The organism is Colwellia sp. E150_009, assembly GCF_053543955.1.
On the sequence record NZ_JBHFOM010000001.1, the window covers coordinates 1 to 230,686 of the forward strand.

Consider the following 230,686-nt stretch of genomic DNA (forward strand, 5'->3'; position numbering starts at 1 on the left):
GTAACTATGTTTACTCAATTTTCCTTGTTCTAAGCTCGCTAATGAAGCTCTGAGTTGGGAAGAAATTTAATCAAATTGGTATAACTTCTATTTATCCCATCGCTTTCATGATTGTCGATTTTAATTTTTTTAGGAATTTTTCCTATATAAGGTTTACTTCTTGCTGGGTAGCATAACCTTTTAATAATAAAAGGTTAGAACAAAATGACGCTGAAACCAACACTCATTAGTATAGCTATATTGTCATCGCAGTTAGTTATTTCCTATACAATACAAGCCGAAGAACAAATGCTAGCAGAAATAGAAAAGCTCACTGTTACGGGAATTTTACCCGATCGACTTGAAGCGGTTGCTGGGTCATTTGATATTATTGATGAAGAATATCTTGAGTCTCGTCGACCGTTATCCATTAATGAACAACTTAGAACTTTACCTGGTGTAATGGTTGTACCTGATGGCAGCATGAGCTTTGATTTAAACATTGGTATTCGTGGTCAGAACCCACGACGAAGTGCCAAAACTATGGTCATGGAAGATGGAATACCGCTTCAATTGGCCCCCTATACAGACCCTGTTAATCATTATGCGACCCCTTCAACATCTGTTAGTCGTGTTGAGGTTGTTAAAGGTGCAGGACAAATTTTGTATGGCCCACAAACATTAGGTGGGGCTGTGAACTTTGTAACTAAAGCCACTCCACGTAATGGTGAAGTTGAAGGGAGTGTGACATCGATATTTGGTAATCAAGATTTTCGTGGTTTGCATGGTAATGTTGGTTTTGGTAATGAAACAGGTGGTTTTATTTTTGATTTTTCACAAAGTAAAGGCGATGGCATTTTTAATGATAGCCAATATGATGTTATGGACTATCGCTTTAAAAGTGAATTTAACATTACCGCACATCAAACTTTAGGTCTGAAATTAGTTCATACGAGAGATCGTCGTAATCAAACTGAAAATTATTTAACGCAAGATGAATATGCTAATGACCCTTATTTTCATCCAACGGTTGAGTTAGATAAGTGGCAACAAAATCGTGATGTTGCTCAGTTAACACATAAACTTGAAATAAATGATAACCTTTCTCTTAAGTCACATGCTTATTACACTGATACTTTCCGTAACGGTTTACGTGGTAGTAATAGTGGTAGAAAAGTTAATGGTGCATGGGAATCACGATTACGTAACTGTGATGCAGTGGGGGATATAAATGGCGATGGTAGAGTAACAACATCAGACATTGGCAATACTGATATCAATATTTGTGGTGGTCGTCATGCCCCTCGTCAGTATTATACGTGGGGCGTAGAGAGCCGTGCAGATTTTGGTCATGGTTTATTTGGGGTGGAGAATGACGCTATTGTTGGTCTTCGTTACCATCAAGAACAAGCTCATCGTGAACAAGTTTATGCGGTTAATACCACCCAGCGTTTAAATTACAAGTTAGCCTTACTTGAAGGCGAAGATCGTGAAGGAACGCGTCTGAATGCCTACGCATTGTCATACTATGCTCAGAATACGACTTATATTGATAATTGGTCTGTAACAGCAGGTTTTCGTGTAGAAGATGTTCGAACAAGCGACAGTGATGATTTCTCTTCTAATCGTGTTTCAGATAATTATACTGAATTTTTACCAAGCCTTGGTGTTGCTTGGAATGGTATAACCAATACAACCATTTTTGCAGGTGTTCACCAAGGCATTTCACCTTCCCGAGCTGACCGTGAGCTTGATGCTTCAGGTGCTCGTGCTGTACCAGAAGAAAGTACTTTGTTTGAATTAGGCATCAGAAGTCATTTCTTCAAAGGCGTTACTGTGTCAGGCGCTTTATTTCACAATGATATTGAAAATACTATTGTAGATAATGGGGCAACATTTGATAATAGTGGGAAAAGCGAGCAGCAAGGTATTGAATTATCCAGCAGGGTTAACTTTGGCGAGATTTATAACTGGAATAATAATATTTATTTATCAGGTTCATATACTAATTTATGGACTGCTGAATATATTAAAGCATCGGATCCTGCTAATGATGGTAATCGTATGCAGTATGCACCTAAGGATTTGTTGAACCTTGACTTAGGGTATGAGCATACCAGTGGCATTGATGTACGCCTTGGAGTTCAGCATATTAGTAATCAATTTGCTGATGATGAAAATACTCGGGTTGAAACAGGAAACGGTATTGAAGGTATAATTCCAAGTTATACCATTTGGAATACGACGATTAATTATTATATTCCAAACACGGGAGTGACATTCTTTGCTAGCGTAGAAAACTTGTTTGATAAAGAATACTTGGTGAGCCGCAATGAAGGTAAGTTGGCAGGGCGTGAACGTTTATTCTTTGGTGGTATCACCGTAGACTTCTAAGATTTTAGATGTCTCGTTATTGATTTTGATAAGGGCGCTACATGGATGTAGCTTATTAGAGAATGCAGGGCATATTTACCTGAATAACCATTCTCTGTAATCAATGTTTTGCCTTTAAGCCTTTAATTATCGTTAGTTGTTCAGTTTTTATGCCGAATGTTGTTATTAATCCTCTTTGGCAAAATCGATAAGGGTTTGACCCGACATACGATAACCTACCCATTCGTCTTGTGATTGTGCGCCGATAGACTGATAAAAGTCGCGAGAGGGTTGGTTCCAATCTAAACAGCTCCATTCAAATCGACCACAGTTATTTTGCAAAGCGATTTGTGCCATTTTTTTAAGTAATAATTTTCCTGCGCCTTTGCCGCGATGTTCAGGAGAAACGTAAAGATCTTCAAGGTAAAGTCCTGATTTTGCTAACCAAGTCGAATAGTTATAAAAATAGATGGCTATTCCTAATGCTTGTTCGCCTTGTAAGCAAATTAATGCATTTACATGGCTATTATCAGAAAAAATCGATTGTCTAATGGTTTCTTCTGTTGCCAATACTTCATGTTCGGCCTTTTCATAAATGGCTAACTCACGAATAAAATGTAGAATTAATGCTGTGTCTTCTGCAACTGCTTGGCGAATTGTTAAATTATTCAAAATGTGCTCCGTTATTTATTCTTGGACTATCATAACGTTTGATCGGCATTGTTTATAGAGTGTTTTTGTTTTTATTAGCGATAATAGTGCCATGATCAGGGTCGTATAATACTTCTGTTGTGATTTACAGTTAAAGACACATAGCATTGTGGGTATAATATAAGGTAGTACTAGGTAGTGAATGAATCATACTTTGGAATGATTTCAATTGACCTTTATAATTCTATCTTATTGTTATTTATTATCATTTTTGTTTTTTTCTTAAATTTCTTTCTGTTAGGCTGATTATATTTGGAAATATTCCATTACACTATCTCTAATAAGTGTAATCTAAGGAATCAACAAATGAAGTTAAAAAGTGCCGTTAGTTTTAGCTGTATTAGTTTTACGATGATATTGCCTGTATTTGCGCAAGACAGTGATGATATTGAAAAGATTAATATATACAGCCAAACCCCTATTTCAGCAAGTATCGCAGGTGATAGAAATCCCCTTGGCAGTGTACAAACGGTTAATGGTGCAATGCTAGTTCAATCGCAAGCGATTTCTCTAGCTGAACATATGAAGAATCAACTGGTCAGTTTGCACATAAATGATGTACAAAATAACCCTTTCCAACCTGATGTTCAATACCGAGGATTCACCGCTTCACCTTTATTGGGATTACCTCAAGGAATTTCGGTTTACTTAAATGGTATACGTTTTAATGAGCCTTTTGGTGATACGGTAAATTGGGATTTGATTCCATTGGCTGCGCTTGAATCTGTTTCTTTATATTCAGGCTCTAATCCTGCATTTGGTCAAAATACATTAGGTGGCGCATTAGCGCTACAAACAAAAAATGGTTTTAGCTACACACAAAATGAACTTGATGTACGCTTTGGCAGCTTTGGTCAGAAGCAATTTACAGTACAGTCTGGCGGTAATAAGGGTAATTGGGGGTATTATTTTATTGCGAATAAATACCAAGAAGATGGCTGGCGTGATTATTCTGAAAGTGAATTAAAGCAGTTGCTTACTACGCTTAGTTATGCGAGCAAAGAACATTCTTTTGATATTACTTACGCCGCCAATAAAAATGAATTATTAGGTAATGGTGCTGTGCCAGAACAATTGCCAGCATTGGCAAGTAGAAGTGCTATTTATACACAACCTGATAAAACCGCTAGCCGTTATCAACAGTTAAGTCTTAAAAGTGATAACTTGATAAACGATCAAATGTCGTGGCAGGCAACAGCCTATTACCGACATAATGAAATTAATAGTATTAATGGCGATGATAGTGATTACGAAGAATGTGAATCTGGTCTACTCTATAGTTTATGCGAAGGAGATGAAGACGATGATGATGAAATGGAAGATGAGGCAGAAACTGAAATAGGGGAACTAGAGCGAGTTCATTTTGTAGGATATGATGAAGATATATGGTTAAGTGAACTCACTGATATTGATGCTGATTCAATAGATGGTACCTACAATACGGGTTTTACTGATAATAAAAGTTATGGTGCTGCACTGCAATTTGTCAGATTAAGTCAAGTTGATACTTCTACATTTATTGGTTCATTTGATAACGAGTTTATTTTTGGTTTAGGAATTGATAAGGCTGATATTGATTTTAGTAGTGATACCGAGTTTGCTATATTGCACAATGACTCGGTCGATGATGATCGTTCGGTCACTGGTATTGGTTTATTTGATGCAGAATCTCGGGTTCGTTTAAAAGTAAAAACTCAACAAGAATATGTTTATTTTCTTAATGCATTTTCTTTTGGTGACAAATTTACACTAAATATTGCTGGGCGATATAATCATGCCCATGTGAGTATGCAGGATCAGATAGACAGTGGTGAAGGTTCACTCAATGGTGAACACTATTTTAATCGCTTTAACCCCGCCATTTCAGGTAATTACCAGTTAAACGAACACATGTTATTTAAACTTAGTTATAGTGAATCTTCAAGGATGCCTAGTCCAGCAGAATTAAGCTGTGCGGATGAAAATGACCCTTGCAAACTGCCTAATGGCTTTGTTGCTGATCCACCGCTTGAGCAAGTGGTTGTAAAAACTACAGAAGCATCTATACATTATAATATTGAGAATTTTTCTGCATTAGCTACTGTGTTCTCTACCCAAAGTTATGACGATATTATTTTCCAACAGGCAGGTAACAAATCTAATCAGGGTTATTTTATTAATCTTGATAAAACTCAACGTCAAGGTATTGAATTAGCACTGTCAACTCAAGTAAGTACAGTTGATTTCGGTGCTAGTTATAACTTTTTAAAAGCAACATTTGAATCACCTTTTGTTTCTTTTAGTCCTGTAAATCCGCTTGGAGCAAATAGACAAGTGAGTAAAGGGGATGAAATTCCAGGTCAACCTAAACATCAAGTCAAGTTTCATGCAAATTGGCAAATCAATGATGATGTGAACATTGGTACTGAATTTTTATATGCCTCATCTTCTTATTATCGTGGTGATGAAGCGAATGAAAATAAGAAAATTCCATCATATTCGGTGACTAATATATATCTTAACTATCAAGTTAGCCCGCAATTACGCTTATCAGCTAAAGTGGATAACCTCTTTGATCGTCATTTTGAAACTTTTGGTACATATGGGGAAGCAGATGAAGTATTAGAGGATATTTATCCTGATGCTGAATTTGATGAATATTTTGTTGGGCCATCACGACCTCGCTCTGCTAGCATCAACCTTAACTATCAATTCTAATACGTCTATTTTATTGCATTAGTTTTAGGTTATCTATTGGCCAATCACTTCTTTGAAATAGGCATGATTGGTGAGTGATAGAAAAACAATATGCTCACTAAAAGAGGAGGTTTGTCATACTAAAGGAGGAAAGTATTGTGCAATAAGTCCGTATAGCATTGGAGTATCTTTTATTAAACCTGAGAGCAGTCGATGTACCAACAATGTTATCGTGTTTTTATACCGTGTTTTACTTTATCGTTAATAAGCCTTTCAAGTGTTTATTCAAACTTAGCTATTGCAGAAAATAATCAAAAAATAGAACAAACGGATTCTAACGCAACTGAGATTATTGTGGTTACTGGCAGTAAGCAAGCATCTAATTTATTGAATGTTGCTGGTAATATTGATCGTATCTCAACAGAAGATATTGAAACTGTGAATTCGGTTCACCCAAGTGATATTTTGAATCGAGCAACTGGTGTTCATATTCAAACAAATAATGGTATGGAATCGCTTCCTGCTTTGCGTTCACCTGTTTTAACTGGCCCTGGCGCAGCAGGAGCTTTTTTGTTTTTAGAAGACGGCATTGCAACAAGATCTGCAGGGTTTGCGAATAATAATGGCTTGTCAGAGTTAAATTTAGCCCAAGCAGGGAGTGTAGAAATAATTAGAGGTCCTGCAAGCGCTGTTTATGGATCTAATGCCGTGCACGGTGTGTTAAATGTGTTAACTAAGGCGCCTAGCGATGAAGGCGAAGTATCTTTATTACTTGGTCCAAATGAAAGGTATCAACTACAGGGTACTGTTGGTCAAGATATGGGACAACATGGCATAAGTGGTAATTTTCAAGCAATTGATGACGGTGGGTACAGAGATAACAGCGGCTTTAGTTCTTTTAAAGTGAATGGCAGACATGATTATGAAGAGGGAAAAGACAGTATAAGTACGCTTATTTCAGGCTTTGTACTTGATCAAGATACAGCGGGTTTTATTTCATCTGATGATAATGGTGGTGAGTGTTATAGCTCAGATTATAGCGGTGAAAACTTATATAAAGACCGTGATGCGATGGAAAAAAATTGTGATGTGGATGCCTATCGTAAATGGTCATCAGTACGTATCGCTTCACATTGGCAGCGTAAATTAAGTGAAGAAACGCAATTGAGTATTACGCCGTATTTTAGATCTAACCAAATGGAGTTTAGTCAGCATTATTTGCCTTCACAAGCGATAGAAGAAAATAGTCACTATAGCTTTGGAGTTACAAGCCAATATTATTGGGATATTGACCCCAGCATAGCGCTTGTTATGGGGATAGACGCCGAATGGACTAAAGGAGAGCTGACACAAACCCAGTTAAAATCTGATACCTTTAGTTATGGCAAAGCACGCCAACAAGGGATTCATTATGACTATGAGGTTGAAGCATCAACAATAGCGCCTTACGTTCAAGGTGATTGGCAAGTGACTGATGCGTTGAAACTCACAGGTAGTTTTCGCTTTGATACCATTTTATATGAATACGATAACTTAGTCGCTAATGGCACAACTAAAGCTGATGGTAGTAGTTGTGTGAATAATTCTGCTGAAGCTGTACCTTGCCTATTTTTACGCCCCGCTGACAGTGATGATCGCTTTAATAATACCAGCACAAAGCTCGGTATTAATTATCGCTTAAATAAAAATACGGCATTATTTGGTGCATGGTCTCAAGGCTTTAGAGCACCACAAACAACAGATTTATATCGTTTACAAAAACAACAAGTAGTAGGTGAAATCGATTCAGAAGAAATTAATAGCACTGAGATTGGGGTTCGCGGTGTTAGCGATAAACTTCAGTATGAAGTAGTCATTTATCATATGACCAAGAATAATTTTTTCTTTCGTGATGCGCAAGGTTTAAACGTAACGGATAGCGAAACATCACATCAAGGTCTTGAATTAGGTATTAATTATGATATTAGCCACAATATCAGCTTAGCGGTAAATTATAGCTACGGCCAGCATGAATATGAATCGGACCGTCTAAACAGTGGGGTTATAAAAGGTAATGAGATTGATACCGCACCAAAACACCTTGCTAATACCCGATTAAGTTGGTTACCAACAACTGACACTAAGCTTGAATTAGAGTGGTTACATATGGGCGATTACTACTTAGATCCGGCCAATGAACATGAATATGCAGGTCATAATTTGTGGCAATTAAGGGGCAGTTTGCAATTAAATAGTCAGGTTAAATTGTTTGCTCGTGTTGAAAACTTAACGGATGAAAAATATGCCAGTCGCGCTGATTATGCTTTTAATTCATATCGCTTCTTTGGTGGACAACCTCGTGCACTTCACCTTGGTATGAGTGTTAATTTTTGATTCTAATGTGTACTATGCGTTTAATTAAATGAGTAATAGGGTACGGGTTAAAACTTAAAAGAGTAAGCAACATGAATAAATGTTTTTTTAGCATAGCACTATTTATATTATTATCGCTTCAAGTGCAGGCTCAACCTACTGTTCGTGTTGGTGTACTAAAATTTGGTACCGTTAACTGGGAAATTGATGTAATAAAACATCACCAGTTAGACAAAAAATATAAATTTAACTTAGAAGTAACACCGTTAGCCAGCAAAAATGCGTCGGCAGTAGCATTACAAAGTAATGCCGTTGATATTATTCTTACGGATTGGCTTTGGGTAAATCGTCAACGTTTTGAGCAAAAAAGCTATACTATTTTTCCAACGTCTATGACAACGGGTGGGTTGTACGTAGATGCTAATTCAGGTATTGAGTCTTTAGCCGATCTTAAAGGAAAAAAGATCGGCATTGCTGGCGGTGCTGTTGATAAGAGCTGGTTATTACTTCAAGCTTACAGTCAAAAAAAATATGGGCTTGATTTAAAAAAAGAAACTGAACCTACCTTTGCTGTACCCCCGTTATTAAATCGATTGATGTTGCGAGGAGATTTAGCCGCAGTGATTAATTTTTGGCATTACGGTGCTAGGCTCAAAGCTGCGGGATTTCAGCAACTTATTACTATACCTGAGATGCTTAATGGGCTTGGTATAAATGCTCAAATTCCATTGTTAGGTTGGGTATTTGATCAAACATGGGCTAATACAAATGGCGAAGCTTTGAATCGATTCTTACATGCATCAGCAGAAGCCAAGCAACTATTATCTTCTTCTGAAGATGAATGGCATCGTATTCGTCCCTTGATTAAAGCAGAAAATGATACTGTATTTAATACGTTGATGGATGATTATCGTGCAGGCTTGCTATCTCAATTTACTAGTAAAGAAATAGAGGCAAGTAAACGCATATTTGAAATATTATCAAGGCAAGGGGGGAGTGCGTTAGTAGGTAAAGCGACAGCATTACACGAAGGCACATTTTGGCAGGGAAACTCATTGGATAGCACCTTAACTTTATACCCAAAGGCTGATTAATGAGTTTTTTTCTTTTTAAGAATTTAGCTGAATCACAAAGTAATGTAGAAACACATCTTGTTAGGAGAGGTACTTCTATTATGGGAATGTCTAAAGATTTATTTTCCTTTTTACTGACCAAACTTTCAATTATTACTTTTTTTGCACTGTCGTGGCAAGGTGCGTCTTGGTTGCTAGATAGCTCAGATTTTCCTTCGCTGATTGCCGTAATCAATAGCTTTCAGTTTCACCTCAATGAAGGAGACATGGTAACTAATATTCTGATCACTTTACGGCGCGTGTTATTGAGTTTTACTATTGCTATGCTGCTCGGTGGTATTATCGGAATTTTGATGGGTGTCAATGCATGGCTAAATAAGTTTACTGATTCTTTACTTATTATTTTACTTAATATACCAGCGTTAGTGACTATTTTGCTGTGTTACATATGGATTGGTTTAGTTGAAGCAGCAGCGATTGCGGCAGTGGTGATTAACAAAGTACCCACGGTTGTTGTGATGATAAGAGAAGGGGCTCGAACCGTTGATAAGGATTTATTAGCGGTGGCTAAAATTTACCAATTATCACCCCGTGCTACTTTTTTTAAGGTGTTTTTACCGCAACTTTATCCTTATATTATAGCCTCTGCTCGTTCTGGTTTATCTTTAATTTGGAAAATTGTTTTAGTGGTTGAGCTGCTAGGGCGAAGTGATGGTGTAGGCTTTGCCCTAAATACATTATTTCAGTTTTTTGATATTGCTGGAATTCTTGCTTATACCCTTGCCTTCGTTTTGATTGTTTTGCTTATTGAAATACTCTTTTTTAAACCTTTTGATAAACTGGTAGCAAGAGGTAATCATTTTGATTGAACTGAATGTCGTTATTAAAAATAAGCATTATGTTAATAATAACGTTAACAGTAATAACACGGTATTGGCGCAGGTAGAATTTAGCGTAAAACGCGGTGAATTTATTGCTATTATTGGTCCTTCAGGGTGTGGAAAAACCACTTTACTTAATATGATCAGTGGCATTGAAAAATGCGATGGACACCTCATTACTTACTGTAAGAATGATGAAAAAAAGCAAGAACCCTATCGAGTTGGTTATATTTTTCAACAACCCAGATTGATGCCATGGCTTACAGTTAGAGAAAATATAGCGTTGGTTTTACAACCCAACCAGTATGATCAAATTGAACCTTTACTCACTCAAGTGGGGTTAGCTGGTAAAGGGGAATATTTTCCACGTCAGTTGTCTGGCGGTATGCAACGGCGAGTGAGTATTGCGCGTGCTTTTGCGATAAACCCACATTTATTATTATTAGACGAACCTTTTAATTCGCTAGATGCACCAACAGCTAACCGATTACGACAATTGTTAATAGACTTGTGCGAACAACGAGGTACTACGGTTATTTTTGTCACCCATGATTTACAAGAAGCTATTTATCTAGCTGATCGAATACTTTTTATGAGTGACTCACCTGGTAGCATTATTCATCAATGTAATGTTGATATACCTAAACCACGCCAAGAATCGGGCGTGTCTGAGCTAAAATGGCAGATGCAACTGATGACAAGGTTTCCAGCATTACTCTCTGGAAAATTGACTAGCTGTTAAAACACACTTCTTTTTTATCTTCTCCTCCTTGCTCCTACTAAAGCATTAAGCTTTTTGTTTACGTCTAAAGCACAGCTAATTTGCCTAAGTTGACTGATTCTCTTTAAGTAACGTTGTTTTTATGATGATTGAACACTAATAACGATAAAACAGGAAGCATGAAAATGACTAAACGATTTAAAGTAAGTTTGATTACAGCAACATTGGCTATGGCAGCATTTAACGCAAGCGCTGCAGTTGAATTGTATAATAACGATGAAGGAATGACTTTCACAGCCGATGGTCTAATTAACATCTTTTATTCTAGCAGTGATACTGACATGACTGATGCTGCTGGCGCAGAGACAAACAGCAAACAGTCACGTGTGAGAACTGGCTTCTTACCAAGCTATATTGGTTTAAACTCTAGCAACCAAGTAGGTGATTATAAAGTCGCTACGCGTTCTTCTTTTTGGGTTACTCTTAGTGATACAGACGCAAGTCGCGGTGCAACAGCTGCTGGTACGCAAACAGGAATTGATGTTCGTCAATTTTATGCCACAGTAAGTGGTGACTTCGGTGAAGTGTTATTGGGTAAAGATTTTGGTTTATTTAACCGTGCTAATATTTTTGGCGATGAACTATTACTGGGTTATGGTCAAACATCTAACACGCTTGGTTTAGTTGATGGCGGTAATGTCTCTTTTGGTAACATTGCTACGGGTTACACTTATGCTTTTCCAAAAGCACAAATTACCTATAGAACACCTGATATGAGCGGCTTTAAATTAGCGGTTGGTATTATGGACCCTAATAAGTTATCTGCTGATTCAGATGAAGATATGCCCCGTTTTGAAGCTGAATTAACCTACGACACGACTTTTGATGAAGGTTCATTAAAAGCTTGGGTTAACGGTATGTCACAATCAAGTGAAGTTGCGGGTGTTGATCAAGATCAATCAGGTGTTGGCTATGGTGTTAACGTTAAATTTTCAGGTGTATCACTAACGGCTTCTGGTTTTAGCGCTGAAGGTGTAGGTCATGTTGCAGGTTTAGATCAGTTTGTTGGAGCTGACACGATTGATACTGATGGTTACCTAGTACAAGCCTCTTATACAATGGGTGATAACCGTTTTGTATTATCTTACGGTCAATCGACAATAGATGACAATGCAGTAGAGACAGAAAGTAGTAATACCAATATCTCTTATTTCAGAACAGTTATTCCTGGAGTTACTGTAGTAGCTGAATTAAACAAAACTGAAATAGATAATAATAATGCTTTGGATCTAACGGCAGAAGAGAATAACGTCATCTCAATTGGTGCCGTTGTAACTTTCTAATTTTTTATTAAGTAAAAATTTAACGAAAAAAAGTAAGTTAAAAAAAGTAGCAGAGATAATTTTTCTGCTACTTACCAATCAATTTATATACCTAAAAGATGGGTTTTCTACAACTATAGGAGGGTTACTTTATTATGAGTAATTTGCTATGGTTAGTTAGTTATTCATTTTTCGGTCGTTGGTTTATGTACAAAATTTTAGTTGCAGATGATCATCCGCTATTTAGAGACGCCATTGTTAATATTATCGGCATCAAATTCCCCGGTTCTACCACCTATGAAACAGAAGATATTGAGTCAACACTCGCCTGTGTTAAAGAGAACGATGAAATAGACTTAATATTATTAGATCTTAATATGCCTGGTATGTCAGGTCTTAATGGTTTACTAGACTTACGGAATCAATGTCCAACAACTCCCATTGTGATTGTGTCTGCGGAACAAGAAAAACAGAAAATATTACAAACGCTTTCTTATGGTGCTGTAGGTTTTATTGCCAAGTCTTCTTCAAAAGAAACCATTGGTGAAGCGATAGAAAGTGTTTTTCAAGGAAATATGTATTTACCCTCAGATATCATGCGCGCTCAAGCTAATGTAGCAACAACTAAAAAAGAATTTGAAGCTTCACCTGAAAATATTGCTTTACTTACCCGTCGGGAACTAATTGTGCTACAACACCTGATTAAAGGCGAAGCGAATAAAGAAATTGGTTTTAATTTGCATATCTCTGAAACTACAGTTAAGTCCCATGTTTCGTCTATTCTTAAAAAATTAGGTACGTCAAATCGAGTTAAAGTGGTGCTTGGTTGTAGCGATATAGATTTTAATCAATATTTAAAACGTTAGTTGACTTTGTTACCATGTTTGTCATTTCAATTTTACTGTTAATTGGTTATAAAACATGCCAGAAAAATTACCAATTTCAATTCAAGTTTGTGACGAATTAGCACAACAATTCATTAAAATCATCTCGATAAGTAACAAACTTGAGGCTCAGCTTAACTTTCAAACGATGACTGCTAATTGGTACAGTGACGAAGATAGTATTTGGTTTGTTCGGCTATATATAGAAACACCACAAACCTTCCTTACTCAAAAAAAACGCCAAGCTCATCAAGCCGTGCATACTTATAGTGATGATGCCTTTGGTTATTTTGATGCAGAAGTAAAAGAGCAAGTGTTAATTTGTTACATTGCAATTACAGATACGGAATTAACTATGCTAAATCAACAAACCAAATTAGTTGAAGGGTTATTGCATGTTAAACTTGAAAAACTACTTCAATTAATTGCTAACGATTTGAAATTAAATTCTTTTTGATTAGAAATTACATTCATTTATTTTGATAAAATCTGTTTGCTCATGTCAATAAATCGCGCCCGACTTGATCGTGTTATTAGTGAAAAGTGTGCAGTTAACCGAAAAAAAGTTCGCCTTTTACTCGCACAAAAACGCATTTCAGTTGATGGCATTATTGCAACTGACATTGCTCAAGCAGTTAATAAATTTTCAGTCATATCACTAGATAATAATATCATTCAACAGCACAAACCCTTATATATCATGCTTCATAAGCCTGTAGGTGTTGTTTGTGCAACCAAAGATGATAAACACAGTACCGTAATAGACTTGTTAGGAACTTCATTTACCGATGATGAAAAAGCCAGCTTACATATAGTTGGGCGGTTAGATTTAAATACCTCTGGATTGGTTTTGCTTACCAATGATAGTCGTTGGTCTGAATACTTATCATCTCCGTTAAGTAAAGTGTCTAAACACTATATAGTCACGTTGAAAAACCCCGTAACTGAAGACTATATTCAAGCATTTTCACAAGGCATGTACTTTGCTTTTGAAAACATAACAACCAAGCCTGCTATTTTGAAGATTCTTTCACCTTATCAAGCCGAAGTTAGCTTAATGGAAGGTCGTTATCATCAAATAAAAAGAATGTTTGGTCGCTTCAATAATCCAGTCGTTGCTTTACATAGAACCTCAATAGGAGATTACGTGTTAGATGAAAACTTGATGGTAGGAGAGAGTAAATCAATTGCTTTAAACAATGATTTGATGAGAATTTTATAAGGTATCAACTAAAATCACTTGATCTGCTTGTTAACAAATTATAACGATTAACATGACTTTGTTATATACTGATATAAATCATTTAACCTTTAAATAAAATAATTAAGAACTTAACAACATGAAACTATCTTTTTGCTCCGCTATAAGCCTTACGTTTATTTTAATGGGTTGTTCTAGCAGTAATGATGTTTGCGAAGATGTCACTTTAGCGTCTGAACAAATTCAACAATGCCAAATTTTACAACGTCAAATAGTGAATGCCAAAGGTCAGCCTCTAATTCGCACCGAACTTGAGCGTAGATATCAGCAAGACTGTATTGATGTTCGCTATTATCGTGATGAAAAACAACAGGCTATTTGCGGTAACAAACATAAAACAGAAGAAATAAAAAATAAAATGAATACAGAAGCAAATAAACATTAATACATTAAGTTTTAGTAATTCAAGTTTGCTAAAGTGGATTTTTTGTTAATAAAAGTTCATTATGATTATCTGAAAGTTTTATGTAATTAAATGATGATAAGTTGTTGAGATGGCGATTTTTATTTATGACTGATGTTCAATCAAAAAAACATGGGAATACTGTTATACAGAATAAAAAAGAGCAAGATTACGACGCTAAGTTGCTAATGCTGCAAGAAAAATATAATAACTTGCAACTGCGTTACAGTGCCTTATTTAATTTAAATCGATTGTCTCAAGAATGCGATGACTTAGTTCATTTTTACCCACAGGTGCATAGTACTATTCGTTCATTAATGACCGCTGAAAACTTTTTCATTGTGACTTATGACCAAACTTTTTCTACCTTAGAGTTTGTTTATTACGTAGATGAAAAAGATGAAGGCCCTGTTGGGGTTATTGACTATCAGGATTATGCAGGCTCCTTTACTTCTTTAATTATAGATTCGTCCCAGCCTTTATTAATCACGCCAGAGTTAGAAAAAAAATTAGAAGAAAATGGTAAACTTAAACATCATGGCACCACAGGAACAGATTGGTTAGGCGTACCATTATTACACAATGATTTAGTGATTGGTGTCATGGTTGTGCAAAGCTATTCCGAAGAAACACGCTATTCAGAACAAGATCTACATATGTTAACTTTTGCAGGGCAGCATGTGGTTGGCGCTATGGTTCGTTTACAGGATAAAGAACGCTTAACCAGTGCGGTAAATGCTCGAACGCAAGAGTTAATGGCACAAATACGAGAACGTGAAAAATCAGAATTATTACAAGAATCTTTGTACCGTATTTCTGAATTAGCAAATGATGCAAGTTTTGACATTAATGTGTTTTATTCAAAAGTGCATAATATTGTCGGTCAATTGATTAATGCGACCAATTTTTTTATTGCTAAATACCATCAAGATGACGATACCATAGAGTATGTCTATGTTGTTGATGAAGGAACAAGCGACTCACAACGTTTTTTTCAAACAAGAAAGTTATCTGATCATTTTTCTGAGTTGGTTATTCGCCAGCAAAAAACGGTTTTGCTATCTAAACAAGATATGGAGGCGTTATACCAAAAGGGTGAAACCAGAAAACCAACCCTTAACGAACACTCTTGGTTAGGTGTTCCGTTACGATATTCTGGTAAGTTATTAGGGGTAATGGTTATTCAAAGTTATACGCCACAAACAACTTATAGCCAGCAAGATGCTGAATTACTTAACTTTGTCTCTAATCATGTGTCTTCTGCGATTAAACGTCGTGAAACGTCTGATATAGAAAGGCAAAGTCATGAGCTATTAGAGCAACAGGTTAAACTAAGAACATTAGCCTTAGAAGAAGAAATCATACAACGTAAAGAGGTTGAAAAGAAACTCAAGCACACTGCCTCACATGATAACTTAACAGGGTTACCCAATAGAGGTGTATTTGTTGATTTATTAAATCATGCGATTGCCTGTAACAAGCGTAAACCCGAATTATCTTTTGCTATATTATTCCTAGACCTTGACCGATTCAAAGTAGTAAATGATAGTTTAGGGCATCATGCTGGTGATACCTTATTAAAATTAATTGCACTTGAACTGTCTGCCATTTTACGAGCAAAAGATACCGTAGCTCGACTGGGTGGGGATGAGTTTGTTATTTTAATAGAAGACTTAGATTCGGATAGAGAAGCCTTTGAAATTGCTAAGAGAATTACCGAGCTTTTAAAAGAACCATTCGTGATTAATAATCAATTAGTTTTTACAGGTACCAGTATTGGTATTTTGTTCAGTGATACTCGCTATGACGATGCTGATACCATGTTGAGAGATGCTGATACTGCAATGTATCATGCTAAAGACAGTGGTAAGGGGCGTTATGAAGTGTTCGATGCGAGTATGCATCAAAGGGTACAAAATGCCTTAACACTTGAAGCAAACATTAGGGAAGCCATTGAAAATGAGGAGTTTATTCCTTATTATCAGCCTATTCTTAGATTAGAAAATGAAGAAGTAAAAGGTTTTGAAGCGTTAGCTCGATGGCCGAGTGACAAACGTGGTTTTGTTTTTCCTGATGAATTTATTCCGTTAGCAGAAGAAACTAATTTAGTGCAAGCTATTGATTTTCAAATAATGAAAAAATCATGTCAGCAGTTAAAAATATGGCAAGAAGCATTATCCTGCCAAGATCTTTATGTTAGTTGTAACCTATTTTGTAATCAGTTTTTTAGTCCTACACTGCCTAAGGATATTGAAAATATTTTAACGGAAACAGGTGTAAAACCTGAAAATTTAAGAGTTGAGTTAACAGAACGCGCTCTATTGGAGAATACAGAAATAGTCCTGTCTAATATGAAAGCATTAAAGCGTTTGGGGGTGAAAATACTACTTGATGATTTTGGTACTGGCTATTCTAGTTTAAGTTATTTACACCGTTTTCCTATTGATGTGTTAAAAATAGATCGATCGTTTATCAATAATGTTCATGAGCATGAAAACAATAGAGCCATTATCAAAACTATTGTCGATTTAGCTACTAACCTAAATATGGCAACGGTGGGTGAAGGAATTGAAAATGCTGAAGATGCTAAGCTTCTTCAAAAAATGGATTGTGCTTACGGACAAGGTTTCTACTATGCGAAACCTATGCCTGCTAGTGAAATGGAAGCCTATATTAGTAATAAAACCAAGCATAAAAAATAATCTAATCAGACATGATTACGCTAAAGCGCGTTAATTGCTAAATTCCGCAATAGTGATGTTTGTTTTAACACTTTTACCTTGACGATAAAGTTTAAATACTAATACGGTATTTGGGCTTGTTTCTGCAACAATGTCTAATGCTTGTACAATACTATTAATAGGTTGATCTGCAATTTGGTAGATCACATCTCCTGCTTGAATTCCTCCTAGTTGCGCTGGGCTATTAGGACTAACAGATTCAACTACAATTCCTTTAGTATCCGTTAAATAACGTGTTGCAGAAATACCTAACCAGCCACGAACCACGCGGCCATTTTCAATAATTTGTCGCATTATTTTAGCCGCTAATTGATAAGGTACAGCAAAGAATATACCTTGTACGTTGAGTTGTGGGGTAGACTCGGTAAATTTCCTTGAATTAATACCAACTAATACACCGTTTGTGTTAATTAAAGCACCACCAGAATTGCCATTATTGATTGCGGCATCCATTTGTAGAAAATTTAAATAACTGGTGTTACTTAAGCCACTACGACCTGTGGCACTAATAATACCTTGGGTTACTGTTTGACCTAAATTTAAGGGGTTTCCAATTGCGAGAACAATATCACCAGCAAGCGGTTGCTGATTTTTGTTTTGTGGAATAGATGGTAAATTGCTCGCATTAACTTTTAAAACAGCTAAATCGGTGACTTGATCAAAACCAATTAATTGTGCTGGAAATTGTAAGCCGCTTTGTAAAACCACATGAATAAGATCTGCATTTTGAATTACGTGTAAATTCGTTAAAATATAACCATTAGACTCCATAATAACACCTGAACCTAATGTGGTTGTTTTTCTAGCTTCTCTACCATACCCAGGGCTTGATTGTATGTCTTCAGAATAAATATTCACTACGGCAGGGCTAGCAATGCTAACGGCCTTTGCAAAAGAAAGTGGAGGAGGTGTCTTTTTTTCAGAACGTAATAATTGTTTTATCAGCGTGTTATCATTTGAATTAGGTGCTAGTAATAACACGGCAACCGCGAATAATACTCCATAACTAACAGAATTTATTATGTACTTTAATGTTTGTTTTAGTTTCAAAGGATATTTTCCAGTAGGGTCGTTATTGTCATAATGATAATTATTTTTATTTTTTTGAGTTTACCACAAAACTTTAGGCTACGAAGCGCTTATAGCAATTTGATTAAATTTATTACAGGCTAAATAAAAAAGGCTAGTTTTCACTAGCCTTTTTACGTAAGTCTGAACCGTACTAGATAAAGCGCCTACCGAATCATTAAATATTGAGCGTAATTATCACGAATAATATTTAAGGCAAAAACACCTTCTTTATCTTTTAAATAACTACGTAAATCAGCTACATTATTAATGCGAGTGCGGTTAATACCTGTAATTAAATCGCCTGATTGTAACCCCACAGCCTGTGCTGGTGAGCCGTCTTTAACGTCACTGACAATAACACCAGCGTTATTGCTCTTGTTTTCTAGTTTGGCACCTTCAAACATGCGATGAATTGAAGCTGCAGCTACATTATTTGCTTGTGATTGTTTTAACTTCACATCAAATGCTTTTTCTTTACCATTTCGTACAATAGTTAATTCCACTTCTTTACCAGCACCTATCGAGCCTATTTTTCCACGTAACTCATTAAAGGTTCTTATAGACTTACCATTTATTTTAGTAATTACATCACCTGGTTTAATACCCGCCTCATCAGCTGCTGAATCAGGCATTACTTGTTCAATAAAGCCACCTTGATTGGTTTCTAACTCCATTGCTTTCGCCAGTTCGCTCGTTACACTACGACCTGAAACACCTAATACACCGCGATGTACTTCGCCAAATTCAATAATTTGTTTAACCAAGTTATGCATCATGTTACTTGGAATCGCAAAGCCAATACCAATATTCCCGCCGTTGGGGCCTAAAATAGCTGTATTTATCCCAATTAACTCGCCGCGTAAATTTACTAACGCACCGCCAGAGTTGCCACTATTTATCGCGGCATCAGTTTGAATAAAATCTTCATAATCTTCAATGTTCAGGCCACTACGGCCTAAAGCGCTAACAATACCAGACGTAACGGTTTGACCTAAGCCAAACGGACTGCCAATAGCAATGGCAAAATCACCAACGCGTAACTTGTCAGAATCAGCGATCTTAATTTCAGTTAATTCGTCAGCATCAATTTGCAATAAAGCAATGTCACTATCAGCGTCAGAGCCAATTTTTTTCGCTTCAATCTGACGACCATCTTTAAGAGTGATTAAAATCTCATCTGCTTTTTCAATAACATGATTGTTAGTAACAATATAGCCTTCTTTCGCATCAATAATAACGCCTGATCCTAAACCACGAAAAGGACGTTGATGCACTTGATTGGGATTTTGACTTCGATTACCAAAAAAACGAAAAATTTCAGGAATATTTGATTTTATTTCATGAGTTCCCTTTACGGCAATACTGACCACCGCAGGGGTAGATTTTTCTAACATTGGCGCAAGGCTTGGCAATGTTTTATCATCAACACTGCTTGGCCAAATAGAGTAGGCGTGGGCATCGATTGGTACAAGTGAACTAGAAAGTAATACAGCGCTTAGAAAAGCGGATAATGAGACAGTAGATAACTTTTTCATATGAAATAATTCTCCTAAAACTAAATTTAATTAATTTAATATAAAATAAATATACCTCAAAATAGACTAAGCAAAAAACCTTTGGTTCACAAATGCCTTGTGAGCATTTGTAACACTATATTTCTGATTCATAAGGAAAAGAATAAATAATTCAATTCACCGATGATTTGTCTTGTTGTTTTTGGTCAATAAATAAACCACTCGCTTCACCTGAATAATCAAGTGGGGCTTGAGGATTTGATTCTTCAGGCTTGGCAACACGTTTTGGGTGTCTTAAGCCCGCTGTTTGTGCCAATTGATCTTGTGTCTCTTGTGAAAAAAAAGGCATACCGTCAACATCACTCGCTGTTACTTGTTGTAATAACTGAGTACTTTCTTCCATTTGTTTCATTGCGGTTTGGCAAGTTTCGTTCATTTGTTCTAACAAATTTGCAGAGCTTGCTAAGTGATCTGCAACATCCAATTTATATTGAGATAAAGCGGCTTCACTTTTACTTACTTGCTCTGATAATTTACGTCGTTCTTGATTTGAAGAAGACAAAAAGTGATTGGTAAAAAAACCAATAATCGCGCCAACAACAAAAATGATTAATGCGCTTACGACTGTCATAGGAATACCTTAAATATATTGAAAATAAAATTTGTGATTAATTAATTCAGTTATGGTTTACAATAATATAATGCTAACGTAATTTTGTGTAGTGATAACTTCTCATATCAATAAAATATGTGGCAATTTTTATTTTTCAAGTAACAACAGACAAGCCAAGTATGGTTCACGCATGATTAAACTTTCTCCTATTAGTAAATATAAACAAGATTTAACAAAAGATGATTTTCTTTTTGATGCTGCTCAAGAAAATGCAGTATTACATTTACAAAGACTCTATGAAGATTTACAAACTAAACCAATAGAAGTGTCTAGCTTTAAAAAAGTATTAAATCGTTGGAAAAAAGTCTATAAAAAACAAGATGAAACCTCTATTAAAGGTCTGTATTTCTGGGGAGGAGTAGGTAGAGGTAAAACTTATTTGGTTGATACTTTTTATGATTGCCTTCCGTTTGAAAATAAAATGCGTGTTCATTTTCATCGTTTTATGCACAGAGTTCATCAGGAACTAAAAGCGTTAACGGGAAAGTCGGATCCTTTAAAAATTATTGCCAAAAAGTTTGCTGAAGAAACGCGGATTATTTGTTTCGACGAATTTTTTGTGTCAGATATTACGGATGCTATGATTTTAGGTACTTTATTTGAAGAATTATTTGCTCACCATGTTATTTTAGTGGCAACGTCAAATATTATCCCTGATCAATTGTATCGAAATGGCTTACAGCGTGAACGATTTTTACCTGCCATTAAATTGATTAATGAGCACACCGAGATTGTTAATGTTGATAGTGGCGTTGATTACAGATTACGAACGTTAGAACAGGCTGAAATCTACCATTCTCCACTTGATCAACGCGCTAGTGATAATTTGCAACTTTATTTTAAACAGCTGTCTTATGAAGAAGGTAAGAAAAATGTTGATATTGAGATAAATAATCGACAGTTACCCACTGTTTGTGTTGCGGATGGTATTGTTTATTTTGATTTTTCTGTACTTTGTGAAAGTGCTCGAAGCCAAAGTGATTATATGGAAATTAGTCAACTTTATCACACGGTGTTAATAGCGAATGTAAAACAAATGGGTCAAGAAAGTGATGACAGTACTAGACGTTTTATTGCCTTAGTTGATGAGTTTTATGAGCGAAATGTAAAGCTTATTATGTCTGCAGCAATGCCAATGGAATCACTATACAGTGGTGGTAATTTAGCCTTTGAATTTAAGCGTTGCTTAAGCCGTTTGCAAGAAATGCAGTCACATGACTACTTGGCTAGTGAACACTTACCGTAGAGAAGTTGCGAGTGAAGAGTTGAATAATATGAAAAGGACATCTCATAATTCGCAACTTTCTTTTTACGTGACTTAGGGACTTAGGTTAATACATTAACGTATAAAGTTTACGGCGATATTTTGTGGCTAGTACGTCACCATCAGGTAACGCTTTTAAGACATCTAAAAAAAGTGTTTTGCTTTTATCTTTGGTTTGTTCATCACCTGCTTGCACTAATCTAAATAAAATTTTCAACGCATCTTCATAACGATTAACTTGACTGTATTGGCTGGCAAGTTGATGTTGAATATCTATATCTGTTGGGTTGTTTGCAAATTGGGCTTCTAGGGTTTGTATCTCAGGTGAATTAGCGGCTTCGTTTGCTAGCTCTAACTTAGCTAATAATGCTTTGTAATAGCTGTCTTGATCGACTAGTTTTATGGTGTCAATCAAGGCTTGTGCCTCTTGTATTTTGCCTGTTTGAATATACACATCAATTAATAGTAATTTAATATCTGCGCGTTGGTCATCAAGTTGATATGCCTGCAATATTGCATTTTGTGCATCATTTAAGTTATTTTCAGCTAAAGCAGATTGAGCCTTGGCAACTAATATATCTTCTTCTTTTGGTAAATGTTTATCCAAAAATGTTGCGATAGTTTCATCTGTTTGTGGGCCAGAAACACCATCAAGGGGTTGACCATCTTTAACTAAAATAGCGGTAGGCAAGCCCTGAATACCAAATTGTTGTGCTATTTGTTGTTGTGTTTCGCAATCTACCGACGCCATGAGTATTTGATCTGTAAAAGGCGCTGTTTTTGCTGATAATTTATCTTTTAACTCAACACTTTCAGGAATTTGTTGTGCCCAAAAAGCGACCAACACGAGTTTGTTTTTTGATTCTTCCAACACAATTTGTTGAAAGTTTTCTAAGGTAATGGCAGTCATATTTTAATCACTCTTGTTCGATGTAAATTATTTTTTAGGGTTACTATTAAGTAAGGGTTGATTATCCAATTACAAACCATAATAAGCCAAAGCCTAAAATTAAACGATATATAACAAAAGGCATCATGCCTAACTTATTTAGTAGAATAAGAAAGTAATGAATACAAGCGTAAGCGCTAATAAAAGCAATTAAGCTACCTAAACCAATAGCTTGCCAATCAACGCCTTCGGTTGACAAAATTAATTTCAGTGTTAAATAGCTACCTGCCATTGCAATAGCAGGAATTGATAATAAAAATGAAAAACGGGCTGCATTATCGCGAGATAAACCCAGCAGTAAACCTATTGTCATCGTGATACCTGAACGAGAAGTGCCAGGAATAAGGGCAATTGCCTGTGCTAACCCAATAAGCATAGCACCTTTTAGTCCTAACTTTTCTAACGGTTTGTGAGTTTCTCGATGGCCAGCTTTTACGTCAGCAAAGCCCAATAAAAAACCAAATAACAAAGTCGTTAGTGCAATAATAAGCGCCGAACGTAAATGCTCTTCAATAAAGTCTTTGCCAAGTAAACCAAATAACCCTGCGGGTATCGTAGCGAAAATAATCCACCAAGCGAGTTTACCTTCAAATTTAACTTGAGTGTCTGTGCTATTTTTAGCTGGACCAATATGTATTGTACCTAGCCATGCCACAGACATTGTGCCCAGCTCTTTTCGAAAATATAACATTACAGCCAATAATGTACCTACATGAACCGCAACATCGAAACCTAGCCCTTGATCTTGCCAGCCTAAAATTTGTGAAGGCAAGATCAAATGGGCAGAGCTAGAAATAGGTAAAAACTCGGTTAGGCCTTGTAATAAAGCCAAAATAATGATCTCTAACGTACTCATAAGGTTTTCTATTTTCCTTTTATTTTATTGAATTCCAACAATTTTCCACTTTAGTGAGTTGTTGGCTTATTTTGTTATAGTTTTGCCAAAGTGTTTGATAATCAACCTTGATTATTGGATGAATAAGCGTAGGGGCAATTTCACTTAGCGGCCAAAGTACAAAAGCATTTTTATCTATTTCGTCTCGAGGTAATTGTGCTGGCTTATTAATGATTAAGTCATCATAAAGTAATAAGTCAAGATCTAGGGTTCGTGGACTAAATTTTTTAGCATCAAGTGTACGTCCATAATCAATTTCAATAGCACGCAATTTCATTACAACTTGGTCAACACTGTATTGGGTCTTTATACCAATAACCATATTGTAAAAAGCATTGCCGTTAAAGCCCACGGCTTCACTTTCGAACAATGAAGATAAAATTAATTCTTCAAAGGGTATGTTGAATGCTTTTGCTAATGCGTTAAGACCATTTTGAACATGATATTCACGTTCAATATTGCTTCCTAAAGAGATATATATAGTAGCCATCAGTTAGTTTGATTTATCATCAGTTTTTTGTTCAAGCTGACCGCGTTCAATTTTAACACCAACAGTTGTCGCATTATGTACTGCGCCAGGCTTACCTAGTGTTAGTCGTAACCAAGGAATATTAAATTGTGTACGTAAATAAGCAGCCAATCGCTCTGCTAATGTTTCTAATAAATCAACAGGGTTTTCATTTGCAAATATTTCAATGGCTTGAGATATTTCAGCGTAATCAAGCGTTTTATTCAGCTCGTCGTTCAGCGCAGCTTTAGAGGTATCCCAAGCCATCTCAACATCAATAACTAATGTTTGTTTTATTTCTTTTTCCCAAGGAAAGAAGCCAATGGTGCATTGAATCGTTAACCCTTTGATAAAAACCTTGTCCATTTGCTACCTGTTTTCAAATTATTTTAAAATAAAAAGCGAGTTTACCTGTGCAAGTGTAGAAAAACTAGCAGATAACAAGATAGAATAGATAAAATAGTTATTTTTCTGATAATTCTTATTGTTATGTTGTTATTAATATGTTTTTACTAACGCTTGCCATGATCATTGTTGCTTATTTATTAGGCTCAATTTCTAGTGCTATTTTAGTATGTAGAATACTTGGTTTACCAGATCCTCGTACCACAGGTTCGAAAAACCCTGGAGCAACTAATGTTTTAAGAATAAGCAATAAATTAACGGCTGCCACTGTATTATTTTTAGATATATTGAAAGGTACTATACCTGTATGGGGAGCTTATTTTTTGCAAGTAGAGCCTATTTATCTTGGATTTATTGGTGTCGCAGCATGTTTAGGGCATATGTACCCACTCTTCTTTAATTTTCAAGGAGGTAAAGCGGTTGCTACTGCTTTAGGAACCTTATTACCCATAGGGTTAGGTTTAGGCGTGTTGCTAATTATTACTTGGGTAAGTGTGGCTAAACTGACTAAATATTCAAGTTTAGCAGCAATTGTTACCGTTTCATTTGCACCACTTTATGTATTTTTACTAAAACCAATTTATGTTTATCCCACCTTAATGCTAAGTATGCTAATTATATGGCGCCATAAAGATAATATTTCACGTTTACTTAATGGCACAGAGAATAAAATTTCCACCAAAATTAATCAGTGATGCTTTGGGAAAATTGTGAATGTATGAATGTGTGGTTTTATGCTGCTTTATACCGCTGGCAGTGAATCCAACGACCAACGAGGATTGGCTTTAAAAGTTAAGTCTGCATGAGTACCTGCTTTTAATCGTTGTAAACCTGCGTAGGCAATCATTGCACCATTATCCGTACAAAACTCTGGCCTTGGATAAAAAACACTGCCACCAAGTTTCTGGGTGGTAACCGCTAATTTGTTACGCAATGCTGTATTTGCACTGACACCACCAGCAATCACTAAGCGATTTAAGTTTTCTTGTTTTAATGCCCGTTTGCATTTTATCGCTAACGTATCTACTACAGCTTGCTGAAAGGCATTAGCAATATCAGCATGGGTTTGTTTAAGTGCGCTTTCACTCAGGTTGTTACCTGATAAATCTGTGCATTCTTTTCTAACTAATGTACCTGCGGCTGTTTTTAAGCCACTGAAGCTGAAATCTAAACCAGGGCGATCGGTCATTGGGCGTGGTAATTTGAACCGGCCTGTAATACCCGATTCAGCCATTTTCGATAATGCAGGGCCACCTGGGTAGTCTAGTCCTAATAATTTTGCTGTTTTATCAAAAGCTTCACCAGCAGCATCGTCAACTGATTCGCCAAGTAATTTATATTGACCAATACCGTCAACGCGTACCAACATGGTATGTCCGCCGGAAACAAGCAAGGCCACAAAGGGGAATTCGGGTACATCATCTTCTAACATGGGGGCCAATAAATGACCTTCCATATGATGTACAGGCACAGCCGGTAAATTCCAGCCATAGGCTAAACTTCTACCAATTGAACAGCCAACTAATAATGCACCTACTAATCCGGGGCCAGCCGTATATGCCACACCGTCTAAATCTTGAGGGGTTAAATTTGCTTCTTTTAGTACTGCTTTTATTAAAGGAATAGTTTTACGAACATGATCTCTGGAAGCAAGTTCAGGAACAACACCACCATAATCGGCATGTACAGCTATTTGGCTATATAATTGATGTGCCAATATACCTTCAGGAAGATCGCCTTGACCATCATCGTAAATAGCAATACCAGTTTCATCGCACGAGGTTTCGATACCTAAAATTCGCATAAAGTTGATTTTTTAATAAAAAGTAGGGGGATTTTACCTGCCCTAATGACATTTCGCTAGTATATTTGCACAGACAAAGGAATTATCCTTTACATTACTTAGTGGTTAGCAGTAGAATACGTCACCCATTTTTGATAGAGCGGGTGTAAACAAGGTTATTTTCGCTGTAATAAGTAGTAAAACCGAAGTTCAACACCGATTTATATAGATACACACTAAGGTAAAAAAGTACATGCCAGTAATTAAAGTAAGAGAAAACGAACCATTTGACGTAGCTTTACGTCGTTTTAAACGTTCATGTGAAAAAGCAGGAATCCTTTCAGAAGTTCGTCGTCGCGAATGTTATGAAAAACCAACTTGGGAACGTAAACGTAAAAAAGCAGCTGCTGTTAAACGTGCTGCGAAAAAAGTTTCTCGTGAGAACGCTCGTCACGTTCGCATGTACTAAGCATTCTATTTAAGAATGTCCTTAGTCACCTTTGGAGAGTAAATAGATGTCACTTCTAGCTCAACTCAAAGATGAAATGAAAAATGCTATGCGCGCTAAAGACAAATTACGTCTTGGTGTTATCCGTATGGCGCTATCTGCTGTTAAACAAGCAGAAATTGATCACAATACTGAAGCAACTGATGACAATGTTATTGCGGTTTTAACCAAAATGGTTAAACAACGTAAAGAGTCTATTAAGATGTTTACCGACGGTGGTCGTGATGAATTAGCTGCAAAAGAGGCTGAAGAAGTTACTGCATTACAATTCTTTCTTCCTCAACCGTTAACCGATGCAGAAATTAGCACGTTAATAAATAATGCTATTGCTGAAACTGGTGCCACCTCAATGGCTGACATGGGTAAAGTAATGGCTGTATTGAAACCGTTAATGCAAGGTAAAGCAGACATGGGCGTGGTAAGCGGCCAGATACGTTCAGCTTTAAACTAGCTTATTCGTGCAGTAAAAAACTAATTGTTTAAAAACCGTAATAGCTTATGTTGTTACGGTTTTTTTGTATGTAAGCCGCACTATAATTGTTGAGCTTGCTCAGGCATTGACCATTGTTTAGCATTTAAAATTCCACGTTCTATCATGCCTCCAATACCTTGCATGCCACCAGTATGCAATAATACGATACGCTCACCACTAGAAAAATAACCTTGTTTAAGTAAATCAAGAAAAGCTAGGATCATTTTTCCTGAATATATTGGTTCAAAATCAACGCCTGTGATGTAATTAAACTCAAGAAGTTGCTTAACATCAATATTGCTAAATTTAGCATAACCACCACGATGAAAATCAGTAAGTAATTGCCAGTTATCATGTTTTTTTGCTGATGGGGGGATTAGTTTGTGTATTTCATCTACTAAATAATCTGCTTCTTTTAATACAGCAATACCTAATAATTTATGTTGTTTACTCTTTTTATTGTAATCACCAGTAATAAGACCTGCTAATGTGCCACCACTGCCTGTAGGTGTGATTAAAGTGTCAAAATTAGTTTGTTGGTTTAACTCAGTGATTATTTCAGCAACCCCTGAAATAGCATATGTATTACTACCGCCTTCAGGCACAATAAAATAATCAGGAAATGTTTGCTGTAATTGCCTTAAGTAGCCAGTATCGTGTCTACGTCGGTAAGTTTTTCTATCAACAAAATACAATTTCATACCCCAGTGTCTAGCCCAAGATAAAGTGAAATTACTGGCATAGTTTTTCTCGCCACGAATAATGCCAACACAAGGAATGTTTTGCTGATAACAGGCAAAGGCTAACGCATGAATATGATTTGAATAACTCCCACCAAAACTAATAACTCCTTTTATGTGCTCACTTTGTTTTACTTGTACTAAATTATATTTTAGTTTGCGCCATTTATTACCTGAAATAATCGGATGAATATTATCATCACGTTTAACATGAACTTGTACATTATAATGAATAAACAATGGGTGATGTATTGGCTGTAGTTCAGATAAAATGGTCATTACGTGTACATTCTGGTTTGATAAAGATAATAAGTCAGCGAAAATACTTGCAGGCATACGCCAATAAAGGATATTGTTAAAAGTACTTCTTTTAAATACTTTTTTTAGTATTTTATTTTAATATCTTAACTCAAAAGAATACAGCACTGATAAATGTCTTTACTAACAAAAATAAAAAATATAATAGCAAAAAAACAGTCAAATCAGTTGGTTGGTATTTCTTTGCAACATAACTCTGTTGCAATATGTTCTCTACCTAGTATAAAGGCTACGATTTCGTCCGAAGAAGAAGAGGTAACGGGTACAAGTTTTCAGTCGCTTAATGTTCATGAATTAAATTATTCTGCTGTAATCATTGAAGCAGAAGCGAACGAGGGGCTTGTAGGAAAATGCCATATAGTGCTAAACGGGCAGCAATCTCAAATAGTGCAAGTTGATAAACCTACAGTTCCTGCTGCTGAAATAAATAGTGCCTTGAAATGGCAAGTGAAAGATCTGGTCAGTATCTCGCCTGAAAACATGGTGCTAGATTATTTTGATGGTCCTGTGCTCGCAGGTGGGAAAGAAAAAATTAATGTAGTTTGTTCACCATTGAATGAACTTAAGCAGATTGTAAGTGCAGCAAACGCAGGCAACATGGAGGTTGCAAGTATCATAATTGCTGAATTTGCTTTTGCTAACTTATTGCCAATACAAAATGATGCTTGTTTATTAGTATGTCAACAACCCAATGAAGAAGTCGTGCTCTTGATAATCAAGCAAGGAAAGTTATACTTTCACCGAAGGTTACATGGATTTAGCCAGATAGCGAATAAATCTGAAGATGAGTTAACGATGACTGTCATTGATAGTTTTGCCTTAGAAATTCAACGTTCCTCAGATTATTTTGAACGACAATTAAAGCAAGCACCTATTAAAGATATTAAAGTGTTACTACCAATGAAAACAGAAAGTTTTTTTGCTCGAAAACTCGCTGAAAACTCTCATTTGCCTGTTAGCTTATTAGCTTTACCCAAACCCTATGAAGCTCGGCGTGAATATGCGTCAGCGATAGGCGCAACCATGAGCGAAGCAAGAGCAGCAGAGCATTTGCAGGAGTTAGCACATGACAGTTAACGCTAGCAAACTTACTATTAATTTATTACAACCAGAGCTTTTACCTAAAAAGGTTTTATTGACCTTACCACGTGTTGTTCTTGTTTGGGGTTTTACACTATTGATTATGTTAGGCTGGGTTTTACAAACGCATTACACTCAGGGAACTCTTCAAACACAGTTAACCTTTTTACAACAAGAGAATAGCGACTATACCAATTTACAAAATACACTGACAGCACAATTATCATCTCGTAAAGTTGACAGAGAATTATCAGACAAACTTGAAACACTTCAATTAATAATGAAGACCAAACAAGCGCTGCATACAAAATTAACTAATGGTAGTAATACCTATGTAACGGGTTTTGCGGGTGCGATGGGAGATCTAGCTAACTCGCATCATCAAGATATTCGTTTAATGGCGATTAATATCAATAATGACGATATGACATTTTCTGGTGTAGCTTTAACACCTGAAGCCGTACCAGCTTGGCTAGCTGGTTTTGAAAATTCGACATTATTGTCGGGCAAGTCGTTTTCGCACTTTAAATTATCAGAAAATGAACAGCATATAACTGAATTTATGGTTAGCTCAAAAGTAGAGGCGCCTAGTCATGAGTAAACAATGGCAAGAGTATTGTGACGATTATCTTAACTTAACACCCCGTGAACAATATCTGATTATCCTGACAGGGTTAGTTGCTATCATCTTTATTACTTTTTATTTGTTTATTGATGCAAAAATATTTGAAAACCGAAAGTCGGCTCAACAAATTGTGCAACTGCGAACAAGTAACCAAACATTGAATATTATGAATGCAGAAATGCAGGCTGCTTTACAACGTGACCCAAATGAAGACGCTAATAATAAAATTGCACAGTATGAAGCGAAGTTGGCAAAAATAGATGAAAAACTATTAAGTTTAACCAGTGATTTAATTAGCCCTGTGCAAATGCGATATGCTTTATTGGATTTATTAAAACTTGAAAAAAACGTGTCGTTGCTTTCTTTTGAATTATTAGGTGCAGAGCCACTTTTGTCTAATATACAATCACAAGAAGATCTAGCAGCGTTATCACCAGAATCGTCAACCGAAATATCGACAGAGCCAACATTAGATAACAAACTGCCTGCAGGGGTTAATTTATATCGTCATGGTTTTAAGATTAAACTGTCGGGCAGTTATTTTGATTTGCAAAGCTATTTGTCACGGCTTGAGCAGCTTTCTTGGAAGTTTTTCTGGCAAGATTTTAATTTCAAGGTAATTGAATATCCTAATAGCGAATTAGAAATACAAATGTATAGTTTGGGCACTAAGAAGGAGTTTGTTGGTGTTTAAATATAGTTATTTATTGTTAATTGTTCTGTTAATTATGGTAAATAAGGCTTTTTCAGCTAAGGTTGACCCAACACGTCCTTTTGGTCATAAAGGGGTAACGTCAACAACACCTGAAGGGAAAACATTGGTGTTAGAGTCAATTATTTATGGTGAAGGTGTTCATACTGTTGTAATTAGTGGTAATGTTTTGAAAGTTAAAGATTATATTGGCGAGTATCAGTTAACTGAAATCAATACACACAGTGTTGTATTACGCAGCGAAGCTGATCGAATAGAATTAACTCTGTTTAAAAACAACATTATAAAAGTGAGTGTAGCCAAGTAGGATGAAGGTGAAAAAGCACAGCTCTGTGTTTCAAATAGGAAAGCGAAGTGTTTTTTGTAGAAGCAAATTTATTGCTTAATTGTTGAATAGCAGATCAGCCTACATTGAATGATTTAATGTTAGACCATGAAAATAATAAAGATAAATGAAATTATGAAACAGCCAAAATTAAAAGTAGCCCTTTCTACCCTGTTGCTAACATTGGCAGGTTGTCAAAGCATACCTAACTCTCCTGACGACATGAAGAATGAGTTAGCGCAAGCCATTAATGAAACCGAAACATTGAATACTCCTAAAGCTTTAACAGAAGTACCTAGCTCAGTTCAACAAGAGTTAATGCAGCAAGGTTTAGCACAAGCTAAACAAGGGCTTTTATCAGAAAAAAGACTTGAGATTTCTGCTGTATCAGTTGATGCAAAAGATTTCTTTGCCGCGATTGTAGAAGGTTCTAGTTACAGTGTTGCCATTCATCCTAATGTAAGTGGTAGTATTACCTTGAATTTAACTGACGTAACGCTCACTGAAGCTATCGAGGTAATTGAAGCTATTTATGGTTATGATATTCGTATTAAAGATAATATTATTCAAGTTTATCCCGCAGGAATTCGCACAGAAACATTTGCGTTAAATTATTTGTTTTTGAAGCGCTTTGGTACTTCTAGCACGAGTATTAATTCTGGTGGTGTGTCAGAGAACGACCCTAATAGCGGGGGTAGTAGTAATAGCAATAATAGCAATAATAACAGTAGCAACCGTAGTAGCAACAATCAAAATAGCCAAAATGGTCAAGGCAATAGCGGAATTAATATTTACACTGAAAATGAATCTGATTTTTGGGTAGAGCTAAAAGAAACCCTAACGGCATTTGTTGGCACCGAGGCAGGGCGTTCTGTTATTGTGTCGCCTCAAGCTGGCTTGGTGACAGTACGAGGATTGCCAGCAGAAATTGAGGCAGTAAGAAAATTTATTGCTGAAACTGAAAGTCATTTGCATAGACAGGTCATTATTGAAGCCAAAATAATGGAGGTGACTTTAAACGATGAATACCAACAAGGTGTTCATTGGAACGAAGTGCTAGGGAGTATAGGTAAAACTGATTTTACATTCAGCACCAGCGGTAACATTAATGGTAATGCCATATCAAGCAATATTGGCGGTGCTACTTCATTGAGTTTTTCTGCCCCAGATTTTAGTGGTGTCATTGATTTACTTCAAACCCAAGGTAATGTGCAAGTGCTATCTAGCCCAAGAATTACCGCAACGAATAACCAAAAAGCAGTGATAAAAGTAGGTGAAGATGAATATTTTGTTACGGATGTATCAAGCACTACCACAACGGGCACGTCAACTACCACAACGCCAGAGGTTGAGTTAACGCCGTTTTTCTCAGGTATTGCTTTAGACGTTACTCCCCAAATAGATAAAGATGGTAGTGTTATTTTGCATGTTCATCCATCGGTTACGGTAACTGACGAGCAAAACAAAACAATTCAACTGGGCGCTGAAGAGTTAATTTTACCCCTAGCACAAAGCCGCGTTCGAGAGTCTGATACTATTATTAGGGCTAAATCAGGAGAAATAGTCGTTATCGGTGGTTTGATTGAAACCTACACTATTGACCAAGAGTCTAAAACGCCACTGTTTGGTGATATTCCAGTTATTGGTGGTTTATTTAAAAGTATCACTGATTCGACTCAAAAACGAGAATTAATTATTTTGCTTAAACCTGTTGTGATTGGTCAAGATACATGGAATACACAACTGCAAGATGCACGAGCATTATTAAAAAAATGGTTTCCTGAAGAAGATGTTTCAGTAAACCAATAAAATAGATTAGCGCTTATGTACTTGTATCATTTTGGCTTAACAGAACTTCCCTTTACACTGACGCCAAATACACATTTTTTTTTAGCGCTTGAGTCACATAATGAAGCTTTTGCTGTGTTGATGACAGCGCTAAAAACAGGTGAAGGTTTCATTAAGGTAGTGGGTGAAGTTGGCACAGGTAAAACCTTGTTGTGCCGTAAATTACTTAATGAAATCCCCGAGCATTTTGTAACAGCCTATATTCCTAACCCTTATTTGAATCCAGATGAGCTTAGAAGGGCTGTCGCACTTGAGTTAGGAGTAAAGCAAGCACAACGCATGTCTGCTCAGTTATTAACACAACGTATTCAAAATCGATTGCTTGAATTGCACAGCCAAGGACATTCTGTTGTACTTATTCTTGATGAAGCGCAGGCATTACCAGCTGAAAGCCTAGAAGCACTTCGTTTGTTTACCAACTTAGAAACAGAAACACGTAAGTTATTGCAGGTTGTGTTATTTGCTCAGCCTGAGTTAGATCAGCGTTTAGCGCAAACCGAATTTAGACAATTGTACCAACGTATTACTTTTTCTTATCGGTTAAGAGCGATGAATAATGAAGAGGTACAGCAATACATTCAACACAGATTACAAGTTGCAGGTTATAAAGGGGCAGTATTATTTTCTGAAAAACTTTGTAAAAAAATTACAAAAGCCAGTAAAGGAATACCGCGTTTAGTTAATGTGTTATGCCATAAAATGTTAATGTTAAGTTATGGGCAAGGTGGATATCAAGTCACAACAAAGCAGCTTAAGGCCGCAATAAAAGACACCGAGAGTATTGGTTGTCGTCAAGATAGCGTCCACCATTATGGTTGGATACAAAAAACCGCTGCTATTGTCATCGTTAGCTTAACATTAACGCTGCTAGGATATTTTATATATGCCTTTTATTTTGTTGGGACAGTGTAATGAGTGTTATTAATCAAATGTTAAAAGATTTAGAGGAGCGTGCACCAGAGCCAGGACGTGTATCTCTGCAATCTATTGCTCCTAAAAAGACAGCAACATTGAAAATAATACTACTTACAACAGCCGTATTGCTAAGCTTAAATGCGCTTGGTTTTTATATTTGGAACTTGCAAAAAACTCAAATACAAAGTGATCCTAAAAAGCAAAAACTAGTTAACTTAACAACAACTCCCGTACACGAAGAACAAACACAGACTCAAGCTATAGCACTTCAAGCACCCGCAGAAGTAAAAAAGAAAGCGATTGTTAATTTAGTTCATCAGTCAAAAGTGCAATTAAAATCAGAATCAGAATCAGAACCAGAAACAGAAACAAAACCTAGTTCTCTACCTATTGCACAACGGTCACAGAGTGAAGTTCAGGCTGAAGCCACACAAGAGTCGACGAAAGGTGAAACGTTTGCACCTAATATTAGTGATGAACTTGATAAAAAAGAACACATTCAGCAAACACAGGTAACAGAACAGGCACAAGTCATAGAACAAACACGGCTCGCTGGTACTGAACTTGTAAATATTGAAGTATTACCACCAACAAATACAACAGCTAAAGCAAACGGCTCACGTGGTCAAATGTCTGTTTCTCGACGTCAGTTAACATCAAGCGAGTTGATAGTACAAAAGCTGGCAAGAGCCGAAAAATCAATCAATAATAACGACATCATTAAAGCTGAACAATTATTTGAAGATATTCTCATTATTGACCCAAACCAAAAACAAGCCCGTAAAAAGCTTGCCGCTTTATGGTTTGGACGACAAGCATATCAACAGGCTGTTAATTTGCTGTCTCAAGGGATAGCAATTGATAAATTCGACAGTGAAATGCGTTTAATGAAGGCTCAAATACAACTTAAGCAAGGGCAGGAAACCGCAGCCTATAATACATTAAAGCCGTTAGCATCAATTGAACAAAAAGAATATCAAGTTATGCTTGCTAATATTGCTCAAAAAATAGAACAGTACCCAAGTGCTATAATGGCTTATCAAGTGTTGATTAAAATGCAACCTGATAATGGTCGTTGGTATTTGGGTTTGGCTATTGTTTATGACAAAAATAGCCAATTTTCATTAGCCGTTAATGCCTATGCACTTGCGTTAGCTAAAGCAGATTTATCCGCATCATCAGTTAAGTTTGCTAAGCAACGTATGCAAGCTTTAGGAGAATAAAAAGATGACAGCTCCCAAATTAAAAATGCGCTTAGGCGATCTACTCGTTCATGAGCATATTATTACTAATGAACAGTTAATGCAGGCGTTAAATAGCCAAAAAACAACGGGTCGGAAATTAGGTGATACGCTAATAGAGTTAAGTTATCTTTCTGAGCGACAGTTGTTAGAGTTTTTAGCGCAACAACTCGGTCTACCTTTTTTAGATATTAGTCAACGACGCATACCTACTGAAAGTGCTAATTTATTATCAGAAGTTCATGCAAGGCGATTACGGGCGCTGATTATTGAAGACAAAGGTGACTCTGTTATTGTTGGTATGAGTGATCCTGCTGATTTAAACGCAATTGATCAACTAGAAAAAATACTATCCCCTAAACGGTTAGAGTTTGCTGTTGTGATGGACTCACAAATGTTTGATGCATTTGACGGTCTTTATAGACGAACAGCCGACATAGAATCTTTTGCCAGTCAACTTGAAGAAGAATATGAACAGTCATCAAGTTTTGATTTATCAACCTCGTTTGTTGACGAAACAGGTGATGCAACCGTTGGTAAATTACTGCAGTCTGTGTTTGAAGATGCAGTACAAATGCGTGCGTCAGATATTCATATTGAACCTGATGAAAGCCAATTACGTATTCGCCAACGTATCGATGGGGTTTTGCAAGAAAGTATTTTAAAAGAAAGTAAAATAGCTTCGGCAATGGTCTTACGTTTAAAACTGATGGCGGGATTAGACATTTCTGAAAAACGAATACCGCAAGATGGCCGTTTTCATTTGCAAATATCGGGTCATAGTATTGATGTACGTATGTCAACAATGCCTGTGCAATATGGTGAGTCTGTGGTTATGCGATTACTTGACCAATCCGCAGGTTTACTTGCTTTTGACCAAACAGGTATGCCAGATGAGTTTATTAAGCGCATTCGGCACCAAATTACCCGTCCTCATGGAATGGTTTTGGTTACAGGACCTACAGGAAGCGGTAAAACAACTACCCTTTATGCCGCCTTAAGTGAACTCAATGTCGCCAGTAAAAAAATAATAACCGTAGAAGACCCCGTTGAGTATCGCTTGCCCCGTATTAATCAGGTACAAGTTAACCCCAAAATAGACTTAACTTTTTCAGCCGTATTACGCACAGCACTTCGTCAAGATCCCGATATTATGATGGTAGGTGAAATGCGTGATAAAGAAACGGTAGAAATTGGTTTACGTGGCGCATTAACAGGTCATTTAGTGTTGTCCACACTTCATACTAACGATGCTATTACGAGTGCGTTAAGATTAATTGATATGGGGGCTGCTGGCTTTTTAGTGGGAAGTTCATTGCGTGCGATTATTGCACAACGATTGGTACGTAGAGTTTGCGAAAGTTGTGTAGAGGAATATCAGCCAGAAGCACAAGAATTATTATGGTTAAGCAACCTAGCTGGTGATAAAGTTAAAACGACTAAATTTGTCTATGGTCGAGGTTGCCAAAGTTGTCAATATACGGGATATAAAGGCCGAATAGGGGTTTTTGAGTTGTTGGAAATGAACGAGCCAATGATGTCTGCACTAAAGCGTGATGACTCAGAAGCTTTTACGCGTTTATCAAGAGAAAACCCAACGTTTACGCCATTAGCACTTGCTGCCTTTGATTATGCGGCACAAGGTATTACCACAGTAGAAGAAGTGCTACGCTTAGTAGAAACGGTTGATGTGGTATAGAGTATAAGTTGCTTGTAAAAATACAATGCGCAAAGAGGCATAATAAATAAAAATGGCATCATTTAACTATATTGGTCGTAACAACAGTGGTAACCAAGTTAAGGGCACTATTGAAGCGAATAATACCTCAGCTGTTGCGGAGCAATTAATACGCAAAAATATTACGCCAATATCTATTGTTGGCGCAAGCAAAAATTCATCAAATAACCTTGCAAGTAAAAATGTTAACGAAATTTTTGGCTTCGACAAGGTTTCACTTGACGAGTTGATTATATTCTCACGGCAAATGTATGCGTTAATGCGTTCAGGTGTTCCTATCTTGCGTGCTATTCATGGTATGGCTGACGCAAGCACATCAAATACATTAAAAAAAGCCTTAACTGAAATAAGTGGTCAATTGGAAGGTGGATATACCTTATCTTCTGCGTTAAACCAACACCCTAATATTTTTGGTTCATTATTTGTTTCTTTAGTTCATGTTGGTGAAAATACAGGGCAATTAGAAGAATCATTTTTGAAATTAACGTCTTATTTAGAGCGAGAACAGGCGACTAGAAAGCGCATTAAAACAGCTTTGAGATACCCTTCAATGGTATTAATAGCGCTTGCTGCGGCATTGGTTATTTTAAATATTTTTGTTATTCCTACTTTTGCCAATATGTTTTCAAAATTGGGGGCTGAATTACCTTTAGCAACAAAATTTTTAATTGCTAGTTCTAACCTTTTTTTGAATTATTGGCCGTATATGCTTTTTGCTTGTATCGCGGCTTACTTTGCGCTTATACGGTCATTGAAAACTAAAAACGGGCGTTACCAATGGGATAAACGTAAAACCAAGATACCTGTTATTGGCAGTATTATTGAACGTTCAATTTTAGCTCGGTTTGCTCATAGTTTTGGTATTATTTTAAAGTCAGGTATTCCAATGACTACGGGGTTAACGCTTGTTGCTGACGCCGTAGATAATAAATTTATGCAAGAAAAAATTATTGCTATGCGAATAGCCATTGAAAGTGGTGAAAGTTTATTACGTTCAGCCATTGCCAGTAATTTATTTACGCCATTGGTTTTGCAAATGATTGCCGTAGGTGAAGAAACGGGTCGAGTGGATGAGTTACTAAAAGAAGTAGGTGATTATTACGAGCGAGAAGTTGATTACGATTTAAGTACCCTAACCGCTAGAATAGAACCCATATTATTGGTTGTGGTTGCGGTGATGGTATTAATACTAGCGTTAGGTATATTTACACCAATGTGGGATATGGCATCAGCTATGCAAGGTAAATAATACCACATATGGTATAAAATATTGTAGGTTGAAATTCATTCTGACAGAGGCTTTATGAAATGACAACAAACAGTGAAAAAAAGGAGATGTCGCTTGCCGAATTTATTGTGATTGTTGTCATTGTGGGCGTATTAATGGCCGTTTTTATTAATTTTTATATTAAAAACGAATCACAATTTAGGCAAGCGGGTTTCGCTACTATAGCGCAAACCTTTAATACCAAAGTGAATGCAGTACATGCGCAATGGATGATGGATAAACAACCCCAGACAGTTTATGTGGCATCTTTGTTCAGCAAAAAAAAACAAGCAGTGCCTGTGAATAAAGCTGGTTGGATAGACGTAAAGCAAGCTGAGTTGTCTTGTGAAGCCATTTGGCAATTAATAATGGAAGTGCCCATTAGAGATATAAAACTGGTGGTGAGTGCGGTAGAGGTGCATACATTTTATAGTGAATCAAATAGCAAAAATAGTGAATGTCGTTACGTATTACAAGACGGAAGTTATTTTCAGTACAACCCTGCGAAAGGTAAAGTGAGCAAGGTAATGACAATAAATTAGTGTTTTGATATTCCATTTGAATTTAAAGTACAATTAATAGCGTTAAATAAGTGACTTAGTAAATAAATCACTGCTACAATCAAATATAAGTAAGTCGTTGAGAGGTTAATATGGTGAATGTAAGTAATAAAATGCGCGTGAAAAAATCTTCAGGTTTCACCTTGATTGAACTCGTCATTGTTGTCGTTATATTAGGCTTTTTAGCAGTAACGGCTATCCCTAAATTTATCGACTTAACAGAACAAGCCAAGCAAGCAAATATTGAAGGTATGGCGGGAGGTTTTGCAACGGCTATTTCATTAGCTAGAGCGCAGTGGGAAGCCGAAGGACGGCCACAAGAGGGTAGTTTTAATAGTGTAAACTATGATGGCACTCAGTTAGTTTTGACAACAGAGACGACAACGATTCGCCCAGGGTATGTTACAGGTTCAGTTGCGGTTTCAAATGATGGGGCAGGGTTAGGAACAGGCTTTGATGCTGCTAACTGTGTTGATGTGTGGGAGAGTATACTACAACAACCACCGAATATAACTAACTCAATCACTACGTTAAATACAGATAGCTCAATGCGTTATTATGCTAGTGAGTCAGGCGATAATGAAAATTCAACTTGTCATTATTATTTAAAAGAAAGTTTAGAACGTAATACAAGTGGCGTTTATTTAGCACCAACCCCCGTAGGTACTATAACCACAGGCAAAAGTTTTACCTACCAACCAGCTACTAGCACGGTAACCGTTTACGTAAAAGATAATTAATTTTAAAAATACCAAAATAGAAGTAGGGCTTTAATATGAAAAATGCAGCGAGACAAACAATGAATAAACAAACAGGTTTCACATTAATTGAATTAGTGGTGGTTATTGTTATTTTAGGTATTTTAGCGGTAACTGCAGCGCCTAAATTTATAAACCTTCAAGATGACGCGAGAACGGCAACACTTCAAGCAGTAAAAGCATCAATGCAGTCAGCGTCTAGTTTAATTTATAGCAAATCATTAATTGCTGGTAATGAGAAAAATGCAAGTGCTACGACAGAGTTTGTCTATGTTAATACTAAAAAAACACAAATAAACTATGGTTACCCTTTAGCTGAGTATACTGCTGCAATCATAGCTGATAACCCTGGAACGTGGGATGACTTACTTGATGTAGCTGCTGATTTTGATTCAGTCGTCATTGGTGGGAATTATATTGTTTATCCGAAAGGAAGCACAGCTCCAACAGCAACTACCATAGGAGACAGCTCAGCCAGCTGTTATATTACCTATACTCAGGCTGCGAGTGCTACAACACCGCCAACTTATGTTATCACTCCTTGTTTATAACTATAAAATAAATACATTAATATCGTGAACTTTAAAAGGAGAGCTAAGCTCTCCTTTTTTGACTAAAAATATCATTTAATGGTTATGAATAAACATCAGATTGGCTTTACCTTAGTAGAATTAGTTACCGTTATTATTCTTATCGGAATACTTGCTGTTGCTGTGTTGCCTAAATTTGATGGTACGGCGAGTTATGAAGCCCATACACATCGCGCACAACTAATATCCGCGTTGCGCTTAACTCAGCAACGGGCAATGCAGCAAACTGACTCTACAGTTTTGGCTGTAACGGGTCAGCGCTATTGTCATCAACTAATTTTTGATAATGATCTCAATGTGTCACGCTATGGTACCCCTGATAGGCTTGACTGTACAAAAATAACTTTTCCAAATAATTGGCAGCCTGATGCCACAGGGTTTATTGTTGAAGATAAGTATACTGTTAATTTTGGTATAGCTGGAAAATCAAACCCTAGTGCAGTAACGTTTAATAGTATGGGACGACCCGTTGCTAACACAAATACGTCTTTAGAAAATGATTGTGATAACGGTTGCACCATCAATGTTCAACACGGAACCGATACCCCACTGCAAATAGAGATCGAATCAGAGGGTTATATTCATGCGAAATAGACCTACTGCCCTATCAAAAAAGTATACTAAACTTGCCTCTGGCTTTACGTTAATAGAGTTAATTGTCGGTATCGTTGTGTTATCAATATCCTTATCGATTGTTTCAATATTGATAGCCCCAACCGAGCAAAAAAGTGCAGACCAAATACTACAAGTTAAAGCGGCAGAACTTGGTCAAAGCTTATTAAATGATATTAGCTCACGCGCGTTTGATGAAAAATCAGATATGGTTGGTGGTTTACTGCGTTGTGGTGAACCTAAGTCTGATGGCTCTGCCAATCCTTGCACAGATAAGGTGAATTTTGGGCCAGATACCGTATTAGGTATAACAGAAACGAGAGCGACTTATAATGATGTTGACGATTTTGATGAATATGCACAACGTTATAATGCTCAAGGTGAAGGTTTGCACGCCAGTTATACAAATTTTACAATTTATATAGACGTAACGTACGACGGCGCCTCTTTAGGTTTAGCTCACCGAGCAGCGAAAAAAATAACCGTTACCGTTACGACGCCTTTAGGCACTGAGATAAAATTCGCAACCCATAAGGCAAATTTTTGATGCTTAATTCTCAATCAAGGCAAAGCGATGTTAAACAAAAGTGTCCAAACCAACAGGCTTTAATTAATAAAAACAATGGCTTTACACTATTAGAGTTAATTATCGTTATTATTATCCTTGGTGTTATGTCTTTAGGGATAACGAGTTTTATATCATTGAGTACGCAAACTTATTTAAATGTTAGCGAGCGTGATGATTTGTTATCAAGCGCGCGATTTGCTATTGAAAGACTCAATAGAGAAATCAGAAATGCAGTGCCCAATAGTATCAGAATCACACCAATTACTCCATTTACTACACAGCAATGCATTGAATTTATCCCAATTAAAGCCAGTACTATTTATACTGATGTTCCTGTAGTGCCTGACAACAAACGAGCGAATATTGATGTTGTTAACTTTGTTAATTCTCAAGATGCTCCATTTAGTAGTTGCTCTGGTACTTGTCCCGATTACATTGTGGTTTATCCACTGACACCATCAGATGTTTATGATTTTGATATAAACTCAGGTGATGGTAAAGTGACACAATTGAAACCGTTTTCTGGTTTAATAGGGGATATTTGGACTGTACCGATTGAGCCTACTGGCGGAATGGTATTTGAGCAACATTCGCCCACTGACAGGCTTTATGTGTTTGACTCAACCGTGTCTTATTGTGTTAGTAATTTTCAGTTAAAACGCTTTCAAGGGAATAATTTTGAGGCATTTCAATCATTAACCCCCGTGGGCAGTGAGTCGTTAATGGCTGAGAATGTAACATTTGACAAAGATAATCCACCTTTTGTTTATTCGCCAGCATCTTTGCAAAGAAATTCTGTTGTGCAAATTAAACTTCATTTTAATCGTGATGGTGAAGAAATTGTGTTTAATAATGATGTACATATTGAGAATATTCCGTAGTTAACAGCCAATATTGTTAATGTTACTAGCCTTGTAATCACTGGGTTTGCTTGCTTTTTATTTGCATGTTTATTAACTTAGCGTTAACGTTGTTTTATGAGTGTCATAATGATTAACACCAAATGATAAATCGCTTATTCCAGCTTTCTAAAGTACCTTCTACAGTTGAAAAACAAAGAGGTAGCGCCCTTATGATGACGTTATTTATTATTATTGTGTTAATGTTGCTTGGTAATGCCTTGATGCGTGTTTTATCAACCAGTAGTGAGGCTATTGCACAAGAGGTAATTGGCACTCGCGCTTATATGGCTGCTAATTCTGCGATGCAAGCGGAATTGCAAAAGTTATTTCCGTTAAATCCCGTCACTGGATCAGCAACTTATTGCACTACACCAGTAACGGCAAGCTATGATTTTTCAGGCCAAGCAGGGTTGTATCACTGTGAAGCTTTTACCAAATGTGAGGAGTATGCTACCAATACTACAACAGGTGAAAAATTCTACCGCTTAACCAGCACGGGGACATGTGATAGCTCTACTATGGACAGTACCAGAAAAATTCAAGTAGAAGCGAGGAGCTTACCATGATTCATCGTTTGATATGGCTTCTTTTTCTATTGCTTGCCGTAATCCCCCATACATACGCGGTGGACTGTTTAACTATTTTTCCATCAGGATGGCGTCAGAATACGCCAGCAAATGAACAATTAATTAACTTTCCGACTAACACCTCAGGTAATACGCTAACTAATGGTGCCATTTTACCTCGCGGTGATAATTTATATTCAAATTCGAATCTTGGAAGTCAAGGTGAAATTTTTGTTGGTGCAGTAACCGGTACAGAAAAAACCGCTCGATTATTTTTTAGATCTTCGGTTAGTTGGCAAAATGTCAAGATCAATGAAAATGGTAATCCAGAAGACCTAATCATAGTTGTTGATGGCAGTTTACAAATATCAGGTGATGACACCGTTATCAATGCCATTATTTACGTAAAAGGAGCAACAGCAATAAGTGGTAATGGCATAATAAATGGCGCGGTGACTACTTTAGGAAGTGCTACTAGTTTTAGTGTTAACTACAATGCCAGTAACATCATCAATGCTGATTTTAATGGTATGTGTGAATCGTCGGTTGCTCCCATAGCAGAATACCGCTTTGACGAAACCGAATATGCAGATATACCGAGTGAAATAGTCGATAGTATTGGCGGCTTCAACGGACAAGCTAAATCTAGCCAACCAATAGAAGAAGGTGTGGTCTGTAATGCTATTGATCTTTCTGCAACAGGAACTTCTGATTATGCGACTTTACCTAAAAATATTTTAACAGGCAAAAACGACTTTAGTATTTCTTTATGGGTCAGAACAGCTAAAACCTCAAACCAGAGTTTACTTTCGGGGGCTGGCGCTAGCAATAATGAATTACTTATGTGGTTTACGGGTGATACCAATTTTGCTCCTTTTTTAAAAGATATTACTAATGGTAGTATTAGTACACAGTCAATTGCTGATGATAACTGGCATCATTTAGTTTGGACTCGCGAAGGCAGTCAAAGTTGCTTATTTGTTGATAAACTTTTCAAGGGCTGTATTGCACAATCTGCTTTACCATTAGATATTCAAAGCCTTATTCTCGGACAAGAGCAAGACAGTATTGGTGGAAGTTTTGTTTCATCACAAGCGTTTGAAGGCTTAATTGATGAGCTTTTAGTGTTTGATAAGGCCATATCACTCGACGATGTTAGCTCTATTTATGATAACCAAACAGCAGGGTTAGGCTACGATGGTACTGCGCGTACTTGTCCTATTTCTGTTTTTCCTGAACCTGTTTTAGATTTACATTTTGATGAAACAAGTTGGAATGCAACTAATGCTGTTATTGATGTTAGTGGTAATGAGTATCATGGTAATGCGATAAATACTATACCAACGCTATCAACCCAAGGGGCAATTTGCCGTGCGGCTGATTTATCAAATTCTGGCATAAATGACTATATTACCCTAAACAGTGAAGCATTAAATAACCGCAGTAACTTTTCTATTTCTTTGTGGTATAAAACACCGAAAACGGGCACCCAAAGTATTATTTCAGGCTCAAGTGCTACAAGTTTTAATGAATTGATTTTCTGGTTTAATAATGGCAACCAATTTGGTCCTCATATAAAAAGTAATACAAAGTCGGTAATTACTAGCAGTATTTCTGATGATAACTGGCACCATTTAGTATGGACGCGATCAAGTACTAAAAATGTATTTTATCGAGATGGTGTTTTGCAAGCGGGGAGTGCCACTCTACCAAGCGGACTACTGAATATTACTAGCCTTATTTTAGGACAAGAACAAGATTCGCTCGGGGGGACGTTTGAAGCAACACAAGCAGTTGAAGGTCTAGTCGATGAACTATTGGTTTTCGGCAAGGCACTAACGCCTGCGCAGGTGAGCACTGTATACAGCAACCAAAGTTCAGGTTTAAACTTTGATGCTTCACCAAGAGTTTGCCCTTTATTGCCTGAACCTATACTAAATTTTCAATTTGATGAACCATTATGGCTGGGTGATGCAAATGAAGTTATCGATGAAACGGGTAATTTTAATAGCCAATCAATTAATGGCGCTAATACGGCAAACTTAACGCCTGCGGTTGCGTCTAATCCTGGAACCTGTGGTTACGGAATGTTTGATGGCGCTAATGATTATGTTGCCTTACCTAATTCTTTTGAAAATCAACAAGGCAGCTTTACCATAACGGCTTGGATAAAGCCAATCAATACCAATCCTGGTTCACGTATATTTGCGGATGACGAAGATAATGGCCAACAGGGTTACGCGCTAAGTTTAGGCGATCCTGGTAGTGGTAAGCTTCGTTTTTATTCTCGTGGTGTTAATCCTATTTCAGTCGACACCTTAAATAGTGTTATACCTACCAATACATGGACATTTGTTGCGGCTGTACACAATAGTGAAACGAAAACACGACAAATTTATGTTAATGGTGTGGCGCAAACGGTTACAGGTGGTGGAACAAGTAATACCTATACAGGTACTTGGGGGGTAGATACTGGTATAGCGACCATCGGTGGTGAGTCAGACCTAGGTGAAACAGGCAATAGATTCACTGGGGCAATAGATGAAGTGCGTATGTATCAAGGTGCTTTAACTAATGCTGAAATTAATGATATTCAAAGTGAGACACATCAATGTGCGATTATTGACCATTTTGAAATTAGCCATGATGGTCAAGGGCTTACTTGTCAGCCTGAAGCTATTACGATAAAAGCATGTGCTGATGCAAGTTGCGCTAATTTGTATACAGGTCCAGCTGATGTCGCACTTTCAATAAATGGTAATCTCGATAAAATTGTCACGGTAACGGGTGGAAGTATGTCCACTAGTTTTTCATATGTTGATAGCACAAATCCTGCCACACTGAGCTTAGATAAACCTTATCAATGTAAAAATGGTGTTTCAACTAGCTGTGATGTGGTGTTTGCTGAGGCAGGTTTTATTTTAGATATTAATGGCGGTAATGATGTTCCATCATGCGATGATAGTAAGTCTTTATCTATAAAAGCAGTCAAGTTAAGTGATGATGGTGTGAGTTGTGCGCCTGCATTTGTTGGTAACCAATCACTTAAATTTGTTTTTGATTATCAAAATCCCGATACGGGCACTGTAGTGCCAATACTCGATGGTGTGAATATGGAACCATCAGGAACGAAAAACGTAACCTTTGATGGTAATGGTGAAGCCTCGCTACCCATACAATACAATGATGCAGGTGAATTACAATTTTTAGTTTCCGAGGTTGTTCCGTCAGGCGTAACGTCAGGTGTGTTACAAAAAGTATTTTATCCAACGCAATTAGCGGTTTCTACGCCTTTAACCTCAACCGATAGTGGTGGTACGGTTACACAAAAAGCAGGGTTAGATTTTCCGATAAGTATTGTTGCTCAATGTCAAGGTGGTACTCCAACTAACAATTATGAACCGCAATCAAATAACACATTACAGTTATCTGTTCAGCAAAAAGAACCGATTGCTAATAAGGGAGTATTGGCACTTAGCAGTACTAATATTAATGCAACAAACCAAGCACCTTTGGCAACAGCACAATTTAGCAGTGCTAACGAGGTCGCGTTAAATTTCAACGGTAGTTACAGTGAAGTCGGTATTATTAACCTAGCCGCCAAAGATAGTAATTATATGGGAAATGAGATTAGTTCTGCGGGTTTCAGTACTGTGGGGCGCTTTATTCCTGATCATTTTGACGTTGAAATCGCTGAAAATTCATTTGAAAATATCTGTACCGTAGGTGCCGATCTTACCAAACATTTCACTTACATTGGCCAACCTTTTAGTTATTTGTTAGCGCCAGAGATATTGATAACAGCAAAAAATACCGCAGGTGACACCACTAAAAACTATACCGAAGGAAGTTACCAGAAATTAACGTTTGATGATGTAGAACGCACATTTCCTACAGCGGATACGAGTAAAGAGGGACTTGATCTGAGCGATAATAGTATTGATGACGCGCCTAAAATGGCAATAATAGCGAATGTTTTTAGTGATTCAGCAATGTTGGTGTCACTTAATCCAGGTGAGATGACTTATACTTTCAAATCGACAGATAATTTTACCTTTACTAAAAATGCTAACTCGCAAGTTGGCCCATTTCAAATGAATTACGATATTGTTATTGATAGCATCCAAGATTCAGATGACGTAGACGCTAGTATTGCGTTATCAGCTAATAATAAGGTATCGCCAACGGGAGTAAACCTTCGTTTTGGCCGTTGGATTATTGATAATACCTTTGGTCCTGAAACAAGTAATTTACCCATACCGATGGCAGTTCAATATTGGAATGGCACGGCATTTGAAACAAATACCTATGATAACTGTACGGCATATACTGCGACTAAGTTAAGTGTTAACGATACTAATCTAAACCCAGGGACAACCTCAGCATCTGGTAGCGGTGATTTTGTTAATGGCATAGCATCTGAAGTGACTTTGTCAGCACCAGATACACCGCATCAAGGTGCAGTACCCGTTAGTTATTTGATTCCTGCTATGCCTTGGCTTCAATACGACTGGGATTGGGATGGTGTAAGCACCAGAGAGTTTAATGAAAACCCATTTGCTACGGCTACTTTTGGTCAATTTCGTGGTAATGACCGAATAATTTACCAACGAGAAGTCAATAATTAGCTCGAACAAGCATTTATAGAAATAAATGCTTGAATTATTCATTAAAAACAACTGACATAATAGAATTGACCTGAATTGTCAGGTATGATTGTTCGATCTGTTATTTGAAATAATAATACGCACTAATTAACTCGCATTTTTACAGGACATTTCGAGCTTATGTTTAAAAAATTACGCGGTATGTTTTCTAACGATTTATCAATCGATTTAGGTACAGCCAACACTCTAATTTATGTTAAAGACCAAGGTATTGTGTTGGATGAACCTTCAGTAGTCGCCATTCGTCAAGATCGCTCAGGTGGCTCAAAAAGTGTCGCTGCTGTTGGTACGGCGGCAAAATTAATGTTGGGGCGTACGCCTGGAAATATTGAAGCAATTCGTCCAATGAAGGACGGTGTTATTGCTAATTTTTTTGTGACTGAAAAAATGTTACAACACTTCATTAAACAAGTGCATAGCAATAATTTTTTACGCCCTAGTCCAAGAGTATTAGTGTGTGTTCCTTGTGGTTCAACTCAAGTGGAACGTCGTGCAATTCGTGAGTCAGCCATGGGTGCTGGCGCAAGAGAAGTTTATTTAATTGACGAACCTATGGCAGCGGCTATTGGCGCAGGCATGCCAGTGTCGGAAGCAACTGGCTCTATGGTGGTTGACATTGGTGGTGGTACAACAGAAGTGGGTATCATTTCATTAAATGGTGTGGTTTATTCATCATCAGTACGCACTGGTGGCGATAAATTTGATGAAGCCATTATTAATTATGTACGTCGTAATTTTGGCAGCTTAATTGGTGAAGCGACAGCCGAGCGTATTAAGCATGAAATTGGCTCTGCCTATCCCGGTGAAGAATTAATTGAAATTGAAGTACGTGGTCGTAATTTAGCAGAAGGTGTACCGCGCAGCTTCACCCTAAATAGCAATGAAATATTAGAAGCTTTGCAAGAACCGTTATCAACTATTGTAAGTGCTATTATGGTTGCCTTAGAGCAATCTCCTCCTGAATTAGCGTCAGACATTTCTGAACGCGGCATGGTGTTAACGGGTGGTGGTGCATTATTGAAAGGTTTAGACCGCTTATTAATGGAAGAAACGGGGATTCCAGTCGTGGTTGCTGAAGATCCTCTGACATGTGTCGCTAGAGGTGGTGGTAAAGCCCTAGAGATGATTGATATGCATGGGGGCGATTTATTCTCCTATGAATAAAAATTGATGTTACTTCTTTGTTATTTAACCCAATTACGGCGTTAAAAGTACTCATTGACTAGCGTCAACTCCGTGCTTTTGCCTTGTACTTGAATTAAATCCCTGTGAAGAAACGATCAATTTACCAAGGAGAATTAGAATTAATTAAACTCATTGTTAGAAATTATCAACTCGTAACTGGTTTACTATGAACCCAATTTTTAAACATGGCCCATCCCCACAGCACCGACTTGTCTTGGTGCTGTTTTGTTCTATTTTATTGATTTTTTTCGATCATAAAATGGCAAGCTTTGAATCGTTACGCGGTTACTTACAATCTATGGTAAGTCCTTTACAATACCTTGCTAATACGCCCAAAGTGGCAATGACTTGGATATCTACCAATATGGCTACGCGTAGTCAGTTGATGGAGGAAAATCAGCAATTTCGTTTAAATGAACTTAAATTTCACGAGCAAGCGATGCAGCTTGATATTGTCAAACAAGAAAATGAACGCTTGCGTACTTTACTTGCTTCGCCATTACGCAGTGAATTAAAAAAGATGGTTGCTGAAATTCTCTCTGTCGATAGTGATCCCTACACTCACCAACTCGTTATTAATAGAGGTGCTAGAGATGGCGTATACGAAGGTCAGCCCGTACTTGATGCATTAGGTATTGTTGGACAAATATTACACGTTGGGCAAACAACCTCTAGAATAATACTGATTACAGACGTTTCTCATGCTGTACCCGTAAGAGTAAAGCGTAATGGTTTAAGACTATTGGCTTCAGGGAGTGGCCAAATTGATCGGTTAAATCATAATTTTGTGCCACAAAGTGCAGACATTAAGGTAGGAGATATATTGGTTACTTCGGGCTTAGGTGGAAAATATCCTGAAGGCTATCCCGTTGCGACTATTTCGTTTGTTAGTAATAATGAATCAAGAGAGTTTGTTAAAGTTTACAGTACACCTATTGCTGAAATAGATCGCTTACGTTATTTATTATTATTGTCAACAAAAGATCCTGTCAGTATTTTTGCACCTAAACCGCAAACTAAAGATCAAAGTAACGTTCAGCCTAAACCTATGTCTAAACCCCAACTAAAGGTGAATGAATAATGTTTGCTCATAATGGTGTTATGATATTGCTGACATTATTGATTGCTGTAATGGCTAGTATAATGCCTTTACCATTAAGTGTTGACGCCTTCAGGCCAGACTGGGTACTTATTGTGCTTATTTATTGGTGCATGGCCTTACCAGGGCGAGTTAATATAATCACAGCCTGGATAATGGGTTTTTTAATGGATGTGTTGCTCGGTTCCGTATTAGGTGTTCATGCTGCCGCTATGGCTATATCTGTTTTTATTGTGGTAGAAAATTATCAAAAAATACGAAACTTTTCTATTTGGCAACAAGCACTTATTACAGGGGTTTTATCTGCTTTATACCATTTAATTGTTTTTTGGTTACAGCGGTTTTTGATTGATGCCTTTTTTATTAGCAGTTATTTATATCCTGTGATCACAACTGTTGTGTTGTGGCCATGGGTATTTTATTTATTGCGTAAAGTACGTCGCCATTTTTCTATTACATAATTAATTTATTTGGGGTTGCATGAAACAACTAATTTTGGCTTCACAATCGCCTAGGAGAAAGGCACTGTTAACGCAACTAGGCTATCAATTTATCACCCAAGCAGCTGATATTAACGAATCAGTAAAGCCAAATGAAAATGCTACAGATTATGTAGTTCGCTTAGCTAAAGAAAAAGCTCAAGTCATTTTTTCATCGTTACCAACGCACCAACAACTACATACTGTGGTATTGGGTTCTGATACGAGTGTGGTAATAGAAAATGAAATATTAGGTAAGCCAGCCAATGAAGCACAATGCATTGCCACACTGCAGCGTTTGTCGAATAAGCAACATCAAGTGTTTACAGCTATTGCTGTGGTTAGTAAAAATAAAAATAGCCAAGAACACAAAAATAATGTGTTGAGTACATTAGTTGAAACACAGGTTCAGTTTAAATTGCTAACGGTTGATGAAATAAAAGCCTATTGGTGCACAGGAGAACCATGTGATAAAGCAGGTTCTTATGGTATTCAAGGGATAGGTGGTCAATTTGTGACTACAATTAATGGTAGTTACTCAGCCGTTGTTGGTTTACCCTTATATGAAACAGTACAGCTTTTGGAGTGCGTAGGCTTACCATCAAGCCTATCTCAAATAAAAATTAAGGATTAATATCAAATGAGTAGTGAACTATTAATCAATGTAACCCCAAGTGAAACGCGTGTTGCGTTAATTGAACATGGCTCTTTGCAAGAAGTTCATATTGAACGTGAAGCCAAGCGAGGTATTGTCTCAAATATTTATTTAGGTAAAGTTATTAGAGTGCTACCAGGTATGCAAGCGGCATTTATTGATATTGGCTTAGATAAAGCCGCATTTTTGCATGCTTCAGATATCAATTCAAAACTCATTTTGAATGAAGAGACTGAACAGGTACCTGATATTCGTGCTTTGGTGCATGAAGGACAGCATTTAATGGTGCAAGTGGTTAAAGATCCGCTTGGTTCAAAAGGAGCCCGCTTAACGACAGACATCACAATTGCTTCTAGGTATCTTGTATTAATGCCACATGCAAGCCATGCAGGTATTTCACAGCGTATTGAGGATATTGAAGAACGAAAACGCTTGAAAAAAATTGTCAGTCCTTATTGTGACGATCAACAAGGTTTTATTGTTAGAACCGCAGGCGAAGGGGCGGGTACAGAAGAGCTAAAACATGATGCAGAGTTTCTTTGTAGGGTTTGGAAGAAAGTAAAAGAACGAAAACAGCGCAAACAAGTTGATTTACCCTTATACCAAGATTTATCACTATCATTACGCGTATTAAGAGATTTTGTTGGTGTTAAGTTTGAACGTATTCGTGTTGACTCTAAATTAACTTATGATCAACTTATTTCTTTTACTCAAGAGTTTGTACCTGAATTAACTCAGGTGATGGAGTATTATCCAGGCGAAAGACCTATTTTTGATTTATTTTCGGTGGAAGTTGAAATACAACGGGCATTACAGCGTAAAATTGAACTTAAGTCAGGTGGTCATTTGGTTATTGATCAAACTGAAGCCATGACAACAATAGATATTAATACAGGCGCTTTTGTTGGTCATAGAAACCTTGAAGACACTATTTTTAGTACTAATATCGAAGCAACTCAAGCAATTGCAAGGCAGTTAAGGCTAAGAAATTTAGGTGGTATTATCATTGTTGATTTTATTGATATGCACAGTGAAGATCACAAACGACGTGTTTTAAATAGTTTAGAAATGGCGATGGCAAAAGACAATGTTAAATTTAGTGTGCACGGTTTTTCTTCGTTAGGTTTAGTTGAAATGACACGTAAACGAACGAGAGAAAGTTTGGAGCATATTTTATGTGGTGAATGTCCTGTATGTACAGGGCGTGGTAACTTGAAAACTGTGGAAACGGTTTGCTTTGAAATTTTACGAGAAATTGTGCGAGTAAACCGCGCCCATGAGGCAGATAAGTTTATTGTTTATGCTGCTTCGGCCGTAAGTGAATTTTTAGTTAATGACGAATTTCATAGTTTAGCAGAGGTTGAAATGTTTATTGGAAAATCAATAAAAGTGCAAACTGAAACTATGTATTCTCAAGAACAATTTGATGTAGTCATGATGTAGTAAAGGCTACCAAACTCATCGTTCAAGAGCTTAATTGTAATGATAGGAAAATGATTTTTAATGTCGATTGTAAGCGTCTCTAATCGCTGGCTTAACCGTCTTTATAAAATGCTGGCAATTTTGCTCGTATTATTGGCGGTATTGATCAGTGCATTACGTTTATTTTCACCTTATGTGGATCATTATCGACAAGACTTTCAAGATTACATCAATGCTAATAATCAGACTAATCTTGTGATTGGTGGTTTAGGTATGAATTGGCAACGTTCAGGGCCAACGTTAATTGCTAACCAAGTTACGCTAGTTAATACCTACGGGGCTTATGTTTATGTCAAACATCTAGAGATACAAGTTGATTTCTGGGCAACATTAACCATGCAGCGATTAATTTCCAGTAACTTAATACTTGATGGCGCGGTGGTAAATGTAGAGCAAAACGCCTGGCAAACAAGTAATACAACAGAACAAGATAGTACGCCCCCCGACACTAATCAACAACTTGATGGCTTTAAGCAAATTGCGGATATATTTTTAAACCGCATTAATCGTTTTTCACTAATAAATAGTCAAATATCTATAAAAAATAAAGCGCTTGAACGCCATTTTCGTGTCAATAACTTGCACTGGTTAAACCGTGGCGAGCGCCATCAAGCACAGGGTAATATTATTGTTGATGAATTAAGCTCGAATAATTTGAAGTTAAAAATAGACATTAATGGTCAATACGTCGAAGAACTTGATGGCATGATCTATCTTGAAGCAAATCACCTTGATATAACACCGTGGCTTGATAGCGTATTAACCCTTGATAATGATAAAACAAAAGCTGACATCGGTTTTTCTGCTTGGTTAAATGTTGACAAAGGTAGTGTTGAGCGTTTGCAAGTATCGCTGCATGATAATCTTATTAGTTGGCAAGAAAGTGTTTTAACCAATGAAAATCAGTTTGCAACGAGTGACTCTCAAAAAAATATCATACGTCATCACTTAAGCTTAAGTGCAGGTCAACTGTTAATGGTTAAAGGAGAAAACGCTGAAAATTTCAAGTTATTTAGTACTCCGTTATCATTTCAGTTTGATCAAGCAGCTGCCCAACCTTTTACGCTACAAATACATAAAACATCAGAAGAACTTTTAGTTTACTTATCTTCGCTTGATTTAGCCTTAATTAGCCAAACTTCACCTTTGTTTATTGCACCTGATAACATTCAGAAACTTTTGTCAGAATTAAAAGTTAGCGGCATAAGTCATGATATATTTCTTAAAAAAACGGCAGAAGATACTTCAGTGTTGGCTAGTTTTGCCAATACGTCTACTCAATATAGTCAAGGGATTCCTGGGTTTGATAATATGGCTGGTAGCCTAAGTTTTACTCAACAGCATTTACATTTAAACCTAGCGGCAGAGCAAGGATATTTTGATTTTAATGAGCATTTTATTGCTCCTATCCCCTATGAATCATTTAACGCTATGGTTGATTTGTCTATTGCCGATGATCTTTGGCAACTAAAGGTTAATGATATAGCATTAAAGTCTGATGAATTAACCCTACAGGCCGATTTAGCGATTGACTCGCCAAAAGACGGTGACATGTTAATGTCGCTAATGGCAAATGTTACAGACGGTGATGCAAGTAAAGCAGGGCATTATTACCCCTTGACTATTATGAGTGATGACTTGGTTAATTACTTGAATGAGTCGTTAATTGAAGGGCAACTAAAACAAGCACAAGTGCTGATTAATGGACCTTTGGCAAAGTTTCCTTTTGCCGATAAGTCAGGCACTTTTATTGTGGATGCAGAACTAGCAAAATCGACTTTCAGATTTAGTGAAGATTGGCCAGCCATTAAAGATTTTTATGCCAACTTAAATTTTACTAATAATAGTATGTTAATTACGGGTCGTTCAGGTACGTTAACTGGCTTAGATGTGACTGGTGTACAGGCAGCGATAGATGATTTAAGTCATGACGCGGTGCTGACAGTTGATGCGCTGATTCAACCGTCACCAGCAACAGCCATTGCTAAACTAATGCAGACTAGTCCTTTGAAAGATTCTGTGGGTACTGTGTTAGAAAGGTTACAAGTAAAAGATGATATTCAAGGGGAGTTTCACCTAGATTTACCCTTAATGGCAACTGATAACGCGTTAGCCAGAGGTATTATCAACTTTATTGATAATACGGTGTTATTACAAACACCACAAATGATATTTACACAAGTAAACGGGCAATTAACTTTTGAAAATGCCAAAATAGAGACAAAAAATTTATCCTTAAAATGGCAAGGTTTGCCTCTAACGTTAACAGTTAAAGGGAACGATAAAACAGATTACTACGACACCAATATAGCACTAGCAGCTAATTGGAAAAATGATATGTGGTTACCTCATGTTTCACCCAACCTAAAAAAATATTTTGATGGGCAATTAGCGTTTCAAGGTGACTTGTCATTGTACCACCACCACAGTGGCGGTTTTTCGTATCAATTTACGGTTGATTCAGATCTAGAACCATTTCAACTAAAATTTCCTGAACCCTACACAAAAGTAGCACAAACCAAGGTGCCATTGAAAATAGAAGTTAATGGGCAGTTAGAGCAATCAACTTTTAATGCAACTTATGGAAGCAAGCTTAGCTTTTTTGGGGTGCTAAATCATGATAATGCTCACTTTTCTCGTGCTCATATTGTTTTGGGTAATGAAAAAATGCTTTTACCAATGGATGGTTTACACATCACCACTAATCTAGCGCAAGTGGGGTTTAATGAATGGCAACCCTTAATTCTTGATATTATTAATACGGTTTCACCTACTGAGACTCATCAGAATACAAACAATCAAGATAATGATATTGCTTTATTTCCTAGCCCTGAACGCATTAGAGGAACAATAGGGCAATTAGATCTATTAGGACAGGAATGGCATAACGTTTCTTTTAATTTACTTGATAAGAAAAATTGGTGGTTATTACAATTCAATGCCAAGGAAACACGTAGTCAGGTTAAAATTTTTCCTGATTGGTTAGAGCAGGGAATAGATGTCAATGCTGACTTCATTAATTTAATAAATCAGTCTGAAAATGAACCTAATCAGCAAGCCAATAAGGCAGAGCTTACGTCAAATGAATTGTTGAAAAGTGAGCAAGGTAATAATCAATATGATGGGCAGCAGGCTGCATTAACTGAAGATATATTTGACAAAATCCCCAAACTTAACTTTTATTGCGAACGTTGCCAAGTTAATAACCTTAACCTTGGAAAAGTCAGTTTTTCATTATCACGTACCGATGATAATGTGATTAAAATAGAAAACTTTAAAGCCAAGCGTGAACAGGCTGAATTTACTTTTTCAGGGGAGTGGAAAAAACAAGAAGTAAGCTCAATAACGTCACTTAATGGCTCGTTATCTTTAAATAATATTGAATACGAATTAGAACAGCTAGGCTATGGTTCAATTATTCGTGATAGTGGTGGTAAGCTTGATTTTGATGTTAATTGGCAAGGAGGTCCACATGATTTTAGTTTTAATCATTTAAATGGGAAGCTAAGTGCTAATATAGATGACGGTTACTTAGCTGAAGTCAGTGACAAAGCTCGTATTTTTTCTGTGTTAAGCTTGCAATCTATCGTAAGAAAATTAACGTTAGATTTTCGAGATATTTTTAGTGAAGGCATGTTTTACAAAGATATCAAAGGTGATTATTCCATTAACGAAGGTGTGTTATACACAGATAACACTCGCATGAATGGTTCAGCAGGAAATTTATTTGTCAAAGGTAACACCAGCTTTGTCAATAATACCCTTGACTATAAAATGTCTTACAAACCTAATTTAACCTCAAGTTTACCTGTGCTTGCTTGGATTGCTACCTTAAATCCTGTTGTGTTTTTAGCAGGAGTAGCTATTGATCAGGTAATTACCTCGCAAGTGGTTTCTGAGTTTAATTTTGAACTAACGGGCAGTGTCAATAATCCAAACTTTAAAGAAGTGAATCGTAAGAGCCGTGATGTCAGTGTAGGCCGGTCAAAACCACCTGAATTTGTTGATACTAATGATAAAACTCAACAAAAACCACAAGAGCACATGAACAGTAAATTTAAAGAAAATCCATTTAAAGAAAATCAGTTGCAAGAAGAATTAAATGATTAAGCTTAGTGCCATACAACTTAACTCTAAAGCAGATGTTACGCATAACTTAGCGGTTATTGCGGCACAACTTGAAAAATTAGTACATAGCCCCGTTAGTACACAAGCAAACAATAATGATACTATTGAACACATTGTTGTGTTGCCTGAATGTTGTTTGTTTTTTGGCGCTAATGATAAAGCGCAGTTATCTCTAGCAAAAAACACGCAAATGAATAATGATTTGCAAATCGCGTTGAGTGCTTTAGCTAAGCAATTTAACGTCACCATTATCGGCGGTACTATTCCAATAATAACGGCTAATGGACAAAAATATACTAACAGCAGTTGTGCTTTTAATTCTGCTGGCGAGTTAATTGGCCGTTATGACAAAATTCATCTGTTTGATGTGAATGTTGCAGACAGTGAAAAAAATTATTGTGAATCACGTTTTACCCAAGCAGGCACAAGCCCTTGTATGGTAAATACACCTTTTGCAAAGATAGGCCTAACGGTTTGTTTTGATGTTCGATTTCCAGCGTTATTTCAAAAACTAACAACCATGGGCGCAGATATTATTACTGTTCCCAGCGCTTTTACCCGAGTAACAGGTAAAGCACATTGGCAAACATTATTACAAGCAAGAGCCATTGAAAACCAAGTGTATATCGTTGCATCAGGGCAAGAAGGTGTACACGAAAATGGTAGAGAAACCTGGGGACATTCAATGATTATTAGCCCTTGGGGAGAAATTTTAGCTTGCCTTGAAGAAGGTGAGGGTATAATTACTAGTGAATTTTGCCCACAAGAAATTAAACGTATACGAACAAGTATGCCATTAAAGCATACCGCTGAAACCTAATGTTAAGTAGAGTTATAAATGAATATTGTTGAACAAGTATTATTAGCCGATAGCCAAATAGATGACGCTATTTTATCTAACACATTAAAGCGAATTATGGGGCGTCAAGTCGACTATGCAGATCTGTACTTCCAATCTAATCAACATGAATCGTGGATGCTTGAAGATGGCATAGTCAAAGAAGGTTCCTATAATATTGAACGGGGTGTTGGCGTACGCGCAATATCGGGCGAAAAAACAGGTTTTGCTTATTCGGATGATATTTCACCTTATGCTTTACAACAAGCGGCGGATGCAGCAAAAGGGATTGCAGATGCAGGAGAAGGAAAACCAGTTCATGCTTTTAAACGTCAATCTCCAATAAAAATATACCAATCAGTTGAGCCGCTTGGCAGTTTAACTCAAGAACAAAAAATTGATTTATTACATCAGGTTGAAGCACATGCTAGGCAAATAGATAGCCGTGTTAATCAAGTGATTGTTAGCTTGTCGGGTGTGTATGAAAAGGTATTGGTGGCAGCAAGTGATGGTACTTATGCTACCGATATACGCCCACTAGTGCGTTTAAATTGTTCTGTTTTAGTTGAAGACCAAGGTAAACGTGAACGTGCTAGTGCAGGGGGCGGAGCGCGTACAGATTATAGCTATTTCTTTGAACCTGTGTCAGAAGGAAATGCCCAGAGTAAACCTCGTTATATTGCTTACGCAGAAGAAGCGGTTCGCCAAGCGTTAGTTAACTTGGTGGCTGTTGATGCACCAGCAGGTGCTTTTCCCGTAGTTTTAGGCGCAGGTTGGCCTGGTGTGTTATTACATGAAGCGGTGGGACATGGTTTAGAGGGCGATTTCAATCGAAAAGGCTCGTCTACCTTTGCGGGCAAAATTGGCAGCAAAGTGTGTTCTGAACTTTGTACCATTGTTGATGATGGTACCATGGCAAACCGTCGTGGTTCATTAAGTATTGATGATGAAGGTACACCTGGACAGTACAATGTGCTAATTGAAAAAGGCATTTTAAAAGGTTATATGCAAGACAAACATAATGCATCATTAATGGGCGTTAAGCCAACAGGTAATGGTCGTCGTGAATCGTACGCACATTTACCTATGCCACGCATGACCAACACTTATATGTTAGCAGGTGAATCTAGTCCTGAAGATATTATTAAATCAGTGAAAAAAGGTATTTATGCACCTAATTTTGCGGGTGGACAGGTTGATATTACATCAGGCAAGTTTGTATTTACTAGTTCGGAAGCCTACTTAATTGAAAATGGCGAAATTACCACACCAGTTAAAGGGGCTACGTTAATTGGTAGCGGCCCTGAAGCCATGAAAAATGTTTCTATGGTGGGAAATGATCTCAAACTTGATGCTGGTGTTGGGGTTTGTGGTAAAGATGGTCAAAGCGTTCCTGTTGGTGTGGGACAACCTACTTTAAAAATTGATGAAATGACTATAGGCGGCACGCAGTAAAAGAATTTAACTAGGTCAGTTGAACTTTGCTGAACATTTTTTCAGCAGGTTGATAAACGCTGTCTTATGGATTCGTTTAAATGCTTCTTGCTCATTCTACATTTATCAACCACTCATAGTTTTTACTATTAAGTGATTCATGAATAGAGGAATTAGAATGCTGAATTTTTTAAATTTTATCAAAAAAAGATGAATATAGTGTTTAAATATTACATTTATCTTTTTAATAAGTTGTTAGCATACTAAGGCAAGTGATTGATCTAATTTTGCAGTAACGTAATCAGAAGCTGAACGATATTTAGATTAAAGAAATTCATAGCAAACTGATAACATCATAAAATGAATGAAATATAGAATAACTATGTTTAACTCATTTTGTTTGTTCTAAGCTCGCTACTGTAGCTCTAAGTTGAGCAATTCATTATTTCAATTGGTATTAATCCAAATGGAATGGCGTAATATACTTAAAATTAAAGTATTCTAATAGTTTCACCGTTCTGGGTACCCACTTTTGACACCAAAACCAACATAAATTACCAATTTCTAATAATAATAAATTTTCAATGATCATTTTTTAGCTACTTTACCCACTTATGATCCACAAAACTCCACAAATTCATCTACTTCCTGCATTTCTTTATCTAGCCCTTTATTTTACTGGTTTTTTGACCAGTGTCTCTAGCCATTTTTTCCCTATTATTCTCTTGACATAAGTTTGCATTAGTCACTAAACTGTATCATTGTGGTAAAAAGTGGGTAATTGTGGATCTTAGATGATCACTCTTATGAAATAACCTGCAAAAATTTCAGTTGATAAGGTAAGTTTAAAGCGATGTTCCGAGGCGCAAGTGCGATAAAGCTTGATAGCAAAAACAGAATCACGATACCCACGCGGTATCGTGAAGAGCTGCTTGCTGATTGCCAAGGAAAAATGGTGTGTACGGTTGATATTCAACATGCCTGTTTATTACTTTACCCTTTACCTGAATGGGAAGAAATTGAATTAAAATTGTGCAACCTATCTAGTATGAATCAACAAGAACGCTTGTTACAACAAGTATTGCTAGGCAATGCCACTGATTGCGAAATGGATAAAAATGGTCGTTTATTATTGAACGGTCCATTAATTAAGCATGCGGGGTTAGAAAAATCGATCATGCTTGTAGGGCAACTGAAAAAATTTGAAATTTGGAGCGAGTCTGCTTGGGAAACTCAAATGCAGCAAGGTATTACTAAAATTCAATCAGGTGAAATTGAATTAACTGATCGTTTGTTAGATTTATCACTATAAAAGTAATTTAAATAAAAAGGTTATAAAAAGAAAATAATGGAATTAGATAAAGCACATATTTCTGTTTTATTAACCGAAGCGGTCGATGGTTTACAAATTGACCCTGATGGTTGCTATATCGACTGTACTTTTGGTCGAGGTGGTCACTCGTCACTTATTCTTTCTAAATTATCATTTAAGGGGCGATTGATTGCCATAGACCGTGATCCTAGTGCCATAGCAGCAGCAGAGAAATTTAAAGACGATGCACGCTTTCTTATAGAACATCAAGGTTTTGCTAATTTGGCTGAAATTGCACAGCAACATGAATTAATGGGCAAGGTTGACGGAATTTTATTGGACTTAGGCGTTTCATCTCCTCAGCTAGATGAAGCAGAACGAGGCTTCAGTTTTATGAAAGATGGCCCGTTAGATATGCGTATGGATACTACACGAGGACAAACGGCTGCAGAATGGCTGGCGGTAGCAGATGTAGAAGATATTACTTGGGTATTAAGAACCTTTGGCGAAGAAAAGCATGCTTGGCGTATTGCGAACGCCATTGTTGATGCGCGTGATGAGTCACCATTTACGCGTACTAGTCAATTAGCAAAGTTAATAAAAGCAACGGCTCCACAACGAGAAATAAAAAAACATCCAGCAACTCGTAGTTTTCAAGCGATTCGTATGTATATCAATAGCGAACTTGAGCAGATAGAGAAAGCACTGGCAGCGAGTTTATCTGTTTTAGCTGAAAACGGTCGTTTAGTGGTGATAAGTTTTCATTCATTAGAAGATAGATTAGTAAAACAGTTTATGAAAAAACATTCTCAAGGTAAGAAAGTTCCGAGAGGATTTCCTGTTAGTGAGGAAGAATTGAATAAAGGTAAAAAATTGGCGCTAGTTGGTCGTAAATTAAAACCTAGCAAAAGTGAAGTTGAAGAAAACGTTCGCTCTCGTAGCTCAGTATTACGTATAGCGGAACGCTTACCTCATAGTGTGGATTAGTTTTGGTAAACCAAAGGGTAGCGCCAAGAAAAACACCATCAAATCAGTTGTTGGTATTGGAAATTTGGCAAGATATTGTTGAACATTTTGTTAGTTATATTTTATTGTTCTTGGTAATAATTTCTGCTTTTTCAGTAATTTATTACACACATGTTAACAGACAGAAAACCAGTGAATTAGAACAGCTTTATACACAAAGAGACGAGTTAGATATTGAATGGCGTAATTTGTTATTAGAACAAAATAGCCTAGCAGAACATAGCGCGATAGAGAGTCGAGCAAAAAAAATGCTGAATATGAAGCGCCCTGATGCTGATTCAGAAATAATTGTTACGTTAAAGTAAGTCGTTTATCGCAACAGTGAAATGTTAGACCTAAACAACCATTAAGCACAGAGTTAAATGAAGAAAATAGCAAATAACCGCAGTAGTCAACCAACAACCACCGCATGGCGTTACTACGTTGTGATAGGTATTGTTGTCTTGATTTATGGTGGATTACTTGCACGCACTGCTTATATTCAAATTATAGAACCCGATATGTTAAAACAGCAGGGCGATTTACGCTCTATGCGTGTCGCTGCTAACACGGTACAACGCGGTTCTATTGTTGATAGAAATGGTGATGAATTAGCGATTAGCGTGCCAGTAGAAACTGTTTGGGCTGATCCTAAAATAGTGATGGATAATAAAGCACTTGCTATGAACAAGCATTGGCAGGCACTTGCTGATGTATTAGGTAAAGATGTAAAAAAATTAACTGCGCGAGTTATACGTAATCCTAGTAAGCGTTTTGTTTACCTTGAACGAAAAATATCGCCAGCAATGGCCAAATATATTCGCGAGTTAAAAATACCAGGCATTCATTTACGTAAAGAATCGAAACGTTTTTATCCCACAGGTGAAATCAGTGCGCATATTGTTGGCTTTACCAATGTTGATGACAAAGGCATTGAGGGCGTTGAGCGAGTATACGATGAAATATTAACAGGTAAAGGTGGTAATAAACGTTTTAGAAAGGATGCTCAAGGTAGAAAAATTGAAATACTTTCTGTAGAAAAAGCGCAAGCGGCACAAAATGTTACTTTAACGATTGATCAACGCATTCAAGCGATTGCTTATAAAGAGTTGAAAGGTGCGGTACAAGCGTTTAAAGCAACCTCTGGTTCTGTTGTTGTTGCTGATATTCATACAGGTGAAATATTGGCACTGACTAACAGCCCGTCGTATAACCCAAATAATCGCACTAATACTGCCGTCCATCGTTTTAGAAATCGTGCTATTACTGATATTTACGAGCCAGGCTCAACCATGAAGCCATTGACAGCATTAACGGCTTTAGAATTTGGTTCAGCTAACGAAAGTACTATTATTGATACTAGCCCAGGTTGGATGCGTTTAGGTGGCAGACGTGTTAATGATCCTATCAATCGTGGAAAATTATCAGTGGAAGATATTTTGGTCACTTCCTCTAATATGGGTACAACTAAGTTAGCACTTTCAGTGCCTAAAGCCTTTTTATTAGACCGATTTTTTGATGCTGGTTTTGCTGACAGTACAGGTACAGACCTAGTTGGTGAAAGTTCTGGCATGATGCATGATAGACAACGTTGGTCTGAGTTTGAATTAGCAACGCTTTCTTGGGGATATGGTTTGGCTATCACGCCAATGCAGTTAGCGCGTTTTTATGCCACGTTAGCTAATGGTGGTATAAAACATGAGCTATCTATCGTGAAACGGGATGCCCAAGACGCAGGCGAGCGGGTATTTTCTAAGAAAAATGCTGAAATTGTGACTCAAATGCTAGAAGCTGTTGTTGATGAGCATGTACAAAAAGCAAAAGTAGAAGGTTATCGTGTTGGTGGTAAAACGGGCACGTCTTTTAAGGCGGTAGCTGGCGGCTATGGCAATGATTATGTTGGTCTTTTTGCAGGTGTAGCTCCTATGTCTAATCCACAGGTGGTTGTAGTCGTGGTGATTAATGATCCTGGTGGCGATTTATATCACGGTGGTGAAGTGGCTGCGCCAGTGTTTTCTCGTGTGATGAAAGGAGCGCTACAAGTCTTAAATATTACACCAGATGCGAGTGAAAAATTGGCTGCTAGTCATCAGTTTTCTGCAGAGGGGGCTGATGATGCTTAATACCCCAATTAACAAGCCTAATACACAATCCATTATTCCAGTGTTAAGTTGTTTTAATATTACTTGCCCCAACAATATTAAATTATCAACTTACCACGGTGATTTAACGAATGATAGCCGTGCGATAAGTAGTGATGCTAATGCTGGCGATATATTTTGTGCCATTATTGGTCATACTCAAGATGGACGACAATACATTGAACAAGCAATAGCTAATGGGGCAAAATTAGTTTTGTCTGAATGTGAAAATAAAAGTGACCATGGCAGTGTTCGCTTTATTGAAACAGCACATGAGCCAGTTGCTGTTGTTAGTTTCTATGCATTAAACAACATTTTATTTAAGGTGGCGAGTGCCTACTACCAAGCCCCAGAAAATAATATGACCATGATTGGTATTACAGGGACTAATGGTAAAACCAGCAGCAGCCAGCTACTTGGGCAATTATTAACCCGATGTGGCAAACCTTGTGCCATTATCGGTACCAACGGTGCAGGTATGGTTGATGATCTAAAACCTCTAGATAACACCACGCCTAGTGCAACAGACTTAGTGCAATTATTTTCTCGTTTTAATCAACTAAGTGTTACTAATAAAAAAGATGCAAACAGCCTCGAAGAAAAAATAACGCATATTGCGATGGAAGTGTCGTCTCATGCATTAGCTCAAGGTCGTGTGATGGGTAGTACTTTTGATATTGCCGTATTCACTAACTTAAGCCGCGATCATTTAGACTATCATCATACGATGGCTGATTATGCCTCGGCGAAAGAACTGTTATTTACTCATGATGATAATCAAGTTGCCGTATTAAATGGTGATGATGAACAAGTACAACGTTGGCTAAAAAACTGGGCAAAAATAGAAACGTTATCTGTACAAAATATGTGGTTTTATGGTCGAAATGATTTCGTAAAACAACAAACTCAATTTGTAAGTTGTTGTGCAATTAAACACCATAATCAAGGTGTTGATTTTACATTAAACACTCATCTTGGCGATATAAATATTCATAGCCCATTACTGGGCGATTTCAATATTGACAACCTATTAGCTGTTATTGCTGTGTTGTTAATTGAAGGCATTTCTTTAATAACCATTGCTGAAGCAATAAAGTACATTAAACCAGTTGCTGGGCGTATGGAAGCCTTTTTGCCAGTCAATTTAGGTACAGCAGCCACAAGCGTTGTTGATTATGCCCATACGCCTGATGCGTTAGAAAAAGCCCTCATTGCCTGCCGTCAACATTGTCACGGAAATTTATTGGTTGTTTTTGGCTGTGGTGGCGATAGAGATAAAGGTAAAAGGCCATTAATGGCAAAGGCTGCACAAAAATATGCAGATTATCTTGTGGTGACTAGTGATAACCCTCGTACTGAAGATCCTATGGCGATAATCGAAGATGTGTTAGCTGGGCTTGATGAAAAAAGTCGTGTAAATGTCATTGTTGATAGAAAACAAGCGGTATTAGACACCTTAGCAAAAGCGCAACCGAACGATGTTGTGTTATTGGCTGGTAAAGGGCACGAAGACTATATTATTTGGGGACATGAAAAGATTGATTATAACGAACGTCAAGTAGTTCAAGATTTCTACACAAATTTACCTAAACAGATAGTTGCAGGTGAGCAAGCATGATCAATTTATCCTTATCTACCATTGCAACGGCTATGAAAGGTCGATTAATTTGCCATGAATCATTACGAGACATGGAGATCAATAATCTTGTTACTGACTCGCGAGCATTAATTCGAAAAGGTAATACTCAACAAGAAATAACAAAGTTAGAAAAGAAAACCAATGCTTTTTTAGCACTCAAGGGGCCAAATTTTGATGGGCATCGTTTTGTTCAACAAGTGATTGAGAAAGGTTGTCAGGTAGTTATTGTTGAACAACAAATAACAGAAATAGAGCGTGACAAGGTTGCTCAAATTATTGTTGATGATACGCGTATCGCACTAGGGCAAATTGCTCGTTATGTAAAACAACAAATTGCTCCAAAAACCGTGGGCATTACTGGTAGTAGCGGTAAAACAACGGTTAAAGAAATGTTGGCTGCCATTTTGTCGCGTTTAGGTAATGTATTGGCCACAGAAGGTAATTTTAATAATGATATTGGCGTACCCTTAACTTTATTGCGTTTAGAGCCTAAGCATGATTTCGCCGTAATTGAAATGGGGGCAAACCATATAGGTGAAATAGCCTACACTAGCGATCTAGTGAAACCAGATGTTGCTGTGATCAACAATATAGCTGCTGCGCATTTAGAAGGTTTTGGTGACTTGTGTGGTGTAGCAAGAGCTAAAGGTGAAATTTTTGCAGGTTTATCCCAACAAGGCACGGCCTTGTATAACATAGATACTAAGTATGCAAATAAATGGCTGTGGCGCTTAACAGATAAACAGGTACGAACTTTTTCTTGTGCAAATGCTCGGCTCACTGATACTCCCACTAATGCTGACTGTTACAGCGAAAATATTGTATTAGATGAAAATGGCTGTGCTCAGTTTGATATGCAAACATCACTGGGACAATGTGTTATTAAGTTAACCATACCTGGGGTGCATAATGTTTGTAATGCTGTTGCTGCGGCGTCTGCCGCTATTGAATGTGGCGCAAGTTTACAAGACATTCAACTTGGTTTAGCACAAATGTCGCCAGTGAAAGGGCGTTTAAATATTTATCACCTTAAAGGCACTTCATTAAGTGGTGACATTAAGTTAATTGATGATACCTATAATGCTAATGTTGAATCAATTAAAGCGGCTATCGCTTTACTTGCTGGATATAAAGGGCAGCGTATTTTAGTGCTAGGTGATATGGCTGAACTTGGCAGTGATGCACGAAGTTATCATCAAGAAGTAGGCGAATATGCTAAAGAGCAGGGGATTGAGGTATTACTGACTTTAGGTGTGTTAAGTCAAAATACTAGTGATGCTTTTGCGCGAGAAAATGAAGCGTTTAGTGAACATTTTAATGACAAAAACATGCTTGAAGCACGTTTATTTTCTGTCTTAACAACAGAAAACAAACAAGTACAGCCACAACATATTTTAATTAAAGGATCACGTAGCGCACATATGGAATATGTAGTTGAAGATATTATTGATTGGCATGAAAAACAACAAACAAAAGATCAAAATTCAAATTCACTTGATACAAACAAACAGGATATTGCTTAATGTTACATTGGTTAGCTGAATATTTAACTCAGTACTATAGCGCGTTTCATGTTTTTTCATATTTAACTTTCCGCGCCATTGTTAGTACGTTAACTGCGTTATTTATTTCGCTTTATTTTGGTCCTAAGTTAATTAGCTACCTGCAAAAAATGCAGATAGGGCAAACTGTACGTGACGATGGCCCTGAAAGTCATTTATCTAAATCGGGTACACCAACCATGGGCGGAATACTTATTCTCGCGTCCATTGTTGTTAGCGTATTGTTATGGACAAATCTAGAAAATATTTATGTTTGGGTGGTTTTGTTTGTTGTAGTTAGTTTTGGCATTATCGGTTTTGTAGATGATTATCGTAAAGTGATTAGAAAAGATTCTAATGGATTAATTGCTAAGTGGAAATACTTTTGGCAGACAGTGATTGGTTTGGCAACGGCATTCTTTTTATATCAAATATCACACCCCGAACAAACATTTTTACTGATCCCGTTTATCAAAGACGTTATGCCACAGTTGGGTATGTTTTATATTGTTTTAACTTATTTTGTGATTGTTGGCACCAGTAATGCGGTTAACCTAACAGATGGTTTAGACGGCTTAGCAATTGTGCCCACCATTATGGTCGCAGGTGCTTTTGCCTTATTCGCTTATGTTACAGGTAATGTAAATTTTGCAGGGTATTTAAATATTCCTTATATCGCCATGACCTCAGAGCTTGTGGTTGTTTGTACGGCAATTGTTGGTGCGGGTTTAGGGTTTTTATGGTTCAACACTTATCCTGCACAAGTTTTTATGGGGGATGTTGGTTCCTTAGCACTTGGCGCAGCACTTGGTGTTATTGCCGTATTGGTTAGGCAAGAATTAGTATTATTTATTATGGGTGGCGTTTTTGTTATGGAAACGGTGTCAGTGATATTGCAAGTTGGCTCATACAAAATGCGTGGTCAAAGAATATTTCGTATGGCGCCAATTCACCACCATTACGAGTTAAAGGGCTGGCCAGAACCAAGAGTTATTGTACGTTTCTGGATTATATCATTTATTTTAGTTTTGATTGGTTTAGCCACACTGAAATTGAGATAAATACTCAGGTATTCGTTAAATATTTATAAAAGCACAAACATTGAGAAAGAAATGACATTGTTAGCCGAGTTAAAACATAAGAAAATAGTAGTGCTAGGCGCTGGTATCACAGGTATGTCCTGTGTACGGTTTCTTAGTGCTCAAGGTTTGTGTTTTGCTGTTAATGATTCGCGAGCTAACCCTTTTTCACATCGTTATAGCGAACAACAATTTAGTGAAGATTTTCCCACAGCAAATTTATATTTAGGCCAATGGCAAACGGAATTAATTGCCAAGGCAGACGTTATTATTATCAGTCCAGGTATTAATAGCGTTCGTGAAAATATAGCGCAATATATCAGTGATGATTGCCGTGTAATGGGTGATATTGAACTATTTTGTCAAATAAATAATGCGCAGCCTAATCCGATTAAAATCTTAGCGTTAACGGGATCTAACGGTAAATCTACCGTGGTATCACTACTGGCCTATTTAGCGAATAGTCTTGGTGTTAATGCACAACTGGGAGGCAATATAGGTCAGCCAGTCTTAGACATATTAACTGAAGAAAAAGTAGCGGCTCAAAAACAGAAAACTAACAGCCTACCTGAGCTATTAATCTTAGAACTTTCCAGTTTTCAACTTGAAACGTTAACAAGTATGCAAGCCATTGCAACGAGTGTGTTAAACGTAAGTGATGATCATCTTGATCGTCACCTTAGTATGGAAAATTATCAAAAGATCAAACAAAGTATCTATAGCCAAGGTAAGTTGGCAGTTACTAACCGTGATGATATTGCCACTCAAACCCCAAACAAACTACAACCTGTTCTATCGTTTGGCAGTGACATACCGAATGAAAACCAGTTTGGCATTCGAGTGTATAAAGGCAAAGCGCACTTGGCGTTCGGCAATCAAAATTTAATTGCCTTAGCGCAATTACCTTTAGCGGGCATGCATAATGCCTTGAATTATTTAACCGTGTTGGCATTAGGCTTCAGTGCTGGTTGGTCAATCACTACAATGGTTAAGTATTTAGCTGGCTTCACTGGTTTAGCACATCGTTGCCAACGAGTACAAACCGAAGACGGAATTACTTGGATTAATGATTCAAAAGCCACTAATGTTGGTGCGACTCTCGCTGCTATCAATGGTTTAGCGCAAACACTCAACACGCAAGGAACAACGCAGCAACGTTTGATCCTTATTGCAGGTGGTGATGGTAAAGGGGCGGATTTTACGCCATTAAAACAGCCGTTAAGTTCACATGTTAGTCATGTTATCACCCTAGGAAAAGACGGTGATAAAATTGCAGACTTAATTAGCGATGTAAATCACGTAAATAAAGTATCAAGCTTGATTGAAGCTGTTCAAGTGGCTAAAGCAAAGGCAAATAAAGGTGATACTATCTTGCTTTCACCTGCTTGTGCGAGTTTAGATATGTTCAAAAACTTTGTTGATCGTGGTGAACAGTTTATGGCTGCTGTGACTGAACTGGCGGAGGTTAGCTAATGAGATCATCAGTTTCGCTAGATAATAATGCAGAACAATCTTTTAAGTTGTCTTCACTTATCAATAGTATAAGTACGAATATAACAAAAGTTTTTGATAGCGAGCCTACACCGCAGAGTGGCATGGTTTTCGACCGTAGCTTTGTTGTATTAGCGTTGATTATGTATATGATTGGGTTAGTTATGGTTGCTACTTCATCCATGCCTGTGGCTGAGCGGTTATTCAATAATCCTTTTCATTTTGTTATTCGTCATACTATTTATATTGTTTTAAGTTTAGGTATTGCTGGTGTTGCTTTGCAAATTCCTATGGCGTGGTGGCAAAAAAACAGCAGTTACTTACTCATCTTCGGTATTTTTCTTTTAGTTGCTGTACTAGTCATTGGTCGTTCGGTTAATGGTTCAACTCGCTGGATTGTACTCGGACCAATTACAGTGCAAGCCGCAGAGCCAGCTAAGTTATTTTTCTTTTGTTATTTAGCGGCTTATTTAGTGCGTCGACGTGATCAAGTAATGGAAGACTGGAAAGGTTTTGCTAAACCATTAGTCGTTTTTGCTGTATTGGCTGGCTTACTACTAAGACAGCCAGATTTAGGCACTATTATTGTGATGTTTGTAACTACCTTTGGCTTGCTATTTTTAGCGGGTGCAAAGCTTTGGCAGTTTGTTAGTTTAGCTTCAGTGGGGGTTTTGTTGCTGTCGTTATTGGCTATTTTTGAGCCCTATCGTTGGCGAAGAATAACCAGTTTTTTAGATCCCTGGGAAGATCCCTTTGGTAGTGGGTATCAGTTAACACAATCATTAATGGCTTATGGTCGAGGTGAAGTTTTTGGTCAAGGTTTAGGAAATAGTATTCAAAAATTGGAATACTTACCTGAAGCCCATACCGATTTTGTCATGGCTGTACTGGCTGAAGAGTTTGGTTTTATTGGTATTGCATTGATTTTAGCATTGAGTATGGTTTTAGTTTTCAAAGCATTAATGCTTGGAAAGAAAGCGCTGGCAAAAGAGAAGTTCTTTGAAGCTTTTTTTGCTTATGCCATCGGCATTTGGGTTTGTTTTCAAGCGGCAGTAAATGTTGGAGCCAGTGCAGGTATAGTGCCTACTAAAGGGCTAACTATGCCTCTTATCAGTTATGGAGGTAGCTCTATGATTATTATGACACTTGCTGTAGTCATTCTAATTCGTATCGATCATGAATTACGTATGCAGAGTATTCAAGCAACCTCATCGAAAAGAAAAATACGTAAACTAGGAGAGACGAATGACTAAGGCTCCTACTTTATTGGTTATGGCTGGCGGAACAGGCGGTCATATATTTCCAGGGCTTGCTGTTGCTGAGAAATTAAAAAGTGATGGTTGGACAATTCATTGGTTAGGAACAGCAGATCGTATGGAAGCTGATATTGTGCCAGCCAATGGTTTTGAAATTTCCTTTATTACTATTAGCGGCTTACGTAATAAAAATATAATGGCGTGGTTGAAATTGCCTTTCAAATTAATGGGCTCTTTATTACAAGCATTGCGTGTTATCAGAAAAATAAAACCAGACGTTGTTTTAGGCATGGGAGGCTATGCAAGCGCACCAGGCGGATTAGCAGCTTGGTTGATGAGAAAGCCTCTGGTTGTACATGAACAAAATGCAGCCGCAGGCTTAACCAATAGATTACTTGCACGAATAGCAACCAAAGTTTGTTGTGCTTTTCCTGATGCATTTAAACATAATGTTAATGCTCAAGTTGTAGGAAACCCACTAAGAAACAGCATAGGTCAGCAAAGTGCTAGACAGTCGGATATTGAAAATAATACAGGTGAAGAGATACTGAAAACTAGTCACAATATACTAGTGGTTGGTGGTAGTTTAGGCGCGCATATTTTGAATGTAACAGTACCTGAAAGCTTTTTAACTTTAGTAAATAGCAGCAGAAAAAATAGTGAAACTTTACCGTTTAGTATTTGGCATCAAACAGGTAAAGGAAATCAGCAAAGTGTGAGTGAGGCTTATAATCAACAAAATTTATTAGATGAACAGGTCAGAGTATCAGCATTTATTGAAGACATTGGTAAAGCATATCAGTGGGCAGATATAGTTATTTGTCGCGCAGGCGCATTAACCGTATCAGAATTAGCTATGGCAGCAAAACCAGCAATATTTATTCCTTTGCCACATGCTGTGGACGATCATCAAACTAAAAATGCGCAGTATATTGTTTCTCGTGGTGGTGCTGTTTTGATGAAGCAAAAAGACTTAACGAGCGAACGATTAACTGAACAATTAAATGAATTATTTAGTGAGCCGAACATATTATCAAGTATGGCTCAATCGGCTTTTGCTGCTGCTGATGCCGAAGCAACCAATAAAGTTGCGGATATATGTCAGCAACTTATCACAGCGTAGCATAGAAAATGAGTAACTATATGAACCAAAAAGCAATGAGCAAAAATAAAATGAGTGTACCTGAAATGCGCCGTGTAAAACGAATTCACTTTGTGGGAATTGGTGGTGCAGGTATGGGGGGTATTGCTGAGGTGTTGCTTAATGAAGGTTATCAAATATCTGGCTCTGATATTGGCGAAAATCAGGTGGTAAAACGGTTAAAGTCTTTGGGTGCTATCATAACTATTGGCCATGCCAGTAAAAATATTGAAAGTGCGAGTGTTATTGTTGTTTCTACTGCAATAGATCCAACCAATCCTGAGTTAATTGAGGCTAAAGAGCAACGTATTCCCATTGTACGTCGTGCTGAAATGCTAGCTGAATTAATGCGTTTTCGTCATGGAATTGCCATTGCGGGCACTCATGGAAAAACCACAACAACGAGTTTAATTGCGAGTATTTTTGCACAAGGTCAATTAGATCCTACCTTTGTTATTGGTGGTTTACTTAATAGTGCAGGCACTAACGCGCGTTTAGGTAGTAGTCGTTATTTAGTCGCTGAAGCCGACGAAAGTGATGCTTCATTTTTACATTTGCAACCCATGGTGTCTGTTATTACTAATATAGATGCTGATCATATGGAAACCTATCAAGGTGACTTTGAGAAATTAAAAGATACCTATATTGACTTTTTACACAACTTGCCATTTTATGGTTTAGCTGTGGTATGTATCGATAACCCTGTTGTTCGTGAACTATTACCGCGTATCAGTCGACAAGTTATCACGTATGGTTTTTCTGAAGATGCTGATATTCGTGCAGCCAATTATCAACAAGATGGTGGCATTAGTTATTTTACGGTAGAAATTGATGGTCAACCTCCTTTAGATATGAGTGTCAATTTACCTGGACAGCACAATGTACTTAACGCCCTTGCAGGGGTTGCTGTTGCAAAAGATGAAGGTATTGATGACGAAGCTATTTGCCAAGCATTAACTGAATTTGCAGGCATTGGACGTCGTTTTGAACAATTGGCAGATTTGAAAACACCTGCAGGCAATATGGTATTGGTTGATGACTATGGACATCACCCAAGTGAAGTAAAAGCAACTATCGTTGCGATGAGAACTGGTTGGCCAGATAAGCGTTTAGTTATGGTATTCCAACCCCATCGTTATTCTCGCACAAGAGATCTTTATGAAGACTTTGTTGAGGTGTTATCTGAGGTTGACTGCTTATTTTTGTTAGATGTTTATGCTGCAGGTGAAACCCCTGTTCCAACGGCAGACAGCAAAAGTTTAGCGCGTTCTATACGTCAACGAGGACAAATTGAACCTATTTATGTCAGTAATGTTGACATGCTGCCAGAGCTACTTGCTGCGCAATTACAAGATAACGACATGGTTATCACTCAAGGGGCTGGCAGTATTGGTACGGTGGCAAGAGATTTATCTAATAACCCTTTATTAGTACAAGAAGGGCAAAATAAATGACAAAAACAATAATGAATGAAGAAGTGATAGCCGTACTTTATGGTGGTAATTCTGCAGAACGTGATGTTTCTCTTAATTCGGGCAAAGCAATTGCACAAGGCTTGGAACAAGTAGGTTTTAAGGTTGTGCTAATTGACACTAAATACACCCCATTAACCGAGCTTGTAGCACAAAATATTAAACGTGTTTTTATCGCTTTGCATGGTCGAGGTGGAGAAGACGGCTGTTTACAAGGCGCGTTAGAGTTTATGGGGATCGCGTATACGGGGTCTAATGTTTTAGGCTCAGCTTTATCTATGGATAAAGTGCGTAGTAAACAAATATTTAAAGCCTGCAATATACCCACAGCGCCTTTTACAGTGGTTTGTAAAGATGATTTAGCTACCCTTGATGTTAAAGAACTACTTCAAGGTCTTGGTGGCAAAGTTATGGTTAAACCCGCACATGAGGGCTCAAGTATTGGTATGGCAATGGCTGACTCGGCAGAAAAATTGTCTAACGCCTTAGTAGAAGCCTTTGTTTTTGATGGTGATGTGTTAATAGAAGCATGGATTGATGGTCCTGAATATACAGTAGCCATTTTAGGCGATGAAGCATTACCTGCTATTCATATGGAAACCCCACGGGAGTTTTATGATTATGAGGCTAAATATAAATCAACCAGTACCCAATATCATTGCCCGTGTGGTTTACCAAAAGAACAAGAAGAAAGAATAAAATCATTGTCACTGCAAGCATTTAAAGCTACGGGTGCAAGTGGCTGGGGGCGTGTTGATTTGATGCAAGACAGTTTAGGTAATTGGCAAATATTAGAAGTGAACACTGTGCCAGGTATGACACAAACATCTTTAGTGCCTAAAGCGGCCAAAGTGCATGGGTTAACCTTTAGTGAATTAGTAAAGCGTATTGTTTCATTGTCGTGAGTAAAAATTGAAATCAGTTTATTGGAACGGATTTAACCGTAGGTAAGCAAATGAGTAATAAGCAGGAAATATCAGAAACTCAAGAGGCCTTGTCATTTGGACTTGGCTTGGTGTTTTTCGTGTGCGTGCTTATTAGCTTGATAAGTTTAGCTTGGTGGTTAACACAAATATTTGTTGAACAAGAGAACTTGCCCGTGAACTCTATTGTGATCACAGGAGAGATGCCTTACACCCAACACGAAGAGGTTATGGCGGCATTAAGTGATATTGATTTGGGCAATTTTTTTCAAGTTAATGTTAATGATATTCAAGCTCAAGTGTCTGCTTTACCATGGGTTTATTCTGTAGCAGTTAGAAAACAATGGCCAAATGAGGTGAAAATATATGTTGTTGATCAGACTCCAATAGCGTTCTGGAATGGTGATTTCATATTGAATCAATTTGGTAAGGCATTTCAGGCGCAAAGAACAGCATTGAAGCAAGGGTTGCCAGAATTTTTTGGCCCTGAAGGAAGTGAGTTATTGGCATTGGAAAACTTTAATAATTTAAATGATTTACTCGAGTATCGTAATCTTAGTATTGACGAATTAATTCTTAGTGAACGTTTTTCGTGGCAGCTAACGTTAAGCAATGGAATTAGACTGAATTTGGGGCGTGAAGAAAGGGTAAAACGCGTGCAAAGATTTATGGATGTATATCCTTTAATCAAAACCTATTTAGCAGAGCAAGAAAATCAAGAAAAAAATAACAAAAAGCAAATAAAACAAGCAGTGGATTATATAGATTTACGGTATGATACAGGACTGGCTGTTGGCTGGAAAGAAGTCACTAAGCTGTCCTCTAACGTGCAAATAGATAAACAACAATCACATCGCACGGATATATTTCCAAGTAATGAATCACAAATAAAAGAGTTGACCCTGAATGTCTAAAATCACAGAAAGAAATTTAGTTGTAGGACTAGATATAGGCACATCAAAAATATCAGTCGCTGTTGGCGAAATTACACCTGACAATCAGTTAAGTATTGTTGGTGTAGGTAATCAACCAGCACGAGGTATGGATAAAGGCGGTGTAAATGACTTAAATTTAGTGATTCAATCTATTCAGCGAGCAATTAATGAAGCTGAATTAATGGCTGACTGTCATATTAGCTCAATATATTTGGGAATATCTGGTAAGCATATCAGTTGTCAAAATGAAAACGGTATGGTGCCTATTAATGACAAAGAAGTAACACAAGAAGACGTAGATAACGTGATTCATACTGCTCGCAGTGTACCTATTTCAGCTGAACGTCGTATGTTGCATGTATTGCCACAAGAATACAGCATTGATTGTCAAGATGGCATCAAAAGTCCCATTGGTATGTCTGGTGTTCGTATGGAAGCAAAAGTACATATTGTTACCTGTGCAAATGATATGGCCAAAAACTTAGTGAAATGTGTAGAACGCTGTAATTTAACTGCGGATCAACTGATCTTTTCAGCGCTGGCATCAAGTTATTCGGTACTTACTGATGATGAAAAAGAATTAGGTATTTGTGTGGTTGACATGGGTGCTGGCACCATGGATATCTCTATCTTTACGGGCGGAGCACTGCGCCATACAGCAGTTATTCCTGTAGCAGGGAATCAAGTGAGTAACGATATTGCAAAAATATTTCGTACACCACTAAGCCATGCCGAAGATATTAAGGTGCAATACGCTTGTGCATTAAAACACTTGGTTAGCATGGAAGAAAGTATTGATGTACCCAGTGTTGGTGGGCGAGCAGCACGCACTATGTCAAGACATACATTGTCAGAAGTGGTAGAGCCAAGGTATCAAGAACTGTTTGAATTGATTCAAGAAGAAGTACGAGAAGCAGGCTTAGAAGATCAGATTGCAGCAGGTTACGTTTTAACTGGCGGTACAGCAAAAATGGAAGGTGTTGAAGAGTTTGCAGAAGAAGTATTTCAAATGCCTGTGCGCATTGGCTCACCACTTTCAGTACAAGGGTTGAAAGAGTATGTTGATGACCCAAGTTATGCCACGGTTGTTGGTTTATTACATTATGGTATGCAAGCCCATGGAGCAGGTTTAAAAGAGAAAAGTAAACCCGAAGGTGTTACAGGTTTATGGGCACGTTTTAGTGCTTGGTTTAAAGGTGAATTTTAGTTGATATAAATTTGCAACTTTATTATACGCTTAGTAAACAATCACAGGTTGAATGAGCAGATAATAGTTGTTTTGTAGGTCAGAGCTTATTCTGACAAATTTAGTAAAAAACGGAGAGAGAAAAATGTTTGAATTGATGGAAGATCATAACGAAGAAGCGGTGATTAAAGTCATTGGTATTGGTGGCGGCGGCGGTAATGCTGTTGAGCATATGGTATGCCAAACGATTGAGGGGGTTGAGTTTACAACGGCGAATACAGATTCGCAGGCATTACGTAATTCATCAGCCAATGTAACTTTACAATTAGGTGCCGATGTTACTAAAGGTTTAGGGGCAGGTGCTAATCCTAATATTGGTCGTGAAGCGGCTGAAGAAGATCGTGATAAAATCATGGAAACCTTAAAAGGGGCAGACATGGTGTTTATCGCCGCAGGTATGGGCGGTGGTACAGGTACTGGTGCAGCGCCAGTGGTTGCTGAAATTGCGAAAGAAATGGGTATATTAACGGTTGCTGTTGTGACTAAACCCTTCCCATTTGAAGGTAAAAAGCGTATGAATTACGCAGAGCAGGGCATAGAGGCACTGGCCAAAAGCGTTGACTCATTGATCACCATACCTAATGAAAAATTATTGAAAGTATTAGGGCCAGGAACAAGCTTATTAGACGCATTTAAAGCGGCAAACAATGTTTTATTAGGTGCTGTACAAGGTATTGCTGAATTAATAACTCGTCCAGGTTTAATCAATGTTGATTTTGCTGATGTACGTACAGTTATGTCAGAGATGGGAACTGCTATGATGGGTTCTGGCATCGCATCAGGCCCAGATAGAGCAGAAGAAGCTGCTGAAGCGGCTATTTCTAGCCCACTACTAGAAGACGTTGATTTAGCGGGTGCTCGTGGCATTTTAGTAAACATTACCGCGGGTATGGATATCAGTATTGATGAATTTGAAACGGTTGGTAATGCTGTTAAAGCATTCGCAAGTGAAAATGCAACGGTTGTTGTTGGTGCTGTAATTGACCCTGAAATGACAGAAGAGCTTCGCGTTACTGTGGTTGCAACGGGTATTGGCGCTGAAGGCAAGCCTGACATTACTTTAGTTAATCCAACACCTATAGTAGAGCAACGCGTTGTCGGTTCAGATTATACATCAGCTGCTGCGCCACAAGCTGAAATAAATACTGAATCTATTGCCATGACAGACAGCAATGTTCAAAAAGTTACTCATACGGATTTGGATAATTATTTAGACATACCTGCATTTTTGCGAAAGCAAGCAGACTAGTCATAGGTTGTAGTATTCAGTGTATTGATACCAGAGCACCAACAAAATATAAACAGCAAATTGAATTAGTTGCCTATTTTTGTTATATTATGCCGCCCACTTAAAAAGTGGTCTAATCTGTGCTATTGGTTTTTAGGAAATAAACTTTAAGAAAACTGGTTTTATATAAAAAAATCAAGTTATATTTTAAGTTCTATTTCTCTAGGTAATTAGATCTTAAGCAAAAAACGAAGTAAGCAAGCGAGGTTGTATGATTAAACAACGTACACTAAAAACAAGCGTATCAACTGTCGGAGTTGGTTTGCATAAAGGTGAAAAGGTACAGGTCACTCTCCGTCCTGCACCAGCCAATACAGGTATTATATTTCGCCGTGTTGACCTTGACCCTGTAGTTGATATTAAAGCGACACCTGAAGCTGTGGGTGAAACTACTTTGTGTACTTGTTTAGTAAATGAACAACAAATAAAAGTATCTACGGTTGAACATTTATTGTCTGCTGTTGCTGGTTTAGGTATTGATAACCTAATCATTGATGTGGATGCACCTGAAATTCCTATTATGGATGGTAGCGCACTGCCTTTCGTATACCTAATTCAATCAGTAGGGATTGAAACACAAAATGCGGCTAAGCGATTTATTCGAATTAAAAAAGCAATACGTGTTGAAGAGGGTGATAAATGGGCTGAACTGCTTCCTTTTGAAGGCTTTAGAGTAAATTTTTCCATTGAATTTAATCATCCTGTGATTGCCAACACCTGCCAAACCATGAGCATGGACTTTTCTAGTTGTTCATTCATCAAAGAAATTAGCCGTGCCCGTACTTTTGGTTTTATGAAAGATATTGAGTTTCTCCGTTCTCATAATCTCGCATTAGGCGGTAGTTTGGAAAATGCAATTGTATTAGATGAATATCGTATGCTAAATAAAAATGAGTTGCGTTATGATGATGAATTTGTGAAACATAAAATTTTAGATGCTATTGGTGATCTTTACATGGGAAGTGCTAGCATTTTAGGTGAATTAAATGCCTTTAAATCAGGTCATGGCTTGAATAATATGCTACTTAGAGAAGTATTTAAACAAGAGGATGCTTGGGAATGGGTGACTTATGAAGATGATAAGTTAACATCACCCATTGAATATCAAGAAATTAACGCTGCGGCTTTTTAGTTTACAATCTTTGTAATGATAGACGTCATCTAATAAAAACCGAGCATTGTCTCGGTTTTTTTAATTTTTAACGTTCATCGCGAAAGGCATTAGCAGCAAGTTTTTCTAATTTTTGTTTTAAACCTAGAGGAGCGTTTTTTGCGATCTCTAATAACTGTGTTGCAGTTTTATTGGAAATTTGTTGAATAGACCCCCGCTTTTGCATCGTGTTTTGTGAAGACATAGCGGTAGATGCGATGTTATTTGCATTATAAGTTTGTTGGTTAGGTGTTTTTCTATGTCCCTGGGGGTTCACTTTAATTTCTATTTGTGAAAATTGGCCTTGGGTTTGTTTGACCAACGCTTTACAGATAATATTACGTTCAAACTGCAACCTTTGCCCCCAAACGGGTGATTTTACTTCAATTATGAGGGTTGTTTTCACAAAATTAGCAATATTGAACGCATCTTCTGGCAGGTCAGGGCATATTTGTCGTACAATGTCCGACAACAAATTCAAAGAGTTGGTTTTTGATTGAATTTGTGCCAAAGTGCCTGTCGTTGAATTAAAAAGTGTCGACATATCTTTGGGCATTTTAGGTCTGCGTGCCATATGGGTACCGTCAATAATAACCTTAACTAGAATTATATATGAGTTTAACACTACTGTACCGTGGAAAGAATGTAAGATTTTCAATGCGCTTAAATAAGCTGCATTGGCTTTCTGCAGTTTTTATCTTTTCTTTAATATCAGGAGGGATTATTTATTTGCTGTTTTCAATGGGTGAAAAACCTACAGGTACAGCAGAATACTTTACAAGCCGAACAGCCGACTTGCATAATAATCTTATCGAAACTAAAGACCCACTCTCAATACAAACTGATATTGAAAATAAGCAAATCACCGCCCTAACAATAAAATTAGCAGAATTACAGAGCCATGTTTTACGGTTAAATGCGTTAGGCGAACGATTAGCTGATACTGCAAAAATACCTGAACAAGAATTTAATTTTTCTATGCTTCCACCGAGTGGTGGCCCTTCATCAAGCACAAGCGAAATGAGTAAAAAATCTTTTGCTCAACTACTGGCTGAAATCTCGCAGTTAGAAAATTCACTTAACTATGAAGAAAATAAATTGCAAATGCTTGAATCTTTGACATTAGGTCACCATATAGAAAACACACGTTATTTATCTGGTCGCCCTATTACCAAAGGTTGGTTGTCTTCTTACTTTGGTGTGCGTAAAGACCCTTTCAATGGTCGGCCTACAATGCATAAAGGTATTGATTTTGCTGGCAAAGAGGATGGCGATATCATAGCGACAGCCTCAGGCATTGTTACTTGGTCAGATGAAAGATACGGTTATGGCCAATTAATTGAAATTAATCATGGTGACGGATTAAAAACACGTTATGGGCATAATAAAAAATTACTTGTGAAAGTGGGAGATGTAGTAACTAAAGGACAAACAATAGCAAAAATGGGCAGTACCGGGCGCTCAACTGGGCCGCATGTTCATTATGAAATTTTGCATAATAATAAACAAATTAACCCGCTTAAATTTGTTTATCGCAAAGCCAAGTAATCAGAATAGGTGTAGAGCGCACGCTTGCTGCGAAAAAACTACAATAATAATTAATCACTTAGTGTACTCGCTTAGGTAGAACACTAAATTTCACAAAATGGTTTAATAAGATGTTTGTAAAATTGTTAACAAAAATGTTTGGTAGCCGAAACGATAGACTAATCAAGCAAATGACCAAAGAAGTAAAAAAAATTAACGCCCTAGAGCCAATCCTTGAAGCACTGAGCGATGAAGAGTTAAAGGCAAAAACAAGTGAATTTAAAGAACGTTTGAGTAACGGTGAAACGTTAAATAGCATTCTTCCTGAAGCATTCGCTGTGGTACGAGAAGCGAGTAAACGCGTTTTTGGTATGCGTCACTTTGATGTGCAAATGATAGGTGGCATGGTATTAAACGACGGTAAAATTGCTGAAATGCGTACTGGTGAAGGTAAAACCTTAACCGCATCATTACCCTCTTATTTAAATGCGCTAACAGGTAATGGTGTTCATGTGATAACCGTGAATGATTATCTTGCTACTCGTGATGCAGATTGGAGTCGACCATTATTTGAATTTTTAGGTTTAACGGTCGGTTGTAATATTGCTGGCATGGCGCCGCAAAACAAGCAGGCTGCTTACCAAGCCGATGTTACGTATGGCACCAATAACGAATTTGGGTTTGATTATTTACGTGACAACATGGTGTTTTCACCAGAAGAGCGTACTCAGAAGAAACTAAGTTTTGCTATTATTGATGAAGTGGATTCAATTCTAATTGATGAAGCGCGTACACCGCTCATTATTTCTGGGCAAGCGGAAGACAGCTCTGAACTGTACAAAAGTATCAATACCATTGTGCCAGTGCTTGAAGTACAAAGTGAAGAAGATAAAGACGAAGATACAGGTCAGTCAGAAGGTTTTGTTGAAGGTGACTTCACTATTGATGAAAAAGCCAAACAAATTTATTTAACAGAACGTGGTCAAATTCGCATTGAGGAAATCATGTGCGAAAAAGGCTTGTTGCAAGAAGGTGATACTTTATTTTCTGCTTCGAATATCACCTTGTTACATCATGTTATGGCGGCATTACGCGCTCATAAACTATTCCAAAAAGATGTTGACTATATAGTAAAAAATGATGAAATAATTATTGTTGACGAACACACAGGTCGTACAATGGAAGGCCGTCGTTGGTCTGAAGGATTACACCAAGCTGTTGAGGCAAAAGAAGGCGTAAGAATTCAAAATGAAAACCAAACGCTTGCTTCTATCACCTTTCAAAACTTCTTCCGAATTTATGACAAATTGTCAGGCATGACAGGTACCGCAGATACCGAAGCTTTCGAATTTCAGCATATTTATGGGTTAGAAACCGTTATTGTTCCAACGCATCGTCCTATGATTCGTAACGATATGTCTGATTTGATTTACTTAACGGCTGAAGAAAAGTTTGAAGCTATTTTAGAAGATATTAAAGACTGCGTAAAACGCGGTCAACCAGTGTTAGTTGGTACTATCTCAATTGAAACTTCAGAATTTTTATCGAACCTTTTAAAGAAAGAAAAAATAAAACACAAAGTATTAAATGCTAAGTTTCATGCTCAAGAAGCTGAAATTGTTGCTGATGCAGGTAAAGAGTTTGCGGTAACTATTGCTACCAATATGGCAGGTCGTGGTACTGATATTGTGCTGGGTGGTAATTTGAATGCTGCAATTGATGACTTAGCTAAAGGGAATAAACAACCAACCGAAGAGCAGATTGAAAAATTAAAAGCTCAATGGAAAATTGATCATGAACGTGTGCTTGAATTGGGCGGTTTAAAAATTATAGCGACTGAGCGTCATGAGTCTCGCCGAATTGATAACCAATTACGTGGTCGTTCAGGCCGTCAAGGTGACCCAGGGGCAACACGTTTTTATCTTTCAATGGAAGATTCGCTAATGCGTATTTTCGCCTCAGAACGTATTTCAAACATGATGCGTAAATTAGGAATGGAACACGGAGAGGCAATTGAACACCCTTGGGTAACACGTAGTATAGAAAATGCTCAACGCAAAGTTGAGGGACGCAATTTTGATATGCGTAAACAGTTATTAGAATATGACGATGTTGCTAATGATCAGCGCGGTGTTATTTACGAGCAGCGAAATGAACTACTTGATGAACCTGATATTGGTGAAGTGATTGATAATATCCGAGGTGATGTTATTAATAGTGTGATAAGTCAGCATATTCCGTCGCAGTCATTAGTTGAAATGTGGGACGTTGCAGGCTTAGAAGAGCAGCTTAAAGGGGAATTTAATACGAACTTGCCTATTGCTCAATGGCTCGATGAAGATAAAAAACTACACGAACAAGACTTACGTGAAAGAATTGTTGCTGAATTTGACCAAACCTACAAAGATAAAGAAAAAGTTGTGGGTGCTGACGTGCTTCGCCAATTTGAAAAAGCAGTGATGCTACAAAGTTTAGATTCTCACTGGAAGGAGCATTTAGCGGCAATGGATCATTTACGTCAAGGTATTGGTTTACGTGCACATGCTCAGAAAAACCCTAAACAAGAGTATAAACGTGAATCTTTTGAATTGTTTACAGAAATGTTAGATAACTTAAAATATGACGTTGTGGGAATATTGTCTAAAGTGCAAATTCAAGCGGAGTCTGATGTTGAAGCTGTAGAAGAACAGCATAGAAAAGCAGAAGTACCAGCTGAATTTCAGCACCAAAGTGCAGATAGTTTAGAAACTAAGCCGCAAATGCCGCGTGTAGGACGTAACGAGCCTTGCCCATGTGGTTCAGGTAAAAAATATAAACAGTGTCATGGTAAATTGAAATAAAGAGACTGTTCAGGCAAGCCTTAAACCGTGAGTGGATAATTTGCGACGATGTCGTTTGCAATTATTCACTTGCGGTAAATTATTCACATTGTAGATATTTTTATAACCCACCCTTTTACCTAGTACGTTTCTTCTTATGACCAAAACAATTCATGTTGCTGTTGGCGTTATTACCTCAATCAACGAATCAACTGAAACGCAATACTTTCTCACTAAGCGGCTTGTAGATGCTCATCAAGGTGGAAAATGGGAGTTTCCAGGGGGTAAGGTAGAAGAAAATGAAAGTGTTGCTCAAGCACTTGCTAGAGAGCTAAAAGAAGAAATAAATATAGATGTGTTATCGTGTCAGCCGTTAATGGTTGTTAATCATACGTATTCACAAGACAATGGCACAGATAAAAAAGTTTCTTTAGAGATTTTTATTGTCGATAATTATATTGGTGAGCCATCAGCACAAGAAGGGCAAGGAGAAGGTTGGTTCTCGCTTGATGAGTTACAAAAGCTCGACTTTCCTAAAGCAAATGACGTTATTATTGAAAAACTCTTAACTCTTAACTCTTAACTCTTAACTGTTAACGCTTAACTCGAGCTCTTTATTCTGGTTCAACAAAAAACTTATTATTTAAAATAAACTCATCTTCCATCGCATCAAGCATTTCTTCAGTTAAGGGAGTTTCACCTTGAATACTTTGGCTAATTTTATGATTTTCTTCTGCCCACTCACCTAAATCAATTAACTGACAGCGTTTACTACAAAAGGGACGAAATGTACTACTGGGCTGCCAAATAACTTCTTTGCTACAGTTAGGACAGGAAACTTTTAAGGTCATAATATATTTTACTAAGTTAGTGATGAGTTAATTGTTAGATTATACGTTAATTAATACTATAAGCGTTATCTTGTTATAGCAACTTCAACATCGTGCTAATGAAAATGTTGTCGCTTGGTTTGAATAGCGCCTACCTTGTTGTTCGCATGGCAACATAAAACGAATAGAATAACGAAATTTATTGCCACTGATGGTCGGGAAATATTGCGCACTTTGTGCAATTTTTATGCGTAGCAAAATTACCCCTTCTCCACTGTCTTGATAGAAACCGCTTTCAGTTTCAATGCATTCAAACTCTGACCGCTGTCGAACAAATTTTAGCACTAAGGCCAATGACTGCTTTATGTTGATAAGCAACGATAGCCATTGTTTAATATCTTTAGCTATATGATCACTGGGTTGATGTAACCAAAATTGTAATTGAGGTAAATCAAAGCTGGAATTTCCCCCTTGAATAGCGAAACGCTGTTTTAAACTCGCAAGCAACATGTTTTCTTTTAATTGCGACCATGTTTGGCTGTTAACTCTAAGTTGACTAACAAGAGCAACAGTTTCACGTAGGTTGTCTTCAAGAGCCGTTGTATCTATATTTGGTGCTTGAGACCAAACAACAAGATTATGTTGTAACTTCTCTAAATCTTTAATTAAATCGCCTCGTAAGTCGGTACGTTCGAGGGTATCAATAATGGCGAACAAAGCACTAAAAAAAACTTGATGATTAACAAGAATATCTGAAACCTTACAGCCGTCAACTTGCTTAAATAATTGCTCAAGCTTTAGGTAGTTACGAATACGTTCATTGAGAGGGTGTTCATACAATATTGTTGTCATGCAAAGTATTACAAATGTTTAAATTATGATGTCGTTAGTTGAGCGTCGTTAGTTGAACATAGTAACCATAGCATATTATTCATAGATAATTGAAATGGCGAATTCTTTTTTGATTGTTTTTTGTTTATTACCTTATGTACAGGTTTATTTTATCTATTTTTTGAACTTTCTTCAGCTAATAACAAATAGTTTTGGTGTAGTTGCTTAACTGTTTGTTTTAAACTGTCTAGAGTGCAATCATCATTATTTAATAAATCATCAGCGTGTGATTGTCTGATTTTTCTTGATACTTGACTATTCATAATAGCTTTCACTTGATTGATTGAATTACTATCTCGAGCTGTTGTACGCGATAGTTGAGTCGACTCCTTTACATCAATAACTAACACCCGATTAACCAAAGACGTTAAATTATTTTCAATAAGTAATGGGGCAACAATAATACAATAAGGGCTATTAGACTGCTTTACTTTAGCGGTGATTTCTTCTCGTATTAGTGGGTGTAATAGATTATTTAGCCAAGTTTTTTCATTGTTATCACTGAATATTTTTTGGCGTAGTAAGGCTCTATCTAATGTACCATCTGACTGAATGAAGTTGGCGCCAAAGTGCTCACTTATTGAGTGTAGAGCTGGGCTTCCTTTTTGTACAACATTGCGGGCAATAATATCCGCATCAATAATATCTATACCATAGGTGGCAAAAATATTTGTAACTGTTGTTTTTCCTGAGCCGATACCGCCTGTGAGGCCAATAATATAATCAGTCATATTTTTCTTTTTCTTTTTCTTAAAATTTACGTTATTTGCAGTAAATACCAAGACCAAATTTCATTACCCCATAGTAATGTTATCCAGCCTGCAACCGCTAAATAGGGACCAAAGGGAATTGCCTGTTCACGTTGATGTTTTTTAAATAAAACTAACGAAATACCCACTACAGCACCCACAACAGAGGCCATTAATATCAGTATCGGTAGCAATTGCCAACCAATCCAAGCGCCAAATAGAGCAAAAAGTTTGAAATCGCCAAAGCCCATTCCCTCTTTACCCGTTAATAATTTAAATAGCCAAAATACGCAAAATAAGCTCATGTAACCTACCACAGCGCCAATCACGGCATCTTGAAGGGGCACAAATGTGCCTTGCAAATTCGCAAGTAAGCCAAGCCAAAGTAGCGGCATAACAATTTGATCGGGTAATAGCATGTGATCAAAATCGATTAAGGTTAAACAAATTAACCCCCAAGTTAGTATAAGCAATAATAGGGTTTCTATTGAAACTCCCCACTGTAAGGCTACTACTAAGCTTAATAGTGCGGTTGCCATCTCTACAACAGGATAACGAATTGAAATTTTGTTTTTACATTGGCTACATTTACCCGCTAAAAACAGCCAACTGATAACGGGAATATTTTCATAAAAGCGTATTTTATGACCACATTTGGGGCAAGTTGAGTTAGGAACAGATAAGGTCAGTGGCGCTATTTTTTTTGCGGGTACATTGGTTAATTCATCCGCTAAAAATTCTCGACAGTCGCTATACCAAGTATTGTGCATTATTTTGGGTAAACGATAGACAACTACATTCAAAAAGCTACCTATTATCAATGAAAAAATGACAATGCTAATACCGAAGGCTATAGGCGACTGTTGAAAGAATAGTAAGGTTTGCTCAAACATAAAAAGCTCGTAGTTTTTGACTGAAAATATACATAAGTAAACACTTAATAAGTGGTTAAAATCTTGCTTACACAACCATACCAATTTGGAAAATAGGCAAATACATGGCAATAATCAATCCACCAATTACAACACCTAGCACGGCCATTATCATGGGTTCTAATAAAGCCGTTAAATTATCAACGGCATTATCTACTTCAGCTTCGTAAACATTGGCAACCTTTGATAGCATATCATCAACCGCACCAGACTCTTCACCAATGGCAACCATTTGAATAACCATGTCTGGGAAAATACTACAGTTACGCATAGCAAGGTTCATTTGCATACCTGAGGTTACTTCTGCCCTAACATCTAAAATAGCATCACGAAATACCGCATTACCCGCAGCGCCTGCTGCAGAATCTAGAGCGTCTATTAACGGTACACCAGCAGCAAAGGTGGTTGACAGGGTTCTGGCATAACGAGCAACCGCTGCCTTTTCGAGTAAATCACCAATAACGGGCAGTTTTAAAATGTTTCGGTCTACTTGATCGCGTAATTTTTGGCTATTGCGATGTGCTCGTTTGAATAAAAAAATAAAAGCAAATACCGCTCCTAAGCCCAAGTGCCAATAGGCAACCATAAAGTCTGAAATACCCACTACAAATAAGGTAAAGCCTGGTAACTCAGCACCAAAGCTAGCAAAAATTTCTTGAAAAACAGGTACTACAAAAATTAATAATATGGAGGTAACAACGGCAGCAATCACTAAAACAGCAATAGGATACGTCATGGCCTTTTTTATTTTAGCTTTTAAGGCTTCCGCTTTTTCTTTGTAGGTTGCAATACGGTCATAAATGGTTTCTAACGAACCTGATTGCTCACCGGAAGCCACTAAGTCACAGTAAAGATCATCAAAATGTCTAGGGTGGTCGCGTAAACAATCAGACAAAGGAATACCCGAAGACAGTTTGTTACCTATTGTAGCTAATAATTTTTGCATATTACCATTGCTATGGCCTTTACCTATCATTTCAATGGTTTGTACTAAAGGAACACCTGCCCCTAGCATGGTGGCAATTTGTCGAGAGATAACAGCAATATCTGCAGGAGTAATGGCTTTATCACCGCCTAGACCAAATAAAGGCTTAGCTTTTCTCTTTACTTTACTGGGGGTAATACCCTGCTTACGCAGTTGTGCTTTCAATTCAATAATATTGTTTGCTGACAGTTCACCGTTAATTTTTTTTCCTTTACGGTTTACGCCTTGCCAAGTAAAAACATCTAATGCTTTTACTTTAGGGGCCTTTTTTTTTGCGACTGCTGTTGCCATAAAATTACCTATTACCCATTAATTATGTAGAGAGAAGGTTTTACACTACATTTACTCGTGTTAAATTTATTTATATAAAATTAAAATAAAGTCAACGCGATTCCTTTTAATATACAATAAGCCAGCTATCCGCTGGTTACACGGTTTATTTCTGCAAGACTGGTCATGCCATTCATTGCTTTTTGTAACCCTGATTGCCGTAAATTGTTATAGCCTTCTTTTTGGCATTGTTTGGCAATATCTAATGAGTTACCGCCTTCCATGATAATGGATGAAATTTCAGGGCTAATTTTAATTACTTCATAAATACCAACTCGTCCCTTGTAACCACCCGTACATTGAGCGCAACCCACGGGTTTAAATAGCTTGATCTCAGCAAGTTTATCAACAGGAAAGCCTTGTTCTGCTAATTGTAGTTCGGATAACTCTTCTGGAATTTTACAGTGAGGGCATAAACGCCTAGCTAAACGTTGAGCAATAATAATAGTAACAGAGCTAGCCACGTTGTATGAGGGCACACCCATATTTAATAGTCGGGTCAGTGTTTCAGCAGCCGAATTGGTATGTAAGGTAGACAATACCAAATGCCCTGTTTGTGCGGCTTTTATTGCGATTTCTGCGGTTTCTAAGTCACGAATTTCACCCACCATGACAATGTCGGGATCTTGGCGTAAAAAAGAACGTAAAGCACTAGGAAAAGTTAAGCCAGCGCGATTGTTAATTTGAACTTGGTTAATACCCTCTAAATTAATTTCTACAGGATCTTCTGCCGTTGAAATATTGCGTTCTTCAGTATTAAGAATGTTTAAACCTGTATATAACGACACGGTTTTACCTGAACCCGTTGGCCCTGTTACTAATATCATGCCTTGGGGTTGTTCAAGTGCCTCCATGTATATTTTTTTTTGTTCAGGCTCGTAGCCTAGCATATCAATACCTAACATAGCGCTAGACGAATCAAGAATACGCATTACTATTTTTTCGCCCCACATGGTAGGTAAGGTACTTACCCGAAAATCTATAGATTTTTTCTTCGACAAGGCTAGTTTTATTCGGCCATCTTGCGGTACTCTGCGCTCAGCAATGTCAAGCTTCGACATAACTTTAAGGCGGGCAGACATACGTGAAGATAACGACACGGGTGGACGGGCAATTTCGGTTAATATACCGTCAATACGAAAACGAATCCGAAACGAGTGTTCATAAGGCTCAAAATGTAAATCTGACGCACCTTTTTTGATAGCATCTAATAAAATTTTATTAATAAAAACAACAATGGGGGCATCATCTTCGCCATTGCCAGTGTTGTTGTCGTCATTGTCTTTTTCTTCTTGTACATCTAAGCCCGATAATTCATCGGAATCAATATCTGTTATATCAAGGGCAGTGCTTTCATCTTCAAGTACTTTTTCAATACAGGTTTGTAAGCCTAACTCATCTGTTAATATTAACTCGGTACTGTAGCCCGTGTTAAATTGAATTTCTTCTAAGGCATCAAGGTTTGTTGGGTCAGACATGGCAACAAACAACACTTTACCCCGTAAAAATAAGGGCAAGGCATTATGTTTGTGAATGAGTTTTTCATTGCGTACCCCTTCAGGTACTAAGGTGGTATCAAAACGTGCTAATTGTATATAAGGGTAACCAAACTTATGAGATAAAATAGCGGCAATTTTTTTGCCATCTAGTTTTTTGTCATCGACTAAATAACGAATAAAGGGTTTGTTCTTGCCAGTAAAATCACTAAAAATACTATCGACGTTTTCAAGCGGAATGAGCTGCTCATTAGCTAATGCGGATAAAACACTTGATTGCTGGTGGTTGCCTTTCATAACTTTTGGTAGATAACCTTTTGAATAAATTCAATGAATACATCAAATTTTAGTGTAACTTAATTTTAACCTAAAGCACAAAAGTTTTATTAAGAATAGGGTAGAGTTTGATTTATTTTTTAAGGTGGAATAAAAAAGCTCCCGTAGGAGCTTTTAGTGTGCAAGGAGACATTTAGTTCATAAAACTTTAGCAGTAACCGGCAGCTTGACAGGTTCCTGCAAATGTCCACGTAACAGCACCATTATTCATTGCAGGAGTTAATATATAAGTTTCTCCATTTAAACCACTATTAGTTCCCGCAGTTACTGTAATCACTGCTGTATCATCCGTAACTACTACCGAAGCGACATTAGCACCTACAGCTGCACCTGTTTGTAGGGCTGAAATGTTATCATTGTCTGTTGTATCACATGTAGCCAAACCATTATTAACTTGACCACACACTTCAATTGCGGTTTTTAAACCTCCTGCAGCTGAAGTAACTTCTGAAAATGCAGCACGAGCTGTATAAGTTTGATACGCAGGCAATGCCACGGCAGCGAGAATACCGATAATCGCAACAACGATCATCAATTCAATTAGAGTGAAACCTTTTTGGGCTTTGTTTGTCATTTTGTTCATTGCGTTTAAATTTTTCATAGTAATATTTTTCATAGTAATAATTCCATTAATTTCTACGGGGGCTGCAGTTAATATGCGACATATTTTTATAAATGTAAAATAATGGCGCGCTTTTTTTTGCTTTTAATTTATATTTAATCCTGTGTTGATTACTTTTTTACCAAAGCATTAGTTTTAGTTAACAATTTGGTTGGTAATTAACATTAGGTTAACTTTTTGGCGGTTAAACCTAGAGCTGATTATTACTGATATCTTCGCTATCCACGACTAAATGTTGGCTTGTTGAAGGCTAATTTAGCACCGTGTGAATAAATCAACACAAAAAGCTGTATTAAATATAACTAAGTTAATTAAGTTGTAAAGAATAATGTTCAACAAAATGCCAACTTTGTCTTTAAAATGAATCAATTGCTGTTTTTTTAGTGAATTTTTAGTGAAATAAGGTGGTTAACTAATTAAAACAGATAAAAAAATAATCAAAATGGGCGTGATCTTCCCTTAACAATTCTGTATAATCCGCGCTCCCTACGTTACAAACTGTCTTTTTAATGGTCTGTTTCTCTGAATAAGCGGGGTTTTATTGCCTAGCTTGTTTATTAAATGGGTATTTTTTGAAGGCGTTAGGCTCGATACTCGAAGGGGTAATTGCGTGGTCTATTATTAACCGATAAAACAGATATATGGTAAGCGTGTGTTTGATTTATCATTTAAGTAACATTTTTTAATTTGGGTTTTTTAATGAAAACTTTTGTAGCTAAACCAGCAAGCGTACAACGCGAATGGTTCTTAGTGGACGCCGAAGATAAAACTTTAGGTCGTATCGCTACTGAAATTGCAAGCCGTTTACGCGGTAAGCATAAACCAGAATATACTCCTCATGTTGACACAGGCGATTATATCGTTGTTATTAATGCTGAGAAAGTACGTGTAACTGGTAATAAAGCGAAAGGTAAAATTTACTATTCGCATACTGAATTCCCTGGTGGTCTTAAACAAATTAGCTTTGAAAAGCTAATTGAAAAAGCACCAGAACGTGTTCTTGAATTTGCAGTGAAAGGCATGTTACCTAAAGGTCCTTTAGGTCGCGAAATGTTCCGCAAATTAAAAGTGTATGCTGGTGCTGAGCACGCGCATACTGCACAACAACCACAACTTTTGGAGCTGTAAGCAATGGCTGATAATCAATATTACGGTACTGGTCGTCGCAAGAGCTCAACTGCTCGTGTGTTCATGAAAGCTGGTAACGGTGCAATCACAATTAACAAACGTGACATTTCTGAGTATTTCGGACGTGAAACAGCTCGTATGGTTGTTCGTCAACCGTTAGAGTTAGTTGAAATGTTAGAAAAGTTTGACTTTAACATCTCTGTAGTAGGCGGTGGTATTTCTGGTCAAGCGGGCGCGATTCGTCACGGTATTACTCGTGCGTTAATGGAGTTTGATGAAACATTACGCTCTAGCTTACGTCATGCAGGTTTTGTTACTCGTGATGCACGTAAAGTTGAACGTAAGAAAGTGGGCTTACATAAAGCACGTAAGAAACCACAATTCTCAAAACGTTAAAATTCGTTATATTCAGAATTTATACGTCATTGTCTGTATTGTTTGCCCCAGTCACTTAGAATACCTAAGTTCAGGGGCTCACAATTTGACGGCTTTGTCTAAATCCAGAATATTTAGAATTCAACTATATTCGTTATATTATACGAATACAAAAAACCGACCTTGTGTCGGTTTTTTTATGTGTAAAATTTAAAATGGTGTTGCCAATAGGGCGTAACGAGATATAAACCACGCATTATTAAGTCATAATATTAAAAAATAGCTAAATTCACATTAGAATCAATTTGTTACATTTATCACGAAATTATTTGTTATTCCTGAAACAATGTTGCTTAGAAATAATGGTTATTTTGATTAATGTATTGCAGTGTAACTTTCTATTGTTATTTCAGTTTTTTTCGATTTTTACAGCACTTAGCTGACTTTTTACCTTGTAAAAAATGACCTATTTCTTTATGATCGTAAAAATTTTTGTCGATATACCGCTTGGTATAAGTTTGATCAAACAAAAATAAGGCTGTGTTTATTTTATTAACGTAATTTATAAGCAATAAAGCTAATAATAATTGTTTGATCATCAATGTGATTTGGAGAGTGTGAATGAGCAATGTGCCTGTAAATAACGGCCGTCGACGCTTCTTAACTGCGGCTACTGCCGTTGTTGGTGGTGCTGGCGTTGTCGGTGTGGCTGTGCCTTTCATTGGTTCCTGGAACCCAAGTGCTCGCGCGAAAGCTGCGGGTGCTCCAGTAGAAGTCAATGTAGGTAAAATAGAGCCTGGTCAATTAATCCGCGCAGAATGGCGAGGTAAACCTGTTTATGTCGTTAGGCGTACCGAAGAAACAGTCAACAATTTAAGTAAGGTTGATGACCAATTACGTGATCCTAATTCTGAAAAAGCACAGCAACCAAGCTATGCAACCAATGCTTACCGTTCAATTAAGCCTGAATTTTTAGTTGCATTAGGTGTTTGTACTCACTTAGGTTGTGCACCAACTCATCATAACGGTGACTTTGATCAATTTGTTGAAGGTGTAAGCCAAGGGTTCTTCTGTCCATGTCATGGTAGTAAATTTGATATGGCTGGTCGTGTATTTCAAGGGGTTCCTGCACCATTAAACTTGATGGTTCCTGAGCATTCGTTTACTAGTGAAAACACTTTGTTAATCGGTGTTGGCCCAGATGAAAGTAAAGGAGAAGCATAATGTTAGCAAACTTTATGGCTTGGATGGATAAACGATTACCCTTAACCGATGCTTGGAATAAGCATTTGGCACAATATCCAGCCCCAAAAAACTTTAACTTTTGGTACTTTTTTGGCTCATTAGCCATGTTAGTACTGGTAAACCAAATTTTAACTGGTGTGTGGTTAACCATGAGTTATGAGCCATCAGGTGATGGTGCATTTGCCAGTGTTGAATATATCATGCGTGATGTTGATTACGGTTGGTTGTTACGCTATATGCATTCAACGGGCGCTTCTGCTTTCTTTATTGTGGTTTACCTTCACATGATGCGTGGCTTAATGTACGGCTCGTATCAAAAACCACGTGAATTATTATGGATCTTCGGAATGTTGATCTTCTTGGTATTAATGGCTGAAGCATTTATGGGCTATTTATTACCTTGGGGCAATATGTCGTACTGGGGGGCACAAGTAATTATCTCCTTGTTTGGCGCTATTCCTGTTATTGGTGATGACTTAACGCTATGGATTCGTGGTGATTATGTTATTTCAGGAGCAACACTTAATCGCTTCTTTGCTTTACACGTTATTGCGATGCCATTAGTGTTAGTTATTCTTGTATTTTTACATATTTTAGCCCTGCACGAAGTCGGTTCAAATAACCCAGAAGGCACCGACGTTAAGAAACCTAAAGGCAGTGTTAAGCCAGAAGATCAAAGTAAATTTAAATTTCACAAACAGTATACTGACAAATACGACATTGTTGATGCAATACCTTTCCACCCTTACTACTCAGTAAAAGATATTATGGGTGTTGCTGGTTTCTTAATTTTATTCTGTTGGGTGATGTTTTTTGCACCTGAAGGTGGCGGTTACTTTATGGAAGCGCCAAACTTTGAGCCTGCTAACGGTTTGAAAACACCAGAGCATATTGCTCCAGTGTGGTACTTTGGTCCTTTCTATACTATTTTACGTGTTATCCCAGACAAGCTGTTAGGCGCTATTGGTATGTTCTCTGCCATTATCGTGCTTTTCCTTGTGCCGTGGTTTGACCGTGGTGTAGTGAAATCAGTTAAATTCCGCTCTAAGCTACATTTACTTAACCTAATTCAGTTCTCAGTATGTTTTATTGTTTTAGGTGTTTTAGGAACTTTACCTGCAACACCAACGGCTAACTTAATTGGTACTATTGCTACATTTGGTTATTTCGGATTCTTCGTTGCACTTTGGTTTTATTCTAAGAATGAAAAATGTAAGCCAGTACCAGAGAGGGTTTCACACTAATGAAAAATTTAATTAAGGCGCTAGCTTTTAGTTTAGTCACTGTTGTGTCTATGTCTGCCCTTGCTGCATCAGGTGGAGCAAATTTAGATCATGCCAATAATGATTTAACCGATAAAGAATCATTAAGAAATGGTTTTAAAACTTACATTAACTATTGTTTAGGTTGTCACCAATTACAATATCAACGTTATAATCGTACCTTTAAAGATTTAGGTATTGAAGAAGCTGATGGTGTTGCAAATTATATGTACACAGGTGAAAAATCAGGTGATCATATTACCAATACTATGTCAAAGAAAGAGGCCGCTAGTTGGTTTGGTACTGCGCCACCAGATTTAACCTTGGAAGCACGTTTACGTAGCCCAGATTGGATTTATACTTATTTACGTTCATTTTATATGGATGATAAACGTCCTTTTGGCGTAAATAATAAAGTATTTAAAGATGTTGGTATGCCGCATGTGTTACAAGACTTACAAGGTGTTAGTTCAATAGATGAACATGGTAATATCTCTCCAGCAATGGGTGGTAGTTTAACCGCAGAAGAATATGATATTGTGGTTCGTGATTTAACCAACTTTTTAGAATATGTTGGTGAACCAAGTAAACTTGATCGCGAAGCTATGGGCGTGAAGGTATTAATATTCTTGTTTGTTTTCTTTATTATTTCTTATTTCCTTAAGAAAGAATATTGGAAAGACGTACATTAGTAACCTTTACCGTTAGTTTGTAAAAGTTACAATAAAAATACTGGGGGCTTTGTGCCCCCATTATCCGTTTTAAGAAATGCAATTCTTAGACACTCTTTATAGAAAGTAGGAGGCCCTATGGCCGTAGCAGCAAATAAACGTTCAGTAATGACGTTATTCTCGCATGCTGATGATATGTATAGTCATCAAACACGTATAGTATTGGCAGAAAAGGGCGTTGGTGTTGATATTAATTTAGTTGATCTGGCAAACCTGCCAGAGGACTTAATTGACTTAAATCCCTACGGAACAGTACCAACATTAATAGACCGAGAATTAGCTTTATATGAAGCTAAGATTATTATTGAATATTTGGATGAGCGTTTTCCACATCCACCATTGATGCCTGTTTACCCTGTATCACGCGGTCGTAGCCGTTTAATGATGCACCGTATTGAAAATGATTGGTATAGTTTAGCTAATGTTATTTTAACGGGAAGTGCTGAAGAAGCAGCAAAAGCACGTCAAGAGCTGAAAGAAAGTTTATTGAGTGTTGCGCCTATTTTGAATGAAGCGCCATATTTTATGAGTGAGGAATACAGTTTAGTTGACTGTTATTTAGCTCCATTATTATGGCGTTTACCTGCTTTTGGTATAGAGCTAGAGGGCCAAGGTTCAAAAGAACTTAAAACGTATATGTTACGTTTATTTGAGCGTGAGTCATTCCAAGCGTCTTTAACTGAAGCTGAGCGTGAATTACGTTTTGGACACTCAGATTAATGATTGATTCGTCCGACATCAAAATGAGTTCTAATAAGCCCTATTTGGTTGGGGCTTTTTATGACTGGATTTCAGACAATGATTTGACACCTTACATTGTGGTTGATGTGAGTGTTTATGGTGTTTTAGTGCCAATGTCATACGTAAAAGATGGTCAAATAGTCTTGAATATCGCTTCTACTGCTGTAGGAAGTATAGCCTTAGGCGAACATGCCATTGAGTTTAGTGCGCGTTTTGGTGGTAAACTTGAACATATGACAGTGCCTTATGGTGCAATTTCAGCTATTTATGCCAAAGAAAATGGTGCTGGCACGTCTCTACCAATTGAGCATCCTAGTGATGAAGATATAGAGGTAATAGAAGGCGATAAAGCTGATATGAAACCTCAATCTACGCCTAAACCAAGCTTAACTAGTGTGTCATCGGGTGATAAAACATCAGGTCATAAAAAATCGGGTAAAAGTAAGGCCAGTTTGAAAGTAATTAAATAGCGTAGGCGGTACTTCGATACGGTATTCGTTATCTTAAATATTCAAACGCTTTAAAAACTCTATTTACACCACTGATGTTGCGGGTAATATTTACCGCAGCATCAGCTTCTTTCTTCGATACAATTCCCATTAAAAAAACTTCGCCATTTTCAGTAATTACTTTAATGTTTTTTCCATTCACTTTATCACTGGAAAACAATGCTGTTTTGACTTTAGAGGTTAACCATACATCGTTGGTTTGAGTGGTTACCGACGTAACGTTACCAATTCGTATTTGATTATGTATACGAACAACACCGTTTATATTATTAACAATTTTTATTGCTTGATCTTTAAGGTATGTTGAAGGTGCTTGACCAATAATTAAAACTGAACCATTAACACTGGTAATATGTAAATTAGTATTGGCGTTTAATGATTTGTTTTTTGTAATTTCATTATAAGCCTCAATTTCTATGCTTTGATCATCTATTTGGTTACCAATACTTCGACGGTCAGTCGCCATACTCGCACCCGTTGTAATTGCAACCACCGCAACAGCGGCACAGCCTTGTAAAATACTTAAGGTAAGCACAATTGCAACAAATTTAGCCAATGTGATTTGTGTTATTTTAGAAAAAATAGCCATGGGTTGTTAAGACTCCGAATGAGGGAATAAAGTCGTATCAATAATTTCGCACAAACAATGGAGCACAATTAAATGTACCTCATTGATACGTGCAGTTCGAGAAGAGGGTACTCTAATTTCAACATCATTTTCTCCTAATAAACCAGCAATGTCACCACCGTCAGCCCCCGTTAAAGCAATAATCGGCATATCACGGGAAACCGCACTTTCAACTGCTTTTATTACGTTGCGTGAATTTCCGGTGGTAGAGATTGCCACTAAAATATCACCGTTATTTCCTAATGCTCTAATTTGTTTGGAAAATAGCTCATCATATTGAGAGTCATTTGCTACCGAAGTAATTGTAATACTGCCAGAGACTAATGAAATAGCGGGTAAACTAGGACGTTCAGCTTCAAAGCGATTTAATAACTGAGAGCAAAAATGTTGTGCATGACCAGCTGCCCCCCCGTTACCACAAGCAAGCATTTTGTTACCTGCTAATAAGCACTGCACCATCATTATTCCTGCTTGCTCAATGGCACCAGAAATAGCTTCTGTTGCGGCTATTTGTGTTTGAATACTTTCGGTAAAATTATTTTGGATCTGTTCTAGCATGTAGGGTAAATAACTCCAATGACTTTCTATGATTCTAAAGCGGAAATTCAAAAGTCATGATTAAAAGTAATAGCTTAAAAATGGTTAAAAAGCATTTTTTAACCAAGTAATTTGTGGATTATTAATATCCCCCTCTAAGGCGATAACATCAAATCGACAAGGTGTATTATATTCATTTAAGTTGGCTTGATGGAGAAAAAATGCAACACAATGTTTAATTTTATTTTGTTTAGCTTGAGATACAGCTGCAATTGCGCCACCAAAGTGGTTATTTTTACGGAATTTGACTTCAACAAAAACGAATGTTTGCCCATCTTTCATCACAAGATCAATTTCACCTTGTCTGCAATGTACATTTTTGTCAATAAAAGTTAAACCATTTTGCATTAAATATTGTTGAGCAAATGCTTCTGTGGCTTTTCCTTTATTACAGCTTGTTTGCGCCTTAGTCCATAGCAACTTCTATCACCTTGTTATTTTTATATTGTCCCCAAATTAAGCTTCGGGTGAGAATATTATTATTACTTAACTTTAATACCCCTGTTTGACCAAAGTGACGAATATAAGGCGCTTGCTTCATTAACGTGAGCTTGCTTAATAAATGATAGCTGTCATAACCCATAGCAAAAATTCGTGACAAACTGTCGGTTCGCATTGGCCACAATGACTCACTGAGTTTATTGAGCTTTTTGTTTTGTTGTTTAGAATTAAGCAACCAAGGAATTTGAGTAAAAGTTAACCCTTGCAGGTCACTGATGCTACTTGCTGTATTTTTGTCATTAAAATCACTGTGGCTACGCGAGCTAGCGAACACAGGAATAACTTCAGCAAAAGGGCTGATATTCACATCAATGTAAGGTTTAATTAAGCGTGTTTGTGCCGAACTTCCTACCAAATATATCATGTCAATATCGCGGCGGTTTCTAGGTTCTGATTCAATATTATGCTTAAGGCGTGCGTTTAGCTGTTTAATACGTGTTTGACTTGTGTTTACATCAAGGCTTTCTTTTAAATTGGCCTGCATTTGTTTACCTTGGTCGAAGTAAACAATATCAATAGTATTATTAGTAGATAATTGCCATTGTTCTCTAAACGCAATGGCAATTCGTTTTGATACTCTATCATTATGACTTATTACCATCGGATTTTGGTAGTTATGCTGGCTAAGTGTTGCTGCCGCTTGTATTGCTTCATCTTCAGGACGCATTGACAAAGCAAACTGTGTGTCGGCAAGTGAATGTTGATAGGGTAAATTTAACAGCAAGGTAGGTATTTGAAGTGGTATTTGTTCTGCACTTGAATTTAAGAATGTTTCTACATTGGCTTTTAATAATGGACCAATAATGTGGTCTATTTTAAGTTGAGTGAAATTATCACCAAGACTTTGCCAGTCAAGTTGATTGGTATCAATAAAGAACAGGTTGTGATTAGAGTCATTATCAAAAGCAGCTAAAATGCCCTGTTGAACCGCTAACCCCGCTTTTTGTTGACTACCTGTTAATGGTAATAATATGGCAATATTTTCAAGTGTATTTTCTGTCGGTTGTTCTGATGATTGAGGTGTTTGTAATTGGGAAATAATCGCTACTGCTGGGTGCGCAGGATAATGTTGTTGCCACAAGTGTAAATAGCGAGAAAATTGTTCAGGATTTGAGCCAAATTTATGACTGTAATTGAGTAATTCAGTCCAGCCTTTAATAAAAGGTGGTTTATTGTTATTAAGCTGAGCTATTTGCCATTGAGTTAAAGATTCAAGATTACGCCAAATGGTCTGAATATCTTCTTCAGAGGCTGATGGGTTCAGGGCAAAAGCATTTAGTTGAGCTACAAGGGCTGGTATAAGTTGGTTTTGTGCTGACAATACTTGATTCAATGCTTGATAATACTCAAACGTTAACGTTAAGGAGGGTGTTGGATTATTGTTGGTATAAGAGACTAATTCATTGGCAATTTGTAATTGTTGTTGTGCTTGTTGGTTATAATTTAGCGCCAGTAAACTACGAGCTTTTACTAATAATAATCGATAGTCATTTTGGTAATTCTTTTGCTGATTTACATTATCAATTTGTGGTTTGTTACCTTGACCAGTTTGTTGAATTTCATTAGCTAACCAAAGTGCTTTAGCATAATTTTGTTCTTGTAAATATAATTCACAAGCATCAATTAATAAGTTATTTATTAATGTTTGTTGTGCGAGCAAATGGTTTTTACTATCCAGATCTGATTCATTGATTAAGTTACTATTAAGTAATTTTTTATGAAGGGTTTGTGCTAAGGCTAATTTTTCTTCGGCTGTTATGACTTCAGGTACTTTTTGCGTGACCGTGTTTTTTGGGCGTTCAGCTCTTTTAATTGAAGGCTTTGTACTACAAGAAGACAATAATAACGTCAATAAAACCAGCACAGAAAAAGTGCTGAAGATACGTTTTTCTTTTAATATTGTAAATAGTGATAGCATAGTTAAAGTTAACGCTAGAAAATTAGTTTGACTCACGTGGAAAAATCCGTGCATTTTTAGCTCAGTGTAGGGTTATAATAAACGCCATTGCAGTGAGTCTCAACTAAATACTGTTCCTAAAACCTAAGTAGCAACGAAAGAAGTAAGTTTACATGAGTGAATTCAAAATAAACGCAGGCACTTTGTATATTGTCGGCACCCCTATTGGTAATTTGGGAGATATTAGTGCAAGGGCATTAGCGGTATTAACGCAGGTTGATGTTATTGCCTGCGAAGACACTCGCCACACACAAAAGTTACTTTCGGCTTTTGCAATTAAAAATAAAACACTGTCGATGCATGATCACAATGAACGTCAACGGCAAGATTATATTGCTCAGTTATTACAAGAAGGGAAAAGTATTGCTTTAGTATCTGACGCGGGTACACCGCTAATTAGTGATCCTGGTTTTCATTTAGTGCGTCACTGTCGGAGTTTAAGTTTACCTGTATCCCCTGTTCCTGGCGCTTGTGCAGCCATTTCAGCATTAAGTGTTGCAGGATTACCTACGGATAGATTTTCTTTTGAAGGTTTTTTGCCCTCTAAATCTGGTGCGAGACAAAGTACTTTATTAGCATTAGTCAATGAGCCGAGAACGATGGTTTTTTATGATGCACCTAGAAGAGCCATTGACACTATTAAAGATATAGTAAGTACATTGGGTAGTGAACGGTATGTGGTTATTGCTCGAGAGTTAACAAAAACATTCGAAACCATTTATTCAGACACCGCTGAAAATTTGGTCGCGTGGTTAGAGCAAGATGCTAATCAACTCAAAGGTGAGATGGTTTTAATTATTGAAGGCTATAAAGCCAACCAAGATGAAATTTCTGTTGAAGTGATTAATACGTTGAAATTGCTCTTGGCTGAAATGAAGCCTAAAAAAGCGTGCGCTATTGTGGCAGAAATTTATAAGGTGAAAAAGAACGCGCTTTATGAAATAGCATTAAGTGTTAAATCATAAGCGCTATAGCGGTTTTATTAAATTTATTCTCACCTCAGAGCTTTATTAGCGAGTTTAGAGTAAGTGAAATTTGTTAAATATCGCTTATTCTAAGCTCGTTAATAAGATTACAGAGTAAAATGGGTATATCAATCAAGCGCTAGAATAATTCACTTTCTTCGTTTTTAACGCCAGATTCGTGTTGAAATATATCAAGGCTATTATCTTGACTTACATATTCTGTAGGAGCTGTACCCACTTGAAAATATTCAAATAAACTACTTTTGTTTGTTTTAGTACTTAATTTTCCTGTTACCTTATCTATACGCACTGAAACAATGTCTGTTGGAAGTTCAAACGGTTCCACTGGAATATCTGTTAAGGCAACTTTCATAAAGTCTATCCATGCAGGTTGTGCAGATTTAGCGCCAAATTCTTTACCCGTAATTTGATTTTTACCTAAGTTGCGGTTGTAAACAGATTGACCTAAATTATGGCTAGGATCATCAAACCCTATCCATGAAGTAGTCACTAAACGACGAGAAAAACCAGAAAACCAAGCATCTTTAGCTTCGTTTGTTGTACCTGTTTTACCTGCAATATCTTTGCGTTTTAATGAGCGTGCACGCCAGCCTGTACCTTGCCAGCCGTTTTCAGTTGACCAGTCAGCGCCCCAAATTGCACTGTTGAGTGCTTGGCCTATTAAAAAGGCGTTTTGCGCTGAAATAACTCTGGGGGCAGATAATATTGTAGGTGAACTTAATGTAGTATTTTTGGGCTCTGAAGAGGGGGTTAATTCTTCAGTGTCTATTCCTGTTGCTATGTCCTTATTTATTATTGTTTCAGCTGTGGCATGGTCAGCAGAGGTTTCGGTAGCGGTTGCAATATCAGCTGAGACAATCGCTACTTCACAAGGGTCACAGGCTAAACGCGGATTGGCTTGAAAAACGATTTCGCCGTCAGCTGTTTCAATACGGTCAATTAAATAAGGTTCAATCAAGAAGCCACCGTTAGCAAAAGTTGCAAAACCTGTGGCAACTTCTAGGGGCGTTAACGAGGCTGAACCCAATGCTAATGATTCATTACGTGGTAATTCATCAGGTGAAAAACCAAATGAACTGAGGTGCGTAATAGCCTGGTCTAACCCGATACTTTTTAGCAGTCTGACTGCAATCACGTTTTTTGATTGTGCTAATGCTAAACGCATTCTTATTGGGCCTGCGTAGGTTTCAGGTGAGTTTTTTGGCCGCCAAACAACACCACTACTTCTATCCCACTGATTAATTGGTGCGTCATTGATTAATGAGGCTAAGGTAAAGCCATGCTCTAATGCGGCAGAATAAATAAAGGGTTTTATGTTCGAGCCAACTTGCCGTTTAGCTTGAGTAACACGATTAAACTGACTTTGTTTGAAACTAAAACCACCAACAGCGGCTTTTATTGCGCCATCGTCGGGTGACAACGAAATAATTGCGGCACTTGCAGTAGGCAATTGGCTGAGTTGATATTCATTTGACTCATTTTTACTGACTAAAATTACATCACCGTAGGTAACTATTTCGTGTGCAGTATCAGGTGGCGTTCCCTGTTTATAATCATTGATGTATGGACGTGCCCAAGCCATCCCCGGCCATTCAATAACTGCTTTTTTATTACCTTCTAAGGTGATGTTAATTGAACGTTCGTTTACCAATGTAACAACGGCAGGAACTAATTTTTGATATGAAGGTACTTGGGCGAGTGCCGTTGATATTTCATCATCAGAAAGAGGATTTACCTCTGGTGGTAATGTTGTATTAGTTGATAAGTTGTCATATTTATCCAACGAACCGCGAGTTTTGTCAGCAGTGTTGTTACTAGGACGTAATGAGCTTACTGCCCCGCGATAGCCATGGCGCTGGTCATATCGCAGTAAATTACCAGTCATAGCGGTGTTTGCTGCTTGCTGTAATTTGTTAGTTACTGTGGTGAATACCTTAAAACCGCCAGTATAAGCTTGTTCTTTACCATAGCGCTTTATCATTTCTTGGTGTGCCATTTCCGCAACATATGGCGCATTCAGCGCTATTTCTGCACCATGAGGCTTGCCTGTGATAGGTGCATTCTTGGCTAATTGATAAGCTTGTTCTGTAATGTAGCCGCTGACTAGCATACGTTGTAATACGGTAGTGCGACGAACTTTAGCTCGGTCAGGCCGACTAATGGGGTTATAGGTTGATGGTGCTTTAGGTAAGCCGGCTAACACAGCTATTTGTGCTAGGTTTAGCTCATTGAGTTCTTTTCCATAATAAACTTGCGCGGCGGCACCAAAACCAAAGGCTCTGTGACCTAAGGGAATTTTATTAATATATAAGGTTAATATTTCATTTTTAGTTAACAAACTTTCAATGTGAAAAGAGAGAAAAATTTCTCTAATCTTACGAGTGTATGTGACTTCTCTAGTTAAGAAAAAATTGCGCGCTACTTGCATAGTTATTGTGCTAGCGCCACCTTTGTCATTACCTGTCAGTTTTCCTAATATTGCCCGAGTCATGCCTATGGGATCAACGCCAAAGTGAAAATAGAATCGATCATCCTCAGTTGCCAGCAGTGCATTAATCAATTGTTGAGGTATTTCTTCAAAGGTTAATGGTTTGCGTTTTTTTTCACCAAATTGTGAAATTAATAAACCATCATTGCTATATATCTGCATCGGTGTTTGCCACTGTACATCTTTTAAAGAATTGATATCGGGCAAATCATCGCGCAAAGTTAAATACAATAAAAATATAGCAAAAATGGCTATAAATAGTAAAGTTACAGTAATTTTTAAAATTTTTTTAGCTGAAAGCACGACAAATACTCTATTTATTGGGAAAATGTCAGATAATGCTAGTATATCTTGTAAAACCATGTAATAAATGTATTTATGTGAAAAACATGTCTAAAATAATTAAAATAAAACAATTTAGTAGGTTTTTATGCTAGATAACATATGGAAAAAGAAAACAACTATGATGGTGGGGATCGATATTGGGTCTCATTCGGTCAAAGCCGTTTTATTAAGACAAGGCAGTGAAGGCTATATTTTAGAAGACTTTGCTATTGAGCCGATGATCCGTGGCTCGGTTGTGGATCGAGAAATCCAAGATATTGAAGCTGTTGGTAAAGTGATTGCTAAAATACGCAAAAATATACCAATGAAAGCAAAAGAAGCAGCAACAGCAGTTTCAGGTCAAACTGTTATCACCAAAATAATTTATATGGATGTCTCATTAACTGAGGAAGAACTAGCAAGTCAAATTGAAATAGAAGCTGACAGCCTGATTCCTTATCCGTTAGATGAAGTGAGCTTAGATTTTGAAACGCTAGAGGTAAATGAATCAGATCCTAGCAAGGTTAATGTATTACTTAGCGCGGCACGTACTGAATCTATTGAAGCAAGAGTAGCAGCATTAGAAGCAGGTGGTTTTATAACGAAAGTTGTTGATGTTGAGTCTTACGCGGTAAGCCGGTCACATGACTTATGTTTATCCCAATTACCAGATGATGCTGCGGAAAAAACCGTAGCCATTGTTGATATTGGCGCAACCATGACATTGTTTTCAGTAACTAAGGCTGGTAAACACTTATACAGCCGTGACCAAATGTTTGGTGGCGAACAATATACTCGCTCCATTGTTTCTTATTATAATAAATCATTTGAAGAAGCTGAAATTGCAAAAATAACGAATGATTTACCACCCAATTATACTTTTGAAGTGTTAGCGCCTTTTCACACTATCATCATGCAACAGATACGTCGGGCAATTCAAATGTTTTTAACTTCTAGTGGTTTAAAGAAAGTCGATTACTTACTTGTTTCTGGTGGCACTGCATCAATTGAAGATATTGCAAACTTGTTGACTGAAGAATTAGGTGTGCACACCGTTGTTGCTAATCCATTTAATGAAATGGCCTTATCTGATTCTATTAATAAAGATGAGCTGAATAAGGTGGCACCGCAGTTAACCGTGGCTACTGGTTTGGCTTTAAGGAGTTTTTCGCCATGGCACACATAAATTTGCTTCCTTGGCGAGAGCAAGCGCTTAAGGAAAAACAAAAAGAATTTTTTACGTTGTTAATTGCTGTTTGTTTGTTTGCTTTCGCATTGATATTTGCTGTGAATCTTAATTTTCAATCACGTATTGATGGCCAATCAATGCGTAATCAATTTTTAAAGAATGAAATTCAAAAATTAGATATACAAATTGCTGAAATTAAAACGTTGAACGATAAAAAAGCAGCATTGCAAAAGCGTATTGATGTTGTTGAACAGTTACAACGTAGCCGAAATGTTGGTACACAAATTCTTGATGAAATAGCTAAAATTATTCCCAATGGTATTTATATTACTCAACTTGATAAACAAGGTAATAGTATAGAAATTATCGGAAAAAGTGAGTCAAATAACCATTTGGCAAATATGATCAGAGCTATTGAATTATCTGACTTATTTACTGATGCAACGCCAGAATCTATAACGTCTGATGATAGTTCATCAAAACTACTAAGTAGTTTTAAAATGAGAGTGAAAATACAAGGTTTAGTTAGCGATACTGAACTTGCTAATAGAGCAAAGGGAGGTAGCTAGTGAACTTTGATAAATCTCAGTTTGAAGATCTCGATTTAGAGAATTTAGCTCAATGGCCAGCCGCGCCTAAATTAGTGTTAATTATATTTTTAGCCGCTATGGTTGTTTTTTTAGGCTATATTGGTTTAGTGAGTGACAAAATAGATCAGCTTAAGCGAGTGCAGGCAGAAGAACTTACGTTAAAACAATCTTACGAAACAAAATACCATGTAGCAGCCAACTTAGAATTATTTAGGGCACAAATGATTGAGGCTGAAGATGTTTTTGCAACTCAGTTGAGAAGTTTACCTAATAGCCATGAAACACCGGGTTTATTAGATGATATAACCTTTATCGGCACAACGAATGGACTAGAATTTGTTAAGTTAGAATGGCAGCCAGAAATCAGTAAAGAAATTTATATTGAATTGCCAATTGATATAGAAGTTAATGGTTCATACCATTCTTTTGGTGGTTTTGTGAGTAAAATTGCAGGATTACCTCGCATTGTAACTTTACATGACTTTAAGATTAATATTCTGGGAACAAATGGCGATACGCTAAACTTGAAACTTGAAGCCAAAACATATCGTTATCAAGAGCAGGGGGCTGAAATACAATGAGAATATTTTTTCTAATTACTTTAGCTTTTATTGGCGGCTGTTATGATGATACCAGTGATTTAGGTACGTATATGGCAGAGGTTAAAGCAACCACAACCAGCCAAATTGATCCTATGCCAGAAGTGCACCCATATAATCATTATGATTATTCAGCATTTGATTTAAGAAGTCCTTTTTCATTACCTGAACCTGAAGCAATACAACAAAAGATTCAACAAATGTCTGGTTGCTTAAGTCCTGATCCTCGTCGTAGAAAACAACCATTAGAGAAGTATGCATTAAGTGATCTTACTATGCGCGGCACTATGGGAGATGATGGTGTACTCTGGGCACTAGTGGAAGCATCAGACTTAACTCTACATAGAGTATCTATTGGAAGCTACTTAGGATTGTTTGATGGGCGTATAACAGAAGTAAATAATAAAAGATTGAAATTAGTAGAGTTGACACCTGATGGTGCAGGTTGTTGGGTAGAGCGAGAAACTGTAATAAAAATTGCTCAATCTGTATCAGAAGGGGAAAGGAAATAATAATGCTATTTAATAAAATAAAAAACTACAAAGGGTTTTCTGAGATAATCAATTTGAGACTAAATTGGTTAGTTTGTTTTACTCTACTAACACTTGTTGCCACCTCTTTACCGATTAAGGCACAAGAGAGTATTACGCAAGAGCAAGAACAGGTGAGCAAAGCACAATTACAAGGTATTTCTTATAATACAATTCAAGATGATCAAATTGAGTTGGTTTTTGAATTTTCCGATGAGATATCTGCTTTACCTACCGTTGAAACGTCAATGAATCCTGCTTTTATAAAAATTATTTTTTCTGCTGATGTTTATGATGTTAACTTGCAAGAAACACTTGTTAATCATGCGGGGGTTACAAATATCATACTAGACAATTCTTCTGGAGAAGTTGTCGCAACAATTAATTTAGAAAAGTTAGCTGTATTTGATGTGGCTATTGATGAAAAAAAATTCTTCTTAACACTCAATTATGGTCAGTCAGCTAAGGTTGTTGAGGAGTTAAGTCCCGCAGGCGAGCAATTTATTAACCATATTGAATCAATTGATTTTCGTTTAGATGATGAAAATTCACCTGAAGTGTTAGTGTACCTCAAAGATAGCATGGTTGCTGTTGATGTTAATGATAAGTTAGGCAAAGTAAATGTTGAGTTTCACAACACAAAAATAATAGATGATTTGTTATATAAACTTGATGTCACTGATTTTGGCACGATTGTTTCAGGTATAGAAACATTTAAAGATGGTCGTAATGCCCGTTTAGTTATTGATGTAGATACACATTTTACTTTTTCACATAAGCAAGAAGGTAACTTGTTTATATTGTCGGTTAAAGAAAAAGAAAAAAAGGCACCTGGTTATTTAGCTGACACAGATGAATTTACAGGTCGCACCATATCCCTTAATTTTCAAGATATTCCTGTTCGGACTGTGCTACAAATTATCGCTGATTATAATGAATTTAATTTAATTACCAGTGATACCGTAATGGGCAATATTACGCTACGTTTAGATGGGGTACCTTGGGATCAAGCACTTGATATTATTTTAAAAGTGAAAGGCTTGGATAAACGCATGCAAGGCAATATTTTGATGGTAGCGCCTAGCGATGAACTAGCAGCTCGAGAAGCTAAAAACTTACAAGCTCAGCAACAAGTTGAAGAATTAGCTCCCTTATACTCTGAATATGTACAAATTAACTATGCTAAGGCTGTTGAATTTGCTGAATTAATTAAAAATGAAGATACCAGCATCTTATCAGAGCGGGGTAGCGTTTCGGTAGATGAACGTACAAACACACTGCTTATTCGTGATACGGCAAAAAGTATTGAAGATATTAAGCGTATGGTCAACATTTTAGATATACCTGTTCGTCAAGTTATCATTGAAGCACGCATGGTAACGGTTAAAGATAATATTAATGAAGAACTGGGTATACGGTGGGGAGTAACTGATACCAATGGTGAATTTGCTACGTCAGGTTCTCTCGAAGGTGTTGGACAAGCCAATGGTACAAGGGCAGCAAATGAATCTGATCTTGGGGTTGGTAGAGTGCCAAAGTTGGAAGATGGATTAAATGTTAATTTACCTGCCGCTAACCCTGCTGGCGTGTTAGCATTTCAAATAGCCCGTTTGGCAGATGGCACGATTCTTGACCTTGAACTCAGTGCGATGGAAAAAGAAAATAAAGGTGAAATTATCGCGAGTCCACGAATAACAACGGCGAATCAAAAAGAAGCCTATATTGAGCAAGGTGTTGAAATTCCATACCAAGAAGCAGCATCAAGTGGTGCAACAGCAACACAGTTTAAAAAAGCAGTATTAAGCCTAACGGTTACACCCCATATCACACCTGATAATAAAATTATTTTAGACTTAGTGGTTACCCAAGATACCATATCAGATGTACAGAGTGGTTCTGCCCCTGCAATCGATACACAACGTATTGGTACGCAGGTTCTAGTGAATAATGGTGAAACTATTGTGTTAGGTGGAATTTATCAACAATCTATTATTAGTACGGTTTCTAAAGTGCCAGTTTTGGGAGATATCCCTTACTTTGGTTGGCTGTTTAGAAACTCTAATCAATATAATGAGAAAAAAGAATTACTCATTTTTGTAACGCCGCGTGTTGTTACAGAACATTTTTAACATCAAATAAACACATTAAGGTTAGTAAGTTAGAGTTTTTGTCTGACTTACTAACAATGTTGCTTGCAATCTTACCCTAACAATTGCGATAATTACGCCCTTGAAATTTCCGAGGGAGACCTCTATGACATCAAAAGGGAAATAGCTTCGCTGTAATTTTCTTTTGATATACCTGAAACAAACGAGTAATAAGTTAATCTAATGGCAGAAAAACGTAACATTTTCCTTATTGGCCCTATGGGTGCGGGTAAAAGCACTATAGGCAGAGAGCTTGCAGACAGGCTACACCTTGAATTTTTCGATTCAGATCAAGAGATTGAACGTCGCACCGGAGCAGATATCGCTTGGGTTTTTGACCTTGAAGGCGAGGAAGGCTTTCGTAAAAGAGAAGAAGATGTTATTGAAGATTTAAGCGAAAAACAAGGTATTGTACTAGCAACTGGTGGTGGTTCAGTTATTAGTGATCAAGTTCGCAATCGTTTATCGGCACGCGGTATCGTTGTTTATCTAGAAACAACCATTGATAAGCAAGTTGCGCGTACTCAAAGAGATCGCCGTCGTCCATTATTACAAACATCAGAAAAACCTCGTACAGTGTTAGAAAACCTTGCTGTTGAGCGCAATCCTCTTTATGAAGAAATTGCGGATGTTGTAATTAAAACAGATGATCAAAGCGCGAAAGTGGTTGCGCATAAAATAATTGAACGCTTAGATTTTTAATAAAAATTGATTTTCTTTATTGAAGCCACTGTAAAATCTTAGTGGCTTTGCCCTTATCCCGACATAATTTCTGGTAAAGCTAATATGCCCACTCTTAATCTTGATTTAGGACTACGAAGCTACCCTATCTACATAGACTCAGGTCTGCTTGATAACGAAACCCTATTTAGCAAGCATATTCGCGCTAAACGTGTTTGTATTGTTACTAATACGATAGTTGCACCGTTATATCTAGATAAAATTAAAGCTAAACTTGTTAATTATGAGCTTGATGAAATCATTCTACCTGATGGTGAAGCAGAAAAAAGTTTAGCAAATTTTGAACGGATTATGTCGCATTTGCTAGCAAATGAGCACGGCCGTGACAGCACCTTAATTGCCTTAGGTGGCGGTGTTATTGGTGATATTACTGGCTTTGCAGCAGCCTGTTACCAACGTGGTATAGATTTTATTCAAGTGCCTACAACCGTGCTGTCTCAAGTTGATTCTTCTGTTGGTGGAAAAACAGCAGTAAATCATCCGCTAGGCAAGAATATGATTGGCGCATTTTACCAACCCAAAGCGGTTATTATTGATATTAATAGTTTAACTACTTTGCCTATACGTGAGTTTAATGCCGGCATGGCTGAAGTTATTAAATACGGTATTTTAGGTGATTATGAGTTTTTTGTTTGGCTAGAAAACAATATTACGGCAATAAAAGCGGGTGATCAAAACACATTAGCAAAAATGATTGAAATTTGTTGTCAGTGTAAAGCAAATATTGTTGCGAATGATGAAACTGAAGCGGGCGTTCGTGCACTACTTAACTTAGGACATACTTTTGGTCATGCTATTGAAGCTGAACAAGGTTATGGTAATTGGCTTCATGGTGAAGCTGTTGCAACTGGCATGGTGCTTGCTTCTAAGTTAGCAGTAACAATGAATTTGCTTGAAGTGTCAGAACTTTGTCGAATAGAGTCACTTATCAACGCGTTTGATTTACCATTACAAGCGCCAGATACCATGAGTTGTGATGATTTTGTTCGACATATGCGCCGTGATAAGAAAAATATTGGCGGAAAATTACGCTTTATTGTGCCTACGGCGATAGGTAAGTCTGAGATACGTGATGATATTACTCAAGAGATACTTCAACAAATTCTATAATTTTTTTGTCTGTCTAATATTTAGTTAGGTAGTAACAATTGTAGAAAGGGTTGTATATGTCTGTAGTAGCACACACCAGTATCGGTAATGATCAGATGGCTTCAGTGCAACTAAATAGTGAGCCAGCAGTAACCTCGATTAGCGTGAGTGCGCGCATTGAATATATTCAACGTTTCTCTAAACAAGCGGTTTTAGTAATAGAAAATGATGTAAATGCTTATACGCAAGCCGCTCGTCAATTTTTAACTAATTTCTCATCAGAACAAACAATTCAAGAGACCAATGTCGCTTTTATCTCAGCTTCAACGAAACTTAATGATATACAAATGCGTTGCCGTTTAATTGAGCAGTTATTTTCTAATACCTTGTTTGACCCTGAAAAATCACTCGCAGTTAGTATTTTAAACCTGAATAAGCAGAGTAAAAACAATATCAATATTGTTATTGAGCATGCTCACGCGTTGTCTTTACAAATCAAATACGAACTGTGTCAGCTTGTTGACGTGGCAAACAAAACGAAAACCAAAAATAAAATTAATGTTGTGCTATTTGGCATAGAGCAAGCTGCACAGGATGTGGCTGCTAATAAAAGTATTTTCAAAAATAAATTGTCGATTATCGAAGCAAAGTCTGGCCAATTGTTTTCGATAGAACATTCAAGGTTTGCGACAGATAAAAGAAATTTTACCCGTAAACTGTGGGTTAAAATATTGGCCACTGTTGTTATTATTTCAGTGCTTACTGGGCTTTCTTGGTATGGGCTTATTCATTATGATAATTTTAAGTTGTCAAACTTATCATCAATTGACCCCACGCCTGTAAATAGCGAGTCTTTAGTAGCAAGCACAGCAGCGCTAAAAGAAACGGTATTAGCAAAGGAGGTTAATGAAGCAGTCATAGAAGCAGCGCCTGAGCTTCTTGCTGATTCATCTGACATACAAGCAGCGTTGTTAGGGGAGCCAGTTTCAACGCATAATGAAGTTATTCAGCAAGCAAAAGCCGCAGATGTATTACAAGCACTGAACCTAAATGAACCCCTAGCACCTGTTCAAGCAGATGTTGCAATACAAAATACAGTAGTCACACCATCAACCGTCAATATTGCAGAGCCTAATCCAGCTAAAATTAATACCGTTAAGTTGAATGAAAAAGTATTAAATCAAGAACCCGTAACTCCCCGTCAATCAAGTGTTCCAACGTCAACATTTATTACAACGCCTGACTATTATTTGAATAACTCAACAGGTTATGTGGTTCAACTTGTTGGTTTTACGAATAAAGATTTATTATCGGGTTTTGTTGATAAGTACCCAAATTTAGAATACTTCAGCTATGAAAAAAAATTAAATGAACAAAAGCTTATTGTTTTAACGACAGCTATTTTTAACGACAAACCTCAAGCAAAGGCCGCAATACAAAAGCTTCCTCAAGGAATTATTGATAGGGGGGTATGGGTTAAATCACTATCGATAGTTCAGGAAGAAATTAATAGTCTGTAGGTATTTCAAGTGATTCACTAAAAAGGAATACCGTTGATGCTTAAATCAAGATACAATCGTTTTCTTTTGTATTGGTTGCCTTTTCGGGCGAATATTAGTTAGGCATACATAAGTGAAAATATTAAGCATTTTTTAAAACTATGAAAACTAGTGTATTGTGTGCTTTTAGACAAATGTTTATGTTAGCTTTAGCTACTAATAATTTATAGGTTTCTTTTGTGGCTAAAGCTCAATCACTCGCTGGTATGCGATCTGCTCTGAAATGGGCAGGTGGGAAAAAAAAAGTTGTTAGTGAGATAGCTAGTCTATTACCTACAAGAGGTAAAAAAAGGTTAGTGGAACCTTTCGTAGGTGGTGGTTCTGTATTTCTTAATTTAGACTTTGATGAATACCTTTTGATAGATATGAATCAAGATTTAATTAATTTATTTAATATAATTAAAAATAAACCTTTACAATTTATAGCTGATGCTCAGAAATTTTTTAATGGTGATAGTAATTTACCTGATAAATATTACGCATTAAGAAATCAATTTAATCAATCTAAAGATTCGTACGAGCGTTCATTATTGTTTCTATACCTCAATAGACACGGTTATAATGGCTTATGTCGATATAATAAAAACGGTGGATATAACGTACCTTTTGGACGGTATAAGCATCCTTACTTTCCGAAAGATGAGTTAATTCACTTTTCAGAAAAAGCTGAAAAAGCAACATTTATTCAAGGCGATTTTGAAACGGCATTCTCTCAGTTAAAAGTTGATGATGTTATATATTGTGACCCGCCTTATTCACCTATCAATCCAACGTCAAACTTTACTGCTTATGCTGGTAATTCGTTTACAGATGAAGATCAACAGCGATTAGTTAAGTGTGCTGAAGTAGCTAAAAATAAAAATATTCCCACATTGATATCAAATCATTATGTAGATTTCACACGTGAACTTTATAAAGGAGCAACTGAATATAAGTTGTTTCAGGTTCAACGCTCAATAAGTCAAAAAGGTAAAGGTAGAATTAAGGTTAAAGAAATTTTGGCCTTATATAAATAACCCCAGCTCGGCTTAACAAATCTTTCTATAGTGGCTATTTTTACTAAATTATTGCCCACTTGTGCTGGTTAAAATACTCCATGGCGGTGTGATTGTATACCTGTGACGAAAAGGTGAGAGAATTTATGTCACTTTGTTCACAACAGTTATCGCGTTAATTTGCGGGTACAACTAAGTTAACTATAAATATCAAAATACTGATAAAAATAATGACACTTAATATACCCACAATAATAAAGTGAATTAACTTCCCTTGAGCAAAGTCTCTTGTTCTATTTTTATTACTTTGAACGCCAAAAAAAGCAGCGGCTACACTTTTAAATGTTTCTTTAAATGAAGATGTTTTGTCTGACATTTAACTCTCATCTTAAGGTGAATAATCAATAATAAAAAATGCTAATTGGTTATAGTATAACCAATTAGCATCTTTTTGTCTGTTTTAAATATTAACGTTTAAAAGAGGTTGTAATTCTATAAGTCAATATCAACAGCATAAGAAACATATACTTTCATATCGCCTGCTGCGCCATCTAAATCAGTTGCTGATGCGCCTAAAGTGAAGCATGATTTTGATATGCTTACACCATAGTCAATCGAGTCTTCGGCCAGCCAGTCACCACTATATGAACCAATGTGTAAGTTCACTTCAGCATCATTACTTAATGCAATACTGTAATCTACATTGGCATAAATAGTATCACCCGCATCTGCGTCTTCACCAGAAGTTAACACGGCTAAACCTACTGTTAACGCGTTAAATGAAATACTACCGTATACTTCTGAGAAATCAGCATCTCCTGATGTTTCATCAGGGTATGCGTAGTAAATAAAACCTACATCATAAGATACACTTTCGCTGATATTACCGCCAAAACCACCATAAAAGTCTAATTCATAGGTCATGCCGTCAGCCCAGTCAGCATTTGACGCCCATGTACCAACATAAAAACCTGAATCAGCAGCATAATCAATACCACCAGATACGGCAGATTTTCCACTAGTTTGTTCTAAACCACGCCATAAATAGTTAGAAGTTACAGCGGCGTTAGCGCTTAGCCCTTCAACAGCTGATGCTGAAGTAGAAAAAACAGTTGAGGTAGCTAAAATAGATGTTAGTGCAACACTTAATATTGATTTTTTCATGTTTCTCTCTTTAATGTTTTATAAATTTTGTTTCTAAAGTAGTATTTTGCAAAGATGATGCCTGTATTAAATAAAAAGAAATTATTTTAAAAAATATATATTTATTAATGGTTTATGGTGTTTGTTTTGTGTTTTTGTTCTAGCTTGTAACAAAGTGCTTGCGCTAGTATGGTGCGACTTAGTTTGGTTTGAACTATTGAAGTGCAGTTAAATCACCTAAACACACTGGCGGTTGATGCTCGTATTTTTACTGGGCTTGGGTATAATACAAATAATTTTCTTGATTGAGCAAACGTTATGTCTTCTTTTTTAATTGCCCCGTCGATTTTATCGGCTGATTTTGCCCGATTGGGCGATGATGTGGCAAAGGTTTTATCTGCAGGTGCGGACGTTGTACACTTTGATGTGATGGATAATCATTTTGTGCCTAATTTAACATTTGGTCCGATGATTTGTCAGTCATTACGTGATTACGGTATTACTGCGCCTATTGATGTACATTTAATGGTAAAACCTGTGGATGCCTTAATACCGCAATTTGCTAAAGCGGGTGCTGATATTATTACTTTCCATCCTGAAGGTAGCGATCATGTTGATCGTACTTTGCAGTTAATAAAAGATCATGGTTGCAAGGCTGGCTTAGTGCTAAACCCAGCAACGCCATTGCAATGTTTAGATTTTATTATGGATAAACTTGATGTTATTTTATTGATGTCAGTAAATCCGGGATTTGGTGGGCAATCATTTATTCCTACCACGTTAGATAAGTTACGTTTGGTAAAAGAAAGAATTAAACAAAGTGGTCGTGACATTCGCTTAGAGGTAGACGGCGGTGTGAAAGCAAGTAATATTGCTGAAATAGCGGCAGCTGGCGCTGACATGTTTGTGGCTGGTAGTGCTATATTTTCACAGTCAGATTATAAAATTGCCATTGATGAAATGCGTGCAGAATTAGCCAAAGTATAAGCAATATTAAGTTGAATTCTGCTAAAGCCTAAGCGGTTTAGCTGCAAAAATAATTTTGTAATATTAAATAAAATGAATCGATCAGTATCTATTGAGTAATACTGGTTAAATCTAAAGGAAAATTATGAGTAAACCTATTGTATTAAGTGGCTGTCAGCCATCAGGTGAGTTAACTATTGGCAATTATTTAGGCGCATTAAAGCAATGGGTCAATATGCAAGATCAGCAAGAGTGTTATTATATGCTTGCAAATCAGCATGCTATTACAGTCCGTCCTGATGCTAAGGCATTACGTTCAGCAACCTTAGATGGTTTAGCCTTGTACCTCGCTTGTGGCGTTGACCCAGAGCAAAGTACTATTTTTATTCAATCTCATGTACCAGAGCATGCTCAATTAAGCTGGATATTAAGTTGTTATACCCAAATGGGTGAATTAAATCGTATGACTCAATATAAAGATAAATCGCAAAAGTCAGAGGCGAATATGAATGCTGGCTTGTTTACCTATCCAGTATTAATGGCGGCTGATATTTTATTGTATGGCGCAGACAGTGTTCCCGTTGGGGATGACCAAAAACAACATTTAGAGTTAGCACGTGATGTTGCTACACGGTTTAATAATCTCTATGGTGATATTTTTACTGTGCCAGATCCTTTTATTCCTCAGCATGGCGCTCGCGTGATGAGCTTACTTGAGCCAACTAAAAAAATGTCTAAATCAGATTCTAATCCAGGTAACTTCATTGGTTTATTAGAAGATCCAAAGAAAATTGCTAAAAAAATAAAGCGTGCGGTAACTGACTCAGATGAACAAGCAAATATCTATTATGATCTTGAAGAAAAACCAGGTGTTTCAAATCTACTATCTTTATTGTCATGTGCTACAGGAAAGTCGGTTGATAGTTTAGTACCAGAATATGAAGACAAAATGTATGGTCATTTAAAAGGTGATGTTGCTGAAGCGGTTGTTGCTATGCTGGCACCGATTCAAACTAAGTATCATCAATATCGAGAAGACCAGGTATTTCTTGAACAAGTAATGAAAAAAGGTGCTGAAAAAGCATCGCATCGTGCTAATAAGATCTTAACGTCTGTTTACAACGCAGTTGGTTTTATCCCTCGTCCATAGTTATCAGTAAATCATAATCAACAAAACAATTTTAGGTGGCGAAAAGCAATTTTCGCCACTGATTTATGTTGCACTTACTGCTATTTCTTTAATGCTTCTTTTTTGGTTTGCTCAAAAAGCTTACGACTATCTTCAATAAATTTGTCTGTGCTGATACTTGAGGCAATTAATAAATTTGGCATCATAATCGTTGCATTATATTGCGGTCTTGGATTGAATTCTGGCTTGTTGCTGAATTGAACTAGGTAGCTACCGCCAAAAAGCAACACAGTCATGGCTGTTGCTACAATTACTCGTCGTTTAGCTGACATATGAAAGCCAATATACCCATTTAACCAAAATAAGCTAAAGGCAAGAACAAAGGAAACAAGCAAAAGGCACGTGGGCAGTATAGACCCACTTGAACTATTAAAAGAGGCTAGCCCCTCTAAGAAGTCGCTAAACCACATAAGATTGAAAAAGGTAAAACTTATGCCTAATTGAGCCAGTATTCGTGCTTCGTGTTTACTTAAATGCGAAACTAATGCGACACCTGCTGGCCATAATGCAAAACCTAGTGTCATGCCAATAGTAGGCACTAATAATTGACTAAAGTTAACTTCTTTTGGGGTATTTAAATAGAAACTATAGCCCGCAATCAAGGTAAACAATGTGATACTTAATAATAGTGCAATAGGGTGACGTAGTAGGTTAATTAGTTCTTCAAAAGGGCTAATAGCAATGGTTGGCTCTACGGGGTGATTGGTGAACAATATTCTTAATTGACTTTTTCCGAGCGTTATAACATCTCCATCATTAATAACATGTTGATCTGCACTATGCTTTTTGCAATTTGTGTTTTCAATAAAAGAGCCATTAATTGTTTGGTTATCGGTAATTTTCCACTGTCCATCCTTCAGTTCAATACTGAGGTGGCTAGGGCATATGTGTGGGTCAGCTAGAATAATATCGTTATGATAATCACGGCCAATATGAATTTGCTGTTGTGACAATTTATGGCGGTGCAGTAATTTATGGTTTCGGCTGATTTCTTCTATAATAATTTCTTTGACTGGGGTAGTTTCATTAACAAGGATATTTTGTTTTTTTTCCATAAATTGCGCTTGTGTATTTAATATTTCCATGACACAGCCTCCATAAATTGGCGTGTAAAGGCTAATGCGTTAGATTGGCTAATGCCTGCAATAGTAAAGTGGCTTATAATAGCTTGCTGGTCTTTATCTACTGAAGCACTTAAATAAAGGATGTCGTATAACCCTGTAAATTTTTTATAAGCACGTGTACAAAAGATAGTTTTGTTATTTATGGCTTGGTTATCAGGAATGACTAAGTCGTTATGGCATTGGAATTCTGTTACGTTTTCTTTGTTTGCTCTATTTCCTGCACCAGCATGTGCAATTTGTTGTTGGTACAAATGATAAAATTTATTAGCGCTAACCTCTTTAGCTTTCATGGTACGAAATTCTATTTCCATTGAGCCAGTAAAAAAATGTGAAGAAATATAGGTATTTTCATCTAGCGAGCAATTTGCTACCGCTGCTAACATCAAAGCATCTGTTTTATCAGCATTAGAGTCTCCCCAACATCGAATATAAGGTACATCAATAATAGGAATAATTGCACGCTCTCCAAGCTGTTTAGCTTGCCATGGGCTGTTTAAAATTGAGGTAATCAATTTATTTTGGCTTGCCATTAATTGTTGCGTCATTTGTTTTTCTATAGACTCGGGTGGCTTGTTTAAAAAGTTTTGATATAACGTGACTAGCTTGTCGTGAGGTACAAGAAAGCCAATAGAGTTGCCTGATGTTGCGACATTTATGCCAACAACTTTGGCCGTTTTATTGACAACAGGGCCACCACTCATTCCTGAGTTGATAGAGCCTGTAAAATGAATACGATCATTAAAAGATTCCTTTTTTAAACCATTATATGTGCCTGGCACAACAATCATCCCTAAGTCATGTGGGTTACCTAATGAGAATAGCTGCTCTCCTTTATGGGGAGCTGTTTGTGAAAGTTCAAAAAAGGGTATTTCTTGTTCAATTGTACGTTTAACTAAGGCAAGATCATTAATAACATCAACACTTTGTAACGATAAACCACCTTGGTTTCCTTGGCTATCAAGGTATTCAATACGATATTTTTCGGGATGTAGGGCGTAACTCGAAATAACATGATAGTTAGTGGCAACGATACCATCATGACTTATTTGAAAGCCAGAGCCTATGGATGATTTCTCCCCGCTTGCTTTGTCTATTAATTTAATTTGATAAAGCGAGGGTTTTAGCTGATTAAACAATTGTTCTGCTTGTTCAACGGCATAACTACTACTGCTTAATAGCATACATTGCAAAAGAAAGGTTAGGCTAAAAAAAACTTTCATCTATATTCCTGTTAAAAAATTACTACTCTATTGTGCCATTGTCTGTACATTAGTCACTTACTATTTTGTCTCATGTATTTATCTATTGTGAGTTGGCATGGTTGAGTGGCCAACGAAAGTGAGAAAAAGTGCACTTTTGCGACATTATGTCGCACTGAAAAAATGCAAAATTGCTCTACTATAGCGGCAATTAAATGAGTAAAAAATTCCTGTTGTTATAAATAGTTAAACATTAACACGCAGGTGATGATATGTCAGTAGTACCACCAATTGCGTATTATGGCTTAAATTATTAATGGTAAGGAAGTCTTTATGTCAACATTTCTCTATAGAGTGTCGAGTGTTATTTTGTTTAGTTTGACCATCTTTATGGTGAGTGAAAATGTTGCAGCAGAACAAAATAGTAAATTAAAGGGGCCAAAAGCAGGTCAAATGCAAAACTGTGAAGAAGCCACTATTGTCTGTGCTAAAACAGCTACTGCTGCTTTTGCTCCTAATGGTGATTTATGGCGGGTATGGGTGCAAAACTATCGCTTATATTTTCAAATATCTAAAGATAATGGGGCAAACTTTTCTAGTGCTAAACGTGTAGATATTGCGCAAGAGGAAATATCAGCCCGTAATGAAAGTCGACCAAAAATAGCGTTTGATGGTTTTCAAGGTGTGTATTTGTCTTGGACAACACCTAAAGAGGAAAAGTATACGGCAGATGTACGCTTTAGCTATTCAAGTGATTATGGCAAAACCTTTACCCAACCGATAACTGTTAATAATGACAATTTAGTAACAGGGCACCGTTTTAATGAGCTTTTAGTTAACAATGAAGGTGACATTAGTATTGTATGGTTAGATGCCCGGTTAGCTTATCAATTGCGCTTAGAAGGTAAGCCAGCTAATGGCTCTGCATTATTTCTTGGGAAAGCTAACTTTAGAAAAGATGACACTGTTTTCTCAAATGAACAGCTAGCTAATAACACGTGTGTATGTTGTCGTATTGCTATGGATTATAATGCGCAGGATGAGTTAGCTATTTTTTGGCGACATATTTACGGTGATAATATTCGTGAGTTTGCCTTGTTAACGGTAGAGCAAGGCACTAATGCGCAGCAAGCGCCTTATCAAATAAGTCATGATCTGTGGAAAATTAATGGTTGCCCCCATCAAGGCGGTGGTATTAGCGTTAATGAAAATAATCGCTACCATATGGTGTGGTTTAACCAAGGGCAAGTAGGTAAAGGTATTTTTTATGCTTGGAGTGATGATCAAGGGAAAACCCTTTCTACGCCTATTTCTGTTGGCGAGCAAATGGCTCAAGCGGCTCATCCCCATTTGAATAGCAACGGGAATAATGTAGATATTGTTTGGACACAATTTACGGGCACTGAGCATCAATTATGGCATCAACGTTCAACTGATGATGGTAAAACATTTACAGCAGCTCAATTATTGGCAACAGCGACTGAAGGTGCTGATCGCCCTTTTATTATTAAAAAAGAAGCGAATAGTTATGTGTCGTGGCACCGTTCTAAACAAGGTCATTTGGTACGGGCATTATGAACTATATAAAACAGTTGATTTTTATTACCTTGTTTAGTGTTTGTTGCTGTATAAACGTAGCATATGGTAATTCAATCGCCTTTAATAAAGAGCAATTGACAAAGATTAAAGTTGAAAATAAAGGTAAGCAATGGTTAATGTTATTGTGGTCTGTGGATTGTCCACCATGCTTTAAAGAGTTAGCTATTCTACAAAAATTGAAAAATAAATATGATGATTTACCTGTGGTAATTATTAATACCGATGCTGACGATGAAAGTGTTGAAGAGCGAAAAGCCGTGATTAATAAATTTGAATTAAACCATTTAACCAACCTTCACTTTGTTGATGGTAAAGCAGATCAAAGCAGATTTTTGATTGATCCTCAATGGTATGGCGAATTACCTCGCAGTTATTTTATTGAAAAAAATGGTCAGTTTCATGGAAAAAGTGGTTTAGTTAATAAAGTTATACTAACTAAATGGTTATTACCTTAGTTGCGTAAACGACAAATTGCTACTTAAAAATTACGAATTCTGTTTTATTGATTGCTCTTTATTCGTTATAGTTTTCAATTTATGGAATAGCAGTGTTTTTTGGGATAAGCTTTTTTTAAAATGAGACATGGCATGGCAGATAGTTTAAGTACGCAGCAAATAGTAGTAGAAGAATACCTTTTATCTAAACCAGAAACATCTATGTATTTTCCGTTTGGTGATGATGTCAAAGTTTTTCGTGTAAAACAGAAAATGTTTGCCACGCTATCCTTTGGTAAAGGAACTGAAAAAGATACGGCTGGAAAAATGGCAGGGTACTATTGCGTTAATTTAAAATGTGATCCTGATGAAGCGGTGATGTTGCGTGATATTTTTGCCAGTGTTATTCCTGGTTATCATATGAATAAAGCGCAATGGAATACTGTAATACTTGATGGCTCAGTGCCACAAGGCGAAATTGAGCGCATGATCGATAATTCGTTTAGTTTAGTCGTGAGTAAAATGACCAAGAAAGATCAGCAGTCGATTTTAGTACATTTGTAATTACTTTATGGATTAAATACGTTTAGCCGCTATTTTATACACCGAATTTTTCTCTCTTTTTCCAACCGCGACAATTGATACTATAATTTCTAAATCGCGTACCTGATAAACTAAGCGATAACCTGCTTTACGGAGTTTAATTTTATAGCAATCTTTCATACCATTAAGGCGAGAAGATTCAACTTTGGGCTTATCTAATCTTGCGATTAGCTTCTTTTTAAATTGAGTTCTTATCGTTGAGTCTAATTTTTGCCATTCTTTAAGAGCATCTTGTTTGAAAACTAGCTCATAGGTCATCTAAGCTAACCTTTATTTCAGGTTGGCTTTTACGTTCTTCAACTATTTTCGCTAGTTCCAAGTCTTCTAATTTATCCATTAGTAGCTCATAAGCTTCTGCTGGTATGCAGTAAAAAGCGGGCTGATTACGGTTAAGTACAGCTACAGGAAATCCATCACCTTGGTTAACTACGGCCATGGGGTTTTTTTTAAGTTCTGAAATGCTAGTTGTGCTTTCAGCTAATATAGTATGCATTATCTTTCCAACTAAACCTTTTTAGAGTATTAATAATAGGTCATATGGTTTTTTATTTCAATATAGTTATTATTAAAGGTAAGAGAGTAGTGCTAATGTTTATATAATTAAAAAATTCTGGAATACAATCATCTTAGATAACTCAATTTCTCAAGGTGAGATTCAGCGTATGATAGATAATTCGTTTAGTTTAGTCGTGAGTAAAATGACCAAGAAAGATCAGCAGTCGATTTTAGTACATTTATAAACAAGCATCTAACTTGTTAAATGAAGTTCGTATTTCATCTGTTGGTGTAATACTCGAATAATAAAAATGTTATGTTGGCGTACTTGAAAATATACGGCGTGCTTTCTAAACAAATATCGAAAGTAACCTTTTCTTATATCCTCAACTTTATGAGCCAAATCTGGTTCGTTTGACAGCATAACAAAACATTCTTCAAGTGCTAATAAGTAAGATTCGGCTTGGATAACATTGAAGTTTTTATAGGTATATTGAAAAATATTTGCTAAATCTGTTGAGGCTTTGTTGGAAAGAATATATTTAGTCATTTTCTATATTTTTTCTTTGCTGATTAATAATATCTGCAACAGTTAAGGGGCTTTCCCCGCTCATCTCACCTTCAACTAACGCCATCCGTATGGCTTCTTTTTCACTTTGATTGTGACGGATCAGATCTCTAATATAATCACTCGCATTGGCAAAATGCCCACTAGTTACTTGTTGATCAATCCAGTGTCTCATTTCATTTGGAATAGATATATTAAGTGTTGCCATGGTTACTCCTATATATTCTTCAGTTACAATGAGATTATTTTGGCATATATTGGCAAAGTTTGCCATTAAATAGTTTTTAATAGCGCTAATGTTTATATGATTAAAGCGCAATGGAATACTTAATGGCTCAGTGCCACAAGGTGAAATTGAGCGCATGATCGGTAACTCATTTATGTTGGTCGTGAGTAAAATGTCTAAAAAAGATCAACAGTCAGTATTACTTCATCACTAATTTAGCGTTTGTTTATTTGCGCCAAATTATCAAACAAACATTTAATTGGTCATATTTTTATTAAAAAAACAATGTAATTTTTGCGACTAAATAACTCATTATCACGGTAGAAATAGTGCCAGCAAGGTGTTATTTACGTTTGTCTTCTATACAATCAAAGTTATTAATAATTAAGGTGTGAGTGAATGAAAACTCATTTTTTTAAGGTCTGACTATGTATTTATTATTTCGTATTATCATGCTCTTGGTTTTATCTAGTTTATCACTTGTTGTTTACGCTGATGAGTTATTTACTGCCGAAGATATATTTTCACTAGAGTATGCTAGTGATCCTCAAATATCACCTGATGGTACAAAAATTGTTTATGTTAGAAACTCAAATGACATTATGAACGATGGGACAAATACCAACCTGTGGTTAATTGATGTTAAGTCTAAACAGCAAGTACCACTGTTTTCTGATGATAAACAATATTCGCAACCTCGTTGGTCTGCTGATGGACAAAAAATCGCCTTTGTTAGTAACTTAACGGGGAGTTATCAAATTCATGTGCATTATTTAAAAGAAAATAAAACGGCTTTGGTTAGCCAACTACAAAGTAAGATTTCAAATTTAACTTGGTCGCCAAACGGAAAGTGGTTAGCATTTGTTCAAAAAGTAAAAAAAGAGCCTACGGTCATTGCCAATATGCCGAAAAAACCGAAAGGGGCGAAATGGAACAAACCTGTTGTTGTAATTGATCAAGCATACTACCAAGCAGACGGCAAAGGGTTGCTTAAACCAGGTTACCAGCAAATATTTATTCTACCTAGTGAAGGCGGAACGCCACGCCAATTAACTCATGACCCTTATCACCATCAAGGAGCATTAGCATGGAGCCAAGACAGTTCTTCTATTGTTTTTTCTGCTAATAGACTAAAAGACTGGGAATATAAACGATTAGAAGGAAACTTATATCAGGTATACCTTGCTACAGGAGAGTTAATTGAACTAACTTCATCACCAGGAAAAGAGTACAACCCTGTTTTTTCTGAAAATGGTAAAAAATTATCATTTTTGTCTGGTTCAAATGCATTAAATCCCTACCGCAATGCCAAGTTACATATTATGGATTGGAAAACGCAAAAGGTTTCCGAATTAACTAAAGATTTTGATCGTTCTGTTCGTGGTCAACAGTGGTTATCTAATACTCGTTTAGCGTTCAGTTATGATGACTTTGGTAAGCGTAAGCTTGCCACTATTAATACTAAAGGTAAGATTACAGACTTAACTGATACGCTTTCTGGTACCACTTTAGGTCGTCCATACATTAGTGGCAGTTTTACTGCTTCAACAAGTGGTATAGTGACATATACTTATGGAAATACATCTAGCCCCGCCAATGTTGCTGTGATTAACCGTGCGGAAAAATCATTAGTATTGACCCAATTAAATGAAGACTTATTAGCACATAAAACATTAGGAAAAGTACATGAAGTCAGCTATAAATCTGCATTTGATGGTGAGCCTATTCAAGGCTGGTATATTACGCCTCCCAATTTTGATCCTAAGAAGAAGTACCCGCTGATATTAGAAATTCATGGTGGGCCACATTTAGCTTATGGTCCTCATTTTTCAGCAGAGTTACAGCGTTATGCAGCCCAAGGGTATGTCGTTTTTTATAATAATCATCGCGGTAGTAGTTCATATGGCGAACGTTTTGCGATGTTGTTGAAATATAAATATAGTTCGATAGAAGATTTTGCCGATCACGATTCTGGTGTCGATGCTATGATTGACTTAGGCTTTGTTGATGAGAACAATTTATTTATCACAGGTGGTTCTGCAGGTGGTATAGCAACCGCTTATGCTATTGGCCTAACGAATCGTTTTTCTGCTGCAGTTGTCGCTAAACCAGTCATTAATTGGTTAAGTAAAGTATTAACTGCAGATAGTGGTTTAGGGCAAATACCGACTCAATTTCCTGGGATGCCGTGGGATCATGTTGAACACTACTGGAAGCGCTCGCCCATGTCGTTAGTGGGCAATGTAACCACACCCACGATGCTAATTACGGGTGAAAAAGATTTACGTACACCTATGGCACAAACTGAACAGTATTACCAAGCACTAAAATTACGAAAAATAGATACTGTGTTAGTCAAAGTGCCTGAATCTTATCACGGTATTGCAGCTAGGCCTTCGCGAATGATAACTAAGATAGAGCATACGCTTGCGTGGTTTGAAAAATATAAAAGTAGCGAAAAGTAGTGTGAATATTTGAATAAAGCTCAATTTCACAAGGTGAAATTGAGCGCATGCTCGATAGCTCATTTATGATGGTGGCTAATGATTCCAATGAGCAGGTGATGCAGTATTGAATCGAGATATTTTTTTATCTGGGTCACCTTTTAATTGATAATAATTATTTTGATATATATTCCAACGGCACAAGTCGATTGGTGTTACTTCAGAGGCATTAATTGAATTGATAGCGCCTGAAATTTCTAACCCTGCGGCAACAAGTTCAGAACAAAAGAATTTACTAAAATCCTCTTTGTTGAATGTTGGTCCATGCAGATCAAAAGGCAAGTTATCTAATGCATCAACGGCTGATTTTATGGCTTGTGGCATATCGTAAGGTTTTTTGTTTTTTGCTTGGTTGAATAAAAAATTGTAAAAAGACTTAGCATCGAAAACTGCCCTGTGATTATCACTGAGGGGAAGCCACCACAGTTCGCCTTCGTAGGTGTTAAGTCTGTCGCTAAATCTTGATATATTTACGCCATTAAAGCCATTTAATGAGGTTGATTCTATAATTTGGTTGAAAAATCTATTCGTATCATCTTCTGTTATTTTGGTTTGAAGAATAACCCCCACATGAGAAACGCTAGAAAACGTAGCAAATTTGATGATTTCTGAAAAGTGCCCTTTTCCGCCAAAGGCAATAACATCACCTGGTTTCATGAGTTTTCTTGCTTCATCATATGAAATTTGATTTACAGACATGGTTTTCTCCTTTTTAAATACACCAAAAAAACAGAATAAGAATTGAATACTTGGCCGTTTTGGGTGGTTAAACAGTACGATTAAATTAGTTTAAGAAACAAACTTCTAAAAATTGACAACATCCTTGCCTATTACGACAACCGTAAATTATGAGTAGCAAAACTTTGCTCTAACTAGAAAACATAGTAGATATTTAAATAAATTCAAATTTTATTTATTGAAGCGCTATTTGATTAGGGTATTGCTTTATACTATGGCTAGGTAAGTAAGAGTGTTGCTGTGCCTAAAAAAGCAAATATTCCTACCACGTCAGTGACGGTTGTAATAATAACACTGCCAGCAAGGGCAGGATCAATATTAAGTCGTTTTAACAATAATGGAATAAGAACGCCCGATAAACCTGCGGCTGTCATGTTCATTAACATGGCAAAAGCTATTACCGCGCCTAACATCAAGTCTTGTTTCCAAACAGAAACAACTGTGGCAATTAATAGCGCCCAAATAACACCATTTAAAAAGCCTATTGCCACTTCTTTGTTTAATAGTGCTCTGGCATTACGATTACCCACATGACCTAATGCCATACCACGAATAACTAAGGTTAAGGTTTGATTACCTGCAACGCCGCCCATACTGGGTACCAAAGAGTTAAGTACAGCTAAAATAGCCAGTTGTTGAAAAATGCCTTCAAACATACTGGTAACGGCAACGGCGAGTAAGGCTGTAATTAAGTTTACGCCTAACCATAAAGAACGCTGCTTTGTACTTTTTATAACAGGGGCAAATGTATCAGCTTCATCATCTAAACCCGCCATACTCATCATACTATGTTCGGCATCTTCACGAATTATATCAATAACATCATCGATTGTGATACGACCCAGTAAATGTCCTTCTTGGTCGATGACAGGAGCAGAAAACCAATCATGTTTTTCAAACAATTGAGCCACTTCTTGTTCTTCCATACTCGCTTGTACAGCTTCAATTTCGGAATCTATTAGGCTTGAAATAATAACTTCTGGCTTAGCCGTTACAATAGCGGCCAGTGAAACGGCACCAATAAAGCGATTATTTCTGTCTACCACATAAAAAGAGTCGGTTGCTTCTGGCAGTTGTCCTTTCAGTCTTAAATAACGTAATACCACGTCAACACTTACGTCTGGACGTAAGGTAATGGTATCGGTATTCATTATACCGCCAGCAGTATCTTCGTCATAAGAGAGGGCGGTTTCTACTCGACTCCTGTCTTGGGAGTCCATTGAGTTAAGTACTTCTTGATATACTCTGTCAGGTAAAGTACGTAATACTTCGGCTAAATCATCAACATCCATGCCTTCTGCAACAGCAGCAAGCTTCTCAGGGCGCATGCTTTGTAATATGCCTTTACGTACCTCTTCGTTGAGTTCTTCAAGCACTTCGCCATGGTGTTCAACATCAATGAGTTGCCATAAAACAGGACGACTTTTAGCTGGAGAAGATTCAAGAAAAAGTGCTAAATCATAAGCGGTCATGTCTTGTAGTAATCTGCGAACATAAACAAACATGCCACTATCAAGTGCTTCATTAACTTGATGTAGTCGTTGTTGAATAGTTTCTTGTTCTATTATGTCAGGCATAGAGATTACTTGGATGTTAGAGTGACGATCTATACTAATGTTATTAAATGCTTATTACAGGTCTATTAATACCAATTAATATTTATAATTACTAATAAGTTTATCGTAAGTTTGTATTTCTTGCAGCAATTTTACGTCGTTGCTGTAAATTATTCCTCTTCGTCAAACTTATCCCCAATAAGCTGTCCTATTGCGGCTAAAGCCTCTGGTGCATCAGTACCTTGGGCGGTTACTTTTACTGTTTTACCTTGTGCTCCAGCAAGCAACATAATCGCCATGATGCTACTTGCGTCGGCTTCTTTTTCTTCAAGAGATAATGTGATTTCTGCTGAAAATTTTTGACAAAGTTGTGCCAATTTACTCGCGGCTCGTGCATGTAAGCCAAGTTTGTTAATGATGGTTAATTCTTTACTGACTATAATATTGTTATGAGTTGGCTTGGAGGGCATGGTGATTTACTCTTTAGTTTTTTTAATATCTCTATGGTGAGTTTGCACATCTTTCTTCTCTTTGCGAAAGTTACTGGATAATAATTCTGCAATATAAACTGAGCGATGTTTACCACCAGTGCAACCAATGGCTATGGTAAGGTAGCTTCTATTATTGCGTTCTAAATGGGGTAGCCAAGTCATCATGAAACTATTAATTTGCCATACAAATTTTGTCACAATGGGTTGGCTGGCAAGAAAGTCTTTTATTGGTTGCTCTAAACCTGTGTAGGCTTTTAATTCTTTTTCCCAGTGCGGGTTAGGTAAAAAACGCGCATCAAAAACATAGTCAGCATCAGCAGGAATTCCATGTTTAAAACCAAAAGATTCAAAGACTAATACCATTGAACCTGTTTTTTTACCAAGAATGCGTTCGCGTACTAAATCGGCTAATTGATGTGGACTTAATTGAGTTGTATTAATATACAGGTCAGCATTAGTAGAAATAGGGGTTAGTAGTTTTTTTTCCAACGCGATAGCTTGATCTAATGGAATATTTTTTTTAATAAGTGGATGCAGGCGTCTAGTTTCACTGAAACGTCGAATAAGATCATTATCATCAGCATCTAAAAATAAGGTAGTAATATCAATCGCATTTGGCAGATATTCGATAACTTCTAAAATATCATTAGGATCATTTGGTAGGTTTCGAACATCTAAGCTTACAGCAACATTTTCATAATCGTGAATAACAGTATGAGTTAATGCGGGTAATAAGTTTACAGGAATATTATCAACGCAATAATACCCTAAATCTTCTAGCACCCTTAACGCAACTGATTTCCCAGAGCCAGAACGTCCACTAACAATAATAAGTTTCATAAGTTAAGCCTCGACTTACGGGTACAAAGTTTCGTGAAACGAGTGACTCTCAACACGCAATTTTCTATATCATTGCAACTTTAAGTTGCTTGTTGAATAAGATTAAACATTTCTTGTTGATTTGTGCATTTTCGTACTTGTTTGGCTGTTTTACGATTACTAAACAGCTTGGCTATACTCTGTAATGTATCTAAGTGTTCTTGTGTACTATTTTCAGGCACAAATAAACAGATGAATATATCAACAGGTTTGTTGTCTATTGCGTCAAAATCTATGGCTTGCTGAGTTGTTAAAAATACGGCGATAGCTTTATCTGTATTATTTAATCTACCATGAGGAATTGCAATACCATTGCCAATACCTGTACTACCCATTTTTTCACGGTTGAGTAAACTATCCAGTAGGTCGGTTGGACTAGCGGTTCCTAATTGCTTAGCGGCAAGAAGGCAAATTTGTTCAAGTAGGCGTTTTTTACTTTGTACTGGTACTGCACATTGCGTGCAGTCCAGTGTTAATATGTCTTGTAGTGTCATAATTTTTTATATTATTGCGCTAATGTTGCGATATTTTGCCTTTATATTTAAGCACTTGGCGATCTAATTTATCAATTAAAGTATCTATTGATGTATACATGTCAGTATTGACTGCTGAAGCATGAATTTCATTGCCTTTTAAGTGCACCGTTGCTTCCGCTTTTTGATCTAACTTTTCTACTGTCAGTACCACATGCACATTCGTGATGTGATCAAAATGTCGTTCTAATTTATCAAATTTAGTATTAACGTATTCTCTTAATGATGAAGTTAGGTCTACATGGTGGCCAGTAAGGTTAATTTGCATAAGTTCGATCCTTATTATCTTAATTGAGCTAGTATATAGCTATTATAGTAAACTCTTACGTTGATTTGACGGGGGAATAGACAAAGATTCTCGATATTTGGCTATGGTTCGTCTCGCAACATTAATTCCCTGCTCGGCCAGTAAATCAGCCATTTTACTATCACTTAGCGGCTTAGCAGGTGTTTCCGCTAGAATGAGTTTTTTGATTAAAGAACGGATAGCGGTTGATGAACATTCACCGCCATTTTCTGTGCTAACGTGACTTGAGAAAAAGTATTTTAATTCAAAAATTCCCCTTGGGGTATGCATGTATTTTTGGGTAGTTACCCGTGAAATCGTAGACTCATGCATATCTACTGCTTCTGCTATATCATTCAATACCATGGGACGCATAGCTTCTTCGCCATGCTCAAAAAAGCCTTGTTGGCGTTGAACAATACAATTAGATACTTTTAATAGGGTGTCGTTACGTGATTCTAAGCTTTTAATAAACCATTTAGCTTCTTGTAGGTTGGCGCGAATAAATTGGCCATCACTGCTTGATGACTTGGTAGTTTTTGTCATAGCGGCATATTGTTGATTTACGGATAATTTAGGGGCGGTATCTGGGTTTAATTCTACCACCCAGCGACCATTTTTTTTCTCTACAGACACATCAGGTATTACATATTGATCATCATTTTTTGCAACAACATCACCAGGGCGCGGATTTAAACTTTGAATTAATCGCATCACTTCACGCAACTGATCTTCTTTAAGACGCGTTTTGCGCATGAGTTGTCTATAATCACGGTTACCAAGTAGATCAATATGCTCTTTAATGATTAACTTACTTTCGTTTAAATACGGAGTAGTTGGCTCAAATTGATTTAATTGAATCAGCAAACAATCAGCAATAGAGCGAGCGGCAACGCCGATAGGATCAAAAACATTGATACGCTTTAATACAGCTTCTACTTCGTCAAGTTCCAGTCCCTCTATACCAACACTTTCTAAAATGTCTTCACTTGACACTGTCATATAACCTGCGTCGTCTACCGCTTCAATAATGGCGATAGCGACAGCTCTATCGGTTTCTGAAAACGGGGTTAACTCCATTTGCCATAAAAGGTGATCTTGAATAGAGTCGGTTGTTTCACCTTGATAAGTATAATCTTCACTTGGGCTACTAATTGCGCCTGTATTTGATGTGCCCGCACTGTAACTTTCTTCCCATGTTGTGTCGATATTTAGCTCTTCAGGAATATCATTTTTTTCCATAGCTTCTGTTGTGCTGATTTCATCAATGGTTGCGGATGAATCTTCACTGCCATCAGTGGCAGTCTTTTCAGAAGTTTTTGCTGAAAAGGCTTCTTCAAGATTATCTGAATTATTATTTGAATCATTATCAGCGCTAGTATCGGATGCTTGTTGCTCATTCACTTCAAGAAGAGGATTACTTTCAAGCACTTCTTGAATTTCTTGCTGAAGTTCCAACGTTGATAACTGCAACAGCTTTATCGCTTGTTGCAGTTGTGGCGTCATGGTTAGTTGTTGTCCTATTCGGAGCTGCAGAGTTGGGCGCATCTACGTTTTCTAATTCCTATTAATAATTTTATTTATTTATTTAATTTTCATAATAATAAGCATAGCTTAAGTTTTTATGTCTGTGCTAACTATAGCGTGAATTGCTCACCAAGGTATACATCTCTTACCTTTTGATTTGCAAGAATTTGATTTGAATCACCTTCGGCAATAATTTCTCCGTGGCTAACAATATAAGCATGTTCACATACATCAAGTGTTTCACGCACGTTATGATCGGTAATTAATATACCAATTCCACGATTTTTAAGGTGAATAATAATTTTTTTTATATCGCCAACAGAAATAGGATCAACTCCAGCAAAGGGTTCGTCAAGTAAAATAAATTCAGGCTCTGCAGCTAGGGCTCTAGCAATTTCTACGCGTCTTCTCTCACCACCTGATAAGCTCATACCTAAGTTATCTTTAATATGACTAATATTAAACTCTTCTAACAGGTGTTCTAACTTAGCTTGCCTATCAAGCTCACTAAGGTTCTTCCTTGTTTGTAAAATAGCCATAATGTTATCGGTGACGGTAAGTTTTCTAAAAATAGAGGCTTCTTGTGGTAAATAACCAATGCCACGGCGTGCGCGTTCATGCATAGGGGCAAGTGTAACATCTTGATCATTTAGAATGATTTTACCATCGTCGTTGGGTACTAACCCAACAATCATATAAAAAGAAGTGGTTTTTCCTGCGCCATTAGGGCCTAGCAATCCTACAATTTGACCCGCTTTCACCGTTAAACTAACACTTTTTACTACTCTATTATGTTTATATGACTTCGATAACCCTTGGGCTATTAAGGTTGATTCTTTTGGTGTATTCTCAATACTATTCATTATTACTGTCATTGTTCTTTTTATTTTGCTGAGCTTTAATTTGAGCTGGTTGTAAAACAGTAGTGACGGAATCGTCATTTCTACTTATGGCTTCTAATTTTTCACTTAATGTATTGTAAGTGATTGTTTCACCGGTAACTTTGCTGCCAGCTTGTTTGACTTGTGCATTACCTGAAACAGTAATAATGTGCAGGTCAGGTTGATACTTTATTTCATTGGCTTGTAAGCTAATTAAGCTGCCGTCTTCTAATGCTTGCTGGAAAATAGCGGGATCACCTTTAGCCAGATAAGTATCTGATTTTTCTTTCGTATTACTGTCAATGCCACTATAAACTTGCACAATGTCTGCAACAATTGAAATGGTACCTTGGCTGATATTCACCTCATCCAAATAGCTTGCTATTTTATTTTTTAAATCGGCTGATTGACGTTTAGACTTTATTGTAATTTCTTGCGTGAGATCTTTTTTGGCTGCAAATAGAGGTGCTGATAAGCCGAAAACTAATGAGCCAAGTAATAAACTTTTGCTGAGTTTTTTAATAGTTATCAAGGGACTAACTATTACTTTTTTTATAAATGGTACGTACATGTTCAGTTAATGTCATCTGTTTGGTGTTTAAGTCAATTATCAAGCCAGATCCGTACATGGTGAAATCCTTTCCTTGGACCATGACGGTTTGATCTGAGCTGATAATGTTAGTATTTAAATCGAGTTCTAAATATTTACAATGTATTTCTTGTATCAAACTATTTTTATCTGTTGCGCTTAAGTGTACGCGATGATTTAAAATAACCCTATTGTTTTTATAAAGTGTTGCTTCTTTTGCGCTAATATTCCATGGCAAAGCTTTTTCTTCAGGTAAGGGCGTTGCTGAGTTTCTGTCTTCTAATTCATTATTGTTCAGCTCGTTGGAGTCAATTGATTTTGCCGAATTGTTGTGAGGATATAAAGTGTAATTAGGCAGTTCAAAGTGGGTTACTTCAAGCTTGGCATAGTGCTCCATACGATCTGCAACAATGACATGAGAAAGCTGTCCTGATTTAGTATATATGTCGGTTTTTAGTGCTTCAGCAATAAAATCAGGAGTGAGTTTACTTTCAATGTTTTCATCGGGCACTATTTTTGACTGTCGCCATTCAATAATACCGTAAGCCATCGCACCTAGCACTAAAAATAGAAAAGTTAAAAAAGTAGTGCGTGTCATATACTCGCGCCCGTTGCGTCATTAAGGGTGCCTTGGGCTTGCATTATTAAATCGCATACTTCGCGTACTGCACCGAAACCACCCTGAGTAAATGTGGTGTAATCTGCTTTTGTCGACACAGCAGGGTGTGCGTCAGATACAGAAACTCCCAAACCTACGTACATAATACAAGCTAAATCAGGTATGTCATCACCAATATAAGCTATTTCATCAGACGAAAGCTTAAGCTGCTCTGCCAGATGCTGAAGTGCGGGGAGTTTGTTTTCTTGCCCTTGTACTATGTGTTTTACATTTAAAGCAGTCATGCGATTAGCGACTATGGCAGAACGACGACCTGTGATAATAGCCACTTCTACACCGCTATTGCCAAGTGCTTTGATACCAAAGCCATCTTTGGTATGAAATGCTTTCAGTTCTTCACCGTCGTTACCCAAGTAAATTCGACCGTCAGAAAAAACACCATCAACATCACACACTAATAGTTTTATTTTTTTTGCGCGATCAAATACTTCTTTAGTGACATCACCATAAAGTGTTTTGGTGAGTAGGTTTAAATGAGTGTTTGTGTTCTTATTCACTTAAAGTACTCCTGATCTTAGCAAATCATGCATGTTCATAGCGCCGATAGGTGTATGGTGTTCGTCTACTATGATCAAACCATTGATCTTTTTATCTTCCATAATATTCAGCGCTTGTGCGGCTAGCATATCTGCTTGTGCCACCGTGGGCGATTTGGTCATAACGCTTGTTATTTTATCTTGATGTATGTCGATTTGAAGGTCAAGAATTCTGCGTAAATCACCATCGGTAAATAATCCAATAAGTTGGTTGTTAGCATTGACAACAGCTGTCATTCCTAGGCCTTTTAATGACATTTCAACTAGTGCATCTTTGATTAGCGCATTTTCAGGAACGACAGGTAAACGTTCTCCTTGATGCATGATGTCACTCAAACGCAACAATAGACGTTTTCCTAAACTTCCACCTGGATGTGATAAAGCAAAATCATCGGCGGTAAAGCCGCGTGCATTTAATAGGGCAACGGCGATAGCGTCTCCCATTACCAAGGTTGCTGTTGTACTTGATGTGGGTGCTAATCCTAAAGGACAAGCTTCTGTTGTAATGTTAATACAAACATGTGTGTCAGCTAATTTTGCTAAGGTAGAGCTGGTATTTCCTGTCATGGAAATTAGCTTTGCCCCAATACGTTTTATTACAGGAATAATCGCTAATACTTCGCCTGTTTCACCTGAATTGGAGATGGTTAGCACCACGTCATCTTTTGTGATCATACCTAAATCGCCATGGCTTGCTTCGCCAGGATGAACAAAAAAGGCTGGGGTGCCTGTACTGGCTAATGTTGCAGCAATTTTACCACCAATATGACCAGATTTTCCCATACCAATAACAATAACACGCCCTTGACAGTGGTACATTATTTGACAAGCTTTTTCAAAATTATCATCAATGTACTGCAATAATTCTGCAATGGCTTGTTGTTCAATGTTTATTACGTTTTTAGCAATTTCTTTAAAATTCTTCATGGTGTTACTTAAATTACTTTTGTTGATTGAGCTAATTGATAGTCGTTTGACTGAAAAGCAACACTTGATACGCAAAAAAACATATCACTAATAATGCACCTTTTAAGCGGGTTAATCTAAAGTAACCAAATTTTCGACTAAAACACAATATAAATAATAAAGCAGTCACCGCTATCATGATAGGTGTATCTCTAAATGACGCTTCAGGGTTGATCTCTCCAGGCGCTATAATACCAGCAAAAGGTAATACCGCTAAAATATTAAAAATGTTTGACCCCACAATGTTGCCCATGGCTAAGTCGTCTTCTTTTTTCAATATGCTGGCTACACTTGCCGCTAGCTCAGGCAAACTTGTTCCGATAGCTATAATGGTTAACCCAATAACGAGATCGCTAATTCCATAAGCTTTTGCAATAAAAACAGCAGATCCCACAAGAAAGTGAGCACTTAATACCAGTAAGGTTATTCCAGTAATTAGCCAAAAAAGTGATTTTCCAGTGGTAGTCGGGTCGGGTAAATCTTGTACGGCTTCAATAATCATTAGATCGTCATTATTTTGATGCTTTCGTTGTTTTAATGCCTTAATTAGTAAAAAAGCAATAAAACCAAAAAAGCTGATCATCAAGACAATACCTTCAGTAAAACTAAAAAAGTTGTCTGAAAGTATCCAATAGGTAAGGAGTGTAAGTAATAGTAAAAAGGGTAATTCTTGCTTGATTGTTGAAGAAGAAACAATCAAAGGTTTAATCAATATGGTAATACCTAATACTAACGCTATGTTAGTTATATTAGAACCTATGGCATTACCAATAGCGGTATCAGGGCTTCCTTGAAATGAAGCGGCGGCGGCTACCATCATTTCAGGGGCTGAAGAGCCCATTGCAACAATGGTTAACCCAATAATCATGGGTGAAACACCTAAGTTTCTTGCTAATGATGAGGCACCTAAAACAAATTTATCTGCACTCCATACAAGTGCAGTAAAGGCAATTAATAATATGACAACGTGTACTAACATTCATGACTCCAATTTTTAGGAGTTAAATTGTCGCTGTTTGTAGCCCAAAAAAAAAGTAATTAATGAAATTAAAAGAAAATAAGTGGAATATACTAGCAAATTATTTTTTTTTTACATTTTCTAACATTTTTTGACATTTATTATTCATTAAATCGTTAATTTCTAGTGAAGAATGCGAGGTGCTCAGGTAAAATTGGTAATAATCGATCACATGTAATGGATTTTAATGATAGAAATTGACAGTAATACAAATCTAGTTGAAATAAATAACCTTACCTTTAAACGGGGTGAACGTGTGATTTATAATGATATTAGTTTGTCTATCCCGCAAGGAAAAGTGACGGCGATTATGGGGCCAAGTGGTATTGGAAAAACTACTTTGTTGCGTTTAATTGGTGGTCAAATTCGCCCACAGTCAGGACAAATATTATTTGCAGGTAAGGATATTCCCCAGCTTTCTAGAAAAGAATTATATGAAACACGTAAACGCATGAGTATGTTGTTTCAAAGTGGTGCACTTTTTACAGACATGAGTGTTTACGATAATATTGCTTTCCCTATTCGGGAACATAGTCAACTTCCTGAAGCGATTATAGAAAAAATAGTATTAATGAAACTTGAAGCAGTTGGTCTTCGCGGTGCTCGTGATTTACAACCGAATGAGCTTTCAGGTGGTATGGCACGGCGTGTTGCACTTGCACGGGCTATAGCGCTTGATCCTGAGTTAATTCTTTATGATGAACCCTTTGCGGGACAAGATCCTATTTCAATGGGCGTTATCGTGCGTTTAATTCGCGCTTTGAACGATGCTATGGGATTAACATCCGTGGTTGTTTCGCATGATGTGCCTGAAGTAATGAGTATAGCCGACTATATCTACATCATTGCAGAGCAGAAAGTTATTGGTCAAGGTACGCCTGAGCAGATAAGAGAACACGACTCTTTATTAGTTAAACAGTTTGTGCAAGGTGAGGCGGATGGACCTGTACCTTTTCATTATGCAGCACCAAATTATCGTGAAGAGTTGATTCATGATTCGCCTTCGTTAAGTCTTCGAGGAAAACATTAATGCAGCAATTGCAGTTATTAGGCAAGAATACATTAGCGTTAATTAGTGGTTTGGGGCGCGCTGTCATTGTATTGTTATCAGCATTGTTACACATTCCTAATGTGCGTAAAGGTACTCCATTATTATTATTACAGCTTTATAATGTGGGGGTAATGTCATTAATTATAATTATTGTATCTGGCGGCTTTATCGGTATGGTATTGGCGCTACAAGGTTATACCATTTTAGTTAGTTATGGCGCAGAAGCTAGCCTTGGACCTATGGTTGCTTTGTCTTTATTACGTGAATTAGGACCTGTGGTTGCGGCATTATTATTTGCTGGTCGAGCGGGGTCTGCATTAACAGCAGAAATTGGTTTAATGAAAGCAACAGAGCAATTATCAAGCTTGGAAATGATGGCGGTTGACCCGTTACGCCGTGTTATTGCACCACGCTTTTGGGCAGGTTTTATCAGTCTACCTTTATTGGCCGCCATATTTTCTATGGTGGGTATCTTAGGTGCGCACTTGGTCGGTGTTGATTGGTTAGGTGTTGATGGCGGAACATTTTGGTCTGTAATGCAAGACCAAGTTGATTTTAGTAAAGATATTGTTAACGGTATCATTAAAAGTGTTGTTTTTGCTTTTGTTGTTACTTGGATTGCTGTCTATAAAGGGTATGATTGTGAACCTACTTCAGAAGGAATTTCACGGGCGACTACATCAACTGTGGTACAATCATCTTTATTGGTATTGGCCTTAGACTTTATTTTAACAGCATTAATGTTTGCGAGATAAAACTCATAAGAAAAAATGAGTTAGTTCATGATTTTTAAGTATATTTAAAAGGCGTTTGGTGAAGGCATGATGTCAAAAAAAGTAGAATTAATGGTTGGTTTTTTTGTTGCGCTAGGGATTGCAGCATTACTTATGTTGTCACTTAAAGTAGCAAATACTGGTATTTCAGGTAGTAGTGATAGCTATAATCTTTTTGCTAAGTTTGATAATATTGGTGGTTTAAAAGTACGTTCTCCCATTAAAGTTGGTGGCGTGGTTGTTGGGCGAGTGAGTGACATTTCTCTTGATGCAAAGGATTATACTCCTGTTGTTACGATGGAAATTTACAGTCAATATAACCAGTTTTCAGAGGCGACGTCTGTGGCTATTTTAACTGCAGGTTTATTGGGTGAACAATATATAGGTTTACAGCCAGGTTTTATGGATGACTCGTTAGAAATTCTCCAGCCCAATGACTATGTTGAAGATACTAAACCCGCATTAGTTTTGGAAGAACTAATAGGGCAGTTCTTATTTGGTCAAGGAAGTGGTAGCGAATAATGAAGGAAGTGAAAATGAAGAAAACAAAACCAGTGAAAGTAGTATTATTTTTAGGTTATATTTTTTCTAGCATGCTAACACATAACGTTTTAGCTTTTGATATAGCACAAGAGCCTAGTTCATCGATAGATGAAGAAAACACTAGTTATGCAACCGTGGATAAAAAAAATCCCTATAAAATGATTAAAGAAGTTGCTGGTAAAACCTTTAAACGTTTTGCTAATGAGCAACAGGCAATTCGACTTGATCCAAATATCCTTAAAGATATTGTACGTGAAGAGTTAATGCCTTATATCAATTATCAATATTCTGCGTTTAAAGTCATTGGTCAGCAATTAAAGAATACCACTGATGAAGAGAGAAAAGAATTTGTGCCTGTTTTTAGAGAGTACCTTGTTACATCATATGCGCAAGTTTTTACTTTATATGATAAACAGCCTGTAGAATTTGCACCAGAAGAAGATTTTGCAGATAAAAAAATAGTCGCTGTAGATACGCGTGTTATTATGACGGGTAGGGATAATATTGATGTGTCGTTCAAAGTAAGAAAAGACCGACAAACACAAGAATGGAAAGCATTTGATATGATTGCTGAAGGCGTTAGTTTGCTAGACAGTAAACAAGCTGAACTTGGTGGTGTTATTCGTCAAAAAGGACTTCCTTATGTCACCGAGTTGTTGAAAAAGCAAAGTGACCGAGATATTGTTTTTAAAGATTAATTAGGTAAAAGTGGCCGTATTTGTGGAAAATATAACGTTATGTATTACTGATAATAATATTGTGCTAACAGGTGAGTTAACGCGACAAACCGTGATGACACTACCTAAAAAAAGTATTAAGGAAATTGTAAATCAAAAAACGTCAGTGATTGACTTACAACAAGTTGACCAAATTGATACTGCGGGCCTTGCTTGGCTTTTTTATTTATTAGAGCTAGCAAGTCAAACGGGGTGTCAACTTACTTTTAGCAGCGTTCCTGCTAAACTAAAGAAATTAATTAGCTTAAGTGGCGTTGACGGCTTTTTACCCGTTGAGTCGGTTTAGCTTTAAATAGCGATTAAGGAATACCTTTGGAAGTAGCAGAAATAGAAAAATTAATTAATGATGCACTAGATCTTGATGAACTACATGTTAAATTTGATGGTTCGCAATGTAGTGTAACGGCGGTTGCCGATATGTTTGGTGAATTGTCTCGTGTAAAACGCCAACAAGTGGTGTTTGCTGCATTAGCCGAACCAATAAAGGCTGGAGCTATTCATGCAGTTACGGTGAAAACGTTTACAAAAGAACAATGGAAACGCGACAAATTGTTTAATATGTAAAGGCATGCAATACTGATTAAGTAAATTGACAGCCAAGCACATTTTACTCAAATTCTGTATTTTGAGGTAATTTGGCTAAGTATCCCATAAAATTATAAGTAAGAAGTAGTCATTTTGGACGCATTTAAAGTTATTGGTGGTAAGCCACTACACGGTGAAGTCACCATTTCAGGTGCTAAAAACGCCGCACTCCCTATTTTAATGTCAGCACTGTTATCGAAAACACCTATCATTTTTAGTAATGTTCCTAAGTTAAATGATATTTTAACTACGGTAAAATTACTCGGACAGCTAGGTGCTAAAACACAGTGGTTAGGTGAAGATAAATTAAGCATTGATGCGAGTAATATTACACAATGTTGTGCGCCTTATGATCTTGTGAAAACAATGCGTGCCTCTATTCTTGTTCTTGGACCGTTATTGGCGCGTATGGGACATGCCGAAGTGTCATTACCTGGTGGCTGTGCTATAGGTGCACGTCCTGTAAACTTACATATTCAGGGGCTTAAAGCAATGGCCGCTGATATAGACGTTGAAAATGGTTATATTGTAGCGCGGAAAAAAGGTCGTTTGGCAGCGGCTAACATTTTTATGGATGTTGTCAGTGTTACAGGCACTGAAAATATAATGATGGCGGCAGCATTAGCTGATGGTATTACTGTTATTGAAAATGCGGCTAGAGAACCTGAAATTGTTGATCTTGCTAATTGTTTAATAAGTATGGGAGCAAAAATATCTGGCGCAGGAACGAATACGTTAACTATTGAAGGTGTTAATGAGCTAAAGGGCAGTGAGTACAGTGTGATGCCTGATAGAATAGAAACAGGCACTTTCCTTGTGGCAGCAGCGGTAACACAAGGAAAAGTTAAGTGCTTAAATACTGATGCTAGTGGTTTAGAGGCGGTATTATCTAAACTAACAGAGGCAGGTGCTGATATTACAACGGGTGTCGATAGTTCAGGTGCTGAGTGGATTGAATTATCAATGACACACAAACCGAAAGCCGTTAGTGTTAAAACTGCACCGCATCCAGCATTTCCAACAGATATGCAGGCTCAATTTATGACATTGAATGTATTAGCAGAAGGTACCGCAACGGTTATTGAAACTATTTTTGAAAATCGTTTTATGCATGTACCCGAACTACAACGCATGGGCGCTGATATTGTACTTGAAGGTAATACGGCTATTGTTAAAGGTGTTAGTTCATTAAATGGCGCGCAAGTGATGGCAACAGATTTACGTGCATCAGCAAGTTTAGTTATTGCTGGTCTTGTTGCAAAAACACCAACGCAAGTTGATCGTATTTATCATATTGACCGAGGTTATTTGAAAATAGAAGATAAACTACAGGCATTAGGTGCGGATATTACGCGTATACATATTAACTAATAACACATGATTAGGTTGTTTTATTTCTCACCTCCAATAAATCAACCGCAATATCGATTGGAATAAAGTTGTTGGCAAATCCAAAAGTCAGACTATGTAGTAGAACAATCTACTGTGTATTCTGGCTTTTTCGGTATTATAAACGGACAAATGCCGAAAATAACCAGCACATTCTGTTGCTTTAACTTTAAAATGCGCCTCGAAATTTATTGACTATACTAAAAACAGAAATGTTCTGTTCGTTTTTTGAGGTTTGCCCATGCTATTTACTGGTTCATTTAATACTGATTGTCCTATTCGTCAGAAAATTCGTGAGTTTTATCGTATAGATGAAAATGTTGCTGTTGATCATATCCTCCCATTTGCTGAGGTGAATGTGAGTGCACGAAGTCGTGCTTGGGAACGTGCACGTAAAATGGTTTTACAAATTCGTCAAGACCAAGAAGGTAATGGCGCTATAGATGCATTGTTAAATGAGTACTCCTTATCTTCAGAAGAAGGTGTGGTATTGATGTGCTTAGCTGAAGCGCTATTACGTGTGCCAGATAAGCATACACAAGATGCATTAATACGAGATAAAATATCACAAGGGCAGTGGAGTAGCCATTTGGGATCAAGTGACTCTTTGTTTGTTAACGCTTCATCATGGGGGTTATTAATCACTGGTTCAATGGTGAATTATGCAGATAAACGTAAACAGGATAAGTTTGGTTTATTGAAGAAAACAGTTGGCCGCTTGGGAGAGCCTGTCATTCGTAAATCAATGAATTATGCAATGAGAATAATGGGTAAGCAGTTTGTTATGGGGGAAACCATTACGGATGCAACAGAGCGTGCTGCAACAAAAGAGCAGCAAGGCTATGTATACTCATATGACATGTTAGGCGAGGGTGCTCGTACCATGTTGGATGCTAATCGCTATTTAAAGTCGTATCAAGATGCGATTGAAGTTATTGGTAAAGTTGCACTAGCGTCAGGCAAAAATGATCCCCGTCGTGTTCCTGGTATTTCGGTTAAATTATCGGCGATTCATCCGCGTTATGAGTTTACGCATAAATCTCGTGTGATGGATGAAATAGTACCTAAATTAAAAGCATTATGCTTACAAGCCAAGGATTATAATATTGGTTTGACGGTTGATGCAGAAGAATCAGAGCGTTTAGATATATCGTTAGATATTATTGAATCTGTGTTCACTGATACTGATTTAGGCGATTGGCAAGGCTTCGGTATTGCACTACAAGCTTATCAAAAACGAGCACTTTTTGTTGTTGATTGGTTAAGAGAATTAACCTTAAGAACTAACCGTCGTATGATGGTGCGTTTAGTGAAAGGTGCTTATTGGGATACTGAGATTAAAAATGCTCAAAAAGACGGAATGAGTCATTTCCCTGTGTTCACACGTAAATCATCTACGGATGTTTCTTATCATGCTTGTGCTAACAAATTACTTGATTATCGTGACAGTATATATCCGCAATTTGCCACACATAATGCTTACACTGCAGCGACTATTGTTGAATTGGCAGGTGAAGATAAACAAGGGTTTGAATTCCAGTGTTTACACGGCATGGGAGACTCCTTATATGATCAAATAGTGTCTCAAGAAAGCATACAATGTCGTATATACGCACCTGTAGGACACCATGAAGATTTACTCGCTTATTTAGTACGTCGTTTATTAGAAAATGGGGCAAATTCATCTTTTGTTAATGCTATTGTTGATGAATCTCAACCGGTAGAATCATTACTTGCTGACCCTGTAGAGAAAACCCAACGTTTAAAAGACAGATACAATAGCCAAATTGTTTTGCCTATTGATCTTTATCGTAATGAAAATAAGAAAAATTTGAATGGGCTTATTGCTCCTCGGGACAACTCTAAAGGGATAGATTTAACCGATATTAATGAAATAACCTCATTAAAACAGGCTTTAGATAATTGGTTTGTTGAAAACTTATTAAATAAAAATGATGTGCCTAATGATGTTGAAGTGGTAAAAAACCCAGCTAATCACAAAGAAATTATTGGTTTTCACCGCCATCATAGCGAAGATGACATGCGAGTGATGATTGATAATGCGGAAAAAGCTTTTGCAAGTTGGTCGAAAACACCTGTGTCAGAACGTGCGGATTTGCTTTGTCGTATTGCTGATATATTAGAGCGTCATATGGAAGAACTGATCGCCCTGTGTATTAAAGAAGCGGGTAAGGTAGCCCAAGACGGTATTGATGAAGTACGTGAAGCTGTTGATTTTTGTCGATATTATGCAGCCAGAGCGATAGAGCAAAGTGAGGATGAACGGTTAGAAGCGCGTGGTGTTGTGTTGTGTATTAGCCCATGGAATTTCCCGTTAGCTATTTTTTTAGGACAAGTGGCTGCGGCAATTGTCACGGGAAATACGGTGCTAGCAAAACCTGCCGAGCAAACAGGTCTTATTGCATTACGTACTATTGAATTAATGAAATCGGTCGGTTTACCGCAAAATGTTGTTCAAGCGGTGATGGCGCGAGGTAGTGTGGTTGGTAGTACAATAGTGCCAGATGAAAGAGTAGCGGCTGTTATGTTTACAGGTTCTACTGAGACTGGCACTCGCATTTCTCAAACGTTAGCAGAGCGTGGCGGTGACCAAGTACCATTAATTGCTGAAACAGGTGGTCAGAATTGTATGATTGTTGACTCTACTGCTTTGCCAGAGCAAGTTGTGGATGATGTTATATCGTCAGGTTTTCAATCAGCAGGTCAACGGTGTTCAGCACTTAGGGTGCTATTTTTACAAGAAGATATTGCTGACAATGTAATCCGTATGCTTAAAGGTGCTTTAGCTGAACTTTATATTGGTAACCCTGCAAAATTGAGTACCGATGTTGGACCTGTTATTGACCAAAAAGCATTGGATGCACTAAACGCACATCATGATTACATGCAAACCAACGGCAAGCTTTTATATCAATGTGACTTATTTGGAGGTAAAGAAGGGAATGAGGCCCGTGAGTCAGATGGACATTTTTTCTTTGCACCACGTTTATATGAAATTGATAATATTGATGTGCTCACCAAAGAGGTGTTTGGTCCTTGTGTACATGTTATTCGATTCAACGGTGCTGAAATAGAAGCAGTTATTGAGAAGGTTAACAGCACAGGTTTTGGTTTAACCATGGGGATCCATACGCGTATAGAGCATAGAGCTATTGAGCTTGCGAAATTATCGCGGGCAGGCAATGTCTATATTAACCGCAATATGATAGGGGCGATTGTTGGCGTGCAACCTTTTGGAGGCCGAGGTCTTTCAGGTACAGGACCTAAAGCAGGTGGTCCCAACTATCTCTCTCGTTTAGTGGTTGAAAAAGCAACACCAGATGAGGAAAAAATACAGTTATTACCAGCACAAGAACTCGCGCTAAGTGGTGATGAAAATACACAGAATCAAGCTATCCGCTTTATGGACACAGCAGAATGCGCACAGCAAAAGTGGCGTTTAACTGATTTGAACACCCGTGTTTCTCATGTACGTCAATTATTAGCTAAAATTGCTCACGTTGAAATTGTTGAAGATCTGGCAGATAATTTAAATCGTACTTTAGCCGCCGCTCGTGATCAATTAATCAATATTGAAAAGCGCATGAAAAAGCCACAGGAATTACCGGGACCTACAGGCGAATCAAATATTATTTATTTAGAAAACCGTGGAAATATTATGTGTTTTGCGGATGATAATGTTAGCTTCCATTTTTGGGTTATGTCGGTAGTTACAGCATTAGCCACAGGCAATACAGTAATTTCGGTAGTATCTGACCTGTTTTATGATGAAGCTTTAGCTTTCAGAGATAAGTTTATTTCAACAGGCGCTGATGTTGGTATTTTACAAGTTGCTAAACTTAACCATTTAGAAGCCATGCTTGCACACCCTGCCTTGTCAGGTGTTGTGGTTGACAGTAGTTGTGACAGGAAACATTATATTAGTGAAAAGCTTGCGCAACGAAGCGGAGCAATATTACCTGTTATTACGTCTGAATATTATGATAACCTTATACAACGCTTGTTAACTGAAAAAACAATCAGTATTGATACTACCGCGTCAGGCGGTAATACATCGCTGATGACGTTGATTGAAGAGGATGAATAGAATTTATTCTACCGAATTTCAGCGTTAATTTATTAAGGGAGTGGTTTCTTATCACTCCCTTCCTTACAAACTCAATACTTCTTATTCCATATCCATTCAATATATGACACTATTTGATTTAATCACTATAAAATATTGTATTTTAGATAATGAGCAAAATTAAATCCTTAGACCGTGTCGATACCGCTATTTTAAAAACGCTGCAATTTGATGGTAGAATCACCAATGTTGAATTGGCTAAAATTGTCAATTTAAGTGCTAGTCCTTGTTTAGACAGAGTTAAACGCTTAGAAGCTGAAGGTTATATTAAACGTTATGGTGCTTTTTTAAGTGCACAAAAACTCGGCTACCGCATGACCGCTTTTATACAGGTAACTTTAGATAGAACCACAGCGGATGTTTTTAAATTATTTAAGAATGAAGTGGTTAAAATAAAAGAAATAGTTGAGTGTCATTTAGTTGCTGGTGGTTATGATTATTTACTCAAAACGCGATTTTCTGATATGGACAGTTATCGATTAATTTTAGAAAAAGTTGCTGGTTTACCAGCAATATCTCAAACACACACTTACATGGTAACAGAACACATTAAAGAAGATAGCGGTGTACCATTTGAGTAGTATTGACCAGTCCCCAAACAAAGGATAACTATGAACGCACGTGAATATGCCCTGCAAGCTAATGGCTCTTTTGCATTACCAGATGCCTGTTTTAAAGTAAAAGCCTTGATGGAAGATGAAAAATCAGAAATTAGTGATTTTGCTGATGTGATAAGTGTGGATCCTTCAATGACCTCTAGGTTATTACAAATAGCCAATAGTGCTATTTACAATTTTCCTGGCCAGATAAGTACTATTTCTCGCGCTATTACTATTATCGGTACTCAAGCCATTTATAATATGATGCTAGTGGATGTTGCTGCATCAGCTTTTAAACACTTTGAAAATCAGGCTATTGATCTAAAGCGTTTTTGGCGTATGAGTGTTTATTGCGGCTTAGTCAGTAAAAATTTAGCAATAAAAGCAGGAATAAAAGACATTGAACGGCTTTTCGTTGCAGGACTCTTACAAAATTTTGGTGAGCTTCTTGTCGCAAAAATAAGTCCTGAAATTGCACAACGTTGTGAGCAATATAATCGAAATAATTCGCCTTGGCACATACAAGAGTTAGCGTTGGGTTATACTTACACAGATATTTCAGCTGAATTACTTAAAATATGGCAACTGCCAGAAAAAATAATTATCCCTATTCGTCATTTTAATCAAGCTAAAAGTAATCAAATTAATAATGATGTTAAAGTACTCAACTTAGCTTCAAGATTAGCTTTATTGGATAGCCATAGTGATTTATTTCAATATGATGAAGTGATTGATGAGTCATTATGTACCAGTTTAAAGTTAAGCAAAGAAGACATTGAACAAGTAAGTGAAATAGCAGCAAATGATGCTCAGGGTATTTTAACAGTTATGAATCCGAAGTTATTTTCAAGATAAAATAATTTAACATACCAAAGTAATGTTTTCGTTATTTCTCTATTTCGTTATAGCTATCGCCTATTGAGTACTAAGTGGACAAAATACTATACACTTCGTAGCCTTTTTGTAAGTATTTAACTACTTTTGGCAATCACCTATATAGGAGACAAGATTAATAAAGCTTGCTAGCATCGAATGGTTTTAAAATAAAATTATAATAAGTATAACGATAAGTGAAGGAAGTTTATGAGTGCATCAAGAGAACATTTTAGTTCCCGTATTGGTTTTATTCTTGCGGCGGCAGGCTCTGCCGTGGGTATTGGTAATTTAGTGGGGTTCCCTGTTAATGCCGCTAAAAATGGCGGTGGCGCCTTTTTAGTTTTGTACGCATTATTCGTTTTTCTAATCTGCTTACCTGTAATGATTGCGGAAATGGCTGTTGGTCGGAAAACAGAAAAAGAACCTGTTGGAGCATATAAATCATTAAGTGGTAATAGCACACTTTGGGGAGCCGCAGGTTTTTTAGGAGTGTTAACACCTTTTATGATTGCCGTTTTCTATATGGTTATTACGGTGTGGATTTTTGGTTATATTGTTTTAACACTTTCAGGACGGTTAGACTATTTAGCTAGCGGTGCAGGTTTTGGCGAATTTATTAATAGCCCGTATTTATTTGTGGCAATGGCTTTTGTCGCCGCTATTATTAATTTTATTTTAGTTGCTGGCGTTAAAGATGGAATTGAAAAAGCAGCAAAAATTCTTATGCCAGCCTTATTTTTTATGTTAATTATTATGGTTATTTTTGTACTAACACTTGATAATGCTGTGGCAGGTGTGGAGTTTTTCTTAATTCCTGATATTAGTAAAATAACCCCAAGTGTTGTCAATGGTGCTTTGTCTCAGGCATTTTTTTCATTGTCGTTGGGAATGGGAATTTTAATTACCTATGGCTCGTATATTGATAGTAAAACTAATATTCCTAACTCAGCTAAGTTGGTTGCAATTACGGATACTGGTGTTGCTTTTGTGGCTGGTTTAATGATTTTACCTGCCATCTTCTCGTTTAACCCCAATGTAGATCCGAGTGAGTTAAGTGATAGTTCTGTTTCATTGATATTTACTTTTTTACCTAAAATATTTTTAGCACTGCAAACATCCATTGGCTATATTGGCGCGAGTGCTGTTGCTGCTTTTTTCTTTATTTTAGTCTTTTTTGCTGCGATTACTTCTTTAGTATCAATTCTTGAGGTACCCGTTTCTTATTTAGTGACAGAGAAAAAACATAGTCGCAAAAAAGCGTTGTCTATTTTGTTAATAACGGCAGGTGTTCTAACTGTTTTTGCGACACTTTCTTTTGGTATGGTCAATTTTTTTACTGATTTTGCTTCATATTCTGGTAGCCCTAAGTCTTTTTTTGACATTGTCTATGACGTTTTTTATGACACTATTTTACCGTTAAATGGTTTTTTACTCTGTGTGTTTGTTACTTACCGCTGGAAAAGTAAAAATTTATCTGAACATTTGAGTATAGGAAATGATCACTATATTGGCTCATGGGTAGAAAAATATATTAACTTCTCATTAGGTACATTTATTCCTGCCATTGTATTAGTTATTTTTATTAATACGGTTGCCACGAAATTCTTTGCAATGAATTTGTTCGGTTTTTAACACATAAGCGCAGAGTTTGAGTACAAGTTTATTTAGGTACAATTTTGGGTACAAAAGCCGAGTAATGTTATTGTTGCTCGGCTTTTTTGTTTTTGTTTAAATTTTTGGTTAATAGAGAATCCGTTTAATTAACTGGTATAATTGATTCATCTTTTTTCATTTATACTGAATCAAACTACCTTTATGCTCAACTATATTGTTGCTACAGACTTTACCGATTGCCAACGGTTATTTCATGGCCGCGGGCATGCCTATGAAAACTTATCTTATGTGAATGTTGATTGGCTCTCACCCGTTATTCTCATTACTTTATACAAAGCAGTTGATGAAGCTTGGTTATTAGCGCAAGCACAGGCATTACATGCTTTAACACCACTGTGTAAGAGTGTACAAGTACAACGTCGTTATGAAAAATTTGCTCCAACTGAAGCTTTATTAGGAGAGGCGACTGATAGAACAGTTGTTACTGAGCACGGGCTTTCATATCATATTGAGTTAGGCAAAGCTCAAAATAGTGGTCTGTTTTTAGATATGGCTAATGGACGACATTGGGTGTATGAACAGGCTACCAATAAAAATGTTCTCAATTTATTTGCTTACACCTGTGCTTTTTCAGTGGCTGCAATAGCGGGCGGGGCGAAGAGCGTAGTCAATATTGATTTAAGTAAATCTTCGTTAAGCAAAGGCAGAGAAAATCATCAACTAAATAAATTATCAAAGAAAGAGGGGAAACATATTGTTTTTGAAGGGATAGATATTTTTAAATCGAATAGTCGTATTAAAAAATATGGTAAGTATGATTTGTTGATTTGCGATCCGCCATCATTTCAAAAAGGCAGTGTGAATATTGAAAGAGACTACGCTAAAATCATACGAAAAATCCCTCAATGGATGAACCAAGGTGCACAATTATTGCTTTGTTTGAATTCACCTGATTTGGATGAACAGTTTTTAAAAAATGAAGTGGTGAGAGAATGCCCTGATTGTATTTTTGAACAACGATTAGACAATCCTAAGGTGTTTAAAGAGGCACATAAAGGTAAGGGGCTTAAAGTTTTAGTTTTTTCATATCAGCCTGAGTAATATCTATATACCCAAATAGGTTGCTTATTTTTTTATGTTACTGCCTCTAATACGGTAAAACCTAGCAAATCTTGGAATACCCACTTGAGTTTTACCGTTATATTTGTAAGTAATAATACTGCCAATTGGTGGAGGATTGACACGTTCCTCATCTGTAAAGCCTGAGCCAATATTAAAAATAATACCGTTAGGCATTTTTACTTTTAAAGCGCCTAACATGCCAAGATATTTACCTTTACCATTTGTATACCCGATAACGGTTGCTTCTGCATCTTGGTACTTTTTTAGCTTCATTATATTAGTAGTTCTCCCTACATGGTAAAAAGCACTTTCAAGGTGTAACATTAAACCTTCTCCTTGTTCAGCAATAACCTCGTTAAGGGTGGCTTCTAATTGTTGTGTGCTTTGTAGTTTGAATTGAGTGATCATAGTTAAATAAGCTGAATCAGTACGTTCTATTAGGGTTATCATGGTATTAATTCTTTCGGTAAATGTACCTGTGTGTTGAGGAAGATCAAAAATCATAAACCGAACATTGCGCCAACACTGCTCATCAATGATAGTTTTTCTGACACATGATAATGTCGCTTGAAACTGGTTTCTTGCAATCCATAGTTCACCATCCATCACATCATACGGCCAGTGTTGAGTAAACCACGTTGGACTATGAATAGTATTACCTTGTCTAGTCAGTAATTGTGTTCCATCCCAGTAGCCACGTATGCCGTCAAGTTTTTCTGATATCCAATATTGGCTGATATCATCCACCGTTTTATATGGCTTGGCATGTTGAATTTTAGGTTTTATTTGATCATTTGATTGTGCATTTATTTGGCTATGCAGTAGAAGGCAGAGTAAAGCGCAAGTGATGAAAATATTATTTTTTAAATCAGGTTTATTCATTTTAAACATCCATGTTATTGCTAATTCATTTAAGCATAGTCTAAAATTTGGACTATGCTTAAATAAATAACGACTTAAGCTGATTAAATTTAACCTCATTAAATACAAGTTTAGTAAAGTAAGAATGGATTTTTCAATAGTTATTCAAGGATCGAAATTATGTCACAACTTACCTGTGTACTTTTTGTTATTATGTGTTTTGTTTTTACACCTACCGTAACAGCTAAAAAACGTTGTAAACCTTTACTTGAAAAATTACATAAGGTTCAAGCATTACAGCGAAGTGGTTATTCAAAAAATAAAGGGATGAGTTTACGAAAGCGCGAAGATAAAGCTCGTGATAAATGGTGGCAATGTGAAAATGGAAAGGTTAAGCCTAAGAAAAAATCCAAGCGTAAATCTAAAAAACAGAGTAATACACATAAGTCTGTTAATCGCATGAGGAGCAAAATAATAAACACTAATAAAGCAGGAGAAGCCACGCCATTTAAAACGAATAATGCGATTGTGTTGAAGTCAAAATATCAAGGAAAGAAAAAGCGAGCATGGTTAAAGTATTACCAGCAACCAAATCAATGTAGACGCCCTAAAAACTTAGCGATGTTTGCTTTTTGTAGTGAAGATAAACAAATGCAAGGAATCAAGTTTGAAAAAAGCTATAAAGAAGTGAAGTAATATTAAGGGCGAATATTAAATAATTACTTATCCGTGACATGATCAGACTTTTGAATACTACTTGCTGTGAAGTTTTATTGGTCTTTATAGCGTTTTTTACTTTCTTTATATTGTTCAACCATAGCGTCAACACTGTCTTGACAATATTCACGCAAACCGCTTAATAGCATGTGTTTTTTACCATGACCTACCACTTCACCCTCACTGATTAGATCAAATTCTAACCACGCATCACCACGTTTTGCTTCTATTGACAAACTGGTTTGTGCAAGTTGCAGCGTAAGTGTTGATATATCAAGGCGTTTAAGACTGATTTTCATGCATTGATACATAACCATAGGTCTAGCGGGGTTAATCATGACGTTATTTGCAGTCATTAACTTAACTAAAATGTCAGGGAAAGTATGACCTGAGAAATCTACATAAGCTTTAGTTAGGGCATTGATTAATGAAGGACAATGGGTTCTTTCGCCGCTGGCTTCAACAGTTAAATAGGTTTTTTTATTATCATCAACAATATCGAAACAAGGATTGATTTCAGTGGGAAACGTAAGAGCAATACTATCATTTACCATGCCAGAAAAATCAAAGCTCATCTCTTTATATAAACCAGCCTTTGCTATAATCACTGAAAATAACAGATCGCCAGGAACACAAAACCGCTTGGCTTCAATATTGTGTAGTGGGTTAAAATCATCAGCTACTTGTTTAGCAAAGTCACTTCCCTGTTGACGAGTAAAACTAATTTTTTCGCTGTCTATAGCACAATACTTTTCAATAAACATAGCTTTGTTAGGGGTAACAGTCTCAGGCATAAACATTCACTTCATTATAAAAAACGGGGCATTCTAACAGTAATTAATTAATTAATCGAAATAAAAAAGTATATTTGAACTGAGCAGACCTCTAGGTAATGCTTGAGCAAGCAAGGTAAGTACTAACTAATCGTTCTTTCTGTATTTTTTTTAGTTTTCTCAGTTGGTATTCTCGCTTGCTTGCGGTACTTTTATCTGGAGCTGATTCAATAAATACGAGTGTTACTGGCCGTTTTGCTCTAGTATACTTAGCCCCTAGCTTGGTATTGTTGTGCTGATGTAAGCGACGGTTAATATCAGTTGTTATGCCAGTATACAAGCTGTTGTCATTGCAACGTAGAAAATAGACATACCATGTTTTTTGTAGAGCCATGAAAGAAAGTGTATAAAGCGAGCTAAAGGTTAATCAATGGTAAATAAAAGTGTTAGAGATATCAAATAGTGTTAGTTTAGCAGATTGGGAAATAGAACTCAGCGCGATTCGTTCTATGGGAAATGGCGGTCAACGAGTCAATAAAGTGGCTACGGCTATTCATCTGCGTTTTGATATCAAGCGGTCATCTTTGCCTGATATTTATAAATCTCGACTACTAAACTGTAAAGATACGCGAATCTCAAAAGAGGGTATTGTTATCATTAAAGCGCAATCTTTTCGTACACAAGAAATGAACAAAGATGATGCTTTAAACCGATTAAAAGCATTGATTGTATCAGTAATGGTAGTGCAAAAAAAAAGAAAGGTAACTAAGCCAACAAAAGGATCTGTTCAGCGACGTTTAACAAGTAAAGCTAATAAAAAGAGAGTAAAACAAGCTCGTCAAAAACCGAATGTTAAATCTTTTTGAGCAATGTCTGTTGTGAAATCACTATTAACATTTCATTTATCATTTAACTCGTGATGTACTAACCTAAAGAAAATAATTTAAGAGAGATATAATGCCAATTTCTGAAATAGGTGCAGTTGAAAAATTAACGGCCCAATTAGATGTAAATAACCTTGTTCACTATCAATTACCTTTAGCAGCTATTGGAGAGGGGAATGAGCAGCAAAGTATTGCACTAAATCCGCTAATAGGTAAAAAACTAACCTTAACCTTTCATGGTAAAATTGCATGTAAACATTGTGGTAAAACGACTAAAAAAAGTTATTCTCAAGGTTTTTGCTACCCTTGCATGACGAAGCTTGCCCAATGTGATATGTGTATTATGAAACCAGAAACTTGTCATCACCACTTAGGCACATGTCGAGAACCGCATTGGGGTGAGCAGTATTGCATGGTTGATCATTATGTTTATTTATCTAACACTTCTGCTTTAAAGGTTGGTATTACTCGCCACACACAAATTCCTACTCGCTGGATTGATCAAGGTGCAACGCAAGCACTACCAATATTTAAGGTAAGTACTCGTTTACAGTCTGGCTTAATTGAAACCGCATTAGGTGAATATATTAGTGATAAAACTAATTGGCGTGCAATGCTAAAAGGCAGTAATGAATCCATAGATTTAAAATTGCAAGCAAAGATATTAATTCCTAAAATTGTAGGACGTTTAGATGAAATAGCTCTTAAGTTTGGTGGTGCAGCTGTACAACAGTTAAATGAAGATGTTGTGGAAATTGATTACCCTGTTAGTGAGTATTTAACCAAAATTAGTTCATACAATTTTGACAAAACTGCCGTAATATCAGGTGTGTTGTTGGGTATAAAAGGGCAATATTTAATTTTTGAAGAAGGCGTTATCAATATGCGCAAATTTTCATCATATCAAATTAGTGCAGAATATTGATTTGTTGTAGCCGTTTTTAAAACTGTGCTAAGTTATGAATATAAACTTATTAACGTATAATACCAATTTAATTAAATTTCTTCCCAACTCAGAGCTATGCTCGATGTGCAATAACTTAATCAATTTGGTAAATACTCTAAATGGATGGCGATCTATGACAGCAATTGACTATGCATCTCAGGCGGGTGATATTTTTGTTTTATCAGATTCATTTATTAGAATTAAAGAATTAATAGATAATGAGTCGTCAACTATTGATGATATCAATGATGTTATTATTGTTGATCCAGCACTTTCAGGTACTATTTTAAAGCTCGCCAATAGCGCTTTTTTTAATTACCCTGGTAAAATTGATACTATCTCAAAAGCGGTATTAGTTCTAGGTATTACAGAGGTATACAACCTTGTGATTGCTTATTTCACTGAGCAGGCATTTGAGTCAATTCACGCAGACCAAGGTTTCTTAGAAAATTTTTGGGAAGAGAGTATTGATTGCGCTTTACTCGTTAAATTTTTAGGCTGCAGTTTGAATGTACCTAATGCCGAGAGATTATTTATTTTGGGTCTTTTACATAATTTAGGTGAATTAATAGTAAAGCAATTATCGCCAGATAAAATACCTGAATACAATATTAAACAAGCCAGTGATTTACCATGGGATGTTCAGCGTGATATTTTAGGGTTTACTTTTGGAGAGTTAGGTGCTGAAATATTAAAACTGTGGCAATTACCCTATAACATAGTGGCTCCAATTCGAAATCAAGATGAAGCGAATTTTGGTTTAGTGAATACTGAGAGCCAATTACTTTATATTGCAAAGCGTATTCTGGTGCATCAAAAACTATTGAAATCGACGAATCAAAAAGCGCTTTTGGATAAAATACCGTTAACTTCTTTGGGGGTTGATGATGAATTGTTAAATAAGGCTATGGAATATTGCGATACGGAACGTTTAAGTATATTGGCAGTATTAAGACCAAAGTCCGTTACTATTTATTAGATAAAACTTATACCATTAGTTTTATTAAGTTTGTGATCTTGTTGTGCGCAGGAAAAATAAATCAGGGCAAGGCGCTTGATTGAGCAATAGCAGGGTTTATGAAACAGGGAGATAAGTTTTCAGGCATAAAAAAAGCGAATTATCATGAAGATATTCGCTTTTTTCGTGACTTTAATTATTAAAAATTAAAGTGCAACAATATTCTCAGCTTGAGGGCCTTTTTGACCGTCAGTTACTGTAAATTCAACTTTTTGACCTTCAGCTAAAGTTTTGAAACCTTCGCCAACGATTGCGTTGAAATGAGCAAAAACGTCAGGGCCATTTTCTTGCTCGATAAAACCGAAACCTTTTGCTTCGTTAAACCATTTTACTGTACCAGTAGTAGTAGACATAGTAGTCATCCTATTTTATTTATGAGTAATTGTGCTTTAAAAACATAAGATAAACATTATAAGCATAGTCTTAAAGCGGGTTTGCTAAAAAAAGTTGCTATTACTTATAAATCAGGACGAGCTACTAATATAACGTCGAAATGGTGTACAAAAAAATAAAACTAACTTCAAGCGAATTGGATTATATATCGATGTACGTTATTGTCAATAGAAATATACGCATGGTAGTGTTTTTTATTGACATAGTATCTGATTATTTATTGGTATAGCTTATTGATATAGCGTTTATTTATGTTTGGCTAGGCTATAGTCGTTTGGGAACACGCCCAGCCATACAATGCTTCAAGCAATAGCTATTGTTTATTTGTATCACATACCGTTAAATAACTTATACTAGGTAAATGAGTAAAGAAAACAAACAATGTTATTATGAGTTTAATCGTTCAAGCGAATCTATTTTTTCAAAAAAACCAAATAAAACAGGCAGAGCAGCTATATAGGGAATTGCTAAAAGTAAATCCTAATGATATTGATGCATTGTGGGGACTTGGTAAGGTTGCCTTAGCGCTTGATAGTTATCAGCCCAGTTATGATATTTTTAGCCGTTGCGTGCAACTATCTGCGAATATTCCACCGCTATGGTTATCATTAGCGCAATCTTGTCAAAAACTTCAGCGGTTCGTGCAAGCGGAGCAAGCCTTATTGAAAGCTTATGCTATTAAAAAAGACTTTAGTCCTAGTTTGCTTGCGTTAGCTATTTTTTATGGTCAGTCAAATCAATTAGACAAAGCAGAGATTTATTTAGATAAACTATTAAAACTATCGCCTTATAATGTGCGTGCATTTTCTTTAAAGGTTCGTATAAAACATCAAAACTCGATTGATGCTTATGCGCAGAATTTTTTAGATAAATTAACTCATAAAAGCACATCGCTTAATCAACGAGAACAAATTTTACTTCATTATGCTTTTGCGCAATTATTTCACCAAGCGCAGGATTATGAACAAGCTTTTCATCATTATACTCAAGCAAATAATATACAACTATCACAAACTGACTTCTGTGTAGATGATATGGCTCCTTATTTTTTTCAGTTAACAGATACCTTTTCAGCCTCTTTTTTTAAAAAAATAAAACAAATGCAGACTAGTAAGTCGCAGGCGTTGGGTGTTCATTTAAAAAAAGAATCTCCATTGACTCCGGTTTTCATTGTTGGTCAACCGCGTTCAGGCTCTACCTTATTAGAACAAATGTTACTTAGTCATAGTAAAATAAGCTCGGCAGGGGAATTGCCATTTTTAGCTGGTGATATTGCACAAGGGATCTTTCAGTTAACTAAACAGCCATTTCCACAAGGGTGCAAATTACTAACCTTAGAACAATGTGAAACATTAGGTGCACATTATTTGTCGAACATGCAAGCTTTAGCACCTAATGCTGATTTTATCATTGATAAAATGCCAGCCAATTATCAATCTATTGGCTTGATTAAAATGCTTTTTCCTCACGCTAAAGTGGTTCACATTTCTCGTGAGGTAAAATCAGTAAGTTGGTCAATTTTTAGTAATCATTTTGACGCTTCAGAACCCTATTTTTGTTCAATGGATGAGATAGCAAAATATCATAAATATTATCGGCGAGTTATGTTGCATTGGCAGCAAGTGCTGCCAGAGTTTATTCATCATGTTAGTTATGAGAGTTTTGTTGCTGAACCTAAAAAAAGTCTAACTAAGCTACTTGATTTTTGCTCATTAGATTTTGAAAATGCTTGTTTGGATTTTGCTAAAGAGTCTCGACATATTGATACATTAAGTGATATTCAGCTTAGAAATGGATTAAATACTCACATTAAAACTGTTTGGAAACCTTATGCAAAGTATTTACCCTCTTGTTTTGCTGAATTGACTTAGAGATTGAAAGTTTGTACATGGAAATAAAAAAGCCTGCTTTGGTTACGTAAAGCAGACTTTTATTAATGTATTTTATTTACAAGGGTTTACAGCTTAAACTCTTGTACTGATTGTTGTAACTCTTCAGAAAGGCGCGCCACTTCACTGCTTGATTCTGCTGTTTGTTTAGAGCCTGCAGTGGTTTGTTCTGCAATGGTAACAATTGATTCTAGATTTTCACTGATCTCATGTGCTACAACGCTTTGTTCTTCTGCAGCACTGGCTATTTGTGAACTACGATCATAAGCTTCATGTACAGCATGAGTAATCGTTTCTAACGCTTTGTCAGCTTCTTCTGACTGTGTTACACAGTCGCCCGCTTTTATTTTGCCAGCATCCATCACGGTTACTGCTTTGCCTGCGCCTACTTGTAGCGATTCAATCATTGTTTGAATTTCTGATGTTGATTCTTGTGTTCTACTTGCTAGGGTTCTCACTTCATCGGCAACAACGGCAAAGCCGCGACCTTGTTCACCAGCGCGGGCCGCTTCAATGGCCGCATTTAATGCAAGTAAATTAGTTTGATCAGCAATACCTCGAATAGTATCAAGAATACTGCCTATAGAGGCGCTATCTTGTTGTAATTGATTGATTACATGAGCTGCAGAGTCAACTTCTTGGGCGAGTTGTTCTATGGTGTGGCGGTTACGACCAGAAATAGTTTTAACTCGTTCTGCTTCATCATCTGCGTGTTTAATCTCACCTAATGCATCGTTTGCGCTAGATAAAACACTTTGCGCTGTGCTGCTCATCTCTGTGGTTGCAGAAGCTGCTTGTTCAACCTGACTGCGTTGTTCTTCTATTGCTATCGTACTTTCTGCTGTGACTGCAGAGGTTTGCTCAGCAGCAGCAGCAAGTTGTGAAGAACGGTTAACAATGCTTTCAATAAGAGTTCGTAAGCTATCAATCAGTAGATTACAGTTTTTAGATAATTGGGCAAATTCATCTTTACCACTTTCATCCAACTTACGTGATAGGTCACCTGAAGATACAATATTAAGCATGTCGTTAACACGACTTAACGGGCGAGTAATACTTACTAGCGTCAATCGTGCAATCGTAAATGCAATAATAATTGAAACAATGGCAATAATGATAGTTTGCTGATTACCACTTGAAACCGATTTTTTAACGAGTTCACTTGATGCAAGGGTTGCTTGGTTTGCTAGATCTACTTGTTTTTCTAATATCTCATTTGCTTTAATTGTATATTCTTTAACGGCCTTTAACATATTAATTGCTTGTTGATTAGCCGATAATTGAGAACGTTTATAAAACAATATTCCCTGATCTGAAGAAAGTAACATTTCAATATCAGCAAAAGATTCAGATAACTCGCTGGCAATGTTTTCAATATCATTCATTGTTAGCTCAGCAATAATTTCATTTACTGACGCCTGGGCTCCTTGCAAACTGAATGAAATTTCACTTTCAATCAACTCTGCGGTATCGCTTGAAGACGTATCGCTATACTCTAGAGAAGAGGTTACTATAGTATTTAGTTGATTTTCTAATTGCTCGCTTAAGCTAATAGCACGTTGAAGTGTAGTGTTTGCTAATCGGTGATCGGCTAAGTCGAGTAATAAAGTAACAGTATCGTCAGACTTGTCTTCTAAGTCGCTGACTTTTTCTTTTAAACTCGTTTTTTGTTCAATTGATAATTTTCTATTTTGAAAAACAATAGAGGCGGCCTCATTGAAAGAGTTAAAAATTTCTGCCACTTTATTTAAATTGTTAACTAGAATTTTTTCATCTTTTACTAAGGTTTTCAATTGATTCAATGCAGGAATAAATCCTTTATCTATTGCGTCATAAGTGGTTAAATCTTCATCAAGCAAGGGGAGTTCTGACTGATAAAAACCTTCTAAAATAGCATTTGTCATTTGATCTAGTTCTAGCGCTAATTTATTGCTACCTTTTAACGTTGGAATGGCTATTTGACTTTGCTGGCTGGTTGAGTCGCTGATTGTTTTTAAATTAAGCAGCGATATTACGCTTGTTAAAATGAGTAGAATTGAAATGATGGCAAAACCACCAATTATCTTCATTGCTACGGTTAGATTCATATATACCACCAATTAAATTGAAACAAATTTTTACGTTAAAGAACAGTGAAATTAAGGAAGTAATTTCTTATTCTCATAGATTGGTTTTTATTATTATTATTAGTTTTTTATTATTATTAGTTTTTTATTATTATAATTATTATTTAGTACAGATATAGTTAGCACTAGAGCTATATAAGCTATCGGTAAATAGCCATTTTCTACGTTATCATTTCTATATGCTTTACTATTTTTTAAAGGTATATTCACAATAAGCCTTCAAAATTTAGTATATCAAGCTGTACAATTTTTTCATCTATAATTAAAAAATATATTTTAATTTAACCGTTTAGCTTTAATTTGTGGGGATATGTGAGGGTTCAGTAAATACTTTTTTGTCATGCCAACGTAATAAGGTTAAATGGTTTCCCCATACACAACCAGTATCTAAAGCATAAATATTGGGCACAGAACAATTGCCCATCAAAGCAGCCCAGTGGCCAAAAACCCAAGTTGTTTTTATGATGGTTGAGGAAAGTTCGTACCATGGCACTAAATCAATATTGTTAACGTCAGATTGTTTTTCAAAGCGCTTGTTTAGAGGTGCTGACTTATTTTGAAGTTCTAGTCGTTTGTCTTTATAGCAATAGCGCATTCGCGTAAAAGCATTAATGGTATAACGAAATTTATCTTCATCGGTTTTTACCTGTTGCCAATCGTCAGGTTTTTCACCGTACATTTTACTAAGCCATTGGTTTCTGTGTTTAGACTTTAGCCGTTCACCTGCAAATTTTGCTTGTTTTATTGCTTGTTGTAAATTCCACTGTGGTGGAATACCTGCATGACTCATGTAAGCATTTTCTTGCCCTATTTGTTGCAACAGAGGTTGCTGGGCTAACCAGTTCATTAACTCATCAATATCATCTGCGGCTAGTAACCTATCAAGCTTATCTTGTTTTTTTACTTTTTTAATGCCAGCATAAACAGAGAGTAAATGAAGATCGTGGTTACCTAGTACGACTTTGGCTGATTGTTGAAGTGATTTAACAAAGCGTAAGGTGGCTAACGAGTCTGGTCCTCTGGCAACCAGATCCCCAGCCAAATAAAGTTGGTCAACTTTCTGATTGAAGGCAACTTTTTTTAAAAGTGCTTGAAGTTCGCTATAACAGCCTTGAATATCCCCAACTAAATAAATAGCCATTGTTTTATTCGTTTGCTCGGTTCATTGCGCGCCTTGATTTCTTTTTAGTGTTTGGTTCTTCTATGTTAACTGGAGGGTTTTCAACAATAAAATTAGCCAGTTTGATATATTCGTCAATACTTAAATTTTCAGGTCGTAAGTTAGCATCAATGTTAAGACTTGTTAACTGTTCTTCACTGATTAATTTTTTAAAGCTATTTCGAATAGTTTTTCTACGCTGATTAAAGGCGGCCAAACACACAGTGTTTAAGGCGTTAATATCTTTTACTGGGTTTTTAATTTCTTTATGGGGTATCAAACGTACAATAGCTGAGTCTACTTTTGGCGCTGGTTTGAATGCTTCAGGGCCAATTTCCATTACAGGAAATACCTGACACTGGTATTGAGTCATAATAGACAAACGCCCATACGCTTTACAATTTGGTTCTGCTGCCATACGTTCAACTACTTCTTTTTGTAGCATAAAGTGCATGTCTTTTACTTTATCTTTAAACGTTAATAGATGAAAAATTAATGGCGTAGAAATATTGTATGGTAAATTACCAAAAATACGTAATGGCTTTTCTAATCCCTCTTCATTTTTTAGTAATTGAGCAAAATCAAAATTTAAGGCATCAGTTTCATAAATTGTTAAGTGTGGTGCCAAAAAAGGATGATGGCGTAATCTGTGGGCAAGATCTCTGTCTAATTCTACTACAGATAACTTCTTTGCTCGTTCTACTACTGGTTCAGTTAATGCACCAAGGCCTGGACCTATTTCAATTAAATTTTCGCCAGGCTCGGGATTAATTACATCAACAATGTCGCTGATAACGGCATCATTGTGAAGAAAGTTTTGACCAAAGCGCTTTTTAGCTTGATGACCTAAATGGGTTTTACTGTTCATAAATATTCTCAAGTATTCAGGCTATAACAATTTAGTTTATAACTATATAGCTTTATTGCGCGATGCTGTTGTTGATTAAATAAATGGCACTGTTAATGGCTTCCATCATACTGCCTGAATCGGCTTTACCTGTACCTGCTAATTCAAGTGCAGTTCCATGATCAACCGATGTACGAATAAAAGGTAATCCTAAAGTGATATTTACTGAGGAGCCGAAACCTTTATATTTCAATACGGGTAATCCTTGATCGTGATACATGCTCAAAATGGCATCAGCATCGTTTAAATATTTTTCTTGGAAAATAGTATCGGCAGGTAATGGGCCAATAACATTAATGCCTTCTTCTCTAAGCTGAGCAAAGGCAGGTTCCATTACATCTATTTCTTCACGACCTAAATGACCATCTTCACCAGCATGAGGGTTAATACCACAAGCATAAATTTTGGGTGATTGGATACCAAATTTATTTTTTAAATCTTGATGAAGAATACGGGTAATTTTTTGCAACCGTTCAAAGGTGATAGCTTTCGCCACATAGGCTAATGGTATGTGAGTGGTCACTAAGGCTACGCGTAAACCTTTGGTAGCGAGCATCATTACAACATCAGAGCAATTTGCTTGATGAGCAAAAAACTCTGTATGACCACTAAATGGTACGCCAGCTTTGTTGATTAACCCTTTATTCACTGGCCCTGTAACAACAGCATCAAACTCACCTGTTATATTTTTGTCACTCGCCACTTTGAGTGTCTCAACAACATAGGCGCCATTGTTGACATCAAGGATGCCAGCAACTGCTGGCTCAGCCAATGGTATATCTATTATAGTTAAAGTACTTTTAGCTTGTGGGCGAGCTTCCTTATTAGGATTGTAGTCTATGAGTGTTATGGGTAAATTTAATTGCTTAGCGCGATTCGTTATCAAGGCTTTTGACGCAACAACAACCAGCTCTACAGGCCAAGATTGTTGTGCGATTACAATAACTAAATCTGGACCAATACCTGCAGGTTCACCAGGTGTAATAGCGACACGTTTAGTCATAATTATTTATCCTGTTCAAAAATTTCTATATAAGCTTCATCGCGTGTTTCTTTGATCCAACGAGCACTTTCAAGACCAAATTTTCGATTATGAAGTATTTGATAAGCACGGTTTTTATTCATTTGAGAAGTTGCATCAACCATGCGTCGATCATTTAATTGAATGATATGCCAACCAAATGAAGAGCGAAATGGTTTGTGGTAGTCACCAACTTTCATGGTGGCAAGGGCTTCTTTAAAAGCAGGGTCATAAGTATTTGGGTCTGCCCAGCCTAGATCGCCACCTCGAACAGAAGTTGGTCCCTCAGAAAATTCTTTAGCTAGATCTGCAAAATTAGCTTCTCCAGCTTCAATTTTATCTAGTAGCCCTTGTAACTGTGCTTCTGCTTTAGCTTCACTTAAAATAATAGAAGGTTTAATTAAAATATGGCTAGCTAAGACTTCTTCTACTTCTACTACTTGACGGCCTCGAATATCGAGTACTTTTACAATACTAAAACCCAAACCAGTACGGATAGGACCAACAACGGTACCTTTGTCTTTCCCATCTATTAAGTCAGAAAAGAGCGTCGGCATTTCATTAATATTTTGCCAACCTAAGTCCCCACCATCAAGTGCATTTGCACCGCCTGATGAAGCAATCGCTATTTTCTTGAAATCAGAACCACTATTCAATAATTCTATCACTTTATCAGCACGCGATTTACTAGCTGTTAGGTCAGCTTGTGTGGCATTGGCTGGGAATTCAATGAGTATGTGACCAAGGTGGTATTCAACATTATTAGTGGTTTGTTCTTTCATTAAATCTAATAAATTGGAAACTTCTTGCGGTGATATATAAATACGACGTTGAACACTATTACGAGTTACTTCACCTGAAATTAATTCAATACGCACATTTTCTCTATATTTCTCATAGTCTTCGCCATCGCTAATGAGTGCTTGTCTAAATTGAGATAGGGTTAATTTATTTTCTTTTGCCATATTTGTAATGGTTTGATCTAATTGAGCATCACTGACTTGTATGCCCATACGTTCACCGATTTGTAACATTAAGCTATCGTTAATTAACTTATCCATTACTTGGGTGCGCAATGCCTTGTCTGAAGGTAGTGATTGATTATTTTTTTTAGCTTGCTTTTTAATATTGGAGAGAAGATCTTGTACTTCAGACTCAAGTACGACACCGCCATTAACAATTGCTGCTACTTTGTCAATTTGTTTTTCTTCGGCATGTGCAACAGTTTGTAGCCCTGCATAAAGTACGCTGGTTAAAAGTAATGTGTTAAGTAAAGTGCTCACTAAATTTTTCATGAATAATTACATCTTTTATGGAATATTATTAATTGTTTTATGTTTAGTTCTGTAAATAGTACGGGCGCTTATAGCCAAAAATACTTGAATTAAACATGTCTTGTGTGCCAATAGTCTTTTGGTTACCATTTAGCCCCTTGATGATAAATTGTAGTTCAAAGCCACTATTAAAATCATCACGGTTTTCATTGTTAGAGTCATTACCACTTAAGTTTGAATTTATATGTCTGTGGTAAGCAATACGTACAGCCCAACAGCAACTTTCAAATTGTATTCCCGCATAACTCTCTATACTACGCTGTCCTTTTAAATCTTGTGTTAAGCGTCCTACAAAAGCCCAGTCTTTGTTTAGTGCAAAGTTTGCGAGTAATGACATTTGTTCTAAACTACTATCTGAGACATTACGAGCGTACCTATGGTTCAATTGAACTGAATTATATTTGTCAATTTGATAATTAACCGCCGCTTGGCTTTTGTTTGTAAAGCTTTCATCTGTATTGTATTGTATATCGCTACTGATTTGCCACTGATGATTTAAGCGATAAAACAAACTGGCGGCAACTGACGACTGCAGATTATCATTATTATCATCAAATAATTCATCAACGGTGTTCTTTGTGGATAAATATTGAATACGCCCTAAACTTAGTCGAAAAATTTCTAAGTTTGATTGATCAAGAATTCTACTTGTAATACCCCAAGTGTATTGGTTAGCACTGGCTACTCGGTCTAAACCGCTAAAACTTTTGTCTCTAAATAAACCATTAAAATCATCTTGTAATTTGGTTGTATCATATAAACCAATATTACTTTGATCTTTTTCTGGAATATACAAATATTGAATTTGTGGTTCTATTGTTTGAGTATAGTGATTATCAAATAATGATAAGTGCCTATCAAAGTTAATACCCCCATGAAAACGCACTTTAGGTAATGTGCGATTCACTGTTTTACTTAGTGCACTGCCCACCTTAATATTATCTTGTTGGTAATAAGTATGCATTAATTTAAATTCAGAATTTAAAAACCAAGCGGGTGTGGATAATGGAAAGTTAACTCCTGCCTCAACATGATAACGATTTGCGTTAGCTTGATCACTAGATTGAGCTTTAAAACTAGTTAACTCTGAGTTGAATTCTAATTGACCTGATAAGTTTGGTTGTGAAAATAGTGTAAATGGTTCTTGTGCATAAATTTCTATGTGGGGTAATGTTTTATAACTAGGTTGATGATTCCCTAAAACTTCAAAATCTTGTAACTTTAGCGTGGTTTGCCATTGTTCACCAAAATAAGATAGCTCACCAACTTGGTATAAATAAGCATCGTTTGCATTGTATTGTTTAGAGCCAATATCAACTAAATAATTGTCATCACTCATGGTTGTGTAGTCAATATAAGCTCTAAAGCTATCTGAAAAAGTTCCTACGTGTTGCAATCGTGCAAGATAACGTGCATCACTATTGGCGTTAATTTCATTATCTTTATTCAAATATTCTAAATTAATTGTGCCATTTTGCAGCCCTGATAAGTACCTGACTTCTGTTTTTAATTGTGAGCCCCGTTTAGACATATAATGTGGTGTTATGGTGGCATCTAAATTAGGGGCAATATTCCAATAATAGGGTATTTCAATGGTTAGACCTGAATTACTAGAGCTGCCAATTTTAGGGTATAAAAAACCACTTTTTCGTTGTTTTGAAACAGGAAAAGTAAAATAGGGTAGGTACAATATGGGCGTGTCAAATAATCGTATTTGTGCATGATATGCTTCGCCTTCACTGCCGTCTGCAGATATTTTTATTTCAGACGCCTTTATTTGCCAATCAGGTTTTTCACCCACACAAGTTGTAAATGTTGAATCAGCTAAGCTTAATCCTGATTTGGCACTAATTTCTAATTGCTCTGCACTGCCGCGACCAGGATTACCATATAATTGATATGCAGCATCGTGCATGGTGCTTTTTTTGTCGTTTTTACTGGCATATAATTCACTAGCCAAAATATCAATACTTTGGTTTTGATATCGTATATTACCTTGCGCATTAAAGGTCATTAATAAACGATCAAAAGCGAGTTGATCTGCTGTGATTGTTTGGCTTTTATCTATTAATGTGACGCCACCCTTAAAATTGGCGACTTGATCTTTTTCAATACTGGCATATTTAGAGGTTATGTTAATACTGTCATCTGTTATTTTAGGGGCGTTAGGCATCATGGGATAAAAAGTAGGAATGGCGCATTGTTGAGTCAAATCTACGGGTTCTGAACCTGTTTCAGAGTGTGTTTCTGCATACGCAAACATTGAAAATGCTACACAAAATAAAGTGATGAAAATAAGAGATAGTCGGAAAAAAAGCATTTATTTGTAAAGGTTATCTTAAATATGTGCAATGAAACGTATATGATATAGCAAATGTCGCTTTCTCGCTACGAGTAGCGAGTAAATAGCAAATTAAAGTGTAGGAAAATAATAAACGTATGCGTATTTGGGGAAAAGTTTTAGGATTTCTATTTGGCTTTATGCTAAGTAGGAGCTTTGTTGGAGCATTGCTCGGTATGTGGTTAGGGCACATATTTGATCGTGGGCGCGGCTTCGATTTTGATGGTGTATCGGGTGGTAAAGAAGATGATGTTGCTCGTCAAGCTGCTTTTTTCTATACAACTTTTTCAGTGATGGGACATGTAGCTAAAGCTAAGGGGCAGGTGACTAATCATGAAATAGCGTTTGCTAGTGCCTATATGAACAAGCTTGGTTTAACCAGTGAATTGCGTCAACAAGCACAAGATGCGTTTCGAGAAGGTAAAACAACAGGATTTCCTTTACAAGAGCGATTACGAAAGTTTAGACGTATTTGTGGTGCTCGTCATGATTTACGCCTGATGTTTTTGGAAATTCAAATTCAAGTGGCTTTTTCTGACGGTGATTTAGATACCAAAGAGCGTGAAGTATTACACACCATTGCTAAATTACTAGGTTATTCTTCACGTCAGTTAGATGATTTATTAGAAATGATAATTGCCAGTGCTGCATTTAATCAACAAGCAGGACAAAGTTATCAACAATTTAACGGTGAAAATGCATCAACCAGCACAGGACAATTAGAAAATGCCTATAAAATTTTAGGTGTTAGTAAAGAAGACTCTAAGGGAGACATTAAAAAAGCATACCGTAAACTGATGTCACAACACCACCCTGATAAATTAATTGCTAAAGGTCTTCCGCCAGCAATGATGGAAGCAGCTAAAGAAAAAACTCAAGATATTCAAGCCGCTTATGATTTGATTTCAAAACACAGGTAAGTGAGGATTTATCACGCAAAGATATTGTTTGAAGCATAGTGATTAAATTTTCATAGACTACCAACCAATTGCTGTTAACCAACTTTTAATTTGGGTAAATAGCGCTTGTTCTGGATAGTATCCCATTACTGTATTATTCAGTTGTCGTTGTCGATAATAAGCTTTCATTTCCTGTTTCGACAACATGAGACGTTGTTTAGCTTTTGATATAACAATAGGGTTGTCGTATTTTAAGTATAAATCTAAAACGGGATATTCACTATTTGCTAACTGTTTTGCAAACACTGTATTAGTGTCATCAAGTAAGATATTACTACTCAATACATAACTACTTATCAAAATTAGCGCATTAGGGGGTTGTGTAATTATTGATGATTTGTTTTCTTGGCTTAATAAATCAACGAGCATTGCACCATGATTACCTTGAGCAATGATCATTATTATACCAGGCGATTCTTTCGCTTTCTCGATAACTGCATTCATCAGCGTTCCTAGCTTGCTTTTGTATTCGTTAAGAATCGCTTTGTTTTCTTCTTGTTGTTCACTTATTTTTAGTGCATTTGAGGGATAATTATTAGGTTTACTCATTGGTTGAATACTAATGGATGTCCAACCGTGCATAGGCAGTTGTTTACGTAAATAATTTATTGCTTTTGGGTTTGTAGCGCCTTGTTGCCAATCAGGTAGTAAAATTGCCACACCTTTATTATTTACACTGGTATTTTCAGTGACTAAGGTGATGTATTCTTCAGTCCCTGCTAATAAAGGTTTAATTTTGTTAGGGGTTAGGTAGTGCTTAATATCTTCTTGATGTTGTAAGGTTAAGGATATCGGTGGTGGAACGGGGATTGTTTGGTCTTTTACTTCATTAGCTTTTGGCTTTTCAGGAGTTTTTTCAGGAGTTTTTTGAGGCGCAGAGGTCGTTTGTGAAACTGTATTTTCACTATTCGATTGTTCATCTTGCTGCGCCAATACAGTAAAATTTGTTAAAGTTAATAACGAAAAAGCAAGTGAAAGAACTGTTGATTTAAGTAGTGCGCGCACAATGACCCTTCTATTTGAATAAAATAATAACTGACATAAGTAGTTAAACTCACGCTCTATTTATCTTTATCGGCTTGCAAGCTAATTGTATTAATTAAAAGGACAAGGTGCGTTAAAATTAAGTAATTCTCCTGTTACTGGGTGTGCCAAACTCAAATGTTGGGCATGCAGTTGTAACCTAGAGCTAGCCATTAATGCTTGCTGGTGTGCATAGAGCCGATCACCTAAAATTGGGTATCCTAACGCTAGCATATGTACGCGGAGTTGATGAGAACGCCCCGTAACAGGCGTTAATTCAACTAATGTACTTTTTATGCTGTTATCTGAACCGTTATTTATTACTTGGTCATCGTTGTAACTTAGCACTTTATAATGCGTTAGCGATGGTTTTCCGTTGTCATGGTCAACTTTTTGTTTAGGTCTATTGGGCCAATCACAAATCAGTGGTAAATTCACAGTCCCTTCATGCTCTTTTACGTGGTCATAAACACGGGCAATATAGCTTTTTTGTGTTTTGCGTTGCTCAAATTGGCGGCTAATAGCGACATGGGCGGGTTTATTGAGTGCCATAATGATAATGCCTGAAGTTGCCATATCTAAGCGATGAACCACAGTTGCGGTAGGTAAAATGCGTTGAACTCTATTTTGCAAACAGTCTTTATGTTCAGGCAAACGTCCAGGTACACTAAGTAAACCGCTACTTTTATTTAATACCACAACATCCTTATCTTGATAAATAATATCAAGATAAGGAGCCATGGGTGGTTGATAGATAAAATCTGGATTTGCAGTCATTAATGTGTCACCACGATCATACGTATGGCTTCAAACGTTAATTGTGCTTTATCTATATAGTATGACAATTCATTTTGTTGATGGCTTATAAAATCAATTTCTGCTTGTCTTACACTCGGGTTAATTGCTTTTAATGCCGTTAGCCTTTGTTGCTCTTGGTCAAGCTTAGTTTGCATGTTGGTTAATGCTTTTGTTTGAATGGCTTTTATTTGTTTTTTTCCATGATCTTCAGCTTTGGTTACTAGCGGGCTTATCTGTGATTTCAGTGCTTTAATTAGCTGCAATGCCATTTGCTTTTTAACAGGTGTTAATTGCTTGTCTAGAACAGATTCACTGACTTTTTCAGCGAGGTCGTTGCCACTTTTATCGACTAAAACGCGAACAGGTGTTGTTGGTAAATAACGGCCTAGCTGCAAGTGTGCAGGGGCAGTTGCCTCTACTGTAAATAAACATTCCAAAAAGAAAGTACCTACAGGCAGCGCTTCATTTTTTAATAACCCGATACTAGCATTACCAATTTCATCAGTCATTACTAAGTCCATAACGCCACGTACCATTGGGTGATCCCAGGTGAGTAATTGATAATTTTCATTAATTAATGCCGTGTCACGATCAAAGGTAATGGTTGTGCCGTCTTCTGGTAAACAAGGAAAATTACTATTGAGCATGTGTTCGCTTTGATTCAATGCAATGGCATTATCGGCTTTGTCGTCTTGTTGAACACCAAAAACATCTAATGCTTGAAACATAAACTGAGGCAAGTGTATTTGTCTGTCACTGCGTGCAATTTTTTCAACTAAAGCATGGGCTCGCCCTTGACCAGATGAGTTTAGCTCAAGCAATTTATCACGGCCAGATTCTAGTTCTGCTTTTATTTGACAATGTTTTTGCCAAGTATCACTAATTAATTCATCTGCTTGACGAGATACTTGCTGGCCACTTAATGCCAACGCCTGCAACTGTTCTCCATAGGCTTCATAAATTGCTCTGCCTGTTATACAAGTATGTTCAAAGGCTTGCAGACCTTGTTGATACCAGTCAAATAACAAACCTTGTGCAGAATCTTCAAAATAAGGGATATGCAATCGTATTATTTCAGTTTGACCTATTCGGTCGAGTCGACCAATACGCTGTTCTAATAAATCAGGGTTGCAGGGTAAATCAAATAATACTAGGTGATGTGCAAATTGAAAGTTGCGTCCTTCGCTGCCTATTTCTGAGCAAAGTAACAATTGGGCGCTGTTTTCATCTTGGGCAAAGTAGGCTGCAGCTTTATCGCGTTCAAATATTGAAAGTCCTTCATGAAATACAGCGGAACGAATACCTTCTTTTACACGTAGCACTGCTTCTAAATCAATCGCTGTTTGGGCATGAGCACAAATAACTAACACTTTTTCTTTTTTTAATGATTTAAGTAAATCAATTAAGTAGTCAACACGGGGGTCAAAGCTAGTCCAAGCGTCAGCGTTGTGGTCAAGCCCGTATAGCATTTCAGGCGTGAATACGTATTTGGCCTGTGCTGAGTTTGCAAGCGTTTCAGGGCAACCACTGAGCATAAATTCATTGAGTGTTTCTTGATATTGTTCAGGCATAGTTAAAGGTGTTGCATGAGTTTCTCGTGCGGGGAAACCTTTAATTGAATTACGTGAGTTTCTAAATAAAATACGCCCTGTGCCATGTCTATCGAGTAATTGAGAGACAAGTTGTTGTCGAACCACTGCTTGTTGATCACCTTCATCATTTAATAATGTTAGTTGCTGGCTAATATCAGACTCTTTTAACAAGCCAGATAAGGTGTTTTCTTGATCCTTAGTTAATGTTAGACCTTCAAGCAATGCATTGGCGGCATCAGCTACTTCACTATAGTGTGATTCTTCTTTGATAAATTTTTCGTAATCAAAAAATCTATCTGGGTCGAGTAAGCGTAAACGGGCAAAGTGACTTTCATGGCCTAATTGATCAGGGGTTGCTGTTAGTAAAAGTACACCTGGAATTACTTGTGCTAGTTGGTCTATACATTGATATTCGATGCTTGGATTGTCTTGACTATAATTTAAATGGTGCGCTTCATCTACCACCATTAAATCCCACTCTTCTTTAATGAGTTCGTCGTACCATTGCGGGTTTTTAGTGACAAAGTTTAGGTTAACAAGTACTAACTGTTCGCTACTAAACGGGTTTGTATTGTCATCACCTGCTACCTCAACACAGCGATCTTCATCAAATATACTAAAATTAAGGTTAAAGCGGCGAAGCATTTCTACTAACCATTGATGCATTAATGATTCAGGTACTATGATTAAAATACGTTTTGCTCGTCCGCTAACCAATTGTTGATGAATGATCAAACCCGCTTCAATAGTTTTACCCAAGCCTACTTCATCGGCAAGTAGAACACGGGGTGCAAAGCGATTACCTACTTCATCAGCAATGTAAAGTTGATGCGGAATAAGGCTGACGCGCGCACCTGTTAAGCCGATGAGTTCAGATTGTTGTTGTTGATATTGATAATGAATGCAGTTTTTACGTAAGCTAAACCAATCAAGCCTGTCAACTTGGTTGTTAAGTAAGCGATCATGTGGCTTATTAAATTTAATAAAGTGATCTATCATTACTTCTTTTAATGAGACTTCTTCTTTACCTTCACTACCCTGCTTTAAACCATGATAAGTTATAATGCCATGCGCTTCAGACATAGAGGTTACTTTTAATGACCAACCTTCATGGCTTGGAATTGTATCGCCTTCATTAAAAATAACGCGTGTTAAAGGGGCGTTCTCCTTAGCATATTGTCTAGATTCTCCCGTCGCGGTGAAGATAATGGTAACGAATCTGTGTTCTATATTGGTAACGGTTCCTAACCCTTGATCTGATTCACTATCACTTATCCAACGCTGACCTACCTGAAATGGCATAAAAAACTCCAAACAACTTAAAATTTAGGCGAAATTACGATGCTGAATACTCAGCACTGAAAAAGTCGCTATATTACCTTTTCGCTATAAATAATCATAGTTAGCTTTGGTAAAGAATAGTAATTTTTTCTTGTCATAGCCTAAATAAACTGCCATTGTTAAATAGTAGATGCTGACTATGTGAAGCAATGCATGGTCATTATCTGTGCTCTTATCATTGTACTATTTATCTACATAGTATTTTTGTCTGCATAGTATTAAGCTGGAGATGCTTACATGAGTGATGAAAAAACAATTTATATCCTCGATACCAATATCCTTTTGCACGAACCCTTCGCTTTTTTATCCTTTAAAGAACATGATGTTGTTGTTCCAATGACAGTGTTAGAAGAATTAGACTCAATTAAAGATAGACGAAAAGATGTTAGCAGAGATGCTAGGGTTGCTATTCGCGCGCTTGAGGATACTCTCTCTGAGGCAACACCAGAGGAGGTATTGGCAGGTGTAAAATTACCGCAAAATGATGAACAGCACCCTAGTGGGCATTTATCTATTATTAATGACTATAGTTTAAAACAAACAGCCCAAATATTATCGTTTAATGAAAATGATAATCGTATTATTAATGCAGCGCTACATATTCAAAAAGCAAATCCCAATAATAAAATAGTATTGGTGACGAAAGATATTAATATGCGTTTAAAAGCCAAAGGGGCGGGGCTGGCGCATGTGGAAGATTACAGAACAGATCAACTTATTGATGATATTCAGTTTTTAACTAAAGGTTATCATCAATTTGAAGGTGATTTTTGGCAGCATGTTAAGGTATGTGACACCCAAACAGAAGGAAGAAATACCACACATATTATGGATAAAAGTTCAGTTCCTTTGTGTTATATGAATGAATACCTTATTGATGAAAGTGAAACATTTGCAGGTAAAGTCACTGGTTGGAGTGACGACCAAGTGTCTATTTTGGATTTAGGTCGAGAACGTTTACTAGGAAAAACAGCTTGGGGAATTCATCCAAAAAATATTTATCAGGGTATGGCCATGGATGCCTTGCTTGATCCAACCATTGATTTGGTTATTTTAACAGGCCCTGCTGGGTGTGGTAAAACCTTATTAGCACTTGCCACAGCGTTGGAACAAGTAGTAGAAAGTGGTTTGTATGATAAAATTATTGTTACTCGTAGTACGCCTGAAATTGCTGAATCTATAGGCTTTTTACCTGGAACAGAAGAGGAAAAAATGGCGCCATGGTTAGCGGCAATCACTGATTCTTTAGAAGTATTACATAAGCAAGACGAAAGTATGTCTGGCAGTTTAGACTATATTATGGATAAGGCCAATATTCAGTTTAAATCAGTTAATTTTATGCGTGGGCGTAGTATTCAAAACGCATTAGTGTTGCTAGATGAGTGTCAAAACTTAACAGCTTCGCAACTAAAAACCATTATAACCCGTTGTGGGGAAGGTACTAAGTTAGTGTGCTCTGGTAACTTAGCACAAATAGATAGTAATTATTTAACGGCAGTGACATCGGGATTAACTTATATTGTTGAACGTTTTAAAGATTTTCCGGGTAGCGCAACGGTAAACCTAAATGGCGTTGTACGAAGTAGGTTAGCATCATTTGCAGAGGAAAATTTATAGTAATCAATATTATAAGTAACCTGATTTTAAGTTAAGGCTTTTTACTATAGCCTTAACTTATTAGAATAAAAATTGATAAAGGTAGCTATGCGAGATGAGGGTACTTAATTTTTAGAGCATATCGTATGTATCTTTTCTTCAGGAGTTGGACTAACTACACCGCAGGATAATACTTAAACAACGCTTTGTTTTCTCATTTCTTTTTAATAATAAAGTCAGATAAAAGTGCAATGTCACCAACTTTTAATTCTTGCGGAGTGGGAAATAAATTAATGCATTTGGTATAACTATTTTAATTGCTACAACAGGATGATGAAAACAAATGAAAAAAAATATTAAGTACCAATTAATAAAACTTGTTTTGGCAACCCAGTTATTAGGGGGGATATTCATATTCAACGGCTTTGCTATGGAGCCAAACTTTGCTATTGCTATTCATGGTGGTGCAGGAACGATTGATAAAAAATTAATGAAAGGTGAAATACGCACGAAATATGAAAGTAAGTTGCAAGAGGCGATAGATGCTGGTTATGGCTTGTTAGAGCAAGGTAAAACTAGTCAAGAGGCTGTTATCGCTGCTATACAAGTGTTAGAGAATTCTTCTCTTTTTAATGCGAGTAAAGGTGCTGTTTATACCTTTGATGGCAAGCATGAATTAGATGCTTCCATCATGGACGGTAAAACACTCAATGCAGGCGCGGTTTCGGGTGTAACTACCGTTAAAAGTCCTATTGCACTTGCAAAATTGGTTATGGATAAATCAGTTCATGTAATGTTGAGTGGAGAAGGAGCCGAATTATTTGCTAAAGAGCAAGGGGTACCCTTGGTGGATAATAGCTACTTTGATACACCGCAAAGATATCAGTCATTATTGAAAGCCAAGGAAAAACTTTTAAAAGCTGAAAAAGAGCTAAAAGACTTTCGTACGGCACATCGAACACTTGATTTAGAATACAAAGTGGGCACTGTTGGAGCGGTTGCGCTTGATAAGTTTGGTAATTTAGCCGCAGGTACATCAACAGGTGGAATGACCGCTAAACGGTATGGTCGAATTGGTGACTCACCTATTATTGGTGCTGGTACTTATGCTAACAATGATAGCTGTGCTGTTTCTGCAACGGGTCATGGTGAGTACTTTATTCGCTATCATGTCGCTGCTGATATTTGTGCTCGAATGCAATATCAAAAAATTTCGTTGGAAGATGCGGCTGAGACAGTAATAAATAAAATATTGAAAGATGCTGGTGGCTTAGGTGGCATTATCGCCATTGATCATCAAGGTAATATTACAATGCCATTTAACACTCCTGGTATGTATCGTGGTAGTAAGTCTTCAACTGGTGTCAGTACCATTAATATATTTTAGTTGTGTACTCTATGAAGTATTAAACAAACAAGCATAAGAAAAAGATTGAAGCATTTATTGTGGCCTATGCTCAATAAATGCTTCAAATTAAATATACCACTTAGCGATAATTAAAAGACTTAGAGGCAAAGCATTGATTGAGGAGAATGGTTATTCCCTTGTCAAAATCAATAACGCCGCATGTAAGCCTTTTAAGCTCGCTACTGTAGCTCTAAGTTGAGCGATTCATTATTTCAATTGGTCTAACCTAATGGTATGGCATTATAAAGTAACTAAAGCCTGCTCTAACATTGCACGGATTTGTTCAACAATGTTAGTTTCAATTTCAGCATCATATTGTTGAATTCTTGGTGTGTGTATGTGCCCTGTAGGAATAGTAGAGTTTAATTGATCTCTTAATCGAATACTGCGATAAGATATTTCATTTGACAAGTAGCCACCGCCTGAGCCATTTACAGCAATATGTTCAGAGATATTATTGAGTATTTCAGGCTTAAAAGTGATAGGTTTACCTGAAATACTTATACTAGTAACCTGATGATTATCTATAACTTTATAATCACCTTCAGCTTTCTGCATTGCTGATATAGGTAAGCTAAATAATACAAATTCTTCGCCTGGTAATGCCCGTTGGTGCAGTTTAGGTATTACAGGCTTTTCTTGAGTACCCCCAGATAATATATTTAAATTATCTGGTGCTGTTACACTACGGCGTTTACCTGGAAACCTTTCCAAATCAAATTCTTTACGACCCATACTCACTGTAACAATCATATCAACATTGTTAAGTGTATAATAAGGTGCCAGTAAGTCTTCGATAATTCCTTGATCAAAGTCTTCATAACGAACAGGCACTATAACTGTGTTAATTTCAGCTCTGATACCTTTGTATTCAATTACTTGACCATCAAGTAAAAGTGCTGCAATGCCAGATGGATTACTTTGATTGATGTTACGATCAAGTAAAAAGGGGTCAAAGCCAGTTAATAATATTTTTTTATTTGTGCCTTGAGTAAATGCAAGTTCCGTTCGCCCTCTTGAACCTTGTTCCAACTCTTTTAATAAAATAGATAATTGTATTTCACTAATATCGAATGCAGGTTTTGTTATACGCATGGTTTTGCTAGACATTAATCTTGCCCAATATAATGGGCGATCATCTACGCGTTTATTTGCTAATATTTGCTTTTTTGCTATTTGCCACAATTGGTGAGAGTATTCTCTCACTATATGCGTTGCTTCATTAAAGTTAGCTGCTTTTTTCCAGTGACTAGTAAAGTTATCTACATTATCACTAAATAGAGTTACTGTATCAGGTATTACTTTTTTTGCTGAGTCAATTCGTAACTCTTCTACTGTTAAGCTATTAGCAAAAACCGTTACATTAATAAAAAATACAGCTGTCAGTATTGTATATTTTGCTCTTAACATAAATTCCCTTAATATTTTGATTGTTGAAAACAATATGATTTCATTTAATTTTATAACATATTGCGCTAATTTAATGATGGAAAATTTCCATTCATTATTTTGTTCGCTATAATTAAATAGAAACTTAACAGAGCTATATCATTATGAAAACATTAACTACTGCTGCTATATTCGTTTCTTTATTTTGCTCCACCGTTACTTTTGCATTTGCCGCAACAGCTGAAATAACATGGACAGATTATGAAAAATACCGTGATATTCATCCAGGAGAAGGGCACAGAAAAAACTTTCGTGAAAATACCTTTCGTAATTTTGAAAAACATTTTGTGAAGCTTGCGGCTAAATTACCCGAAAAACAAGTATTAAAAATTGAGGTAACCGATATAGATTTAGCTGGTGATACTCATCATGGTGGTATTAATCGATTACGTATTGTTAAAGACATTTATTTTCCACGGATGAATTTTTCGTATCAACTGCTCGATGCTAGTGGCAGTATAATTCGAACTAATAAAGTTGAGCTAAAGGATATGAATTTTATGATGAATGGATCGTTGAGATATCGTCAGGATTCTTTAGGCTATGAAAAGAAAATGCTCGATGATTGGTTTTTTGATGCATTTAAAGAGCAACTTGTTGTTAAAGAATAAATTGTACTAAGAAGAAAGTTTTTGTGATTAACTATGCTGACAGCATGAACTGTTTAGTTATCTAACTATTTTTTGTTGAAGAAAATCATAAAAAGCATTTACTAGCGGGTCATAATAATAATGCTCAGATTGAATAATAGATAGCTGACGGTTTAAATTTAAAGGGCTTGGCAGCACTTTAAATATACCAAGCGCTAATTCTTGTTGAATGGATAATAAGGATAATACCCCTAAACCCAAGTTAGCTTTAACGGCTTGCTTTATTGCTTCTTGTCTTGCTAAGTCCATGCTGTGACTTATTATACCTCCTTGTTGTTGCATCGCATTAACGAACACAGTGCGTGTGCCAGAGCCGTGTTCACGTAATATCCAGCGTTGTTTTGACATATCTTCAATCGTTAATTTATTTTGAGTGGCTAGGCTATTGTCGCTGGCGCAAAAAATTGCAAGTTCATCACTACGCCATGGAGATAAATGTAGCGATTGATGCGAAATAGGTGCTTCAATTAAACCTATATGAGCCTGTCCAGCCATGAGCTTATCTGTTACCTGCTCAGAATTACTAATGGCAAGTTTAGGCTCTACTTTGGGATGTTTTGCTATAAATGAGGCTAAAAGTTGTGGCATAACATAAGAGCCGATGGTAACACTGGCAGCTACTTTCAATTCTCCTTGTAACTCAACCGTGGTTGGTTGCTGAATTTGGGTTTGTAATGCGAGCATTTGTGTCGCTTTACTTAGCAATGCTTGCCCGTGATCATTGATTACTAACTTACGGCCATAACGTGTAAATAAAGGATAACCAAGTATGCTTTCTAGCTCTTTTAACGATTGGCTAGCAGCTGATTGTGTCATAGAAAGAGCTTCTGCGGCTCTTGTAATGCCACTGAGTCTTGCTGTGGTGGTAAATACAGATAACTGCTTTAATGTGATATTCATGTGCGATTTATAACGTTCTAATCTAGCGCTTATTAATAATGTTAATATAGCATAGTAAACGTATTAGATTTATTTAGTTAGCTTAATGTATTACATGATTCATGAAATAATTCGTTAATTTAAACCAGAAAACTGAAACAGTAATATTCCGCCGATGCCGATAAACATTACGTTATAACATAGTCAAGTTGATATCATTTCTGCTACAGTGTTAATTTTTTGTAAAATAATTGTTTATATCTTTGTCTTATTTAAATAATAATAAGTCAATAGTTATTGTAAACACGATTCAATTAATTCAGCGAGTAATGGAATGAAGAATAAGATCATTTTATCCAGTACTATAGTTACTGGTGTGTTAATAGCCTCTATATTAACAGCGTGTTCAGGGCATAGCCCTGAGTCAAATGTTGCAGCTATTGCAGCCAATTCAAAAGGTATAAATGTGAATTACCCCATAACAAAAAAAGGCGATATTGTTGATACATACTTTGGTACTCAAGTTGCTGACCCTTATCGTTGGTTAGAAGATGATCGTAGTGAAGAAACGGGTAAATGGGTAAAAACGCAAAATGAATTAACCTTTGATTATTTAAAGCAGATCCCTTATCGCGAACGATTGAAATTACGTTTAGGAGAATTATGGAACTATGAAAAAATAGGCGCGCCTTTTAAAGAAGGTGATTATACCTATTTTTACAAAAACGATGGTTTACAAAATCAATACGTTGTTTATCGTCAAAAAGACGGTGGCGAAGTAGAGTTGTTTTTAGATCCGAATACTTTCAGTGAAGACGGTACGACTTCAATGGGGCAATTAAGTTTTTCTAAAGATGGTTCTATTGCCGCTTATGCGATTTCAGAAGGCGGTAGTGACTGGCGTAAAATTATCATTGTTGATGCAGCCACCAAAAAAGTGCTTGAAACACCGTTAATTGATGTGAAGTTTTCAGATATTTCGTGGTATAAAAATGAAGGCTTTTACTACTCTAGTTATGACAAACCCAAAGGGAGTGAACTCTCTGCCAAAACAGATCAACATAAGCTGTATTATCATCAATTAGGGCAAGCACAAAAAAATGACAAGGTCATTTTTGGGGCTACTGCGCAAGAAAAACATCGGTATGTGAGTGGTAGCGTGACCGAAGATAACCGTTATTTAATCATTTCAGGTGCGGTATCTACTTCTGGCAATAAGTTGTTTTTAAAAGACTTAACTAGACCTAATAGCCCGTTAGTTACCATTGTAGATGACTTTTTAGGTGACACCTACGTGATAGACAACGAAGGCGACACTCTGTTTTTAGTAACCGATATTGACGCGCCTAACAAAAAAATTGTTAGTGTAAGTGCTAAAGCACCTGAACGTAAAAATTGGCATGATCTAATACCTGAAACAGAAAACGTATTAAGTGCATCAATTGGTGGTGGTTATTTCTTTACAGAATATATGATTGATGCCATATCTAAAGTGTATCAATACGATTATCAAGGCAAAAAAGTACGTGAAATTGCACTGCCAGACGTAGGCAGTGCGAGTGATTTTTCAGGTAAGAAAAATGATAGTATCTTGTATTATTCATTTAGCAACTACAAAACACCTGATACGATTTACCGTTACAATTTAGACGAGGGTAAAAGTAACGTTTATCAAAAATCAGGTGCTAAATTTGACAGTAATGCCTTTGAATCTAAACAAGTATTTTATACCTCAAAAGACGGTACTCAAGTACCTATGATCATTACCTATAAAAAAGGCCTTAAGCTGAATGGTAAAAATCCAACATTATTATATGCCTATGGTGGTTTTAATATTAGTTTAACCCCATCGTTTAGTGTGACTCGTGCTGTGTGGATGGAGCAAGGAGGCATTTACGCGGTTGCTAACTTACGTGGTGGCGGTGAGTACGGTAAAAAATGGCATGACGCAGGAACACAATTAAATAAACAAAATGTGTTTGATGATTTTATTGCTGCAGGCGAATACCTGATTGAGCAAAATTATACATCGAGCGAATATCTTGCTGTACAAGGGGGATCAAACGGTGGCTTGTTGGTTGGCGCAGTAATGACGCAACGTCCTGATTTAATGCAAGTTGCACTTCCTGCGGTTGGGGTGTTAGATATGCTTCGTTATCATACCTTTACTGCGGGTGCAGGTTGGGCATACGATTATGGTACAGCTGAGCAAAGTGAAGAAATGTTTAATTATTTGCAAGCCTATTCACCCGTGCATAACGTTAAATCAGGCGTTAGCTATCCTGCGACTATGATAACAACAGGTGATCATGATGATCGCGTTGTACCTGCTCATTCGTTTAAATTTGCGGCTCAATTGCAAGCTAAGCAGGCTGGCACTGCACCCACGTTAATTCGAATTGAAACAAATGGTGGTCATGGGGCGGGTACGCCCGTTTCTAAAACGATCGATCTTTACGCAGACCTATTTGCTTTTACACTCTTCAATATGGGATTTGACAAACTACCAGAGTAATAAAGCCCTTCAGTAATAGATGCCCAAGCATGACTTGGGCTTTTTCAGTTTATTTAAGCCAATTTAGGTTCATTAGTATTTTTAATGTATTACATTAAAAACATCCATTATATTTATTTAATTATCTCTTATATATTATCGCTAAAATGAATAACTGAGAGATATGATGGCTTTTTCTATAGAAAATCGAGCGAACACCTTAAATGGTCTGCTATTTGTCGCATTATTAGCAATGGCAGCTACGTACCTGTCTGAATTCTCATTGTTTAAGCAATTAGCGATTAGTCCACTGATTATTAGCATTGTGCTGGGTATGCTATACGGGAATAGTTTACGGCATAAATTTCCTGATGAATGGCAGATTTCTTTGTTATTTTCTACTAAAACCTTATTACGATTAGGTATTGTTTTATATGGTTTTCGGTTAACATTTCAATACGTTATACAGGTTGGGGTTGCAGGGGTTGCAGTCAGCTTTATTATGGTAACTACTACCTTTATTCTAGGATGCTGGGTTGGTATAAAGCTATTAAAACTTGATCGTGATACCAGTATTTTAATTAGTGCAGGCAGCGCAATTTGTGGTGCGGCTGCCGTATTAGCAACAGAGCCAATTATTAAAGCCGAGCCTTATAAAACCAGTATCGCGGTGGCAACTGTGGTGGTTTTTGGCACACTTGCAATGTTTATTTATCCAATGTTGTACCAAAGTGGTGTATTAGGGTTAACTGAACAAGCAATGGGGGCATATACTGGTGGGAGCCTACACGAAGTCGCCCATGTAGTTGGCGCAGGTGCAGCCATGGGGGATAACATTGCAAACACAGCAATTATTGTGAAAATGTTGCGAGTAATGTTATTAGCACCTTTTTTAATTGTGTTAAGTCTTTGGATTGCGAGAGGCGTTAAACAAAGCTATGTAAGGCAAGGCGTTGCTCAACGTCAGCATAAAATGGCAATTACTATTCCTTGGTTTGCATTAGGTTTTGTTGGTGTTGTTGGCTTTAATTCACTTAATTTGTTGCCAGAAAGCGTAGTGAATGGCATTAATCAGTTTGATAATTTTATATTAACAATGGCGATGACAGCATTAGGAATGGAAACTCGCTTTAATAAATTTAAGCATGTTGGTTTTAAACCGATTTATCTAGCGAGTATCTTATTTGTTTATTTAATGGGAGCAGGCTATTTCTTGTCTTACTACTTGATAAGATAAAACCTAGATAGGGCGCTAAGCACTGTGGCTTTGTTCAAAGCCAGCCAAAACGGTAAATAGTTGTTCAATTTTTTTAACTAATGGAATGAGTAATTGTTGTTGGTCTTTATGTGCTTGCCAGTTTAATAGATCATCAGCAATTTCTTCCACATAGGGTTGAAATGTATTTGCAGAACATTGAAAGCCAGCATCTTTTTTAAAAATGGCTTCAAACCCTGCTTTATTATGTTCGCGTAAATCAGCTAAAGTGGCATCAGCCGTTAGTGATTTTTTTAAAATGAGTGAGATATTTTCAATGAATTGTTGTTCAATGGCTTTAGTCATAGTGATTTTCTTTTTAAGCTAGTTTTGGTTTAATGTTAATTGATTCAGTTTGGGTTAATGATTTGGTCTGAATTAATAAAATCTGATTATGTCAGATTTATGGGGGTTTTGTTAGTTTGTCCTGCTACTTCGCGTACAAGTTTTGGCATTAAAAAACCAGGCAAAGTGGCAAGCATTTCATTTACAATCGTTATAGCCTTTTCTTCAGGTACATCAAAATGCGCTGCACCTTGCACTGGATCAAATAGGTGTAAATAGTAAGGTTGAATACCCGCATCAAATAGCTGCTCACTTAACGCAATTAAGGTTTGGCTATTGTCATTAATATCTTTAAGTAAAACACTCTGGTTAAATAGTGGGATCCTTGCTGCTCTTAAAGGTTCTAATGCTTGAGTAAAATCATGGTTAATTTCATTCGCATGGTTTATATGCAATACCACGGTTGTTTTTAAGCGGGTATTTTTTAATAAATTAACAAGTGCTGGCGTAATACGGCGAGGAATAACTACAGGTAAACGACTATGAATGCGTAAGCGTTTTACATGAGGTATTTTCTCTATTTGCTCAACAAGCCAATTTAAGTGTTCATCACTTGCCATTAAGGGATCGCCACCGCTAAAAATTACTTCAGATATCTTATTATTATCAGCGATATAAGTTAGCGCCTGATGCCAGCGTTGTTTGTTTGGGGTGTTATCTTGGTAGGGAAAGTGTCGTCTAAAACAATAACGACAATTAATAGCACAACCTGCTTTTACTATCATTAATACACGATTTTTATATTTATGTAGTAAGCCAGTGGCAACAGTATCATGTTCATTTAAGGGATCTGTTACATAACCATCAGAGATAGTAAACTCATTAGATAAAGGCATGACTTGTTTTAATAAAGGGTCATTAATATCACCTTTTTTCATGCGCTTAATAAAAGGTAATGGCACCCGAACAGGAAATAATTTACGCGCCTTAAAGTGTTGCAAATAACCATCACTATTAATATCAAGCAAATTTAGAAGTTTTTTTGGGTCGGTTATGACTTCACGTAAATCTTTTTGCCATGAATTTTCATCACAAAGATGCAATTGAGGGTCAACTTGGGTTATTATTTGCGACAATTCTAAATACAACTTATGTTCTTACCATAGATATTGTTATTTTAATGGTAATAGACAATTAATTAAAGAGCGCACTTATGGCTAATTTCAGTACTAACCAGTTTAAAGCTGGACTTAAAATCATGCTTGATGACGAACCATGTAATATCCTTGAAAACGAATTAGTAAAACCGGGTAAAGGTCAGGCTTTTAACCGTGTTAAAATTCGTAAATTAGTTTCAGGGAAGGTATTAGAGAAAACCTTTAAATCAGGTGAGTCTGTTGAAGGTGCTGATGTAATGGATATAGAGTTAGCGTATTTATATGCCGATGGTGAGTTTTGGCACTTTATGAATAATGAAACGTTTGAACAAATAGCTGCCGATGATAAAGCCGTTGCTGATAGCGAAAAGTGGTTAGTAGAAGGGGACATTTGTACGATCACCTTATGGAATAATTCCCCTATTTCTGTAACACCGCCAAACTTTGTTGAAATCGACATCACAGAAACTGACCCTGGTTTAAAAGGTGATACTGCGGGTACTGGTGGTAAACCTGCTACGTTAGCTACGGGTGCCGTAGTTCGTGTACCTTTGTTTGTACAAATTGGTGAAAAAGTGAAAATCGATACACGATCTGGTGAATACGTTTCACGCGCTTCCAAGTAAACCGTAAATTTAATTTACCCCAAAAGGCTCAAATAGCATTTATTTGAGCCTTTTTGCTATCTATACTTTTGTCGCCTGCTCAGGTATATTCTTGTTATCTTTGTTTTTTTATCAAATATTAGCGAGTAGCCAAGTGAAAGAAAAAGCGACTTCTTTTGATATTGCCTTTCAGGCTGGGGTTTCTCAGTCGACGGTGTCTAGGGCTTTGCGAAATAGTCCTTTAGTGAACGAAGAAACGCGACTCAAAATACAAGCAATTGCCAAAGAATTAAATTACAAAGTCGACAAAAACGCCAGTAATTTGCGTTCGAAGCATTGTGATACCATTGCTTTGCTACTTTTTGAAGACCCCACCAATGATGATTCAGCCATCAATCCTTTTTTTCTTTCCATGTTAGGCAGTATTACCCGAGCTTGCGCACAAAAAGGCTATGATTTATTAGTATCATTTCAACAAGCGAGTAATGATTGGCATGCTGATTTTGAAGACAGTAATAAAGCCGACGGTCTAATTTTATTGGGTTATGGTGATTATGTTGATTTTGAAGAAAAACTGATTCAATTAAGTGAGCAAGGAACGCATTTTGTTCGTTGGGGAGCTGAAGTTAAAGAATTACCTATAGTCTCTATAGGTTGCGATAACTTTCGTGGCGGACAAGAAATCACTGAGCATGTAATTAAGCAAGGGCGAAAACACTTTGCTTTTTTAGGGAGCGCCTCTAGCCATGCACCTGAATTTTATGATCGCTATAAAGGCCATTGTCAGGCACTGAAAGATCACGGTTTAGTGGTTAATAGTAAAATGCAGTTTAACGCTCTGTATACTGAAGAAGCTGGTTACAAAGCCGCGTGTGAATTAATCAACAGTGGTGAAAAATTTGATGCTATTTGTGCGGCGTGTGATTTGATTGCTATAGGCGCAATGCGGGCGTTAAAAGAACATAATATTACCATACCAGACCAAGTTGCGGTGGTTGGGTTTGATGATATCGCCATTGCCAGCTTTACATTTCCGCCGTTAACAACGGTTAAGCAAGATACTCAATTGGCAGGCGAGCTGTTAGTAAATACCTTACTATCATCAATAAGTGGTCATGACATCAGTACTACCTTAATTGAACCTAGCGTTATTGTTCGAAAATCATGTGGTAGCTGATTAAGTTAGACTTTATTCATTTGAGCAACTTGAAAGCAGCTTGTTGCTCTAATCTTTCTCAGAACACAAACTTTGCTACAAAAGAGACCTTAGGCCTCGACACCATTTAGCTTATTTGGATTAGACTTTGTATGGATAACGCTTTAAATTCTTATAATTTATTTTTCAAACTTAAAAAAGGCAAAATAATTACTTTTAAATCCATATATCAATACCCTAAAAACAGTTACTGCAAATTATATAACTCGCCACTTTAGATTACAGAGAATTAAATAAATTACTGTAATAGTTTGTAATCGATGCCCTCCTTAATTTTAACTTTTAGCAGTACGTTAACCCTTACTTTTTACCTTTTTACGGTAGTTAATACCCATTCTTTTTTACCTTTGTGTTGTTTTTTTACCCCTACTTATTTACTATATACCAATTAAAATACAATATTGATTGGTCTTGGGTAGCGCGATGTACAGAAAGTGTTTAGAAAAGTTAATTGAATGGGCTGAACGAGACTCAAGAGGGGTTATGGTTCTTAGAGGAGCAAGACAAGTCGGAAAAACAACCCTAATTCGGAAATTAGCTGAAAAATTGGAACTGCATCTTATAGAGATCAACATGGAAGAATCTCAGAGCTTTACACATATGCTTGAACACAAAGAAAAGGCTAAGGAAATCCTTGAACATATTATGTTAGAACATGGTGTTAACGTCGACCCGAAAAACGTAGTATTTTTTTTTGATGAAATACAGGAGCTACCGAATCTTTATTCATACTTACGTTACTTCAAAGAAAAAGCCCCTGATTTTAAAGTGATTTCGGCAGGATCACTTTTAGAGTTCGAAATTAACAATAAAAACAGACAACAAGGCCCAACAGGTCGAATAGAATATAGTTATCTAAACCCGATGACTTTTGAAGAATATTTATTGGCAGCCAATAAACTTGCTTATGACAAACTAAAAGAACTATCTCCAACAAAACCAGTAAGCGAAGGACTTCACACAATCCTTTCAAATATCTTTAAAGAATATCTCGTATGCGGTGGAATGCCTGCCGCGGTTCAAGCTAGTATAAATAAAGAAGGGCCTTTGCGTTTAGATGCGATAAAAAACGACATAATTACTGGGTACATTGAAGATTTACCTAAATACTCCAGCCTATCTGATACAAAGTACGACACGGAACTACTAGAAAGAATACTTACAGTGGTTATGAGTAACCCTTCTAAAGGGCTACAGTACAACAAAATAGCTCCAGGGTATAAAATTGAAAAAGTTAAAAAACACATTGATATTCTTGCAAGTGCCAAAGTAATTAGGCGTAGTATTCACACTAGTGAAAACAAAACACCTTTACTTAATGGTGTTAACCCTAAAAACTATAAGCTGTTTGGCCTCGATCTTGGACTTTGTTACTCATTTATGGGGATAAGCCCGATGTCAATTTATTCAAATATCGATATTAACGACATGGCTAATGGCGCTATCGCAGAACAATATGTGGCTCAAACACTCGCCTCTATTCCTCCCTTTTATAAAGCGAAGGCAATCTATCATTGGGAAAGGCAAAAGAAAGGATCAACAGCAGAAGTTGACTTCATTACTGAAGTTGGTAGCGAAATCTATCCGATAGAATGTAAATCTGGGAAATCTAACAAACTAAAATCATTAAAATTATTACTAGAAGAGAAAGTATTCAAAACATCACTTCGTTGTTACTCTGGCAATACTGAAATAGAAACTTGGAGTATCACTAAAAATAATGATGAAGAATACCAAGCAACAGTTATGAGCATTCCACTTTATATGTTGGAGCATTTCATTGAGAGTAAAGCTAGTTAAAGGAAAGCCCCTTGGGAACATTGCTCCCCGTAATACATATGAACGACGCATCAGGCATGAACAGCCTCTTCTAGAGCTGATTTTTAGTATCTAAATCCATCGTCTTCATGGCAATAGTTTGTGCTTCCAACCATGCCCATAAGGTCAAAGAGTGAAACAAACGCTAACGTAAGCTTGACTCATAAAGTGATCATGCAGTTTAACGCTCTGTATACTGAAGAAGCTGGTTACAAGGCCGCGAGTGAATTAATAAACAGTGGTGAAAAATTTGATGCTATTTGTGCCGCGTGTGATTTGATTGCTATAGGCGCAATGCGTGCGTTAAAAGAACATAATATTACCATACCAGACCAAGTTGCGGTGGTTGGGTTTGATGATATCGCCATTGCCAGCTTTACATTTCCACCGTTAACAACGGTTAAGCAAGATACTCAATTGGCAGGCGAGCTGCTAGTAAACACCTTACTATCTTCAATAAGTGGTCATGACATCAGTACTACCTTAATTGAACCTAGCGTTATTGTTCGAAAATCATGTGGTAGTTGATTAAGTTAGACTTTATTCATTTGAGCAACTTGAAAGCAGCTTGTTGCTCTAATCTTTCTCAGAACACAAACTTTTGCCACATTGCGGACATTAGCTGTTAGTCGTCAAGAATTGATTCGGATTAGGTTTTGTATTGATAACTAACCATAGTCTCTTGTTAGGTTGCTAGTTTATTGCTTCTTTGTAACTCTACTAGATCCATTAAGGCTTTTGTATCGTTTGCCAACTCCAAAAGACGAGCAGAAACTGCCATTTGTATATCTGATGCAAGAGCCAAAACGTTACTGACTTCATCATCAGGGTATGTTGGTTCTATAGCATCTTCTGAGAATCTACGAGCTACTTGCTCTATCCCTCCATGTGTTAAATCATGAAAAGATTTCAGATTAAGATCAACAGTTTCTTTGATCCATTTTCCGGCAGGATCACCTGAACTTTCAATAGCGCTAACCAGTGTGGGGAAATTAGGACATTTTCCGCCAATAAACTTTTGTATTTCACTTTCTGTTGCGACCTCCAACAGCCAAACTCCTCGAACGTAAGACTCTAGAAGTGGTCTGCATAGTGATAACGAAGGACCTGGAAGGTTGGACTCTACCAATATGATTATAGCGTCACCGATATCAAGAGAATGCTGAAGCAGCGAGACACCATACAATTTCATCTCACGTTTGATACTTAATTCATTTGTGTTTTCATGAACCCACTTCATCACATACTTCGAGTAGCCAAGTTGCCGATCTATAGTCATGGTATTGTCAACCTAACGAGTTTGTAGAATAACTCGTTTATTATAAATTTCCCCATAAAATAGGGGTACTAAATCCATTACCTATATCGCGTTAACACTCTACAGCCTGATACAGGAGCTAAAAAACTCGTCGTTTTGACTGAGTTAGTTATTCTACAGCCTCAACGCCTCGTTAAGAGGCAAATAATATGTTGGCTAAAATAAGCGACGCAGGAGCAAAAGCCAACTGTTATTTGTCCTGCTTTAACGCCTTATAAGGCGACTCGAAGGCTTGCCTCCAATGCTTTTAGTAAGCCAGGTGCTGATTTTCGTACGAAATATATTTGGTCACCCGTTAGCTCTTCTCCATGCACGGCATAGTTGCAAATGGATATAACCTCTTGAGAGCCGACTACAATTTCTTTTGGTAATACATCAATATTTCTAAGGTTGTGTAGCATTTTACCAACTGATGTTTTCCTGCCATCTTTTCCTATTGCAATAGAATATCTACGTAGCAACTTTTCAAATGATAACCTCACCTCGAACATCTCTGTCTCAATTGATCTTGGGGCATCCGGCTTCAGAGGCTCAGTTTCTTCTACCTTTATTCCTAGTTTTTCAATTGCATCTTGTATTTGAGCACTTAAATCAGGTATTTCTGAATCTTTGGGAGGCTCCTGATTGGTATTTACATAGATTTGATTGTTATTGGCTGAGGATACTTCAATTGAAGAAGTAATTTCTGTTTTTAAAATAGCTATTTGATGAGTTAGATCTTTCTTCAAATCTTGAATATCTTGTTTGAGTTTGACGCCAAAAAGGTTCATTTCTTGAAATATGGGGGCGAGACAAACACCGATCCAAATAATAAATATTATTGTATCGAAATAAGATGGATTCCCTTTAATTAATTCGTCATACCGACCAAATAGGAAAAAACCTATGACAACAACGAGAACTAACCACCAAAATATTTTGAAATTTTCTGAGTTATTCATATGCACTCATATTGATTAAGCCTTATAACGTTTAAAGCACGCGCACGAAGTGTCGCCGTGGCTTGCCTTGTTATACATTTTCATGGCGCCAAACTTCATTGTACTTTATGCGAGCTGCTTCAAGATGGCTATTTGTTAATTCTAAACATAGGGTTGTGTATTCTTCCTCTACTTCACTATGAACTCCTCTTCCTCTCTCTTCGTCGCCCATTTTGTAGAAATTCATTGGGTAGCTATGAGCTTGTACAGATAGGAATTTGTACAAGCCTAAAAAATCTTGGGTGTCTCCACCGCCCCTTTGAACTATTTCTTCTTTAGATAGAAGAAATGGATCAGCTCCTTTTAGATAATGTTTCTGCTGTTTTTCTGATAGTGAAGTGAAATAGCTATTGGAGTTTAATCTGTTCTTAACTTCTTCTGCATGTGCCGCTGCATCCGATGCATCCTGACTGGACCCACGAAACTCGAATACCTTTTTGCGCGTGATGGCATCGTGTAGGTTGAAGATGTTCCAGCGACACTCCCATTCTTCTTTGGCCAGACCTTTTTCACAGAGATACAGGAATGTATTAAGACAATCAATTAGATTACGGGTTAGTGATGCCGCTGATGCGTAATCCCAGTGCTCAATGGTATATGCGCCATAACTGTTTCCATTAGCCAGTCTGAGAATGCTCATGCTTATCGTAACCATCCTTGTAAACAAAACAGACGCATAAAAATGTAGACCTTCAGGAGCTGGTATTCCTTCGTATTTATGAGAGGTCTCGGCACACTCTTTTATCTTGGCTTCAAGTGCTTTTATGGATGCTTTGTACTCTTCAGAATATTCCATTTCTTCGTGACTCTTTTTATGTATAACAGCTGAATAGTACGGACCCTGCGGACCGTATATTAATTTTTATACCACGCTTGCACTGGCTTTCTCTTTTTGCCACCGAAGGTACAACCCTTTTACAAATGCGTGATATTCAACGATGTCTTCTTCGCGTAAAGGAGCTGGTCTGTACTGCTCCGGTGGTGCGTGAGACAAGGCGTTTCTTAAATTGGCCCAGAGTAAAAGCTCATCTATTTCTTGTTGTTCAATGCTATATCCGAAGCCCTGCAATGCCTCTAATTTTGCTTTGAGGCCAAAAAGTTTCTTAGTGCTAGAAGTTTCGACTAGCTGATGAGCAATTACGGCTTCAATAAGCCCTTGGAGCCTCCAGAGTGAAAATTGCCAAAGATACTGATTATCAGTGTATCTGTAGTATGCGACATCATCAAGTATGTCATCAGCAACATCTGGACTCTCTGCCCTTACTCGAGCTTCCTCCGTTTTATACTGTTCAGTACGAGCATCAATCATTTCACGAACGATAGTTATAGCGTGATCAAAGTCAGACTCGGTGACTCCGTAAACCCAATAATCTTTTTCCGTTAAATTTTTTAGTTGATCACGCACAAACTTTCCCTAGTGGTATAACGGCCCATTAATGGGCTATTTCGCGTTTGTTAAAATGACGAGGAACGAGGAAATAAACGCGAAATCGTCCCTATTCAATCGCTTGTTATTTGGCAACCTGAGACCTTACGTGGTTATCCATAACAATTTGATAAATAAATATAACCCAAGTTGCGAACCAATGGAAGCGGCGAAAATTCAGCACTTGATAGGACTTCATCATCCTTAAGTTAGGTTTGGGTCAATCATTAAGCATGGCCCCGCTTATGTTGCCCAAACCTAACTTAAGGAAGTGACGTTGAGTATAGTACTAGTCAAGTTCATTTCTTAGATTTTGTTGGCGCTAAAACGGGGTTACATATACTGTAATCTTATACAGTACATGTACGCCAAAGAGCGGCTTCCATGTGCAAATAACAGCTTATTATGTATACGGCTCAGTAATGTCCGTTTCATAATTCTTATTTAATTCGCAATAATATCTCATAACTTCAACGGATTAGAAACAATAAAAATACAATATAAATCGAAGTACAGATATTACTAAGCCGGCTCAGTAACATCTGTACTTTATAAAAACTACAAATCAACGCAAATTCAGATAGATAGGCAGTTATATTGAGTGATGTTTGCCATTTTTAATATATTACTGAGCCGGCTCAGTAATATATTTTTATAAAGATGTTTAATTATGTCTCCATCTCCTTTTTTAGAAAGCATACGTCATATTATTCGTACGATGCATTACAGCATACAAACTGAAAAAACCTATTTAGTATGGATAAAGCGCTTTATTCTATTTAATCAAAAGCGTCACCCTAAGGATATGGGAGAAGAGGAAGTTAGTAACTTTTTGACTCATCTTACCGTTGATATCGTCATCATCTATATTGGACAGCGCTAAGCAAAGCCCTTAGAAAAGTATTAATAAAAACAAATATTCATAAACGCGTTACTGCTCATACTTTTAGGCACAGCTTTGCCACGCAATTACTATTAAATAGTGCCGACATAAGAACAGTACAGGAGCTACTAGGGTACAACGATGTTAAAACGACTCAAATTTATACTCATGTTATAGGTCAACATTCTTCTGGAATTTTAAGCTCTATTGATAGACTTAAGCATTAGAAAAAATATGGCAAAAAGTTTATTGTTAATGTCAGCAATGCGCACTTTGAAGTCATATTAATACAACTAAAAATAAGCCGATGAACTATTTTCACTATATTAAAATCATTTTCAAATACTAAGTCATTTAATTCCATACTTTTCTCTATTTTCTTGTACTCTTTGTATCAGCTTAGTAAGGTGATATTACTAATCAAGTTTGGGGTATCTATCAAATATGAAAGTTAAAATATTCACTAAAACTTTAAAAACTAAGCGTGTTTAATCAAAGCAATGACATTGCCGTTAGGCAACAACTTCCTCACTGCAAGTGGCTACTTTCTCTGCTGTACCATCTTTAACAAAAAACACTGAAAGTGCTGCTAAGATCATTGAACCACCAGCTAACATAATGATGTAGATTGCTTGATTATCAAATACAGCGGTTAAAATCCAACCAGCAAAAATGCCTGAAACAATTTGTGGTGCGGCAATAGTAAAGTTGAAAATGCCCATGTAGACACCTGTTTGCTTAACTGGCAATGAGCCAGCCAAAATAGCGTAAGGCATAGCTAATATGGCAGCCCAAGCGATACCAATACCAACCATCGAAATAATTAAAGAGACTGCACCTTGTGGTACTTCAATTTGAGTAATACCTAAATTTACCATGGTTAATTCAGGATTCTGCATTAGCATGATACTTAAATAGCCAATGCCTCCAGCCAGTAACGATAAAGCATAAGTGAGTTTTCGACCTATTTTGTCAGCGACTTTTGCCATAAATAATGAGGCAAATGCGGCAAATAAGGAATATGCGGCAAAAATAATACCTACCCAATCACCTGCTGTGCCTTTTATTTTAGCGATATCTTCGGGAATTGTACCGATAGACTCTAAATAGTGAGGATCAAACCATTTAGCATCTAAATCCCAAATATGTTGTGCGATAGCTGGCATGGTATACACCCACATAATAAATAAAGCAAACCATGAAAAAAATTGCACTAAGGCTAATTGCTTCATGGTGCTTGGCATAGTTTTCATTAAACCAAAAAAGGTTGATAATTTTTCGTAGAGTGAGCTTTTCTTTTCAGTCGTTTCTAATTCGGCTAAACCATTGGTGCCAGGGGCGTATTCTTTGGTTCTAAATACCGTCCATAGAACTGAGCCTAACATCACTGAAGCACCAATATAAAATGCCCAAATAACAGAGGGGGCAACTGAACCTGCGCTAGCTGAGTTTTCTAAACCAATGACATTGGTTAATAAAAAAGGCAAAATAGACCCGAAAACGGCACCAATGTTGATTAGAAATGATTGTACCGAATAACCAAGGTTACGCTGCTCTGGTGGTACCATATCAGACACTAAAGCGCGAAATGGCTGGAATGCTAAATTAAACGATGCATCCATTAGTGCTAACATCATGGCGCCGAAAAATAATGGGGTGATAAAGCTCGTTAAGGTAGATGAATTTGGCATTAATAACATACCAATAGCCGCGGCAAAGCCACCTGCTAGTATATAGGGATTTCTACGCCCTAAGCGATTCCAGGTTCGATCAGAGGCTGAGCCAACCAAAGGTTGAATAATTAAGCCCATAATAGGGGCAACTAACCAAAACAAAGATAGTGAGTGTAGGTCAGCACCTAAGTCAGAAAGTATGCGGCTGGCGTTAGCATTTTGTAGCGCAAAGCCAAATTGCACGCCTAAAAAGCCAAAACTAACATTCCAAATTTGCCAAAAGCTGAGGCGAGGTTTTTGTTGGGGAGTATTCAAGCTCTTCATGTGGTTAGATGTGGTCATGTATCAGACGCTTATATTAATTATTGTAATGCGAACAATATACTCATTATCATCATTGACAGCTATCTCTTACATACGTATTCAATCAATATTGATTTCAATCGTAATAAACCTTGTTTTAGTTGTTGTTCGTTTTGTCCGGCAAAACCTAAGCGAATGTATTTATCTTGATCGTTGTTTTGATCTAAATGAAAGGCATGTTCTGCTAATATAAATATGCCTTGTTGTCTTGCAACTTCTGCTATTTTTTGTGCCTTATCACCAATATTTACCCACAGCGCCATACCACCAGCAGGAATGGAAAATTCAATCTCTAGTCCATCCTCAATAAATTGGCTGAGCAATTCAATCATGTATTGCCGCCTTTTTTGATAATGTCGGGTAACTTTCCGTAAATGGCGCTCAAAACCACCATCTTTCATCCAGCGCGCTACAGCATCTTGAAGCGGTACATTGACTTTGTGATTGAGTAAGGCGCGATAATTTACAATGGGGAGAACAAGTGATTTATCCACAGCAATAAGCCCTAAGCGAATTCCAGGGAACATAATTTTTGAAAAACTAGAAAGATAAATAACTAAACCAGACGGATCATTGGCGGCCATAGGCGCTAGTGGTTGGCTGTTATAGTGAAATTCGTGGTCATAGTCATCTTCAATAATAGGAAAGTTATACTGTTGTGCTAATTGATATATTTTTTTACGCTGGCTCATTGCAAGCGTTGTGGTGGTAGGGTATTGATGTAATGGTGTTAGGTAGAGTAAGCGAATTTTTTGTGTTTTAATCAACTGCTCAAGATGATTAATATCAATACCGTGATCCGTTTGTTTCACCGCAATTAACTCAGCTCCTGCATTGTTAAATGCGTTCCAAGCTGGTTGATAACCTAAGCTCTCTACCGCTATTTTATCACCCGTTTTTATTAAAACTTGAGCGATAATATATAAGGCTTCCTGAGTACCATTGACGACAATAATTTTTTTGTTGGTGATTGATCGTACCCTACGTAAATATTTACTCACTTCATGAATAAATGGTGAAAACCCGTTGTTATGACCATAATTCAACTCCTTAATATCGGGCCGATTTAAGGCTTGATTCATAAAACCTCTGAATTCATTGAATGGAAATAAATTAATATCTGGATTACCGCCTGCAAAATTAAATTCGTAGCCACTTGCTGTTGGCATAGCCTTGTTGTCATTGCTTTTTGCTAGTCGCCAAGTGTGCCTTTGTACTACATTCTTTTGATTATTCTTGAGGTTCTTATCGACATTTTTTGTGGAAAATATAGGCAGTATTGCAGCGACACTGTAGCCCTGTCTATGTCGAGCCTCAACCCAACCTTGTGCAACTAACTCATGATAAGCGGCCATAACAGTATGGCGGTTAACAGCTAACTGCTCAGCAAGTACTCGCGCTGAGGGTAGCTTTTCAGATGAAACAACATTACCACTTTCAATGGCATATCGAATAGCGAAGGCTATCTGCAAATACAGTTTTTTAGTTGAGTTATCTAACGTTAGGTTAAGCGTTTTCAATAGAAAAATCCGTCTTTGGTATAAGTGTTTATTTAAAACTGGTCGTTGTGTTTATACCACAAATTGCAGAATATCAACTAAATTTTTAAGGAGTTTATTTATGTTTGAACCTAAACCAGTCACCATTTCAACAAATAAAATAACGTTACAACCGTTATCAATAGAACATCTTGATGCTTTTTATCAAGCGGGCGCTTTTCCTGAGCTATGGAAGTGGTCATTGCCAAATCAATGCACTTCAAAAACACAAGCTGAAACTTGGTTGGTACAATCGCTTGAGAAGGTTAAACAAGGAGAGCAGGTTGTTTTTTCAATTTTTGATAATCAAAGTGGTGAGCTAGTTGGTAGCACACGCTATTGTGAAATTAGTCATGAAAATAGAACGTTAGAAATTGGTTTTACTTTTATCACGCCTAAATACCAACGTACTTATGTGAATACTCATGCTAAGTATTGCTTGTTAAAGCATGCTTTTGATGAACTAAAGGCTATTCGAGTTCAGTTTAAAACACACGAACATAATATAAAGTCACGTAATGCTATTAGTCGGTTAGGTGCCACGTTTGAAGGGATTTTACGCCATCAGCGAATTTTGCCCGATGGTAGTTTTCGCAATACTGCCATTTTTTCAATTATCAATAGTGAATGGCTAGCAATTAAAAACGGTTTAGAAGCAAAAATGTAATGCTTTGTTTATGACAAATTTAATAGAGAATCGAAATAAAAGGGGATGAAAAATGCATATGCCTAAAGCTTTTCAACAAGATGATCCTGTTGCTTTACATGAACTCATGGTGAAGTACCCATTGGCAAGTTTGATTGCCTATTCAGCAACAGGAATAGAGGTGAATCATATACCTTTTTTCCTTAACAAATCGAAAGGAAAACTTAGCTTGCAGGGGCATATTGCAAAAGCAAACCCATTATGGCAAAACCTGACAGATAAATCTGAGGTATTGCTCGTTTTTCATGGGCCTAATTGCTATATCTCGCCAAACTATTACCCAACTAAAAAAGAACAGGGTAAAGCAGTGCCGACATGGAATTATGTTGCTGTGCATGTAAAAGGTCTGCTGCATTATCGATTTGATACTGAATTTAAATTGGATATGTTAAATCACTTAACGATTCAACATGAACAAAACCAAGACAAACCTTGGTCAATTACAGATGCGCCAATGCAATATATTCAACGCATGTTAGCAGCCATTGTCGGTTTAGAAATTGAGATCTTGTCAATAACAGGAAAATGGAAAGTAAGTCAAAACCAACCAGAAATAAATAAACAGGGAGTTGTTTCAGGCTTGAGCAACGAGAAAACAACTATTGCCTTAAGCATGGCTGATTTGGTGAAAATGTATATTACTGACCGCGAAGCGTTTTAAGGTTGTTCTTTTTTTTGCTATTATATTCGCAAGTTTGAAAACACTGGCGAAATTTCTTTACGCCAGTTTTTAATGATTTATGCTGCGCTAAGCAAGTTAACTGATTTACAGCAATTCATTCAAAAAGTAGAGACACCAACTAGCATCGACGAAGTGATCAAAAATGCTTAAGTTTGAGCCAGACTAACTGAGCATAGGGTAACAGCAGAATGCTGATTATTTCCATCATCAGCCAGTTTAATTTTCACAGCAATATTTTGTTTACATAAAGACTGGTTTGCCACCCTAGCGGTCATTCACGTTTGAAATATTAACGATCACTTTGTGCGCTTTGGAGACATTATCCTTTAGACATTTACCATACATTTCCTAATGAATTGATAAAGTTATTTCTTTGTTCTGACATTGAAATTTTGATTGTTTTTTTCATCCTCACCTGTAAAGAGAATTTCATCCTTCTTCCTACATACACCTTTCTACAAAAGTTTTTAAGCCGTTGAAAATTTAATAGTTATAAAGTAACCTAATGTGATAAAAAATTACTTTCGACACACTTATTCCTCTAAAAAAAAAGAAAAATCGTCCGCTTAATAAAGCTGTTAACTGGTAACATGAATTGGAATTTGTCGTGCATATATCAATGGTTGGCATAGTTAGTTGTAAAATGAATAAAAGAGACTTGTCTTTGTTATTTCCTGAGCCTTTAACCCATAGCCTCTTACCTAAAAAGTAGCTTACGCTACATGGAGAATTAATATGTCATTGGAATCGTCACAAATCATCGAAAAATACAGGAAATATGGGTTTGAATACAAAAAGAATTATTCAAATAACTCTTACCTCACTTTTACTTTCAAATCAGGCTTTTTTCATAATGCTGAGGTTGTTCAGTTAGGTAATGATCCAGATGATAAGCAGGCTATAAATAAAAAAATTGATAGCTTAATGGGTTTAGGGGTTTCTGTTAAAACTAAAATTTATCAATCTTTTGAGGAAATTGAAAAAAGTTTATTCGAAGGTTTTTTTGATGTATCTAGCTGGAAGGAACGAATTCAAGGTGAATATGACGAATACGTTAGTGGTATTTTAAAGTCACTACCTGAAGGTGATAATGAATATAGTTATATTAACGCACCTTATAATACCCATAACAGTCCTATTAAATGTGATGGAGATATAATCTCCGACATATTAACTAACGTTGGAGATGATGGTGCCCAATTAATTCTTGTTGAAGCTCCTGCAGGGTTTGGTAAAACATGTACTTCTTATGAATTGATTAAAACTTTAATTAAAAAAGACGGATATCCAATACCTTTTTTCACTGAATTTTCTAGAGATCGACAGGCTAAAATTTTTAGTCATGTTTTTGTACGTGAAGTTGATCGTGCTTTTAATCAAGTAAAGTCTCATGTGGTGGAATATGAATTAAAAAATGGTCGAGTGATAATGGTGCTTGATGGCTTTGATGAGCTTTTAAGCGATACAGCAGCAAAAGATGATATAGATAATTATGAAAATGCTGAGCCGATGCTTGAAACTATTAGTGATTTGCTCAGCGGTAATGCGAAAATAATTATCACTTCTAGACGTTCTGCAATGTTCGATGGAGCTGTTTTCAATGAGTGGGTGGAGAAATATGAGGATAAGTTTAAATTCAGAAGGTTTCGTTTAAATTCTCCCCGTATTGAAGATTGGTTAAGCTTTTCTCGTCGTGAACAGCTAATCAACTGTGGTATTAAAATCGAGAAACTTTCAAATCCAGTATTATTAGCCTATTTGAGATCTTTAACTGATGATAGTTTCTCTAATCTTTGTATAACACCTAATTTAATAGTCGAGCATTACTTTTCTACAATGCTTGAACGCGAGCAGAATAGGCAAGATTTATTGATGCCTCCTGAAAAACAATCATTGTTGTTAACTAAGCTTGCTAGTGATATGTGCTCTAAAGATTACACATCTGATCAAAAAGAAAAAGTTGTTGATTTCTTTAAAAATGAATGTGGCTTATTACTTGAAGATACTAGGAAGTTATATTCAGCTAAGAATCGTCCAACCATAGATTCATTAGCAAACACTCTTGCCACACATGCTTTTTTTGATAGAAGTAATCAAGGGGATGGACGAATTGAATTTATCAATGAGTTCGTGTTCGGAAATTATATCGCTCAGGATATTTTAACATCTACTAGCGAATGGATAGCTAGTGACGAAAGGTTTGTAGAGCCCGCAATGTCTTCATACGAGCCTAGAACAGAAGAAAATAGGCTCGCTTTATGGAATAAGCTAAAACCTATGAGTGAATTTTTATCAGAATCTGATCGTCTTAAATATGAAATAAAAATGCTTGGTGGGGTGGCGAGTAATAAGTTTAACGATACATCTATAAGTTCTATCGATATCAACAATATTGATTTATTCGATACTGTGTGCGTGAACAACATTTCTTTTAGTAATTGTAGTTTTTCAAATGTTACTTTTTATTTAGATAATATTGAAAATATTACTTTAATAAGCTGTAAATTTTATGACTGTGTTGTGGTTGGTGAATTTAGAAATAGTAATTTATTTATTTTTCTTAACTGCGTGGACAATAATGACTTTATCCATTCAATTGAAAACCAAAGTGATGATGATTCTGATGATGCCATAAACCCATTGATGAAGTGTATATTTGAAAAATTCTGGAATGTGGGATCAAACAGTTTTGATCGGTTACATATACCTTTATCTAGTATTTATAAATCGTTACAAGCACAGGGCTATACTAAGAGAGAGATAACAAAAGAGATAAAAGTATTAAAGAAAGTCAATTACTTAGCCAATGCCTCCGACGGTGAATACATTGCAATAGATAAATCAAGATTAACTGACATCAAAGTTCTTTTAGGGAGAGTTTAGTATGAAATATAGCCCTGAAACTTTCGCTAGAAAAATAGAGAACGATATTAAAAATGCATTAGACCAGATGGGTATAATGTTTAGGATTTTTTCACGCGTTAAAGATAGCAACTCATTAGATAAGAAAATAAAGTCTGATCCAAAATACGGGACTACATGTAAAATTCAAGATTTGATAGGTGTTAGGATAGTTTTATATTTTGCTGATGATGTTAAGATTGTCCACCATGTTATTTCAAAATGTTATTCTGAAAGAAAAAAAGATGCCAGTATTGACGGCTTTAATCCTGAAACATTTAAACCTGTTAGGTATAACTTAGTATATGATATTCCGAAGAGTCAAAAGATTACATTAAAGTCAGAGTTGCTTGATTTTGTTGATCTGACTTTTGAATTACAAATACGTACTGTTTTATCTGAAGGTTGGCATGAAGTTGAGCATGATTTTAGATATAAATATCAAGATGATTGGAATGACTACCCTGACGAATCTAGAAAACTAAATGGTGTTTATGCATCGTTAGAAACTAATGAATGGACAATGGTCCAAATCTTTGAAGGGATTTCATACGGTCATTATAAGAGCCAGCAATGGGAGCCGATGTTACGGCAAAAGTTAAGAGTAAGAATGCCCAACGTCGCGTTAAATGATGAAATCGTTAAGCTATTTAATTGTGATAATGAATTAGCTAAAAGCTTTTTCAGGCTTGACCGTGCAATTTTAATTTCTGAATTACATAGGCAGAATTTTGGTTATCCGTTGCGTATAAATAATATAATAATGTTTGCCAATATTGTATTTATTAGAAATGATGCCATTTTCGATATTACTCCAGAGGAGTTTATTGAAGAGTATGAACCCTATGTAGCTGGTGAATTAGCTGCTCAGAAGTTGTTTTTACACCGTAATGACTTGTAATATATGGCTTTTTAAAATCAACCTCTGAAAATTACCAATGTTATTTAGAGCACCAAATATTGATTACAGAAGGTAGAACGATTTAGAGGTAATACTTAAGGGGCTACAGAATATTTTCTAATGTCACTTATATTGAGCTGGCAATTTTATTCTGCCACCCATAATAGCTTTGTAGTGAATTGAGGAAAGTACACTCCACTTGGTCTAAAGTTTTGCCCAACCCCATTATTACGGTTTTATCAATACAAAAACTAATCACAACGTATTAATTTATGAAAATCCTAATGTCTCGAAGGTGGCATTTGTTCTAATTACGAGTATGCTTTGATTATAAATCATATTTTAATAATAAGCTGTTAGGTTACGGGAGCAAGCATGGTTGCTGTAAAAAGGATTCAAGCAGGCCAATATACTGTATCTGACGGTCGGTATATTATCAAAGATGGCTCAAGCTGGTACGTATTAAATAATGACGAGCAGCATGACTTTGGGCCCTTACCGACTTTGGCTGCTGCAAAACAATATGTTACTAACGGAACAACACCTCTTGGTGAACACAACTTATCTTCAAAGCATGGTCGTCAACAAAGTAAAAAAGAGTTCAATGCTTATTTAGCATCAGAGGTAAAAAACGGAAACTCTGGCCCTGCGATATTATACATTCTAGCTATGGTCGTGGTATGTGTATTTGTTTTAGTTGTTCGGGGTTATTAAGTTATTGTGTTGTATATAACCTAACAAGTAACTACGGTGATTTTTTCAATACAAAATCTAATCTAAATATGAATTTCAGCTGTAATGCTTAACGTCTTCTTTGTGGCAAAAGTTAGCGTTTTACTAATACTTATCACTGACGACTTTGAGCTTCAACCGGCCTCATAAGCGAGTAGAAAAGCTAGGCTACTACGATCTTAAATATGCTCAGATAGCTCAGATAGCTCAAATGCATCATCGAGATCAAAAAGGGCGATTAACTTTATAATTAATCGCCCTTATTTCATCTAACTAATGACTTTTATTACTGTTGTAATATATAAGCCGCAGCACCTAATAAACCGGGTTGTGCTTCAGTAATTACATAAGTGGGTGCTTGCTGAGTAATATGCGATAAACGCCCTTTGCTTTCAAAGCGCTCTCTAAACTTACTTGCTTTTAGAAAATCGATAAAGCGAGGTACAATACCACCCGCAATATAAACACCACCTTGGCTGTTCATGATAAGCGCTAAGTTACCGGCAAAGCCGCCAAGCGCTTGACAGAAAATCAACATGGTTTGTTGGCAAATAATACAGGTTTTTTCAATACCTCGTTGGCTAATTTCTTGTGCGGATAAAGGTGCTTCTTCCTCGTCATCGCCCTTGTTAGCTAAAGATTGGTAAATCTGTTCAATACCATAACCTGAGAGTAATTGCTCATAGGATACACGTTCTTTAATGTCATTTAAGTAGCGTAATACGGCAATTTCTAGCTCACCAACGGGCGCGAAATCGACATGACCACCTTCGCCACTAACACAATGCCATTGGCTTTTATCACCTATGGTAATAGGAATTAAATTAGCCACGCCTAAGCCTGTACCCGGGCCGCAAACAGAAATAGGCATACCTGCAACCGCTTCACCACCACCAATTTTTACCTTTTGACTGTCGTTTAATAACGGAATTGCCATGGCTATAGCGGTATAATCATTGATCATACTCAAGCTGTTTAAGTTTAACGTTTTAATTAATTCTTTTTGAGAAAACTGCCATGGCAAGTTAGTCATCGAAATAATATCGTTGTCAGTTGGGCAAGCGATAGCTAAACAAGCATTAATATTCGCCTCAGCTATGTTTTTGCTTTCAATATACAGCGCGATAACGTCAGCCAAACTTGAAAATTTTGCACATTGATAGGTTTCAATATCTGTGTATTTTGCTTCACTTTGTGCATCGGCTTGCGCTATACGAATATTAGTACCGCCGATATCGGCAATTAAATTAACAATTTTTTTATTCTGGGTATTCATAACTTACTTATTACCTAATTCAGTATGCTTAACGTTAACGGTTGATGTTGCCATTTAAATTTTACAGTTAATGTTTGTTTTGCTTTATTCCAGTTGAAGTTGGTTGCTGTTTTTTCGCCCACTATAACTTTACTGGGGTGGCTTTGCCAATGATGAATAACTAGGGTTATATCTCTATTTTTAGGCATGCCCACATAGCGAGTGTTATTTCTTGACAAATGGAGACTTAAGCTTTCACTTTGTTGACGGGCTTCGAAGGATAATAACTCAAAAAAACCATGGGTGTTAGCTTGAAACATTTCACCGTCATCGTCATACATTTCACCTTTACTGCTTTTGACTGATTTGTCGGCATAGTAGTGGAGTGTTAGCTTGTTGTGGTCATAATCTTTGGTTGATTGTATGTCATCAATCATTGGGATAAATGAGCCAGCTCGCACTAATACCGGTAGTGTTTCTAGGCTGGTTGCAATATTTACTGTTTGATTGCCTTGATGTCTCTCGCCACTAAAGTAGTCAAACCACACGCCTTTAGGTAGTGGAACTGAAACTGATTTTACCCCTATATCAACTACTGGCGTTACGAGAAAAGCGTCACCCCAAAGATAGCTTGTGGCATTGTTCATTAAGGCGATATTGCTCTCGTCTTCGAAGAAAATCGGTCGCATAAGCGGCATGCCCGTAGTGCTATTTTCATAGGCTAAAGTATAATTATAAGGCAGTAAGTTATATCTGAGTTTGATAAATTTTCGAAGAATGTCTTGCGTTTCTTTATCGTGAAATACTACTTCTGGGGCGATATTGTCTTGCGCATGTGGGCGATAAATAGGTTGGAATACCCCATATTGCAACCAACGAATATACAATGCTTTATCAAATTTTTCGCCACCGGCAAAACCGCCTAAATCAGAGTGAGTATAGCCCATGCCTAATATACCCATTTGTAAGCTAAGTTCTACTTGCGGTTTTAGCCCGCCCCACGAGCGGCTGACATCACCCGTCCAAGGGATCATGCCATAACGCTGAGAACCGGCAAAACCAGAACGCATTAGAATAAACGGACGTTTTTTGGGGGCAAGGTCTAATTGATTTTCAAAAACCATTTTAGCCCACTGATGACCATAAACATTATGGATAGCATCAGCATTGACTATTCTACCATTAGCTAAAGTATGTAAAGTATCACTTGGGTGAACTTCGGGCTCGCCTAAATCACCCCACCAACCGCTCACACCTTGTTGGTATAAGCCTTTATAAATATTATTAAACCAGCTTTTGCCATTGTCATTGAATACATCAATTAAACCAGTATTGCCAAAGTAGAAATCGAAACGTTTAGGTTTACCATCAGCATCTTTTGCTAAGGCTTGATTTTTTTCTGCATCCTGCCATTTTTTTGAACTGGTTAGCACAAAAGGTTCAGTGATGAGGACGGTGTTAATGCCTTTTTTTTTCAGGTTGTCGATCATTTTTGTTGGAGTAGGGAATGCGGCTTTATCCCAATCTAAGTTACCCATGTGACCTTTTATGTCTTTACCAAACCAGTAAAGATCAAGAATTAGTGCATCGAGCGGAAAGTCTAATTCGTGAAACTTACTAACGGTATCGTGAACTTCTTGCTCTGTTCGATAACCAAAACGAGAGGCATAGTTGCCGAATGCCCAACGCGGTGGCATGGGTTGCTTACCAGTAACATCTACGTAGTTATTGATTAATTCCGGATAAGTGTCGCCAGCAAACACAAGATACGCCATGCGCCCTGACACAGCTTCAAATTGCATTATGTTGGGATCTGTTTTGCCTAAATCCATCCAACCTTTGGCTGAATTGTCAAATAGCAGTATATATTTATTGCTTGAAAATACTGCAGGTAAACTAAAATTCATTTGATTAGATTGTGTTTCATATCCGTAATGTGCACGGTTATATAACGGCATACGATGACCTCGTCTGTCCATGCCGAGTACACGTTCACCACCACCTAATAACTTTTCATTGTCAGTTAATGTAAAGCGAAAGCCTTGCGTTTTATAGTGCTTTTCGTCTTCAACTACATTACCGCTAAAAAGTCCCGATTCTTGTGAAATCAATAATCGGTTGTTTTGATAAAAACTGATATTAAATGGAGCTTTATTAATAACTGCTTGTAACTCGCCAGCAAAAAGCACTAGTTGTTTTGTTGTTTCAGTTATTTTGAAATTTTGTTGAGTTGTATTTTCTTTAATGGCAAATGAAGGCAAAAAACTAGCATCATTGGTTTTTTGTTGGTACTGATAATGTACTTGTATTGCATTATTGCTAAATGCGCTTAAAGATAACTTCCCCAGTGATGTAGTGATTTCAACGCTTTGATTTTTTAATTGATAGCTTTGAAAATAACTTGAAGTGTTTTGCTTGTTGTTTTCACTTGCTTGCACACTTATTTGGCAAACAATAAGTGTCATCAATAGGAACGCTAATACAGCGTAATTTCTCATTTGAATTAGTAAGCGTAACATAAAATTCCTAATAAAATTTATTGAATAATTATAGGGATAATAACCTTACTGTAGCAAATTCTGTGTTTTGAATACGTATGCAGATGCTAGGAATATTAATACATACGTATGCAAAGACTATTCGCTATCAGATGAATTGCGTATTCTATCCATGTAATTATGAATTCAATATGATCGTGGAGTTTTTAGGATGAGTGAACAAATGTGGTGGCGTGGTGCGGTAATTTATCAAATTTATCCGCGAAGCTTCTATGATGCTAATCAAGACGGCATCGGAGACTTGCGCGGCATAATTAGTAAGCTAGATTATATTGCAAGTTTAGGTGTTGATGCAATTTGGGTTTCACCGTTTTTTAAATCACCAATGAAAGATTTTGGCTATGACATCAGTGATTATCGTGATGTTGACCCTATTTTTGGCACGTTAGCTGATTTTGACGAGCTCATTGCCAAGGCGCATGAACATAATATTAAAATCATGGTAGATCAGGTGCTGAGTCACACCTCAGATCAGCACCAATGGTTTATAGAAAGCCGAGAAGATCAAGTTAATGATAAGTCTGACTGGTATGTATGGGCTGATGCTAAAGAAGATGGCACGGCACCAAATAACTGGTTATCTATTTTTGGCGGTACTGGCTGGACTTGGGAACCACGCCGTCAACAGTATTATTTGCATAACTTTTTATCAAGCCAACCTGACCTTAATTTTCATAATCCTCAAGTGCAGCAAGCTGTACTCGATAATGTCGAGTTTTGGTTAAAACGTGGCGTTGATGGATTTAGGTTAGACGCTATTAACTTTTGTTATCATGATGCACAATTACGAGATAACCCCGCTAAACCCAAAGCACTAAGGCAAAGCATAGGGTTTGATGAGAAAAATCCGTACGCTTATCAATATCATTATTACAATAATACCCAAGATGAAAATTTAGAATTTATTGAATCTATTAGAACGCTATTAAATCAATATCCAGGTACTGTTGCTTTAGGGGAAATTTCGTCTGAAGACTCATTGAAAACCATGGCGGAATATACCCAAGGCGAACACAGATTACACATGGGTTATAGTTTTGATTTGTTAACAGATGAGTTTTCTGCTCAATACGTTAAGCAAGTTGTACAAACCCTTGAAGAACGAGTATCAGACGGATGGCCCTGTTGGTCAATTTCAAACCATGATGTGCAACGTGTTGTGAGCCGTTGGGGTAAGAGCCAAAATGCTGAGCAAAATGCCGATTTAGCTAAAATGTTATTTGCCATGATATCTTCTTTACGGGGTAGTGTTTGTAGTTATCAAGGAGAAGAGCTGGGTTTAACTGAAGCTAATATTGATTTCAAAGATATTCAAGATCCTTACGGTATTACTTTTTGGCCGCAATTTAAAGGGCGAGATGGCTGTAGAACGCCACATCCATGGCAGCATGATCAAATTAATGCAGGTTTTAGTCAAGCCAAACCTTGGTTACCTGTGGTTGAAGAACATCATGCGAAATCGGTAGATTTACAAAATAATTCATCTGGTTCTGTCTTAAACAGCTACCGTCATTTTACTCAATGGCGTAAACAACACAGTGCATTATTGTATGGCGATATTACTTTTATTGACACGCCAGAGCCAATACTTGCTTTTATTAGGCAGGATAGCAAGGAGAAGCTTGTTGTTTGTTTTAATTTTAGTAATCAAACACAAACATTCGCACTTAATCTTGCCGATGAGAATATTGTTGTACTTAGCGACCATAAATTATTAACGACGACTACGATAAGTGATAACCAAATTACATTGCCTGCTTTTGGTTGTTTCTATGCATCGTTATAACTTACTTAATTGGGTAGCACAATAAAATGAAAATGAGCAAAGTATTCACTATTATTTTTTGTACGGTATCGTTAGTTGTTAATTTAACAACATTTGCAGCAGGTATTCATCAGGACTTAACAGCAAAAGCGGCCAAACTTAAACCTTATCAGCAACGAGCGTTTCAGGATGAAGTTTTTTATTTTGTTTTACCTGATCGATTTAACAATGGCAACCTCAGCAATGATTTGGGTGCTGCAGAAAACGATAGCAAGCGGGCATCATCTCGTGGCGGGTTTGATAAACGACAAAAAGGTATGTATCACGGCGGTGATCTTGCGGGGCTGACTGAAAAATTACCCTATCTTGATAACATGGGTATAACCGCTATTTGGTTAACGCCTGTTTTACGTAACCAAGCAATGCAATCTGCTACATCAGGGTATCACGGTTATTGGATTTTAGATTTCACCGAAATCGATCCCCATTTGGGGAGTAATGCTGATTTAAAATACTTTATTGATCAGGCGCACCAGCGCAATATCAAAGTGTTTTTCGATATTATCACTAATCATACGGCAGATGTTATCAAATACAAAGAATGTCATGGTGAAGATGGTTTAGGTTGGCTTCCCGAGCAAAAAGGCGAAGAAGAAGGTGAAGGTTGTCCCTTTAAATCAGTAAATGAAATTGCTAATGGTGATAAATATAGCCCGCTAATCCCTAAAGGAAATGAAACATTAAAAGCCCCCGCATGGTTAAATGAACTTAATGTTTATCATAACCAAGGTGATTCTAACTGGGTTGGTGAAAGCTCAATTCGTGGTGACTTTGCTGGCCTTGACGATTTAGATACTAATAGCGAAAACGTTATTAACGGCATGATAGACATTTACAAGGCTATTATTGATGAATTCAAACCAGACGGATTTCGTATTGATACGGTTAAACATGTTAACACTGAGTTTTGGCAAGTATTTTCGCCGGCATTAATGGCGCATGCCAAATCCTTAGGGATTGAAAACTTCTTTATGTTTGGTGAAGTTTACAGTTTTGACGCTAAAGAATTAAGTAGTTTTACAACAAAAGCAAAACTTCCATCAGTATTAGACTTTGCTTTACAAGGTGCAATTAGAGGTGTTTTAGTTGAGCAAAAAGGTACTATTGAACTAACAAATTTATTTGCTCAAGATCACTTTTATCAAACTAGCCATAAAAATATAGAAAATACTAATGCTAACCAACTGGTTAATTTTACAGGTAATCACGACATGGGGCGTTTTGCTTATTTGTTAAAACAAAGTAAGTATAACTACAGTGAGCGAGAGCAAATTCAGCGTAATTTACTTGCGCACGCAATGATTTATTTTAGTCGCGGTGTCCCCGTTATCTATTATGGTGATGAACAAGGTTTTGTTGGGGATGGGGGAGACCAAGACTCGCGTCAAGACATGATGCCATCAAACGTAGACAGTTATAATGATGATGATTTATTAGCAACAGATAAAACCACGGCTGACAATAACTTCGATACTAGGCATTTGTTTTATCAAACATTTGCAAAATATGCTGACTTATATCAGCAATATCCAGCCTTGAGGTTTGGTTTACAGACAACTGTTTATTCTGAAAATACACCAGGTATTTTTGCCATTCAAAGAGCTTACACCGCAGCAGGAAAGAAGCAAACACTAATTGTAGTATTTAATAGCTCAACACAAGAGAAACCACTTGATGTACTTACTAAGGTGCAAACTGAAACTCTCGTATACCAATCAGTTCAAACGGATAAGAACATACTTGCGCCACTGAGCTTTGCTATTTATTTGTTACAGTGAGCATAATAACGCGACTACTTTCAGTAAGTAGTCGCGTTATCTTAGGGGTTATTCTTGTTGAGCTATTTGATGAATATGAACATCACGTTGTGGAAACGGAATATGGATATTGGCTTTGTCTAACGCGCTATAAATGCTAGCGTAAGCCTTATATTTTGTTTCATACAAACTTACAGTAGGAGCCCACAAGCGAATAGCGATTGTAATGGCGCTGTCTGAAAACTCATCAATACCAACTTGCAGCTTAGTATTTTCATCAACAGTATCGAGTGTTAGCATGGTTTCTTTAAGTAATTCTACTACGTCTAAAGGGTTGTGGTCATAAGCAATGCCTACTTGTAGTTCAAGCAGCGAATTATTTTTAGAGTTATGTAAAATTTCACCAACAATATGTTTGTTCGGAATTGTAATTGTGACATCATCTTCATTTTTTAGCACAGTGTAAGCTAATAAAACCTCTTCTACTACGCCAGTAACACCGTGAACAGTAATGGTATCACCGACAACAAAAGGGCGGATTAATATAATATTAAAGCCAGCAGCATAGTTAGATAATAAGCCTTGTAATGCTAAACCTGCACCTAACGAAATAGCGCCTATTGCTGCAACAAAAGGGGTAACACTAATGCCTAATTTACTTAATGAAACGATAGTTATCATGATGACAACAAGCATTTTGGTGGTATTTGATAAAAATTGACTTAAGGTAATATCAATTTTTTGTTTTAGGCATAATTTCAATACCCAAGCTGATATTTTACCTGCTAACAAATAACCAATAATGAAAATAATAAGCGCACCAATTAGTTGAAAACTGTAATTGGTGAAAAATTCAATAATAATATTATAAATATTGGTAACTTGATTAATCTCATCTTTTAGCAGTTCGGTGGGTGCTAACGAGGTAGATGCTTTTTCTGAGGCGGCAAGTTGGGGTGTAAACACAGACATTCCTTAATCTCTATTAATACCAACATGATTAATATCATTTAAAATTTAAATAATTTAATCAACTGGTATAACTTAGTTATGTAATAGGTTAATAATTATGTCTATTTTAGGGTGCTTTAAGGTATTAAGTCACGCAATAAATAACGTAGTATAAAGTATAATTAAATTTTACACTTTCCCTGAGATATAATATTTAACGCTTTACTTAAATTTTTGAAAGGAATAAACCCCCGTTTTTTGGTTATTAATTGTCCGTTAGTGTCATATATAAGTGTTGTTGGTGAAGCTTGAAAACCACCAATAGCACTTAAGAATTTACGGTCAGCGGCAAAGGCTGGAATATCATGGTGGTAACGGTGAACTTCTCTTTTAAGTTCTCTGGTATTACCTTTGACACCAACTAGCGCTATATTTAGAGAATTTTGGCATTGCTCAAACGCTTTAGCTAGTGCTTGTCCTTGTTTTTTGCACCAACTACAGTTTGGTTGAAAAAGCATAGTAACGGTAGGTAGAGCCGCTGGGCTGTTTTTTGTATTGCTTGGTTCTTCTTTATTAATATTATTGAGTGGTTTTAAATCAAAAGGCATAGCTTTTATATGAGTAAAACTAGCTATAGTACTGACTAATGCCAATACTATAGTAATACTTTTAATGAAAATATTCAGTGTCATATCAATCGTTATAGTTTAACTTCAATGCCAGCGTATAATTCTCTGCCATGTAATGCACCATATATGTAAGCAACATCATATCCACCCTTAGCATCGTAAAATAATGGAGTATCTCCAGAGTCTATCTGTGTTTCTTCAAACACATTTGAAATACCCGCATAAACTTTGGTATGTTCGGTTAACTGGTATTGCGCTTTGATGTCTGATGTTGAAAATGATTTACCAACCAAGGTTTTGATTGTTGTTGGGTCACCTAATTTGTTATAGCCTTCGTAACCGTAGTCATTAAGATCTTTTTCTCCAAACCATACGGTAGACCAGAATATTTTTAGGTTATCTTTTTCATATTGCAATTCAATGCTGGCTCTTTCTTCAACAGGGGCAATGGCATAAGATGATTTAAAGTTATCATCATAATTAAACTTTTCTAAACCAATGTTAACGGTAAAATTTTCAGTAATATTATACCCTGCGGTTACGTCAAAAGTGGTTACTGCGGCGCTATCATCTAATTGGGTTAATAAAGGTACCCCATCGGCGGTTTCTTCTAAACTTGCTAAATTATCAACCTCAGAATGTGCAATAGAGGCTGTGATTGCGAGTTCTTTATTGTCATAACTTAGTGAGTAACTTGCTGAAATTGACTCTTCTAGTGAGTCAATGTTTATTTGATAACCGAGCTCAGCATCTAAAATTCCATGGTCTGTTTCGAAGAATGATAAAGGCGCACGGTACCCTCGGCCTGTTGAAAATCTAGATACGAGTTCATCACTATGGAAATAACGAATATCTATTCGCGGAGCGATGAAGGTTTCATCAATCTCAGTGCCGACTTTTTCAGGGTCAATAAAATCAGCGGTAATTTGATCTAAACGGAAAGCTAATGCAATCTCAAATTTATCATTGGGTGTCCATGTGTCTTGAAAGAAAATCCCTGTAGTATCGTAGTCAAAAGCATCACTTTGATAGGCTGAAACAGCTTCTAAAGCATCGGTAGATGAGCGCATTTCTTCACGGCGTGTATCAATACCAAAGGTGATGAAATGTGAATCTGATAATTCCATGTCTAATTTTGCACGGGCATACCACATTGTATCATCAGCTTGATAATCAATGCCTTCGTAAAAAGAGTCTTGAATGTGGTTAGCATAACTTACGGCAAATTCTGCTACGGTATAATCACTGAGTTCAGTTATATACTTAACAAAGGCTTCATCACGTGAAGTTTCTATCCATTCGGTAGTTTCCCACGGTTTGCCAATATAGTCATTGCGAACATCATCATCGATAAATAATTGTTCAGATTCTATCTCATCATAACTTGATAATGCTGTGCCAATTGATGTAACAACATCACCTAATATTGGGCCACCAAAAATTTCAGATTGCACTTTAGATAGTCGAACTTGAATATTACTAGTTTGCGATAAATCTTGGCTAATGAATGAGGTTAGAGAAAGGTTTTCGATAAAAGGGGCTTCGCTGACTCCGTTATCATCATGATCTTCCTGATCTTGTTTGTCATATTGGCCGATTAAAGTTATGCCTGTTTTGCCATCGTCAGAAATACCCGTTGCCATCGCTTTCATTGCAGTGAAGTCATGCGAACCTTTGGCAAAATCAAACGCAGCAGTATTTTCGTAGGCTTCTTTCGTAATTATATTTACTGTTCCACCAATAGCTTCTGGCGCAATAAGTGATGCCCCTGCGCCACGCGCTACTTCAATTCTATCAACGCCCGTTGTTGCAATAGCATCAACGGCATAAAAACCTGAGATGAGTGTGTGGGAAGGTAGGCCATCTACAAGAATTGTGGTGTGCTCACCTTTCATTCCATTCAACATAATACGTTTAACACCGCACATTGAACATTCGTTTGAAACATTAACACCAGGTTCATTATTAATAGCTGCGGTTAAGCTGAGTGCATTTTTATTTTCTATTGTAAGTGAGTCAAGAATTTCAGTTTGCTGAATGACATCTTTTAAACGACCCGCTTGATCAAGTTTTTGTCTAAAACTTCTTACCTCGATTACTTCCAGTTCTTTCTCTTCCGTTTCTACGTTTTCAGCATAAGAAAATGCAGGGACAGTTATGGGTAAGCTAGCGATAATAGCAAGGTATAAAGGAGATAAGACTTTCATAATTCACTCAACGTATTTTAGTTGGCGTTAGTATAATTACCTCACCGCAAATGTAAACCATTGTCATTTGTGTTTTTGTTGATAGAGATCAAGTAATAGATTAAATATTAAATAATCAAACTTTTTTGTGTGATTCTATTATTTGTATCAAGCAACAGGATGGCCATTTCTGGCTTCTAATAGTTGATACCAATCTTCATGGCTATAATTTATTTCAAGTGCTTTTTTGGCTGCAACAATTCGCTCAGGTGTGGTTGAGCCAATAATAGGGCAAATATTAGCAGGATGCTTTAACAACCAAGCTAAAATAAGTTGCCATGGCAGGCACTCATATAGCTGTGCTTGGCGCGATAATTCAGTTTCAATGCGCTGTTTATCTGTTGTAGTAAAGGTGTTGCCCCAAGCAGGATAAACAACACCACCCAATGGGCACCATGCTATGGGAGTAATTCCTCGTTGTTGGCATTGATCTAACGTGCCATCGGTAAAACTATTGATATTGTGAATATTAATTTCTACCTGATTAACAAGTAAAGGTTCATCTAATGCAGATTGCAGTAAACTCACTTGCGAAGGTGAAAAGTTACTGACACCAAAATGTTTAACTTTACCGCTAGCTTTCAATTGATTAAAAGTCTCAGCCACGTCTATTGCATTAAATAAATAATCAGGACGGTGTAATAAGAATAAATCTAAATAGTCAGTGTTTAAGCGTTTTAGTGAATTTTCCACACTGTTAGTAATGTAGTTTCTAGAAAAATCGTAACGCTGAGGATCGCGCCGAATCCCTGCTTTCGATGTTAAAATGATATTCTCGCGTAAACTAGGTGACTCTATTAACAATTCGCCGAAGAGACTTTCACATGCACCGCCACCATAAATATCCGCATGGTCAAAATGATTATAGCCAGCCTCAATAGCTGCATGAATGGCTTGTTTACCTTTAGAGTGATCAGATGCTGAGTTGTCACTTGCAATGCGCATACAGCCATAAATAAGGCGTGAACTGGAGATATTAGATGAACTTAGTTTTATTGTTTGCATTGATTCTGTCTACTTAAAGTGAGGTTAAAAACTCTTCATGGCTTGGTAGCTTTTCTACCGTACGATTGATTAAAGCCTTGAGATTATCCATTAAATCACTTATTTGCTCTGTTGTTAAGGTATCAACTAATGGGTGGTGATCTTCTGGTACGTTACCTTGGCCTATCATGACTTGTTGCCACGCTATTTCAGAAAATAAATCGTCAGGATTGCAAAAATTTTTACCAGTTTTTTTAAATAACTGAATTTTTTGAATGAGAGATTCAGGAACCTCCATGCGCTGACAAGCACGCCAAAACTCATTATCACCACGGCTATTGAGTTTGTAATGCAAAATAATGAAATCGCGAATACCTTCAGCCTCTGTTTTTGATTGGTGATTGAATTCGTTTACCTCTTCAATATTAATACCATTGTGAGGGAAAAATTTCACTAAACGGATGGCCGCAGTTTGAATAAGATGAATATTGGTTGATTCAAGCGGCTCAAAAAAACCACTTGATAAACCAATAGCTATAACATTTTTATGCCACTGTTTACGACGGCGGCCAGTTTTAAAAGCTACTATCTTAGGTTCAGCCAACGGCTTTCCATCAAGATTGTTCAATAACGTTTCTTTTGCTTGGTCGTCACTCATATATTTATCTGAATAGACTAAGCCATTGCCGGTTCGATGCTGTAATGGGATACGCCATTGCCAACCAACCTTATGTGCGGTTGAACGTGTATAGGGTTCAGTTGTGTCGGTGCGCTCACAAGGTACGGCCATTGCTCGATTACAAGGTAACCAGTGTGACCAATCATCAAAGCCAGTACTTAAGGCTTTTTCAATTAATAGCGCAGCAAGACCGGTACAGTCGATAAATAAGTCACCTTCAATTGTTGTACCATCTTCAAGTAGTAAACTTTTTATAAAGCCAGAATCATGATCTTGTGATACTTGAGTGATAGTGCCTTCAACACGTTTTACCCCCATATTCTGAGCATGTTTACTTAAGAATTCAGCGTATAAACCGGCATCAAAATGATAAGCATAAGCTAAACCCAGTAAATTAGTATTTGGAATGTTGTTAATAGGCGCGAATTTACTCTGTTTTGCGGCCTGATAGTTTAAGGAATAATCCCAAAAGCTATTGCCATCAATATTGTTTGAGCCATGTTTTAATTGCTCTGCTTTTTGCCAAAAGTGGTGAAAATCACAAAAAGGAAATTTTTTGCCAATGCTGCCAAAGGCATGCATGTAGCTGTCACCATCTTTGTTCCAGTTATTAAATTCAATACCGAGTTTAATCGTGCCTTTGGTGGCTTTTAGAAATTCTTTTTCATCAATACCAATGGCGCTGTTGAAATTAACTATCGGTGGAATAGTGGCTTCACCCACGCCAACAATGCCGATTTTGTCCGATTCGATTAAGGTGATTTTTAGTGTTTTGCCTAATACCTTCGCTAATAATGATGCAGTCATCCATCCTGCTGTTCCACCGCCAGCGATAATAATATTTTTGATTTTATTAGTCATTTCACTTCGCCTTTATTCGAGTCACTATTTTTTGAGTAGTACAACGCTGCTTTTAGCAGGCAAAGTAATGATTAACTGTTTTTCTAAAACGTTATATTTTTCCATGGATATTAAGTCAACAAAGTGCTGTGTATCAGCCACGGTTAAAGTTATTTTTTGTTTAGTTGTCGCATTATTAAATAATACCCATAACGTTTGGTTGTTTGATTTCACTAAAAAACTACGTTGGAAGCCATATAAGTTATTGGCATCGTCAACAAGTAGTGTTTTGAAATCGCCTAGCTGCAATGCAGGATAGTTTTTACGAGTAGCAATAAGTTGCTGATAATACTTTTTAAGATTGGTATTAATAGCAACAGTATCTATGCTGTTTTCATCTCGTTTAGTGCCATCTGCTAAGTATCGTTCATTATTATAATTTATGTCTGGCCATAGCATAGGTTTACGGCTATCGGGATCATTCCCCCCCCACATACCGACCTCATCACCATAATAAATCATAGGAGCGCCGACATAGGTCATTTGCAACATAATAAAAAGTTTTTGTAACTGAATTTCTGTTTGATTAGGTTTGCGTACATTGTAATTAGGGTTATTGGCTGCTTGAGATAAATTAAAGTATTTGCTCCAATCACGAAAATTACCTATGCCTCGATTAACAATATGTGAGGCTACTCTGTTGGAATCATGGCTACCAAATAAATTTTGATTCACATATGCAACGCCTTGTGGGTAGAGTTCTCTTAATTGTTTCAGTTTTTTATCAAATTGTGACGGCGTAATATTCATACCATCAGGATTGAAAAAGAATTCAGCGGCAGTAAAAGCAAAGTTGTAATTCATTTCGCCATCAAATTCGTCACCTTGCATATACGGTTTAACTTTTTCAGCTTGGTCAACTATTTCAGCGGTTAAATATGCCTGTGGGTTAATACGTTTTACCAAGGTACGCCAATCTTTCCAAAAGGGGTGAGCTACTTCAAAAGCTACATCTAGTCGCCAGCCATCAATACCGTACTCTATGCCTTTGCCTTTTGGGTTCATCCAGCGCTTGGTTGCATTAAAAATATAGGCTTTTGGCCCTTTAACAATACCTTGTTCATTTTCTTTCCATTCAGGTAGCGATTTAACACCAAACCAACCTTCGTATTCAAACTTAGTGCCTTTTTCTTTATCATCAAAGCTATGTACGGTAAACCAATCTTTGTAAGGGGATTGTTGTTGGTTTTTTTTAAGATCTTTAAAGGCAAAACTATTGACACCCATATGGTTAAAAACACCATCAAAAATAATGCGAATACCGCGTTTATGAGATTCATCAATTAGTTGTAAAGCAAGTTCATCGGCTTTAGTCCATTGCCATGTTGAGGGATCTAATGGGATTTCAGACGCCATAATCGCTCGGTCTCCCTCAGGATCTGGGCCGAAATTTGGATCAATGTGATGGTAACTTGCACCATCATATTTGTGTAATGAAGGAGAATCAAAAACAGGGTTTAAATAAATAGCATTAATGCCAAGCTCAGTTAGGTAATCGAGTTTGTCAATAATACCTTGTAAGTCACCGCCATATCTTCTGCGTAATAAGTGTTTCCAAAGCTCTGGTTCCCCATTGGCTAACTCATAAGCTTGCAACTGATACCAATCACTACCCCATGGATGTATTTGCCATTGCTTTGGAGCTTCTACAGGATCTGCACCCAAAATATCTTTTATTTTAGGGTTGTTACTTGGATCACCGTCACGAAAACGCTCAGGGAATATTTGATACCAAATAGCTGATTTAGCCCATTGTGGGACAAACTCACTGCTGCTTTGCTGTATTTTTTCTGTAGCAACAGAATATGATGATATTAGTGTGATTAAAGTAACAAGTGACATTTTTTTTAACATGAAAATTTTCCATAATGAAAAGTAATTATAATTTTAGTGAAACTTTAGTTAAAAGTAGCCTCTATATAATAGAGGCGTATTTAATTAAGTGGCGTCACGTTACTGAAAGAATGCTTGAGGTAAGTCAGTTACGCCGTTTATAACTGATGAAGAAGTTGCACTGCGGTTATTTCCTCCTTCCCAAGTAATGTTACCCAAGTCATCTTTTACTATGAATTTATATTGAAATGTTGTGCTTTTAGGTACACTCACGGGTAAAAACCAATCATACCATTGAGCTGGATCAGGGTTATGGAATGCGTCAATGGCTTTTGCAGGATCCCAATTGCCTAATTCAGGAATACTACCAACAATATAAACTTTTTGACCGAGAGCTGTATATTTTTGTACATGAAATATCATTTGGTTTTGATCATCTGATAAAACATTAAAAGTAAAACTGTTACTTGTTATACCCGATTTTTTAACGGTAACTAGCTGTTCTCCTGCGGGTGCATTAGGCACAATAACTTTGATTTCTTTATCATTACTCGAAGATACGGATGCTAAAGTAGAGCCAAAGAAAACCTCAATAGTGCCATCGAAACCAGTGCCTGAAATAGTAACCTCATTTCCTTGCCTGCCAGCAACAGATACTATATCTCCAATACGTGGTGATGTGCCTAAATCAGGGTTATAACTCCATACATTCACCTCTTGTTGGCTTAATTGAAAAGAAGCTATTTCACTATTCCCACTAACATTAACAACACTTTCTGCACCACCACTTAACTCTCCAGTTAAGACATCAGTGTAACTACCTACGGGTAAACTTGTACCTAAGTTGGGAACGGTATAAGCATTATAAGGACTTCTATTAATTGCAATAATGACTTCTTTGTCATAAAACTTACGTGACATAACTAATACATCGGCTGTTGAATACAGAATGCTTGTTAGTCCATAGGCTAGCGCATCATTTGTTTGACGTAAATCTGATAGTTTTTTAATAATCTTATAAGCACGCGTTGTTTGATCGAATGATTTATCTTTTTGTAAAAATACTCGACCGCCATTTTCACTGGCATCATGACCATTAACATATTGCTCAGTACCGTAGTAAATATTTGGAATGCCGCGAGAAGTTAGTGAGGTAGCCAAAGCGACATCTAAGCTACGTTGATCGCTATTAATTCTTAAAAACCGTGGTACATCATGATTGTCGATAAAGGTAACTGTTTGGTTTTCATATTGATAATCGTTAGCTGTATATTGGTAAAAGTTTGCCAATGTATTCATATCTTCAGAGCCATTACCTAAAACATTGGTGAGTGTTCTAAAATATTCAAAGTCTAAATTATTAATATTAGTTCTATCTGGAAAAGATGTGTATTCAGCATACTTTGGATCGGGTTTACCAATAAAAAATTCACCAAAATGGGTAACCGCACCACCAGGTGCTGAGTCAATAGCATCTCTAAAACCTTTAGCAAAAGCTGGGTTCATATGTAAAGTGGCATCATGGCGGTAACCATCAATGCCTGTATTTTTCCAAAAAATTGCGGCTTCTTCTAAATATTTAACTACGGCAGGTAATTCATGGGTGAAATCAGCTAAGGAACCCAAATCACGATAGCGATAACCAAAACGGCTACTATCAGTGCCTCTATCTCCTTTACGGTGAAACCAGTTTGGATTTGTTGTACCGTTTGGATCGGAAATTAAATTGTCAGATGAACCATCATTATTCAAATCAACAGGATCGCCATTAACATTAAAAGAAAAATTATTATTACTGTCTCTATCTGGTTCATACAGACGGCCATGCTCGGCACTGTTATTATTGGTTGGATTTTGCCAACGACTTGTATGGTTAGAAACAAAATCAACAATGACTTTAATGCCATTTGCATGTAAAGCTGCAACCATATCGGTAAAGTCTTTCATACCACCAAAATGAGGGTTAGTTTTATAATAATTACTGACATGGTAACCGTGATAACTTGACCACGTAATTTGACTACCATCGGCTTGGTAATCAATTATAGCTTCATCTCTATTTGCATAAGGTGCAGAGATCCAAACAGCAGTGATCCCCATATTTTTTAAGTAGGGAATTTGTGCGATAATCCCTTTAAAATCTCCACCTTGGTACAGTTTTAAGTCGCTACCAGTGCCATCAAAGATCTGACTGGGAGAACCAGAAGGCGTATTATTGTTAATATCACCGTCATAGAAACGATCGGTTAGTATTTGATAGACTACATCTTTACTCGTTACTGGTCCTAAACTATCTTCAGCAATACTTGAATAAGATGTTATAGACAATGCTAATAAAGCATATAAGACAGTTGCTTTTGTAGAGGTTTTTATCATTATGTATTCCTTAATTTTTTGTTGTAATATATAACAAAGACTCTGTTCTGGTATGCGCTACAAAAAGTACAACTGGTAAACGTTATAGCTTTACCAGATTAGAACAATAATTAAACACGGCCAAATGGTTACATACGTATTCATTCTATGCATACGTATGTAATTTGAGCTTGGTCTAATACCAATTTGATTAAATTTCTTCCCAACTCAGAGCTTCATTAGCGAGCTTAGAACAAGGAAAATTGATTAAACATAGTTACTCTATATTTCTTCAATTTTGCGATGTTATCAGTTTGCTAATGAGCTCCCAAAGGGCGAGTACCTAATAAAAAGTAAAGGCTTATATGCGGCGTTATTGATTTTGACAAGGGAATGACCATTCTCTTCAATCAATGCCTTGTCTCTAAGCCTTTTAATTCTCGCTGAGTGGGAAAGAACTTAATCAACTTGGTATAACAACCATTTTTTCTGTCATATGTCATAAAAAAGCCCTTGTATTGGAATTACAAGGGCTTTTATGTAGCTATGTTAAATGTGATACTGATTGTTAATTACATTTTATAGCTAAAACCTAATAAGTAAGTACTGCCGTAATCTTGATAATCACGTACTTGTAATGCACTATCGCCTTGTAAAGAAGTAAACGGCTCTTTAGTTAGGTTGTAACCTTGTAAGAAAATAGACAAGCCATCTAACCCTTTAAAACCACCTTCACCAAAGTCATAACCAATTTGTGCATCCCAGATAGTTTCTCCCACAATATCGACCTGTACAGTATCGAAACTTATGCCGTAAACTTCACCTTTAAAAGCATCTCGTTTACGCATGCTAGCACGTGCAGAGAAACCATTTTTATCATAGTAAAAAGTTGCGCTAGTTATGCTTTCAGATAAGCCTGGTAATTTGTAGTCGTTATCATTTTGATCTTTCATATCTGATTTAATGCCAGTATAACTAGCAATAATGCCAAAACCATCAAGGTGATCTGTTAACATGTTAAGGGGTAAAGTTGCTGAAAGTTCATAACCCCAAAGTGTACCGTCACCACCATTCACTTTTCCTTTACCAGTAGCTGTCGATGTAGCAGGAATCTCCCCTGTTGCAGGATCTGCAATGCCAGACATATCTACTTCATAATTACCATCAAAAATCCAGTTTTTCAAATCTTTATGGAATAGTGCTACGGATAGGTAACCTTCATCACTGAAATAGTTTTCATAAGATAAATCAAGCCCAATAGCTTCTTTAGGCTCTAATGAAGGATTACCACCTTCTACAGTCCAATAGTTACCATTGTCATCTGGTCGTTGGTTATAAGTCGCACTAAAGGAAGCGTTCATTTCATCTAAACGGGCGCGTGAAATAGTTTTTGCAGCGCCAAATCGTAATGTTTGAGATTCATCAATTTGCATTGATAAGTTAAGACTAGGTAGAAAGTGATTATAATCATGGCTAACATCAGTAGGCTCAGCAACAACTAACCCGTCAACAGCATTAGCCGCATAGCCTTGTGATGATTGGTCGGTATAAACGTAACGAACACCAAAGTTTCCTGTTAATGGCATACCAGAGATTTCAGTAGAAAGTTCCGCTTGTACGAAAGCTGACATCACTTTCTCATTCACTGTCCAAGATTTTGTAATACGATTAGCATCAGTTAAACTTGCTTGTAAAAGACTGTAATAGCCATTATTGATCAAACCCATAGTGTCATAAGCTACCATGTTGCCCATGCCGATAAAGTCTAAATTAGCACTACCTAAGCGGTATTCATCAGGTACAGATTGCATACCAGGACTATCAAGACTAAAACTACTTAAGGTCATGAAATAACCTTCGGAATTTTTTTCTTTTTCGCGTTCTCGATAAGCAACACCGTAAGTGATTTCAGTGATGAAGTTTGAATCAATTTCTTGACTAGCAGCAAATTTCAATGACATCAACTCATCATCAATGCTTGGGGTATTGATGAAACCGTCTTGTGCTGTATTTTGATAGCCACTTTCTTCAGTAAGGCCATATTTATCGTTAAGCGCTTTACTGCCGCCCCAACTTAGTGGACCGCCTAATTGAATTAAATTGTAATCACTATAATCTAAACCGTGACTGAACGTAGCACCAGTATTGCCTGAATCAAAAATGTAACCTAAATCATCAGCAGCGCCTCGGAGGTCACCACGGCCAGTGCCAGCATAACTTTCAACACTGTAAACATCACGTTCAACCTTTGAATAACTGGCATCAAAGTCTAATGTCCATCTATCACTAGCCGCCCAATTAGTGTTAAAACCAAACGACATTAATTCCGCATCACGTTCTTCGTAGTCATTACGTACAACAACACGTTGATCTTGTGTTATTGCACTGCTAACAAAACCTGTTGTTGGATCAATTATGGCAGTATCGGCAGAGATAACCCCCTGACCCCATGCGAAAGGTACTTCAATACCGCGCAAAATTTTAGTATCTAAAAAATCAACATAAAGTGCATCGAACGTTAACTTCAGATCATTTCTTGGCGCAGCTTCAACTACTAACATTGCCGAATCACGTTCTAATGTAGAAGAACGAACAAATGGTTTAGCACCTCCTAAAATTGAACCATCAGAACCATCTTCATAAGTAAATGTTGGATAACCCCACGAGTTCCAACGTTTTTCTTGGTTTGGTGATGTCATGCTGGTGTAGGCAAAAGCAATCCCTAAAGTATCATCAGCAAATTGATCCATGTAGAAGAAGGTGCCTTTTAAACCGTCATTATCACCATCTGGATTTAATTTATCAAAACTGGTTTTTTCATAAGTTCCATTAAATTGAACAACGCGACCATCTTGATTCAATGGTTTAATGGTTTGTAAATCAATAACACCGGCAATACCTTCTCCTTCAAGACTAGCATTTGGGGTTTTATAAACAGTAACACCGCTCATAATTTCAGATGGGTAAAGATCAAATTCAACGCCTCGATTATCGCCAATTGAAACTTGCTCACGACCATTTAAAGTCGTGCCACCTTCATTTTCACCGAAGCCACGAATACTTACTTTACTTGCACGACCATCAAGACGTTGTGCAGCAAGGCCAGGTAAACGAGCAATTGACTCAGCGATAGAAGAATCAGGTAATTTACCAATGTCTTCTGCTGAAATAGCTTCAACTACGTTTGATGAATAGCGTTTAAGGTTGATAGATTCGACAACACTTTTACGAAAACCATTAACTTGAATTACTTCTATTTCGGCTTCGGCATCTTGTTTTGCTGCATACGCATCTTCAGCAGCAAGTGTCGGTGTGCTTAATGCTATAAGCCCACTAGAAATTAATGCTAGCGTCACTTTGCTTGGTGTAAAATTTAACATTGAATGTTCTCCCCTAGCCATCCGTGATTAATTTTTTATAAGCCAGTATTCCTTTAGCTTAATAGTTATATGTTTTGTTGGTTTTGTCACGTCACCATATTTGAAAGACAGTTAATTTGTGAACAACTTTACTATAATGAGAGGATTCGTTGATGAATAGCGTATGCATACGTATTCATAAGGTTGTTCACTATTGAAAAACGATTGAATACGTATGCAACGACTATTTTAAAAATAGACAAATTATTATGTTTAATGACAGACAAATAATAATAAAGGAATTAGTTTTGATTAAAGTAAGAAATGTTTATTACGCATTATTCGTTACAATAATATCGAGTAGTATAGCAGGGTGTGGTGGTAGTAATGATAAAGATACTGCCATTAATGCCCCAGAGCTAACAGTACCAGAAGATAATGCTTTACCTGAGCCTATTGTTACTGCAGGCGAAAATGAAGCCGTTATTTTCTATAATCGCGCTGATAATAACTACGCAGACTGGGGATTGCATTTATGGGCTGATGCCACTTGTACTGCTTATGATGGGCCTGGTGTAGATTGGAGTACACCTGCAGCAAAAACGGGTGATGATCCCAACTACGGTGCTTATTGAGTGGTTAGTTTAAAAGCGGGTTATGAGGTTTCAGATTGTTTGAATTACATTATGCACAAAGGTGGTGATAAAGCACCTAATGATGATCAAAAGGCGGAGTTATCAGGTGACCGCATGTTGTGGTTACTTGATGGACTTAATGAAATATTTACTGCGTCAACGCTATTTCCATCAGGCGTATTGAGTAATGATACTGCGGCACATTGGGTGACGTTAGACACAGTTTTTTGGGATGTTATAGCAACGAGTGTTGCAAAAATTAGAGTGTATAGTTCTGATGTTATTGACTTAGGTTATGATGGTGAAACAGGTATTAGCGGTGACAACTTTATTGAGTTTGCGCCGGCAATTAACAGTGCAAATGCTTTAGGTATGCCACGTTACAGCGCACTTGACACCTTTGAAGCGTTAAACCCTGACAGCGCTAAAGCCAAACAAATGCTAACGGGCAAATTATTAGCTATTGCATATGATAGTGATGACGCTGTTGTTGAAGCAACTTACGTGCAAACACCGCGTGTACTTGATGCGCTTTATACCGCAGGCAGTGACGATGCCGATGAAGCTCAGCTTGGTTTGAGTTATACCGCGACGGATATTACCGCTAGCGTTTGGGCACCAACTGCACAGCAAGTTAAATTAAGCGTTTATAACAGTGCTAAAGTGCTGCAAAGCACTGAAACTATGAACCTTGATACGAATACAGGCATTTGGTCATTCACTACACCAATTGCGAATGATCGCTTGTTTTATCGTTTCGAATTAACCGTATATCATTATCAAAACCAACAATTTGAAACTCTTTGGTCAACAGACCCTTACTCAGTATCACTGTCAACAAATGGCGACTACTCTCAATTTATTAATTTAAACGATACTGATTTAAAACCTACCGACTGGGATACTCATGCTATTCCTGTGATCGCAGACATTAACGACAGCGGTATTTGTTAAACCTCAAGGTGCTAGCCAAGGCGTTGGTTTATCTGCCGGTGTTACTCGTGATGCCCCTGATATTGCCCCTTATGGCAGCAATACCATTTACCTGCGCGGCTCAATGAACAATGAAGGTAGTGATGGTTTTACTGCCGCAGATACCTTTACTTATGATGGCAATGGTATTTATAGTTTAGAAACCACGTTAACGGCAGGTGTGCAAACTTTTACTATTACCTCTATTACCTCTATTACCTCTATTAACTCAGTAGCCGTCGATTTAGGCTTTAGCGATATGAGTATTGGTGAAAGTTCTATTGCGGTAACAAATAGTAGCAATAGTTTAGCTTTCACAGTTGATGCCGATGGCAGTTTTACTTTTACCCTTGATGCTTCAGGCTCTGCGCCAGTACTAACTATTAGTAGCATTTCACCAACGGTAAACTGTGCGGCGTTAGTTGATTCATCTGATGCTATCCCTTTTGCTATTGCCGGTGATGGCGAGCTTTATGTCAAGGGTGATCATTCTGGTTGGAGCGCTGAAGAAGCTTATCGTTTACATTACAAAGACAACAATGTATATCAAGCGGTTGCCGACTTTGATGGTGCCATGCAGTTTAAATTAGCCTCAAGTGATGGTAACTGGGAAACCCAGTTGTGGGCACAAGCTGAAGGGAGTACTGAAATTAATGGTACTGACTTAGCCATAGGGGTAACTTATCCTGTTGCGTATCAAGGGGTGGGTACGGATAATAATCAAACGATATTATCAGCAGGCACCTATAGTTTTCTACTGAGTTTGAATGAAGAAAATCCGGCATCAGGTGCTAATGTCGGAAGTTTGATTATTCAACAGTGTCAGCCATAGAGAGGGCTTTAATTTGAGGCGAAAATAATTGCCTAGCAGAAGTAAAATAAAGGCTTGCAGAAAGATTTTTGCAAGCCTTTTTTAGTATTAAATATATTAGATCTGAATCAGTGTTACTTAATCCAATACATCATATTTGTAGTTGATATCATTAGCTCTAATCCTTTGCCTGCAATATATCGAGTTTTAAGTCCATGAGAACTTGGCTTACCAACTAAAGCAGGGCTACTCCAAATAATATTTCCGTCTGCGGTTGATTTTTTTATTTGGTACGAATTATTGTCATCATACCATGCAGAGTCAGTTCCTGTTTGAACCGTTAAGAAGATATTTTGTTGCTGATCTGTGGTTGGATCTATGGCGATATCAAGAATTGTATTATCAATATTGTTTCTAGCAACTTCAGTAAAAGTAAGATCATTTAATTTATATACTATTAACTGTTGTTTGTTGTTGCTTCTTTGTAAACAAATTAACTCTAATTCGGCGTCAGCATCATAATTAATTAATTCTAAACGGTTACATGATTGATTGATAAAAGATTGTTCTGAAAAAACTGAATTATTACTCGTTAAGAAAGATAACTTATTTCCAAAAGCAACAATTACTGCAGGTTTATCTTGCACTCTTAAAGGAGTAAAGTCAGTTATTTGAGACTCAAAGGTATAGTTTGAGATAATGATTTGATTTTGTACATCAATAGCATGTAATTCTTTGCTATCCGCATAGATAGCATCATCAAAACCATCGGTATTAATATCTTTTGCTTTAATTATTCCAATATTTGAATTATAGCCTCCAGCTGTTTGCCAGTGAAAACTATTATCATATAATTGCATGGCAGCAAAAGAACCGCTATAAATTTGAGTGCTTGGTAAAAAAATGTCGCCAAAACCATCATTATTAAAATCAGTGGTTACAGCAAATGAGCTACCATCCCAGTTTGATGAAATTTCATTACTGAGTTCAAAATGACCTTGCTGGTCCATAGTTGCTATTCGACTGCCACCATAGCCACTTTCCGTTCTGGGAATAAAAAAGACAGCCCTTTCTTGGTCATCGGTTAAGTTTGCCCATCCAGCACTATTGTATGAAGCTAATTGACTAGACGTTGCTTCTTCTTTAATAGACACTGAACTGCCTTCAAGATCGGCACTGACAAAAATGTCTTCACCAGTGTGACTAATTCCGCTTCCCCAATGCAACTCCACTTTTCCGTCATTATCAGAGTCACCACTAGTAAGAGAAACTGAGCCATGATCTTGCATATTAATAGACCATAATGATGTCAGTTTATTGTTAATTAGTTTATAAGCAGTAATGTTCCCCCACTGGCAATCACCAACTAACAACTCATCAATAGTATCATTATCTACGTCGGCACTATGTAATGAACAGGTATTGAAATTATCTAAACTGTCTAGCTGTGATTTATCTGTGGCAGAATAAACTGCAATGTTTCCCCAACGGTTGGAACCTGCAATTTCTGCGATGCCGTCTCCGTTATAGTCTCCGGTTGTAACACTAGCATTGCCAAATTCAGTGCCGCTAAACCATTGGTTTTTCCATGTTGAGGTATCGTATACTAAGCCATTATTTGTTATTAATTCGAAGTTACTATCAGCATCAACGTTGGCAAATTCAATTTGTCTCGCTTCTGAGACATTTGTGCTAAATAAGCTTTGCTCAGGGGCTCCCATTGAAATTACATTTAAAGATATGTCTGAACTAGAATAACTATTAGATGAAGATAGGTAGGCTAGCTCTGGCGTTCCATCATTATTAATATCTTTAGCTGTAGCAAAGGTTAAATAATTATCCGATGAGAATAGTAATGTTGCCAAACTGTTTAGGCCATTAATTAGGCTGATACCGTTTTCTGTTACTACTATGATTTCTAGTTCGGAATCATTATCAATATTGATAGCCAGAACCTGTTTAATTTGGCCTTCGCTAGGCACTTTAAAAGGGTAAACCCATTTTTGTTGATAAGTTCCCGAGTCATATTCAAGTAAGAATATGCTTCCTATACTATCGGTAGATAATATTTCATTTTTTCCATCACCATCAAAGTCGCCAACCCACATAGATTTATTAGATTTTGGAACTTCAATTCCAGAACGAACGATCGGAAAGTCTTTATCTGACTCAACCATCACAGGAACACTTATTTCACTGCTATGTTCCCCGTCTTTTTCAAGTATGGCAAAAGTGAATTCATATTCTTGAAAAGAAAACAATAAATCTGCGGGTACCTCCCAATTTACAATGCCATCTTCATCAATAGTTGCTCCACTTGGCCCCGACACTAAAACACTATTAAGTTCATTTGCATTTGTATCTGTATCGGGGTCTGAAACAACGGCTAAGAACTGAATGACATCTCCAGATTTAATTACCTTTGGTAAATTAGTGATTTGAATTTGTGCAGGTGAATCTTCCAAGGTAATTGAAAGGTGACGACTTTCTATTAAACTACTACCATCTGATACTAGCATGGTAACTTTAACACTATCATCATAAACAGCTAAGTGTGCTGGAAGTATATTGCTTGAATTATTAGTGACAATTTCATCATTGATATACCAACGATAAGATATTTGTAGTTGGCCTGTATCAGTATCAGGATCACCGTAACTTCCTGGTCTAATTTCAATTGGGGTTAAGGTATTAATTGTTTGACCGTATACTAATCTTGGAGAGTTTGAAGATGGAGGGAGAGATAAATTATCTAAAGAAACTAATTGTTTTGAAGAAGCAACACCATTAAGCAATTCGTATGTGCCAGAAAAGAATGTACCAACATCAAAAACAGCATCATTATTACTATCTTCAACATAACGAATATATGCAGGGTTAAATTCAAAAGCAGCAACTTTATCACCTGATATAATAAATTTTCCTGAATGGATATAAGGAGGATTATCACGGACATTTTCTAAGCTTATAGAGACTTTGCCTTGATCACCAATAAGAAAATCTCCTGATAAATTAGCAGCATATTCATTATTTTGATTACTATAATCAAGCTGTGCATTTAAGAAGAATTGTTCTTTTTGATTAATGACAAACAATAGTTGTTGGTTATTACTATCGAAGAACTGTCCTGTTTCATCATTCTCAGTTGATATATAGTTTGAATAACCGCTGAGTTGGACTGATTGGCCGTTAACATTCCAATGTAGGTTGTCATAAAAGAGAGTTATATTAATTGACGACTCTGTCAGCTCTGTAATACTGATGGCGGCAGAGCCTGAAATTGCAAAATTATTGTCTGATTGCTCACAATTGTTATAGCTTAAAGAAATATTTCCTTTAAAGTTAGCATCTAGTTTCCCTTTATATTCAACACTTCCTTGGTATTCACATGAGAATGTAATATCAATATTTCCGTTGACATCAAGGTGCTCTCTAAAGTCCTCGTTGACTATTTCGGGTTGTTCGGTGATTGAATCACCGAACAACTTTAAAAATACTTGTTGTGCTAATTCAATATCTATATCAGCTTTGTTATTGATACCAGTATATCGTTTATTAGCAAGATTTACGGATGCATCTTTTAGCTCATCAATACTATGATTTTTTGAGTTACTAATGATGTTTGAATCTTTAGATAATGAAGGGGTGGTAGAATTTGTTGAGTCCGAAGAACCTCCGCCACATGCACAAAGCATAAAAAACAGGGTAGATAACAGAATAGCTCTAATTAAGAAGTACATAATTCGTCCTTAAACAATTAATCAATCAAGAAGTATCAAAACCCTAATTAATGTGAGTAATGATAACAATTTTGCGACATTAAATCTGAATGGATGGTGAAAGTCAAAAAAATCAGCTTTTAACTGAATACGTATGCAATATAACGAAACTGATTTTTTTATTTAGGTAGAACAAGTAAGTTATTAATAAACATTTATTAGACTTATTATGATGAAAAAACACAATCTTTCACTTTTGATCTCTGCTGTATTCGCCCTAACTATGCTGTTATCAGCTTGTGATGAAAACACTCAAAAACAAAGCCCTTCTAAAGTATCTAATGCGCTGAGTATAGAAAGCGCCTATGAATTGAACAGCCTAGCATCAGATAGTTCGGCGCATTGGTTAACGTCTGATTTATTGGTGTTACCTAGATCAAATACATCATTGAATTATCAGTTAATGAGTGCATCAAAAACAGATTTGGAGGCTGTTGATTTATCTAAAATAGTTTTGCCAGTTTCAAAGCAAGCGCAATTTCCACATTTAGGAGACTTTCAGGCATATCAGGTAAGTTTATTAGGATCTCAAGCGAAAACTTGGCTTAAAAATCAGCTGTTTGTTGTGGGGTTTGATAAAGATGACCAAATAAAGAAAGTCTCCTATGTACAAACGGGCGCTGTGATTGATGCACTTTATACCCAAGGTACAAATGATGCTGATGAAGTTAAAGATTTTGGCGCAACAATCTTAACTAATGGCGTTAGTTTTAAACTATGGGCGCCTACAGCACAACAAGTAGAATTATTACTGTTTAATGATGATTTAACACCCGCAAAAACACCTCGTTTAACCATGGTTGAAGACACTAATACCGGTGTTTGGTCGGTAACAGGAGACAGCTCACTTAATGGGGCATATTATCAATATCAAGTGTCTGTTTATCATCCTGAATCCAAGAAAGTAGAGTCATTGATTACAACTGACCCATATTCTCTTAGTATGTCAGTAAACAGTAAGTACTCACAAGCGGTTGATTTAAATGATAGCGCAACACAGCCAAAGGGCTGGACTAGTCATCAAGTTCCAACCGTTAAAAATGTTGAAGATAATATTTTTTATGAAACCCATATTCGTGACTTTAGCTCAGACGATAGCGCGCTTTCTGATGATGCGGTTCGAGGAAAATATCAAGCTTTTAGTGAACAAAAATCCAATGGCATACAACATTTAAAAGCGCTGAAAAAAGCAGGGTTGAACAATATTCATTTATTGCCGACTTATGATCTAGCCAGCATTAATGAAGATGCCTCTCAGTCGGTAGATATTAATGATACTGTCGCCCAAGTTAAAGCTAAGGTATGTACTACTGCACCAACTATCACCTTGTGTACAGCTAACTACAATGAAGAACAAAGTTTAAAATCATTATTGGCTAATTTTGATGTTAGTAGCGAACAAGCACAGAAAATAGTCAGTGAACTGCGCCAATTTGATAATTTTAACTGGGGTTATGACCCTTTCCATTATACCGTACCAGAAGGTAGCTATGCACTTAATCCAAAAGGGGAAAGCCGCTTAGTTGAATTTAGAGAGATGGTGCAAAGCATTCATGGCCTCGGTTTTCGGGTGATCATGGATGTGGTTTATAACCATACTTTTCAGTTTGGTTTAAAAGAAAAATCCGTGTTAGATAAAGTGGTGCCTAATTACTATCATCGCCTAAATGTAATGACAGGCGAAGTAGAGCAATCTACCTGCTACACCTGTGGTAATACTGCGACAGAGCGTGTGATGATGGCGAAACTAATGTCTGATTCTTTAGTTACTTGGGCGCGCGATTATAAAATAGATGGCTTTCGATTTGATTTAATGGGGCATCAGAGTAAAGCCGCCATGTTAGCGGCGCGCGAAGCGGTACGTGCTGTAGATGCCGATACCTATTTTTACGGTGAAGGGTGGAACTTTGGTGAAGTGGCTAATAATAGCCGTTTTGTTCAAGCGAGCCAGTTAGAGTTAGGTGGTACTGAAATAGGCACCTACAGTGACAGGCTTCGTGATGCTGTTCGCGGTGGTGGAAATAACACCCGTGACTCACAAGGACTTGGTAATGGCCTATTTATCTTGCCCAACGAAAAACAGCTCAATTCAACTGAGAAAAATCGCCAAGAATATGATCTACGTATGGATCAATTGCGTGTAGGTTTAGCTGGGAATTTAGTAAATTTTCCGCTTTATCAAAAAAATGGTGAACCAGTATTAGGCAAAGATATTCCTTATGGTGAGCAACCAACAGCTTATGCATTAGATCCTGCTGATACCATTAACTATGTGTCAAAGCATGATAATCAAACTTTGTGGGATAACAGCCAATACCGATTGCCGTTTGATGTTTCCACTGACGATCGCGTAAGAATGCATATACAAAGTTTATCGTTTACTTTATTTGCTCAAGGCATTCCATTCTTGCACATGGGCTCAGAGTTTATGCGCTCGAAATCTTATCTTCGAGACAGCTATGACTATGGCGATTGGTTTAACCGCGTCGATTTTAGTAAACAAAATAATTACTATAATGTTGGTCTGCCACCGGCAGATAAAGACCAAGACAACTGGCCGTTAATTAAAGCCGTATTAAAAGGCCATCAAGGTCGAGATCATGTTGAAGCTAAGCATATTGAATTTAGCGCCAAAGTATTAGAAGAAATGTTGGCACTTCGTATGAGTTCGCCGTTATTTAGATTAACCACAGCGCAAGATATTATCGAAAAAATCACTTTCTTAAATATTGAGAATAAACAGCTAGGCTTATTGGTGATGAAACTTGATGACACGCAAGGGCAGGCGGCAGATGATCATGTTGATAGTCTAATGGTCATCTTTAACACTAGTACCAAAGCACAGACCTTTGCTTATGAACAAGCGAGTGAATATCAACTGCATCCTATTCAACAACGCAGTGCTGATAAGATAGTGAAACAAAGTAAAGCCGATGAAAAAGGCTTTACTGTGCCAGCATTATCAAGTGTGGTGTTTGTTAAGTACTAATTGGCTTGTTTGGTTTGAAAACCACTGTAAACAGATAACCAATCTCAGTTTTATTTACTTATCAAGCGTAGCCGCAACAACAAGATTAAGTTGCAGCTACGCGCAACCTATCCATTATTTATTAAGTCTCTATTCACTGAAAACGCCAAGGCTATCAAGTAAGGCCAGTAAAGCCATAGATAATCCTGAAATAGTAACCAACCAGTAAA

Annotated in this window: 201 protein-coding genes and 2 pseudogenes (1 of these 203 cut by a window edge); 124 read left to right on the forward strand and 79 right to left on the reverse strand. The window is 36.9% G+C overall.

Features of this window, described 5'->3' with window-relative positions; genetic code table 11:
* Nucleotides 1-204 precede the first annotated feature (204 nt).
* Complete coding sequence (locus ACE1OF_RS00005; RefSeq protein ID WP_448891752.1) at nucleotides 205-2,373, forward strand: TonB-dependent receptor family protein; 2,169 nt, start codon at nucleotides 205-207, stop codon at nucleotides 2,371-2,373.
* 165 nt (nucleotides 2,374-2,538) lie between these two features.
* Here the strand turns inward: ACE1OF_RS00005 and ACE1OF_RS00010 are convergent, their stop codons facing one another.
* The gene (locus ACE1OF_RS00010) at nucleotides 2,539-3,027 is read right to left on the reverse strand and encodes an N-acetyltransferase family protein (protein WP_448892082.1); all 489 of its coding nucleotides are present in this window, start codon (nucleotides 3,025-3,027) and stop codon (nucleotides 2,539-2,541) included.
* A 342-nt stretch (nucleotides 3,028-3,369) separates the two neighbouring features.
* Here ACE1OF_RS00010 and ACE1OF_RS00015 point away from each other — a divergent pair, with 342 nt between their 5' ends.
* The 11 genes from ACE1OF_RS00015 (at nucleotide 3,370) to ACE1OF_RS00065 (ending at nucleotide 17,338) form a co-directional block, all read left to right on the forward strand.
* Entirely contained in the window at nucleotides 3,370-5,760 is a 2,391-nt protein-coding gene (locus tag ACE1OF_RS00015) for a TonB-dependent receptor (protein WP_448891754.1), read from the forward strand.
* A 192-nt stretch (nucleotides 5,761-5,952) separates the two neighbouring features.
* Entirely contained in the window at nucleotides 5,953-8,112 is a 2,160-nt protein-coding gene (locus tag ACE1OF_RS00020) for a TonB-dependent receptor (RefSeq protein WP_448891756.1), read from the forward strand.
* 71 nt (nucleotides 8,113-8,183) lie between these two features.
* Entirely contained in the window at nucleotides 8,184-9,185 is a 1,002-nt protein-coding gene (locus tag ACE1OF_RS00025) for an ABC transporter substrate-binding protein (protein ID WP_448891758.1), read from the forward strand.
* Nucleotides 9,185-10,033: an ABC transporter permease gene (locus ACE1OF_RS00030; protein ID WP_448891760.1), complete on the forward strand. Its 849-nt coding sequence runs from the start codon at nucleotides 9,185-9,187 to the stop codon at nucleotides 10,031-10,033. Before ACE1OF_RS00025 ends, ACE1OF_RS00030 begins: the two co-directional genes overlap by 1 nt.
* Entirely contained in the window at nucleotides 10,026-10,787 is a 762-nt protein-coding gene (locus ACE1OF_RS00035) for an ABC transporter ATP-binding protein (protein ID WP_448891762.1), read from the forward strand. The genes ACE1OF_RS00030 and ACE1OF_RS00035 overlap by 8 nt, the downstream gene beginning before the upstream one ends.
* Nucleotides 10,788-10,951: 164 nt before the next feature.
* On the forward strand, nucleotides 10,952-12,109 hold the full coding sequence (locus tag ACE1OF_RS00040) for a porin (RefSeq protein WP_448891764.1): 1,158 nt from the start codon (nucleotides 10,952-10,954) through the stop codon (nucleotides 12,107-12,109).
* Between the two features lie 185 nt (nucleotides 12,110-12,294).
* A complete protein-coding gene (locus ACE1OF_RS00045; RefSeq protein WP_448892084.1) occupies nucleotides 12,295-12,954 on the forward strand; it encodes a response regulator in 660 nt (219 codons plus the stop codon).
* A gap of 55 nt (nucleotides 12,955-13,009) precedes the next feature.
* Nucleotides 13,010-13,429 (forward strand): hypothetical protein, encoded by a 420-nt coding sequence (locus ACE1OF_RS00050; protein ID WP_448891766.1) that lies wholly within the window; start codon nucleotides 13,010-13,012, stop codon nucleotides 13,427-13,429.
* 42 nt (nucleotides 13,430-13,471) lie between these two features.
* Nucleotides 13,472-14,194 carry a 16S rRNA pseudouridine(516) synthase gene (locus ACE1OF_RS00055; protein WP_448891768.1) on the forward strand — a complete coding sequence of 241 codons (723 nt, stop codon included), beginning with the start codon at nucleotides 13,472-13,474 and terminating at the stop codon, nucleotides 14,192-14,194.
* Nucleotides 14,195-14,312: 118 nt separating this feature from the next.
* Nucleotides 14,313-14,618, forward strand: coding sequence for a hypothetical protein (locus tag ACE1OF_RS00060; RefSeq protein ID WP_448891770.1), 306 nt, complete (start codon nucleotides 14,313-14,315; stop codon nucleotides 14,616-14,618).
* Between the two features lie 125 nt (nucleotides 14,619-14,743).
* Nucleotides 14,744-17,338, forward strand: a complete 2,595-nt coding sequence (locus tag ACE1OF_RS00065) for an EAL domain-containing protein (protein ID WP_448891772.1) — start codon at nucleotides 14,744-14,746, stop codon at nucleotides 17,336-17,338.
* 30 nt (nucleotides 17,339-17,368) lie between these two features.
* Here ACE1OF_RS00065 and ACE1OF_RS00070 read toward each other — a convergent pair whose 3' ends face one another.
* The 3 genes from ACE1OF_RS00070 to ACE1OF_RS00080 form a co-directional block, all read right to left on the reverse strand.
* Entirely contained in the window at nucleotides 17,369-18,427 is a 1,059-nt protein-coding gene (locus ACE1OF_RS00070) for a trypsin-like peptidase domain-containing protein (RefSeq protein ID WP_448891774.1), read from the reverse strand.
* A gap of 185 nt (nucleotides 18,428-18,612) precedes the next feature.
* On the reverse strand, nucleotides 18,613-19,983 hold the full coding sequence (locus tag ACE1OF_RS00075) for a DegQ family serine endoprotease (RefSeq protein ID WP_448891775.1): 1,371 nt from the start codon (nucleotides 19,981-19,983) through the stop codon (nucleotides 18,613-18,615).
* 151 nt (nucleotides 19,984-20,134) lie between these two features.
* A complete protein-coding gene (locus ACE1OF_RS00080; protein ID WP_448891777.1) occupies nucleotides 20,135-20,593 on the reverse strand; it encodes a YhcB family protein in 459 nt (152 codons plus the stop codon).
* A gap of 172 nt (nucleotides 20,594-20,765) precedes the next feature.
* Between ACE1OF_RS00080 and zapE the strand changes: the two genes are divergently transcribed.
* Nucleotides 20,766-21,881 (forward strand): cell division protein ZapE, encoded by a 1,116-nt coding sequence (zapE, locus tag ACE1OF_RS00085; RefSeq protein ID WP_448891779.1) that lies wholly within the window; start codon nucleotides 20,766-20,768, stop codon nucleotides 21,879-21,881.
* Between the two features lie 85 nt (nucleotides 21,882-21,966).
* Here the strand turns inward: zapE and ACE1OF_RS00090 are convergent, their stop codons facing one another.
* The 4 genes from ACE1OF_RS00090 to folB all read right to left on the reverse strand — a co-directional run bounded on the left by ACE1OF_RS00090 (nucleotide 21,967) and on the right by folB (nucleotide 24,617).
* Nucleotides 21,967-22,809 (reverse strand): co-chaperone YbbN, encoded by an 843-nt coding sequence (locus ACE1OF_RS00090; RefSeq protein ID WP_448891781.1) that lies wholly within the window; start codon nucleotides 22,807-22,809, stop codon nucleotides 21,967-21,969.
* Between the two features lie 61 nt (nucleotides 22,810-22,870).
* Nucleotides 22,871-23,704, reverse strand: coding sequence for an undecaprenyl-diphosphate phosphatase (locus ACE1OF_RS00095; protein WP_448891783.1), 834 nt, complete (start codon nucleotides 23,702-23,704; stop codon nucleotides 22,871-22,873).
* A 19-nt stretch (nucleotides 23,705-23,723) separates the two neighbouring features.
* Nucleotides 23,724-24,233, reverse strand: a complete 510-nt coding sequence (gene folK, locus ACE1OF_RS00100) for a 2-amino-4-hydroxy-6-hydroxymethyldihydropteridine diphosphokinase (RefSeq protein ID WP_448891785.1) — start codon at nucleotides 24,231-24,233, stop codon at nucleotides 23,724-23,726.
* A gap of 3 nt (nucleotides 24,234-24,236) precedes the next feature.
* The gene (folB, locus tag ACE1OF_RS00105) at nucleotides 24,237-24,617 is read right to left on the reverse strand and encodes a dihydroneopterin aldolase (RefSeq protein ID WP_448891787.1); all 381 of its coding nucleotides are present in this window, start codon (nucleotides 24,615-24,617) and stop codon (nucleotides 24,237-24,239) included.
* 137 nt (nucleotides 24,618-24,754) lie between these two features.
* Between folB and plsY the strand changes: the two genes are divergently transcribed.
* Nucleotides 24,755-25,351 carry a glycerol-3-phosphate 1-O-acyltransferase PlsY gene (gene plsY / locus ACE1OF_RS00110; protein WP_448891788.1) on the forward strand — a complete coding sequence of 199 codons (597 nt, stop codon included), beginning with the start codon at nucleotides 24,755-24,757 and terminating at the stop codon, nucleotides 25,349-25,351.
* Between the two features lie 47 nt (nucleotides 25,352-25,398).
* On the opposite strand, the gene tsaD is transcribed toward plsY, so the two are convergent.
* Nucleotides 25,399-26,460: a tRNA (adenosine(37)-N6)-threonylcarbamoyltransferase complex transferase subunit TsaD gene (gene tsaD / locus ACE1OF_RS00115; RefSeq protein ID WP_448891790.1), complete on the reverse strand. Its 1,062-nt coding sequence runs from the start codon at nucleotides 26,458-26,460 to the stop codon at nucleotides 25,399-25,401.
* Nucleotides 26,461-26,692: 232 nt separating this feature from the next.
* Here tsaD and rpsU point away from each other — a divergent pair, with 232 nt between their 5' ends.
* Both rpsU and ACE1OF_RS00125 read left to right on the forward strand, forming a co-directional pair.
* Nucleotides 26,693-26,908 (forward strand): 30S ribosomal protein S21, encoded by a 216-nt coding sequence (gene rpsU / locus ACE1OF_RS00120; protein ID WP_114326764.1) that lies wholly within the window; start codon nucleotides 26,693-26,695, stop codon nucleotides 26,906-26,908.
* 46 nt (nucleotides 26,909-26,954) lie between these two features.
* On the forward strand, nucleotides 26,955-27,398 hold the full coding sequence (locus ACE1OF_RS00125) for a GatB/YqeY domain-containing protein (RefSeq protein WP_448891792.1): 444 nt from the start codon (nucleotides 26,955-26,957) through the stop codon (nucleotides 27,396-27,398).
* 80 nt (nucleotides 27,399-27,478) lie between these two features.
* On the opposite strand, the gene ACE1OF_RS00130 is transcribed toward ACE1OF_RS00125, so the two are convergent.
* On the reverse strand, nucleotides 27,479-28,438 hold the full coding sequence (locus tag ACE1OF_RS00130) for a 1-aminocyclopropane-1-carboxylate deaminase/D-cysteine desulfhydrase (RefSeq protein ID WP_448891794.1): 960 nt from the start codon (nucleotides 28,436-28,438) through the stop codon (nucleotides 27,479-27,481).
* A gap of 153 nt (nucleotides 28,439-28,591) precedes the next feature.
* On the opposite strand from ACE1OF_RS00130, the gene ACE1OF_RS00135 reads away from it, so the two are divergent.
* The 41 genes from ACE1OF_RS00135 to lpxC all read left to right on the forward strand — a co-directional run bounded on the left by ACE1OF_RS00135 (nucleotide 28,592) and on the right by lpxC (nucleotide 78,352).
* Entirely contained in the window at nucleotides 28,592-29,554 is a 963-nt protein-coding gene (locus ACE1OF_RS00135; protein ID WP_448891796.1) for a hypothetical protein, read from the forward strand.
* The gene (locus ACE1OF_RS00140; RefSeq protein WP_448891798.1) at nucleotides 29,544-30,158 is read left to right on the forward strand and encodes a PilN domain-containing protein; all 615 of its coding nucleotides are present in this window, start codon (nucleotides 29,544-29,546) and stop codon (nucleotides 30,156-30,158) included. Before ACE1OF_RS00135 ends, ACE1OF_RS00140 begins: the two co-directional genes overlap by 11 nt.
* Entirely contained in the window at nucleotides 30,151-30,876 is a 726-nt protein-coding gene (locus ACE1OF_RS00145; RefSeq protein WP_448891799.1) for a hypothetical protein, read from the forward strand. Before ACE1OF_RS00140 ends, ACE1OF_RS00145 begins: the two co-directional genes overlap by 8 nt.
* Nucleotides 30,869-31,201: a hypothetical protein gene (locus ACE1OF_RS00150; protein WP_448891801.1), complete on the forward strand. Its 333-nt coding sequence runs from the start codon at nucleotides 30,869-30,871 to the stop codon at nucleotides 31,199-31,201. Before ACE1OF_RS00145 ends, ACE1OF_RS00150 begins: the two co-directional genes overlap by 8 nt.
* A 153-nt stretch (nucleotides 31,202-31,354) precedes the next feature.
* Nucleotides 31,355-33,028 carry a pilus (MSHA type) biogenesis protein MshL gene (gene mshL / locus ACE1OF_RS00155; RefSeq protein ID WP_448891803.1) on the forward strand — a complete coding sequence of 558 codons (1,674 nt, stop codon included), beginning with the start codon at nucleotides 31,355-31,357 and terminating at the stop codon, nucleotides 33,026-33,028.
* A gap of 15 nt (nucleotides 33,029-33,043) precedes the next feature.
* Nucleotides 33,044-33,979, forward strand: coding sequence for an ExeA family protein (locus tag ACE1OF_RS00160; RefSeq protein ID WP_448891805.1), 936 nt, complete (start codon nucleotides 33,044-33,046; stop codon nucleotides 33,977-33,979).
* Complete coding sequence (locus tag ACE1OF_RS00165) at nucleotides 33,979-35,205, forward strand: tetratricopeptide repeat protein (RefSeq protein WP_448891807.1); 1,227 nt, start codon at nucleotides 33,979-33,981, stop codon at nucleotides 35,203-35,205. Before ACE1OF_RS00160 ends, ACE1OF_RS00165 begins: the two co-directional genes overlap by 1 nt.
* Before the next feature lie 4 nt (nucleotides 35,206-35,209).
* Nucleotides 35,210-36,922, forward strand: a complete 1,713-nt coding sequence (locus tag ACE1OF_RS00170; RefSeq protein ID WP_448891809.1) for a GspE/PulE family protein — start codon at nucleotides 35,210-35,212, stop codon at nucleotides 36,920-36,922.
* Between the two features lie 52 nt (nucleotides 36,923-36,974).
* Complete coding sequence (locus tag ACE1OF_RS00175) at nucleotides 36,975-38,210, forward strand: type II secretion system F family protein (protein WP_448891811.1); 1,236 nt, start codon at nucleotides 36,975-36,977, stop codon at nucleotides 38,208-38,210.
* A 59-nt stretch (nucleotides 38,211-38,269) separates the two neighbouring features.
* Nucleotides 38,270-38,770 (forward strand): hypothetical protein, encoded by a 501-nt coding sequence (locus ACE1OF_RS00180; RefSeq protein WP_448891812.1) that lies wholly within the window; start codon nucleotides 38,270-38,272, stop codon nucleotides 38,768-38,770.
* A gap of 131 nt (nucleotides 38,771-38,901) precedes the next feature.
* Nucleotides 38,902-39,528: a type II secretion system protein gene (locus tag ACE1OF_RS00185; protein WP_448891814.1), complete on the forward strand. Its 627-nt coding sequence runs from the start codon at nucleotides 38,902-38,904 to the stop codon at nucleotides 39,526-39,528.
* A 35-nt stretch (nucleotides 39,529-39,563) separates the two neighbouring features.
* Entirely contained in the window at nucleotides 39,564-40,097 is a 534-nt protein-coding gene (locus ACE1OF_RS00190; RefSeq protein ID WP_448891816.1) for a type II secretion system protein, read from the forward strand.
* An 84-nt stretch (nucleotides 40,098-40,181) separates the two neighbouring features.
* Entirely contained in the window at nucleotides 40,182-40,730 is a 549-nt protein-coding gene (locus ACE1OF_RS00195; protein WP_448891818.1) for a pilus assembly FimT family protein, read from the forward strand.
* Nucleotides 40,720-41,295 carry a type IV pilus modification PilV family protein gene (locus ACE1OF_RS00200; protein ID WP_448891820.1) on the forward strand — a complete coding sequence of 192 codons (576 nt, stop codon included), beginning with the start codon at nucleotides 40,720-40,722 and terminating at the stop codon, nucleotides 41,293-41,295. Before ACE1OF_RS00195 ends, ACE1OF_RS00200 begins: the two co-directional genes overlap by 11 nt.
* The gene (locus ACE1OF_RS00205; RefSeq protein ID WP_448891821.1) at nucleotides 41,295-42,197 is read left to right on the forward strand and encodes a prepilin-type N-terminal cleavage/methylation domain-containing protein; all 903 of its coding nucleotides are present in this window, start codon (nucleotides 41,295-41,297) and stop codon (nucleotides 42,195-42,197) included. The genes ACE1OF_RS00200 and ACE1OF_RS00205 overlap by 1 nt, the downstream gene beginning before the upstream one ends.
* Before the next feature lie 191 nt (nucleotides 42,198-42,388).
* On the forward strand, nucleotides 42,389-42,784 hold the full coding sequence (locus ACE1OF_RS00210) for a hypothetical protein (RefSeq protein WP_448891822.1): 396 nt from the start codon (nucleotides 42,389-42,391) through the stop codon (nucleotides 42,782-42,784).
* Nucleotides 42,781-47,412: a DUF6701 domain-containing protein gene (locus ACE1OF_RS00215; RefSeq protein ID WP_448891823.1), complete on the forward strand. Its 4,632-nt coding sequence runs from the start codon at nucleotides 42,781-42,783 to the stop codon at nucleotides 47,410-47,412. Before ACE1OF_RS00210 ends, ACE1OF_RS00215 begins: the two co-directional genes overlap by 4 nt.
* Nucleotides 47,413-47,571: 159 nt before the next feature.
* Nucleotides 47,572-48,615, forward strand: coding sequence for a rod shape-determining protein (locus ACE1OF_RS00220; protein ID WP_448891824.1), 1,044 nt, complete (start codon nucleotides 47,572-47,574; stop codon nucleotides 48,613-48,615).
* 187 nt (nucleotides 48,616-48,802) lie between these two features.
* Entirely contained in the window at nucleotides 48,803-49,717 is a 915-nt protein-coding gene (gene mreC / locus ACE1OF_RS00225) for a rod shape-determining protein MreC (RefSeq protein WP_448891826.1), read from the forward strand.
* Entirely contained in the window at nucleotides 49,717-50,196 is a 480-nt protein-coding gene (gene mreD, locus ACE1OF_RS00230; RefSeq protein ID WP_448891828.1) for a rod shape-determining protein MreD, read from the forward strand. Before mreC ends, mreD begins: the two co-directional genes overlap by 1 nt.
* Before the next feature lie 19 nt (nucleotides 50,197-50,215).
* Entirely contained in the window at nucleotides 50,216-50,848 is a 633-nt protein-coding gene (locus ACE1OF_RS00235; protein ID WP_448891829.1) for a Maf family protein, read from the forward strand.
* A 6-nt stretch (nucleotides 50,849-50,854) separates the two neighbouring features.
* Nucleotides 50,855-52,312, forward strand: coding sequence for a ribonuclease G (gene rng / locus ACE1OF_RS00240; protein ID WP_448891830.1), 1,458 nt, complete (start codon nucleotides 50,855-50,857; stop codon nucleotides 52,310-52,312).
* 60 nt (nucleotides 52,313-52,372) lie between these two features.
* Nucleotides 52,373-56,461: a YhdP family protein gene (locus ACE1OF_RS00245; RefSeq protein ID WP_448891831.1), complete on the forward strand. Its 4,089-nt coding sequence runs from the start codon at nucleotides 52,373-52,375 to the stop codon at nucleotides 56,459-56,461.
* Nucleotides 56,454-57,299 carry a carbon-nitrogen hydrolase family protein gene (locus tag ACE1OF_RS00250; protein WP_448891833.1) on the forward strand — a complete coding sequence of 282 codons (846 nt, stop codon included), beginning with the start codon at nucleotides 56,454-56,456 and terminating at the stop codon, nucleotides 57,297-57,299. Before ACE1OF_RS00245 ends, ACE1OF_RS00250 begins: the two co-directional genes overlap by 8 nt.
* A gap of 18 nt (nucleotides 57,300-57,317) precedes the next feature.
* The gene (gene tldD / locus ACE1OF_RS00255; protein ID WP_448891834.1) at nucleotides 57,318-58,772 is read left to right on the forward strand and encodes a metalloprotease TldD; all 1,455 of its coding nucleotides are present in this window, start codon (nucleotides 57,318-57,320) and stop codon (nucleotides 58,770-58,772) included.
* Nucleotides 58,773-59,604: 832 nt separating this feature from the next.
* Nucleotides 59,605-60,063 (forward strand): division/cell wall cluster transcriptional repressor MraZ, encoded by a 459-nt coding sequence (mraZ, locus tag ACE1OF_RS00260; protein WP_448891835.1) that lies wholly within the window; start codon nucleotides 59,605-59,607, stop codon nucleotides 60,061-60,063.
* 36 nt (nucleotides 60,064-60,099) lie between these two features.
* The gene (gene rsmH / locus ACE1OF_RS00265; RefSeq protein WP_448891837.1) at nucleotides 60,100-61,050 is read left to right on the forward strand and encodes a 16S rRNA (cytosine(1402)-N(4))-methyltransferase RsmH; all 951 of its coding nucleotides are present in this window, start codon (nucleotides 60,100-60,102) and stop codon (nucleotides 61,048-61,050) included.
* A gap of 2 nt (nucleotides 61,051-61,052) precedes the next feature.
* Complete coding sequence (gene ftsL / locus ACE1OF_RS00270; RefSeq protein ID WP_448891839.1) at nucleotides 61,053-61,394, forward strand: cell division protein FtsL; 342 nt, start codon at nucleotides 61,053-61,055, stop codon at nucleotides 61,392-61,394.
* A 57-nt stretch (nucleotides 61,395-61,451) separates the two neighbouring features.
* Nucleotides 61,452-63,191: a peptidoglycan D,D-transpeptidase FtsI family protein gene (locus tag ACE1OF_RS00275; RefSeq protein ID WP_448891840.1), complete on the forward strand. Its 1,740-nt coding sequence runs from the start codon at nucleotides 61,452-61,454 to the stop codon at nucleotides 63,189-63,191.
* Entirely contained in the window at nucleotides 63,181-64,827 is a 1,647-nt protein-coding gene (locus ACE1OF_RS00280; protein WP_448891842.1) for a UDP-N-acetylmuramoyl-L-alanyl-D-glutamate--2,6-diaminopimelate ligase, read from the forward strand. The genes ACE1OF_RS00275 and ACE1OF_RS00280 overlap by 11 nt, the downstream gene beginning before the upstream one ends.
* The gene (locus tag ACE1OF_RS00285) at nucleotides 64,824-66,371 is read left to right on the forward strand and encodes a UDP-N-acetylmuramoyl-tripeptide--D-alanyl-D-alanine ligase (protein ID WP_448891843.1); all 1,548 of its coding nucleotides are present in this window, start codon (nucleotides 64,824-64,826) and stop codon (nucleotides 66,369-66,371) included. Before ACE1OF_RS00280 ends, ACE1OF_RS00285 begins: the two co-directional genes overlap by 4 nt.
* The gene (gene mraY / locus ACE1OF_RS00290; protein ID WP_448891845.1) at nucleotides 66,371-67,450 is read left to right on the forward strand and encodes a phospho-N-acetylmuramoyl-pentapeptide-transferase; all 1,080 of its coding nucleotides are present in this window, start codon (nucleotides 66,371-66,373) and stop codon (nucleotides 67,448-67,450) included. The genes ACE1OF_RS00285 and mraY overlap by 1 nt, the downstream gene beginning before the upstream one ends.
* 51 nt (nucleotides 67,451-67,501) lie before the next feature.
* Nucleotides 67,502-68,941, forward strand: a complete 1,440-nt coding sequence (murD, locus tag ACE1OF_RS00295; RefSeq protein ID WP_448891846.1) for a UDP-N-acetylmuramoyl-L-alanine--D-glutamate ligase — start codon at nucleotides 67,502-67,504, stop codon at nucleotides 68,939-68,941.
* Nucleotides 68,941-70,212, forward strand: coding sequence for a cell division protein FtsW (ftsW, locus tag ACE1OF_RS00300; protein ID WP_448891848.1), 1,272 nt, complete (start codon nucleotides 68,941-68,943; stop codon nucleotides 70,210-70,212). The genes murD and ftsW overlap by 1 nt, the downstream gene beginning before the upstream one ends.
* Nucleotides 70,205-71,338, forward strand: coding sequence for an undecaprenyldiphospho-muramoylpentapeptide beta-N-acetylglucosaminyltransferase (gene murG / locus ACE1OF_RS00305; protein WP_448891850.1), 1,134 nt, complete (start codon nucleotides 70,205-70,207; stop codon nucleotides 71,336-71,338). Before ftsW ends, murG begins: the two co-directional genes overlap by 8 nt.
* A 20-nt stretch (nucleotides 71,339-71,358) precedes the next feature.
* Complete coding sequence (gene murC / locus ACE1OF_RS00310; protein WP_448892085.1) at nucleotides 71,359-72,810, forward strand: UDP-N-acetylmuramate--L-alanine ligase; 1,452 nt, start codon at nucleotides 71,359-71,361, stop codon at nucleotides 72,808-72,810.
* Nucleotides 72,807-73,733, forward strand: coding sequence for a D-alanine--D-alanine ligase (locus ACE1OF_RS00315; RefSeq protein WP_448891851.1), 927 nt, complete (start codon nucleotides 72,807-72,809; stop codon nucleotides 73,731-73,733). Before murC ends, ACE1OF_RS00315 begins: the two co-directional genes overlap by 4 nt.
* Nucleotides 73,734-73,783: 50 nt before the next feature.
* Nucleotides 73,784-74,665, forward strand: a complete 882-nt coding sequence (locus ACE1OF_RS00320) for a cell division protein FtsQ/DivIB (RefSeq protein WP_448891853.1) — start codon at nucleotides 73,784-73,786, stop codon at nucleotides 74,663-74,665.
* Complete coding sequence (gene ftsA, locus ACE1OF_RS00325; RefSeq protein ID WP_448891854.1) at nucleotides 74,658-75,893, forward strand: cell division protein FtsA; 1,236 nt, start codon at nucleotides 74,658-74,660, stop codon at nucleotides 75,891-75,893. Before ACE1OF_RS00320 ends, ftsA begins: the two co-directional genes overlap by 8 nt.
* 124 nt (nucleotides 75,894-76,017) lie before the next feature.
* The gene (ftsZ, locus tag ACE1OF_RS00330; protein ID WP_448891855.1) at nucleotides 76,018-77,181 is read left to right on the forward strand and encodes a cell division protein FtsZ; all 1,164 of its coding nucleotides are present in this window, start codon (nucleotides 76,018-76,020) and stop codon (nucleotides 77,179-77,181) included.
* Nucleotides 77,182-77,431: 250 nt separating this feature from the next.
* The gene (gene lpxC / locus ACE1OF_RS00335; RefSeq protein ID WP_448891856.1) at nucleotides 77,432-78,352 is read left to right on the forward strand and encodes a UDP-3-O-acyl-N-acetylglucosamine deacetylase; all 921 of its coding nucleotides are present in this window, start codon (nucleotides 77,432-77,434) and stop codon (nucleotides 78,350-78,352) included.
* Between the two features lie 67 nt (nucleotides 78,353-78,419).
* Here lpxC and ACE1OF_RS00340 read toward each other — a convergent pair whose 3' ends face one another.
* A complete protein-coding gene (locus ACE1OF_RS00340; RefSeq protein ID WP_448891857.1) occupies nucleotides 78,420-78,944 on the reverse strand; it encodes a DUF721 domain-containing protein in 525 nt (174 codons plus the stop codon).
* A gap of 83 nt (nucleotides 78,945-79,027) precedes the next feature.
* Here ACE1OF_RS00340 and ACE1OF_RS00345 point away from each other — a divergent pair, with 83 nt between their 5' ends.
* The 3 genes from ACE1OF_RS00345 (at nucleotide 79,028) to mutT (ending at nucleotide 83,299) form a co-directional block, all read left to right on the forward strand.
* Nucleotides 79,028-79,918: a M23 family metallopeptidase gene (locus tag ACE1OF_RS00345; RefSeq protein WP_448891858.1), complete on the forward strand. Its 891-nt coding sequence runs from the start codon at nucleotides 79,028-79,030 to the stop codon at nucleotides 79,916-79,918.
* Between the two features lie 110 nt (nucleotides 79,919-80,028).
* Complete coding sequence (gene secA / locus ACE1OF_RS00350) at nucleotides 80,029-82,737, forward strand: preprotein translocase subunit SecA (protein ID WP_448891859.1); 2,709 nt, start codon at nucleotides 80,029-80,031, stop codon at nucleotides 82,735-82,737.
* Between the two features lie 136 nt (nucleotides 82,738-82,873).
* Nucleotides 82,874-83,299, forward strand: a complete 426-nt coding sequence (gene mutT, locus ACE1OF_RS00355) for an 8-oxo-dGTP diphosphatase MutT (RefSeq protein WP_448891860.1) — start codon at nucleotides 82,874-82,876, stop codon at nucleotides 83,297-83,299.
* A 31-nt stretch (nucleotides 83,300-83,330) separates the two neighbouring features.
* On the opposite strand, the gene yacG is transcribed toward mutT, so the two are convergent.
* From yacG to ACE1OF_RS00390, 7 genes are all read right to left on the reverse strand, one after another.
* Complete coding sequence (yacG, locus tag ACE1OF_RS00360; RefSeq protein ID WP_448891861.1) at nucleotides 83,331-83,567, reverse strand: DNA gyrase inhibitor YacG; 237 nt, start codon at nucleotides 83,565-83,567, stop codon at nucleotides 83,331-83,333.
* Nucleotides 83,568-83,651: 84 nt separating this feature from the next.
* Nucleotides 83,652-84,398 (reverse strand): cell division protein ZapD, encoded by a 747-nt coding sequence (gene zapD, locus ACE1OF_RS00365; protein WP_448891862.1) that lies wholly within the window; start codon nucleotides 84,396-84,398, stop codon nucleotides 83,652-83,654.
* 149 nt (nucleotides 84,399-84,547) lie between these two features.
* Nucleotides 84,548-85,168, reverse strand: coding sequence for a dephospho-CoA kinase (gene coaE, locus ACE1OF_RS00370; protein ID WP_448891863.1), 621 nt, complete (start codon nucleotides 85,166-85,168; stop codon nucleotides 84,548-84,550).
* A 26-nt stretch (nucleotides 85,169-85,194) separates the two neighbouring features.
* Nucleotides 85,195-86,079: a prepilin peptidase gene (locus ACE1OF_RS00375; protein WP_448891864.1), complete on the reverse strand. Its 885-nt coding sequence runs from the start codon at nucleotides 86,077-86,079 to the stop codon at nucleotides 85,195-85,197.
* Between the two features lie 67 nt (nucleotides 86,080-86,146).
* A complete protein-coding gene (locus ACE1OF_RS00380; RefSeq protein WP_448891866.1) occupies nucleotides 86,147-87,394 on the reverse strand; it encodes a type II secretion system F family protein in 1,248 nt (415 codons plus the stop codon).
* A 125-nt stretch (nucleotides 87,395-87,519) separates the two neighbouring features.
* Nucleotides 87,520-89,226, reverse strand: a complete 1,707-nt coding sequence (pilB, locus tag ACE1OF_RS00385; RefSeq protein WP_448891867.1) for a type IV-A pilus assembly ATPase PilB — start codon at nucleotides 89,224-89,226, stop codon at nucleotides 87,520-87,522.
* A gap of 187 nt (nucleotides 89,227-89,413) precedes the next feature.
* Entirely contained in the window at nucleotides 89,414-89,881 is a 468-nt protein-coding gene (locus tag ACE1OF_RS00390) for a pilin (protein WP_448891868.1), read from the reverse strand.
* A gap of 705 nt (nucleotides 89,882-90,586) precedes the next feature.
* Between ACE1OF_RS00390 and rplM the strand changes: the two genes are divergently transcribed.
* The 7 genes from rplM (at nucleotide 90,587) to ACE1OF_RS00425 (ending at nucleotide 95,839) form a co-directional block, all read left to right on the forward strand.
* Nucleotides 90,587-91,015 (forward strand): 50S ribosomal protein L13, encoded by a 429-nt coding sequence (rplM, locus tag ACE1OF_RS00395; protein WP_242287534.1) that lies wholly within the window; start codon nucleotides 90,587-90,589, stop codon nucleotides 91,013-91,015.
* A gap of 3 nt (nucleotides 91,016-91,018) precedes the next feature.
* Nucleotides 91,019-91,411 (forward strand): 30S ribosomal protein S9, encoded by a 393-nt coding sequence (gene rpsI / locus ACE1OF_RS00400; RefSeq protein ID WP_448891870.1) that lies wholly within the window; start codon nucleotides 91,019-91,021, stop codon nucleotides 91,409-91,411.
* A gap of 600 nt (nucleotides 91,412-92,011) precedes the next feature.
* A complete protein-coding gene (gene petA / locus ACE1OF_RS00405; RefSeq protein ID WP_448891871.1) occupies nucleotides 92,012-92,614 on the forward strand; it encodes a ubiquinol-cytochrome c reductase iron-sulfur subunit in 603 nt (200 codons plus the stop codon).
* Nucleotides 92,614-93,879, forward strand: coding sequence for a cytochrome b (locus tag ACE1OF_RS00410; protein ID WP_448891872.1), 1,266 nt, complete (start codon nucleotides 92,614-92,616; stop codon nucleotides 93,877-93,879). The genes petA and ACE1OF_RS00410 overlap by 1 nt, the downstream gene beginning before the upstream one ends.
* On the forward strand, nucleotides 93,879-94,589 hold the full coding sequence (locus ACE1OF_RS00415) for a cytochrome c1 (RefSeq protein ID WP_448891873.1): 711 nt from the start codon (nucleotides 93,879-93,881) through the stop codon (nucleotides 94,587-94,589). Before ACE1OF_RS00410 ends, ACE1OF_RS00415 begins: the two co-directional genes overlap by 1 nt.
* A gap of 117 nt (nucleotides 94,590-94,706) precedes the next feature.
* Nucleotides 94,707-95,348 (forward strand): stringent starvation protein SspA, encoded by a 642-nt coding sequence (sspA, locus tag ACE1OF_RS00420; RefSeq protein WP_448891874.1) that lies wholly within the window; start codon nucleotides 94,707-94,709, stop codon nucleotides 95,346-95,348.
* A 23-nt stretch (nucleotides 95,349-95,371) separates the two neighbouring features.
* Complete coding sequence (locus tag ACE1OF_RS00425) at nucleotides 95,372-95,839, forward strand: ClpXP protease specificity-enhancing factor (protein WP_448891875.1); 468 nt, start codon at nucleotides 95,372-95,374, stop codon at nucleotides 95,837-95,839.
* 28 nt (nucleotides 95,840-95,867) lie between these two features.
* On the opposite strand, the gene dolP is transcribed toward ACE1OF_RS00425, so the two are convergent.
* The 4 genes from dolP to ACE1OF_RS00445 all read right to left on the reverse strand — a co-directional run bounded on the left by dolP (nucleotide 95,868) and on the right by ACE1OF_RS00445 (nucleotide 99,558).
* The gene (dolP, locus tag ACE1OF_RS00430; protein ID WP_448891877.1) at nucleotides 95,868-96,467 is read right to left on the reverse strand and encodes a division/outer membrane stress-associated lipid-binding lipoprotein; all 600 of its coding nucleotides are present in this window, start codon (nucleotides 96,465-96,467) and stop codon (nucleotides 95,868-95,870) included.
* A gap of 6 nt (nucleotides 96,468-96,473) precedes the next feature.
* Nucleotides 96,474-97,064: a phosphoheptose isomerase gene (locus ACE1OF_RS00435; RefSeq protein WP_448891878.1), complete on the reverse strand. Its 591-nt coding sequence runs from the start codon at nucleotides 97,062-97,064 to the stop codon at nucleotides 96,474-96,476.
* 84 nt (nucleotides 97,065-97,148) lie between these two features.
* Entirely contained in the window at nucleotides 97,149-97,523 is a 375-nt protein-coding gene (locus ACE1OF_RS00440) for a YraN family protein (RefSeq protein WP_448891879.1), read from the reverse strand.
* Nucleotides 97,510-99,558: a penicillin-binding protein activator gene (locus ACE1OF_RS00445; protein WP_448891880.1), complete on the reverse strand. Its 2,049-nt coding sequence runs from the start codon at nucleotides 99,556-99,558 to the stop codon at nucleotides 97,510-97,512. The genes ACE1OF_RS00440 and ACE1OF_RS00445 overlap by 14 nt, the downstream gene beginning before the upstream one ends.
* A 116-nt stretch (nucleotides 99,559-99,674) precedes the next feature.
* Here ACE1OF_RS00445 and rsmI point away from each other — a divergent pair, with 116 nt between their 5' ends.
* Nucleotides 99,675-100,526: a 16S rRNA (cytidine(1402)-2'-O)-methyltransferase gene (gene rsmI, locus ACE1OF_RS00450; protein WP_448891881.1), complete on the forward strand. Its 852-nt coding sequence runs from the start codon at nucleotides 99,675-99,677 to the stop codon at nucleotides 100,524-100,526.
* 139 nt (nucleotides 100,527-100,665) lie between these two features.
* Here the strand turns inward: rsmI and ACE1OF_RS00455 are convergent, their stop codons facing one another.
* Nucleotides 100,666-103,338 (reverse strand): penicillin-binding protein 1A, encoded by a 2,673-nt coding sequence (locus tag ACE1OF_RS00455; RefSeq protein ID WP_448891882.1) that lies wholly within the window; start codon nucleotides 103,336-103,338, stop codon nucleotides 100,666-100,668.
* Nucleotides 103,339-103,465: 127 nt separating this feature from the next.
* Between ACE1OF_RS00455 and ACE1OF_RS00460 the strand changes: the two genes are divergently transcribed.
* The 9 genes from ACE1OF_RS00460 (at nucleotide 103,466) to ACE1OF_RS00500 (ending at nucleotide 112,819) form a co-directional block, all read left to right on the forward strand.
* The gene (locus ACE1OF_RS00460; RefSeq protein WP_448891884.1) at nucleotides 103,466-104,545 is read left to right on the forward strand and encodes a pilus assembly protein PilM; all 1,080 of its coding nucleotides are present in this window, start codon (nucleotides 103,466-103,468) and stop codon (nucleotides 104,543-104,545) included.
* The gene (locus ACE1OF_RS00465; protein WP_448891886.1) at nucleotides 104,533-105,117 is read left to right on the forward strand and encodes a PilN domain-containing protein; all 585 of its coding nucleotides are present in this window, start codon (nucleotides 104,533-104,535) and stop codon (nucleotides 105,115-105,117) included. Before ACE1OF_RS00460 ends, ACE1OF_RS00465 begins: the two co-directional genes overlap by 13 nt.
* Entirely contained in the window at nucleotides 105,117-105,719 is a 603-nt protein-coding gene (locus tag ACE1OF_RS00470; RefSeq protein WP_448891887.1) for a type 4a pilus biogenesis protein PilO, read from the forward strand. The genes ACE1OF_RS00465 and ACE1OF_RS00470 overlap by 1 nt, the downstream gene beginning before the upstream one ends.
* Nucleotides 105,716-106,249 carry a pilus assembly protein PilP gene (locus ACE1OF_RS00475; RefSeq protein WP_448891888.1) on the forward strand — a complete coding sequence of 178 codons (534 nt, stop codon included), beginning with the start codon at nucleotides 105,716-105,718 and terminating at the stop codon, nucleotides 106,247-106,249. Before ACE1OF_RS00470 ends, ACE1OF_RS00475 begins: the two co-directional genes overlap by 4 nt.
* A gap of 2 nt (nucleotides 106,250-106,251) precedes the next feature.
* The gene (locus ACE1OF_RS00480) at nucleotides 106,252-108,396 is read left to right on the forward strand and encodes a type IV pilus secretin PilQ (RefSeq protein WP_448891889.1); all 2,145 of its coding nucleotides are present in this window, start codon (nucleotides 106,252-106,254) and stop codon (nucleotides 108,394-108,396) included.
* A gap of 201 nt (nucleotides 108,397-108,597) precedes the next feature.
* On the forward strand, nucleotides 108,598-109,116 hold the full coding sequence (aroK, locus tag ACE1OF_RS00485) for a shikimate kinase AroK (RefSeq protein ID WP_448891890.1): 519 nt from the start codon (nucleotides 108,598-108,600) through the stop codon (nucleotides 109,114-109,116).
* Between the two features lie 84 nt (nucleotides 109,117-109,200).
* On the forward strand, nucleotides 109,201-110,265 hold the full coding sequence (aroB, locus tag ACE1OF_RS00490; protein WP_448891891.1) for a 3-dehydroquinate synthase: 1,065 nt from the start codon (nucleotides 109,201-109,203) through the stop codon (nucleotides 110,263-110,265).
* A 56-nt stretch (nucleotides 110,266-110,321) separates the two neighbouring features.
* Complete coding sequence (locus ACE1OF_RS00495; protein WP_448891893.1) at nucleotides 110,322-111,764, forward strand: hypothetical protein; 1,443 nt, start codon at nucleotides 110,322-110,324, stop codon at nucleotides 111,762-111,764.
* 245 nt (nucleotides 111,765-112,009) lie between these two features.
* The gene (locus ACE1OF_RS00500; RefSeq protein ID WP_448892087.1) at nucleotides 112,010-112,819 is read left to right on the forward strand and encodes a Dam family site-specific DNA-(adenine-N6)-methyltransferase; all 810 of its coding nucleotides are present in this window, start codon (nucleotides 112,010-112,012) and stop codon (nucleotides 112,817-112,819) included.
* A 154-nt stretch (nucleotides 112,820-112,973) separates the two neighbouring features.
* On the opposite strand, the gene ACE1OF_RS00505 is transcribed toward ACE1OF_RS00500, so the two are convergent.
* Nucleotides 112,974-113,174, reverse strand: coding sequence for a DUF2970 domain-containing protein (locus ACE1OF_RS00505; RefSeq protein ID WP_448891895.1), 201 nt, complete (start codon nucleotides 113,172-113,174; stop codon nucleotides 112,974-112,976).
* Between the two features lie 116 nt (nucleotides 113,175-113,290).
* Nucleotides 113,291-113,962, reverse strand: a complete 672-nt coding sequence (locus ACE1OF_RS00510) for a TorF family putative porin (protein WP_448891897.1) — start codon at nucleotides 113,960-113,962, stop codon at nucleotides 113,291-113,293.
* A gap of 297 nt (nucleotides 113,963-114,259) precedes the next feature.
* Between ACE1OF_RS00510 and rpe the strand changes: the two genes are divergently transcribed.
* Entirely contained in the window at nucleotides 114,260-114,928 is a 669-nt protein-coding gene (gene rpe / locus ACE1OF_RS00515) for a ribulose-phosphate 3-epimerase (RefSeq protein WP_448891899.1), read from the forward strand.
* 124 nt (nucleotides 114,929-115,052) lie between these two features.
* Nucleotides 115,053-116,057 (forward strand): tryptophan--tRNA ligase, encoded by a 1,005-nt coding sequence (gene trpS / locus ACE1OF_RS00520; RefSeq protein ID WP_448891900.1) that lies wholly within the window; start codon nucleotides 115,053-115,055, stop codon nucleotides 116,055-116,057.
* A gap of 80 nt (nucleotides 116,058-116,137) precedes the next feature.
* Here the strand turns inward: trpS and ACE1OF_RS00525 are convergent, their stop codons facing one another.
* Both ACE1OF_RS00525 and ACE1OF_RS00530 read right to left on the reverse strand, forming a co-directional pair.
* Nucleotides 116,138-117,181 carry an FHA domain-containing protein gene (locus ACE1OF_RS00525; RefSeq protein ID WP_448891901.1) on the reverse strand — a complete coding sequence of 348 codons (1,044 nt, stop codon included), beginning with the start codon at nucleotides 117,179-117,181 and terminating at the stop codon, nucleotides 116,138-116,140.
* On the reverse strand, nucleotides 117,169-118,440 hold the full coding sequence (locus tag ACE1OF_RS00530; protein WP_448891903.1) for a S1 family peptidase: 1,272 nt from the start codon (nucleotides 118,438-118,440) through the stop codon (nucleotides 117,169-117,171). The genes ACE1OF_RS00525 and ACE1OF_RS00530 overlap by 13 nt, the downstream gene beginning before the upstream one ends.
* 312 nt (nucleotides 118,441-118,752) lie before the next feature.
* Between ACE1OF_RS00530 and ACE1OF_RS00535 the strand changes: the two genes are divergently transcribed.
* From ACE1OF_RS00535 to ACE1OF_RS00545, 3 genes are all read left to right on the forward strand, one after another.
* Nucleotides 118,753-119,997: an exo-alpha-sialidase gene (locus tag ACE1OF_RS00535; protein ID WP_448891905.1), complete on the forward strand. Its 1,245-nt coding sequence runs from the start codon at nucleotides 118,753-118,755 to the stop codon at nucleotides 119,995-119,997.
* On the forward strand, nucleotides 119,994-120,473 hold the full coding sequence (locus ACE1OF_RS00540) for a TlpA family protein disulfide reductase (protein WP_448891906.1): 480 nt from the start codon (nucleotides 119,994-119,996) through the stop codon (nucleotides 120,471-120,473). The genes ACE1OF_RS00535 and ACE1OF_RS00540 overlap by 4 nt, the downstream gene beginning before the upstream one ends.
* 132 nt (nucleotides 120,474-120,605) lie before the next feature.
* Complete coding sequence (locus ACE1OF_RS00545) at nucleotides 120,606-121,016, forward strand: MmcQ/YjbR family DNA-binding protein (protein ID WP_448891908.1); 411 nt, start codon at nucleotides 120,606-120,608, stop codon at nucleotides 121,014-121,016.
* Nucleotides 121,017-121,028: 12 nt separating this feature from the next.
* Here ACE1OF_RS00545 and ACE1OF_RS00550 read toward each other — a convergent pair whose 3' ends face one another.
* The 4 genes from ACE1OF_RS00550 to ACE1OF_RS00565 form a co-directional block, all read right to left on the reverse strand.
* Nucleotides 121,029-121,313, reverse strand: coding sequence for a type II toxin-antitoxin system RelE family toxin (locus tag ACE1OF_RS00550; RefSeq protein ID WP_448891910.1), 285 nt, complete (start codon nucleotides 121,311-121,313; stop codon nucleotides 121,029-121,031).
* On the reverse strand, nucleotides 121,303-121,551 hold the full coding sequence (locus ACE1OF_RS00555) for a type II toxin-antitoxin system Phd/YefM family antitoxin (RefSeq protein ID WP_448892088.1): 249 nt from the start codon (nucleotides 121,549-121,551) through the stop codon (nucleotides 121,303-121,305). Before ACE1OF_RS00555 ends, ACE1OF_RS00550 begins: the two co-directional genes overlap by 11 nt.
* A gap of 252 nt (nucleotides 121,552-121,803) precedes the next feature.
* On the reverse strand, nucleotides 121,804-122,100 hold the full coding sequence (locus ACE1OF_RS00560; RefSeq protein ID WP_448891911.1) for a type II toxin-antitoxin system RelE/ParE family toxin: 297 nt from the start codon (nucleotides 122,098-122,100) through the stop codon (nucleotides 121,804-121,806).
* Nucleotides 122,093-122,482 (reverse strand): type II toxin-antitoxin system ParD family antitoxin, encoded by a 390-nt coding sequence (locus ACE1OF_RS00565; protein ID WP_448891912.1) that lies wholly within the window; start codon nucleotides 122,480-122,482, stop codon nucleotides 122,093-122,095. Before ACE1OF_RS00565 ends, ACE1OF_RS00560 begins: the two co-directional genes overlap by 8 nt.
* Between ACE1OF_RS00565 and ACE1OF_RS00570 the strand changes: the two are divergent.
* Nucleotides 122,442-122,558 (forward strand): annotated as a pseudogene (locus ACE1OF_RS00570) (MmcQ/YjbR family DNA-binding protein); the annotation flags it as partial. The gene ACE1OF_RS00565 and the pseudogene ACE1OF_RS00570 sit on opposite strands and share 41 nt — an antisense overlap.
* A gap of 214 nt (nucleotides 122,559-122,772) precedes the next feature.
* On the forward strand, nucleotides 122,773-124,809 hold the full coding sequence (locus tag ACE1OF_RS00575; protein WP_448891913.1) for a S9 family peptidase: 2,037 nt from the start codon (nucleotides 122,773-122,775) through the stop codon (nucleotides 124,807-124,809).
* A gap of 75 nt (nucleotides 124,810-124,884) precedes the next feature.
* Here ACE1OF_RS00575 and ACE1OF_RS00580 read toward each other — a convergent pair whose 3' ends face one another.
* The 13 genes from ACE1OF_RS00580 to ACE1OF_RS00640 all read right to left on the reverse strand — a co-directional run bounded on the left by ACE1OF_RS00580 (nucleotide 124,885) and on the right by ACE1OF_RS00640 (nucleotide 135,488).
* Nucleotides 124,885-125,547, reverse strand: coding sequence for a hypothetical protein (locus ACE1OF_RS00580; RefSeq protein WP_448891915.1), 663 nt, complete (start codon nucleotides 125,545-125,547; stop codon nucleotides 124,885-124,887).
* 257 nt (nucleotides 125,548-125,804) lie between these two features.
* Nucleotides 125,805-127,163 carry a magnesium transporter gene (gene mgtE, locus ACE1OF_RS00585; protein WP_448891917.1) on the reverse strand — a complete coding sequence of 453 codons (1,359 nt, stop codon included), beginning with the start codon at nucleotides 127,161-127,163 and terminating at the stop codon, nucleotides 125,805-125,807.
* 149 nt (nucleotides 127,164-127,312) lie between these two features.
* On the reverse strand, nucleotides 127,313-127,612 hold the full coding sequence (locus ACE1OF_RS00590) for an HPr family phosphocarrier protein (RefSeq protein WP_448891919.1): 300 nt from the start codon (nucleotides 127,610-127,612) through the stop codon (nucleotides 127,313-127,315).
* Between the two features lie 6 nt (nucleotides 127,613-127,618).
* A complete protein-coding gene (rapZ, locus tag ACE1OF_RS00595; protein WP_448891921.1) occupies nucleotides 127,619-128,473 on the reverse strand; it encodes an RNase adapter RapZ in 855 nt (284 codons plus the stop codon).
* An 80-nt stretch (nucleotides 128,474-128,553) separates the two neighbouring features.
* Entirely contained in the window at nucleotides 128,554-129,006 is a 453-nt protein-coding gene (gene ptsN / locus ACE1OF_RS00600; protein ID WP_448891923.1) for a PTS IIA-like nitrogen regulatory protein PtsN, read from the reverse strand.
* A gap of 19 nt (nucleotides 129,007-129,025) precedes the next feature.
* Nucleotides 129,026-129,313: a ribosome hibernation promoting factor gene (gene hpf, locus ACE1OF_RS00605; RefSeq protein WP_448891925.1), complete on the reverse strand. Its 288-nt coding sequence runs from the start codon at nucleotides 129,311-129,313 to the stop codon at nucleotides 129,026-129,028.
* Nucleotides 129,314-129,355: 42 nt separating this feature from the next.
* Nucleotides 129,356-130,879 (reverse strand): RNA polymerase factor sigma-54, encoded by a 1,524-nt coding sequence (locus ACE1OF_RS00610; protein WP_448891926.1) that lies wholly within the window; start codon nucleotides 130,877-130,879, stop codon nucleotides 129,356-129,358.
* 89 nt (nucleotides 130,880-130,968) lie between these two features.
* Nucleotides 130,969-131,721 carry an LPS export ABC transporter ATP-binding protein gene (lptB, locus tag ACE1OF_RS00615; protein WP_448892090.1) on the reverse strand — a complete coding sequence of 251 codons (753 nt, stop codon included), beginning with the start codon at nucleotides 131,719-131,721 and terminating at the stop codon, nucleotides 130,969-130,971.
* Entirely contained in the window at nucleotides 131,714-132,271 is a 558-nt protein-coding gene (gene lptA / locus ACE1OF_RS00620; RefSeq protein ID WP_448891928.1) for a lipopolysaccharide transport periplasmic protein LptA, read from the reverse strand. The genes lptB and lptA overlap by 8 nt, the downstream gene beginning before the upstream one ends.
* Nucleotides 132,272-132,275: 4 nt before the next feature.
* On the reverse strand, nucleotides 132,276-132,926 hold the full coding sequence (gene lptC / locus ACE1OF_RS00625) for an LPS export ABC transporter periplasmic protein LptC (protein WP_448891929.1): 651 nt from the start codon (nucleotides 132,924-132,926) through the stop codon (nucleotides 132,276-132,278).
* Nucleotides 132,923-133,504, reverse strand: coding sequence for a 3-deoxy-manno-octulosonate-8-phosphatase KdsC (kdsC, locus tag ACE1OF_RS00630; RefSeq protein WP_448891931.1), 582 nt, complete (start codon nucleotides 133,502-133,504; stop codon nucleotides 132,923-132,925). The genes lptC and kdsC overlap by 4 nt, the downstream gene beginning before the upstream one ends.
* Nucleotides 133,505-134,470 carry a KpsF/GutQ family sugar-phosphate isomerase gene (locus ACE1OF_RS00635; RefSeq protein WP_448891933.1) on the reverse strand — a complete coding sequence of 322 codons (966 nt, stop codon included), beginning with the start codon at nucleotides 134,468-134,470 and terminating at the stop codon, nucleotides 133,505-133,507.
* Between the two features lie 31 nt (nucleotides 134,471-134,501).
* Entirely contained in the window at nucleotides 134,502-135,488 is a 987-nt protein-coding gene (locus tag ACE1OF_RS00640) for a calcium/sodium antiporter (protein WP_448891935.1), read from the reverse strand.
* Between the two features lie 226 nt (nucleotides 135,489-135,714).
* Here ACE1OF_RS00640 and mlaF point away from each other — a divergent pair, with 226 nt between their 5' ends.
* The 12 genes from mlaF (at nucleotide 135,715) to ACE1OF_RS00700 (ending at nucleotide 148,942) form a co-directional block, all read left to right on the forward strand.
* Nucleotides 135,715-136,557 carry a phospholipid ABC transporter ATP-binding protein MlaF gene (gene mlaF / locus ACE1OF_RS00645; RefSeq protein ID WP_448891936.1) on the forward strand — a complete coding sequence of 281 codons (843 nt, stop codon included), beginning with the start codon at nucleotides 135,715-135,717 and terminating at the stop codon, nucleotides 136,555-136,557.
* Nucleotides 136,557-137,333 (forward strand): lipid asymmetry maintenance ABC transporter permease subunit MlaE, encoded by a 777-nt coding sequence (gene mlaE / locus ACE1OF_RS00650; RefSeq protein WP_448891938.1) that lies wholly within the window; start codon nucleotides 136,557-136,559, stop codon nucleotides 137,331-137,333. The genes mlaF and mlaE overlap by 1 nt, the downstream gene beginning before the upstream one ends.
* A 66-nt stretch (nucleotides 137,334-137,399) precedes the next feature.
* On the forward strand, nucleotides 137,400-137,873 hold the full coding sequence (gene mlaD / locus ACE1OF_RS00655) for an outer membrane lipid asymmetry maintenance protein MlaD (RefSeq protein WP_448891939.1): 474 nt from the start codon (nucleotides 137,400-137,402) through the stop codon (nucleotides 137,871-137,873).
* Between the two features lie 14 nt (nucleotides 137,874-137,887).
* Nucleotides 137,888-138,592, forward strand: a complete 705-nt coding sequence (locus ACE1OF_RS00660) for an ABC transporter substrate-binding protein (protein WP_448891940.1) — start codon at nucleotides 137,888-137,890, stop codon at nucleotides 138,590-138,592.
* 22 nt (nucleotides 138,593-138,614) lie between these two features.
* The gene (locus tag ACE1OF_RS00665) at nucleotides 138,615-138,917 is read left to right on the forward strand and encodes an STAS domain-containing protein (RefSeq protein WP_448891942.1); all 303 of its coding nucleotides are present in this window, start codon (nucleotides 138,615-138,617) and stop codon (nucleotides 138,915-138,917) included.
* A 26-nt stretch (nucleotides 138,918-138,943) separates the two neighbouring features.
* On the forward strand, nucleotides 138,944-139,195 hold the full coding sequence (locus ACE1OF_RS00670) for a BolA family protein (protein ID WP_448891944.1): 252 nt from the start codon (nucleotides 138,944-138,946) through the stop codon (nucleotides 139,193-139,195).
* Nucleotides 139,196-139,309: 114 nt separating this feature from the next.
* Nucleotides 139,310-140,587 (forward strand): UDP-N-acetylglucosamine 1-carboxyvinyltransferase, encoded by a 1,278-nt coding sequence (murA, locus tag ACE1OF_RS00675; protein WP_448891946.1) that lies wholly within the window; start codon nucleotides 139,310-139,312, stop codon nucleotides 140,585-140,587.
* A 259-nt stretch (nucleotides 140,588-140,846) separates the two neighbouring features.
* A complete protein-coding gene (gene putA / locus ACE1OF_RS00680) occupies nucleotides 140,847-144,713 on the forward strand; it encodes a bifunctional proline dehydrogenase/L-glutamate gamma-semialdehyde dehydrogenase PutA (RefSeq protein ID WP_448891948.1) in 3,867 nt (1,288 codons plus the stop codon).
* Between the two features lie 149 nt (nucleotides 144,714-144,862).
* Nucleotides 144,863-145,333: a winged helix-turn-helix transcriptional regulator gene (locus ACE1OF_RS00685; RefSeq protein WP_448891950.1), complete on the forward strand. Its 471-nt coding sequence runs from the start codon at nucleotides 144,863-144,865 to the stop codon at nucleotides 145,331-145,333.
* A gap of 30 nt (nucleotides 145,334-145,363) precedes the next feature.
* Entirely contained in the window at nucleotides 145,364-146,206 is an 843-nt protein-coding gene (locus ACE1OF_RS00690; RefSeq protein ID WP_448891952.1) for an HDOD domain-containing protein, read from the forward strand.
* Nucleotides 146,207-146,434: 228 nt separating this feature from the next.
* Nucleotides 146,435-147,859: a sodium-dependent transporter gene (locus ACE1OF_RS00695; protein ID WP_448891953.1), complete on the forward strand. Its 1,425-nt coding sequence runs from the start codon at nucleotides 146,435-146,437 to the stop codon at nucleotides 147,857-147,859.
* Nucleotides 147,860-148,042: 183 nt separating this feature from the next.
* Nucleotides 148,043-148,942: a class I SAM-dependent methyltransferase gene (locus tag ACE1OF_RS00700; protein WP_448891955.1), complete on the forward strand. Its 900-nt coding sequence runs from the start codon at nucleotides 148,043-148,045 to the stop codon at nucleotides 148,940-148,942.
* A 24-nt stretch (nucleotides 148,943-148,966) separates the two neighbouring features.
* On the opposite strand, the gene ACE1OF_RS00705 is transcribed toward ACE1OF_RS00700, so the two are convergent.
* Nucleotides 148,967-149,845 (reverse strand): DNA ligase, encoded by an 879-nt coding sequence (locus ACE1OF_RS00705; RefSeq protein WP_448891956.1) that lies wholly within the window; start codon nucleotides 149,843-149,845, stop codon nucleotides 148,967-148,969.
* Between the two features lie 159 nt (nucleotides 149,846-150,004).
* Between ACE1OF_RS00705 and ACE1OF_RS00710 the strand changes: the two genes are divergently transcribed.
* Complete coding sequence (locus tag ACE1OF_RS00710; RefSeq protein ID WP_448891958.1) at nucleotides 150,005-150,520, forward strand: hypothetical protein; 516 nt, start codon at nucleotides 150,005-150,007, stop codon at nucleotides 150,518-150,520.
* A 74-nt stretch (nucleotides 150,521-150,594) separates the two neighbouring features.
* Here ACE1OF_RS00710 and ACE1OF_RS00715 read toward each other — a convergent pair whose 3' ends face one another.
* Nucleotides 150,595-151,335: a DUF3581 family protein gene (locus ACE1OF_RS00715; protein WP_448891960.1), complete on the reverse strand. Its 741-nt coding sequence runs from the start codon at nucleotides 151,333-151,335 to the stop codon at nucleotides 150,595-150,597.
* Nucleotides 151,336-151,426: 91 nt separating this feature from the next.
* On the reverse strand, nucleotides 151,427-151,708 hold the full coding sequence (locus ACE1OF_RS00720) for a GIY-YIG nuclease family protein (RefSeq protein WP_448891962.1): 282 nt from the start codon (nucleotides 151,706-151,708) through the stop codon (nucleotides 151,427-151,429).
* Nucleotides 151,709-151,757: 49 nt separating this feature from the next.
* On the opposite strand from ACE1OF_RS00720, the gene arfB reads away from it, so the two are divergent.
* The 3 genes from arfB to ACE1OF_RS00735 all read left to right on the forward strand — a co-directional run bounded on the left by arfB (nucleotide 151,758) and on the right by ACE1OF_RS00735 (nucleotide 154,123).
* Nucleotides 151,758-152,180, forward strand: a complete 423-nt coding sequence (gene arfB, locus ACE1OF_RS00725; RefSeq protein WP_448891963.1) for an alternative ribosome rescue aminoacyl-tRNA hydrolase ArfB — start codon at nucleotides 151,758-151,760, stop codon at nucleotides 152,178-152,180.
* 91 nt (nucleotides 152,181-152,271) lie between these two features.
* Nucleotides 152,272-153,123: a DUF2797 domain-containing protein gene (locus tag ACE1OF_RS00730; RefSeq protein WP_448891965.1), complete on the forward strand. Its 852-nt coding sequence runs from the start codon at nucleotides 152,272-152,274 to the stop codon at nucleotides 153,121-153,123.
* 154 nt (nucleotides 153,124-153,277) lie between these two features.
* Nucleotides 153,278-154,123, forward strand: a complete 846-nt coding sequence (locus tag ACE1OF_RS00735; RefSeq protein ID WP_448891966.1) for an HDOD domain-containing protein — start codon at nucleotides 153,278-153,280, stop codon at nucleotides 154,121-154,123.
* Nucleotides 154,124-154,308: 185 nt separating this feature from the next.
* Here the strand turns inward: ACE1OF_RS00735 and ACE1OF_RS00740 are convergent, their stop codons facing one another.
* A complete protein-coding gene (locus ACE1OF_RS00740) occupies nucleotides 154,309-154,515 on the reverse strand; it encodes a cold-shock protein (protein WP_033092258.1) in 207 nt (68 codons plus the stop codon).
* A 429-nt stretch (nucleotides 154,516-154,944) separates the two neighbouring features.
* Between ACE1OF_RS00740 and ACE1OF_RS00745 the strand changes: the two genes are divergently transcribed.
* A complete protein-coding gene (locus ACE1OF_RS00745; protein ID WP_448891968.1) occupies nucleotides 154,945-156,426 on the forward strand; it encodes a sulfotransferase in 1,482 nt (493 codons plus the stop codon).
* An 86-nt stretch (nucleotides 156,427-156,512) separates the two neighbouring features.
* Here ACE1OF_RS00745 and ACE1OF_RS00750 read toward each other — a convergent pair whose 3' ends face one another.
* The 6 genes from ACE1OF_RS00750 to ACE1OF_RS00775 all read right to left on the reverse strand — a co-directional run bounded on the left by ACE1OF_RS00750 (nucleotide 156,513) and on the right by ACE1OF_RS00775 (nucleotide 165,254).
* The gene (locus ACE1OF_RS00750; RefSeq protein ID WP_448891969.1) at nucleotides 156,513-158,531 is read right to left on the reverse strand and encodes a methyl-accepting chemotaxis protein; all 2,019 of its coding nucleotides are present in this window, start codon (nucleotides 158,529-158,531) and stop codon (nucleotides 156,513-156,515) included.
* Between the two features lie 334 nt (nucleotides 158,532-158,865).
* Nucleotides 158,866-159,711: a symmetrical bis(5'-nucleosyl)-tetraphosphatase gene (locus ACE1OF_RS00755; RefSeq protein ID WP_448891971.1), complete on the reverse strand. Its 846-nt coding sequence runs from the start codon at nucleotides 159,709-159,711 to the stop codon at nucleotides 158,866-158,868.
* 4 nt (nucleotides 159,712-159,715) lie between these two features.
* Nucleotides 159,716-160,597, reverse strand: coding sequence for a 16S rRNA (adenine(1518)-N(6)/adenine(1519)-N(6))-dimethyltransferase RsmA (gene rsmA / locus ACE1OF_RS00760; RefSeq protein ID WP_448891973.1), 882 nt, complete (start codon nucleotides 160,595-160,597; stop codon nucleotides 159,716-159,718).
* 52 nt (nucleotides 160,598-160,649) lie between these two features.
* Complete coding sequence (pdxA, locus tag ACE1OF_RS00765; protein ID WP_448892092.1) at nucleotides 160,650-161,642, reverse strand: 4-hydroxythreonine-4-phosphate dehydrogenase PdxA; 993 nt, start codon at nucleotides 161,640-161,642, stop codon at nucleotides 160,650-160,652.
* Nucleotides 161,642-162,952 (reverse strand): peptidylprolyl isomerase SurA, encoded by a 1,311-nt coding sequence (gene surA / locus ACE1OF_RS00770; protein ID WP_448891974.1) that lies wholly within the window; start codon nucleotides 162,950-162,952, stop codon nucleotides 161,642-161,644. The genes pdxA and surA overlap by 1 nt, the downstream gene beginning before the upstream one ends.
* A gap of 43 nt (nucleotides 162,953-162,995) precedes the next feature.
* The gene (locus ACE1OF_RS00775) at nucleotides 162,996-165,254 is read right to left on the reverse strand and encodes an LPS-assembly protein LptD (RefSeq protein ID WP_448891976.1); all 2,259 of its coding nucleotides are present in this window, start codon (nucleotides 165,252-165,254) and stop codon (nucleotides 162,996-162,998) included.
* 176 nt (nucleotides 165,255-165,430) lie between these two features.
* Here ACE1OF_RS00775 and djlA point away from each other — a divergent pair, with 176 nt between their 5' ends.
* Entirely contained in the window at nucleotides 165,431-166,252 is an 822-nt protein-coding gene (gene djlA / locus ACE1OF_RS00780) for a co-chaperone DjlA (protein ID WP_448891977.1), read from the forward strand.
* 57 nt (nucleotides 166,253-166,309) lie between these two features.
* On the opposite strand, the gene ACE1OF_RS00785 is transcribed toward djlA, so the two are convergent.
* The 3 genes from ACE1OF_RS00785 to rapA all read right to left on the reverse strand — a co-directional run bounded on the left by ACE1OF_RS00785 (nucleotide 166,310) and on the right by rapA (nucleotide 171,006).
* Entirely contained in the window at nucleotides 166,310-167,296 is a 987-nt protein-coding gene (locus tag ACE1OF_RS00785; protein WP_448891978.1) for a DUF3530 family protein, read from the reverse strand.
* Between the two features lie 90 nt (nucleotides 167,297-167,386).
* Complete coding sequence (locus ACE1OF_RS00790; protein ID WP_448891979.1) at nucleotides 167,387-168,091, reverse strand: pseudouridine synthase; 705 nt, start codon at nucleotides 168,089-168,091, stop codon at nucleotides 167,387-167,389.
* Entirely contained in the window at nucleotides 168,091-171,006 is a 2,916-nt protein-coding gene (gene rapA, locus ACE1OF_RS00795; protein WP_448891981.1) for an RNA polymerase-associated protein RapA, read from the reverse strand. The genes ACE1OF_RS00790 and rapA overlap by 1 nt, the downstream gene beginning before the upstream one ends.
* A gap of 276 nt (nucleotides 171,007-171,282) precedes the next feature.
* Between rapA and ACE1OF_RS00800 the strand changes: the two genes are divergently transcribed.
* Both ACE1OF_RS00800 and ACE1OF_RS00805 read left to right on the forward strand, forming a co-directional pair.
* Entirely contained in the window at nucleotides 171,283-172,662 is a 1,380-nt protein-coding gene (locus ACE1OF_RS00800; protein ID WP_448891982.1) for a PhoH family protein, read from the forward strand.
* Between the two features lie 322 nt (nucleotides 172,663-172,984).
* Nucleotides 172,985-174,028: an isoaspartyl peptidase/L-asparaginase family protein gene (locus tag ACE1OF_RS00805; RefSeq protein WP_448891983.1), complete on the forward strand. Its 1,044-nt coding sequence runs from the start codon at nucleotides 172,985-172,987 to the stop codon at nucleotides 174,026-174,028.
* 261 nt (nucleotides 174,029-174,289) lie between these two features.
* Here the strand turns inward: ACE1OF_RS00805 and ACE1OF_RS00810 are convergent, their stop codons facing one another.
* The gene (locus tag ACE1OF_RS00810; protein WP_448891984.1) at nucleotides 174,290-175,459 is read right to left on the reverse strand and encodes a hypothetical protein; all 1,170 of its coding nucleotides are present in this window, start codon (nucleotides 175,457-175,459) and stop codon (nucleotides 174,290-174,292) included.
* A gap of 143 nt (nucleotides 175,460-175,602) precedes the next feature.
* Between ACE1OF_RS00810 and ACE1OF_RS00815 the strand changes: the two genes are divergently transcribed.
* Complete coding sequence (locus ACE1OF_RS00815) at nucleotides 175,603-176,109, forward strand: DUF3016 domain-containing protein (protein WP_448891986.1); 507 nt, start codon at nucleotides 175,603-175,605, stop codon at nucleotides 176,107-176,109.
* A gap of 57 nt (nucleotides 176,110-176,166) precedes the next feature.
* Here ACE1OF_RS00815 and ACE1OF_RS00820 read toward each other — a convergent pair whose 3' ends face one another.
* Nucleotides 176,167-177,048: a LysR substrate-binding domain-containing protein gene (locus ACE1OF_RS00820; RefSeq protein ID WP_448891988.1), complete on the reverse strand. Its 882-nt coding sequence runs from the start codon at nucleotides 177,046-177,048 to the stop codon at nucleotides 176,167-176,169.
* Between the two features lie 313 nt (nucleotides 177,049-177,361).
* On the opposite strand from ACE1OF_RS00820, the gene ACE1OF_RS00825 reads away from it, so the two are divergent.
* Both ACE1OF_RS00825 and ACE1OF_RS00830 read left to right on the forward strand, forming a co-directional pair.
* Nucleotides 177,362-179,542, forward strand: coding sequence for a prolyl oligopeptidase family serine peptidase (locus tag ACE1OF_RS00825; protein ID WP_448891989.1), 2,181 nt, complete (start codon nucleotides 177,362-177,364; stop codon nucleotides 179,540-179,542).
* 166 nt (nucleotides 179,543-179,708) lie between these two features.
* Nucleotides 179,709-180,758, forward strand: a complete 1,050-nt coding sequence (locus ACE1OF_RS00830; protein WP_448891990.1) for a YeiH family protein — start codon at nucleotides 179,709-179,711, stop codon at nucleotides 180,756-180,758.
* A gap of 15 nt (nucleotides 180,759-180,773) precedes the next feature.
* On the opposite strand, the gene ACE1OF_RS00835 is transcribed toward ACE1OF_RS00830, so the two are convergent.
* Together ACE1OF_RS00835 and epmB are read right to left on the reverse strand one after the other, a co-directional pair.
* The gene (locus ACE1OF_RS00835) at nucleotides 180,774-181,082 is read right to left on the reverse strand and encodes a hypothetical protein (protein WP_448891991.1); all 309 of its coding nucleotides are present in this window, start codon (nucleotides 181,080-181,082) and stop codon (nucleotides 180,774-180,776) included.
* Nucleotides 181,083-181,168: 86 nt separating this feature from the next.
* Nucleotides 181,169-182,209, reverse strand: coding sequence for an EF-P beta-lysylation protein EpmB (epmB, locus tag ACE1OF_RS00840; protein ID WP_448891992.1), 1,041 nt, complete (start codon nucleotides 182,207-182,209; stop codon nucleotides 181,169-181,171).
* 65 nt (nucleotides 182,210-182,274) lie between these two features.
* On the opposite strand from epmB, the gene efp reads away from it, so the two are divergent.
* From efp to ACE1OF_RS00860, 4 genes and pseudogenes are all read left to right on the forward strand, one after another.
* On the forward strand, nucleotides 182,275-182,844 hold the full coding sequence (gene efp, locus ACE1OF_RS00845) for an elongation factor P (RefSeq protein ID WP_242287402.1): 570 nt from the start codon (nucleotides 182,275-182,277) through the stop codon (nucleotides 182,842-182,844).
* Nucleotides 182,845-182,977: 133 nt separating this feature from the next.
* Complete coding sequence (locus ACE1OF_RS00850) at nucleotides 182,978-184,000, forward strand: LacI family DNA-binding transcriptional regulator (protein ID WP_448892093.1); 1,023 nt, start codon at nucleotides 182,978-182,980, stop codon at nucleotides 183,998-184,000.
* A 462-nt stretch (nucleotides 184,001-184,462) separates the two neighbouring features.
* A complete protein-coding gene (locus tag ACE1OF_RS00855) occupies nucleotides 184,463-185,839 on the forward strand; it encodes an ATP-binding protein (RefSeq protein ID WP_448891993.1) in 1,377 nt (458 codons plus the stop codon).
* Between the two features lie 195 nt (nucleotides 185,840-186,034).
* A pseudogene (locus tag ACE1OF_RS00860) lies at nucleotides 186,035-186,385 on the forward strand (substrate-binding domain-containing protein); the annotation flags it as partial.
* Nucleotides 186,386-186,542: 157 nt separating this feature from the next.
* On the opposite strand, the gene ACE1OF_RS00865 reads toward ACE1OF_RS00860, so the two are convergent.
* The 4 genes from ACE1OF_RS00865 to ACE1OF_RS00880 all read right to left on the reverse strand — a co-directional run bounded on the left by ACE1OF_RS00865 (nucleotide 186,543) and on the right by ACE1OF_RS00880 (nucleotide 189,560).
* Nucleotides 186,543-187,136, reverse strand: coding sequence for a DUF6988 family protein (locus ACE1OF_RS00865; protein ID WP_448891994.1), 594 nt, complete (start codon nucleotides 187,134-187,136; stop codon nucleotides 186,543-186,545).
* Nucleotides 187,137-187,387: 251 nt separating this feature from the next.
* Nucleotides 187,388-188,116, reverse strand: a complete 729-nt coding sequence (locus ACE1OF_RS00870) for a hypothetical protein (RefSeq protein ID WP_448891996.1) — start codon at nucleotides 188,114-188,116, stop codon at nucleotides 187,388-187,390.
* A gap of 70 nt (nucleotides 188,117-188,186) precedes the next feature.
* The gene (locus ACE1OF_RS00875) at nucleotides 188,187-188,951 is read right to left on the reverse strand and encodes a DUF5677 domain-containing protein (protein ID WP_448891997.1); all 765 of its coding nucleotides are present in this window, start codon (nucleotides 188,949-188,951) and stop codon (nucleotides 188,187-188,189) included.
* Nucleotides 188,952-189,017: 66 nt separating this feature from the next.
* A complete protein-coding gene (locus tag ACE1OF_RS00880) occupies nucleotides 189,018-189,560 on the reverse strand; it encodes a hypothetical protein (protein ID WP_448891999.1) in 543 nt (180 codons plus the stop codon).
* A gap of 691 nt (nucleotides 189,561-190,251) precedes the next feature.
* On the opposite strand from ACE1OF_RS00880, the gene ACE1OF_RS00885 reads away from it, so the two are divergent.
* Nucleotides 190,252-190,464 carry a phage integrase N-terminal SAM-like domain-containing protein gene (locus ACE1OF_RS00885; RefSeq protein ID WP_448892001.1) on the forward strand — a complete coding sequence of 71 codons (213 nt, stop codon included), beginning with the start codon at nucleotides 190,252-190,254 and terminating at the stop codon, nucleotides 190,462-190,464.
* 35 nt (nucleotides 190,465-190,499) lie between these two features.
* Nucleotides 190,500-190,691, forward strand: a complete 192-nt coding sequence (locus ACE1OF_RS00890; RefSeq protein ID WP_448892095.1) for a tyrosine-type recombinase/integrase — start codon at nucleotides 190,500-190,502, stop codon at nucleotides 190,689-190,691.
* A 285-nt stretch (nucleotides 190,692-190,976) separates the two neighbouring features.
* Here ACE1OF_RS00890 and ACE1OF_RS00895 read toward each other — a convergent pair whose 3' ends face one another.
* Together ACE1OF_RS00895 and pdxR are read right to left on the reverse strand one after the other, a co-directional pair.
* Nucleotides 190,977-192,479 (reverse strand): MFS transporter, encoded by a 1,503-nt coding sequence (locus tag ACE1OF_RS00895; protein WP_448892002.1) that lies wholly within the window; start codon nucleotides 192,477-192,479, stop codon nucleotides 190,977-190,979.
* 62 nt (nucleotides 192,480-192,541) lie between these two features.
* Complete coding sequence (pdxR, locus tag ACE1OF_RS00900) at nucleotides 192,542-194,020, reverse strand: MocR-like pyridoxine biosynthesis transcription factor PdxR (protein ID WP_448892003.1); 1,479 nt, start codon at nucleotides 194,018-194,020, stop codon at nucleotides 192,542-192,544.
* A 100-nt stretch (nucleotides 194,021-194,120) separates the two neighbouring features.
* Here pdxR and ACE1OF_RS00905 point away from each other — a divergent pair, with 100 nt between their 5' ends.
* From ACE1OF_RS00905 to ACE1OF_RS00925, 5 genes are all read left to right on the forward strand, one after another.
* Nucleotides 194,121-194,705: a GNAT family N-acetyltransferase gene (locus ACE1OF_RS00905; protein WP_448892004.1), complete on the forward strand. Its 585-nt coding sequence runs from the start codon at nucleotides 194,121-194,123 to the stop codon at nucleotides 194,703-194,705.
* Nucleotides 194,706-194,757: 52 nt separating this feature from the next.
* A complete protein-coding gene (locus ACE1OF_RS00910; RefSeq protein ID WP_448892005.1) occupies nucleotides 194,758-195,405 on the forward strand; it encodes an FMN-binding negative transcriptional regulator in 648 nt (215 codons plus the stop codon).
* Nucleotides 195,406-196,161: 756 nt separating this feature from the next.
* Nucleotides 196,162-198,309 carry an NACHT domain-containing protein gene (locus tag ACE1OF_RS00915; protein WP_448892006.1) on the forward strand — a complete coding sequence of 716 codons (2,148 nt, stop codon included), beginning with the start codon at nucleotides 196,162-196,164 and terminating at the stop codon, nucleotides 198,307-198,309.
* A 1-nt stretch (nucleotide 198,310) separates the two neighbouring features.
* Nucleotides 198,311-199,228, forward strand: coding sequence for a hypothetical protein (locus tag ACE1OF_RS00920; protein WP_448892008.1), 918 nt, complete (start codon nucleotides 198,311-198,313; stop codon nucleotides 199,226-199,228).
* Nucleotides 199,229-199,603: 375 nt separating this feature from the next.
* Nucleotides 199,604-199,942, forward strand: coding sequence for a hypothetical protein (locus tag ACE1OF_RS00925; RefSeq protein WP_448892009.1), 339 nt, complete (start codon nucleotides 199,604-199,606; stop codon nucleotides 199,940-199,942).
* Between the two features lie 304 nt (nucleotides 199,943-200,246).
* On the opposite strand, the gene ACE1OF_RS00930 is transcribed toward ACE1OF_RS00925, so the two are convergent.
* Together ACE1OF_RS00930 and ACE1OF_RS00935 are read right to left on the reverse strand one after the other, a co-directional pair.
* Nucleotides 200,247-201,236 (reverse strand): glucokinase, encoded by a 990-nt coding sequence (locus ACE1OF_RS00930; protein WP_448892010.1) that lies wholly within the window; start codon nucleotides 201,234-201,236, stop codon nucleotides 200,247-200,249.
* A 14-nt stretch (nucleotides 201,237-201,250) separates the two neighbouring features.
* Nucleotides 201,251-203,734 carry a TIM-barrel domain-containing protein gene (locus ACE1OF_RS00935; protein WP_448892011.1) on the reverse strand — a complete coding sequence of 828 codons (2,484 nt, stop codon included), beginning with the start codon at nucleotides 203,732-203,734 and terminating at the stop codon, nucleotides 201,251-201,253.
* A gap of 190 nt (nucleotides 203,735-203,924) precedes the next feature.
* Between ACE1OF_RS00935 and ACE1OF_RS00940 the strand changes: the two genes are divergently transcribed.
* Together ACE1OF_RS00940 and ACE1OF_RS00945 are read left to right on the forward strand one after the other, a co-directional pair.
* Nucleotides 203,925-205,559 carry an alpha-glucosidase family protein gene (locus tag ACE1OF_RS00940; protein WP_448892012.1) on the forward strand — a complete coding sequence of 545 codons (1,635 nt, stop codon included), beginning with the start codon at nucleotides 203,925-203,927 and terminating at the stop codon, nucleotides 205,557-205,559.
* Between the two features lie 26 nt (nucleotides 205,560-205,585).
* Nucleotides 205,586-207,376, forward strand: coding sequence for an alpha-amylase family glycosyl hydrolase (locus ACE1OF_RS00945; RefSeq protein ID WP_448892013.1), 1,791 nt, complete (start codon nucleotides 205,586-205,588; stop codon nucleotides 207,374-207,376).
* Between the two features lie 48 nt (nucleotides 207,377-207,424).
* On the opposite strand, the gene ACE1OF_RS00950 is transcribed toward ACE1OF_RS00945, so the two are convergent.
* From ACE1OF_RS00950 to ACE1OF_RS00985, 8 genes are all read right to left on the reverse strand, one after another.
* The gene (locus ACE1OF_RS00950; RefSeq protein ID WP_448892014.1) at nucleotides 207,425-208,321 is read right to left on the reverse strand and encodes a mechanosensitive ion channel family protein; all 897 of its coding nucleotides are present in this window, start codon (nucleotides 208,319-208,321) and stop codon (nucleotides 207,425-207,427) included.
* A 167-nt stretch (nucleotides 208,322-208,488) separates the two neighbouring features.
* Nucleotides 208,489-208,998 carry a TlpA family protein disulfide reductase gene (locus ACE1OF_RS00955; RefSeq protein ID WP_448892015.1) on the reverse strand — a complete coding sequence of 170 codons (510 nt, stop codon included), beginning with the start codon at nucleotides 208,996-208,998 and terminating at the stop codon, nucleotides 208,489-208,491.
* A gap of 8 nt (nucleotides 208,999-209,006) precedes the next feature.
* Nucleotides 209,007-211,142 carry a TonB-dependent receptor plug domain-containing protein gene (locus tag ACE1OF_RS00960; RefSeq protein ID WP_448892017.1) on the reverse strand — a complete coding sequence of 712 codons (2,136 nt, stop codon included), beginning with the start codon at nucleotides 211,140-211,142 and terminating at the stop codon, nucleotides 209,007-209,009.
* A gap of 147 nt (nucleotides 211,143-211,289) precedes the next feature.
* On the reverse strand, nucleotides 211,290-212,186 hold the full coding sequence (locus ACE1OF_RS00965; RefSeq protein WP_448892018.1) for an aldo/keto reductase: 897 nt from the start codon (nucleotides 212,184-212,186) through the stop codon (nucleotides 211,290-211,292).
* A 13-nt stretch (nucleotides 212,187-212,199) separates the two neighbouring features.
* The gene (locus ACE1OF_RS00970) at nucleotides 212,200-213,705 is read right to left on the reverse strand and encodes a tryptophan halogenase family protein (protein WP_448892019.1); all 1,506 of its coding nucleotides are present in this window, start codon (nucleotides 213,703-213,705) and stop codon (nucleotides 212,200-212,202) included.
* A 24-nt stretch (nucleotides 213,706-213,729) separates the two neighbouring features.
* Nucleotides 213,730-215,598, reverse strand: coding sequence for a glycoside hydrolase family 13 protein (locus ACE1OF_RS00975; protein WP_448892021.1), 1,869 nt, complete (start codon nucleotides 215,596-215,598; stop codon nucleotides 213,730-213,732).
* A 99-nt stretch (nucleotides 215,599-215,697) separates the two neighbouring features.
* Nucleotides 215,698-217,953: an alpha-amylase family glycosyl hydrolase gene (locus ACE1OF_RS00980; protein WP_448892022.1), complete on the reverse strand. Its 2,256-nt coding sequence runs from the start codon at nucleotides 217,951-217,953 to the stop codon at nucleotides 215,698-215,700.
* Between the two features lie 551 nt (nucleotides 217,954-218,504).
* Entirely contained in the window at nucleotides 218,505-221,312 is a 2,808-nt protein-coding gene (locus ACE1OF_RS00985) for a TonB-dependent receptor (RefSeq protein WP_448892023.1), read from the reverse strand.
* A 287-nt stretch (nucleotides 221,313-221,599) separates the two neighbouring features.
* On the opposite strand from ACE1OF_RS00985, the gene ACE1OF_RS00990 reads away from it, so the two are divergent.
* The 3 genes from ACE1OF_RS00990 to ACE1OF_RS01000 all read left to right on the forward strand — a co-directional run bounded on the left by ACE1OF_RS00990 (nucleotide 221,600) and on the right by ACE1OF_RS01000 (nucleotide 223,730).
* The gene (locus ACE1OF_RS00990) at nucleotides 221,600-221,926 is read left to right on the forward strand and encodes a pullulanase-associated domain-containing protein (RefSeq protein ID WP_448892025.1); all 327 of its coding nucleotides are present in this window, start codon (nucleotides 221,600-221,602) and stop codon (nucleotides 221,924-221,926) included.
* Nucleotides 221,927-222,880, forward strand: coding sequence for a hypothetical protein (locus ACE1OF_RS00995; protein ID WP_448892026.1), 954 nt, complete (start codon nucleotides 221,927-221,929; stop codon nucleotides 222,878-222,880).
* A 103-nt stretch (nucleotides 222,881-222,983) separates the two neighbouring features.
* The gene (locus ACE1OF_RS01000; protein ID WP_448892027.1) at nucleotides 222,984-223,730 is read left to right on the forward strand and encodes a hypothetical protein; all 747 of its coding nucleotides are present in this window, start codon (nucleotides 222,984-222,986) and stop codon (nucleotides 223,728-223,730) included.
* 113 nt (nucleotides 223,731-223,843) lie between these two features.
* Here ACE1OF_RS01000 and ACE1OF_RS01005 read toward each other — a convergent pair whose 3' ends face one another.
* Nucleotides 223,844-227,449, reverse strand: a complete 3,606-nt coding sequence (locus tag ACE1OF_RS01005) for an FG-GAP repeat domain-containing protein (protein WP_448892029.1) — start codon at nucleotides 227,447-227,449, stop codon at nucleotides 223,844-223,846.
* A 208-nt stretch (nucleotides 227,450-227,657) separates the two neighbouring features.
* On the opposite strand from ACE1OF_RS01005, the gene pulA reads away from it, so the two are divergent.
* Complete coding sequence (gene pulA / locus ACE1OF_RS01010) at nucleotides 227,658-230,477, forward strand: pullulanase-type alpha-1,6-glucosidase (RefSeq protein WP_448892030.1); 2,820 nt, start codon at nucleotides 227,658-227,660, stop codon at nucleotides 230,475-230,477.
* A gap of 129 nt (nucleotides 230,478-230,606) precedes the next feature.
* Here pulA and ACE1OF_RS01015 read toward each other — a convergent pair whose 3' ends face one another.
* Nucleotides 230,607-230,686 carry the end of a hypothetical protein gene (locus tag ACE1OF_RS01015; RefSeq protein ID WP_448892031.1) on the reverse strand. 298 nt of this gene lie beyond the right edge of the window, so only the last 80 of its 378 coding nucleotides appear in the window; its start codon lies beyond the right edge, outside the window — the gene reads right to left on this strand; it ends in the stop codon at nucleotides 230,607-230,609.

Excerpts from the sequence above, each read along its gene's own strand:
- rsmI (WP_448891881.1), top strand. The coding sequence starts at position 99,675 with ATGAGTGAATTCAAAATAAACGCAGGCACTTTGTATATTGTCGGCACC.
- ACE1OF_RS00130 (WP_448891794.1), bottom strand. The coding sequence starts at position 28,438 with ATGACCATTTTATCTGAACTACAGCCAATACATCACCCATTGTTTATT.
- ACE1OF_RS00915 (WP_448892006.1), top strand. The coding sequence starts at position 196,162 with ATGTCATTGGAATCGTCACAAATCATCGAAAAATACAGGAAATATGGG.
- ACE1OF_RS00465 (WP_448891886.1), top strand. The coding sequence starts at position 104,533 with ATGGCACACATAAATTTGCTTCCTTGGCGAGAGCAAGCGCTTAAGGAA.
- dolP (WP_448891877.1), bottom strand. The coding sequence starts at position 96,467 with ATGGCTATTTTTTCTAAAATAACACAAATCACATTGGCTAAATTTGTT.
- murC (WP_448892085.1), top strand. The coding sequence starts at position 71,359 with ATGAACCAAAAAGCAATGAGCAAAAATAAAATGAGTGTACCTGAAATG.
- rsmA (WP_448891973.1), bottom strand. The coding sequence starts at position 160,597 with ATGAACAGTAAAACCCATTTAGGTCATCAAGCTAAAAAGCGCTTTGGT.
- ACE1OF_RS00480 (WP_448891889.1), top strand. The coding sequence starts at position 106,252 with ATGCTATTTAATAAAATAAAAAACTACAAAGGGTTTTCTGAGATAATC.
- ACE1OF_RS00180 (WP_448891812.1), top strand. The coding sequence starts at position 38,270 with ATGACAACAAACAGTGAAAAAAAGGAGATGTCGCTTGCCGAATTTATT.
- pulA (WP_448892030.1), top strand. The coding sequence starts at position 227,658 with ATGATGAAAAAACACAATCTTTCACTTTTGATCTCTGCTGTATTCGCC.
- tldD (WP_448891834.1), top strand. The coding sequence starts at position 57,318 with ATGAATATTGTTGAACAAGTATTATTAGCCGATAGCCAAATAGATGAC.
- ACE1OF_RS00275 (WP_448891840.1), top strand. The coding sequence starts at position 61,452 with ATGAAGAAAATAGCAAATAACCGCAGTAGTCAACCAACAACCACCGCA.
- ACE1OF_RS00905 (WP_448892004.1), top strand. The coding sequence starts at position 194,121 with ATGTTTGAACCTAAACCAGTCACCATTTCAACAAATAAAATAACGTTA.
- ACE1OF_RS00700 (WP_448891955.1), top strand. The coding sequence starts at position 148,043 with ATGCTCAACTATATTGTTGCTACAGACTTTACCGATTGCCAACGGTTA.
- ACE1OF_RS00705 (WP_448891956.1), bottom strand. The coding sequence starts at position 149,845 with ATGAATAAACCTGATTTAAAAAATAATATTTTCATCACTTGCGCTTTA.
- ACE1OF_RS00815 (WP_448891986.1), top strand. The coding sequence starts at position 175,603 with ATGAAAACATTAACTACTGCTGCTATATTCGTTTCTTTATTTTGCTCC.
- ACE1OF_RS00510 (WP_448891897.1), bottom strand. The coding sequence starts at position 113,962 with ATGAAAAAATCAATATTAAGTGTTGCACTAACATCTATTTTAGCTACC.
- ACE1OF_RS00535 (WP_448891905.1), top strand. The coding sequence starts at position 118,753 with ATGTCAACATTTCTCTATAGAGTGTCGAGTGTTATTTTGTTTAGTTTG.
- djlA (WP_448891977.1), top strand. The coding sequence starts at position 165,431 with ATGCGTATTTGGGGAAAAGTTTTAGGATTTCTATTTGGCTTTATGCTA.
- ACE1OF_RS00730 (WP_448891965.1), top strand. The coding sequence starts at position 152,272 with ATGCCAATTTCTGAAATAGGTGCAGTTGAAAAATTAACGGCCCAATTA.
- tsaD (WP_448891790.1), bottom strand. The coding sequence starts at position 26,460 with ATGCGAATTTTAGGTATCGAAACCTCGTGCGATGAAACTGGTATTGCT.
- lptC (WP_448891929.1), bottom strand. The coding sequence starts at position 132,926 with ATGACACGCACTACTTTTTTAACTTTTCTATTTTTAGTGCTAGGTGCG.
- ACE1OF_RS00200 (WP_448891820.1), top strand. The coding sequence starts at position 40,720 with ATGCGAAATAGACCTACTGCCCTATCAAAAAAGTATACTAAACTTGCC.
- folB (WP_448891787.1), bottom strand. The coding sequence starts at position 24,617 with ATGGACAAGGTTTTTATCAAAGGGTTAACGATTCAATGCACCATTGGC.
- efp (WP_242287402.1), top strand. The coding sequence starts at position 182,275 with ATGGCTAATTTCAGTACTAACCAGTTTAAAGCTGGACTTAAAATCATG.
- ACE1OF_RS00340 (WP_448891857.1), bottom strand. The coding sequence starts at position 78,944 with ATGGCACGCAGACCTAAAATGCCCAAAGATATGTCGACACTTTTTAAT.
- ftsZ (WP_448891855.1), top strand. The coding sequence starts at position 76,018 with ATGTTTGAATTGATGGAAGATCATAACGAAGAAGCGGTGATTAAAGTC.
- rpe (WP_448891899.1), top strand. The coding sequence starts at position 114,260 with ATGTCTTCTTTTTTAATTGCCCCGTCGATTTTATCGGCTGATTTTGCC.
- zapE (WP_448891779.1), top strand. The coding sequence starts at position 20,766 with ATGATTAAACTTTCTCCTATTAGTAAATATAAACAAGATTTAACAAAA.
- mlaE (WP_448891938.1), top strand. The coding sequence starts at position 136,557 with ATGCAGCAATTGCAGTTATTAGGCAAGAATACATTAGCGTTAATTAGT.
- ACE1OF_RS00910 (WP_448892005.1), top strand. The coding sequence starts at position 194,758 with ATGCATATGCCTAAAGCTTTTCAACAAGATGATCCTGTTGCTTTACAT.
- ACE1OF_RS00945 (WP_448892013.1), top strand. The coding sequence starts at position 205,586 with ATGAAAATGAGCAAAGTATTCACTATTATTTTTTGTACGGTATCGTTA.
- ACE1OF_RS00870 (WP_448891996.1), bottom strand. The coding sequence starts at position 188,116 with ATGAATAACTCAGAAAATTTCAAAATATTTTGGTGGTTAGTTCTCGTT.
- putA (WP_448891948.1), top strand. The coding sequence starts at position 140,847 with ATGCTATTTACTGGTTCATTTAATACTGATTGTCCTATTCGTCAGAAA.
- ACE1OF_RS00060 (WP_448891770.1), top strand. The coding sequence starts at position 14,313 with ATGAAACTATCTTTTTGCTCCGCTATAAGCCTTACGTTTATTTTAATG.
- ACE1OF_RS00560 (WP_448891911.1), bottom strand. The coding sequence starts at position 122,100 with ATGACTAAATATATTCTTTCCAACAAAGCCTCAACAGATTTAGCAAAT.
- rpsI (WP_448891870.1), top strand. The coding sequence starts at position 91,019 with ATGGCTGATAATCAATATTACGGTACTGGTCGTCGCAAGAGCTCAACT.
- ACE1OF_RS00800 (WP_448891982.1), top strand. The coding sequence starts at position 171,283 with ATGAGTGATGAAAAAACAATTTATATCCTCGATACCAATATCCTTTTG.
- ACE1OF_RS00925 (WP_448892009.1), top strand. The coding sequence starts at position 199,604 with ATGGTTGCTGTAAAAAGGATTCAAGCAGGCCAATATACTGTATCTGAC.
- ACE1OF_RS00160 (WP_448891805.1), top strand. The coding sequence starts at position 33,044 with ATGTACTTGTATCATTTTGGCTTAACAGAACTTCCCTTTACACTGACG.
- ACE1OF_RS00210 (WP_448891822.1), top strand. The coding sequence starts at position 42,389 with ATGATGACGTTATTTATTATTATTGTGTTAATGTTGCTTGGTAATGCC.
- ACE1OF_RS00810 (WP_448891984.1), bottom strand. The coding sequence starts at position 175,459 with ATGTTAAGAGCAAAATATACAATACTGACAGCTGTATTTTTTATTAAT.
- ACE1OF_RS00740 (WP_033092258.1), bottom strand. The coding sequence starts at position 154,515 with ATGTCTACTACTACTGGTACAGTAAAATGGTTTAACGAAGCAAAAGGT.
- mutT (WP_448891860.1), top strand. The coding sequence starts at position 82,874 with ATGACCAAAACAATTCATGTTGCTGTTGGCGTTATTACCTCAATCAAC.
- ACE1OF_RS00220 (WP_448891824.1), top strand. The coding sequence starts at position 47,572 with ATGTTTAAAAAATTACGCGGTATGTTTTCTAACGATTTATCAATCGAT.
- ACE1OF_RS00080 (WP_448891777.1), bottom strand. The coding sequence starts at position 20,593 with ATGACAGTCGTAAGCGCATTAATCATTTTTGTTGTTGGCGCGATTATT.
- mlaD (WP_448891939.1), top strand. The coding sequence starts at position 137,400 with ATGATGTCAAAAAAAGTAGAATTAATGGTTGGTTTTTTTGTTGCGCTA.
- rpsU (WP_114326764.1), top strand. The coding sequence starts at position 26,693 with ATGCCAGTAATTAAAGTAAGAGAAAACGAACCATTTGACGTAGCTTTA.
- ACE1OF_RS00685 (WP_448891950.1), top strand. The coding sequence starts at position 144,863 with ATGAGCAAAATTAAATCCTTAGACCGTGTCGATACCGCTATTTTAAAA.
- ACE1OF_RS01005 (WP_448892029.1), bottom strand. The coding sequence starts at position 227,449 with ATGTACTTCTTAATTAGAGCTATTCTGTTATCTACCCTGTTTTTTATG.
- ACE1OF_RS00380 (WP_448891866.1), bottom strand. The coding sequence starts at position 87,394 with ATGGCAACAGCAGTCGCAAAAAAAAAGGCCCCTAAAGTAAAAGCATTA.
- ACE1OF_RS00640 (WP_448891935.1), bottom strand. The coding sequence starts at position 135,488 with ATGTTAGTACACGTTGTCATATTATTAATTGCCTTTACTGCACTTGTA.
- ACE1OF_RS00715 (WP_448891960.1), bottom strand. The coding sequence starts at position 151,335 with ATGCCTGAGACTGTTACCCCTAACAAAGCTATGTTTATTGAAAAGTAT.
- ACE1OF_RS00540 (WP_448891906.1), top strand. The coding sequence starts at position 119,994 with ATGAACTATATAAAACAGTTGATTTTTATTACCTTGTTTAGTGTTTGT.
- ACE1OF_RS00410 (WP_448891872.1), top strand. The coding sequence starts at position 92,614 with ATGTTAGCAAACTTTATGGCTTGGATGGATAAACGATTACCCTTAACC.
- aroK (WP_448891890.1), top strand. The coding sequence starts at position 108,598 with ATGGCAGAAAAACGTAACATTTTCCTTATTGGCCCTATGGGTGCGGGT.
- ACE1OF_RS00820 (WP_448891988.1), bottom strand. The coding sequence starts at position 177,048 with ATGAATATCACATTAAAGCAGTTATCTGTATTTACCACCACAGCAAGA.
- ACE1OF_RS00185 (WP_448891814.1), top strand. The coding sequence starts at position 38,902 with ATGCGCGTGAAAAAATCTTCAGGTTTCACCTTGATTGAACTCGTCATT.
- ACE1OF_RS00475 (WP_448891888.1), top strand. The coding sequence starts at position 105,716 with ATGAGAATATTTTTTCTAATTACTTTAGCTTTTATTGGCGGCTGTTAT.
- ACE1OF_RS00280 (WP_448891842.1), top strand. The coding sequence starts at position 63,181 with ATGATGCTTAATACCCCAATTAACAAGCCTAATACACAATCCATTATT.
- ACE1OF_RS00940 (WP_448892012.1), top strand. The coding sequence starts at position 203,925 with ATGAGTGAACAAATGTGGTGGCGTGGTGCGGTAATTTATCAAATTTAT.
- ACE1OF_RS00090 (WP_448891781.1), bottom strand. The coding sequence starts at position 22,809 with ATGACTGCCATTACCTTAGAAAACTTTCAACAAATTGTGTTGGAAGAA.
- ACE1OF_RS00040 (WP_448891764.1), top strand. The coding sequence starts at position 10,952 with ATGACTAAACGATTTAAAGTAAGTTTGATTACAGCAACATTGGCTATG.
- ACE1OF_RS00435 (WP_448891878.1), bottom strand. The coding sequence starts at position 97,064 with ATGCTAGAACAGATCCAAAATAATTTTACCGAAAGTATTCAAACACAA.
- ACE1OF_RS01000 (WP_448892027.1), top strand. The coding sequence starts at position 222,984 with ATGAACAATGAAGGTAGTGATGGTTTTACTGCCGCAGATACCTTTACT.
- lpxC (WP_448891856.1), top strand. The coding sequence starts at position 77,432 with ATGATTAAACAACGTACACTAAAAACAAGCGTATCAACTGTCGGAGTT.
- secA (WP_448891859.1), top strand. The coding sequence starts at position 80,029 with ATGTTTGTAAAATTGTTAACAAAAATGTTTGGTAGCCGAAACGATAGA.
- ACE1OF_RS00345 (WP_448891858.1), top strand. The coding sequence starts at position 79,028 with ATGCGCTTAAATAAGCTGCATTGGCTTTCTGCAGTTTTTATCTTTTCT.
- ACE1OF_RS00965 (WP_448892018.1), bottom strand. The coding sequence starts at position 212,186 with ATGCAAACAATAAAACTAAGTTCATCTAATATCTCCAGTTCACGCCTT.
- ACE1OF_RS00980 (WP_448892022.1), bottom strand. The coding sequence starts at position 217,953 with ATGATAAAAACCTCTACAAAAGCAACTGTCTTATATGCTTTATTAGCA.
- ACE1OF_RS00190 (WP_448891816.1), top strand. The coding sequence starts at position 39,564 with ATGAAAAATGCAGCGAGACAAACAATGAATAAACAAACAGGTTTCACA.
- sspA (WP_448891874.1), top strand. The coding sequence starts at position 94,707 with ATGGCCGTAGCAGCAAATAAACGTTCAGTAATGACGTTATTCTCGCAT.
- ACE1OF_RS00205 (WP_448891821.1), top strand. The coding sequence starts at position 41,295 with ATGCTTAATTCTCAATCAAGGCAAAGCGATGTTAAACAAAAGTGTCCA.
- ACE1OF_RS00865 (WP_448891994.1), bottom strand. The coding sequence starts at position 187,136 with ATGACTATAGATCGGCAACTTGGCTACTCGAAGTATGTGATGAAGTGG.
- ACE1OF_RS00930 (WP_448892010.1), bottom strand. The coding sequence starts at position 201,236 with ATGAATACCCAGAATAAAAAAATTGTTAATTTAATTGCCGATATCGGC.
- ACE1OF_RS00975 (WP_448892021.1), bottom strand. The coding sequence starts at position 215,598 with ATGTTAAAAAAAATGTCACTTGTTACTTTAATCACACTAATATCATCA.
- murD (WP_448891846.1), top strand. The coding sequence starts at position 67,502 with ATGACATTGTTAGCCGAGTTAAAACATAAGAAAATAGTAGTGCTAGGC.
- coaE (WP_448891863.1), bottom strand. The coding sequence starts at position 85,168 with ATGACTGATTATATTATTGGCCTCACAGGCGGTATCGGCTCAGGAAAA.
- ACE1OF_RS00875 (WP_448891997.1), bottom strand. The coding sequence starts at position 188,951 with ATGGAATATTCTGAAGAGTACAAAGCATCCATAAAAGCACTTGAAGCC.
- ACE1OF_RS00415 (WP_448891873.1), top strand. The coding sequence starts at position 93,879 with ATGAAAAATTTAATTAAGGCGCTAGCTTTTAGTTTAGTCACTGTTGTG.
- ACE1OF_RS00565 (WP_448891912.1), bottom strand. The coding sequence starts at position 122,482 with ATGCGCTCAATTTCACCTTGTGGCACTGAGCCATTAAGTATTCCATTG.
- ACE1OF_RS00285 (WP_448891843.1), top strand. The coding sequence starts at position 64,824 with ATGATCAATTTATCCTTATCTACCATTGCAACGGCTATGAAAGGTCGA.
- ACE1OF_RS00315 (WP_448891851.1), top strand. The coding sequence starts at position 72,807 with ATGACAAAAACAATAATGAATGAAGAAGTGATAGCCGTACTTTATGGT.
- ACE1OF_RS00790 (WP_448891979.1), bottom strand. The coding sequence starts at position 168,091 with ATGACTGCAAATCCAGATTTTATCTATCAACCACCCATGGCTCCTTAT.
- ACE1OF_RS00525 (WP_448891901.1), bottom strand. The coding sequence starts at position 117,181 with ATGGAAATATTAAATACACAAGCGCAATTTATGGAAAAAAAACAAAAT.
- rng (WP_448891830.1), top strand. The coding sequence starts at position 50,855 with ATGAGTAGTGAACTATTAATCAATGTAACCCCAAGTGAAACGCGTGTT.
- ACE1OF_RS00495 (WP_448891893.1), top strand. The coding sequence starts at position 110,322 with ATGTCTGTAGTAGCACACACCAGTATCGGTAATGATCAGATGGCTTCA.
- pilB (WP_448891867.1), bottom strand. The coding sequence starts at position 89,226 with ATGAAAGGCAACCACCAGCAATCAAGTGTTTTATCCGCATTAGCTAAT.
- ACE1OF_RS00460 (WP_448891884.1), top strand. The coding sequence starts at position 103,466 with ATGCTAGATAACATATGGAAAAAGAAAACAACTATGATGGTGGGGATC.
- ACE1OF_RS00045 (WP_448892084.1), top strand. The coding sequence starts at position 12,295 with ATGTACAAAATTTTAGTTGCAGATGATCATCCGCTATTTAGAGACGCC.
- ACE1OF_RS00250 (WP_448891833.1), top strand. The coding sequence starts at position 56,454 with ATGATTAAGCTTAGTGCCATACAACTTAACTCTAAAGCAGATGTTACG.
- ACE1OF_RS00025 (WP_448891758.1), top strand. The coding sequence starts at position 8,184 with ATGAATAAATGTTTTTTTAGCATAGCACTATTTATATTATTATCGCTT.
- ACE1OF_RS00955 (WP_448892015.1), bottom strand. The coding sequence starts at position 208,998 with ATGACACTGAATATTTTCATTAAAAGTATTACTATAGTATTGGCATTA.
- ACE1OF_RS00745 (WP_448891968.1), top strand. The coding sequence starts at position 154,945 with ATGAGTTTAATCGTTCAAGCGAATCTATTTTTTCAAAAAAACCAAATA.
- ACE1OF_RS00145 (WP_448891799.1), top strand. The coding sequence starts at position 30,151 with ATGAGTAAACAATGGCAAGAGTATTGTGACGATTATCTTAACTTAACA.
- ACE1OF_RS00215 (WP_448891823.1), top strand. The coding sequence starts at position 42,781 with ATGATTCATCGTTTGATATGGCTTCTTTTTCTATTGCTTGCCGTAATC.
- rsmH (WP_448891837.1), top strand. The coding sequence starts at position 60,100 with ATGGAATTAGATAAAGCACATATTTCTGTTTTATTAACCGAAGCGGTC.
- hpf (WP_448891925.1), bottom strand. The coding sequence starts at position 129,313 with ATGCAAATTAACCTTACTGGCCACCATGTAGACCTAACTTCATCATTA.
- mreD (WP_448891828.1), top strand. The coding sequence starts at position 49,717 with ATGTTTGCTCATAATGGTGTTATGATATTGCTGACATTATTGATTGCT.
- ACE1OF_RS00235 (WP_448891829.1), top strand. The coding sequence starts at position 50,216 with ATGAAACAACTAATTTTGGCTTCACAATCGCCTAGGAGAAAGGCACTG.
- ACE1OF_RS00635 (WP_448891933.1), bottom strand. The coding sequence starts at position 134,470 with ATGAAGAATTTTAAAGAAATTGCTAAAAACGTAATAAACATTGAACAA.
- ACE1OF_RS00985 (WP_448892023.1), bottom strand. The coding sequence starts at position 221,312 with ATGTTAAATTTTACACCAAGCAAAGTGACGCTAGCATTAATTTCTAGT.
- ACE1OF_RS00020 (WP_448891756.1), top strand. The coding sequence starts at position 5,953 with ATGTACCAACAATGTTATCGTGTTTTTATACCGTGTTTTACTTTATCG.
- ACE1OF_RS00830 (WP_448891990.1), top strand. The coding sequence starts at position 179,709 with ATGGCTTTTTCTATAGAAAATCGAGCGAACACCTTAAATGGTCTGCTA.
- plsY (WP_448891788.1), top strand. The coding sequence starts at position 24,755 with ATGTTTTTACTAACGCTTGCCATGATCATTGTTGCTTATTTATTAGGC.
- ACE1OF_RS00140 (WP_448891798.1), top strand. The coding sequence starts at position 29,544 with ATGACAGTTAACGCTAGCAAACTTACTATTAATTTATTACAACCAGAG.
- ACE1OF_RS00695 (WP_448891953.1), top strand. The coding sequence starts at position 146,435 with ATGAGTGCATCAAGAGAACATTTTAGTTCCCGTATTGGTTTTATTCTT.
- ACE1OF_RS00320 (WP_448891853.1), top strand. The coding sequence starts at position 73,784 with ATGAGTAATAAGCAGGAAATATCAGAAACTCAAGAGGCCTTGTCATTT.
- rapA (WP_448891981.1), bottom strand. The coding sequence starts at position 171,006 with ATGCCATTTCAGGTAGGTCAGCGTTGGATAAGTGATAGTGAATCAGAT.
- murG (WP_448891850.1), top strand. The coding sequence starts at position 70,205 with ATGACTAAGGCTCCTACTTTATTGGTTATGGCTGGCGGAACAGGCGGT.
- zapD (WP_448891862.1), bottom strand. The coding sequence starts at position 84,398 with ATGACAACAATATTGTATGAACACCCTCTCAATGAACGTATTCGTAAC.
- mshL (WP_448891803.1), top strand. The coding sequence starts at position 31,355 with ATGAAACAGCCAAAATTAAAAGTAGCCCTTTCTACCCTGTTGCTAACA.
- ACE1OF_RS00075 (WP_448891775.1), bottom strand. The coding sequence starts at position 19,983 with ATGAAAAAGTTATCTACTGTCTCATTATCCGCTTTTCTAAGCGCTGTA.
- ACE1OF_RS00030 (WP_448891760.1), top strand. The coding sequence starts at position 9,185 with ATGAGTTTTTTTCTTTTTAAGAATTTAGCTGAATCACAAAGTAATGTA.
- ACE1OF_RS00170 (WP_448891809.1), top strand. The coding sequence starts at position 35,210 with ATGACAGCTCCCAAATTAAAAATGCGCTTAGGCGATCTACTCGTTCAT.
- ACE1OF_RS00550 (WP_448891910.1), bottom strand. The coding sequence starts at position 121,313 with ATGACCTATGAGCTAGTTTTCAAACAAGATGCTCTTAAAGAATGGCAA.
- ACE1OF_RS00660 (WP_448891940.1), top strand. The coding sequence starts at position 137,888 with ATGAAGAAAACAAAACCAGTGAAAGTAGTATTATTTTTAGGTTATATT.
- ACE1OF_RS00825 (WP_448891989.1), top strand. The coding sequence starts at position 177,362 with ATGAAGAATAAGATCATTTTATCCAGTACTATAGTTACTGGTGTGTTA.
- ACE1OF_RS00690 (WP_448891952.1), top strand. The coding sequence starts at position 145,364 with ATGAACGCACGTGAATATGCCCTGCAAGCTAATGGCTCTTTTGCATTA.
- ACE1OF_RS00575 (WP_448891913.1), top strand. The coding sequence starts at position 122,773 with ATGTATTTATTATTTCGTATTATCATGCTCTTGGTTTTATCTAGTTTA.
- ACE1OF_RS00580 (WP_448891915.1), bottom strand. The coding sequence starts at position 125,547 with ATGTCTGTAAATCAAATTTCATATGATGAAGCAAGAAAACTCATGAAA.
- ACE1OF_RS00885 (WP_448892001.1), top strand. The coding sequence starts at position 190,252 with ATGTCTCCATCTCCTTTTTTAGAAAGCATACGTCATATTATTCGTACG.
- folK (WP_448891785.1), bottom strand. The coding sequence starts at position 24,233 with ATGGCTACTATATATATCTCTTTAGGAAGCAATATTGAACGTGAATAT.
- ACE1OF_RS00855 (WP_448891993.1), top strand. The coding sequence starts at position 184,463 with ATGTACAGAAAGTGTTTAGAAAAGTTAATTGAATGGGCTGAACGAGAC.
- ACE1OF_RS00135 (WP_448891796.1), top strand. The coding sequence starts at position 28,592 with ATGTCTTTACTAACAAAAATAAAAAATATAATAGCAAAAAAACAGTCA.
- ACE1OF_RS00015 (WP_448891754.1), top strand. The coding sequence starts at position 3,370 with ATGAAGTTAAAAAGTGCCGTTAGTTTTAGCTGTATTAGTTTTACGATG.
- ACE1OF_RS00050 (WP_448891766.1), top strand. The coding sequence starts at position 13,010 with ATGCCAGAAAAATTACCAATTTCAATTCAAGTTTGTGACGAATTAGCA.
- aroB (WP_448891891.1), top strand. The coding sequence starts at position 109,201 with ATGCCCACTCTTAATCTTGATTTAGGACTACGAAGCTACCCTATCTAC.
- ACE1OF_RS00545 (WP_448891908.1), top strand. The coding sequence starts at position 120,606 with ATGGCAGATAGTTTAAGTACGCAGCAAATAGTAGTAGAAGAATACCTT.
- ACE1OF_RS00505 (WP_448891895.1), bottom strand. The coding sequence starts at position 113,174 with ATGTCAGACAAAACATCTTCATTTAAAGAAACATTTAAAAGTGTAGCC.
- trpS (WP_448891900.1), top strand. The coding sequence starts at position 115,053 with ATGAGTAAACCTATTGTATTAAGTGGCTGTCAGCCATCAGGTGAGTTA.
- ACE1OF_RS00095 (WP_448891783.1), bottom strand. The coding sequence starts at position 23,704 with ATGAGTACGTTAGAGATCATTATTTTGGCTTTATTACAAGGCCTAACC.
- rplM (WP_242287534.1), top strand. The coding sequence starts at position 90,587 with ATGAAAACTTTTGTAGCTAAACCAGCAAGCGTACAACGCGAATGGTTC.
- lptB (WP_448892090.1), bottom strand. The coding sequence starts at position 131,721 with ATGAATAGTATTGAGAATACACCAAAAGAATCAACCTTAATAGCCCAA.
- ptsN (WP_448891923.1), bottom strand. The coding sequence starts at position 129,006 with ATGACACTACAAGACATATTAACACTGGACTGCACGCAATGTGCAGTA.
- ACE1OF_RS00390 (WP_448891868.1), bottom strand. The coding sequence starts at position 89,881 with ATGAAAAATATTACTATGAAAAATTTAAACGCAATGAACAAAATGACA.
- ACE1OF_RS00500 (WP_448892087.1), top strand. The coding sequence starts at position 112,010 with ATGCGATCTGCTCTGAAATGGGCAGGTGGGAAAAAAAAAGTTGTTAGT.
- mlaF (WP_448891936.1), top strand. The coding sequence starts at position 135,715 with ATGATAGAAATTGACAGTAATACAAATCTAGTTGAAATAAATAACCTT.
- ACE1OF_RS00775 (WP_448891976.1), bottom strand. The coding sequence starts at position 165,254 with ATGTTTGCGTATGCAGAAACACACTCTGAAACAGGTTCAGAACCCGTA.
- ftsA (WP_448891854.1), top strand. The coding sequence starts at position 74,658 with ATGTCTAAAATCACAGAAAGAAATTTAGTTGTAGGACTAGATATAGGC.
- ACE1OF_RS00920 (WP_448892008.1), top strand. The coding sequence starts at position 198,311 with ATGAAATATAGCCCTGAAACTTTCGCTAGAAAAATAGAGAACGATATT.
- ACE1OF_RS00935 (WP_448892011.1), bottom strand. The coding sequence starts at position 203,734 with ATGTTACGCTTACTAATTCAAATGAGAAATTACGCTGTATTAGCGTTC.
- ACE1OF_RS00805 (WP_448891983.1), top strand. The coding sequence starts at position 172,985 with ATGAAAAAAAATATTAAGTACCAATTAATAAAACTTGTTTTGGCAACC.
- ACE1OF_RS00125 (WP_448891792.1), top strand. The coding sequence starts at position 26,955 with ATGTCACTTCTAGCTCAACTCAAAGATGAAATGAAAAATGCTATGCGC.
- mreC (WP_448891826.1), top strand. The coding sequence starts at position 48,803 with ATGAACCCAATTTTTAAACATGGCCCATCCCCACAGCACCGACTTGTC.
- ACE1OF_RS00735 (WP_448891966.1), top strand. The coding sequence starts at position 153,278 with ATGACAGCAATTGACTATGCATCTCAGGCGGGTGATATTTTTGTTTTA.
- ACE1OF_RS00720 (WP_448891962.1), bottom strand. The coding sequence starts at position 151,708 with ATGGCTCTACAAAAAACATGGTATGTCTATTTTCTACGTTGCAATGAC.
- ACE1OF_RS00960 (WP_448892017.1), bottom strand. The coding sequence starts at position 211,142 with ATGAAAGTCTTATCTCCTTTATACCTTGCTATTATCGCTAGCTTACCC.
- ACE1OF_RS00165 (WP_448891807.1), top strand. The coding sequence starts at position 33,979 with ATGAGTGTTATTAATCAAATGTTAAAAGATTTAGAGGAGCGTGCACCA.
- yacG (WP_448891861.1), bottom strand. The coding sequence starts at position 83,567 with ATGACCTTAAAAGTTTCCTGTCCTAACTGTAGCAAAGAAGTTATTTGG.
- ACE1OF_RS00055 (WP_448891768.1), top strand. The coding sequence starts at position 13,472 with ATGTCAATAAATCGCGCCCGACTTGATCGTGTTATTAGTGAAAAGTGT.
- ACE1OF_RS00005 (WP_448891752.1), top strand. The coding sequence starts at position 205 with ATGACGCTGAAACCAACACTCATTAGTATAGCTATATTGTCATCGCAG.
- ACE1OF_RS00245 (WP_448891831.1), top strand. The coding sequence starts at position 52,373 with ATGTCGATTGTAAGCGTCTCTAATCGCTGGCTTAACCGTCTTTATAAA.
- surA (WP_448891974.1), bottom strand. The coding sequence starts at position 162,952 with ATGAAAAATTTAGTGAGCACTTTACTTAACACATTACTTTTAACCAGC.
- mraY (WP_448891845.1), top strand. The coding sequence starts at position 66,371 with ATGTTACATTGGTTAGCTGAATATTTAACTCAGTACTATAGCGCGTTT.
- ACE1OF_RS00755 (WP_448891971.1), bottom strand. The coding sequence starts at position 159,711 with ATGGCTATTTATTTAGTTGGGGATATTCAAGGCTGTTATAGCGAACTT.
- ACE1OF_RS00175 (WP_448891811.1), top strand. The coding sequence starts at position 36,975 with ATGGCATCATTTAACTATATTGGTCGTAACAACAGTGGTAACCAAGTT.
- ACE1OF_RS00195 (WP_448891818.1), top strand. The coding sequence starts at position 40,182 with ATGAATAAACATCAGATTGGCTTTACCTTAGTAGAATTAGTTACCGTT.
- ftsW (WP_448891848.1), top strand. The coding sequence starts at position 68,941 with ATGAGATCATCAGTTTCGCTAGATAATAATGCAGAACAATCTTTTAAG.
- rapZ (WP_448891921.1), bottom strand. The coding sequence starts at position 128,473 with ATGAAACTTATTATTGTTAGTGGACGTTCTGGCTCTGGGAAATCAGTT.
- ACE1OF_RS00610 (WP_448891926.1), bottom strand. The coding sequence starts at position 130,879 with ATGCGCCCAACTCTGCAGCTCCGAATAGGACAACAACTAACCATGACG.
- petA (WP_448891871.1), top strand. The coding sequence starts at position 92,012 with ATGAGCAATGTGCCTGTAAATAACGGCCGTCGACGCTTCTTAACTGCG.
- mgtE (WP_448891917.1), bottom strand. The coding sequence starts at position 127,163 with ATGCCTGACATAATAGAACAAGAAACTATTCAACAACGACTACATCAA.
- mraZ (WP_448891835.1), top strand. The coding sequence starts at position 59,605 with ATGTTCCGAGGCGCAAGTGCGATAAAGCTTGATAGCAAAAACAGAATC.
- ACE1OF_RS00530 (WP_448891903.1), bottom strand. The coding sequence starts at position 118,440 with ATGAAAGTTTTTTTTAGCCTAACCTTTCTTTTGCAATGTATGCTATTA.
- ACE1OF_RS00970 (WP_448892019.1), bottom strand. The coding sequence starts at position 213,705 with ATGACTAATAAAATCAAAAATATTATTATCGCTGGCGGTGGAACAGCA.
- ACE1OF_RS00065 (WP_448891772.1), top strand. The coding sequence starts at position 14,744 with ATGACTGATGTTCAATCAAAAAAACATGGGAATACTGTTATACAGAAT.
- ACE1OF_RS00835 (WP_448891991.1), bottom strand. The coding sequence starts at position 181,082 with ATGACTAAAGCCATTGAACAACAATTCATTGAAAATATCTCACTCATT.
- ACE1OF_RS00750 (WP_448891969.1), bottom strand. The coding sequence starts at position 158,531 with ATGAATCTAACCGTAGCAATGAAGATAATTGGTGGTTTTGCCATCATT.
- ACE1OF_RS00895 (WP_448892002.1), bottom strand. The coding sequence starts at position 192,479 with ATGACCACATCTAACCACATGAAGAGCTTGAATACTCCCCAACAAAAA.
- ACE1OF_RS00710 (WP_448891958.1), top strand. The coding sequence starts at position 150,005 with ATGTCACAACTTACCTGTGTACTTTTTGTTATTATGTGTTTTGTTTTT.
- ACE1OF_RS00425 (WP_448891875.1), top strand. The coding sequence starts at position 95,372 with ATGAGTTCTAATAAGCCCTATTTGGTTGGGGCTTTTTATGACTGGATT.
- ACE1OF_RS00375 (WP_448891864.1), bottom strand. The coding sequence starts at position 86,079 with ATGTTTGAGCAAACCTTACTATTCTTTCAACAGTCGCCTATAGCCTTC.
- ACE1OF_RS00590 (WP_448891919.1), bottom strand. The coding sequence starts at position 127,612 with ATGCCCTCCAAGCCAACTCATAACAATATTATAGTCAGTAAAGAATTA.